Origin of the sequence: Pseudomonas fluorescens, assembly GCF_001623525.1 — a bacterium.
Lineage (GTDB): Bacteria > Pseudomonadota > Gammaproteobacteria > Pseudomonadales > Pseudomonadaceae > Aquipseudomonas > Aquipseudomonas fluorescens_Q.
The window spans coordinates 4,673,418-4,901,799 of the sequence record NZ_CP015225.1; the positions used below are offsets into that span (position 1 = coordinate 4,673,418).

The 228,382-nt window shown below is 59.9% G+C and carries 214 protein-coding genes, 3 tRNA genes, 4 rRNA genes and 1 pseudogene (2 of these 222 only partly in view); 113 read left to right on the forward strand and 109 right to left on the reverse strand.

The genetic code is table 11. The features are described 5' to 3' along the window. From TK06_RS20020 to oscA, 5 genes are all read right to left on the reverse strand, one after another. Positions 1-753, reverse strand: partial view of a sulfate/molybdate ABC transporter ATP-binding protein gene (locus tag TK06_RS20020; protein ID WP_063323501.1) — the 5' portion only. It extends 237 nt beyond the left edge of the window; 753 of the gene's 990 nt are visible here — the first part of the coding sequence; the start codon lies at positions 751-753; its stop codon lies off the left edge, out of view. Positions 754-756: 3 nt separating this feature from the next. After that, positions 757-1,626, reverse strand: a complete 870-nt coding sequence (cysW, locus tag TK06_RS20025) for a sulfate ABC transporter permease subunit CysW (protein ID WP_063323502.1) — start codon at positions 1,624-1,626, stop codon at positions 757-759. A 12-nt stretch (positions 1,627-1,638) separates the two neighbouring features. Then, positions 1,639-2,457 (reverse strand): sulfate ABC transporter permease subunit CysT, encoded by an 819-nt coding sequence (cysT, locus tag TK06_RS20030; protein WP_063323503.1) that lies wholly within the window; start codon positions 2,455-2,457, stop codon positions 1,639-1,641. A gap of 230 nt (positions 2,458-2,687) precedes the next feature. Then, positions 2,688-3,701: a sulfate ABC transporter substrate-binding protein gene (locus tag TK06_RS20035; protein ID WP_063323504.1), complete on the reverse strand. Its 1,014-nt coding sequence runs from the start codon at positions 3,699-3,701 to the stop codon at positions 2,688-2,690. 138 nt (positions 3,702-3,839) lie between these two features. Next, a complete protein-coding gene (gene oscA, locus TK06_RS20040) occupies positions 3,840-4,022 on the reverse strand; it encodes a sulfur starvation response protein OscA (protein WP_003186967.1) in 183 nt (60 codons plus the stop codon). A 481-nt stretch (positions 4,023-4,503) separates the two neighbouring features. Between oscA and TK06_RS20045 the strand changes: the two genes are divergently transcribed. Continuing rightward, positions 4,504-4,887: a DUF6124 family protein gene (locus TK06_RS20045; RefSeq protein WP_063323505.1), complete on the forward strand. Its 384-nt coding sequence runs from the start codon at positions 4,504-4,506 to the stop codon at positions 4,885-4,887. Between the two features lie 235 nt (positions 4,888-5,122). Here TK06_RS20045 and dibA read toward each other — a convergent pair whose 3' ends face one another. Next, a complete protein-coding gene (dibA, locus tag TK06_RS20050) occupies positions 5,123-7,030 on the reverse strand; it encodes a phosphodiesterase DibA (protein ID WP_063323506.1) in 1,908 nt (635 codons plus the stop codon). 146 nt (positions 7,031-7,176) lie between these two features. On the opposite strand from dibA, the gene desA reads away from it, so the two are divergent. Then, positions 7,177-8,361 (forward strand): delta-9 fatty acid desaturase DesA, encoded by a 1,185-nt coding sequence (gene desA, locus TK06_RS20055; RefSeq protein WP_063323507.1) that lies wholly within the window; start codon positions 7,177-7,179, stop codon positions 8,359-8,361. Positions 8,362-8,657: 296 nt separating this feature from the next. Then, a complete protein-coding gene (locus TK06_RS20060) occupies positions 8,658-9,647 on the forward strand; it encodes a GGDEF domain-containing protein (RefSeq protein ID WP_057450587.1) in 990 nt (329 codons plus the stop codon). Positions 9,648-9,914: 267 nt separating this feature from the next. Here the strand turns inward: TK06_RS20060 and TK06_RS20065 are convergent, their stop codons facing one another. From TK06_RS20065 to gabD, 3 genes are all read right to left on the reverse strand, one after another. Continuing rightward, positions 9,915-11,132: an HDOD domain-containing protein gene (locus TK06_RS20065; protein ID WP_063323508.1), complete on the reverse strand. Its 1,218-nt coding sequence runs from the start codon at positions 11,130-11,132 to the stop codon at positions 9,915-9,917. A 138-nt stretch (positions 11,133-11,270) separates the two neighbouring features. Then, positions 11,271-12,548 (reverse strand): 4-aminobutyrate--2-oxoglutarate transaminase, encoded by a 1,278-nt coding sequence (gene gabT / locus TK06_RS20070; RefSeq protein WP_063323509.1) that lies wholly within the window; start codon positions 12,546-12,548, stop codon positions 11,271-11,273. A gap of 173 nt (positions 12,549-12,721) precedes the next feature. Next, entirely contained in the window at positions 12,722-14,164 is a 1,443-nt protein-coding gene (gabD, locus tag TK06_RS20075) for an NADP-dependent succinate-semialdehyde dehydrogenase (RefSeq protein WP_063323510.1), read from the reverse strand. A gap of 350 nt (positions 14,165-14,514) precedes the next feature. Between gabD and TK06_RS20080 the strand changes: the two genes are divergently transcribed. Next, positions 14,515-14,591 (forward strand) — tRNA-Arg (locus TK06_RS20080). Between the two features lie 286 nt (positions 14,592-14,877). Beyond that, positions 14,878-15,885, forward strand: a complete 1,008-nt coding sequence (locus TK06_RS20085) for an Abi family protein (RefSeq protein ID WP_063323511.1) — start codon at positions 14,878-14,880, stop codon at positions 15,883-15,885. Between the two features lie 310 nt (positions 15,886-16,195). Here TK06_RS20085 and TK06_RS20090 read toward each other — a convergent pair whose 3' ends face one another. The 7 genes from TK06_RS20090 to TK06_RS20120 form a co-directional block, all read right to left on the reverse strand. Beyond that, positions 16,196-16,555 carry a hypothetical protein gene (locus tag TK06_RS20090; protein ID WP_238992558.1) on the reverse strand — a complete coding sequence of 120 codons (360 nt, stop codon included), beginning with the start codon at positions 16,553-16,555 and terminating at the stop codon, positions 16,196-16,198. Between the two features lie 142 nt (positions 16,556-16,697). Beyond that, positions 16,698-16,970, reverse strand: coding sequence for a hypothetical protein (locus TK06_RS20095; RefSeq protein ID WP_063323512.1), 273 nt, complete (start codon positions 16,968-16,970; stop codon positions 16,698-16,700). Positions 16,971-17,346: 376 nt separating this feature from the next. Next, positions 17,347-17,964, reverse strand: a complete 618-nt coding sequence (locus TK06_RS20100; protein WP_063323513.1) for a hypothetical protein — start codon at positions 17,962-17,964, stop codon at positions 17,347-17,349. Beyond that, positions 17,961-18,533 (reverse strand): RNA polymerase sigma factor, encoded by a 573-nt coding sequence (locus TK06_RS20105; protein WP_063323514.1) that lies wholly within the window; start codon positions 18,531-18,533, stop codon positions 17,961-17,963. The genes TK06_RS20100 and TK06_RS20105 overlap by 4 nt, the downstream gene beginning before the upstream one ends. A gap of 18 nt (positions 18,534-18,551) precedes the next feature. Continuing rightward, the gene (locus TK06_RS20110; protein WP_063323515.1) at positions 18,552-20,219 is read right to left on the reverse strand and encodes a vWA domain-containing protein; all 1,668 of its coding nucleotides are present in this window, start codon (positions 20,217-20,219) and stop codon (positions 18,552-18,554) included. Positions 20,220-20,395: 176 nt separating this feature from the next. Next, positions 20,396-20,977: a hypothetical protein gene (locus TK06_RS20115; RefSeq protein WP_063323516.1), complete on the reverse strand. Its 582-nt coding sequence runs from the start codon at positions 20,975-20,977 to the stop codon at positions 20,396-20,398. 103 nt (positions 20,978-21,080) lie between these two features. Beyond that, entirely contained in the window at positions 21,081-22,082 is a 1,002-nt protein-coding gene (locus TK06_RS20120; protein WP_063323517.1) for a zinc-dependent alcohol dehydrogenase family protein, read from the reverse strand. 107 nt (positions 22,083-22,189) lie between these two features. Here TK06_RS20120 and TK06_RS20125 point away from each other — a divergent pair. After that, positions 22,190-23,069 (forward strand): annotated as a pseudogene (locus tag TK06_RS20125) (LysR family transcriptional regulator). A 5-nt stretch (positions 23,070-23,074) separates the two neighbouring features. On the opposite strand, the gene TK06_RS20130 reads toward TK06_RS20125, so the two are convergent. The 3 genes from TK06_RS20130 to TK06_RS20135 form a co-directional block, all read right to left on the reverse strand. Next, the gene (locus tag TK06_RS20130; protein WP_063323518.1) at positions 23,075-24,388 is read right to left on the reverse strand and encodes an MFS transporter; all 1,314 of its coding nucleotides are present in this window, start codon (positions 24,386-24,388) and stop codon (positions 23,075-23,077) included. Between the two features lie 38 nt (positions 24,389-24,426). Further along, entirely contained in the window at positions 24,427-24,600 is a 174-nt protein-coding gene (locus TK06_RS32770; protein WP_170862112.1) for a hypothetical protein, read from the reverse strand. A gap of 155 nt (positions 24,601-24,755) precedes the next feature. Then, the gene (locus TK06_RS20135; RefSeq protein ID WP_063323519.1) at positions 24,756-25,316 is read right to left on the reverse strand and encodes a YbhB/YbcL family Raf kinase inhibitor-like protein; all 561 of its coding nucleotides are present in this window, start codon (positions 25,314-25,316) and stop codon (positions 24,756-24,758) included. A gap of 140 nt (positions 25,317-25,456) precedes the next feature. On the opposite strand from TK06_RS20135, the gene TK06_RS20140 reads away from it, so the two are divergent. Next, positions 25,457-26,989, forward strand: a complete 1,533-nt coding sequence (locus TK06_RS20140) for an apoptosis inducing factor family protein (protein ID WP_063323520.1) — start codon at positions 25,457-25,459, stop codon at positions 26,987-26,989. 67 nt (positions 26,990-27,056) lie between these two features. Here the strand turns inward: TK06_RS20140 and pgaD are convergent, their stop codons facing one another. From pgaD to TK06_RS20210, 14 genes are all read right to left on the reverse strand, one after another. Continuing rightward, entirely contained in the window at positions 27,057-27,563 is a 507-nt protein-coding gene (gene pgaD / locus TK06_RS20145; protein WP_063323521.1) for a poly-beta-1,6-N-acetyl-D-glucosamine biosynthesis protein PgaD, read from the reverse strand. Then, complete coding sequence (gene pgaC, locus TK06_RS20150; protein ID WP_063323522.1) at positions 27,560-28,915, reverse strand: poly-beta-1,6-N-acetyl-D-glucosamine synthase; 1,356 nt, start codon at positions 28,913-28,915, stop codon at positions 27,560-27,562. Before pgaC ends, pgaD begins: the two co-directional genes overlap by 4 nt. A 1-nt stretch (position 28,916) precedes the next feature. After that, entirely contained in the window at positions 28,917-30,914 is a 1,998-nt protein-coding gene (gene pgaB / locus TK06_RS20155) for a poly-beta-1,6-N-acetyl-D-glucosamine N-deacetylase PgaB (RefSeq protein WP_063323523.1), read from the reverse strand. A gap of 12 nt (positions 30,915-30,926) precedes the next feature. Further along, the gene (pgaA, locus tag TK06_RS20160) at positions 30,927-33,407 is read right to left on the reverse strand and encodes a poly-beta-1,6 N-acetyl-D-glucosamine export porin PgaA (RefSeq protein WP_063323524.1); all 2,481 of its coding nucleotides are present in this window, start codon (positions 33,405-33,407) and stop codon (positions 30,927-30,929) included. A gap of 246 nt (positions 33,408-33,653) precedes the next feature. Next, on the reverse strand, positions 33,654-35,159 hold the full coding sequence (locus tag TK06_RS20165) for a YdgA family protein (protein WP_063323525.1): 1,506 nt from the start codon (positions 35,157-35,159) through the stop codon (positions 33,654-33,656). A 159-nt stretch (positions 35,160-35,318) separates the two neighbouring features. After that, entirely contained in the window at positions 35,319-35,957 is a 639-nt protein-coding gene (locus TK06_RS20170; protein WP_063323526.1) for a hypothetical protein, read from the reverse strand. Positions 35,958-36,131: 174 nt separating this feature from the next. Continuing rightward, positions 36,132-36,247, reverse strand: a 5S ribosomal RNA gene (gene rrf, locus TK06_RS20175). 107 nt (positions 36,248-36,354) lie between these two features. Continuing rightward, positions 36,355-36,470, reverse strand: a 5S ribosomal RNA gene (gene rrf / locus TK06_RS20180). Positions 36,471-36,640: 170 nt separating this feature from the next. After that, positions 36,641-39,531: ribosomal RNA gene (locus TK06_RS20185) — 23S ribosomal RNA — on the reverse strand. Between the two features lie 244 nt (positions 39,532-39,775). After that, positions 39,776-39,851, reverse strand: a tRNA-Ala gene (locus TK06_RS20190). A 30-nt stretch (positions 39,852-39,881) separates the two neighbouring features. Continuing rightward, positions 39,882-39,958 (reverse strand) — tRNA-Ile (locus TK06_RS20195). An 81-nt stretch (positions 39,959-40,039) separates the two neighbouring features. Continuing rightward, a 16S ribosomal RNA gene (locus TK06_RS20200) occupies positions 40,040-41,576 on the reverse strand. The 16S, 23S and 5S rRNA genes sit together here with 2 tRNA genes alongside, the layout of an rRNA operon. A gap of 629 nt (positions 41,577-42,205) precedes the next feature. Beyond that, positions 42,206-43,426 carry a CaiB/BaiF CoA transferase family protein gene (locus TK06_RS20205; RefSeq protein WP_063323527.1) on the reverse strand — a complete coding sequence of 407 codons (1,221 nt, stop codon included), beginning with the start codon at positions 43,424-43,426 and terminating at the stop codon, positions 42,206-42,208. 13 nt (positions 43,427-43,439) lie between these two features. Then, positions 43,440-44,621: an acyl-CoA dehydrogenase gene (locus tag TK06_RS20210; protein ID WP_014335919.1), complete on the reverse strand. Its 1,182-nt coding sequence runs from the start codon at positions 44,619-44,621 to the stop codon at positions 43,440-43,442. Positions 44,622-44,777: 156 nt separating this feature from the next. Between TK06_RS20210 and TK06_RS20215 the strand changes: the two genes are divergently transcribed. The 10 genes from TK06_RS20215 (at position 44,778) to TK06_RS20260 (ending at position 54,616) form a co-directional block, all read left to right on the forward strand. Continuing rightward, positions 44,778-45,677 (forward strand): LysR family transcriptional regulator, encoded by a 900-nt coding sequence (locus TK06_RS20215; protein ID WP_063323528.1) that lies wholly within the window; start codon positions 44,778-44,780, stop codon positions 45,675-45,677. 431 nt (positions 45,678-46,108) lie between these two features. After that, complete coding sequence (locus TK06_RS20220; RefSeq protein WP_047230082.1) at positions 46,109-47,230, forward strand: Re/Si-specific NAD(P)(+) transhydrogenase subunit alpha; 1,122 nt, start codon at positions 46,109-46,111, stop codon at positions 47,228-47,230. Positions 47,231-47,245: 15 nt separating this feature from the next. After that, positions 47,246-47,569 (forward strand): NAD(P) transhydrogenase subunit alpha, encoded by a 324-nt coding sequence (locus tag TK06_RS20225; protein WP_003187010.1) that lies wholly within the window; start codon positions 47,246-47,248, stop codon positions 47,567-47,569. Then, positions 47,569-49,005 (forward strand): NAD(P)(+) transhydrogenase (Re/Si-specific) subunit beta, encoded by a 1,437-nt coding sequence (locus TK06_RS20230; protein ID WP_063323529.1) that lies wholly within the window; start codon positions 47,569-47,571, stop codon positions 49,003-49,005. The genes TK06_RS20225 and TK06_RS20230 overlap by 1 nt, the downstream gene beginning before the upstream one ends. 199 nt (positions 49,006-49,204) lie before the next feature. Beyond that, positions 49,205-50,698 carry an acetyl-CoA hydrolase/transferase family protein gene (locus TK06_RS20235; RefSeq protein WP_063323530.1) on the forward strand — a complete coding sequence of 498 codons (1,494 nt, stop codon included), beginning with the start codon at positions 49,205-49,207 and terminating at the stop codon, positions 50,696-50,698. A 319-nt stretch (positions 50,699-51,017) separates the two neighbouring features. Further along, positions 51,018-51,233, forward strand: coding sequence for a DUF1127 domain-containing protein (locus TK06_RS20240; protein ID WP_003187014.1), 216 nt, complete (start codon positions 51,018-51,020; stop codon positions 51,231-51,233). Between the two features lie 344 nt (positions 51,234-51,577). Continuing rightward, positions 51,578-51,895 (forward strand): DUF2388 domain-containing protein, encoded by a 318-nt coding sequence (locus TK06_RS20245; RefSeq protein WP_003196441.1) that lies wholly within the window; start codon positions 51,578-51,580, stop codon positions 51,893-51,895. Between the two features lie 106 nt (positions 51,896-52,001). After that, complete coding sequence (locus tag TK06_RS20250; protein ID WP_063323531.1) at positions 52,002-52,310, forward strand: DUF2388 domain-containing protein; 309 nt, start codon at positions 52,002-52,004, stop codon at positions 52,308-52,310. 27 nt (positions 52,311-52,337) lie between these two features. Beyond that, positions 52,338-52,658: a DUF2388 domain-containing protein gene (locus TK06_RS20255; RefSeq protein WP_003187020.1), complete on the forward strand. Its 321-nt coding sequence runs from the start codon at positions 52,338-52,340 to the stop codon at positions 52,656-52,658. Then, positions 52,655-54,616 (forward strand): DUF4105 domain-containing protein, encoded by a 1,962-nt coding sequence (locus TK06_RS20260; protein WP_063323532.1) that lies wholly within the window; start codon positions 52,655-52,657, stop codon positions 54,614-54,616. Before TK06_RS20255 ends, TK06_RS20260 begins: the two co-directional genes overlap by 4 nt. Positions 54,617-54,700: 84 nt before the next feature. Here TK06_RS20260 and trpA read toward each other — a convergent pair whose 3' ends face one another. Continuing rightward, positions 54,701-55,513, reverse strand: coding sequence for a tryptophan synthase subunit alpha (gene trpA / locus TK06_RS20265; protein WP_063323533.1), 813 nt, complete (start codon positions 55,511-55,513; stop codon positions 54,701-54,703). Beyond that, a complete protein-coding gene (trpB, locus tag TK06_RS20270) occupies positions 55,513-56,745 on the reverse strand; it encodes a tryptophan synthase subunit beta (protein WP_063323534.1) in 1,233 nt (410 codons plus the stop codon). The genes trpA and trpB overlap by 1 nt, the downstream gene beginning before the upstream one ends. 112 nt (positions 56,746-56,857) lie before the next feature. Here trpB and TK06_RS20275 point away from each other — a divergent pair, with 112 nt between their 5' ends. Continuing rightward, positions 56,858-57,775 carry a LysR family transcriptional regulator gene (locus TK06_RS20275; protein WP_063323535.1) on the forward strand — a complete coding sequence of 306 codons (918 nt, stop codon included), beginning with the start codon at positions 56,858-56,860 and terminating at the stop codon, positions 57,773-57,775. Here the strand turns inward: TK06_RS20275 and TK06_RS20280 are convergent. Further along, a complete protein-coding gene (locus tag TK06_RS20280) occupies positions 57,748-58,074 on the reverse strand; it encodes a DUF883 family protein (protein ID WP_003196426.1) in 327 nt (108 codons plus the stop codon). The two genes, TK06_RS20275 and TK06_RS20280, sit on opposite strands and share 28 nt — an antisense overlap. 155 nt (positions 58,075-58,229) lie before the next feature. Here TK06_RS20280 and TK06_RS20285 point away from each other — a divergent pair, with 155 nt between their 5' ends. Further along, the gene (locus TK06_RS20285) at positions 58,230-58,445 is read left to right on the forward strand and encodes a dodecin (protein WP_003196424.1); all 216 of its coding nucleotides are present in this window, start codon (positions 58,230-58,232) and stop codon (positions 58,443-58,445) included. Positions 58,446-58,560: 115 nt separating this feature from the next. After that, positions 58,561-58,782 (forward strand): DUF1161 domain-containing protein, encoded by a 222-nt coding sequence (locus TK06_RS20290; protein WP_063323536.1) that lies wholly within the window; start codon positions 58,561-58,563, stop codon positions 58,780-58,782. Between the two features lie 54 nt (positions 58,783-58,836). Here TK06_RS20290 and TK06_RS20295 read toward each other — a convergent pair whose 3' ends face one another. After that, positions 58,837-59,838: an LLM class flavin-dependent oxidoreductase gene (locus tag TK06_RS20295; RefSeq protein WP_063323537.1), complete on the reverse strand. Its 1,002-nt coding sequence runs from the start codon at positions 59,836-59,838 to the stop codon at positions 58,837-58,839. Positions 59,839-60,077: 239 nt separating this feature from the next. Here TK06_RS20295 and TK06_RS20300 point away from each other — a divergent pair, with 239 nt between their 5' ends. Beyond that, complete coding sequence (locus tag TK06_RS20300) at positions 60,078-60,509, forward strand: OsmC family protein (protein WP_003196419.1); 432 nt, start codon at positions 60,078-60,080, stop codon at positions 60,507-60,509. A gap of 150 nt (positions 60,510-60,659) precedes the next feature. Next, the gene (locus TK06_RS20305; RefSeq protein WP_063323538.1) at positions 60,660-60,893 is read left to right on the forward strand and encodes a DUF1161 domain-containing protein; all 234 of its coding nucleotides are present in this window, start codon (positions 60,660-60,662) and stop codon (positions 60,891-60,893) included. A gap of 6 nt (positions 60,894-60,899) precedes the next feature. On the opposite strand, the gene TK06_RS20310 is transcribed toward TK06_RS20305, so the two are convergent. After that, on the reverse strand, positions 60,900-61,325 hold the full coding sequence (locus tag TK06_RS20310) for a hypothetical protein (RefSeq protein ID WP_063323539.1): 426 nt from the start codon (positions 61,323-61,325) through the stop codon (positions 60,900-60,902). A gap of 39 nt (positions 61,326-61,364) precedes the next feature. After that, the gene (locus TK06_RS20315; protein WP_057449222.1) at positions 61,365-61,778 is read right to left on the reverse strand and encodes a hypothetical protein; all 414 of its coding nucleotides are present in this window, start codon (positions 61,776-61,778) and stop codon (positions 61,365-61,367) included. A gap of 58 nt (positions 61,779-61,836) precedes the next feature. Between TK06_RS20315 and TK06_RS20320 the strand changes: the two genes are divergently transcribed. Further along, positions 61,837-62,928, forward strand: coding sequence for an aminopeptidase (locus TK06_RS20320; protein ID WP_063323540.1), 1,092 nt, complete (start codon positions 61,837-61,839; stop codon positions 62,926-62,928). 225 nt (positions 62,929-63,153) lie between these two features. On the opposite strand, the gene TK06_RS20325 is transcribed toward TK06_RS20320, so the two are convergent. The 4 genes from TK06_RS20325 to TK06_RS32600 all read right to left on the reverse strand — a co-directional run bounded on the left by TK06_RS20325 (position 63,154) and on the right by TK06_RS32600 (position 65,131). Continuing rightward, positions 63,154-63,429 (reverse strand): HU family DNA-binding protein, encoded by a 276-nt coding sequence (locus TK06_RS20325; RefSeq protein WP_063323541.1) that lies wholly within the window; start codon positions 63,427-63,429, stop codon positions 63,154-63,156. Between the two features lie 191 nt (positions 63,430-63,620). Continuing rightward, positions 63,621-64,769, reverse strand: coding sequence for an NAD(P)/FAD-dependent oxidoreductase (locus TK06_RS20330; protein WP_063325189.1), 1,149 nt, complete (start codon positions 64,767-64,769; stop codon positions 63,621-63,623). 42 nt (positions 64,770-64,811) lie between these two features. Beyond that, a complete protein-coding gene (locus TK06_RS20335; RefSeq protein ID WP_003177199.1) occupies positions 64,812-64,979 on the reverse strand; it encodes a rubredoxin in 168 nt (55 codons plus the stop codon). Next, the gene (locus tag TK06_RS32600) at positions 64,976-65,131 is read right to left on the reverse strand and encodes a hypothetical protein (protein WP_158265817.1); all 156 of its coding nucleotides are present in this window, start codon (positions 65,129-65,131) and stop codon (positions 64,976-64,978) included. Before TK06_RS32600 ends, TK06_RS20335 begins: the two co-directional genes overlap by 4 nt. 40 nt (positions 65,132-65,171) lie before the next feature. On the opposite strand from TK06_RS32600, the gene TK06_RS20340 reads away from it, so the two are divergent. Together TK06_RS20340 and ubiA are read left to right on the forward strand one after the other, a co-directional pair. After that, the gene (locus TK06_RS20340; RefSeq protein ID WP_063325190.1) at positions 65,172-65,735 is read left to right on the forward strand and encodes a chorismate--pyruvate lyase family protein; all 564 of its coding nucleotides are present in this window, start codon (positions 65,172-65,174) and stop codon (positions 65,733-65,735) included. Then, the gene (ubiA, locus tag TK06_RS20345) at positions 65,735-66,625 is read left to right on the forward strand and encodes a 4-hydroxybenzoate octaprenyltransferase (protein ID WP_063323542.1); all 891 of its coding nucleotides are present in this window, start codon (positions 65,735-65,737) and stop codon (positions 66,623-66,625) included. Before TK06_RS20340 ends, ubiA begins: the two co-directional genes overlap by 1 nt. Before the next feature lie 161 nt (positions 66,626-66,786). Here ubiA and TK06_RS20350 read toward each other — a convergent pair whose 3' ends face one another. Continuing rightward, complete coding sequence (locus tag TK06_RS20350) at positions 66,787-67,176, reverse strand: COG4315 family predicted lipoprotein (RefSeq protein ID WP_063323543.1); 390 nt, start codon at positions 67,174-67,176, stop codon at positions 66,787-66,789. 152 nt (positions 67,177-67,328) lie between these two features. On the opposite strand from TK06_RS20350, the gene phoB reads away from it, so the two are divergent. From phoB to TK06_RS20365, 3 genes are all read left to right on the forward strand, one after another. Next, complete coding sequence (gene phoB / locus TK06_RS20355) at positions 67,329-68,018, forward strand: phosphate regulon transcriptional regulator PhoB (RefSeq protein ID WP_003177195.1); 690 nt, start codon at positions 67,329-67,331, stop codon at positions 68,016-68,018. Positions 68,019-68,098: 80 nt separating this feature from the next. After that, entirely contained in the window at positions 68,099-69,385 is a 1,287-nt protein-coding gene (gene phoR / locus TK06_RS20360; RefSeq protein ID WP_219737734.1) for a phosphate regulon sensor histidine kinase PhoR, read from the forward strand. A 113-nt stretch (positions 69,386-69,498) separates the two neighbouring features. Continuing rightward, positions 69,499-70,839: a hemolysin family protein gene (locus TK06_RS20365; protein WP_014335895.1), complete on the forward strand. Its 1,341-nt coding sequence runs from the start codon at positions 69,499-69,501 to the stop codon at positions 70,837-70,839. A gap of 148 nt (positions 70,840-70,987) precedes the next feature. Here TK06_RS20365 and TK06_RS20370 read toward each other — a convergent pair whose 3' ends face one another. From TK06_RS20370 to TK06_RS20405, 8 genes are all read right to left on the reverse strand, one after another. Next, positions 70,988-71,884: a peptidoglycan DD-metalloendopeptidase family protein gene (locus TK06_RS20370; RefSeq protein ID WP_003196393.1), complete on the reverse strand. Its 897-nt coding sequence runs from the start codon at positions 71,882-71,884 to the stop codon at positions 70,988-70,990. 227 nt (positions 71,885-72,111) lie between these two features. Then, positions 72,112-73,032: a response regulator gene (locus TK06_RS20375; RefSeq protein WP_063323545.1), complete on the reverse strand. Its 921-nt coding sequence runs from the start codon at positions 73,030-73,032 to the stop codon at positions 72,112-72,114. Between the two features lie 167 nt (positions 73,033-73,199). Continuing rightward, the gene (gene phoU, locus TK06_RS20380; RefSeq protein WP_063323546.1) at positions 73,200-73,961 is read right to left on the reverse strand and encodes a phosphate signaling complex protein PhoU; all 762 of its coding nucleotides are present in this window, start codon (positions 73,959-73,961) and stop codon (positions 73,200-73,202) included. A gap of 112 nt (positions 73,962-74,073) precedes the next feature. Further along, positions 74,074-74,907, reverse strand: a complete 834-nt coding sequence (pstB, locus tag TK06_RS20385) for a phosphate ABC transporter ATP-binding protein PstB (protein ID WP_063323547.1) — start codon at positions 74,905-74,907, stop codon at positions 74,074-74,076. Between the two features lie 93 nt (positions 74,908-75,000). Then, complete coding sequence (pstA, locus tag TK06_RS20390; RefSeq protein ID WP_063323548.1) at positions 75,001-76,671, reverse strand: phosphate ABC transporter permease PstA; 1,671 nt, start codon at positions 76,669-76,671, stop codon at positions 75,001-75,003. 15 nt (positions 76,672-76,686) lie between these two features. Next, positions 76,687-78,720, reverse strand: a complete 2,034-nt coding sequence (locus tag TK06_RS20395) for an ABC transporter permease subunit (RefSeq protein ID WP_203417444.1) — start codon at positions 78,718-78,720, stop codon at positions 76,687-76,689. Between the two features lie 405 nt (positions 78,721-79,125). Beyond that, positions 79,126-80,124, reverse strand: coding sequence for a phosphate ABC transporter substrate-binding protein PstS family protein (locus TK06_RS20400; RefSeq protein ID WP_063323550.1), 999 nt, complete (start codon positions 80,122-80,124; stop codon positions 79,126-79,128). 268 nt (positions 80,125-80,392) lie between these two features. Then, complete coding sequence (locus TK06_RS20405) at positions 80,393-81,691, reverse strand: MFS transporter (protein ID WP_063323551.1); 1,299 nt, start codon at positions 81,689-81,691, stop codon at positions 80,393-80,395. Positions 81,692-82,069: 378 nt separating this feature from the next. On the opposite strand from TK06_RS20405, the gene TK06_RS20410 reads away from it, so the two are divergent. Further along, complete coding sequence (locus TK06_RS20410) at positions 82,070-82,474, forward strand: acyl-CoA thioesterase (protein ID WP_003177184.1); 405 nt, start codon at positions 82,070-82,072, stop codon at positions 82,472-82,474. A 58-nt stretch (positions 82,475-82,532) separates the two neighbouring features. Beyond that, positions 82,533-83,432 carry a D-hexose-6-phosphate mutarotase gene (locus TK06_RS20415; RefSeq protein WP_063323552.1) on the forward strand — a complete coding sequence of 300 codons (900 nt, stop codon included), beginning with the start codon at positions 82,533-82,535 and terminating at the stop codon, positions 83,430-83,432. A 72-nt stretch (positions 83,433-83,504) separates the two neighbouring features. Here TK06_RS20415 and TK06_RS20420 read toward each other — a convergent pair whose 3' ends face one another. The 5 genes from TK06_RS20420 to TK06_RS20440 all read right to left on the reverse strand — a co-directional run bounded on the left by TK06_RS20420 (position 83,505) and on the right by TK06_RS20440 (position 87,512). After that, entirely contained in the window at positions 83,505-84,041 is a 537-nt protein-coding gene (locus TK06_RS20420) for a DUF3299 domain-containing protein (RefSeq protein ID WP_063323553.1), read from the reverse strand. 89 nt (positions 84,042-84,130) lie between these two features. After that, positions 84,131-84,376, reverse strand: a complete 246-nt coding sequence (locus TK06_RS20425) for a GlsB/YeaQ/YmgE family stress response membrane protein (protein WP_003196372.1) — start codon at positions 84,374-84,376, stop codon at positions 84,131-84,133. 102 nt (positions 84,377-84,478) lie between these two features. Then, positions 84,479-85,564 (reverse strand): 5-(carboxyamino)imidazole ribonucleotide synthase, encoded by a 1,086-nt coding sequence (locus TK06_RS20430; RefSeq protein ID WP_063323554.1) that lies wholly within the window; start codon positions 85,562-85,564, stop codon positions 84,479-84,481. A 12-nt stretch (positions 85,565-85,576) separates the two neighbouring features. Then, positions 85,577-86,068 carry a 5-(carboxyamino)imidazole ribonucleotide mutase gene (gene purE, locus TK06_RS20435; RefSeq protein ID WP_003196369.1) on the reverse strand — a complete coding sequence of 164 codons (492 nt, stop codon included), beginning with the start codon at positions 86,066-86,068 and terminating at the stop codon, positions 85,577-85,579. A gap of 526 nt (positions 86,069-86,594) precedes the next feature. Continuing rightward, complete coding sequence (locus tag TK06_RS20440; protein WP_063323555.1) at positions 86,595-87,512, reverse strand: LysR substrate-binding domain-containing protein; 918 nt, start codon at positions 87,510-87,512, stop codon at positions 86,595-86,597. Between the two features lie 179 nt (positions 87,513-87,691). On the opposite strand from TK06_RS20440, the gene aspA reads away from it, so the two are divergent. From aspA to TK06_RS20460, 4 genes are all read left to right on the forward strand, one after another. Continuing rightward, positions 87,692-89,116: an aspartate ammonia-lyase gene (gene aspA / locus TK06_RS20445; RefSeq protein ID WP_003196363.1), complete on the forward strand. Its 1,425-nt coding sequence runs from the start codon at positions 87,692-87,694 to the stop codon at positions 89,114-89,116. Between the two features lie 488 nt (positions 89,117-89,604). Then, positions 89,605-91,056 (forward strand): alanine/glycine:cation symporter family protein, encoded by a 1,452-nt coding sequence (locus TK06_RS20450; protein WP_063323556.1) that lies wholly within the window; start codon positions 89,605-89,607, stop codon positions 91,054-91,056. A 135-nt stretch (positions 91,057-91,191) separates the two neighbouring features. Beyond that, on the forward strand, positions 91,192-92,196 hold the full coding sequence (locus TK06_RS20455) for an asparaginase (protein ID WP_063323557.1): 1,005 nt from the start codon (positions 91,192-91,194) through the stop codon (positions 92,194-92,196). 187 nt (positions 92,197-92,383) lie between these two features. Next, positions 92,384-93,376 carry an AraC family transcriptional regulator gene (locus TK06_RS20460; RefSeq protein WP_063323558.1) on the forward strand — a complete coding sequence of 331 codons (993 nt, stop codon included), beginning with the start codon at positions 92,384-92,386 and terminating at the stop codon, positions 93,374-93,376. 70 nt (positions 93,377-93,446) lie between these two features. Here TK06_RS20460 and TK06_RS20465 read toward each other — a convergent pair whose 3' ends face one another. Next, on the reverse strand, positions 93,447-94,097 hold the full coding sequence (locus TK06_RS20465; protein WP_063323559.1) for an HAD family hydrolase: 651 nt from the start codon (positions 94,095-94,097) through the stop codon (positions 93,447-93,449). 177 nt (positions 94,098-94,274) lie between these two features. Continuing rightward, complete coding sequence (locus TK06_RS20470) at positions 94,275-94,826, reverse strand: gamma carbonic anhydrase family protein (protein ID WP_063323560.1); 552 nt, start codon at positions 94,824-94,826, stop codon at positions 94,275-94,277. A gap of 72 nt (positions 94,827-94,898) precedes the next feature. On the opposite strand from TK06_RS20470, the gene prlC reads away from it, so the two are divergent. From prlC to TK06_RS20485, 3 genes are all read left to right on the forward strand, one after another. Continuing rightward, entirely contained in the window at positions 94,899-96,977 is a 2,079-nt protein-coding gene (gene prlC, locus TK06_RS20475; RefSeq protein ID WP_170862086.1) for an oligopeptidase A, read from the forward strand. Then, positions 96,974-97,252, forward strand: a complete 279-nt coding sequence (locus tag TK06_RS20480) for a YheV family putative zinc ribbon protein (RefSeq protein ID WP_018600854.1) — start codon at positions 96,974-96,976, stop codon at positions 97,250-97,252. The genes prlC and TK06_RS20480 overlap by 4 nt, the downstream gene beginning before the upstream one ends. A 115-nt stretch (positions 97,253-97,367) precedes the next feature. Then, positions 97,368-99,419: a M3 family metallopeptidase gene (locus TK06_RS20485; RefSeq protein WP_063323561.1), complete on the forward strand. Its 2,052-nt coding sequence runs from the start codon at positions 97,368-97,370 to the stop codon at positions 99,417-99,419. Here the strand turns inward: TK06_RS20485 and TK06_RS20490 are convergent. After that, positions 99,361-100,041 (reverse strand): tyrosine-protein phosphatase, encoded by a 681-nt coding sequence (locus TK06_RS20490; protein ID WP_063323562.1) that lies wholly within the window; start codon positions 100,039-100,041, stop codon positions 99,361-99,363. The two genes, TK06_RS20485 and TK06_RS20490, sit on opposite strands and share 59 nt — an antisense overlap. Positions 100,042-100,227: 186 nt before the next feature. Between TK06_RS20490 and TK06_RS20495 the strand changes: the two genes are divergently transcribed. The 3 genes from TK06_RS20495 to TK06_RS20505 all read left to right on the forward strand — a co-directional run bounded on the left by TK06_RS20495 (position 100,228) and on the right by TK06_RS20505 (position 103,826). After that, positions 100,228-101,286 (forward strand): PA0069 family radical SAM protein, encoded by a 1,059-nt coding sequence (locus TK06_RS20495; protein ID WP_063323563.1) that lies wholly within the window; start codon positions 100,228-100,230, stop codon positions 101,284-101,286. Between the two features lie 193 nt (positions 101,287-101,479). Beyond that, positions 101,480-102,211, forward strand: coding sequence for a carbonic anhydrase (locus tag TK06_RS20500; RefSeq protein ID WP_063323564.1), 732 nt, complete (start codon positions 101,480-101,482; stop codon positions 102,209-102,211). Positions 102,212-102,299: 88 nt separating this feature from the next. Then, positions 102,300-103,826, forward strand: a complete 1,527-nt coding sequence (locus TK06_RS20505; protein ID WP_063323565.1) for a SulP family inorganic anion transporter — start codon at positions 102,300-102,302, stop codon at positions 103,824-103,826. 162 nt (positions 103,827-103,988) lie between these two features. Here TK06_RS20505 and TK06_RS20510 read toward each other — a convergent pair whose 3' ends face one another. Then, positions 103,989-104,639, reverse strand: coding sequence for a hypothetical protein (locus tag TK06_RS20510; RefSeq protein ID WP_063323566.1), 651 nt, complete (start codon positions 104,637-104,639; stop codon positions 103,989-103,991). A 372-nt stretch (positions 104,640-105,011) separates the two neighbouring features. Here TK06_RS20510 and coxB point away from each other — a divergent pair, with 372 nt between their 5' ends. The 4 genes from coxB (at position 105,012) to TK06_RS20530 (ending at position 109,400) form a co-directional block, all read left to right on the forward strand. Further along, positions 105,012-106,139, forward strand: a complete 1,128-nt coding sequence (coxB, locus tag TK06_RS20515; RefSeq protein WP_053126998.1) for a cytochrome c oxidase subunit II — start codon at positions 105,012-105,014, stop codon at positions 106,137-106,139. A gap of 82 nt (positions 106,140-106,221) precedes the next feature. After that, on the forward strand, positions 106,222-107,814 hold the full coding sequence (ctaD, locus tag TK06_RS20520; protein WP_063323567.1) for a cytochrome c oxidase subunit I: 1,593 nt from the start codon (positions 106,222-106,224) through the stop codon (positions 107,812-107,814). A gap of 122 nt (positions 107,815-107,936) precedes the next feature. After that, complete coding sequence (locus TK06_RS20525) at positions 107,937-108,488, forward strand: cytochrome c oxidase assembly protein (protein WP_063323568.1); 552 nt, start codon at positions 107,937-107,939, stop codon at positions 108,486-108,488. Positions 108,489-108,512: 24 nt separating this feature from the next. Further along, a complete protein-coding gene (locus TK06_RS20530) occupies positions 108,513-109,400 on the forward strand; it encodes a cytochrome c oxidase subunit 3 (RefSeq protein WP_063323569.1) in 888 nt (295 codons plus the stop codon). An 8-nt stretch (positions 109,401-109,408) separates the two neighbouring features. Here TK06_RS20530 and TK06_RS20535 read toward each other — a convergent pair whose 3' ends face one another. Further along, positions 109,409-109,612, reverse strand: coding sequence for a twin transmembrane helix small protein (locus TK06_RS20535; protein WP_014335867.1), 204 nt, complete (start codon positions 109,610-109,612; stop codon positions 109,409-109,411). A 70-nt stretch (positions 109,613-109,682) separates the two neighbouring features. Between TK06_RS20535 and TK06_RS20540 the strand changes: the two genes are divergently transcribed. The 7 genes from TK06_RS20540 (at position 109,683) to TK06_RS31070 (ending at position 115,318) form a co-directional block, all read left to right on the forward strand. Beyond that, positions 109,683-110,420, forward strand: a complete 738-nt coding sequence (locus TK06_RS20540) for an SURF1 family protein (RefSeq protein WP_063323570.1) — start codon at positions 109,683-109,685, stop codon at positions 110,418-110,420. Then, positions 110,386-110,979: a hypothetical protein gene (locus TK06_RS20545; protein ID WP_063325192.1), complete on the forward strand. Its 594-nt coding sequence runs from the start codon at positions 110,386-110,388 to the stop codon at positions 110,977-110,979. Before TK06_RS20540 ends, TK06_RS20545 begins: the two co-directional genes overlap by 35 nt. Before the next feature lie 10 nt (positions 110,980-110,989). Further along, entirely contained in the window at positions 110,990-112,069 is a 1,080-nt protein-coding gene (locus tag TK06_RS20550; RefSeq protein WP_063323571.1) for a COX15/CtaA family protein, read from the forward strand. Further along, complete coding sequence (gene cyoE / locus TK06_RS20555; protein ID WP_063323572.1) at positions 112,057-112,956, forward strand: heme o synthase; 900 nt, start codon at positions 112,057-112,059, stop codon at positions 112,954-112,956. Before TK06_RS20550 ends, cyoE begins: the two co-directional genes overlap by 13 nt. Continuing rightward, positions 112,953-113,588: an SCO family protein gene (locus tag TK06_RS20560; RefSeq protein ID WP_063323573.1), complete on the forward strand. Its 636-nt coding sequence runs from the start codon at positions 112,953-112,955 to the stop codon at positions 113,586-113,588. Before cyoE ends, TK06_RS20560 begins: the two co-directional genes overlap by 4 nt. A 646-nt stretch (positions 113,589-114,234) precedes the next feature. After that, positions 114,235-114,597, forward strand: a complete 363-nt coding sequence (locus tag TK06_RS20565) for a DUF6124 family protein (RefSeq protein WP_063323574.1) — start codon at positions 114,235-114,237, stop codon at positions 114,595-114,597. Positions 114,598-114,769: 172 nt separating this feature from the next. Beyond that, positions 114,770-115,318, forward strand: a complete 549-nt coding sequence (locus TK06_RS31070) for a GNAT family N-acetyltransferase (RefSeq protein WP_238992559.1) — start codon at positions 114,770-114,772, stop codon at positions 115,316-115,318. Between the two features lie 141 nt (positions 115,319-115,459). On the opposite strand, the gene TK06_RS20575 is transcribed toward TK06_RS31070, so the two are convergent. From TK06_RS20575 to TK06_RS20585, 3 genes are all read right to left on the reverse strand, one after another. Next, the gene (locus tag TK06_RS20575) at positions 115,460-116,110 is read right to left on the reverse strand and encodes a DUF2459 domain-containing protein (protein WP_063323576.1); all 651 of its coding nucleotides are present in this window, start codon (positions 116,108-116,110) and stop codon (positions 115,460-115,462) included. A 152-nt stretch (positions 116,111-116,262) separates the two neighbouring features. Next, entirely contained in the window at positions 116,263-116,835 is a 573-nt protein-coding gene (locus TK06_RS20580) for a hypothetical protein (RefSeq protein ID WP_063323577.1), read from the reverse strand. 441 nt (positions 116,836-117,276) lie between these two features. Continuing rightward, positions 117,277-118,116, reverse strand: a complete 840-nt coding sequence (locus TK06_RS20585) for an SDR family oxidoreductase (protein WP_063323578.1) — start codon at positions 118,114-118,116, stop codon at positions 117,277-117,279. 86 nt (positions 118,117-118,202) lie between these two features. Here TK06_RS20585 and TK06_RS20590 point away from each other — a divergent pair, with 86 nt between their 5' ends. Next, positions 118,203-118,613 (forward strand): winged helix-turn-helix transcriptional regulator, encoded by a 411-nt coding sequence (locus TK06_RS20590; RefSeq protein WP_063323579.1) that lies wholly within the window; start codon positions 118,203-118,205, stop codon positions 118,611-118,613. 122 nt (positions 118,614-118,735) lie between these two features. Beyond that, positions 118,736-118,951, forward strand: a complete 216-nt coding sequence (locus TK06_RS20595) for a hypothetical protein (RefSeq protein WP_063323580.1) — start codon at positions 118,736-118,738, stop codon at positions 118,949-118,951. An 88-nt stretch (positions 118,952-119,039) separates the two neighbouring features. Here TK06_RS20595 and TK06_RS32480 read toward each other — a convergent pair whose 3' ends face one another. From TK06_RS32480 to TK06_RS20610, 4 genes are all read right to left on the reverse strand, one after another. Continuing rightward, positions 119,040-119,453 carry a hypothetical protein gene (locus tag TK06_RS32480; protein WP_153044848.1) on the reverse strand — a complete coding sequence of 138 codons (414 nt, stop codon included), beginning with the start codon at positions 119,451-119,453 and terminating at the stop codon, positions 119,040-119,042. A 157-nt stretch (positions 119,454-119,610) separates the two neighbouring features. Beyond that, positions 119,611-120,447: a lipid II-degrading bacteriocin gene (locus TK06_RS20600; protein WP_238992560.1), complete on the reverse strand. Its 837-nt coding sequence runs from the start codon at positions 120,445-120,447 to the stop codon at positions 119,611-119,613. 388 nt (positions 120,448-120,835) lie between these two features. Next, the gene (locus tag TK06_RS20605) at positions 120,836-121,639 is read right to left on the reverse strand and encodes an alpha/beta fold hydrolase (protein ID WP_063325193.1); all 804 of its coding nucleotides are present in this window, start codon (positions 121,637-121,639) and stop codon (positions 120,836-120,838) included. Between the two features lie 149 nt (positions 121,640-121,788). Further along, positions 121,789-122,436, reverse strand: a complete 648-nt coding sequence (locus TK06_RS20610; RefSeq protein ID WP_063323581.1) for a ferric reductase-like transmembrane domain-containing protein — start codon at positions 122,434-122,436, stop codon at positions 121,789-121,791. Between the two features lie 423 nt (positions 122,437-122,859). Here TK06_RS20610 and TK06_RS20615 point away from each other — a divergent pair, with 423 nt between their 5' ends. Both TK06_RS20615 and TK06_RS20620 read left to right on the forward strand, forming a co-directional pair. After that, positions 122,860-123,555, forward strand: coding sequence for a DUF1963 domain-containing protein (locus tag TK06_RS20615; protein WP_063323582.1), 696 nt, complete (start codon positions 122,860-122,862; stop codon positions 123,553-123,555). 76 nt (positions 123,556-123,631) lie between these two features. After that, positions 123,632-124,159, forward strand: coding sequence for a hypothetical protein (locus tag TK06_RS20620; protein WP_063323583.1), 528 nt, complete (start codon positions 123,632-123,634; stop codon positions 124,157-124,159). A 393-nt stretch (positions 124,160-124,552) separates the two neighbouring features. Here the strand turns inward: TK06_RS20620 and TK06_RS20630 are convergent, their stop codons facing one another. The 6 genes from TK06_RS20630 to def form a co-directional block, all read right to left on the reverse strand. Continuing rightward, a complete protein-coding gene (locus TK06_RS20630; RefSeq protein ID WP_063323584.1) occupies positions 124,553-124,816 on the reverse strand; it encodes a hypothetical protein in 264 nt (87 codons plus the stop codon). Between the two features lie 153 nt (positions 124,817-124,969). Further along, positions 124,970-125,281, reverse strand: coding sequence for a tetratricopeptide repeat protein (locus tag TK06_RS20635; RefSeq protein ID WP_063323585.1), 312 nt, complete (start codon positions 125,279-125,281; stop codon positions 124,970-124,972). A 127-nt stretch (positions 125,282-125,408) separates the two neighbouring features. Then, positions 125,409-126,782 (reverse strand): Trk system potassium transporter TrkA, encoded by a 1,374-nt coding sequence (gene trkA / locus TK06_RS20640; protein ID WP_063323586.1) that lies wholly within the window; start codon positions 126,780-126,782, stop codon positions 125,409-125,411. Positions 126,783-126,806: 24 nt separating this feature from the next. Next, positions 126,807-128,117, reverse strand: a complete 1,311-nt coding sequence (rsmB, locus tag TK06_RS20645) for a 16S rRNA (cytosine(967)-C(5))-methyltransferase RsmB (protein ID WP_063323587.1) — start codon at positions 128,115-128,117, stop codon at positions 126,807-126,809. Next, positions 128,114-129,073 (reverse strand): methionyl-tRNA formyltransferase, encoded by a 960-nt coding sequence (gene fmt, locus TK06_RS20650; RefSeq protein ID WP_063323588.1) that lies wholly within the window; start codon positions 129,071-129,073, stop codon positions 128,114-128,116. The genes rsmB and fmt overlap by 4 nt, the downstream gene beginning before the upstream one ends. A 70-nt stretch (positions 129,074-129,143) precedes the next feature. Beyond that, positions 129,144-129,650: a peptide deformylase gene (gene def / locus TK06_RS20655; protein WP_003196300.1), complete on the reverse strand. Its 507-nt coding sequence runs from the start codon at positions 129,648-129,650 to the stop codon at positions 129,144-129,146. A gap of 167 nt (positions 129,651-129,817) precedes the next feature. Between def and TK06_RS20660 the strand changes: the two genes are divergently transcribed. The 3 genes from TK06_RS20660 to TK06_RS20670 all read left to right on the forward strand — a co-directional run bounded on the left by TK06_RS20660 (position 129,818) and on the right by TK06_RS20670 (position 132,637). Continuing rightward, complete coding sequence (locus tag TK06_RS20660) at positions 129,818-130,843, forward strand: LysM peptidoglycan-binding domain-containing protein (RefSeq protein ID WP_063323589.1); 1,026 nt, start codon at positions 129,818-129,820, stop codon at positions 130,841-130,843. Positions 130,844-130,923: 80 nt separating this feature from the next. Next, positions 130,924-132,018 (forward strand): DNA-processing protein DprA, encoded by a 1,095-nt coding sequence (dprA, locus tag TK06_RS20665; RefSeq protein WP_063323590.1) that lies wholly within the window; start codon positions 130,924-130,926, stop codon positions 132,016-132,018. Positions 132,019-132,079: 61 nt separating this feature from the next. After that, on the forward strand, positions 132,080-132,637 hold the full coding sequence (locus TK06_RS20670; protein WP_014335849.1) for an L-threonylcarbamoyladenylate synthase: 558 nt from the start codon (positions 132,080-132,082) through the stop codon (positions 132,635-132,637). A gap of 225 nt (positions 132,638-132,862) precedes the next feature. On the opposite strand, the gene TK06_RS20675 is transcribed toward TK06_RS20670, so the two are convergent. Then, entirely contained in the window at positions 132,863-133,840 is a 978-nt protein-coding gene (locus tag TK06_RS20675; RefSeq protein ID WP_063323591.1) for an NADPH:quinone reductase, read from the reverse strand. A gap of 329 nt (positions 133,841-134,169) precedes the next feature. On the opposite strand from TK06_RS20675, the gene hemF reads away from it, so the two are divergent. Then, positions 134,170-135,084 (forward strand): oxygen-dependent coproporphyrinogen oxidase, encoded by a 915-nt coding sequence (hemF, locus tag TK06_RS20680; protein WP_063323592.1) that lies wholly within the window; start codon positions 134,170-134,172, stop codon positions 135,082-135,084. 13 nt (positions 135,085-135,097) lie between these two features. After that, positions 135,098-135,919: a shikimate dehydrogenase gene (gene aroE, locus TK06_RS20685; RefSeq protein ID WP_063323593.1), complete on the forward strand. Its 822-nt coding sequence runs from the start codon at positions 135,098-135,100 to the stop codon at positions 135,917-135,919. Positions 135,920-136,034: 115 nt separating this feature from the next. Here aroE and TK06_RS20690 read toward each other — a convergent pair whose 3' ends face one another. The 3 genes from TK06_RS20690 to betC form a co-directional block, all read right to left on the reverse strand. Then, positions 136,035-137,603: a SulP family inorganic anion transporter gene (locus TK06_RS20690; RefSeq protein ID WP_063323594.1), complete on the reverse strand. Its 1,569-nt coding sequence runs from the start codon at positions 137,601-137,603 to the stop codon at positions 136,035-136,037. 195 nt (positions 137,604-137,798) lie between these two features. Then, positions 137,799-138,719, reverse strand: a complete 921-nt coding sequence (gene choX, locus TK06_RS20695) for a choline ABC transporter substrate-binding protein (protein ID WP_063323595.1) — start codon at positions 138,717-138,719, stop codon at positions 137,799-137,801. A 15-nt stretch (positions 138,720-138,734) separates the two neighbouring features. Continuing rightward, on the reverse strand, positions 138,735-140,249 hold the full coding sequence (gene betC / locus TK06_RS20700) for a choline-sulfatase (protein WP_063323596.1): 1,515 nt from the start codon (positions 140,247-140,249) through the stop codon (positions 138,735-138,737). 114 nt (positions 140,250-140,363) lie between these two features. Here betC and TK06_RS20705 point away from each other — a divergent pair, with 114 nt between their 5' ends. Beyond that, positions 140,364-141,314 carry a choline sulfate utilization transcriptional regulator gene (locus tag TK06_RS20705; RefSeq protein WP_063323597.1) on the forward strand — a complete coding sequence of 317 codons (951 nt, stop codon included), beginning with the start codon at positions 140,364-140,366 and terminating at the stop codon, positions 141,312-141,314. Positions 141,315-141,398: 84 nt separating this feature from the next. Here TK06_RS20705 and TK06_RS20710 read toward each other — a convergent pair whose 3' ends face one another. Then, complete coding sequence (locus TK06_RS20710) at positions 141,399-142,058, reverse strand: NAD(P)-dependent oxidoreductase (protein WP_063323598.1); 660 nt, start codon at positions 142,056-142,058, stop codon at positions 141,399-141,401. Between the two features lie 85 nt (positions 142,059-142,143). Here TK06_RS20710 and TK06_RS20715 point away from each other — a divergent pair, with 85 nt between their 5' ends. From TK06_RS20715 to TK06_RS20760, 10 genes are all read left to right on the forward strand, one after another. Then, positions 142,144-142,482, forward strand: coding sequence for a DOPA 4,5-dioxygenase family protein (locus tag TK06_RS20715; protein WP_063323599.1), 339 nt, complete (start codon positions 142,144-142,146; stop codon positions 142,480-142,482). A 365-nt stretch (positions 142,483-142,847) separates the two neighbouring features. Next, positions 142,848-144,155 (forward strand): CitMHS family transporter, encoded by a 1,308-nt coding sequence (locus tag TK06_RS20720; RefSeq protein ID WP_014335839.1) that lies wholly within the window; start codon positions 142,848-142,850, stop codon positions 144,153-144,155. A gap of 59 nt (positions 144,156-144,214) precedes the next feature. Beyond that, positions 144,215-144,982: a TerC family protein gene (locus tag TK06_RS20725; protein ID WP_063323600.1), complete on the forward strand. Its 768-nt coding sequence runs from the start codon at positions 144,215-144,217 to the stop codon at positions 144,980-144,982. Positions 144,983-145,250: 268 nt separating this feature from the next. Continuing rightward, a complete protein-coding gene (locus TK06_RS20730) occupies positions 145,251-146,909 on the forward strand; it encodes a Na/Pi cotransporter family protein (RefSeq protein ID WP_063323601.1) in 1,659 nt (552 codons plus the stop codon). A gap of 186 nt (positions 146,910-147,095) precedes the next feature. Beyond that, a complete protein-coding gene (locus TK06_RS20735) occupies positions 147,096-148,487 on the forward strand; it encodes a M16 family metallopeptidase (RefSeq protein WP_063323602.1) in 1,392 nt (463 codons plus the stop codon). 272 nt (positions 148,488-148,759) lie between these two features. Continuing rightward, on the forward strand, positions 148,760-149,785 hold the full coding sequence (locus TK06_RS20740; RefSeq protein ID WP_063323603.1) for a DUF5924 family protein: 1,026 nt from the start codon (positions 148,760-148,762) through the stop codon (positions 149,783-149,785). Between the two features lie 52 nt (positions 149,786-149,837). Next, positions 149,838-150,986 carry an ABC transporter permease gene (locus TK06_RS20745; protein ID WP_063323604.1) on the forward strand — a complete coding sequence of 383 codons (1,149 nt, stop codon included), beginning with the start codon at positions 149,838-149,840 and terminating at the stop codon, positions 150,984-150,986. Then, positions 150,983-151,786: an ABC transporter ATP-binding protein gene (locus TK06_RS20750; RefSeq protein WP_063323605.1), complete on the forward strand. Its 804-nt coding sequence runs from the start codon at positions 150,983-150,985 to the stop codon at positions 151,784-151,786. The genes TK06_RS20745 and TK06_RS20750 overlap by 4 nt, the downstream gene beginning before the upstream one ends. A 1-nt stretch (position 151,787) precedes the next feature. After that, entirely contained in the window at positions 151,788-152,726 is a 939-nt protein-coding gene (locus TK06_RS20755) for an MlaD family protein (protein ID WP_063323606.1), read from the forward strand. Beyond that, the gene (locus TK06_RS20760) at positions 152,723-153,355 is read left to right on the forward strand and encodes an ABC-type transport auxiliary lipoprotein family protein (protein WP_063323607.1); all 633 of its coding nucleotides are present in this window, start codon (positions 152,723-152,725) and stop codon (positions 153,353-153,355) included. Before TK06_RS20755 ends, TK06_RS20760 begins: the two co-directional genes overlap by 4 nt. Before the next feature lie 4 nt (positions 153,356-153,359). Here TK06_RS20760 and TK06_RS20765 read toward each other — a convergent pair whose 3' ends face one another. From TK06_RS20765 to TK06_RS20780, 5 genes are all read right to left on the reverse strand, one after another. Next, positions 153,360-154,589, reverse strand: a complete 1,230-nt coding sequence (locus TK06_RS20765) for a nucleoside recognition domain-containing protein (protein ID WP_063323608.1) — start codon at positions 154,587-154,589, stop codon at positions 153,360-153,362. Between the two features lie 113 nt (positions 154,590-154,702). Next, the gene (gene gltP / locus TK06_RS20770) at positions 154,703-156,034 is read right to left on the reverse strand and encodes a glutamate/aspartate:proton symporter GltP (RefSeq protein WP_063323609.1); all 1,332 of its coding nucleotides are present in this window, start codon (positions 156,032-156,034) and stop codon (positions 154,703-154,705) included. Between the two features lie 703 nt (positions 156,035-156,737). Beyond that, entirely contained in the window at positions 156,738-157,202 is a 465-nt protein-coding gene (locus TK06_RS20775) for an inhibitor of vertebrate lysozyme family protein (RefSeq protein ID WP_063323610.1), read from the reverse strand. Between the two features lie 2 nt (positions 157,203-157,204). Continuing rightward, positions 157,205-157,369 (reverse strand): DUF1328 domain-containing protein, encoded by a 165-nt coding sequence (locus tag TK06_RS31075; protein ID WP_003177151.1) that lies wholly within the window; start codon positions 157,367-157,369, stop codon positions 157,205-157,207. An 80-nt stretch (positions 157,370-157,449) separates the two neighbouring features. After that, positions 157,450-157,770 carry a hypothetical protein gene (locus TK06_RS20780; protein WP_063323611.1) on the reverse strand — a complete coding sequence of 107 codons (321 nt, stop codon included), beginning with the start codon at positions 157,768-157,770 and terminating at the stop codon, positions 157,450-157,452. Positions 157,771-158,207: 437 nt separating this feature from the next. On the opposite strand from TK06_RS20780, the gene algB reads away from it, so the two are divergent. Beyond that, positions 158,208-159,554, forward strand: coding sequence for a sigma-54-dependent response regulator transcription factor AlgB (gene algB, locus TK06_RS20785; protein WP_063323612.1), 1,347 nt, complete (start codon positions 158,208-158,210; stop codon positions 159,552-159,554). 10 nt (positions 159,555-159,564) lie between these two features. Next, positions 159,565-161,355 (forward strand): ATP-binding protein, encoded by a 1,791-nt coding sequence (locus tag TK06_RS20790; protein WP_063323613.1) that lies wholly within the window; start codon positions 159,565-159,567, stop codon positions 161,353-161,355. A gap of 19 nt (positions 161,356-161,374) precedes the next feature. Here TK06_RS20790 and TK06_RS20795 read toward each other — a convergent pair whose 3' ends face one another. The 7 genes from TK06_RS20795 to TK06_RS20825 all read right to left on the reverse strand — a co-directional run bounded on the left by TK06_RS20795 (position 161,375) and on the right by TK06_RS20825 (position 168,693). Next, positions 161,375-162,988: an EAL domain-containing protein gene (locus TK06_RS20795; protein WP_063325194.1), complete on the reverse strand. Its 1,614-nt coding sequence runs from the start codon at positions 162,986-162,988 to the stop codon at positions 161,375-161,377. 75 nt (positions 162,989-163,063) lie between these two features. Next, on the reverse strand, positions 163,064-163,843 hold the full coding sequence (locus TK06_RS20800) for an N-acetylmuramoyl-L-alanine amidase (RefSeq protein ID WP_063323614.1): 780 nt from the start codon (positions 163,841-163,843) through the stop codon (positions 163,064-163,066). A 104-nt stretch (positions 163,844-163,947) separates the two neighbouring features. Beyond that, a complete protein-coding gene (locus TK06_RS20805; protein ID WP_063323615.1) occupies positions 163,948-166,014 on the reverse strand; it encodes a GGDEF domain-containing protein in 2,067 nt (688 codons plus the stop codon). Continuing rightward, a complete protein-coding gene (locus tag TK06_RS20810) occupies positions 166,011-166,889 on the reverse strand; it encodes an endonuclease/exonuclease/phosphatase family protein (protein WP_063323616.1) in 879 nt (292 codons plus the stop codon). Before TK06_RS20810 ends, TK06_RS20805 begins: the two co-directional genes overlap by 4 nt. 15 nt (positions 166,890-166,904) lie before the next feature. Then, positions 166,905-167,546 (reverse strand): thiol:disulfide interchange protein DsbA/DsbL, encoded by a 642-nt coding sequence (locus tag TK06_RS20815; protein WP_063323617.1) that lies wholly within the window; start codon positions 167,544-167,546, stop codon positions 166,905-166,907. Positions 167,547-167,744: 198 nt separating this feature from the next. Then, positions 167,745-168,356, reverse strand: coding sequence for a c-type cytochrome (locus TK06_RS20820; protein ID WP_063323618.1), 612 nt, complete (start codon positions 168,354-168,356; stop codon positions 167,745-167,747). A 46-nt stretch (positions 168,357-168,402) separates the two neighbouring features. Further along, on the reverse strand, positions 168,403-168,693 hold the full coding sequence (locus TK06_RS20825; RefSeq protein ID WP_003196231.1) for a c-type cytochrome: 291 nt from the start codon (positions 168,691-168,693) through the stop codon (positions 168,403-168,405). Positions 168,694-168,884: 191 nt separating this feature from the next. Here TK06_RS20825 and yihA point away from each other — a divergent pair, with 191 nt between their 5' ends. Beyond that, a complete protein-coding gene (gene yihA / locus TK06_RS20830) occupies positions 168,885-169,526 on the forward strand; it encodes a ribosome biogenesis GTP-binding protein YihA/YsxC (RefSeq protein ID WP_003196227.1) in 642 nt (213 codons plus the stop codon). A gap of 374 nt (positions 169,527-169,900) precedes the next feature. On the opposite strand, the gene polA is transcribed toward yihA, so the two are convergent. Further along, entirely contained in the window at positions 169,901-172,669 is a 2,769-nt protein-coding gene (polA, locus tag TK06_RS20835; protein WP_063323619.1) for a DNA polymerase I, read from the reverse strand. A gap of 74 nt (positions 172,670-172,743) precedes the next feature. Between polA and TK06_RS20840 the strand changes: the two genes are divergently transcribed. Next, entirely contained in the window at positions 172,744-173,031 is a 288-nt protein-coding gene (locus TK06_RS20840) for a DUF2782 domain-containing protein (RefSeq protein ID WP_063323620.1), read from the forward strand. Between the two features lie 59 nt (positions 173,032-173,090). After that, a complete protein-coding gene (locus tag TK06_RS20845; RefSeq protein ID WP_063323621.1) occupies positions 173,091-174,041 on the forward strand; it encodes a homoserine kinase in 951 nt (316 codons plus the stop codon). Between the two features lie 165 nt (positions 174,042-174,206). Here TK06_RS20845 and znuA read toward each other — a convergent pair whose 3' ends face one another. Further along, on the reverse strand, positions 174,207-175,136 hold the full coding sequence (znuA, locus tag TK06_RS20850) for a zinc ABC transporter substrate-binding protein ZnuA (RefSeq protein WP_063323622.1): 930 nt from the start codon (positions 175,134-175,136) through the stop codon (positions 174,207-174,209). Positions 175,137-175,202: 66 nt separating this feature from the next. On the opposite strand from znuA, the gene zur reads away from it, so the two are divergent. From zur to TK06_RS20870, 4 genes are read left to right on the forward strand one after another with little or no spacing between them, the layout of a single operon-like run. Beyond that, a complete protein-coding gene (gene zur / locus TK06_RS20855) occupies positions 175,203-175,685 on the forward strand; it encodes a zinc uptake transcriptional repressor Zur (protein ID WP_063323623.1) in 483 nt (160 codons plus the stop codon). Further along, positions 175,685-176,467 carry a zinc ABC transporter ATP-binding protein ZnuC gene (znuC, locus tag TK06_RS20860; RefSeq protein WP_063323624.1) on the forward strand — a complete coding sequence of 261 codons (783 nt, stop codon included), beginning with the start codon at positions 175,685-175,687 and terminating at the stop codon, positions 176,465-176,467. The genes zur and znuC overlap by 1 nt, the downstream gene beginning before the upstream one ends. Continuing rightward, a complete protein-coding gene (gene znuB / locus TK06_RS20865) occupies positions 176,460-177,248 on the forward strand; it encodes a zinc ABC transporter permease subunit ZnuB (RefSeq protein WP_003196213.1) in 789 nt (262 codons plus the stop codon). The genes znuC and znuB overlap by 8 nt, the downstream gene beginning before the upstream one ends. Before the next feature lie 37 nt (positions 177,249-177,285). Next, positions 177,286-177,999, forward strand: a complete 714-nt coding sequence (locus TK06_RS20870) for a PA5502 family lipoprotein (RefSeq protein WP_063323625.1) — start codon at positions 177,286-177,288, stop codon at positions 177,997-177,999. Between the two features lie 101 nt (positions 178,000-178,100). On the opposite strand, the gene katE is transcribed toward TK06_RS20870, so the two are convergent. Beyond that, positions 178,101-180,239, reverse strand: coding sequence for a catalase HPII (katE, locus tag TK06_RS20875; RefSeq protein ID WP_063323626.1), 2,139 nt, complete (start codon positions 180,237-180,239; stop codon positions 178,101-178,103). Positions 180,240-180,503: 264 nt separating this feature from the next. On the opposite strand from katE, the gene TK06_RS20880 reads away from it, so the two are divergent. The 7 genes from TK06_RS20880 to TK06_RS31085 all read left to right on the forward strand — a co-directional run bounded on the left by TK06_RS20880 (position 180,504) and on the right by TK06_RS31085 (position 187,742). Next, positions 180,504-181,511, forward strand: a complete 1,008-nt coding sequence (locus TK06_RS20880) for a methionine ABC transporter ATP-binding protein (protein WP_063323627.1) — start codon at positions 180,504-180,506, stop codon at positions 181,509-181,511. Beyond that, positions 181,511-182,185 carry a methionine ABC transporter permease gene (locus TK06_RS20885; RefSeq protein ID WP_003196204.1) on the forward strand — a complete coding sequence of 225 codons (675 nt, stop codon included), beginning with the start codon at positions 181,511-181,513 and terminating at the stop codon, positions 182,183-182,185. The genes TK06_RS20880 and TK06_RS20885 overlap by 1 nt, the downstream gene beginning before the upstream one ends. A gap of 79 nt (positions 182,186-182,264) precedes the next feature. Next, on the forward strand, positions 182,265-183,038 hold the full coding sequence (locus tag TK06_RS20890; protein ID WP_063323628.1) for a MetQ/NlpA family ABC transporter substrate-binding protein: 774 nt from the start codon (positions 182,265-182,267) through the stop codon (positions 183,036-183,038). Positions 183,039-183,411: 373 nt separating this feature from the next. Beyond that, positions 183,412-183,990, forward strand: a complete 579-nt coding sequence (locus tag TK06_RS20895) for a hypothetical protein (protein ID WP_063323629.1) — start codon at positions 183,412-183,414, stop codon at positions 183,988-183,990. A gap of 2 nt (positions 183,991-183,992) precedes the next feature. Beyond that, positions 183,993-184,916, forward strand: coding sequence for a Kiwa anti-phage protein KwaB-like domain-containing protein (locus tag TK06_RS20900; protein WP_063323630.1), 924 nt, complete (start codon positions 183,993-183,995; stop codon positions 184,914-184,916). 397 nt (positions 184,917-185,313) lie between these two features. Then, on the forward strand, positions 185,314-186,882 hold the full coding sequence (locus tag TK06_RS31080) for an AAA family ATPase (protein WP_086936685.1): 1,569 nt from the start codon (positions 185,314-185,316) through the stop codon (positions 186,880-186,882). After that, positions 186,879-187,742 carry an HNH endonuclease gene (locus TK06_RS31085; protein ID WP_086936686.1) on the forward strand — a complete coding sequence of 288 codons (864 nt, stop codon included), beginning with the start codon at positions 186,879-186,881 and terminating at the stop codon, positions 187,740-187,742. Before TK06_RS31080 ends, TK06_RS31085 begins: the two co-directional genes overlap by 4 nt. Positions 187,743-187,893: 151 nt before the next feature. Here the strand turns inward: TK06_RS31085 and TK06_RS20915 are convergent, their stop codons facing one another. Beyond that, a complete protein-coding gene (locus TK06_RS20915; protein WP_063323633.1) occupies positions 187,894-188,253 on the reverse strand; it encodes a DUF6124 family protein in 360 nt (119 codons plus the stop codon). Between the two features lie 687 nt (positions 188,254-188,940). Here TK06_RS20915 and TK06_RS20920 point away from each other — a divergent pair. Further along, complete coding sequence (locus tag TK06_RS20920) at positions 188,941-189,315, forward strand: lysozyme inhibitor LprI family protein (protein WP_083569132.1); 375 nt, start codon at positions 188,941-188,943, stop codon at positions 189,313-189,315. A 148-nt stretch (positions 189,316-189,463) separates the two neighbouring features. Here the strand turns inward: TK06_RS20920 and TK06_RS20925 are convergent, their stop codons facing one another. Further along, on the reverse strand, positions 189,464-190,159 hold the full coding sequence (locus TK06_RS20925; protein ID WP_063323634.1) for a glutathione S-transferase: 696 nt from the start codon (positions 190,157-190,159) through the stop codon (positions 189,464-189,466). Positions 190,160-190,309: 150 nt separating this feature from the next. Between TK06_RS20925 and TK06_RS20930 the strand changes: the two genes are divergently transcribed. The 4 genes from TK06_RS20930 to TK06_RS20950 all read left to right on the forward strand — a co-directional run bounded on the left by TK06_RS20930 (position 190,310) and on the right by TK06_RS20950 (position 193,519). Continuing rightward, a complete protein-coding gene (locus TK06_RS20930) occupies positions 190,310-190,873 on the forward strand; it encodes a TetR/AcrR family transcriptional regulator (RefSeq protein ID WP_063323635.1) in 564 nt (187 codons plus the stop codon). Between the two features lie 208 nt (positions 190,874-191,081). Further along, positions 191,082-192,206 carry a GGDEF domain-containing protein gene (locus TK06_RS20935; RefSeq protein ID WP_063323636.1) on the forward strand — a complete coding sequence of 375 codons (1,125 nt, stop codon included), beginning with the start codon at positions 191,082-191,084 and terminating at the stop codon, positions 192,204-192,206. Positions 192,207-192,697: 491 nt separating this feature from the next. Continuing rightward, a complete protein-coding gene (locus TK06_RS20945; RefSeq protein WP_063323638.1) occupies positions 192,698-193,117 on the forward strand; it encodes an organic hydroperoxide resistance protein in 420 nt (139 codons plus the stop codon). Positions 193,118-193,150: 33 nt separating this feature from the next. After that, positions 193,151-193,519 carry a hypothetical protein gene (locus TK06_RS20950; protein WP_063323639.1) on the forward strand — a complete coding sequence of 123 codons (369 nt, stop codon included), beginning with the start codon at positions 193,151-193,153 and terminating at the stop codon, positions 193,517-193,519. A 115-nt stretch (positions 193,520-193,634) separates the two neighbouring features. Here the strand turns inward: TK06_RS20950 and TK06_RS20955 are convergent, their stop codons facing one another. From TK06_RS20955 to TK06_RS20965, 3 genes are all read right to left on the reverse strand, one after another. Then, complete coding sequence (locus tag TK06_RS20955) at positions 193,635-194,423, reverse strand: SDR family NAD(P)-dependent oxidoreductase (protein ID WP_063323640.1); 789 nt, start codon at positions 194,421-194,423, stop codon at positions 193,635-193,637. A gap of 165 nt (positions 194,424-194,588) precedes the next feature. Then, positions 194,589-194,942, reverse strand: coding sequence for a VOC family protein (locus TK06_RS20960; protein WP_063323641.1), 354 nt, complete (start codon positions 194,940-194,942; stop codon positions 194,589-194,591). A gap of 175 nt (positions 194,943-195,117) precedes the next feature. Beyond that, entirely contained in the window at positions 195,118-196,674 is a 1,557-nt protein-coding gene (locus TK06_RS20965) for a methyl-accepting chemotaxis protein (protein WP_063323642.1), read from the reverse strand. A gap of 753 nt (positions 196,675-197,427) precedes the next feature. On the opposite strand from TK06_RS20965, the gene TK06_RS33590 reads away from it, so the two are divergent. Beyond that, positions 197,428-197,649: a helix-turn-helix domain-containing protein gene (locus TK06_RS33590; RefSeq protein ID WP_109790816.1), complete on the forward strand. Its 222-nt coding sequence runs from the start codon at positions 197,428-197,430 to the stop codon at positions 197,647-197,649. Positions 197,650-197,674: 25 nt separating this feature from the next. Here the strand turns inward: TK06_RS33590 and TK06_RS20975 are convergent, their stop codons facing one another. The 3 genes from TK06_RS20975 to TK06_RS20985 all read right to left on the reverse strand — a co-directional run bounded on the left by TK06_RS20975 (position 197,675) and on the right by TK06_RS20985 (position 200,373). Then, positions 197,675-198,721 (reverse strand): NAD(P)/FAD-dependent oxidoreductase, encoded by a 1,047-nt coding sequence (locus TK06_RS20975; RefSeq protein ID WP_063323643.1) that lies wholly within the window; start codon positions 198,719-198,721, stop codon positions 197,675-197,677. Between the two features lie 163 nt (positions 198,722-198,884). Continuing rightward, positions 198,885-199,772, reverse strand: coding sequence for a lysophospholipid acyltransferase (locus tag TK06_RS20980; protein ID WP_063323644.1), 888 nt, complete (start codon positions 199,770-199,772; stop codon positions 198,885-198,887). Positions 199,773-199,815: 43 nt separating this feature from the next. Continuing rightward, on the reverse strand, positions 199,816-200,373 hold the full coding sequence (locus TK06_RS20985; RefSeq protein ID WP_063323645.1) for a DNA-3-methyladenine glycosylase I: 558 nt from the start codon (positions 200,371-200,373) through the stop codon (positions 199,816-199,818). Between the two features lie 81 nt (positions 200,374-200,454). Between TK06_RS20985 and glyQ the strand changes: the two genes are divergently transcribed. The 4 genes from glyQ (at position 200,455) to TK06_RS21005 (ending at position 204,860) form a co-directional block, all read left to right on the forward strand. Next, positions 200,455-201,408, forward strand: a complete 954-nt coding sequence (gene glyQ / locus TK06_RS20990; protein ID WP_022641565.1) for a glycine--tRNA ligase subunit alpha — start codon at positions 200,455-200,457, stop codon at positions 201,406-201,408. After that, positions 201,405-203,456 (forward strand): glycine--tRNA ligase subunit beta, encoded by a 2,052-nt coding sequence (gene glyS / locus TK06_RS20995; protein ID WP_063323646.1) that lies wholly within the window; start codon positions 201,405-201,407, stop codon positions 203,454-203,456. The genes glyQ and glyS overlap by 4 nt, the downstream gene beginning before the upstream one ends. Before the next feature lie 4 nt (positions 203,457-203,460). Further along, a complete protein-coding gene (gmhB, locus tag TK06_RS21000) occupies positions 203,461-204,000 on the forward strand; it encodes a D-glycero-beta-D-manno-heptose 1,7-bisphosphate 7-phosphatase (protein WP_161951759.1) in 540 nt (179 codons plus the stop codon). A gap of 80 nt (positions 204,001-204,080) precedes the next feature. Further along, positions 204,081-204,860 (forward strand): lysophospholipid acyltransferase family protein, encoded by a 780-nt coding sequence (locus TK06_RS21005; RefSeq protein WP_063323648.1) that lies wholly within the window; start codon positions 204,081-204,083, stop codon positions 204,858-204,860. Between the two features lie 177 nt (positions 204,861-205,037). On the opposite strand, the gene TK06_RS21010 is transcribed toward TK06_RS21005, so the two are convergent. After that, positions 205,038-206,555 carry a sensor histidine kinase gene (locus TK06_RS21010; RefSeq protein WP_063323649.1) on the reverse strand — a complete coding sequence of 506 codons (1,518 nt, stop codon included), beginning with the start codon at positions 206,553-206,555 and terminating at the stop codon, positions 205,038-205,040. Positions 206,556-206,777: 222 nt separating this feature from the next. On the opposite strand from TK06_RS21010, the gene TK06_RS21015 reads away from it, so the two are divergent. Beyond that, a complete protein-coding gene (locus TK06_RS21015; RefSeq protein WP_063323650.1) occupies positions 206,778-207,512 on the forward strand; it encodes a response regulator transcription factor in 735 nt (244 codons plus the stop codon). A 128-nt stretch (positions 207,513-207,640) separates the two neighbouring features. On the opposite strand, the gene gabP is transcribed toward TK06_RS21015, so the two are convergent. The 5 genes from gabP to dnaA all read right to left on the reverse strand — a co-directional run bounded on the left by gabP (position 207,641) and on the right by dnaA (position 215,553). Then, positions 207,641-209,035 (reverse strand): GABA permease, encoded by a 1,395-nt coding sequence (gene gabP / locus TK06_RS21020; RefSeq protein WP_063323651.1) that lies wholly within the window; start codon positions 209,033-209,035, stop codon positions 207,641-207,643. A 301-nt stretch (positions 209,036-209,336) separates the two neighbouring features. Further along, on the reverse strand, positions 209,337-211,754 hold the full coding sequence (gyrB, locus tag TK06_RS21025) for a DNA topoisomerase (ATP-hydrolyzing) subunit B (protein ID WP_063323652.1): 2,418 nt from the start codon (positions 211,752-211,754) through the stop codon (positions 209,337-209,339). 5 nt (positions 211,755-211,759) lie between these two features. Then, positions 211,760-212,863, reverse strand: a complete 1,104-nt coding sequence (gene recF, locus TK06_RS21030) for a DNA replication/repair protein RecF (RefSeq protein WP_063323653.1) — start codon at positions 212,861-212,863, stop codon at positions 211,760-211,762. A 20-nt stretch (positions 212,864-212,883) separates the two neighbouring features. Further along, positions 212,884-213,987, reverse strand: a complete 1,104-nt coding sequence (dnaN, locus tag TK06_RS21035; RefSeq protein ID WP_003196145.1) for a DNA polymerase III subunit beta — start codon at positions 213,985-213,987, stop codon at positions 212,884-212,886. Positions 213,988-214,026: 39 nt separating this feature from the next. Beyond that, the gene (gene dnaA, locus TK06_RS21040; RefSeq protein WP_003196144.1) at positions 214,027-215,553 is read right to left on the reverse strand and encodes a chromosomal replication initiator protein DnaA; all 1,527 of its coding nucleotides are present in this window, start codon (positions 215,551-215,553) and stop codon (positions 214,027-214,029) included. Positions 215,554-216,119: 566 nt separating this feature from the next. Between dnaA and rpmH the strand changes: the two genes are divergently transcribed. From rpmH to atpA, 15 genes are all read left to right on the forward strand, one after another. Continuing rightward, positions 216,120-216,254 carry a 50S ribosomal protein L34 gene (gene rpmH, locus TK06_RS31095; protein WP_003213577.1) on the forward strand — a complete coding sequence of 45 codons (135 nt, stop codon included), beginning with the start codon at positions 216,120-216,122 and terminating at the stop codon, positions 216,252-216,254. Positions 216,255-216,270: 16 nt separating this feature from the next. Next, positions 216,271-216,672 carry a ribonuclease P protein component gene (gene rnpA / locus TK06_RS21045; protein ID WP_003207107.1) on the forward strand — a complete coding sequence of 134 codons (402 nt, stop codon included), beginning with the start codon at positions 216,271-216,273 and terminating at the stop codon, positions 216,670-216,672. Beyond that, on the forward strand, positions 216,665-216,910 hold the full coding sequence (gene yidD, locus TK06_RS31100; protein WP_010465488.1) for a membrane protein insertion efficiency factor YidD: 246 nt from the start codon (positions 216,665-216,667) through the stop codon (positions 216,908-216,910). The genes rnpA and yidD overlap by 8 nt, the downstream gene beginning before the upstream one ends. A gap of 2 nt (positions 216,911-216,912) precedes the next feature. Further along, positions 216,913-218,595, forward strand: a complete 1,683-nt coding sequence (gene yidC / locus TK06_RS21050; RefSeq protein WP_063323654.1) for a membrane protein insertase YidC — start codon at positions 216,913-216,915, stop codon at positions 218,593-218,595. A 79-nt stretch (positions 218,596-218,674) separates the two neighbouring features. Further along, on the forward strand, positions 218,675-220,045 hold the full coding sequence (gene mnmE / locus TK06_RS21055) for a tRNA uridine-5-carboxymethylaminomethyl(34) synthesis GTPase MnmE (protein WP_063323655.1): 1,371 nt from the start codon (positions 218,675-218,677) through the stop codon (positions 220,043-220,045). Positions 220,046-220,610: 565 nt separating this feature from the next. After that, a complete protein-coding gene (gene mnmG, locus TK06_RS21060) occupies positions 220,611-222,509 on the forward strand; it encodes a tRNA uridine-5-carboxymethylaminomethyl(34) synthesis enzyme MnmG (protein WP_063323656.1) in 1,899 nt (632 codons plus the stop codon). Positions 222,510-222,514: 5 nt separating this feature from the next. Further along, positions 222,515-223,150 carry a 16S rRNA (guanine(527)-N(7))-methyltransferase RsmG gene (gene rsmG / locus TK06_RS21065; RefSeq protein WP_170845928.1) on the forward strand — a complete coding sequence of 212 codons (636 nt, stop codon included), beginning with the start codon at positions 222,515-222,517 and terminating at the stop codon, positions 223,148-223,150. Positions 223,151-223,168: 18 nt separating this feature from the next. Further along, complete coding sequence (locus TK06_RS21070) at positions 223,169-223,966, forward strand: ParA family protein (protein ID WP_003207100.1); 798 nt, start codon at positions 223,169-223,171, stop codon at positions 223,964-223,966. A 9-nt stretch (positions 223,967-223,975) separates the two neighbouring features. Beyond that, positions 223,976-224,848, forward strand: a complete 873-nt coding sequence (locus tag TK06_RS21075) for a ParB/RepB/Spo0J family partition protein (protein WP_003207098.1) — start codon at positions 223,976-223,978, stop codon at positions 224,846-224,848. Between the two features lie 148 nt (positions 224,849-224,996). After that, entirely contained in the window at positions 224,997-225,404 is a 408-nt protein-coding gene (locus TK06_RS21080; protein ID WP_063323658.1) for a F0F1 ATP synthase subunit I, read from the forward strand. A gap of 16 nt (positions 225,405-225,420) precedes the next feature. Beyond that, complete coding sequence (atpB, locus tag TK06_RS21085; RefSeq protein WP_063323659.1) at positions 225,421-226,290, forward strand: F0F1 ATP synthase subunit A; 870 nt, start codon at positions 225,421-225,423, stop codon at positions 226,288-226,290. Positions 226,291-226,421: 131 nt separating this feature from the next. After that, positions 226,422-226,679 (forward strand): F0F1 ATP synthase subunit C, encoded by a 258-nt coding sequence (gene atpE, locus TK06_RS21090; protein ID WP_003097235.1) that lies wholly within the window; start codon positions 226,422-226,424, stop codon positions 226,677-226,679. Positions 226,680-226,737: 58 nt separating this feature from the next. After that, complete coding sequence (locus TK06_RS21095; RefSeq protein WP_003187193.1) at positions 226,738-227,208, forward strand: F0F1 ATP synthase subunit B; 471 nt, start codon at positions 226,738-226,740, stop codon at positions 227,206-227,208. A gap of 12 nt (positions 227,209-227,220) precedes the next feature. Further along, entirely contained in the window at positions 227,221-227,757 is a 537-nt protein-coding gene (locus TK06_RS21100) for a F0F1 ATP synthase subunit delta (RefSeq protein WP_003207094.1), read from the forward strand. Between the two features lie 21 nt (positions 227,758-227,778). After that, positions 227,779-228,382: the start of a F0F1 ATP synthase subunit alpha gene (gene atpA / locus TK06_RS21105; RefSeq protein ID WP_017129296.1), read on the forward strand. 941 nt of this gene lie beyond the right edge of the window; the window shows 604 of its 1,545 coding nt (coding positions 1-604); its start codon is at positions 227,779-227,781; its stop codon lies off the right edge, out of view.

The window sequence follows — 228,382 nt, forward strand, 5'->3', positions numbered from 1 at the left end:
CACATGCCGGTCCTCACCCAAGTGCAGGCGGTTCGAGTCGCCGAGGAAGTGATACACAAAGTCGCTGGCCGGGTTTTCGTAGACATCCCCCGGCGAGCCGATCTGCTCGATCACGCCCTTGTTCATCACCACGATCCGGTCGGCGACTTCCATGGCTTCTTCCTGGTCGTGGGTCACGAACACCGAGGTCAGGTTGATGTCTTCATGCAGCCGCGCCAGCCAGCGCCGCAGTTCCTTGCGGACCTTGGCGTCAAGGGCACCGAAGGGTTCGTCCAGCAGCAATACCTTGGGCTCCACCGCCAATGCGCGAGCCAGGGCGATGCGCTGGCGCTGGCCGCCGGACAGCTGTTCAGGGTAACGGTCGGCGAGCCAATCCAGTTGCACCATATTCAGCAGTTCATGGACCTTGGTCGCGATCTGGCTTTCGTTCGGGCGCTGGTTCTTGGGCTTCATGCGCAAGCCAAAGGCGACGTTGTCAAACACCGTCATGTGGCGAAACAACGCGTAGTGCTGGAACACGAAACCGACGTTGCGGTCACGCACATCGTGGCCGGAAACGTCCTCGCCGTGGAACACGATGCTGCCTTGGTCCGGGGTTTCGAGGCCGGCGATGATCCGCAGCAGCGTGGTCTTGCCGCAACCCGACGGGCCCAGCAGCGCCACCAGCTCGCCGCTCTGGATGTCCAGGCTGATGTCATCCAGGGCCTTGAAGGCATTGAAATTCTTGCTGACGTTACGAACTTCGATCGACATGACTTATTCCTCCGCGGCGCTGGCGCGCAGGCGGTTGATTCGGTTTTCGCTCCACTGCTTGAGCAGCAGGATGAAGAGCGCCAGGATCAGCAACAGGCTCGCCACAGCGAACGCGGCCACGTGGTTGTATTCGTTGTAGAGGATCTCGACGTGCAGCGGCAGGGTGTTGGTCACCCCGCGAATGTGCCCGGACACCACCGACACCGCGCCGAACTCGCCCATGGCGCGGGCGGTACACAGCACCACGCCATAGATCAGCCCCCACTTGATGTTCGGCACGGTGACATGCCAGAACATCTGCCAACCGTTGGCACCGAGCAGGCGCGCGGCCTCTTCTTCCTGGGTGCCTTGTTCCTGCATCAGTGGGATCAGCTCCCGGGCCACGAACGGCACGGTGACAAAAATCGTCGCCAGCACGATCCCCGGCAGCGCGAACACAATCTGGATGTCGTGATCCGACAGCCACGGCCCGAACAGGCCCTGGGCACCGAACATCAGCACGTAGACCAGGCCCGCGATCACCGGCGACACCGAGAACGGCAGGTCGATCAGCGTCACCAGCATGCTCTTGCCACGGAATGAATATTTGCTCACGCACCACGCGGCACTGACGCCGAACACCAGGTTCAGTGGCACCGAGATCAGCACGGCGATCACCGTGAGCTTCAGCGCCGACAACGCGTCGGGTTCGAAGATCGCGGTGAAGAACGCCCCCAACCCGAGCTTCAGGCCCTGGGACACCACGATGAACAGCGGCAGCAGCAAAAACAGCGCAAAAATCAGCCAGCCAAGGCCGATCAGGATTCGCCGCGACGTCGCACTGCCACGGCGGGCAGCGTTGGTGGAGGCCGCGGAAATAGACGATTGGGACATGTTCGCGCCTCCTTATGGGGTTTCGATGCGCCGCTGCAGCAGGTTGATCAGCAGCAACAGGACGAAGGAAACCACCAGCATCAGCACGCCGATGGAGGTGGCGCCGGTGTAGTCGTATTGGTCGAGCTTGACCATGATCAGCAGCGGCAGGATCTCGGTTTTCATCGGCATGTTGCCGGCGATGAAAATCACCGAACCGTACTCACCCACGCCACGGGCAAAGGCCAGGGCGAAACCGGTCAACCAGGCCGGCAACAGCGCCGGCACCAGGATGTGGCGGAACACCTGCCATGGCTTGGCGCCGAGGCAGGCGGCGGCCTCTTCGACTTCACGGGGAATATCGGCCAGCACCGGCTGCACCGTGCGCACCACGAACGGCAGCGTCACGAAGGTCAGCGCCAGGGTGATGCCCAACGGGGTGTAGGCGATCTTGAAGCCCAGGTCGGTGGCGAACTGGCCCACCAGACCGGTCGGCGCGTACAACGCCGTCAAGGCAATACCAGCCACGGCGGTGGGCAGGGCGAACGGCAGGTCCATCATCGCGTCGATGATCTTGCGGCCGGGGAAGGTGTACCGTACCAGCACCCAGGCCAGCAGCGTACCGATCACGCCGTTGATGATCGCGGCGTACAGCGCGGTGCCGAAACTGAGTTTCAAGGCCGCCAGTACCCGCGGTGCCGAAATGATCGCCCAGAACTGTTCCCAGGTGAGTTGGGCGGCATGCACGAACATCGCCGCCAGGGGTATGAGCACAATCAGACTGAGGTACACCAGGGTGTAGCCCAGCGTCAGCCCGAAGCCGGGTATGACGGGGGATATGCGACGCGACATAGAAGTCCTTGGTTGAGAACAGCAAAGCCCCGACGGTCATTGCAATGTGGTTCGCTGGCGAGTGAATCCGTGGCGAGGGAGCTTGCTCCCGCTGGGCTGCGCAGCAGCCCCGTTTTTGTGAGCGCTTCGCACTCAAGCGGGAGCAAGCTCCCTCGCCACAAAGAATCCTTCAAGCCTTGAGTAAACAACATTGCAACCGCAGTCAGAGCCCATTTTATGGCCTGTCCAGCTTACTGCGCCTGATAGATCTGGTCGAACACGCCGCCATCATTGAAGAATTTCGGTTGCGCGGTTTTCCAGCCGCCGAAGTCCTTGTCGATGGTCACCAGGTCCAGTTTCGGAAACTGGCGCGAGTACTTGGCGGCGACGTCCTTGTCACGTGGACGATAGAAGTTCTTCGCGGCGATTTCCTGGCCGGCCGGGCTGTACAAGTGCTTGAGGTAAGCTTCGGCGATCTCGGCGTTGCCTTTTTTCTCGGCGTTCTTGTCCACCACCGCCACCGGCGGTTCGGCAAGGATCGACAGCGACGGCACGACGATGTCGAACTTGTCGGCGCCGCCATCTTCCTTCAGTGCCAGGAAGGCTTCGTTTTCCCAGGCCAGCAACACGTCGCCCTGACCGTTGTTGACGAAGGTAATCGTCGAGCCACGGGCGCCGGTGTCGAGGATCGGCACGTGCTTGAACAGCGCTTGCACGTATTCCTTGGCCTTGGCTTCATCACCGCCATTGGCCTTCAGGCCGTAGGCCCAGGCCGCGAGGAAGTTCCAGCGAGCACCGCCTGAGGTCTTCGGGTTCGGGGTGATGACCGACACGTCATTCTTGATCAGGTCGCCCCAATCCTTGATGCCCTTGGGATTGCCCTTGCGCACCAGGAACACAATGGTGGACGTGTAGGGTGTACTGGCTTCCGGCAGACGTGTTTGCCAGTCCGCCGGCAGGGACTTGCCCAGCTTGGCGATTTCATCGATATCGCCGGCCAGGGCCAGGGTCACCACGTCGGCCCGCAGACCGTCGATCACCGCCCGGCCCTGCTTGCCCGAACCACCGTGGGATTGCTGGATCTTCACGCTGTCGTCCGGGTGCGCTTTCTTCCAGAAACTGGCGAATTCGGCGTTGTAATCCTGGTAAAGCTCACGCGTCGGGTCGTAGGACACGTTGAGCAGCTCGTAATCCTTGGCGACGGCGGAACCTGCAAAAACAGCACTGGCCAGGGCGGCCAGGGCATAACGACGAATGGACGACATGGTGAAAGCTCCTGGAATTCTGGTTTTCTTATGGCTTCTGGAAATTCGTTTGGCTTGTAGAAAAGATCGCAGCCTTCGCCAGCCCCTACACTCAGCCCCCCGTAGGCACTGCCGAAGGCTGCGATCTTTTGTCTTTCTTCAAGACGGCTTATGACTCGGTTGCTGCAAGCGGAATTTTTCCTTGCGTTCGATCTGGACCACCTGCGCGTTGTGCACGGTGATTTCCACTGCCCCAAAGCGTAGATCGCGCAACGCGCTCTGGATCTCGCGCAAGATGGTTGCTTCGTCCTGGCCGTCAACGCTACGTAGAGATGCGCTCATGCTGCTGCTCCTTTGAATGAATGCCTGGCAGTGGGCGGCACTGCTTGCGGCGTGGGAGCAATACTAGATAAGCGCGGATATTCTTAAAAAGACTATTTAAGAATTTTTATATAACCAAAATTACAGAAAGTAGCCGGCGTCCTACGGCAGGGGAGCTTGGGAGGCCTTTCCCTGCTAACGCCTGGGATATTTCCTTCAAAACGCCGAGCTATTCATGAACTAGGCAGCGCTCTATGCCGCGGCTAACCTCTGTTCGTCATCACAAAAAACGGTGACACGGACGTGCAAGTCCGGACTGGTACGCAATTGGTTATGGCTATTGACCGAGCATTTTTTTATGCTCGCGTCCGTTATGGCAATTGTGCGTGGGAGGCCTTCGGGTCTGCCGGCGGTACCGGACCGGTCTTGCACACCTACGTACAGTTGCCACCTCTTCGAATGCAAGCGAAAGGATGTCGACCTCAACTCTGGTACATAGAATATGGTCAAGCCTTCACCGAATCCTCCGCAAAGCGGCCACAAATCCCGCGTCCAAACGCAGGAAGAAAAAAAGCTCGATGACGCCGCCACCCGCGCCCTCGACTACTACCTCAACCCCAAGCCCGCCTCACCGCCCGAACCCGACAAAAACCAACTTTTCATCGTGTCCCCCCACATAGACACCGAAACCCTGCTCGCCAACGCCTCCGAAGACCTGCTCTCCATCAGCACCATCGCCGCCGACCTGGCCGACGACGTCGACGACTCACGCCGCTGCGTCGCCCTGGCGATCAGTCGCATGGCCGATGGGGTGCAGTTGTTGGTTGAGCGGGCGTTGGATCATTTGGAAACCAAGGAGATGGCGGCGCCTGGGACCAAGGGGTAGCGCTTGCCTCGATGCAAGCTGAGCCGACGCCATCGCGAGCAAGCCCGCGATAGCGGAGTGTTTGATCGTTCCCACGCTCCTGCGTGGGAATGCAGCCAGGGACGCTCTGCGTTCCGCTTCTGAATGTGACGCAGAGCGTCACGGGATGCATTCCCACGCGGAGCGTGGGAACGATCAAAGTGGCCGTTACCGCAGCAACGGATATGTACTCGATCAACACCAATGCCACTGACGATCAAGCAATGACCGGCGCACAGTGCCAATCCAACTGCGCCGCCGCCACGGGCCGGCCAAACCAGTAGCCCTGCCCCAGCTCACACGCCTGTCCCAGCAAAAATGCCGCCTGCTCACGCTGCTCGATGCCCTCGGCGTGCACCTGCATCCCCATGCTATGGGCCAGGGCGATGATCACCCGGACGATCGCCGCGTCATCCTCATCCCACGGTAACCCCGCGACAAAACCCTGATCGATCTTCAGCTTCTGCACCGGCAAACGCTTAAGCCGCAGCAACGACGAATAGCCCGTGCCGAAATCGTCGATAGCCAGGCGCACGCCCAGCTCCCGCAGGCGATGCATCTGCTCCAGCGCCACCTCCGGGTCATCCATCACCGCGCTTTCCGTCACTTCCAGCTCCAGGCAACCCGGATCCAGGCCCGTGTCGTGCAACACCTGGGCGACCTGGTCATACAACTCGCGACGCGCAAACAACCGACTCGATACGTTGACGGCGACAAACGACAGCGCCACACCGGCCTGCTGCCACTGGCACATTTGCCGGCAGGCCTGGTCCATGACCCAGGCATCGACCTGGGCAATCAGGCCGGTACGTTCAGCGATGGGAATGAACTCGGCCGGCGACACCAATCCACGCGTGGGATGCTCCCATCGCACCAGCGCCTCGACACCGATCAGACGACTGGTCGCCAAGTCGTGGACCGGCTGGTAGTGAACGCGCAACTCCTGTTGCTGCAGCGCGCGCCGCAATTCAAAGGCAATCTCGACCCGCTGCTGGGCGTGGGCGGTGAGTTCTTCGGTGTACAAGGCGTAGCCGTCGCGTCCAGCGCTCTTGGCCTTGAACAACGCCGAATCGGCATTGCGCAGCAGTTGCCCGGCGCTCAGGGCATCGCCGGGAAACAGGCTGATGCCGATGCTGGCATTGATGAACAATGCATGGTCATCGAACCGCAGGGGCTCTTTCAAGGCGTCTAGGATGCGCCGGGCCAGCGCCGCTGCCTGGCCTGGCTGCGAGCAGTTTTCCACCAGCACCGCAAATTCGTCGCCCCCCAGCCGGGCCAGGGTCACGCCCGGCGCAAAAAGCCCGCGAAACCGCTCGGCCACGCCTTTGAGCAACTCATCGCCCACGTTGTGACCCAGGCTGTCATTGATGTTCTTGAAGTGATCCAGGTCCAGCAGCAACAGGGCACAGCCACGCTTGTGCAACTGCGCCGACGCCAGGGCCTGCTCGGTACGATCGGAAAACAGCAGGCGGTTGGGCAAGCCGGTCAGCGGGTCGTGATGGGCCAGGTAGGCCAGTTCGTGCTCGGAATCCTTGATGGCGCTGATGTCAGAAAACACCGCGACATAATGGCTGATCTCGCCGCTGTCGTCGCGAATGACGCGGATCGTCTGCCATTGCGGGTAGATTTCACCGCTTTTACGCCGATTCCAGATCTCGCCGCTCCACTCCCCCTGGCTGTCCAGGGAGGTAAACATGTCGCGATAGAAATCCGGCCCATGGCGACCGGACTTGAACAGGCTGGGGCGCTGGCCCAACACTTCATCCCGCACATAACCGGTGATCGCCATGAAGGCCCGGTTCACGTGCACAATCAAGCCGTTGCGGTCGGTCACCAACACCCCTTCGCGGGTGCAATCGAAGACGGCGGCAGCCTGGCGCAGACGCTCGCGATCGGCGCCGTGCTCACCCTTGGCGAAAAATCGCGAGATCCGCGCCCGCGCCAAGAAGATCAACCCGGCGCTGAGCAGGACCCAGGCATAGCCGTTGATCAGCAGCCAGCGTTGTCTGTCAGCGAATTGATCGAAGAAACTGCTCAATAAATAACCAATCAGCTGCAGCCAGACGACTGACAACACGAGGTAAAGCAGCGCTACGCGCATGGCACTGCGTTGATAAGCAGGCATTCGGCCATCCATGTCCCTACAGAGAGGTGGGGATTATAGAGGAAGAAACATCCAGCCACTCTTATCTGAAAGGCCGACTGGTTTTATCTGTAGGGCCGGTGATAATGCAACGGCTGTTTCTATCTTTATCGAGGGCCCTACAGCCTATGTGGTACGAAGGTTTTCTTGGCTTGTCGGCCTGGTCACTGGTGGCAGTCACCCTGCTGATGACCCACGTCACGATCATTGCCGTCACGGTCTACCTGCACCGTTATTCGGCGCACCGCTCCCTGGAGCTCAATGCCGGCCTCAAACATTTCTTCCGCTTCTGGCTGTGGCTGACCACGGCACAGAACACCCGCGAGTGGACCGCCATCCACCGCAAGCACCACGCCAAATGCGAAACCGAGGATGACCCTCACAGTCCGGTCATCAAGGGCTTGTCCACCGTGCTGCGCAAAGGCGCCGAGCTGTATCGCGCCGAGGCGGAAAACCCGGAAACCCTGCGCATCTACGGCAAGAACTGCCCCGACGACTGGATCGAGCGCAACCTCTACAGCCGCTTCCCGCTGCTGGGCGTGGCGATCATGGGCATCATCGACCTGCTGTTGTTCGGTACCATCGGCATCACTATCTGGGCCATCCAGATGATGTGGATCCCCGTCTGGGCCGCCGGCGTGGTCAATGGCCTGGGCCATGCCGTGGGCTACCGCAACTTCGAATGCCGCGATGCGGCGACCAACCTGGTGCCCTGGGGCATCCTGATCGGCGGCGAAGAACTGCACAACAACCACCACACCTACCCCAACTCGGCCAAGCTGTCGGTACGCAAATGGGAGTTCGACCTGGGCTGGGCCTGGATACGGGTGTTCAGTATCCTGCGCCTGGCCAAGGTCCAGCGGGTTGCGCCGATCGCCCACCGGGTCGAAGGCAAGGGCCACCTGGACATGGACACGGCCATGGCGATTCTCAACAACCGTTTCCAGATCATGGCGCAGTACCGCCGGCTGGTCATCGCGCCGCTGGTCAAGCAGGAACTGGAGAAGGTCGATCACTCGGTGCGTCACCAGTTCCACAGGGCTAAACGCTTGCTGTCGCGGGAAACCAGCCTGCTGGACGATCGTCACCACGTGCGCATCCAGAACATGCTCGAACACAGCCAGGCGCTGAAGGTGATCTACGAGAAACGCCTGGCCTTGCAGCAGATCTGGGTCAAGACCAGCAGCAACGGCCACGACATGCTCGCCGCCATCAAGGAATGGGTCCACGAGGCCGAGGCTAGCGGCATCCAGTCCCTGCGCGAGTTTGCCGACCAGCTCAAGACCTACTCGCTACGGCCTGCTACGGCCTGACCAGGCAACGCCAGCACTGTGGACAAGGGCTTTTTTGTGGCGAGGGAGCTTGCTCCCGCTGGGCTGCGCAGCAGCCCTCCCTTTCTTGTGAGCGCTTCGCGCTCAAGCGGGAGCAAGCTCCCTCGCCACAGGTCCAACACTTGGCACCTGACTCGCTAAATCCCCACGCCCTTCGTCGCCTGAAAAGGAACTTCGCCCCAAATCTCCTATCTCAAAGAGCACTTCGCCATCCAGGCGGGTTTTGGAGAAAGCGCGTGCGAACCAATAGCAGTGCATGCTCTTTGAGATTTGTGCCGATGGTCGACAAGAACCTACAGGATTACTCCCTACCTCATTGGCCCGAGGCAGCCCAGACGCTCATGGCGCTGATGCATGCCCAGGGCGAAGTGGCGCGCCTGAGCGAGCGTGAGCAGCTGTTCAGCTCGTTGCTGGTCAGCGTCAATGCCGTGCTGTGGGCGTTCAACTGGGAAACCCGGCAGGTGCTGTATGTCAGCCCCGCCTACGAGCGGATCTTCGGCCGCCCCGCCGGCCTGGTCCTGGCTGACTTCAATGAATGGCGCGACGCCATTTACCCCGATGACCTGGAGTACGCCGAGCGTAGCCTGGCCGAGGTTTTGGTCAAAGGCGCCGTCGAAGACCGTGAATACCGCATTATTGCCGGCAACGGCCAAATCCGCTGGCTGAGCGACAAATGCTTCATCAACCGCAAGGCCGAGCCAGGGCAACCGGTGATTGTGGTGGGCATTGCCGAAGACATCACCGAAAAGAAGCTGCTGGAAAGCGAACTGCAGCGCCTGGCGACCACCGACGTGCTGACCCAAAGCAGCAATCGTCGGCATTTCTTCGAATGCGCCCACCGTGAGTTCGAGCAGGCACGGCTACAAGGTATGCCCATGGCGTTCCTGTTGCTGGACATCGATGACTTCAAGGTGATCAACGACACCTACGGCCATCAGGAAGGCGATACCGTGTTGCAGAGAATCGCCGAAAGCGGGCGGTCCGTGCTCCGGCGCGGTGACCTGTTCGGGCGGATCGGCGGCGAAGAGTTCGCCGCGGTGTTCCCCGGCTGCCCCCCGGACATGGCGCTGCAAGTGGCCGAGCGGTTGCAACGGGAAATCCAGCGCCTGATGTTCCGCTGCGGTGAACAGAGCTTCGGCATTACCGTCAGCCAGGGCCTGACCGGCATTACCCCGGAAGACCAGTCCCTCGACAGCCTGTTCGCCCGCGCCGACGCAGCCATGTACGAAGCCAAGCGCAAGGGTAAGAACCGCATCATCGCGGCTTGACGCCAATCGCAGTGCTGTTGAGCCCAGTCATGCCGCTCCCACAGCTCTGGTTTCGAGGCGGATGCGAAATCCGAGCCACCGACAATCCCCTGTGGCGAGGGAGCTTGCTCCCGCTCGGCTGCACAGCAGTCGCAAAACCGAACAACGTGTTCTGCCTGTAAGCATGCTGAGGGCCTGCTGCGCAGGCCAGCGGGAGCAAGCTCCCTCGCCACAGGTTCTTGGCCTGTCTGGACTGCCACCATCGCGAGCAAGAATGAGTTGGCGGTCCTACTTGCGGCGCAACCGTGTCAACTCCGGCAAGCCGATCTTCAGCAACCGCGCCGTGCGGCCACGGGCCAGTTCTTCAAGGCCCTCATGCGCGGGCAGATGCGCCATCTGCGCTGCCATGTTCATCACCAAGGCTTCACGGGAATACACCCCGCCCCCCAAGTTATAGACTGCCGCGATCAACTCCCGCAGCTCCAACGGCAGACGCCAGCGGGCACGTAACGCCGAGCCGAAACTGGCGCCGAACATGTCCAGCGAGTCGCCGACTTCCTCCGGCTCGTCCAGCTCGCCACCGGCCTGTTTCCACTCTTCCAGGCAGCGCAGCAACGCCAGGTCGCCCAGGCGATGCAACAAGCCGGCGCAATAGCAGCGCTCCTGCTCCAGATCCAGCAAGCGCGCCATCGTCCGGGCATATTCGGCCGTGTGCAGCGACAGCTCCCAGTAACGCTCGGCATAGTCCGCCAGGCATGGGACGCTGAGCCGGGCGCAGCGTTTGAGGGTCAGGGCGAGGATCAGGTTCATGCTTGGTCCGGAACCAAGCTGGTGCAGCGCCTGGGCCACCGTCTGCACCGGGCCACCGCCCTGATGCTGGGCAGCGCTGTTGGCCGCCGCGATCAGCACGGCGGTGATTTGCGGGTCGGTGCGGATTTCTTCTTCGAGCAGTTTCAGGTCCAGGCCGCCGGGGTTGAGGCTGCGCTTGACCGCCACTTGCACATCGGTCATCAAGGGCGCGCCCTCGGACAGGTCACGCCGACGTTCCAGGAAGGTGAGCAAGGTCAACGCCGGCCCCGGAACCGGCGCATCGTTGGAAGTTTCTTCACCGCCGTTCACTAACAACCCCTGCAAACGCTGGGTCAGGTTGTCCCGGTTCAAGGGTTTGGTCAGATACGCGGTCGGCGCCAGCGGCAAGACCTCGCGCACGCTGGCACTGTCATTGCGCCGACTCATCAGGATGAACGGCAACGGCGGCGTGCGATGCTGCTGGCGAAGGCCACGCAGAATCGCCAGGCCATCAACCCCCGGCAGCTCCCAATCGGCGATCACCAGGTCGTAGGAATGCTTCGCCAGCAAATCCAAAGCCTCTTTGCCGTCGCCACAAGTGTCCACCCTGGCATCGCAGCGCACACCCGACAACACCTGCTCAAGCAGCTCACGGGACGCCGGATCGGCCTCGGCGATCAACACACGGGGTACAGCGGGTAAATCCACAGCAGTCATGCAGCATGCTCCCTTGCCATACTTGCACCTTAGACGTTGGTGGCCGTTCCAGACAGCTCAAAATTCGCCGGACAGCTTCGCCAATATGAAAAAACCCGCCAGAAGGCGGGTTTTTGTGAATCAGCGCACAACCGTCACTCAGAGTTCGGAGAAGCACTCTTCGAGGATTGCCAGGCCTTTGTCCAGTTGCTCGTCCGGCGCGGTCAGCGGCACCAGCACCCGCAGAACGTTGCCGTAGGTGCCGCAGGACAGCAGGATCAGACCCTTGTCACGCGCCTTGGCCACGACCTGGGCTACCGCTGCCGCGTTCGGCTTGTGGGAGTCGCCGTTTTCGAACAGCTCTACGGCGATCATCGCGCCCAGGGCTCGCACGTCACCAATGACCGGGTACTTCTTCTGGATCGCCTTGAGGCCGGCTACCAGACGCTCGCCCACAGCCTTGCAGCGATCCAGCAGGTGTTCTTCTTCGAACACTTCCATCACCGCCAGCGCCGCCGCACAGGCGATCGGGCTACCGGCATAGGTGCCGCCCAGGCCACCCGGCGCGATGGCATCCATGTACTCGGCCTTGCCGCACACACCGGCCAACGGGAAGCCGCCAGCGATGGATTTGGCGAAGGTGGTCAGGTCGGCGGCAACGCCCATCTGCTCCATGGCGAAGAAGGTGCCGGTACGGCCGGCACCGGTCTGCACTTCGTCAGCGATCAGCAGGATGCCGTGCTGGTCGCACAAAGCGCGCAGGCGCTTCATGAATTCCTTGGGTGCTACATAGAAACCACCTTCGCCCTGTACCGGCTCGATGATGATTGCCGCGATGTCACGCGGTTCGGCGTCGTTCTTGAAGATGCGCTCGATGCTGGCGATGGAATCGTCGATGCTCACACCGTGCAGTTCATTCGGGTACAACGCGCGGAAGATACCGCCGGGCATCAGGCCCATACCGGCCGAGTACGGCACGACTTTACCGGTCAGGCCCAGGGTCATCATGGTGCGACCGTGGTAAGCGCCGGTGAAGGCGATCACACCGGCACGGCCTGTGGCGGCGCGGGCGATTTTCACGGCGTTTTCCACCGCTTCCGAACCGGTGGTCACCAGCAGGGTTTTCTTGGCGAAATCACCCGGCACCTTGGCGTTGATTTTTTCACACAGTTCCACGTACGGCTCGTAGGCCAGGACCTGGAAGCAGGTGTGGGTCAGCTTGTTCAACTGTTCGGTCACGGCGGCGATGATTTTCGGGTGCACGTGACCGGTGTTCAGCACGGCGATGCCGCCGGCGAAGTCGATGAACTCACGACCTTCAACGTCGGTCACCGTGGCGTTCTTCGCCGACTCGGCAAAGATCGGGTGAATCTGGCCAACACCGCGTGGAACAGCGGCGGTACGGCGGGCCATCAGGTCTGCGTTGGTCTTGCTCATTAAAATGTCCTCATTCGCCGCTCATCGGTCGGCGTGGCTCAAGGAATACATGGCGGGGAGGCAACTGCGACAGCATGCGATGATCGACTGCCGCAGCGTTCCGGCCACAAGAAACAGAACGGGTGAAACGCGCAAAGGGACAGCGCTCTCGTGCCCTTTGCGCTTGAAGCTGATCAGATACCCAGGCAGAGGTATTTGATTTCCAGGTAATCCTCGATGCCGTACTTGGAACCTTCACGACCCAGGCCCGAAGCCTTGATGCCGCCAAACGGCGCGACTTCGTTGGAGATCAAACCGGTATTGACGCCGACCATGCCGTATTCCAGGGCTTCAGCCACACGGAACACACGGCCCAGGTCGCGGGCATAGAAGTACGAGGCCAGGCCGAACTCGGTGTCGTTGGACATCGCGATCACTTCGGCTTCGTCTTTGAAGCGGAACAGCGGTGCCAGCGGGCCGAAGGTTTCTTCCTTGGCCACGGCGGCGTTCTTCGGTACGTTGGTCAGGATGGTCGGCTCGAAGAAGTTGCCTTCCATCGCCTTGCCGCCCGACAGCACGGTCGCGCCTTTGCTGACCGCATCGGCAATGTGTTCTTGTACCTTGGCGACCGCTTTCTCGTCGATCAAGGGACCGGTGGTGGTGCCATCGTCCAGGCCGTTGCCGATCTTGAGCTTGGCGACCGCCGCCTTGAGTTTTTCCGCGAACGCGTCGTACACCGAATCCTGGATGTACAGACGGTTGGCGCAGACGCAGGTCTGGCCGTTGTTGCGGTACTTGGAAATGATCGCGCCTTCGACGGCCTTATCCAGGTCGGCGTCGTCGAACACGATAAACGGTGCGTTGCCGCCCAGTTCCAGGGAGACTTTCTTGATGTCCTTGGCGCATTCGGCCATCAACTGGCGACCGATCTCGGTCGAGCCGGTGAACGACAGCTTGCGCACGATCGGGTTGCTGGTCAGCTCGCCGCCGATATCACCAGCGCTGCCGGTGACCACGCTCAGCACGCCTTGCGGAATGCCGGCACGGTGCGCCAGTTCCACCAGGGCCAGGGCCGAGAACGGGGTTTGCGAAGCCGGCTTGATAACCATGGTGCAACCGGCAGCCAGGGCCGGGCCGGCCTTGCGGGTGATCATCGCGGCCGGGAAGTTCCACGGAGTAATGGCCGCGGTCACGCCGATTGGCTGCTTGATCACGATCAGGCGCTTGTCGGGCTGGTGGCCGGGAATCACGTCACCGTAGATGCGCTTGGCTTCTTCGGCGAACCATTCGATGAACGAAGCGGCGTAGACGATTTCGCCCTTGGCCTCGGCCAGTGGCTTGCCTTGTTCCAGGGTCATCAGGCGACCGAGGTCGTCCTGGTTTTCGATGAGCAATTCGTACCAGCGGCGCAGCTTGTTGGCGCGCTCCTTGGCGGTCAGTGCACGCCAGGCCGGCAGTGCCTTGTCGGCGGCTTCAATCGCCCGGCGGGTTTCGGCAGCGCCCATCTTCGGCACGGTGCCCAGCACTTCGCCCGTCGCCGGGTTGGTGACCTTGATCGTCTGACCATTGTCCGCATCGACCCAAGCGCCATCGATAAAGGCTTGCTGGCGGAACAACTGGGTGTCTTTAAGCTGCATGTCGGCTTTCCTTAACAGCACCGCGCGCACGCGGAGCGAATTAGATTTGTAGAAAAGGCGCCTCGGGGGCTGCCGTCAGGGAAATCATCCACCGGGCTGAAGCACAGAAATAACGCACAAAAGCACAGACGTGCGGTTCAGCACCCAGACAAGAGCGTTTGAAATCTCAAACGAATCCTAGGGCCGATAGGGGTGAAGGACAATAGGCTGTTCGAAAAAAAGAACGAAAAAACCGCATTTGCCTGTTTTTTCTGATCAGCGTAGCCGATGCCCACCCATGCTCATGAAAACACCGGCAAATCAGCAGCATGGACGCCCGCCATGCATATGAGTATCATGGCGCCCGCGTCGCACCAGTAGCTCAGCTGGATAGAGTACTGCCCTCCGAAGGCAGGGGTCGTGGGTTCGAATCCCGCCTGGTGCACCATACATGCAAAATCAAAAGCCTCAGTCCTCACGGATTGGGGCTTTTTTATGGACGCGAAATTTTCCGTATCGAACGTCGTTGATATCGATCACGACCCACGACGAGTCTTGTTACAAGACGCTCCTCATCTGAGTGTGGTGAGAATGGCAAAGTCATCTCCCAGAGCTCCCAAGATGCCCTTCTCTGAAACTTGGCCCTACAAAAATACTTGCTCACAAGGAGCCGCCACGTGAAGGGGTATGTGGAAAGCAAAAGACAGACAAAGGGCGGATTAGGCGATGTTTAAATGAAGCAGGGGTATCCCAAAACTTGGCAGAGCTACCAAGCGCAGCTTGAATTGTTGATGGCTCGGGGAATGGTCGTTACTGATCAACCTAAAGCACTGGAATATTTGGAGCGCATTGGTTATTACCGCCTCAGCGGCTACTGGTTCGCCTTTCGCGAGCGCACTGAGCTTTGCTGTCCTCTCATCCAGCAGGGAATTCACAAGCCATCCAAAACGAAACCTACGCGACTGCTTCTCGACAATTTCAAGCCCGGCACAACATTTCAAAATGCCGTTGACCTGTATGTTTTCGACAAGAAACTCCGCCTCTTGACCCTGGATGCTCTGGAACGCATAGAAATCGCCCTGCGGGTGGACATCTCTCATGGCTTGGGGAGGCACGAGAAATTCGCCTATCTAAAGCCTGAGCTGTTCCACGAAAGTTTCTCTACGCAGTTGGACGGTCAGACTGGACTAACCAAACATCATGCGTGGATAGGTAAACACGCCGCGTTAATCAATCGCTCGAAGGAAGATTTTATTCGGCACAATAAAGAAAAATACGGCCTTCCCCTCGCCGTCTGGGTGGCGTGCGAAGTTTGGGACTTCGGCGCGTTATCGACCCTTTATGCGGGCATGACCGAAATCGATCAAGATGCCATATCTCGAGAGTACGGCATCAGCAATGGCCGGATCTTCGCCACTTGGCTCCGCAGCCTGAATTACCTGCGGAACGTATGCGCCCATCATAGTCGCCTGTGGAACCGGAACATAGCCGATCAACCGAAGCTGCCCCCTGTAGAGCAGGCGCCTTCATTAAGCGCGTTCCATGACGACATGCACGGACGTGCACGCCCGTTCCTGCTTTTGTGCATCACCCAGCATCTGATGAAAACCATCAATCCCTCATCAAGTTGGGGGCAGCGGTTGAAGGCTCTGCTGGAGGATGATTTTCCAGATTTGTCCCGCCTCGGTCTTAATCTGGAGGGCATGGGCGTCGATAATGATTGGCAGAAGCGTGACTGGTGAGGAGAAAATTCAAACAATAAAAAACCCCTGAGCAGTATCAGCGCCGAAGCGCATCAACCGACAGGGGCCGTGTTGCGAGCAATTATAGAGATCAGAAGTCTCCCGTCAACCACCCACCAGCCATGACGGCCTCACCAGCAATCGCCGTCCTAAGACTGGATATTTCAGGTCGCCGCTTCGCGCTGTCAGGAAACAGGCGTAGCGGGTCAGGGCCGTATCGTCGACAGCCTACCGCTGCGAGCCAGAACCGAGGCTGACCATTTTCGTGACATCACGAAAATGGTCGCCAATCAGATGACCCATATGCCCCTCATTTCCTTAGGCCCTGAATCACTCCATGAGGATCGTCCATCTCGCTCCAGGCAGTACCATCGAGTTCTTTGAGTTGAGTAACCGCACAGCGCAAAGAGACTCTCTCAAGCCTCTCGTAGGATTGAATGAACATTCTTCGCAAGCGCCAGCCACCCTGTGGCCGACTTTCCCACTCCCCTGCACCATGGACACGAATGGAGATGAACAACAGCTTGCCCAGGTGTTCTGCCAATGCCACATCGGCTTCACAAAGAAAATTTTCACCACCGGTGCCCTCAAGCAGAACAGGAACCGTCTCGCCCTCCCCACCAATAGAATACAGACGTCCCTGGACGCTACCTTGCTTGATGATAACCATGAGAGAGGGCCTTTACGTTTAGGGGTTGAGTAGCGTCGCACCTTGCGTGCAAGGTCCATTCACTCAATTCGACGCCATCAATGCGACATGCAGCAGGCACGTCTTGCATGCAGTCCCACGCACGAGCGCCTACTAACTACGGTTACAATCTGCCAGCACCATCGACATTACGACTTACCACTTCCAGCAAATCCGAACCTTCTCGTAGCAGCAAATACGCCGCGTTGGTAAATCGATACAAATCCCCATCGTCGATGCCCTTGATCGTGACAGAAGTGATGCTTTCCAAAAGGTCGGTCCCGGCCTTGATGCGGCTGAGCGCACTGTCAATCAGCATCGCGGTGGGCATCTGGCTGTCGATCAGTAGGACAGGGCAGTCGGGATTGTTGGTTTGCAATGGGATGTAATGCGACATGTGCTAACTCCTTGTCAGACGAACCGATGAATTGATAGAGCCGGCAACGGCACCGAAACTGCGCGCGGCTCCATCCGTCGATTCAGTAGATCATCGAGAAGCAGATATCCGAAAAGCAGATATAGCGTTTAGGGCGCACCCCATGGATACCACCATGGCCGAAGCGATCCACAGACATCTCCATCTGCTCACTTAAGGTTTGGATGAGACATTGTCGCTCGGCCTGTAAGAGCTGCCGAGCGGAGCGAGGCTGCGATCTTTGCGCAGGCAGTTGAGTCGCAAGCGAAAGATCAAAAGATCGCAGCCTTCGGCAGCTCCTACAGCGCAGCCCAGCGAGAGCAAGCTCCCTCGCTACGGACGTTGGTGCTCGCAGACTTTAAGGCTTGCGCAACGCCTCCAACCGCGCCGGCAAGTCTTCCTTGGGAAAACGCTTGTGCAGCGCCAGCAGCTTCTCATCAGCAGCCTTGGTATCCCCCGCCTCGCGCAGGCGCAGGATTTCCATCAGGCCTTGCTCCAGGGGTGGCAGTGCAACTGGCGCGGCTTTGCTCATTTTTGCCGCAGGCTTTTCCATCAGGGCCTGGTCAGCGCTGGCTGGGATCCGGGCCAGTTCGCCCTGGGGCGCCATGCGGATAATCGGGGCGGGGGCGGGCATGGCCGGCGGCGGTGCAGCGGCAACGGCAGGCGCTTGCCGATCGGCGGAAAACTCCATCGAGGCGGGTGAGGACAGTTCGTCGTGGGGCACGGGCGAGCGCAGCACCAGGCCGATCATCAGCGCCACGCCGGCGATCGTGGCGAATGCCATTTGCCAGCGCGGCCGTTGACAGGCTTGCAACCAACGTTGCCACAAGCTCGGTGCAGGCGTCGGGGTTTCGCGGTGGGCGGTGGCCAGGATGAAAGCGTCCAGGGAAGCTGGCGGCTCGCCGCTGGTGTGTTGGCGGAAATGCTCGATCAGCACTTCGTCGTTGGGATCCGGGGTGTGTTTGGAGTCGATCATGCGGGTACCTCCTCGGCCAGCAGCCGATGCAACTTCTGCTGGGCGTAACGCAAGCGGCTTTTGACCGTTTCCAGTGGGGCGCCGGTCAAGGCAGCAATCTGTGGCAATTCCAGGTCGCCGTGCAGGCGCAGCAGGAAGACTTCTCGCTGATCCTCGGGCAAGGCCTGCAACGCCGCATCGAGACGCGCCTGGTCGCGGCTCAGGCTCAACTGCTGCTCAGGGCTGGTGGTGTCGTCGGGCTGGACGTGAAGCTGCTCGTCGTAGCTGTCGTGCAACGGATTGTGGACACCCTGTTTGCGCCAGTGATCGATCAAGCGGTTGCGGGCAATCTGGAACAGCCAGGTGCGAAAACTCGCCCGCCCTTGTGGCTGGGTCGCGCTGCGGATCAGGCTGAGCCAGGTGTCCTGGAAGATTTCCTCGGCCAGTTCGGCCTTGTTGCTCAAGGACACGAGAAAACGATAAAGCCCCTGGCGATGGCGGGCGTACAGGACTTCAAAGGAAGCCCCGTCGCCGTTGCGGTATCGGGCCAGCAGCGATTCATCGCTGGGAGGATCAATCGGTGCGGACATGTAGGTGACGAACTCCTTTCAGGGTGCAGGTTTGAGGCTCTGGGCAAGCTCCACCAACTGCACAAACTCGGCACGCAGCCCGAACGGATCATCGCCGCGGGCCGAACGGGCCAATTGCGCAGTGTCCTTCAAGCTCATCGTCCCAGTGTAACGCCCATCCCCCTTGAGCTGCTGGGCGAAGGCCGCCACGGCGGCGGAGAAACGCAGGTCATCGCTAGGCTTGTCGTCGTTCTGCACGCCAGCAATCGGATGCTCGATCAATCGACTGCTACCGCCCTCAGCGGGTTTGTAGCGTACGCGCAACATCGCCAATTCGCCTGACTTACCCTCCGACTGGGGCGTGCTGGCATAGCGCAGCGGCTCCAACCAACCCGGCTGGCCCTTCGGGACAATTTCATACAACGCCGTCACCGTGTGCCCGGCACCGATCTCGCCCGCATCGACCTTGTCGTTGTTGAAATCCTCACGCTTGAGCGCACGGTTCTCATAACCGAGCAGGCGATACTCGCTGACCTGGGCAGGGTTGAATTCCACCTGCAACTTCACATCCCGCGCCACCACCGCCAGGGTGGAGCTGAGCTGGTCGACCAAGACTTTACGCGCCTCGAGCAGGTTGTCGATGTAGGCGTAGTTACCGTCACCAGCATCGGCCAATTGCTCCATCAGGTGTTCGTTGTAGTTATCCACACCGAAGCCCAGCGTCGTCAGGGAGACGCCGCTTTTACGCTGGTCCACCGCCATCTGCTTGAGGCTGTCGAAATCACTGACGCCAACGTTGAAGTCGCCATCGGTGGCCAGCAGGATGCGGTTGATGCCTTTGTCGATGAAGCTCTCCCGCGCCATCTGGTAGGCCAGTTCGATACCCGAGGCGCCCGCGGTGGAACCACCGGCGTCGAGTTGATCGATAGCGTTGCGGATTGTCACCTTGTCGCGCCCCGAGGTGGGCTTGAGCACCACCCGGGATTCACCGGCATAGACCACCAGGGATACCCGGTCCTGATCGCGCAATTGGTCCACCAGCAGTTTCAGCGTGCTCTTGACCAGCGGCAGGCCTTCGCGACGGTCCATGGAGCCGGAAACGTCCACCAGGAAGACCAGGTTGGCCGGCGCCAGATCCGCCACGGCGCGGTCGCTGGCCTTGATGCCGATGCGCAGCAAGCGGGTGTGGGGGTTCCAGGGCGACGGGGCCAGTTCGGTGGTCACGCCAAAGGGTGAACCGTCGCTGGGCAAGGCATAGTGGTAAGGGAAATAGTTGACCATTTCCTCCAGCCGCACGGCACCTTCGGGCGGCAGGCTGCCTTGATTGAGGAAACGTCGCACATTGGCATAACTTCCGGTGTCGACATCCACGCTGAAGGTCGAGACCGGCGTTTCGGCGACGCTATGGATGGGGTTGTCCGGCAGTTTTTCGTACTGCTCGCGCGGTTCGGCTCGGTAACCCGTGGCAAGGGCATCGTTCGCCACGCTGGGAGCCGGCATCGCTGCCGGCTTCATGAGCATGCGTTTTACCGTCGACTGGGGCCCTTGGGCGATCTCGCCTTGCGGTACAACGCTGGGTGCCACAGGCACCGGTTCGGATGGCTTGGCAGCCTCCCGGGAAGACAACCCACAACCGGCCAACGCCACCAGCAAAGTCACGGCGAAGCCTTGGGCAGCAGGACGCATAAAGGGAAGTGGACGGAACATGGGCTGAACCTCGTGAATGAATGATTCGTACACAAGCTCAGACGCAAGGCACACGAGGTTCGGGTTAACGATCAGGAATTTTTTTGGCACGCTGGAAAAACCGGCCTGGCCACCCCCAAGGTGGCCAGGCCGTTACCGCGATCGGACCAATCGCCAGCACGTTGCAGCAGGCATCGTTAGCGGGACGGAATGCCCCGTAGATCATCGGCGATGAATCCGCTCAAATGGCCGGTGTAATAGTCTTCGACATCGGAGTTGCCTTTGTTCGTCAGGGCGCCCGCGATGCCTCTCATGGCCTCGAGTTGCCCGATCGCCCCACCCGGCATCAGCCCCTGGCGGGCCTGGGCAAAGTGCAGCACTTCGACACCGGCCTTCTTCACCTTGACCTGATAATTGAAATCGACACTGGCCAGGTACGTACCGTCGGCGACGATTTTGTTCATGAAGCCACCTTGAGTGTCTTGAATACGGCGCGCATAGATGGCGTTGACGTCCAGCAGATAGTCAGCGGTTTCCTTGCTGGAGGCATAACGATTGCCGTCGAGCAGGCGGACGATCAGGTCGGTGTGCAACTGGTCACGGACTTTTTCGTCGGGCAGGAAACGTTCGTTTTTGCCGACGACTTCAACGTTGAACGTGTCGATCCAATAAGTGGCGGTCTCGGGGATCGCCACCGGCGCAGGGGAGATGTAGTAGTCGGGCTTGGAAGCGCAGCCGGCCATAAGGCAGAGGGCCAGCAACAGGGTAAAAACTCGCATGTTTGAATTCGTCCTTGAGAGGTAGCGGCATAATGGCGGCTGCATTCTACGGGGTTTGTATGAGCGCTCAAGTTGTTTGGCCCTGACGGAGGGCGGTCCCGTCTCACTCAATCCCAATGTCCACGACCGTTTTCCCCGCCCCACGCCCCTCGGCTACCTGCGCAAAGGCCTCGTTGACTTGCTCCAGGCCAAACCGGCGCTGAGCCAGCTTGATCCGCAGTTGCCCTGACTCAACCAGAACGGCGGCCTCCCGCAAGATCTGACCATGATGCTCGCGCCCCTTGCCGGTCAGCAGCGGCATCAACGTAAACACCCCGGAATAGCTCGCCCCCCGAAACGACAACGGCGCGAGGCTGTGTTGGCCCCAGCCGAGGCAACTGAGCACATGGCCGGTGTAGGTTTTTACCGCGTTGAAGGACGCATCCAGGGTCGCGCCGCCAACGGTGTCGTAGACAATGTCGAAGCCTTCGCCATCGGTGTACTGGCGCACGTAGCTGTCGGTGTCCTGGGTCCGGTAGTCGATGGCTGACGCGCCCAGCTCGCGGATGAAAGCCTGGCTGTCGGCCGAGCCCGTGGCGTAGACCTCGGCGCCACGGGCCTTGGCGATTTGCACGGCCATTTGACCGACGCCGCCCGCCCCGCCATGAATCAACACCTGTTGCCCGGCCCGAACGTTGGCGCGATCGACCAAGCCTTCCCAGGCCGTAATGAATGCCAGCGGCAAGGCGGCCGCTTCGCGCATGCTCAGTGAGCGAGGCTTGGGCGCAATCAGGCGGGCATCGACCGCGATGTATTCGGCCAGCGCGCCTTGGGCCCCACCGATCCCGCCGGCCATGCCGAACACCTCGTCGCCAGGCGCGAAGTCATTCACGCCCTCTCCCCGTTCAACCACCATCCCGGCCAGGTCAATCCCCAATACGGCGGGCAGCGGCTGGCGTGCGTGGGCCCCGCCTCCCGCCGCGATCTTGGTGTCCAGCGGGTTGATTCCGGCGGCATGCACCTTGATCAATACCTGGCCTTCGCCGGGAATGGGCCGGGAGACGGAACGGACAATCAGCGCAGCCTGAGCGGTTTCGGCAACGGCGGCGGACATGGTGTTGTTCATGACGGTAAACCTCCAATGAGTGGGCAGGTTCATAGTGCGAGGGAAGACGCATTCCGATAAGTGAGCAACAATGGATAGGATTTATTCCAGACAGAGGCTAAATCCAGATGGATCTGTTCGACGCAATGCAGGTCTTCGTGCGGGTGGTGGAGCGCGGCTCGTTTTCGGCCGTCGCCAGGGAGCTGAACCTGGGCCAACCGGCAGTGAGCAAGCAGATCCGCGCGTTGGAGCAACACCTTGGCGGGGCGCTGTTTGCCCGCAGCACCCGCCAGCTCGCGCTGACCGACCAGGGGCAGCGCTTCTACGCCGAGAGCAAGGACATACTCGCCAGCGTGGACGCCGCACGACTCAGTTTCGCCAGTGGCCAGGAACAGATCGCCGGCCTTCTGCGCGTGGCGGCGCCCGTCAGTTTCGGCCGATTGTGTATTGCGCCCCTGGTGGGCGAGTTCCTGGCCCTTCACCCACAGCTTCGTATCGACTTGAGGTTAAGTGATCAGAACGAAGATGTGCTGAAGGAAAACATCGACCTTGCGATTCGCATCGGCGTGGTGAAAAACGAAGGTCTGGTAGCGATTTCCCTCGGCGATAGCCCGCGCCGGGTGTACGCCTCCCCCCGCCTATCTGCAACAGCATGGCACGCCCCTCACACCGGCTGACCTGGCCGGCCATAACTGTTTGGCTTTCACACTGCTGGAGCATTATGACGTCTGGCGGTTCGACCAGGATGGCCGACAGCACAGCGTAACGATCAAGGGCAACGTCACCTGCAACAGCAGCGAGGCGATCCGGGAAATGGTGCTGTCGGGCCTGGGCGTTTCGCTTTCACCGCAGTGGTTGTTCGCTGCCGATGTTCGCCAGGGTACCGTCTGCCCCCTGCTGGCCGATTACCAGCCACTGGCACTGCCCATCAGCGCCGTGTTCAGTCAAGATCGACGCCGCTCGGCACGGACTCGTGCTTTTGTGGATTTTTTGCGTGAGCGTCTTTAACCGGATCAAGATTCACAAGCCAATGACGGCTGCGCCGCCTTCCCATGCCGTCCCGGGAAATACGCCGACGCAGCCACGCCCACCGCACCCATCACCACGCAATACCCCACGCACACCCACGGGCTCCACGGCACCAGTGCAATCAGCATCAGCGGTGTCATGCTGGCCCACAGGGCATAGGCAATGTTGTAGGTGAGCGAGATGCCGGACACGCGGATCTTCGGCGGGAACAGGCTGACCATCACCGACGGCACCGCACCGACCACGCCGCAACCCAGCCCGGCCACGGCGTAAGCCAGGCCCAGCCAGGCGCTGCCGCTGATCAGGCTGGCGTAGAGCACGGCAATGCCCACAGGCAGCAGCAGGCTGTAGAGCATGACGGTGCGCCAGGCGCCGATGCGGTCGACGATGAGCCCGGCCAGGACGCAGCCGATGTTCAGGAACACGATGCCCAGACTGCTCAGGGCGAAGGTGTGGCTGGGGGTCATGCCGAAGCTTTTCTGCATCACGGTCGGGGTGATGACCACGAACACCACCACGGCAGAGGTCAGCACGCAGGTCAGGATGGCGGCGGGCAGCAAGGCCTGGCGGTGGTCGCGCAGGACCGTGCGCAACGGCAGTTCCGCTGCGCCTTCGCGATTGGCTTGCAGGGCCATGAAGATCGGCGTTTCGCTCAGCCAGCGACGCAGCCAGACGCCGATCACACCGAAGACGCCCCCCAACAGGAACGGCAGGCGCCAGGCGTAATCGAGAATCTCTGCCGGTGTGTAGATCCGCGCCAGCGCTGTTGCGGTCAAGGCGCCCAACAAGTAGCCGAAGGTCAGGCCGGCCTGGAGGAAACCCAGGGCATAGCCGCGATGATGCAGCGGCGCGTGTTCGGCCACGAATACCCAGGCGCTGGGCACCTCACCGCCCACCGCCGCACCTTGCAGGATACGCAGCGCCAGCAACAGCAACGGTGCGAAATAACCGATTTGCGCGTAGGTCGGCATCACGCCGATGAGCAGGCACGGCAAGGCCATCATCAGGATGCTCAGGCTGAACACCCGCTTGCGTCCCAGGCGGTCAGCGAAGTGCGCCATGAGAATGCCGCCTAGAGGCCGGGCCAGGTAGCCGGTGGCAAAAATCCCGAAGCTTTGCAGCAGGCGCAGCCAATCGGGCATTTCCGGCGGGAAGAACAACTGGCTGAGAGTCAGGGCGAAGAAGACGAAGATGATGAAATCGTAGATCTCCAGCGCACCGCCCAAGGCGGCCAGGCCCAGGGTCTTGTAATCGGATCGGCTGAATCGGTCACCGGGTAGAACAGGGATGGCAGTCATAGGCAGATTTGAACGATAAGTTGAAAGAGGGCGACGGCTCAGGCGTCGCGATCAGTGTCCACCGGTTGAACCGGTGGCTGGCCTGGCTCGGCGTCTTCGGCCTCGTCGGCAGGCAGGAAATCCTTGCGGCTCTGGGCGATGGCCCGGCGTATTTCGTCGCCCTTGGTGGGGCAGTTCAGGAGGCGGGCGATGCCGTCGGGTTTCTGCGTCATCGCCATCCTCCGGCATGAGTGAACAGGGGCTCGATAGTGCTCGCTTTTGGCGCGTGATGCCAATTTTGTGTCTGGACGGCGCCATTGTGGCAAGGGGTGCTTTGCACCCCAACGGGGATAAATCCCCTCTCCACAGGGGGTTGTGTCGTCTTGGGTCAGCGGTGGTAGCGGCGCACTACGCTACTGTTGCGCAGCACGTGACCTTTGATTTTTTCCATCAGTTGGGCGCGTGTGAGGTCGGCGGGCAGTGCTTCCGGCGGCAGGTCCAGGGCGAAAAGCTGGATCAGGTAGTGGTGAGCGCTGTCGCCGACAGGCGGGCAAGGACCGATGTAGCCGTGGGTGTTCTTGCTGTTGATACCACTCATGCCTTCCAACGAGGACTTGGTGCCGGCGCCCGCCGGAATCTGCCGCGTGGTGGCCTTGATGCCGTAGTGGACCCAGTGGTCGACACCTTGGCCCCTTTGGCCGTCCGGGTCCAACATGACGATGGCGTAGCTGAGGGTGCCGGGCGGGCCGGCGTTCCAACTCAGGGCCGGAGAAATGTTCTTGCCACCACAGGTGTTGGCATCACTGGCTGCCGCCGCCGTGAAGAGGCGGTCGTCCGACACGCCGGGGATGCTGAGGGTAAAACGCTCCTCGGCCTGGACAGCCCCTTGTGCGCACAGCACCAGGGCGACGGCCGCCAGCCAAGGGGAGAAAAAGTTCAATCGGGTCATACCGGGGGCACCTTGTGCGTGTCTGGCCATGGACGGCTTGCGAACTATAGCCGCAGCTTCGCCAAGGTTGCAGTGACAATTATGCTGAAACTCGTTCCGTTCCTGCGACTCCAAAGGGAAACGCCTGCCGGAGAATGACCATGTCTCTGCATCAAGTCGCCCGTTTCGCCGACGTTCGTGAAGACCGCGGCCTCGAAGTCAAAATCGACGACGCGTCCATCCTGCTGTTGCGCTCCGGTGATCAAGTGCGCGCCTTCCAAGGCAAGTGTCCGCATGCCGGCGCACCACTGGCCAAAGGCGCGGTGTGCCACGGACGGCTGATTTGCCCCTGGCACAAGGCCGCGTTCCGCACGGAAGACGGCGCCCTGTGCGAACCGCCGGCCCTCGACAGCCTGGCGCGCTACCACGTCGAGGTCCGGGACGGTGACGTCTGGGTCGACGATCAACCATTGCCAACCGATAAAGTCCCGCCGGCCGATGACGCACGCACGTTTGTCATCATCGGCGCCGGTGCCGCCGGCACGGCTTGCGCGGCGGCGTTGCGCGAGAAGGGGTTTGGCGGTCGAATCCTGATGATCGACCGCGAAGCCGAAGCCGGCTACGACCGGACGGTGCTGAGCAAGTATGTGTTAGCCGGCGACATGGCGGTCAACGAGACAGCGCCGCTGCGCGATGAAACCTACTTCACCCGGCAACGCATCGAAAGGCTCCATGGCGAGGTCACCCATTTGGACCCCGACGCTCGGCAAATCCAACTCGCCGATGGCCGGCAGCTGGACTACGACGCCGCGCTCATTGCCACTGGCGGGGAACCCAAGATGCCAGCATTGCCCGGCATCGAATTGCCGCAAGTCTTCGTGCTGCGTTCGATCGCCCACGCCCGGCAGATTCTCGACACGGTCCGGCCAGGGCAACAGGCGGTGATCATCGGCGACAGTTTCATCGCCATGGAAGTCGCCTCGTCCCTGCGCAAGCGCGGGCTGGACGTCACCGTCCTGGCCCGGCATCCGGTGCCGTTCGCTGCACAGATGGGTGAGAGCGTTGGCCAGGCCATCCTGGCCCGGCACCGGGCCAACGGCGTGGTGTACCACACCGACGGCGAAGCGGCACGGATCGAGGGAGCGCACAAGGTCGAAGCCGTGGTGCTGGATAACGGCCAGCGTCTGGCTGCGGACCTGGTGATCATCGGCATTGGCGTGCACCCGGCCACCGAGCCGTTTGCCGGGTTGCCACGGGAACAGGACCAGTCGCTGTCCGTTGACGCAGGCATGCGTGTGGCTGAAGGCGTATGGGCCGTGGGGGATATCGCGACGTTCCCCCTCAACGGCGCGCCTGTGCGCATCGAGCATTGGCGCCTGGCCCAGCAACAGGCGCGCATCGCCGCCGCGAACATGCTCGGCGGCGACGAGCGCTATCTGGACGTGCCGTTTTTCTGGACCTATCACTTTGGTAAACGCTACGACTATCTTGGCCACGCCGAGCACTGGGACGAAGTGGAATTCAAGGGCACGCCCGAGCATCCGCCCTTTATTGCCCTGCTGGGCAAGGACGGCCTCGTTGCCGCCGCAGTGGCCTGTGATGAAGGCCGGGCCATGGCGGCGTTGGCCCAGCGCATGAAACAACCGTTGCCGGTGGACGAGGCATGGCGGCTGGTTCGGGATTTCTCTTCGTAGATCTGTCCCACACCCCAAATCCCCTGTGGGAGCGAGCTTGCTCGCGAAAGCGTCGGCACGGCTTGCATCAATGTACGGAGTGATCGGCCGGCAGGTGAATCACGCCGGGCCGCTCCAGTGGCGCCAGGGGCGGTGGCTGCAAGTCGGGGCTGAGCAAGTGGAAGTGCGGCACGACGTGGCTGATGTCGCCGTCCTGATTGTTGTGAATAGTCTTCGAGCCGGGCTGGCGCAGCGTGTCCAGGCGCTCGTCGGTCAACTTGAAACTGGCGCTCAAGCCCTGGTCATTCACGACCGGGGCCGGCGACCGGCGCTGGGCGAAGCTGCGACTTTTACGCTGTTGGTAACGCGCCCAGGTAATCAACAGCACCGCGTTGACCAAGGCGATCCATCCATAGACCTGCAAGGTCCCCAGGGTATCGAACAGAGCCCCTCCCGGGCGCGGACCGGCCTGGCTCGCGAACAGCGGCCACAGCCCATTGACCAGCAAGTACAACAACCCCACCCACGCCAGTACGGTAAAAAACGCATCGATGAGCACCAGAAAAGGCCGTTGCCGGGTCCTGATAATTTTCATCGGATCACTTCCTCTTCCTGATCATCGAACGGTTTGATACCGCGATCTGGACTGATCCAGCGCGCACGCTTCTGATGCTGCCCGAATAGCACTTTTGGAAAGCTCACCAGAGTGGTGAAGAGGCTGATCAGCCAGAACACCAACGGGTACCAGACCACCCAGAACATGATGTGCCACAGGCCTTTTTCGTAGCGGCGGTCGATCAGGATGCTCACCGCGAACTGCAGCAGGCACACCACGGCCAGCAGTAGCCCGGTGAAGGCTGGCGGCATGAGGTGATCGACCGCGATGGCCTCTGGCATTTCGACGAACTTGCCAGCCCCCCAGAAAATCACCGACAGCAGGAACGTGAACGCCCAACCGGTGGACAGGCAATATTCGAACAACAGTGGCCACAGGTAGCGGTGGCGATACTGCCAGAGGCCACGGATGTTCTTGAACAACACCTCGGCGCCCCCCTGGGCCCAGCGCAGCCGTTGCCGCCACAGGCCACGCAGGGTTTCGGGCATGAGGATCCAGCACAGCGCGCGCGGCTCGTAGAAGATGCTCCAGTGATCCAGTTGCAGCTTCCAACTGATGTCGATGTCTTCGGTGATCATGTCCGGGCTCCAGTAGCCAACCCGGTGCAGGGCGGAGCGACGGAACGCGACGATCACGCCAGACACGGTGAAGATCCGCCCGAACACCCGTTGAGTGCGCTTGATCAGGCCGATGATTGAGGAAAACTCGCCGACCTGGACCCGGCCTATCAAGGTCGAGCGGGTACGGATGCGCGGGTTGCCGGTCACCGCGCCGAGGCGGGCGTTGTCCAGCATCGGCGCCACCAGGTAGGCACAGGTGTTCGGCGCCAGCAGCGCGTCACCGTCGATGCACACCAGGTATTCACTGCGCGCCGCGATGGCGCCCATGCGCAGGGCCACGGCCTTGCCCTGGTTTTCCGCCAGGTGCAGGACGCGCAGGCGCGGGTCTTCACCCGCCAGCTGATCGAGCATCTGGGCCGTGTTGTCCTTCGAGCCGTCGTTGATGGCGATGACTTCGATGTTCGGGTAATGCTGGCCCAGCGCCGCGTGAATGGTGTCGGCGACGTTATCGCCTTCGTTGAAGCACGGGATCAGGATACTGATCAAGGGCTCGCCGGCCAGGGGCGGTGGCAAGGTGTCGTCCTTCCACGGCCAGTGGCGCTCCCAGTGCAGCCAGAAGTACAGGCCTCCGGCAATCCACAGGCCGGACATGAACAGCGGGTAAAAGAACACGAAGTCCATCAGGAATTGCCCGGTGACCAGGAAGATCAGGCCCAGGGGCACCCCAAGGACGATCGCCAGCACCAGCAGAGCGAGCAGTCTGTCGAGCATGTCAAGGATTCCACTTGTTGGAGAGCGCCGGCCGCACGGTTTTCACCGCGGGCTGGTCTTCGATGAAGTTGTCCGGGTAATAACCAAAACTGGTCACGCCTTTACGCTTGAGACGCCCCATCCAGTCGGCCAATTGTTCACCGTCGATGTCGCTGACCGGCTTGCTGTGCCAGTCCCGGGCCTGCAATTCGAACACCGTGCGCTTGAGCGCGCCGGGACGGGCCTTGACGGTGTCCACCAGGCGATCGAGCCAGGGGCCGGATTGCTGGCGGGTCTGGTTTTCCATCAATGGCATGGCCATCGGTGCCGTCCAGTCGTAGGCGCCGAGGAAGTCGTCGAGGTTCTGGGCGAACCAGGCTTCGCTGTCAGGATTGAGCATCGGTTCGGCAAAGATGTTGCGCGCGGTGAGCACCTGCGGGCCACGAATCGCCCGGACCTTGGCGGTCAGCTCATGGGTGAAGTCGATCAGGTAGCGGCTCTTGAAGCGGGTCCAGCGTTGCATCGCTGCAGGATCGGCCCGCAGGGCGGCAATGGACGTTGGCAGGCCGTTGGCGGCATAGACTTTCAGGGCTGCGGGGCTGGCATCTTCGAAGTCGGAGAACACCGCGTCGTCATGGTACAAAACGCCGTCCAATGAGCTCATCCGCGCCAGATCCTGGTAGATCTCGCCAATGACCTTGCGCACATTCGGATCGAACGGCGACAAACGCACGTACTGGTCCGGGGCAACGCCAGTCTTGCCGGTTTCTGGATCCCAGCGCTGTACCCGCGAAAGCTTCGCGTCCAGGGCGAAACTGAGCACCGGCATCCAGGCATAGACCTTGGCGTTGGCCCGAGTGCGCAGTTGCCAGGCGACACGGTCGAACAGGTCGGCGCGTACCGGCAGGTGGCGGTTGGGGAAGTACAACGAGTGCACGAGGCCATCGCCTTTCGGATCGGCAAAGGCTTGCAGGAACACCGTATTGGCGCCCAGGTCGGAAATACGCTGGACCAACTGGCCGACGTTGGCCTCCTGCTGCACCGGGTCCGGATCGTAGACGTAGTCCAGGTCGACATGCACCACGCGCATCGGGTCCATCGTCTGCACCGACACGATGCTTTCGGCGAAATGGGCGCCATCCGGATCGGACGCCACCAGGAAGCGTGGGCCGCTCATCAGGTTATCCAGGCTGTCGAGACCATCCTCCAGGGTCAGGGCCATTTGATAGCCCTCGTTGCCAATCACCTGCAACGCAGTACCGTCGGCTTCACCGTACGGCCAGACCCAGACACGCGGGCTGTAGCCAGTGACCTTGCGGATCTTCTCGGAAATGGCCGCCACGTCCTTGCGCAAGCGAGCCTGGAACTCGGCCTCGGTCTCGTAACGACCGGTGGCGGGGTCGTAGCGCCGGGTGGTCGCAGCGGGTTGCTGGTTGCCCTGCGGGTTGGCGAGGATGCCTTTGTGATTGGCATCGGTGTGGGCGGCGATTTCCACCAGGCCCGATTTGGAAACCTCGCGAATTTGCTCCCAGGTCAGGAACTCGGAACGCTTGCGTGGCACCCCGGCGAAATCCACCGTTTGGTTCAGCGGCGTATCCACCCAACTGCCGACCGGGGCAAGGATCGCTGGCCAGTTATAGGCACGCAGGATGGGCATGACGCGGGTGTAGAAGCTTGCGTAGCCGTCGTCGAAACTCAGCAGCACCGCACGCGGTGGCAGTTCCGGGCCGCCATTGCGGGCCGTGATGATCTGATCCACCGTGACCGGCTGGTAGTTGTTTTCCCGCAGCCACGCCAGTTGCTCGATCAACCGTTCGGTACGCACGGCCACCAGCGCTTGGTCCGGGTCACGGTCGTCGACATCGTGGTAGGCGATGCCGAGCACATGGTTCTTCGGCCACGGGGCATCATTGGCCGCCAGCGGGCGCTGCGAAGGCGGCGTGAATGCCGGGGCTTGCTGGGCACAAGCGCTGATCAGCAAGACCCCCAGCAGAAGGATGAATCGCGAAATGACAGGCATCTTCAAACTCTTCTAGAAGCGATAGGTGAGGTCGACAAGCAGGCGCAAATCGCTTTCGCGATCGCCGTCGTAGGGGCGGTTGAGCCAGCTCAGCGCGGCACCGGCCTCCAGCACGTCGTTCCAGATGAAACGCTGGCCGTAGCCGAGCAATCCCATGGCCCCGGTGTTGTAGTCGCGCTGGCTGTAGGTACCGGCACCGACCTGGAATTGCTGGCTCCACGTGGTCTCGTAGCGGCGGTACAACACGTGGTTGGCGCTCACGGTCGGCATGACGCTGAAATCCGCTTTCGGATTGAAATAGGGCACTTCATTGGAGCCGCTGTTGCGGCTGGCACCGACTTCCAGACCCAGTTCCACTTGCAGGCGCGGCGTGCTGTAAATACCCTCGCGGCCGGTCAGCTGGGTTTCGAGGCGATTGTTGCCGTCACTGAAATGGGACGGGCTCACCGTCAGCCGCCACTCGCGGCTTTCATGGGCCCGCCAGCGGACGAAACCGCTACCGCCGTTGGCGCGAATGCCGCTGTTGAGCGCCCGCAGCGGGGTATTGGCCGAGAGGTAATCCAGGCTGCCGCCGTACTGCCAGTAGTCGTCGATGTCCCGGGCCACGGCCAGGCGCGCGCCTTGCTTGTCGCCGGAACCATAAGAGTGATTGGAGACCTCGGCCTCCAGCGTCATGTCCCGGGTGCGACGCTCCACGCCCAGGCGCTGCCAACGGTGGTGACCAGTACCTTCCTCGAAATCACCGGTGGCGTAGCCGGCACCGCCGAACAGCCGCCAGTCTTCATCGATGGGCGGGCTATAGAGCAGCGTTTCGATACCAAAGTCCCGGCTGCCGGTGACTGCACCGGCATCACCATTGCCACCGCCATAGCTCTTGCCGGTGTTGGCCTCGATGCGCAGCTCGGCCATGTCGTGCACCTCGCGCTGGCGTTGCAGGCGTTTGACGTGAGCATTCTCCGGGTAGCGGGCGACCACGTCGTCGGTCAGTGCATCCAGCTGCCGCCATTCCTGCAAATCCATGGCGGCGCGGGCCTGGGCGATTTCCAGGTCACGGTTGCGCGGGATCGTCGCCTCGACTTCCTTGAGCAGGTTTTCCGAACGGCGCGGCCAGTCGCGGGCCTGGTACAGATCGGCCTGGGCCAGGCGCATGCCGGTGTTGCCCGGGCCTTGGTTGACCAGGGTGTCCAGGCGCGCTTCGGCGGAAGGCAGGTCGGCGCCGTACGTGCCGGCCTGGGCGGCGAGTTGCTGGGCGTCCATCCATTCATCGTTGGGGTTGCCGATCGGCAGGCCCTTGAGCTCGATGCGCGGACGCTGGGCTTTCGCCATGTCTTCGGCCAGTGCACGGGCCTCTTCGGATTTTTCACTTTCCAGCAACGCATAGTAGAGCGCAGTGCTGTCTTCAAAACGCTCCGCGGGATCGGCATCCGGCGCAGTCAGGACCCGACGGTACAGATCGACGGCAATCTCCGGCTCCCGCTGTTCCAGATAGGAAGAGGCCACCCAGCGCAGGGCGTAAGTGGGAATGCTCACGCCCTCGGCGATCAGTTTCTGGTATTCGGCAATCACTTCTGCTCGACGGGCGCGGGCATTGAGCGCGCCCATTCGATCGATGCGCCAACGGAGTACGTCGTCGTGGGCCTCGGCCACCGGGGTCCAGGTGGCGAGCAACTTGTCGTAATCGGCCAGGGCGCGGTCGGCAATGACGAAGCGCTCATGTTCGCTGCGGCTGGCCATGTCCGCCAGGCGCACCCGTTCGGCGGCGACGTCACCCTCCAGGCGTCGTTGCACGCCACGGTCGATCAGCCCCGGCTGCAGGCGCGCCAGGCGCAGCGCCGGCTCCGGCAACCGTGCCCGTTGCAGGGCGTAGATGTATTCGCGCGCAACCTCTGGGCTGTTGCCGGCGCGAGTGAAGGCCTGGTCGTATTCGAACAGCGCTTCGTGGGGGCTGTCGGCGCGGGTCAAGGCATAACCCAGTGCCAGTCGACGCATCGGATCTGTCGGCTTGGCAGCGACCAGGGCCTTGGCGCGGGTGACGGCTTCGTCAGGCTGGCCTGCATCGGCCTGGGTCAAGGCCAGGCCGAGTTGCAAGTCGGGGTTCTGGGGGTCGATCACCAAAGCCTGGCGGTACAGCTCGGCCGCCGAATCCCAACGCTTGAGGTTGCGATAGGCACGAGCCGTCGCAGTCAGCGCCTGGACGGGCAGCGCTCGATTGCGGCCTTGGGTCTCATAGACCGTCACCACCTCGGTATCGAGGCCGGCCCAGCTGGCGATCTGCAAGTGGTCACTGATCTGTGCGGCGCTGGCCTGGCCGGCCGGCACCTGGCGCAACGCCGTCAGCGCAGGCGTGTAATGGCCTGCACGGGCGTCGAGCACCATTTGGTCATAGGCGGTATCGGCAAACGCCAGCATCGGCCAGCACAGTTGGCTGCACAGCGCGACACGAAACAACGGGCGCAAACCACGTTGAATAAAAGGACCCACAGTACGCGGCATTCGTCAGCATCCTTACATGGCCAGCCGGGTCGCAGTGCCCCCTTGCCCATCAAACAGGAAGCCGGATCAAAGGAATCCAGCCAAGCTCTAATGGGCCTAGTCTTGCACTCTCAGGCGGGTCATCTTCAGGAACGCCACAATTCTTCAGATTCGTTACAGATTTCGGCGCAGGGCTGATCGATAGGCTTAAAAAAACCCGGCCCATGCGTGATGCACGGGCCGGGTTTGGGGTGTTGCCCGAGCGCGTTACTGGACGGCGACGCCACCACCCAGCTTGCTCATCACGAATGCCGTGAATTGCTCAACGGTCATCTTCTGGCCGTTGAAATCGACCTGATTGTTGGCGTAGTGCAGCTTGGTGACAACATCGTTGCCTTCAAGCGTTGCCAGTTCCGAACCGACCGCCATGGCGCTGAACATATCGCTGGTGGCAGTGGCCTGATCGGCGATCAACTTCGCATCCGTCTGGCCTTCCATCTGTGCCTGCACGGTCATCAGGTCGACCAGCATCGGTTTGGAAACCTTGAGATTGAAATCCAGCAGCGCGAGCAACTGACGGCCCAACTCATCCGGTGGCAGGTCCATGGACTGCGGCTTGGCCAGATCAACGATCAGGTTGGCGCGGCTTTCACCATTGGCGGTGCGGAACGACAGGTTTTCCAACGCCACTTGCGGGGCGCCGGCCAGGAGTTTCTCCAGATCAGCCTTGACCTGCGCTTCTTCAGCTTCGGTCAGGCTCAGCTCTGGCGCCGGTTCGCCGGCTGCTGCGGCCTCGGCTGCAGCTTTTTCGTAGGGTTGCAACTTGGTCTGGTAAATCTGCATCAGCGACATGGTGGCCGGGATGTCCAGGTTCTTCAGGCTGACTGCCATCTGCGCCGAGCCAATGGTCTTGTCGTTGAACGACAACTCACCGATCTTGTAATCGGCACGCCCCGAAGCGCTGGTGCCGCTCTCGGTGCTGCTGTTCTTCATCTCGAAGTTCTTCAGGCCCAGCACCGACTTCGGCTCACCAAAGGTGGCCTTGGTGTTGCTCAGCAGCAGGGTGTTGTCACCCATGTAGTAACCGTAGGAGCTTTTGCTCAGGTTGCTCGCCAATGTCAGGCCGTTCAGCTCTACCTGCACGGGAGTCTGGTCTTCGGCGACGGTGGTCAGCTTGAAGCTGTCCATATAGCCGTCGGCCTTGACCTTCTGTGCCTGGGCGCTGGCAGCCAGGTCGATTTTAAGACCGGAGAAAGTGAGCTGGGATTGCTCATCCAGCTTGGTATCCACGGGCAGCAACTCGTAGGTGCCATTGATGGATTGGTCGTAACCCAGGTTGACCACACCTTTGAGCGGCGATTGGTCCTTGGTGGCGGCGAACCACTTGTCGGTCAGCGGATTGCGCTCAAGCGCGGTGTGACTGGTGGCCATGACCGGTAGCCACTTGAGTGTTATCAAGCGCGAAAATGGCAGTGGGCCGTGTTCGATCTGGTCGACGAAGAGCAACTCAACCGGCTCGCCACCGAAGATCTCGCCCTCGCCCTTGAGGCGGTAGTGGGCGGTGCTGCTGAACGTTCCACGGTCCATGGAAACCAGCTCCAGGGTGGCGGTGCTATTGGACCCGGCCAAGGCTGTCTGCATTTGCTTGTTGCTATCGGCAATAGCGTTCGTCAACACGCCTTCGAGCTTGGTCCCGGTGTACCAGGCGCCGCCCGCGCTGACAGCACCGACAGCCACAACGATTCCCAGGAGTATGCTTGCTGATTTATTCATGAGTGACCCGATCGATATCCATGGTTGAACAAAGCCGTCGTCTTCCCTGACCCGCGAAGGGTGTGGCTCGACGCCGAAAAAAGAGGAGGGGAGATTACCATCAGGTACCCCTGCGGGCCCAATGTTTAAAGGGGTAAAAACGTTTTCTTGCGAGGTGGTCTACGAATATTGGACTTCGATCTCGTCGAGCTGATGGTCGAAAGTCTTGAGACGGGCCGTCCAGGTGTACACCAGCACTTCGAAATCGCGATTGATCACTGCCGCGCCCGATGATGAGTCTGCGCGTGAATCGCAGAAGTCCAGTTGATAGCGCTCACGGGCCATGGCATTAGCCACGTCACACAACTCTCGGGCGTTGTTGAGCCAATGCCAGCCGTCCTGGGTGACTTGCTTGTCCAAGGCAGCACATTGGGTTTTCAGGGCTTCCAGGCTTTTTTCCAAAGGGGTACCGGTGAGCTCCCCCATGACTTCCTGGAACGTGCGGCCAGGCTGCCAATAACTGCCCCAGAAATACCGGTCAAACACCGTTTCGACACGTCGCAGCGCAACCTTGGTATCCCAAATCAGCACCAGTGTCTTACCTTGTTCGAGGTGTTTTTTCTTGATGCGCTGACCCTGAAGCGATGCCCAGGCCACGATTGCAATGGATATCACGCCGATCAGCGCCGCGGCGCTATCGAGGAACAACAGCGCTTTATCGATCTGGTGAGTGAGCATGACACCATAGAAATAAGTGGCCGAAAGCAACAGCAAAGCCGCAATGGCGCACCAGAAGCCGGGAGCATAAGGGTTTTTCATTATTGGAATCCCCATGACCAGTGACGTCGCGGGCCCTTGGTCGCCAAGGCCCGACTATCACAGCATAGCAACGGCATTGGGGGTTTGCCGGGGCATCAGGGGCTTGATCCGATTACCGGCCCAAAACGACAAAACCCCTGGCTGCTGATGCAGACAGGGGTTCTGGGAATTCAATCTTGACGATGACCTACTCTCACATGGGGAAACCCCACACTACCATCGGCGATGCATCGTTTCACTGCTGAGTTCGGGATGGGATCAGGTGGTTCCAATGCTCTATGGTCGTCAAGAAATTCTGTGACCAACCCATTCAACAACAACGTGTCGGTAAAATCGATGACTTCTACAAAAAACAAAACCCCTACCTGCATCAGCAGATAGGGGTTTCGGAATTTAATCTTGACGATGACCTACTCTCACATGGGGAAACCCCACACTACCATCGGCGATGCATCGTTTCACTTCTGAGTTCGGGATGGGATCAGGTGGTTCCAATGCTCTATGGTCGTCAAGAAATTCGGTAGCCAGCGCGTGCCTTGCGGTCACGTTCCAGCGAATGGGTATGCGATAGTTTGTGTGCTGCAATCGAGCGTCTCGAACTTTCGGTTCGTTTCGTCTTCACACACCGCAATCTGGTCTCTTTCGCCTTTTGGCTTGGAGGTGACAAATTGCTTGGGTGTTATATGGTCAAGCCTCACGGGCAATTAGTACAGGTTAGCTCAACGCCTCACAGCGCTTACACACCCTGCCTATCAACGTCGTAGTCTTCGACGGCCCTTCAGGGGACTCAAGGTCCCAGTGAGATCTCATCTTGAGGCAAGTTTCCCGCTTAGATGCTTTCAGCGGTTATCTTTTCCGAACATAGCTACCCGGCAATGCCACTGGCGTGACAACCGGAACACCAGAGGTTCGTCCACTCCGGTCCTCTCGTACTAGGAGCAGCCCCTCTCAAATCTCAAACGTCCACGGCAGATAGGGACCGAACTGTCTCACGACGTTCTAAACCCAGCTCGCGTACCACTTTAAATGGCGAACAGCCATACCCTTGGGACCGGCTTCAGCCCCAGGATGTGATGAGCCGACATCGAGGTGCCAAACACCGCCGTCGATATGAACTCTTGGGCGGTATCAGCCTGTTATCCCCGGAGTACCTTTTATCCGTTGAGCGATGGCCCTTCCATACAGAACCACCGGATCACTAAGACCTACTTTCGTACCTGCTCGACGTGTCTGTCTCGCAGTCAAGCGCGCTTTTGCCTTTATACTCTACGACCGATTTCCGACCGGTCTGAGCGCACCTTCGTACTCCTCCGTTACTCTTTAGGAGGAGACCGCCCCAGTCAAACTACCCACCATACACTGTCCTCGATCCGGATAACGGACCTGAGTTAGAACCTCAAAGTTGCCAGGGTGGTATTTCAAGGATGGCTCCACGCGAACTGGCGTCCACGCTTCAAAGCCTCCCACCTATCCTACACAAGCAAATTCAAAGTCCAGTGCAAAGCTATAGTAAAGGTTCACGGGGTCTTTCCGTCTAGCCGCGGATACACTGCATCTTCACAGCGATTTCAATTTCACTGAGTCTCGGGTGGAGACAGCGCCGCCATCGTTACGCCATTCGTGCAGGTCGGAACTTACCCGACAAGGAATTTCGCTACCTTAGGACCGTTATAGTTACGGCCGCCGTTTACCGGGGCTTCGATCAAGAGCTTCGCGTTAGCTAACCCCATCAATTAACCTTCCGGCACCGGGCAGGCGTCACACCCTATACGTCCACTTTCGTGTTTGCAGAGTGCTGTGTTTTTAATAAACAGTCGCAGCGGCCTGGTATCTTCGACCGGCGTGGGCTTACGCAGCAAGTGCTTCACCCTCACCGGCGCACCTTCTCCCGAAGTTACGGTGCCATTTTGCCTAGTTCCTTCACCCGAGTTCTCTCAAGCGCCTTGGTATTCTCTACCCAACCACCTGTGTCGGTTTGGGGTACGGTTCCTGGTTACCTGAAGCTTAGAAGCTTTTCTTGGAAGCATGGCATCAACCACTTCGCCACCCAAAGGGTAACTCGTCATCAGCTCTCGGCCTTAGAATCCCGGATTTACCTAAGATTCCAGCCTACCACCTTAAACTTGGACAACCAACGCCAAGCTGGCCTAGCCTTCTCCGTCCCTCCATCGCAATAACCAGAAGTACAGGAATATTAACCTGTTTTCCATCGACTACGCTTTTCAGCCTCGCCTTAGGGACCGACTAACCCTGCGTCGATTAACGTTGCGCAGGAAACCTTGGTCTTTCGGCGTGGGTGTTTTTCACACCCATTGTCGTTACTCATGTCAGCATTCGCACTTCTGATACCTCCAGCAAGCTTCTCAACTCACCTTCACAGGCTTACAGAACGCTCCTCTACCGCATCACTTGCGTGATACCCGTAGCTTCGGTGTATGGTTTGAGCCCCGTTACATCTTCCGCGCAGGCCGACTCGACTAGTGAGCTATTACGCTTTCTTTAAAGGGTGGCTGCTTCTAAGCCAACCTCCTAGCTGTCTAAGCCTTCCCACATCGTTTCCCACTTAACCATAACTTTGGGACCTTAGCTGACGGTCTGGGTTGTTTCCCTTTTCACGACGGACGTTAGCACCCGCCGTGTGTCTCCCATGCTCGGCACTTGTAGGTATTCGGAGTTTGCATCGGTTTGGTAAGTCGGGATGACCCCCTAGCCGAAACAGTGCTCTACCCCCTACAGTGATACATGAGGCGCTACCTAAATAGCTTTCGAGGAGAACCAGCTATCTCCGAGCTTGATTAGCCTTTCACTCCGATCCACAGGTCATCCGCTAACTTTTCAACGGTAGTCGGTTCGGTCCTCCAGTCAGTGTTACCTAACCTTCAACCTGCCCATGGATAGATCGCCCGGTTTCGGGTCTATTCCCAGCGACTAGACGCCCTATTAAGACTCGCTTTCGCTACGCCTCCCCTATTCGGTTAAGCTCGCCACTGAAAATAAGTCGCTGACCCATTATACAAAAGGTACGCAGTCACCCAACAAAGTGGGCTCCCACTGCTTGTACGCATACGGTTTCAGGATCTATTTCACTCCCCTCTCCGGGGTTCTTTTCGCCTTTCCCTCACGGTACTAGTTCACTATCGGTCAGTCAGTAGTATTTAGCCTTGGAGGATGGTCCCCCATATTCAGACAAAGTTTCTCGTGCTCCGTCCTACTCGATTTCACTTCTAAGATCCTTTCGCGTACAGGGCTATCACCCACTATGGCCGCACTTTCCAGAGCGTTCCGCTAAAATCAAAGAAGCTTAAGGGCTAGTCCCCGTTCGCTCGCCACTACTAAGGGAATCTCGGTTGATTTCTTTTCCTCAGGGTACTTAGATGTTTCAGTTCCCCTGGTTCGCTTCTTGCACCTATGTATTCAGTACAAGATAACCATCTTATGATGGCTGGGTTCCCCCATTCAGACATCTCCGGATCACAGTCTGTTTGCCGACTCCCCGAAGCTTTTCGCAGGCTACCACGTCTTTCATCGCCTCTGACTGCCAAGGCATCCACCGTATGCGCTTCTTCACTTGACCATATAACCCCAAGCAATCTGGTTATACTGTGAAGACGACATTCGCCGAAAATTCGATCTTGCTCAAAGAGCAACTCACAAATTTTACCTTAGCCTGATCCGTTACCAGTGAAAGTAACGTCCAGTCTATCTTTCTATCACATACCCAAATTTTTAAAGAACGAACTAGTCAAAGACTAGAAATCAACATTCACCATCGGTTGATGGAATGCTCATTTCTAAGCTTTATACAATCGAAGCAGTAGTGGTGGAGCCAAGCGGGATCGAACCGCTGACCTCCTGCGTGCAAGGCAGGCGCTCTCCCAGCTGAGCTATGGCCCCGTATTTCTACAGGCGTTTCCCACACAAAATTGGTGGGTCTGGGCAGATTCGAACTGCCGACCTCACCCTTATCAGGGGTGCGCTCTAACCAACTGAGCTACAGACCCAATTTCGGGCTGCTTCTTTCGTCTTCTTCAATGAATCAAGCAATTCGTGTGGGAGCTCATGAAGCAGCTGCGGTCGTCGATTAAGGAGGTGATCCAGCCGCAGGTTCCCCTACGGCTACCTTGTTACGACTTCACCCCAGTCATGAATCACACCGTGGTAACCGTCCCCCCGAAGGTTAGACTAGCTACTTCTGGTGCAACCCACTCCCATGGTGTGACGGGCGGTGTGTACAAGGCCCGGGAACGTATTCACCGCGACATTCTGATTCGCGATTACTAGCGATTCCGACTTCACGCAGTCGAGTTGCAGACTGCGATCCGGACTACGATCGGTTTTGTGGGATTAGCTCCACCTCGCGGCTTGGCAACCCTCTGTACCGACCATTGTAGCACGTGTGTAGCCCAGGCCGTAAGGGCCATGATGACTTGACGTCATCCCCACCTTCCTCCGGTTTGTCACCGGCAGTCTCCTTAGAGTGCCCACCATAACGTGCTGGTAACTAAGGACAAGGGTTGCGCTCGTTACGGGACTTAACCCAACATCTCACGACACGAGCTGACGACAGCCATGCAGCACCTGTCTCAATGCTCCCGAAGGCACCAATCCATCTCTGGAAAGTTCATTGGATGTCAAGGCCTGGTAAGGTTCTTCGCGTTGCTTCGAATTAAACCACATGCTCCACCGCTTGTGCGGGCCCCCGTCAATTCATTTGAGTTTTAACCTTGCGGCCGTACTCCCCAGGCGGTCAACTTAATGCGTTAGCTGCGCCACTAAGAGCTCAAGGCTCCCAACGGCTAGTTGACATCGTTTACGGCGTGGACTACCAGGGTATCTAATCCTGTTTGCTCCCCACGCTTTCGCACCTCAGTGTCAGTATCAGTCCAGGTGGTCGCCTTCGCCACTGGTGTTCCTTCCTATATCTACGCATTTCACCGCTACACAGGAAATTCCACCACCCTCTACCATACTCTAGCTCGACAGTTTTGAATGCAGTTCCCAGGTTGAGCCCGGGGCTTTCACATCCAACTTAACGAACCACCTACGCGCGCTTTACGCCCAGTAATTCCGATTAACGCTTGCACCCTCTGTATTACCGCGGCTGCTGGCACAGAGTTAGCCGGTGCTTATTCTGTCGGTAACGTCAAAACACTAACGTATTAGGTTAATGCCCTTCCTCCCAACTTAAAGTGCTTTACAATCCGAAGACCTTCTTCACACACGCGGCATGGCTGGATCAGGCTTTCGCCCATTGTCCAATATTCCCCACTGCTGCCTCCCGTAGGAGTCTGGACCGTGTCTCAGTTCCAGTGTGACTGATCATCCTCTCAGACCAGTTACGGATCGTCGCCTTGGTGAGCCATTACCTCACCAACTAGCTAATCCGACCTAGGCTCATCTGATAGCGCAAGGCCCGAAGGTCCCCTGCTTTCTCCCGTAGGACGTATGCGGTATTAGCGTCCGTTTCCGAGCGTTATCCCCCACTACCAGGCAGATTCCTAGGCATTACTCACCCGTCCGCCGCTCTCAAGAGAAGCAAGCTTCTCTCTACCGCTCGACTTGCATGTGTTAGGCCTGCCGCCAGCGTTCAATCTGAGCCATGATCAAACTCTTCAGTTCAAACATCTTTGGGTTTTGAGAAAACCCTAAACTTGGCTCAGCAATCGTTGGTTACATCTTTGATTTCTCGCGGAGTAACTTGTGATGCTGATAATCTGTTGACTAGCAGTCTGACTCCACAAGCACCCACACGAATTGCTTGATTCAGTTGTTAAAGAGCGGCTGGCTGAGTCTTTCGTCTCAACCGAGGCGCGCATTCTACAGCGCCCCGTGTATCTGTCAAGCGGTTATTTTCAGAAGTTTTCAAAGTTTCCTTTTCAACTTCAACCACTTGCACTTCCGATCTCTCGTTAGCGGGAGGCGAATTCTACAGCGTTACTCGCTGCTGTCAACACCTCTTTTTCACCGCTTTCGACCGAGAAGATCGAACCGCCGATAGAGCCAAACAACACCGCTCCACCTGCTCCTTCCGGGCTTCGATGAACTGAAGCCCTGCGCCTTCGAAACCTACTTAACTCGTTGAATCCAAAGGAGTTTTCCGTTTCGACTGCGCCGGAAGTGGGGCGAATTATAGACTTCCAGAATCTGCCGTCAACCCTTAATTTCGCTTTTCTATCAATAAGTTGCGCAACACTGGCAAACCCACTGCTTTCGCCCTTAAGAATCGTCCTCTATATAGAAGAGAAGACTCATAGAACCCCCGCCGCCCTGAACGCCGTCACCGTGGCTTCGTCCAACCCCAACACTCGCTGCAAGACCTCCAGCGTATGCTCCCCTAATAAAGGGGGCGCATTGCGATATTCCACCGGCGTCTCGGAGAGTCGAATCGGACTGGCCACCTGCGGCACGCTCCCAGCCAATACGTGAGGCAATTCCATCGCCAATCCACGCGCCTGCACCTGAGGATCGGCAAACACCTGGGCCAGATCGTTGATTGGCCCACACGGCACACCCGCCTGCTCCAACTGAGCCACCCACTCGGCGGTAGTCTTGAACACCGTCGCCTGGCGAATCAACGGAATCAACACCGCCCGATTCGCCACCCGCAGCTTGTTTGTGGCAAAACGCGAATCGTCAGCCCACTGCGGTTGACCAGCAACCTCAGCGAATTTTCGGAACTGGCCGTCATTACCCACCGTAAGGATGAAATCGCCATCAGCCGTAGGAAAATCCTGATAAGGCACGATGTTCGGATGAGCATTGCCCAACCGCTTCGGCGCATGACCTGTGGTCAGGTAATTCATCGCCTGATTGGCCAGGCAAGCCACTTGGACATCCAGCAAGGCCATATCGATGTGCTGGCCGCCGCCGGCATGATCCCGATGAGCCAGTGCCGCCAAAATAGCAGCAGTCGAATACAGCCCCGTGAGGATATCCGTCAGCGCGACTCCCACCTTCACCGGCCCCGCCCCCTCATCGCCCTCTGGGCGGCCGGTCAGGCTCATCAAGCCCCCCAACCCCTGAATCATGAAGTCATACCCGGCACGCTTGGCATAAGGGCCCGTCTGGCCAAACCCAGTGATCGAGCAATAGATCAATTGCGGATTGATCGCCTTTAGCGACTCGTAGTCCAGACCATAAGCCGCCAGCCCGCCAACTTTGAAGTTTTCGATCAGGATATCGGACTTAGCCGCCAGCTCTCGCACCAGCCGCTGCCCTTCTGGACGCGTGAAATCGATGGTCACCGACTGTTTGTTGCGATTGGCCGACAGATAATAAGCAGCCTCGGTCGTGTTCTCGCCTCGGGCATCCTTAAGGAAGGGCGGCCCCCAGGCGCGCGTATCGTCACCATTGCCGGGACGCTCGACCTTGATGACATCAGCCCCCAGGTCCGCCAGGATCTGTCCGGCCCACGGCCCGGCCAGGACTCTCGATAAATCCAATACCCGCAGATGTGAAAGCGCGCCCATGACCGTTCTCCTATTAATAGAACGCCTGGATACCGGTTTGCGCACGCCCCAGGATCAGCGCATGAACGTCGTGGGTACCTTCATAGGTGTTTACGACTTCCAGGTTCACAAGATGACGAGCAATGCCGAACTCATCGGAAATACCGTTGCCACCCAGCATGTCCCTCGCCATGCGAGCGATATCCAGGGACTTGCCACAGGAGTTGCGCTTCATGATCGAGGTGATCTCGACCGCCGCCGTGCCTTCATCTTTCATACGTCCCAGGCGCAAGCATCCCTGCAAGGCCAGGGTGATTTCGGTCTGCATGTCGGCCAGTTTCTTCTGGATCAACTGATTGGCAGCCAGAGGACGCCCAAACTGCTGTCGGTCCAGCGTGTACTGGCGAGCGGTATGCCAGCAGAACTCAGCTGCCCCCAAAGCCCCCCAGGAGATGCCATAACGCGCCGAGTTCAGGCAGGTAAACGGGCCCTTCAAGCCGCGGACATCGGGAAAAATGTTCTCTTCCGGAACGAATACGTTGTCCATTACGATTTCGCCAGTGATGGAGGCGCGCAGGCCGACCTTGCCATGAATAGCCGGTGCACTCAGGCCCTTCCAGCCCTTCTCGAGAACGAAGCCACGGATATCGCCAGCGTCATCCTTACCCCAGACGACAAACACATCGGCGATCGGACTGTTGGTGATCCACATTTTGCTACCCGTCAGGCTGTAGCCGCCTTCCACTTTGCGCGCACGAGTAATCATCGCCCCCGGGTCGGAACCATGGTTCGGCTCGGTCAGACCAAAGCAACCGATCCATTCACCAGACGCCAGCTTTGGCAGATACTTCTGTTTTTGCGCCTCGGTACCGAATTCATTGATCGGCACCATGACCAGCGAAGACTGCACGCTCATCATTGAGCGATAACCGGAATCGACGCGCTCGACTTCGCGAGCGATCAGGCCATAGCTGACGTAGTTCAGCCCACTGCCGCCGTACTGTTCAGGAATGGTTGCCCCCAGCAGGCCCACTTCACCCATCTCGCGGAAGATCGCCGGGTCGGTCTTCTCATGGCGGAACGCTTCCAGCACCCGCGGCGCGAGCTTCTGCTGGGCGAACTGCTCGGCAGTGTCGCGGATCATGCGTTCTTCTTCGGTGAGCTGCTGATCCAGCAACAATGGATCGATCCAGTTGAAGCTCGCTTTACCGGCCATGAAAGAGTCCTCGCCAATTAGATGAAAATCGTGGATTGATCGTAGGCGCGCTTTCCTACAAGGGCAAACGAGGATTGCGCACTATCTTGTGCTAATTTCTCACTCCGTAAACGCCATAAACCCCGTTTATGTCGATATTGAGTGAGGCTTGCGTACATGCGCCGTAAAATCCCCAGCACCACCGCCCTGATCAGCTTCGAGGCTGCCGCACGTCATGAGAGCTTCACCAAGGCGGCGCACGAGCTTTCTCTTACCCAAGGTGCTATCTGCCGACAAATCGCCAGCCTGGAAGACTTCCTCAGCGTGGAGCTTTTCCGACGCTCACGTCGAGGCGTTAAACTGACCGAAGCCGGCCTTTCCTACAGCCGTCGAGTTGCCACCCAACTGGATGCCGTCGAGCGCGACGCTCTTTCAGTGATGGGGCATACCGGTGCGAACGTGATCGAACTGGCCGTGGTGCCAACCTTCGGCACTCAATGGCTGCTACCGCGCCTCAAGGACTTCCAACAGCAGCATCCGGAAGTCACCGTCAACCTGACCAACCGCACACGGCCCTTTCTCTTTGCGGACACAGAGTTTGACGCCGCTATCTATTTTGGTGATGCGGACTGGTCCGGTACCGAATCCCACAAACTGATGGGCGAAAATCCGATGCCGGTATGCAGCCCTACCTTACTGGGAGGCCGGACGAGCCTGACACCAGAGGCCATCGCCGAATTGCCCTTGCTCCAGCAGACGACTCGCCCGTATGCGTGGCGCCAGTGGTTCAACGCCCAGAACCTGAATATTGCGCGAGACCTGACAGGGCCGCGTTATGAACTATTCTCCATGCTCGCCCAAGCGGCTATGCACGACATGGGTATCGCGCTGATTCCGCCCTTTTTGATTCAACGCGAACTGGCAGAAAAACGACTGGTCGTGGCCAACCGTAACGCGCTGTCGAGCATCAAGGCCTATTACCTGATGATTCCGGAGCGAAAGGTCGAATCCGCCTCCCTTCGGGCTTTTCGTGACTGGCTCGTGAAACAAGCCAACGGCTATCTTATTGATTATTAATAAAAAAATTAAAACAGACTTAGGTAGTAAACTAACAGAGGTCGCTACAGATATAAGTTTATGTCGCATTCAGTCAATCTGTTACCGAACCCGTGCAGTAGTCTCCAAAGCGTCTAAATACATGGCCTGGAGCCATATCGCGCAATGCATCAGCGCTTATTCATCTGGCCGATGGGAAAAATTGTCAATTTGAACCTGAATCCTTGGAAAGCACGGCCCACAAGGGCTGCCGTTCGATAATTGCGACATTCGGTCACAGGGTGACTTGTAGTTAATTTTCCGTCACCCGTCATAATCCCTTGAAGGGCTGAATTTTCGCCTGCAAAATGCCGCGCCCCGCCTGGTTTGGCGGGATCGTGCTGATCGGCCGCCCCAGCCGCACCATCCGAAGTGCCTGGGTTTACTCAATAAGATCACGCAGGAGATTTGACGTGCACATTGGTGTTCCCCTCGAAACCCAAACGGGTGAAACACGGGTTGCTGCTACCCCGGAAACCATCAAGAAGTTGATCGGCCAAGGCCATAAAGTCACTGTCCAAAGCGGCGCCGGTATCAAGGCCAGCGTAATTGACAGTGCCTATGAGGCGGCGGGCGCAACCATTGGCAGCGCCAGTGATGCATTCGGGGCCGAACTGATCCTCAAGGTGGTGGCCCCCAGCGACAGCGAACTGACGCTGATCAAGAGCGGCACCGTTCTGGTGGGCATGCTCAATCCGTTCAACAACGAAACCATCGCCAAGCTGGCCGAACGCGGTATTACCGCTTTCGCCCTTGAGGCCGCGCCACGTACCTCCCGTGCCCAAAGCCTGGATGTGCTGTCGTCTCAAGCGAACATTGCTGGCTACAAGGCCGTGCTGCTCGCCGCTCATCACTATCCGCGCTTCATGCCGATGCTGATGACGGCAGCTGGCACCGTGAAAGCGGCGCGCGTGCTGATTCTCGGCGCGGGCGTGGCGGGGTTGCAGGCGATTGCCACCGCCAAGCGCCTGGGCGCAGTGATCGAGGCTTCGGATGTGCGTCCGGCGGTCAAGGAACAAATCGAATCCCTCGGCGCCAAATTCGTCGATGTGCCTTACGAAACCGACGAAGAGCGTGAATGCGCCGTCGGCGTCGGTGGTTACGCCCGGCCCATGCCGGCCAGCTGGATGCAGCGCCAGGCCCAAGCGGTGCACGAGCGCGCCAAGCAGGCGGATATCGTCATCACCACCGCACTGATTCCGGGCCGCAAGGCACCGACATTGCTGAGTGCCGAAACCGTCGCGCAGATGAAACCGGGCTCGGTGGTTATCGACCTCGCGGCAGCCCAGGGTGGTAACTGCCCGCTGACCGTGGCCGACCAGGTCGTGATCGAGAATGGCGTGACCATTTGCGGCCCGACCAACCTGGCCGGTGAAGTCGCGGCCGACGCTTCGGCGCTGTACGCCCGTAACCTGCTGGACTTCCTGAAGCTGGTCTTCACCAAGGAAGGTCAGTTCGACGTGAACCTGGAAGACGACATCGTTGCCGCGTGCCTGATGTGCCGCGACGGCCAAGTCATCCGTAAAAACGCCTAAGCAGGGATTCAGACAATGGAAGAGCTTATCTCCCCCGGTATCTACAACCTGATCATCTTTGTGCTGGCGATTTATGTCGGTTACCACGTGGTCTGGAACGTGACACCTGCACTGCACACGCCGTTGATGGCGGTGACCAACGCCATTTCGGCGATCGTGATCGTCGGCGCCATGCTCGCTGCCGCACTGACCGTAACGCCTCTGGGCAAGACCATGGGCACCCTCGCCGTGGCCCTGGCCGCGGTGAACGTCTTCGGTGGCTTCCTCGTGACGCGCCGCATGCTCGAGATGTTCAAGAAAAAAGCCCCGAAAGCCGTAAAAGAAGAGGCGCCCAAGTAATGAGCATGAACCTGGTAACGACGCTCTACCTGATCGCGTCAATCTGCTTCATCCAGGCCCTCAAAGGCCTGTCCCACCCCACCACCTCTCGCCGTGGCAACCTGTTCGGCATGCTCGGCATGGCGCTGGCGGTGCTCACCACTGTGGGCCTTATCTATAAGCTCGGTGCTGAGCTGGCGACTGCCGGCATCGGCTACGTCATCGTCGGCCTGCTGATCGGCGGCACCGCGGGCTCGATCATGGCCAAGCGCGTCGAGATGACCAAGATGCCGGAGCTGGTGGCGTTCATGCACAGCATGATCGGCCTGGCGGCGGTGTTCATTGCCATCGCCGCCGTCGTCGAGCCGCAGTCCCTGGGTATCGTCAAGCAGCTGGGTGATTCGATCCCGGCCGGTAACCGTCTGGAGCTGTTCCTCGGCGCAGCCATTGGTGCAATCACCTTCTCCGGTTCGGTGATCGCGTTCGGCAAGCTCTCGGGCAAGTACAAGTTCCGCCTGTTCCAGGGCGCACCGGTACAGTTTGGTGGCCAGCACAAGCTCAACCTGATCCTGGGCCTTGCCACGCTGGGCCTGGGCCTGATGTTCATGTTCACCGGCAACCTCGGCGCGTTCGCCTTGATGCTGGCCCTGGCGTTTGTTCTGGGCGTGCTGATCATCATCCCGATCGGCGGCGCGGACATGCCGGTAGTGGTGTCGATGCTCAACAGTTATTCCGGTTGGGCCGCAGCGGGCATTGGCTTCTCACTGAACAACTCGATGCTGATCATCGCCGGTTCGCTGGTGGGTTCGAGCGGTGCGATCCTGTCGTACATCATGTGCAAGGCGATGAACCGTTCGTTCTTCAACGTGTTGCTCGGCGGTTTCGGCAACACCGCAGATGCTGCCGGCCCGGCAGGCTCCAAAGAAGCCCGTCCGGTGAAATCCGGCTCGGCTGACGACGCAACCTTCCTGCTGACCAACGCCGACACGGTGATCATCGTCCCGGGCTACGGCCTGGCGGTGGCCCGGGCGCAGCACGCGTTGAAAGAACTGACCGAGAAGCTGACCCACCACGGTGTAACCGTCAAATACGCGATCCACCCGGTGGCTGGTCGCATGCCCGGGCACATGAACGTCTTGCTGGCCGAGGCCGAAGTGCCTTACGACCAGGTGTTCGAGATGGAAGACATCAACTCCGAGTTCGGCCAGGCCGACGTGGTGCTGGTGCTTGGCGCCAACGATGTGGTCAACCCGGCGGCGAAGAACGATCCGAAATCGCCGATTGCCGGCATGCCGATTCTCGAGGCCTTCAAGGCCAAGACCATCATCGTCAACAAGCGCTCGATGGCCAGCGGCTATGCGGGCCTGGACAACGAGCTGTTCTATCTCGACAAGACCATGATGGTGTTCGGTGACGCCAAGAAGGTCATCGAAGACATGGTCAAAGCAGTGGAATAACGCTCACGGCTTCGCCATCAACGCCCCGACTCGTCGGGGCGTTTTGATTTGTATCAAGGCCGAACGTTACCGATCCGGTAATAATGTTTTGCCTGAAACGCCCGTAATAGAGGCCTTAAATGCGACCTTTGTAGCGGGTCGGGCACCGCGCGAATTCACTAGACTGCGCATCTTGCTTTCCAGCCCGAGATAACAACCTATGTACCGTGATCGCATCCGCTTGCCTTCGTTATTGAATAAAGTGATGAGTGCTGCCGAAGCAGCCTTGTTGATTCAGGACGGCATGACCGTCGGCATGAGCGGCTTTACCCGCGCCGGAGAAGCGAAAGCAGTGCCCCACGCCCTGGCTGAACGCGCCAAGGTCACTCCGCTGAAAATCAGCCTGATGACGGGCGCGAGCCTGGGTAACGACCTCGACAAGGAACTCACCGAGGCCGGCGTGCTGGCGCGGCGCATGCCATTCCAGGTCGACAGCACGTTGCGCAAAGCGATCAACGCAGGCGAGGTGATGTTCATCGACCAGCATCTCTCGGAAACCGTTGAACAACTGCGCAACGGCCAGCTCAAGCTCCCCGACATTGCCGTGATCGAAGCGGTCGCCATCACCGAGCAAGGGCATATCGTACCGACCACATCGGTAGGTAATTCGGCCAGTTTCGCCATCTTCGCCCGGCAAGTGATCATCGAGATCAACATGGCCCACAACCCGAACCTGGAAGGGCTGCACGACATCTATATCCCGACTTATCGCCCGACCCGCACCCCCATCCCCCTGGTGAAGGTCGATGATCGCATTGGAAGCCCTGCCATCCCGATCCCGCCGGAAAAAATTGCCGCCATTGTCATCACCAACCAAGGGGACTCGCCTTCCACCGTCGCGTCACCGGACAGCGACACCCAGGCCATCGCCGATCATCTGATCGACTTCCTCAAGCAGGAAGTTGCGGCCGGGCGCATGACCAACAAGCTCGGGCCGTTGCAGGCCGGGATTGGCAACATCGCCAACGCCGTGATGTGCGGGCTGATCGATTCCCCGTTCGAAGACCTGACCATGTATTCCGAGGTCCTGCAGGACTCGACATTTGACTTGATCGACGCTGGCAAGCTGAGCTTCGCCTCCGGCAGCTCTATCACGCTGTCGAGTCGACGCAACGCCGATGTATTCGGAAATCTGGAAAGGTACAAGGACAAACTGGTCCTGCGCCCACAGGAGATCTCCAACCATCCCGAGGTCGTACGCCGCCTGGGCATCATCGGTATCAACACCGCGCTGGAGTTCGACCTGTACGGCAACGTCAACTCCACCCACATCTGCGGCACTCGGATGATGAACGGCATTGGCGGTTCGGGGGATTTCGCCCGCAACGCCCACTTGGCGATTTTCGTGACCAAGTCGATTGCCAAGGGCGGCGCCATTTCCAGTGTCGTGCCGATGGTCAGCCATGTGGACCATACCGAGCACGATGTCGACATCCTGGTGACCGAGATCGGCCTGGCCGACCTGCGTGGCCTGGCGCCAAGGGAGCGGGCACGAGTAGTCATCGACAATTGTGTGCACCCGTCCTACCGCCAAGCGTTGAATGATTATTTCGAAGCAGCGTGCGCCCTGGGTGGGCACACCCCGCATATCCTGCGCGATGCACTGAGTTGGCACGTCAACCTAGAAGAAACCGGGCGCATGTTGGCCGTCTGATACAGCTGGATCACCGCTATCGCAAATACAGTTTTGCTTGAAGGCCCTCACTCGAGCCCGATACAACAAAAACTGTACTGCTGTACCGGTGTTTTCTTACAGTCTTTTCCCACAAAACATCAGACAATCACCTAAAACGCACCAATAACGTGCAGACAGGTACAGTTGCCTCAATATTGACCAGTACACCGCTCTTTAACAGTTAACTGGTCTCTCACAATACAGGTGAACTGTATCTAGAGAGACTGGCCAAACGAGAGGATCATGGGCACCAGTTAAACCACTACCTAATCCCGCCACAAGCGGAAGGATGTCAACCATGGAACGTACACTCAGTTCCGAGCTGTTTTTCGAAGACAAAGCTGAAAAAAACCAGGCTTCCCTGCCTCTTCGCGTTATCGCTAACCTGATGTTGTGGCAGCGCCGCATCGCCAGCCGCCATCAACTGGCTCGTCTGGATTCGCGCCTGCTGGCTGACGCCGGTATCAGCGAAGCACAACGTTACGAAGAGCTGAGCAAGCCGTTCTGGCGCTAACTCAGCGTCGCTGGCCCTGACCCACCGGGTCCACCGCCAGCACCGAATTGACCAAACAAGACCCGTCGCGGGAAACCGCGACGGGTCTTGTCGTTTCCGGGTCCGTTTTTTTGGAAAACCAGGGATAAATAACAGTTTCTTATAAACAAAAAACATACCAGTACAGTTAATCTTGAACCGTAGCGCCCAATGCGGGCATCATGCTGCCGATGACCGTCGCAAAGGGCTGTCAGCCAACGCGTTCTGGCCTAATATCGATGCAAACGTGGCGAAGCGAGTCGAGCATGCGTCTCCTCTTCCAGCTACACGCACCGGTATCACCCCATCCTTCAAGGAGTTTCCTCATGATCCGTCTCCGCCTGCTCAGCGCAGTTGCCCTGCTGGCCGTAGCCGCCCACTCCAACGCCAGCAGCTTCATCGTTACCACCGACTCCATCGTCGGAGCACTCAAGGCCACCTCCGACGTGACCTCCGATGCAACCTCATCCCTGCGTGACAACAAGATCGTTCAAGCCGCCCGTGACGACGCTGCCAGCTTCGTGGCCAGCGAAGGCGCCATCCGTGGTGTGAAACTGGAAAGTGCCCTGGACTACATCCGCCAGCAGGCACCACAGCTCAACGCCACCGATGCACAGCTGGCCCAGGCGATCCTGGTGATCTGATGCAACATGAAACATCGGGCGCCAAATGGTGTTCCGATGTTTCAACGCTGGCTCTGGCCCGCAGGTTTGCGCTAGCCTTCAGGCTCGCCATCAACCGTCGAGCCCCATGCGTTTTTACTCAGATCTGTTCATCGCGTCTTTCTTCGTAGTTTTTTGCTGGTCTGTTCCGGCCCATGCTTTCGATGTGTCCACCCAGCAAGTGGTGGTCAGCGGCTATGCCACGAGCATGGTGACCTCTGCGCCCTTCGACCATAAACTGATCGTCGCCGCTCACGATGACGCCGCGGCATTCGTCGCCAGCGACGGGCAACTGCGAGGTGCACAACTGGAATCGGCCTTGGATTACCTGCGCCGGACCCAGCCAAAACTTCACGTCAGCGACCTTGAACTGGCACAGGCAATTCTCGTCCAATAGTTATCCTTATTTCTCCGGAGTCGTTCCATGCGTAGCCCGCTGATTGCTGCCGCCCTAGGCCTGCTGGTGTTGGCCGATGTGGCCCAGGCACATACCCTGGTAGCCACCAGTAACATCATCGTTCGCGCTTCCCAGCGCACGATCGATTTCACTTCCGACACCACCACCTCCATCCGTGATTCGAAAATCGTCCGCGAAGCCCACGACGATGCCGCCAGTTTTGTCGCCAGCAATGGTGAAATTCGTGGCGCTCATCTCGAGGCCGCCTTCGACACCTTGCGCACCCGCGTGCCGGAAGCCCGCGACGCCAGTGACCAGGTTCTCGCCGAAGCCATCCTCGCATTGTGAGGCGGTTCGCCGCCTGGCTGGCGGCCGGGGTCTTGCTGCTCACGAGCAGCCTGGCCCAGGCCGGCCTGCAACTGCACCTCAACGTCGAAGGCCTGAGCCCGGCGCAACAGCAGGCCAGCCAGGCGCTGCTCGATGAAGCCATGCAGGCGCTGCCGCCGCGCTTCATCGAGCGACTGGACCGACGCATCGATGTCGGCTGGACCGACCAGATGCCCGCTAACGCCTACGGCCAGGCCTCGCTGGTGTCGCAACTGGACCTCAACAGCAACCTGCTTGATAGCCTTGTCGACGGCAGCGCCGCGAGGCAAAAGACCCATCGCCCCCACGGCACCGTGCGACGGGAAATGCTCGCCACCGTCCTGCACGAACTGACCCACATTTATGACCGCTCGCGTCTATGGCCAGATGCCGAGCGTACGCTGATCCAGCGTTGCACTCGACGCAACAGCAGCGCCGGCTTGATCGGCCTTCCCGATGAATGCCGGGGCCAGAACGACCGCCGCTTCACCCTCAGCGATGATCCTCGCTTGCTGGACCTCGCCGGCTGGCCACAATACGTTGGCCGGCGCGGTGAGCGGGAACAGCACAACCGCCAGGTCGCCCGCAGCCCGGACCTCTATGAAACGAGCAGCCCCAAGGAGTTCGTCGCGGTCAACATGGAGTACTTCCTCCTCGACCCAAGCTACGCCTGCCGACGCCCCGCCCTGTATCGCTATTACCAGGCACACTTCGGCTGGGCACCTGCCGCCAAGGACACCTGCGCCCAATCGTTCGCGTTCCTCAACGCCGGCAATGACTTCGCCAAGACCCCACTGGGCAAAGTTGATCCAGAGCGGGTCTATGCCATCGATTACCTGCTGGCCGAAGCCAACCAGAACTGGGTGAGCCGCTGGGGCCACAGCATGCTCCGGCTGGTGATCTGTGCACCGGGTCGCCCACGTGGCCCGGACTGCCGACTGGATCTGGACCAACACCTGGTGCTGTCGTACCGCGCCTTCGTCGGCGATGTGCAGCTATCGAGTTGGGACGGGCTGGTTGGCAAATACCCGTCGCGCCTGTTCGTATTGCCGTTGGCCCAGGTGATCGATGAATACACCAAGACCGAGCTGCGCAGCCTGGCGTCGGTGCCGCTGAACCTGTCGCGCACCGAGATCGAGGAGACGGTCGAGCACGCCGCCGAAATGCATTGGAGCTACGACGGCAACTATTACTTCCTGTCCAATAACTGCGCAGTGGAAAGCTTGAAGCTGCTACGCAGCGGCAGCAACAACGCGCAGCTCAACGGCCTGGACAGCATCATGCCCAACGGCTTGTTGGAAGTCCTCAAGGGCCGGGGCCTGGCGGATACCAGCGTGCTGGATGATCCCAAGGAAGCCTTGCGCCTGGGCTACCGCTTCGACTCGTTCCGCGAGCGGTACCAGGCGATGTTCGATGTGCTGAAGAAGTATCTGCCGATCAAGCAGCAAACGGTGGAAGACTGGCTGGCCCTGGATGCCGCCGAACGCCGCGCCTGGTTCGAACAGGCCGACCTGCGCACCAGCGCGGCATTGTTGCTGCTGGAACAGGCCGGTTATCGCCGGCAATTGTTGTTGGCGCAGGATGAAGTCAAACAGCGCTACCTCGGCGCCCGTGAATTGCAAAACGGCGGCATGGAAAGGGCTAACGCGACGCTGCAGCAGATCCTCGCCAACAGCGGCTTCCTGAGCCGTCCGGCCGAACTGCTGGGCAGCAGCGGCTACGGCTTGCCACAACCCAGCGAGTGGCAACGCCTGGAATCGGAAAGCAGCTTGCGTCAGAAACAGCTTCAAACGCTGACAGGCGACCTGGACAAGGAAGTCCGGGCATTGCTTGAGCCGAGTCGCGCCGCTGAAATTGCTGCCAGCGAGGCCAATGTGAAAGCGATTGGCGAGCATTTGCGCAAACTGCACAAGGCCGGGGGCGGGTTGGAATTGCCCTGATGAGCACTGCTTGAAGCAATAACAAAAAGGGGTTCAGAACCAAGCTCTGAACCCCTTTTTTCGTGCTGCGGGCCGAATCGACAATCAGCTGACACGTGCCTTGCGCACACCATCAGCCAGGGCGGCACACAAACTCAACACGCCATCAATCGCCTGTTCCGCCGTATCGGCATTGGCGATATGGTCGATCAGCGCCGAGCCAACCACCACCCCATCAGCCAATCGTGCGATAGCCGCAGCCTGCTCCGGCGTACGAATACCGAAACCAATGCTGATCGGCAAATCGGTGTGGCGACGCAAGCGCGCCACGGCTTCTTCCACGTGCTCCAACGTCGCGGCACCGGCACCAGTCACACCCGCCACCGACACGTAATATACAAAGCCCGAACTGCCGTTGAGCACCGTCGGCAAACGCACGTCATCGGTGGTTGGCGTGGTCAGACGGATGAAATCCAAGCCAGCTGCCTGGGCCGGTTCGCACAGTTCGCTGTTGTGCTCGGGCGGCATGTCCACAACGATCAGGCCATCCACGCCAGATTCCAGCGCCTCGCCAATGAAACGCTGCACGCCATAACGGTGGATCGGGTTGAAGTACCCCATCAGCACCAGTGGTGTCTCGCTGTTGTCTTTGCGGAACTCACGAACCATCTGCAGGGTTTTCGCCAGGTTCTGCTGGGCGCCCAAGGCACGAATATTCGCCAACTGGATCGCCGGGCCGTCGGCCATCGGGTCGGTGAACGGCATGCCCAGCTCGATGACATCGGCACCGGCTGCTGGCAGGCCCTTGAGGATTGCCAGCGACGTGTCGTAGTCCGGGTCGCCAGCCGTGACGAACGTCACCAGGGCAGCACGGTTTTGTTCCTTGAGTTCGGCAAAACGGGTTTGCAGGCGGCTCATCAGTGTTTCTCCTGCTGGGACTGTTCCATGTGATGCATCACGGTTTGCATGTCTTTGTCGCCACGGCCGGACAGGTTGACCACCATCAGATGATCTTTCGGCAAGTTGGGTGCGCGTTTGAACACTTCTGCCAGGGCATGGGCGCTTTCCAATGCAGGAATGATCCCTTCCAGTCGGCAGCATTTGTGAAAGGCTTCCAGGGCTTCGGCGTCGGTCACCGAGGTGTACTGGACGCGGCCAATGTCGTGCAACCAGGCGTGTTCCGGACCGATACCGGGGTAGTCGAGACCTGCGGAAATCGAATGGGCGTCGATGATCTGACCGTCGTCGTCCTGCAACAGGAAGGTGCGGTTGCCGTGCAGTACACCGGGGACGCCGCCGTTCAGGCTCGCCGCGTGCTTACCGGTCTCGATGCCATAACCGGCGGCTTCAACGCCGATGATCTCGACACTCTTGTCGTCCAGAAACGGGTGGAACAGGCCCATGGCGTTGGAGCCACCGCCGATGCACGCCACCAGGCTGTCCGGCAGGCGACCTTCCTGGGCTTGCAGTTGTTCGCGGGTTTCCTTGCCGATCACGGCCTGGAAGTCACGCACCATCGCCGGATACGGATGCGGGCCTGCCACGGTGCCGATCAGGTAGAACGTGCTGTCAACGTTGGTGACCCAGTCGCGCAGGGCCTCGTTCATGGCGTCTTTCAGGGTACCGGTACCCGCGACCACCGGAATCACTTCGGCGCCCAGCAGCTTCATGCGGAACACGTTGGCCTGCTGGCGCTCGATGTCGGTGGTGCCCATGTAGATCACGCAATCGAGGCCAAAACGCGCGGCCACGGTGGCGGTCGCCACGCCGTGCATGCCGGCGCCGGTCTCGGCGATGATGCGTTTCTTGCCCATGCGCCGCGCCAGCAGGATCTGGCCGATGCAGTTGTTGATCTTGTGCGCGCCGGTGTGGTTCAGCTCTTCACGCTTGAGATAGATCTTGGCGCCACCGCAGTATTCGGTCAGGCGCTCGGCGAAGTAGAGTGGACTTGGACGACCGACGTAATCGCGCTGGAAGTAGGCCAATTCCTCAATGAAGGCAGGATCTTCCTTCGCCACTTCATATTCGCGGGCCAGATCAAGGATCAGCGGCATCAGGGTTTCGGCCACATAGCGGCCACCGAACGCACCGAACAGGCCGTTGGCGTCGGGGCCACTGCGCAGGTTGAAGGGGGTCGTGGACTGGGTCATCGGGCGCTCCAAGCAAATGCGTTGAAAGACAATGAGGTTCACTCTACCCCTGACATCCGTCACTGAAAACCGATAAGATCGCCACAACCTGTCAGAAAATCTCACAGTTCACATGAGCCACGACCTTCCCCCGCTCAACGCCCTGCGCGCCTTCGAGGCCACCGCCCGCCTGAACAGCGTAAGCCAGGCGGCCGAACAGCTGCACGTCACCCATGGCGCTGTAAGTCGACAGCTGAAGGTGCTGGAAGAACATTTGGGTGTCAGCCTGTTCATCAAGGATGGACGCGGCTTGAAACTCACAGATGCCGGCATGCGCCTGCGTGATGCCAGCACTGACGCGTTCGAGCGGTTACGCAGCGTGTGCGCGGAACTGACGCAAAGCACCGCCGATGCCCCGTTCGTCCTGGGCTGCTCGGGAAGCTTGCTGGCGCGCTGGTTTATTCCCCGCCTGGGCAGGCTCAATGCCGACCTGCCGGATTTGCGCCTGCACCTGTCCGCCGGCGAGGGCGACCTGGACCCCAGGCGACCGGGACTGGACGCCTTGCTGGTATTCGCCGAACCACCCTGGCCGGCCGACATGCAGGTGTATGAACTGGTGAGCGAGCGGATCGGCCCCGTGATGAGCCCGCACTACGCCGGATTTGCCCGCCTGCAGACCGCACCGGCCAGCGCGCTGCTGGACGAATCGTTGCTGCACACCACCTCCCGCCCACAGGCCTGGCCAACCTGGGCACAGCAAAACCACCTTGATCCCCGGGTATTGAAGTTCGGGCAAGGATTCGAGCATCTGTATTATTTGCTGGAGGCCGCCGTAGCGGGGCTCGGCGTGGCGATCGCGCCCGAGCCGCTGGTGGCTGAGGACGTGCGCGCCGGTCGCCTGGTCGCGCCGTGGGGTTTCGATGAAACGGCGGCGCGACTGGCGTTGTGGCTACCCAAGCGCGCCGCAGATGGACGTGCTCGGCAATTGGCCCAGTGGCTCAGGCATGAGCTGAGCCAACCGACTCAGTCTCCGCGTTTGCACAGCAAGTAAGCAGCCAGCAAACCAAGCGCACCGACCGCGACACCCGCTGTGGTCCATGGGTGTTCCTGCGCGTAGTCGCGTGTGGCGATCCCGGTTTCACGGGTTTTCACCTTGACCTCTTCATACGCGTCGCTGAGCAGATGGCGAGAATGTTTCAGGGCGTTCTCGGCATTGGCCTTGAGCGACTTGAGGGTCTTACGCGACTCGTCCGAAGCATCGTCCTTCAGGCTTTCCAACGACTTGAGCAGACTCTCGATCTCCGCTTCCATGCTTTGCAACGAGGCTTTGCGTAACGAATTGCTGGCCATGGTGGCTCTCTCCTGCAGTGGTTGAGTGGCGTGTGTGAATTGGGACTGCGGTCGTTTCTGAAAGTGCAGTAAATCTGAACTTCAGTGCGCAAACGGCGACACACGTATGACGAAAAATCGCTGCTAGGCTGTTAAAAACAACCAAGGAGAACCTCATGAGTGATCATCACACTTACAAAAAAGTCGAGCTGGTCGGCTCGTCTCCCACCAGCATTGAAGACGCCATCAATAACGCCCTGGCCGAGGCCAGCAAAAGCCTCAAGCACTTGGAGTGGTTCGAAGTCACGGAAACCCGCGGGCACATCGAAAACGGCCGGGCCGCGCACTTTCAGGTCACCCTCAAAGTCGGGTTCCGGATTGTGAATAGCTGAGGAACGATGAACTTGCACGCTGGCGGAGTGCCATAGGGAATGGCGATGCGCTATGGTACGCGCATTCTGTTTTTCCCATACCTGCCCTGTTTGATCCGACCAAGGAGTGCGAGCGATGAAAAAATTGATGGTAGCCCTGGGTTTGCTGAGCCTTGCCGGTGGTGCGTTTGCGGCCGGCACGCCCTGCGAAGCGCTGAAAAGCGAAATCGCGGCGAAGCTGGATGCCAAGGGCGTGTCAGGTTATTCGCTGGAAATCGTCGATAAAGGCGCAGCGACCGACGGAAAAGTCGTAGGCACCTGTGAGGGCGGTACGAAAGAAATCGTCTATAAAAAGTGATTCTTTTCGAACGTCAAAGCCGACGCAGTGCGTCGGCTTTTTTATGCGCGTCATTCAGCCTTTCATGACCTGCGCCAGCAACTCGTATGAGTGCAAACGATCGGCATGCTCGTACAGGTCGCTGGTGAAAATCAGCTCATCGGCCTGGGTTTGCTCGATCAGCACGTCGAGCTTGGCGCGAATCTTCTGCGGACCGCCGACCATGGCCAGTCCCAAGAAATCGCCAACCGCTTCTTTCTCATGGGGCAACCAGAGGCCGTTCATGGTTTCGACCGGTGGACGCTGCACCAGGCTCTGGCCACGCATCAGCGCCAGGATCCGCTGATACACCGACGTCGCCAGGTAATCGGCCTGTTCATCCGTATCCGCCGCCACCAGCGGCACGCCGAGCATCACATAAGGCTTGTCGAGCACTGCCGACGGCTTGAAATGATTGCGGTAGATGCGAATTGCCTCGTGCATGTAGCGCGGTGCGAAATGGGAGGCGAACGCGTAGGGCAAACCGCGTTCACCGGCCAATTGCGCACTGAACAGGCTCGACCCCAGCAGCCATACCGGCACGTTGGTCCCGGTGCCGGGCATGGCGATGATGCGTTGGTCCGGGGTGCGCGGGCCGAGGTAGCGCATCAGTTCGGCCACGTCTTCGGGGAAATCGTCCGCGCTGCCGGAGCGCTCGCGACGCAGCGCCCGAGCAGTCATCTGGTCGGAACCGGGCGCACGCCCCAACCCCAGGTCGATTCGACCCGGGTAGAGGCTTTCCAGCGTGCCAAACTGTTCGGCGATGATCAACGGCGCGTGATTGGGCAACATGACGCCGCCGGAGCCGACACGAATGGTCGAAGTCCCTCCCGCCAGATAACCCAGCAGCACCGCCGTCGCGGAGCTGGCGATACCGTCCATGTTGTGGTGTTCGGCCACCCAGAAGCGGGTATAACCGTATTTTTCCACGTGCTGCGCCAGGTCCAGCGAATTGCGCAAGGACTGGGCAGCATTGCCATCGGCGCGGACAGGCACCAGGTCGAGGGTTGAGAATTTCACGTCGGACAGCTGTTTCATGGGCCGGGATCTCCAACGGCGTTCCGGGCTTTTCCCGAGGGCAAAAGCCTGCCGTTTCTAAAGGTGTGTTCCATGCAATGTGGGCATATACCCGAGTTTCAATAGCTGCGAAGAATTTTCCTACTAAATTCGTCGGCTAATCGACAAGGTGAACTTTTCCGGGCGGTCTATCCTCACAACCCAGACAGCTAAAAAAATACCCAGGCGCGTCTCGCGCGCCGGATCTTCAGGAGGCAGACATGGCTATCATCAAGAAAGCATCGGCTCATTGGGAAGGTGACCTGAAAACCGGTATCGGTTCCATCTCCACGGAAACCGGTGTGCTGCGCGAAGCGCCCTACGGCTTCAAGGCGCGCTTCGAAGGCGGCAAGGGCACCAACCCAGAGGAATTGATCGGCGCGGCCCATGCCGGCTGCTTTTCCATGGCCTTTTCGATGATCCTCGGCGATGCCGGGCTCAAGGCCGACAGCATCGACACCAACGCAGAAGTGACCCTGGACCAGGTCGATGGCGGTTTCGCGATCACTGCAGTCAAGTTGGTGCTCAAGGCGAAAATCCCCGGCGCCAGCCAGGCGCAATTCGACGAACTGAGCAAGAAGGCCAAGGAAGGATGCCCGGTTTCCAAGGTGCTGAACGCCCAGATCACCCTGGATGCGACGCTGGTCAACTGACGCATGAAAGGGGTCGCAGCCTTCGCAGGCGCTGCCTAGGGCTGCGATTTCTTGAATACGGTCGAGCTGTTTACCCTGGCGCAATTATGGTCGAATGAAACCTGCAGTTTCAGCGCACAGGCAGTGCGCGCTGCCATGAGGAATTCGAACATGAAACGATCAGCCCTGGTGGTCATCGGTTGCGCATTCGCTGCATCTGCGCTTGCCGAACCGAAATCCTGTGAAGAGCTGAAAGCGGAAATCGAAGCGAAGATCCAGGCCAATAACGTATCGTCCTACACGTTGGAAATCGTCACCAACGACGAAGTCCACGATCAGAACATGGTGGTGGGCACTTGCGAAAACCGCACGAAAAAAATCATCTACCAGAAGAACGACCGCTAGAAAGCGCTACGGAACGCAATTGATTTGTCGCTCTTCGGCCACGATTTGACGCTTGGCGTCATAGAGCCGGGCGCTGGGCGTGAACGCCAGGTTGCGAGCCTCCAGCCGATAGCGCTGGCCGGCCTCGAAATGGTCATAACGCACGAGCATGTAGCACAGCCGCTCTTGCGGTTCGGCTTGCATGCCCAGCCCACCACCGCTAAACACTTCGAAGTCGAAGCGCACTTTCAGTTCGTGGCTGCCCGGCGAAACCTGAAAGAACCGGCCGTCTCGCAATCGCTGGCCATCCAGGCTTTCAGCCATCAGCATTTTGCCGCCCGGCATGGGGGTAGCGAAATCGATCCACGCCATGTTCGGATCGACCGGGGGCAGTGGGCTCGTTGCACAACCGCTCATGGAGACCAGGACCAGTAACAGCAGAGGTAAGCGCATGGTGAATTTCCTGAAATCAGACCCTGAGCATAGCGCCAATCACGTTTGTTGGCAGCCCGCCGGCGTACCTTGCCCCACCACCTTGCGTTGCTGATCGTAAAGCTTGGCCCATGGCCGGAAACCAATGCTGCCGGCCTGCAACTGGTAACGTTGGCCAGCGTTGAAGTCCTTGAATTTCACGTTCAACCGGCAATCGCGCCACAGCGGCTCGGCATCCGGGCCGATGTTGCCGGGCTCGACGGCAAATTGATAACGCACCGTCAGTTCATGGCTGCCGGGTTGCACTTCGAAATAGCGCCGGTCGATGGACGTCTTGTCATCGACTTTTAGCGCTTGCAGCGCAGTGTCCTGCTGGTTTCCCAGGTCGATCCACGCTTGGGATGGATCAGGATCAGGCAAACCGGCGCAACCGGTCAGCAGCAACAGGCCGCTCGTCAGCATCAACACGCGCATAGCGAAGCTCCAGGCAAGCGAGATAGTCTTGTGGGCAGACTTCCCAGGGTGATTCCAATTGATCAGGCCGCATTCAAGCCATCGGTTACTCGACCGTGCTTTCCGGATTTTGTTTCCAGGCCTCCTGCTTTTGTTACTGAACGGTTGCTCAAGCGTCGGTTATTACAGCCAGCTCGTCGGTGGGCAATTGCGGTTGTTGCAAGCCCGGGAGCCTATCGACCAGGTCATTGCCGACCCTGCTCGCGATGCTCAACTGAAGGCGCACCTGACCCAGGCGCGTGAGGCACGGACGTTCGCCAGTGATCACCTGCATTTGCCGGACAATAAAAGTTATCGCCTGTATGCAGACATTGGCCGACCGTTCGTAGTCTGGAATGTCTTCACCACGCCAGAGTTTTCCCTGGCGCCGCAAAATCATTGCTTCCCCATTGCCGGTTGCGTGGCTTATCGCGGTTATTACAGCCAGGGAGCCGCCCGTGGCGAGGCCGCGTTGCAGCGTTTGCAGGGCATGGACGTGTCGATCGGTGGTGTGGAGGCCTACTCGACATTGGGTTGGTTCAACGATCCGATCCTGAGTTCGATGATGCATTGGGGCGACGAACGCCTGGCGACGCTGATCTTCCATGAACTGGCGCACCAGCGGTTTTATGTCAAGGACGACACCGAATTCAATGAGTCCTTCGCCACCTTCGTCGAGCAGGAAGGCAGCCGGCAATGGCGCGCCAGTCGTGGGCTGGCGCCGGATAACGGCAAGCAGGCGCGCCAGCGCGACCAATTCATCCAATTGATCCTCGACACCCGCCAGCGCCTGGAAGCGCTCTACACCCAACCCCTGCCGACCGAACAGATGCGACAACGCAAGGCACAGGCATTCGAACGCCTACGCACCGACTATGAGCGGTTGCGGGACTCTCAATGGGCCGGTGACAAACGCTACGATGCCTGGGTCTATGCCCCACTGAACAATGCACGGCTGCTGCCGTTCGGGCTGTATGACCAGTGGGTGCCGGCGTTTGCGGCACTGTTCAGGCGGGAGGGCGGGGACTGGATCAGGTTTTACGCAGCGGTGGCAAAGCTCGGCAAATTGCCGATAGAAGAACGCAAGGCGGCCTTGAAGGCGTTGGCGGCACCGAAGACTTCTGCAGATTAGGCAGACATCATCGCGAGCAAGCTCGCACAGGGGCATCCCCAAATCCCGTGGCGAGGGAGCTTGCTCCCGCTCGGCTGCGCAGCAGTCGTCGCTTTTAGGGCCGCTTCGCGACCCAGCGGGAGCAAGCTCCCTCGCCACCCCCCAGCACAAAAAAGGGCATACCGATTCATCGGTATGCCCTTTTGATTGCCGCTTTCTTCCCCCTGGCTGAGGTACTTGCAGCAATTACGGGTTGACGCTTTCTTTCAGGAACTTGCCTGGTTTAAAGGCAACGGTGTTGCTGGCCTTGATCTTCACCGGCTCACCGGTCTGTGGGTTTTTGCCAGTGCGGGCGCCGCGGTGGCGTTGCAGGAAAGTGCCGAAGCCCACCAGGGTGACGCTGTCCTTGCGGTGCAGGGCGCCGGTGATTTCCTCGAGGACGGCGTTGAGGACGCGGTTGGCTTGTTCTTTGGTGAGGTCTGCTTTTTCCGCGATGGCGGCGGCGAGTTCTGGTTTACGCATGAATGAAGCCCCTTTGACGGTTTTTTTGTTGTTATGTCCGTGCCGTTCTCTTTGGAACGGCCCCTAAGGCGCCGCAGGCTCTACTCTGCGGCAGACGGGAGTGAGGATGGCACGGTGCCGAAAACGGCGCCAGTGGCCGGGCGACCTTTGTGGGACCAAAAGTAGGGTTTTTGCGACAGAACGACCAGTATTTACGCCAGCAGGGGTGGAAGTTTCTTGTTCAGTGCCAGTTTCTCCATCACCGCCGTGCCTGTCAGGGCGTACCCCAACAGATTGCCTTGAGCGTCGCGGCATAGCGCCTTGATGTCCGCGCCCTGCCCTTCGACGCTCCACACGCCCTCGCTACCTCGCGGTGGTGGCGACACCACCAGTGGGCACACCGGGGTTTTCACGGTAATCGGCATGGCGCCGTAGCTGACGGCCGTCGGGTTGCCGGCCAGGGTCTGGGCCAGGGCACGGGCGCAGCTCATCAGCGGCATGACATACAGCAGGTTCAAGCCATCGACCTCGGCGCAGTCACCCAGGGCGTAGATGTTGGCGTGAGAGGTTTTCAGGTGGCGGTCGACCACGACACCGCGGTTGACCACCAGGCCGGCGGCCGCCGCCAAGTCGATGCGTGGGCGCAAGCCGATGGCCGAGACCACCAGGTCACAGGCAATCACCTGGCCGTCGGACAGGTGGGCTTCCAACCCATCGGCGACCCGTTGCAGGCGATTGAGCACCGGCCCCAGGTGGAAGCGCGCGCCGAGGCTTTCCAGCCCGGCCTGTACAGCCTCAGCGGCGGCCGGGTGCAGCAGGGTCGGCATGACTTGCTCGCACGGCGCCACCAATTGCACTTCATAGCCACCCAGGATCAGGTCGTTGGCGAACTCGCAGCCAATCAGCCCGGCGCCGAGCAGCAGCACGCGACGTTTGCCAGCCGCCGCTGCGCGAAAGCGTGCGTAGTCTTCCAGGTCGTTGATGGGGAAGATCAGGTCCGCGGCATCGCCCTGCACCGGCACGCGCACGGTTTCGGCGCCCCAGGCCAGGATCAGGTCGCGGTAGCTCACCGCTTCTTCGCCGATCCACAGCCGTTTGTGGCCCGGGTCGATGCCGCTGATGCGGGTATGGGTGCGCACTTCGGCCTTCAGTTGCTCGGCCATGGTCCCGGGCTCGGCCATGCTCAGGCCGTCGGCGTCTTTGTTTTTGCCAAAGCCCGTGGAAAGCATGGGCTTGGAGTACGAGCGACCGTCATCGGCGCTGATCAGCAGCAATGGGGTTTCGCTGTCGAGTTTGCGAAATTCCCGGGCCAGGTTGTAACCGGCCAGCCCCGTACCGACGATGACGACAGGTGCGCTCATGCTGCTCTCCATGTGATGCTTTCCATGCCAGTTGAGAAACGATCAGTTGATTTCGATCATTTCGAAATCCATCTTGCCGACGCCGCAGTCCGGGCACAGCCAGTCTGCCGGTACGTCTTCCCAACGGGTGCCAGGTGCGATGCCATCATCCGGCCAACCGTCGGCTTCGTTGTAGATCAGGCCGCAGACGATACATTGCCACTTTTTCATTCAGGTACTTCCTCAGGTGTCAGGCGTTTGCCGGTATAGGGTCGCTCGAGGCTGTTTTCCGGCTCAGGGCGTTTTGTACTGATCGGTCGTCGCAGATGCAAGCACGATCGGCAGTGCAGCAGGCCCGAGCCGTCAAAATCGGCGACCGTCATGGTAAGCTCGCGGCCTCATTTGTTGCCTATCAAGACCCTCGTGCCGCATACAAATTCGATATTTCCAACACTCCAATGGCTGCCCCAACCCCTGCTGTCGCCCCGGCCCGATGCGGGCGTCCTCGACTGGCTGTTCGACGAAGGCTCCCTGACCCGGCGCCTGACGCGCCTGTCGGACGGCCATTTCAGCGTGACGCCGTTGTTCGAAGGCTGGCAGCCACTGCGCGCCGACGAATGCGCCGCCCTGGACCTGGCCGAGGGTAGCGAAGGCTGGGTACGCGAGGTGTATCTGCGCGGCCATGACCAGCCGTGGGTGTTCGCCCGCAGTGTGGCGGCGCGCAGCGCCTTGCACGGTGACGGCTTGCAGATGGACGAACTGGGCAGCCGTTCCCTGGGGGAGTTGCTATTTTGTGACCAGGCGTTCCAGCGCCGAGCCATCGAAGTTTGCCATTACCCCGACGCCGGGTTGCCCGAAGAAGTGCGCGCCAGCGGGCTGTGGGGTCGCCGCTCACGTTTCGACCGCGGTGCATTGAGCGTGCTAGTGGCGGAAATCTTCCTGCCGCGCCTGTGGACCGTCGCCCGTGCCTATTCGGAGAATTGCTGATGTACGTGCAACTGCTCAAATCCTTGAACCGCCTGAACCCGCGGGCCTGGGACTTCGTGCAACTGACCCGCATGGACAAGCCCATTGGCATCTACCTGCTGCTGTGGCCGACGTTGTGGGCGCTATGGATTGCCGGTGAAGGCTCACCGTCCATCGCCAACCTGGTGATTTTCGTCCTCGGCGTGGTGCTGACCCGCGCCGGCGGCTGTGTGATCAATGACTGGGCCGACCGCAAGGTGGACGGTCACGTCAAGCGCACCGAGCAGCGCCCGCTGGTGAGCGGCAAGATCAGTTCGAAAGAGGCACTGGTGTTCTTCGCCGTGCTGATGAGCGTGAGTTTCCTGCTGGTGCTGTGCACCAACGCCCCGACTATCCTGCTCTCCCTCGGTGGCTTGGCGCTGGCGTTCAGTTACCCGTTCATGAAGCGCTATACCTACTACCCGCAAGTGGTCCTGGGCGCGGCGTTCTCCTGGGGCATGCCGATGGCGTTCACCGCCGAAACCGGTCATCTGCCGGCCGCCGCCTGGTTGCTGTACATCGCCAACCTGCTGTGGACGGTGGGCTACGACACCTATTACGCAATGACCGACCGGGACGATGACTTGCGAATCGGGGTGAAGTCCACGGCGATCCTGTTTGGCGATGCCGACCGGGTGATCATCCTGACGTTGCAAGGCCTGGCACTGGGCTGCCTGTTGCTGGCCGGGTCGAAGTTCCAACTGGGCGGCTGGTTCCTCCTGGGGCTGGTGGCCGCTGCCGCGTGCTTCGCCTGGGAGTTCTGGTACACCCGTGGCAGGGACCGGATGCGCTGCTTCCAGGCGTTTTTGCACAACCATTGGGCCGGGTTGGCGATTTTCGTGGGGATTGTGCTGGATTATGCGTTGCGCTGAGGCCTATGACCCAGCGGTGAACCTTGGGTCATGAAAGCCTTTGTGGCGAGGGAGCTTGCTCCCGCTCGGTTGCGCAGCAACCGCAAAATCTTGGGGCCGCTACGCAGCCCAGCGGGAGCAAGCTCCCTCGCCACAAGAGCATCCGCTCGGCGCCGTGCCCGTCAGTGGGGCTTGGCGACCTTCCAGGCGCCGTCCATCAAGCCGTCACCGGTCATGTCACCGGCCTTTGTATCCTTCACAAAGGTGTACAGCGGCTTGCCATCGTAGGCCCACTGCTTCTTTCGGTCGGCGCGGGTGATCACGGTCCATTTGCCCATGGACTTGTCGCTTTCTTCGGCCATGAGCGGCGGCCAGTTGGCGGCGCACTTGTCGTTGCACATCGACTTGCCGCCCGAGTCTTTGGCAAACGTATACAACGTCATGTTTTGGTGGTCCGTCAGTATGCCCTTCTCTTTATCGACCATCGCCGGCTCAGCCGCGAATGCCCATGTCGGCAGCGCCAGGGCAGCCGTTACCGCCAGTGCCCGGATGGATTGGGTAAGGTAAGTCATGGAAACCTTCTTGTGTGGTTGTCAGGATTCGGACTGAAAAGCTTAGTCCAGGATCCCCTTCGCTGCCGCTCGAGGAAATAACTGTCACACGACTGCAATAATTCCGTTATCTAATGCGGCGCAAGACAGTTAAATGACAAGAGGATTACCCCATGGTTGGCAGGAGCATTCTGATCGTCGACGACGAGGCGCCCATCCGCGAGATGATCGCCGTTGCGTTGGAGATGGCCGGCTATGACTGCATGGAAGCAGAAAACTCTCAACAGGCCCACGCCATCATCGTCGACCGCAAGCCCGATCTGATTCTGTTGGACTGGATGCTGCCCGGCACTTCGGGCATCGAGCTGGCGCGACGCCTCAAACGCGACGAGCTGACCGGTGATATTCCGATCATCATGCTCACCGCCAAGGGCGAAGAGGACAACAAGATCCAGGGCCTGGAAGTGGGCGCCGACGACTACATCACCAAGCCCTTCTCCCCACGGGAGCTGGTGGCGCGCCTGAAGGCCGTGCTGCGTCGCGCTGGCCCCACCGACGGCGAAGCACCGATCGAAGTCGGCGGCCTGCTCCTGGATCCCATCAGTCACCGCGTTACCATCGACGGCAAGCCCGCCGAGATGGGCCCCACGGAATACCGCCTGCTGCAATTCTTCATGACCCACCAGGAGCGTGCCTACACCCGTGGCCAACTGCTGGACCAGGTCTGGGGCGGTAACGTCTACGTGGAAGAGCGCACCGTGGATGTGCACATCCGACGCCTGCGCAAGGCCCTCGGCGACGCCTACGAGAATCTGGTACAAACCGTGCGCGGCACCGGTTATCGTTTTTCTACCAAGGCCTGATCCGAGCCCTTACCGCCCGACAAGCTGACAAGGACGCGCGTCACGTGAATCAAAACTGGCATGGCACCCTGATTCGCCACATGTTGTTGCTGGTGACCGGCTGTCTGGTGATCGGCTTGATCAGCGGCTACTACGGCTGGAGCCTGGCCGCGGGCCTGGGGCTTTACCTGGCCTGGACCCTCAAGCAATTGCTGCGCCTGCATGAATGGCTACGCCTGCACCAACCCGACGAAGCCCCGCCCGACGGCTATGGCCTCTGGGGTGAGGTATTCGACAGCATTTACCACCTGCAACGGCGCGACCAGCGCGTGCGCGGGCGCCTGCAAGCGGTGATCGACCGTGTCCAGGAGTCCACCGCGGCACTCAAAGACGCCGTGATCATGCTCGACAGCGATGGCAACCTGGAATGGTGGAACCGCGCCGCCGAAACCCTGTTGGGCCTCAAGACGCCACAGGACAGCGGCCAGCCGGTGACCAACCTGGTGCGTCATCCGCGCTTCAAGGAATATTTCGAGCAGGCCAATTACGCCGAGCCGCTGGAAATTCCTTCGCCCACCAATGATCGGCTACGTATCCAGCTGTACATCACGCGCTATGGCAACAATGAGCATCTGATGCTGGTCCGCGACGTCACGCGCATCCATCAGTTGGAACAGATGCGCAAGGACTTCATCGCCAACGTCTCCCACGAACTGCGCACGCCATTGACGGTGATCTGTGGTTATCTGGAAACCCTGCTCGACAACGTCGAGGAAGTGAACCCGCGCTGGAGCCGGGCCTTGCAGCAGATGCACCAGCAAAGCGGGCGCATGCAGACCCTGCTCAACGACTTGCTGCTGCTGGCGAAGCTGGAAGCCACCGATTACCCGTCGGACAACCAGCCAGTGTCCATCGACGATCTGCTGCAAACCATTGTCGAAGACGCGCAGGAACTGTCCGGCTCCAAGCAGCAGACCATCACCCTGGAAGCCGACGCGGCCGTGCAGCTCAAAGGCAGCGAGGCGGAACTGCGCAGTGCGTTTTCCAACCTGGTGTTCAACGCGGTCAAATACACGCCGGAGCAAGGCCGGATCCATGTGCGCTGGTGGGGCGATGAGCAAGGCGCGCACCTGAGCGTGCGTGATTCGGGCATTGGCATCGACAGCAAACACCTGCCGCGCCTGACCGAACGCTTCTACCGTGTCGACTCCAGCCGCAACTCCAATACCGGCGGCACCGGGCTGGGCCTGGCCATCGTCAAACACGTCCTGCTGCGCCATCGCGCCCGCATGGAAATCAGCAGCGTACCCGGCCATGGCAGCACCTTTACCTGCCATTTCGCTCCGACCCAGGTGGTTCGCGCACGCCTCGCTCGCCCCGCTGATTGAGCACGCCCCCTAGGCAATTGCCGAGTCAGCCGCTACATTGACTGACTTGCGCCTGCCTTTTCAGGCGCTCATTTTCAATTCCTACGACTATACGGAACCCGCAAAACTCCATCATGGACCCTTCCCCTGGCTTGTCCCTCGTCACACTCTTCGCCGAATTCGGCATGATTCTTTTTGCTCTGATCCTGGTTTTGCTCAACGGTTTTTTCGTTGCGGCCGAATTCGCCATGGTCAAGCTGCGCTCGACCCGGGTCGAAGCCATTGCCGAGCAGAACGGCTGGCGCGGGCATATCCTGCGCACCGTTCATAGCCAGCTCGACGCTTACCTGTCGGCGTGCCAGTTGGGTATCACCCTGGCCTCCCTGGGCCTGGGCTGGGTCGGTGAGCCGGCGTTCGCCCATATCCTCGAGCCGTTGCTGGGCGCAGTCGGCGTACAGTCGCCGGAAGTGATCAAGGGCGTGTCGTTCTTCACCGCGTTCTTCATCATTTCGTACCTGCACATCGTGGTCGGTGAACTGGCGCCCAAATCCTGGGCCATTCGCAAACCCGAGCTGCTGTCGCTGTGGACCGCCGTGCCGCTGTACCTGTTCTACTGGGCGATGTACCCGGCGATCTACCTGCTCAACGCCAGCGCCAACGCCATCCTGCGCATCGCCGGCCAAGGCGAACCCGGCCCGCATCACGAGCACCATTACAGCCGCGAAGAACTGAAACTGATCCTACACTCCAGCCGTGGCCAGGACCCGAGCGACCAGGGCATGCGCGTGCTGGCCTCGGCCGTGGAGATGGGCGAGCTGGAAGTGGTGGACTGGGCCAACTCCCGGGAAGACCTGGTGACGCTGGAATTCAACGCGCCGCTCAAGGAAATCCTGGCGATGTTCCGGCGCCACAAGTTCAGCCGTTATCCGGTGTATGACAGCGAGCGCCAGGAGTTCGTCGGCCTGCTGCACATCAAGGACCTGCTGCTGGAACTGGCGGCCCTGGATCACATTCCCGAGTCGTTCAACCTGGCCGAACTGACCCGGCCGCTGGAGCGCGTGTCGCGGCACATGCCGCTTTCGCAATTGCTGGAGCAGTTCCGCAAGGGCGGCTCGCACTTCGCCTTGGTCGAGGAAGCCGACGGCAACATCATCGGTTACCTGACCATGGAAGACGTGCTGGAAGTGCTGGTGGGTGACATCCAGGACGAACACCGCAAAGCCGAACGCGGCATCCTGGCCTACCAGCCGGGCAAGCTGTTGGTACGGGGTGATACGCCGCTGTTCAAGGTCGAGCGCCTGCTAGGGATCGACCTGGACCACATCGAAGCCGAAACCTTGGCTGGGTTGGTCTATGAAACCCTCAAGCGCGTGCCGGAAGAGGAAGAAGTGCTGGAGGTCGAAGGCCTGCGCATCATCATCAAGAAGATGAAAGGACCTAAGATCATTCTGGCGAAGGTGTTGATGCTCGATTGAGTATCGACCGGCCCCCAAGCCTCTAACACGATCCCTGTGGCGAGGGAGCTTGCTCCCGCTGGGCCGCGAAGCTGCCCCAAAAGCGACGACTGCTTCGCAGCCGAGCGGGAGCAACCCCCCTCGCCACAGGGGATCGGCGTGACCTGGATTATTGCTTGCCCAACGCAAAGTTGGGCAGGTCGCCCACCGGTTGATTGAACTGGTAGGGAATCGACACCAGCCCCAGGCCGGTATTGCGCTGCACCACGAAATGCAGGTGCGGGCCTGAGCTGTTGCCGGTGTTGCCCGACAACGCCAACGGCGTGCCCACCCCGACCCGCTGCCCTTCCCGTACGCTCACCGAACCTTTCTGCAAGTGCAGGTAGACGCCCATGGTCCCGTCATCGTGCAGCACCCGCACGAAGTTGCCCGAAGGGTCGTCCCCGCGGCCGGTCTGCTCGTTTTCGGTCTTGATGACCACGCCGCCCCGCGCCGCGATGATCGGCGTGCCCACGGGCATGGCAATGTCCATGGCGTAGCGGTTCTTCGGGCCGTAATGGCTGTACTGGCCGTTGGCACCCTGGCTCAGCCGGAACGGCCCACCACGCCACGGCAACGGGTACTGATAGGCCTGTGCCGCGCCTGCGGGGTCGCCCAGGGAATATTCGAACCTTGGGGTGTAGACCAGCGGCCTCCCGGGCTGAGTGGCCGTGAGCAGCGCCAGGCGCAGGTTGCTGCGCGCCGGCAGCACCCGGCGAATCGGCCTGCTCGGTGCCCCGCTGACGTTGCGAAGCCCGGCGAAACTCAATTCGATCTCCACCGGCGCATACAAATCGTTGCGCACGAACACCGCGTCCGCGCCATTCTGCTTCTTGATATCCAGGAATACCTGTCGCTCCAGGCGCTCGACCATGCGGTCGCGGAACACGAACACCTGGGCGCCCTTGCTGGGGCGGTCGCTATAGGACACCACGCCATTGGCATCGGTGGATTTGTAGATCGTCATGGCCACGGCCGAGGTGGAGGCCAGGACAAGACCACAGGCAAACAGCAGGGGAGCGAGCATGGGTAAAGTTCTGTCGAAAAATGAAGGCCTGCACAGCAGCCTAGCAGCTGGGATGGACCAGCGTAGTCGACGGATGTTTCAAAATTGGATCAGCGATCGGTGTTGGTGATCGTTCCTACGCTCTGCGTGGGAATGCAGCCAGGGACGCTCCGCGTCCCCTCAAGCGCCGAACGCAGAGCGTCCGTAGAGGCATCCCACGCGGAGCATGGGAACGATCTGCGGCTGTATCAGGCGCCCGGTACGAAGTGCTTCTGCGCGGTGCCGCGGGCGATCAGGCGGGAGATGTAGTCGAGTTTCTGCGGGTCTTTGTCGACGAAGCGGAACGTCAACTGCAGCCATTCGCTATCGGGCGTCTGTTCATGGGCGACAATGGCGTGCAGGTAGCCGTTGAGACGAGCGGTTTCAGCGTTGTCGCCCTGCTCCATGTCCAGCACCGCACCTTCGAGGACTTGCGGCAGGGAGTCGGAGCGCTTGACCACCAGCAGCGCTTCCTTGAGGCTCAGGGCCTTGATCACGCATTGCTGGGTACCGCTGGACAGGCGCAACTGGCCTTGGCCGCGGTTGGCCGACGAAGCGGTGGCGGCTACCGGCGCCTTGACCGGCGGGCTGTTTAGCAAGCCACGCGCCGGAGCGGCTGCAGCAGGGGCGGCGGGGGCCGAAGCCACAGCGGCAACCGGTGCCTTGCCGCCTGTCAGGGCGCTTAAAGAGTCATTGCCGAACGCCGAGTTCATCTTGGTCGGGGCACTGTTCATCAGCGTGTCGAGCTTGCCGACCTTATGCAGGGCCTGCTTGACCTTGGTCAGTAGCTGCTCGTTGGTGAACGGCTTGCTGACGTAGCCGGAAACGCCGGCCTGGATGGCTTGGACCACGTTTTCCTTGTCGCCGCGGCTGGTGACCATCACGAACGGCATGCCCTTGAGGTTGTCCTGCTGGCGACACCAGGTCAGCAGTTCCAGGCCGGACATTTCCGGCATTTCCCAATCGCACAACACCAGGTCGAACGCTTCGCGAGCCAGCAGGGCTTGGGCTTTCTTGCCGTTCACCGCGTCTTCGATGCGCACGCCCGGGAAGTAGTTGCGCAGGCACTTCTTCACCAGGTCACGAATGAACGAAGCATCGTCCACGACCAACACACTGACCTTACTCATCCAGATACACCTCTAAAAAATCCCGGCAAGCATACCGCTTTTACTGATGGCACATCGCCAAAAACCTTCAGTCACGCCGGGACTTTTCGTTCGCGGGGTGCTGCTTTCGATAAAAAAAAACCCAAAAAAAAGCCCGACCAGAAGGCCGGGCACTTTTCCTGGCAATCTTACTTATCGTCAGCTCCGTCCGGAACATTAGCAGTTTCGGACGGGGTGCCCTCAACTTCTTCCTTCATGCGCTTGAGCCCCAGATGCCGGACATCGGTGCCGCGCACCAGGTAGATGACAAGTTCCGAGATGTTGCGCGCATGATCGCCGATGCGCTCCAGAGAACGCAGCACCCAGATGATGCTCAATACCCGGGAGATGGAGCGCGGGTCTTCCATCATGTAAGTCGCCAGCTCCCGCAGGGCGGTCTTGTATTCGCGGTCGATGATCTTGTCGTACTGGGCCACCGACAACGCCAGGTCGGCGTCGAAGCGGGCAAAGGCGTCCAGTGCATCGCGGACCATGTTGCGCACCTGGTCGCCAATATGGCGCACCTCGACGTAACCGCGCGGCGCTTCGCCTTCTTCGCACAACTGGATGGCTCGACGGGCAATCTTGGTGGCTTCGTCGCCGATCCGCTCCAGGTCGATCACCGACTTGGAAATGCTGATGATCAAGCGCAGGTCGGAAGCCGCCGGCTGACGACGGGCGAGGATGCGCAGGCACTCCTCGTCGATGTTGCGCTCCATCTGGTTGATCTGGTCGTCGATCTCGCGCACTTGCTGGGCCAGGCCCGAATCGGCCTCGATCAGCGCGGTCACCGCGTCGTTGACCTGCTTTTCCACCAGCCCGCCCATGGCCAGCAGGTGGCTGCGCACCTCCTCCAGCTCGGCGTTGAACTGTGCGGAAATGTGATGGGTGAGGCCTTCCTTCGAAATCATGGTTTTGCTCCGCAAAAGCTGTGAGCTGCAAGCTACAAGCTGCAAGCTGATGTGTGTCGTTACGCTAAACTGCTTTTACTTGCCGCTTGAAGCTTGCGGCTCGCAGCTGCCGCTAGCCATAGCGGCCCGTAATGTAGTCCTCGGTCTGCTTCTTGGCCGGATTGGTGAACAGCGTATCGGTGTCGCCGAATTCCACCAGTTTGCCCATGTACATAAACGCGGTGTAATCGGAAACCCGCGCCGCCTGTTGCATGTTGTGGGTCACGATGACGATGGTGAACTTGGACTTGAGCTCATAGATCAGTTCTTCGACTTTCAGCGTCGAGATCGGGTCCAGGGCCGAGCAGGGTTCGTCGAGCAGCAGCACTTCCGGCTCCACGGCGATGGTGCGGGCGATCACCAGGCGCTGCTGTTGACCGCCGGACAGGCCCAGGGCCGACTCATGCAGGCGGTCCTTGACCTCATCCCACAACGCCGCGCCCTTGAGGGCCCATTCCACGGCTTCGTCGAGGATGCGCTTCTTGTTGATGCCTTGGATGCGCAAGCCGTAGACCACGTTCTCGTAGATGGTTTTCGGGAACGGGTTGGGCTTCTGGAACACCATGCCCACGCGACGACGCAGCTCGGCCACATCTTCGCCCTTGCGGTAGATGTTGTTGCCGTAGAGGTTGATTTCCCCTTCGACGCGGCAGCCGTCCACCAGGTCGTTCATGCGGTTGAAGGTGCGCAGCAAGGTTGACTTGCCGCAGCCCGACGGACCGATGAACGCGGTGACACGCTGTTTCGGGATGTTCAGGCTGACGTCGTACAGTGCCTGCTTCTGGCCGTAGAACAGGTTCAGGCCGGGCACTTCGATGGCGACGGTTTCTTCGGCCAGGTTCAGGCTCTGCTTGTCGCGGCCCAGGGCCGACATGTTGATGCCGTGTGTATGTGCTTCGTGTTGCATGGTCTCACTCCGTTCGTAGCTGCAAGCTTCTAGCTGCAAGCTGCAAGTTTGAGCAAAAGCGGCCTGTAGCTTGCCGCTTGTGGCTAATGACTTTTAGCTATCCAACGCTTTGTATTTCTCGCGCAGGTGGTTACGGATCCACACTGCCGACAGGTTGAGCGTGGCGATCACCAGCACCAGCAGCAGCGCCGTGGCGTACACCAGCGGTCGCGCCGCTTCGACGTTCGGGCTCTGGAAGCCCACGTCATAGATATGGAAGCCCAGGTGCATGATCTTCTGGTCCAGGTGCAGATACGGGTAGTTGCCGTCCAGCGGCAGCGACGGGGCCAGCTTCACCACGCCTACCAGCATCAACGGTGCCACTTCACCGGCAGCACGGGCCACGGCGAGGATCATCCCGGTCATCATCGCCGGGCTCGCCATGGGCAGGACAATTTTCCACAGGGTCTCGGCCTTGGTCGCACCAAGGGCCAGGGAGCCTTCGCGCACGGTACGCGGGATCCGCGCCAGGCCTTCCTCGGTGGCCACGATCACCACCGGCACCGCCAGCAGCGCCAGGGTCAGGGACGCCCAGAGCAGGCCCGGGGTGCCGAAGGTCGGCGCCGGCAAGGCCTCGGGGAAGAACAAGCGGTCGACCGAACCACCCAGCACGTAGACGAAGAAGCCCAGGCCAAACACACCGTAGACGATGGCCGGAACGCCGGCCAGGTTGTTCACCGCGATGCGGATCAGGCGGGTCATCGGGCCTTGACGGGCGTATTCACGCAGGTAGACCGCCGCCAGCACGCCGAACGGCGTCACGATCATCGCCATGATCAGGGTCATCATCACAGTGCCGAAAATCGCCGGGAAGATGCCACCTTCGGTGTTGGCTTCACGCGGGTCGTCGCTGAGGAATTCCCAGACCTTGCTGACGTAGAAACCCATCTTGGTGAACGTGCCCATGCCGTTTGGCTGGTAGGCGTGCACCACTTTGCCGATTTCGATTTCCACTTCCTTGCCGTTGGCATCGCGGGCGGTCAGGCTGTCGCGATTGAACTGTGCATGCAGGTCGGCCAGGCGCGCTTCGATGTCCTTGTAGCGGGCATTGAGCTCGGCGCGCTCGCTTTCCAGGTCCGCCTGGGCAGAAGCGTCGAGCTTGCCGTCCAGCTCCAGTTTGCGACCGTGCAGACGGATGCGTTCCAGGCCGGCGTTGATTGCACCGATGTCGACTTTTTCCAGGGTCTTGAGCTCGGAGGCCAACTGGTTGACGCGCTCTACGCGAGCCTGCAGTTGCGGCCAGGCGGCCTCGCCTTCGGCGATGACCTTGCCGTTTTCCTTGACGTTGACCAGGTAGCCGTAGAAGTTGCCCCACTCACGACGCTCGATGGCCATCAGCTCCGGCGGCGTAGTCTGGTTGGTCAGCCAGTCGCCGACGATCCAGGTGAAGTCGGTGCCGTTCAGGTCCCGGTTGCCCACCTTGATCAGTTCGCGGGTCATGAACTCGGGGCCTTCGTCCGGCACCGGCAGGCCAGCGCTTTTCAGGCGCTCACGAGGCACTTCTTCCTTCTGCACGACTTCGCCGACCACCAGGTGCGCAGGCATGCCCGGCACGTTGTAGCTGGCGTGGACCAGGTCCGCCGGCCAGAAGTGGCCCAGGCCGCGCACGGCGATCACCGCCAGCAGGCCAATGGTCATGATGACCGCGATGGACACCGCACCACCGCTGATCCAGACGCCGGGGGCGCCGCTCTTGAACCATCCTTTCAGGGAGTTCTGTTTCACAGACTTCTACCTTTCTTAAAGCGACGAATATTTCTTGCGCAGACGCTGACGGATCAGCTCGGCGAGGGTGTTCATGACGAAGGTGAACAACAGCAGCACCAGGGCCGACAGGAACAACACGCGATAATGGCTGCCGCCGACTTCCGACTCAGGCATCTCCACCGCCACGTTGGCCGCCAGGGTGCGCAGGCCTTCGAACAGGTTCATTTCCATGACCGGCGTGTTACCGGTGGCCATCAGCACGATCATGGTCTCGCCCACCGCACGGCCCATGCCGATCATCAGCGCCGAGAAGATGCCGGGGCTGGCGGTGAGGATCACCACGCGGGTCATGGTCTGCCACGGCGTGGCACCGAGGGCCAGGGAGCCCAGAGTCAGGCCACGCGGCACGCTGAACACGGCGTCTTCGGCGATGGAATAGATGTTCGGGATCACCGCGAAGCCCATCGCCAGGCCGACCACCAGGGCGTTGCGCTGGTCGTAGGTGATGCCCAGGTCATGGGAGATCCACATGCGCATGTCGCCGCCGAAGAACCACGCTTCCATGTACGGGCTCATGTACAGCGAGAGCCAGCCCACGAACAGGATCACCGGGATCAGCAGGGCGCTTTCCCAGCCGTCCGGCACTCTCAGGCGAATGGATTCCGGCAGCCGGCTGAAGACGAAACCGGCGACCAGGATGCCAATTGGCAGCAACATCAGCAGGCTGAAAATACCCGGCAGGTGCCCTTCGACGTACGGCGCCAGGAACAGGCCAGCGAAGAACCCGAGGATCACCGTCGGCATCGCTTCCATCAGCTCGATCACCGGCTTGACCTTGCGGCGCATGCCCGGGGCCATGAAGTAGGCGGTGTAGATCGCGGCGGCAATGGCCAGCGGCGCAGCCAGCAACATCGCGTAGAACGCCGCTTTCAGGGTGCCGAAGGTCAGCGGCGAAAGGCTCATCTTGGGTTCGAAGTCGGTGTTGGCGGCGGTCGATTGCCAGACGTACTTGGGTTCGTCGTAGTTTTCGTACCAGACCTTGCTCCACAACGCGCTCCACGACACTTCCGGGTGCGGATTGTCCAGCGTCAACGGTTGCAGCTTGCCGCCCTGTTCAACGATCAGGCGGTTGGCCCGTGGCGACATGCCGAACAGGCCCTGGCCGTCGACCACCTGGTCCACCAGCAGAGTACGGTGGGCGGTGCTGTGGAACACGCCAAGCTTGCCGGCGGCGTCGAGCGCAACAAAGCCTTTGCGACGTTCTTCGGCGCTGATCTCGACGATGGGCGTGGTGCCCATCTGGAAAGTACGAATCTGTTTGAAGCGCAACTCGCCGTCCGGATCGCGGGCCATGAACCACTGGGCCAGGCCGCCCTTGGAGTCGCCGATGATCAGCGAGATCCCGCCCACCAGCTGGGTGGCGGCGGTGACTTGGGCGTCGGCGTTCTCGAGCAGCTTGTAGCGGCCATTGAGGCTCTTGTCCCGCAGACTGAACACGTCGGCCTGGGCACGTCCGTTGACCACATACAGCCATTGCTGACGCGGGTCGACGAAGATGTTCTTCACCGGCTCGGTCATCTGCGGCAGGTCGATGCGGGTCTGCTCGCTGGTGACCTCACCGGTCATCATGTTTTCTTCGCTGGTGAGCGACAGCACTTGCAGTTGGGCACCGCTGGAACCGGCCAGCAGCAGGGTCGAGTCGGTGGCGTTGAGGCTGACATGTTCCAGGGCCGCGCCCTGTTCGTTCAATGCAATCGGCGTCTCGCCGTAAGGGTATTCGACGGCAGGCGAGATTGTTTTCTTGCCGTCCGGGTAGCTGACCTTATAGGTGTGACGAAATACCAGGGCTTGGCCGTTGGACAGACCGATTGCCACCAGCGGGCTGCCGGGCTGGTCTTCGCCAATGGCGGTCACGCTGGCGCCGGCCGGAATCGGCAGGTCGATGCGGCGCAGTTCGGCGCCACTGCTGATGTCGAAGAACAGCGCCTGGCCCTTGTCGGAAACCCGCATGGCGACTTGGTTCTGTTCTTCGATGGAGATCATCAAGGGTTTGCCGGCGTCTTGCATCCAGGCCGGGGTGATCGTGTCCTTGGCGGTCAGGTCCGCGCCCTGGAACAGGGGCAGCACCACGTAGGCCAGGAAGAAGAAGATCAACGTAATGGCAGCAAGGACAGCGAGGCCACCGACCAGCACGTACCAGCGGGTCAGGCGATCCTTGAGCGCGCGAATACGGCGCTTGCGTTGCAGCTCAGGCGTATTGAAGTCAATGCGCTTGGGAGGGGAAGTCGTAGTCATTGTGGAGTTGGCCAGATCATTCATGCGCACACCCTAGCGATCCTGTATGACAGAAAGATGACAATGCAGTGACGCAACAAATCCGCCGCCGGCAGAAAGCGGCAGCGGACAGGAATTTGGGTTGTGGGAGCAACCTTCACTCCCACGGGAGTCCGGGCGTTGGCCCGGGCTCAGGTATTACTTCTTGGCGACGCTGCCGCCTTCCGACAGACCCAGGTCAGCCAGTGCCTTGGCGGCCACTTTGGCTGGCAACGGGATGTAACCGTCCTTGACCACGACTTCCTGGCCTTGCTTGGACAGGATCAGCTTCACGAACTCGGCTTCCAGCGGGGCCAGAGGCTTGTTCGGTGCCTTGTTGACGTAAACGTAGAGGAAGCGCGACAGCGGGTACTTGCCGTTCAGGGCGTTTTCTTCGGTGTCTTCGATGAACTCGCCGCCTTCTTTCTTGGCCAGGGCAACGGTTTTCACGCTGGCGGTCTTGTAGCCGATACCCGAGTAGCCAACGCCGTTGAGCGAGCTGCTGATCGACTGTACAACCGAGGCCGAGCCAGGCTGTTCATTGACGTTGGACTTGTAGTCACCTTTGCACAGGGCTTCTTCTTTGAAGTAGCCGTAGGTGCCGGATACCGAGTTACGACCGAACAACTGGACTGGCTTGTTGGCCAGGTCACCGGTCACGCCCAGGTCGCCCCAGGTCTTGACGTCGGCCTTGGCGCCGCACAGACGAGTAGAGGAGAAAATCGCATCAACCTGAGCCATGGTCAGGCCTTTGATCGGGTTGTCCTTGTGTACGAATACCGCCAAGGCGTCCACGGCAACCGGGATGGCGGTAGGCTTGTAACCGTATTTGGTTTCGAAAGCCTGCAGCTCGTTGTCCTTCATCTTGCGGCTCATCGGGCCCAGGTTGGAGGTGCCTTCGGTGAGAGCAGGTGGCGCGGTGGAGGAACCGGCGGCCTGAATCTGGATGTTTACGTTCGGGTATTCTTTCTTGTAGTTCTCGGCCCACAAGGTCATCAGGTTGGCCAGGGTATCGGAGCCGACGCTGGACAGGTTGCCCGATACACCAGTGGTCTTGGTGTAGCTCGGGATCGCAGGATCAACAGCGGCAACCGCGTTGGCAGTCGCAACGCCAGCAGCGACAAAAGTCATTGCCGCCATCAAACGCTTCAGTTTCATGCCTTACTCCTAGCAGATAGGGTGTGTTAAGTCGGCCAAGTATCGGTAAGCCGTGTGAACACTCTATGGCTGAAATATGACAATTGGATGAAAGGCCAGTATCGAGTTTTACAAGATGTTGTGGCGAGGGGATTTATCCCCGTTGGGGTGCGAAGCGGCCCTCAAGCCAGCGCCTCGGTGCTTCAGGCTGATTGCATCCAGCCATGGGGGCTGCTACGCAGCCCAACGGGGATAAATCCCCTCGCCACAGAAGCCTGTTCAGAGCCATCTAGCGCCCTTTCTTCCAAAGGTAGCCGCCTACCACGATCCCGATCCCACAGATGGCCGCCACGTAATACGCCGGCCCCATCGGGCTCTCTTTCAACAGCAGGGTCACGACCATCGGGGTCAGGCCGCCGAAGATGGCGTAGGCCAGGTTGTAGGAGAACGACAAGCCGCTGAAACGCACCACGGCCGGGAAAGCATTGACCATGACATAAGGCACCGCGCCGATGGTACCCACCAGCAAGCCACTCAAGGCATACAGCGGGAACAGCCATTCGGGGTGATCGAACAAGCAATGGTAGAAGGTCCAGAATGTGATCAACAGCAAACCGCTACCGAAGACAAACACCCGACCGGCACCAAAACGATCGGCCAGCACACCCGCACCGATGCAACCGAAACTCAGGCACACGATCGCCAGGCTATTGGCCTGCAACGCGGTGGTCGGACTGAAGTGGTAAACCGTCTGCAGCACGGTCGGTGTCATCAGGATCACCACAATGACGCCGGCCGACAACAACCAGGTCAACAGCATGGAAATGGCGATGGCGCCGCGGTGATCACGCAGCACGGCCCGCAGCGGCACTTCCTCGGCCAGAGCCTTGCGCAGTTGCAGCTCGGCGAACACCGGGGTTTCGTGCAACCAGCGACGCAGATACACCGAAAACAGCCCGAATACGCCACCCAGCAAGAACGGGATCCGCCAGGCGTAATCGGCCACTTCCGCCGGTGTATAAAGGCTGTTGATCGCCGTGGCGACCAGCGAACCCAACAAAATCCCCGCCGTCAGGCCGCAGGTCAGCGTGCCGCAGGCATAGCCGATGTGGCGCACCGGAACGTGTTCGGAAACGAAGACCCAGGCGCCTGGCACTTCCCCGCCGATGGCCGCGCCCTGGATCACCCGCATCAGCAACAGCAGGATGGGCGCCCACATGCCGATCTGTGCATAAGTGGGCAGCAGGCCCATGATCAGGGTCGGCACGGCCATCATGAAAATGCTCAGGGTGAACATCTTCTTGCGCCCCAGCAGATCGCCAAAATGGGCCATGACGATCCCGCCTAGCGGCCGGGCCAGGTAACCGGCGGCAAAAATGCCGAACGTCTGCATCAAGCGCAGCCACTCAGGCATTTCGGCAGGGAAGAACAATTTGCCGACCACGGTGGCAAAGAACACGAAAATGATGAAATCGTAGAACTCCAGCGCACCGCCCAAGGCAGAAAGCGACAGGGTCTTGTAATCGTTGCGGGTCAATGGACGCGCGGGTTGTGCGGGCGTCGCCGTGCTCGAAGGCGCAGTGGTCATGGCAAGGGCTTCTCTTATAGTCGATTCTGCAACCCTGGCAATACGGGTTGGGGGGCCTGGGCAGGTCCGGCACGATAGCAAATTGTTCGAAAAAGCACATAGAGGTGCGTATTTGATAGTCAAAATCAGAACCGAGTGGTCGTCTCGACGTCTATCGCCCGATATACTCGCAACCTTGCAGTACTCTGTAAGGGGTTGCTGTGCGAAAACGTCGTTGGTGGCGTAGTACCAGAACCAGCCGGTTTCGCAGAGTTTCCCTTTGGCACGCCTTTACGAAAAACGTGACGAACGCAGTATGTTCGGGCTGAATCGTTTTTTACAAAGACGGCTATTCACCTGAAGTACAAGACAGCGTTACGGGTCAGAGGCACCCCCTGCATGATAGAGCTCGAACAAGAAGATCCAATCCCGCAAGGCGACCTGGCCCTGCAAATCACCGCGCTCCCTCGCGAGACCAACGGCTTCGGCGATATTTTCGGCGGCTGGCTGGTGTCCCAGATGGACCTGGCCGGCACCGCCATGGCCAGCAAGGTAGCCGGCGGACGCGTGGCTACCGTGGCGATCGATCGCATGGCGTTCCTCGTGCCGGTGGCAGTGGGGGCGCAGCTTTCCTTTTATACCCAGGCGCTGGAAATCGGCCGCAGCTCGATCCAGATGATGGTCGAGGTCTGGAGCGACGACCCGTTGTCCAGTGAATGGCGCAAGGTGACCGAGGCGGTGTTTGTCTTCGTCGCCATCGACGGCAGTGGTCGGACCCGTTCGGTTCCGCCGCGCGCCCGTTAAACACGGCGGCCGTTTTGCGGTCCATTGCAGTTCCTGTTCCCCGAGCGAGATTTGCAACATGCCTACGCCCAACGTCGAAGCCGTCAAACTGGATGAACTGAACGCCTGGCGCATCCGCCACGGTCAGGCCGAGTTGCTGGTGGCCCAACAAGGCGCGCATATCCTCAGCTATCAAGTGGACGGCCAGCCGCCGCTGATCTGGCTCAACGACGAGGCCACGTTCAAGGCCGGCAAGAGCATTCGCGCGGGCGTGCCGGTGTGCTGGCCGTGGTTCGGCAACCTGACGCGCAACCCCGACAGCGTACAGGCCATGCGCGTGACCAACGACCCGGCCACGGCCCACGGCCTGGTACGGGCGATGGATTGGGAATTGAAGGGCATCGAAGCCGAAGGCGAAAGCCTCAAGGTGGAATTCGTGCTGCCCTACCCCGAAAACGGCCTTTCGGGCTGGCCTCACCGGGTGGACCTGACGCTGACCATCGTGATGGACGAGCAACTGCACATTCGCCTCACCAGTCATAACCGTGGCAGCGAAACCGTCAGCCTCAGCCAGGCGCTGCACAGCTACTTCGCCGTGAGCGACGTGCGCAACGTGCAGGTCGAAGGGGTCGATGGCCTGAACTACATCGAGACCCTGGACGACTGGAAAATCGTCACCCAGGCCGGCAACCTGCACTTTGCTGGCGAGACCGACCGCATCTATCTCGATACCCCACCAAAGCTGAGCATCATCGACCCGCAGTGGGAACGCCGGATCGAGCTGGCCAGCAGCGGTTCACGCTCGGCGGTGATCTGGAACCCCTGGACCGAACGCGCCAAGGCCTTCAGCGACATGGCCGACGATGGCTGGCAGCACATGCTATGCATCGAGACGGCGAATGTGATGGACGATGTGGTGACGCTGTTGCCCGACGCCAGCCATACCCTTGGCGTGAGCCTCTGCAGCAAGCCGCTCTAACCCACACCACAAAAACCACTGTGGGAGCTTGCTCGCTCCCACATTGGATCTTGGGTCGCGCCAACCAGCCGGTTACAAATCCGCCTCCTGCACCACCCTCACCTTCTCCGCATCCAGCGCATACGCCGCGCTGGCCAGGTCGTTGTCGACCTTTTCGATCTTCAGCGTGCCGGTCACCCACAACGGCGTATAGATGTCATCCAGCTTCAGGCCCTTGGGGTAGCGCACCAGCACCAGTTGATTCGGTGGTGGTGGCGGGACGTGAATGCAGGCGCCGGGGTAAGGCACCAGGAAAAACAGCGTGCTACGGCCCTTGGCGTCGGTTTCCAATGGCACGGGGTAACCGCCGATACGAATGTGCTTGTCGTTCATCGACGCCACGGTCTTGGTCGAATACATCACCGCCGGCAAGCCTTTACTTTGCTTCAGGCCACCTTTTTCGGTGAAGGTGCCGCTGGCTTCGGGGGAGTCGTGGTCGATCTCGGGCATGGCCTCGAGGGCTTTCTGGTCCGACTTGGGCATCAGTTCGAGCCAGTCGGTTTCCGGCAGCTCGGCAGCATGGGCCAGGCCACTGCCCAGCAGAAGAAGGGTCAACACTAGACGGCGCATGAAAGGGCTCGGCAATGAGTGGAAAGTGAAACGCCGAGCATTCTAGCCCCCTCTGCGCGCCAGGCAGAGAGGGCTTTATCGCATTTGAATCAGTTTCTTTTGATCAGGCCGTAGATCACCAGCAGCACCACCGCGCCCACCAGGGCACCGATGAAGCCAGCGCCTTGGCCAGCCTGGTAGATGCCCAAGGCCTGGCCGCCGTAAGTGGCTGCCAACGAACCGCCAATACCGAGCAAGATGGTCATGATCCAGCCCATGCTGTCATCGCCCGGTTTCAGGAACCGCGCCAGCAGGCCAACGATCAAGCCGATAAAGATGGTTCCGATGATTCCCATGGCATTGCCCTCTGATTGGATAGCGATGCCAAAGCCCGATCAGGCTTTGGCACTTAGCCATGAGAGAGGTTAGCCGACGAATGGTTCCACCGATGGCGCGGATTATTGCTCGGCGATCAGCGTCTCGACCTTGATGATCTGCTGGGCCAGCGTCGCTCGGTCCGCGCAGCGCAGGTTGGCGTGACCGACCTTGCGCCCGGCCTTGAATGCCTTGCCATAGTGATGCAAATGGCAGTCAGCGATCGACAGGACTTTCTCGCTGTCCGGCACTTTGCCGATGAAGTTGAGCATCGCGCTCTCACCGACCTTGGCGGTCGACCCCAGTGGCAGCCCGGCCACCGCCCGCAGGTGGTTTTCGAACTGACTGCACTCGGCGCCTTCGGTGGTCCAGTGCCCGGAGTTGTGTACCCGAGGGGCGATTTCGTTGGCCTTGAGGCCGCCGTCCACTTCAAAGAACTCGAATGCCATCACGCCGACATAATCGAGCTGCTTGAGCACCCGACTGGAATAGTCCTCGGCCAGGGCCTGCAACGGATGGTCGGTGCTGGCGACGGACAGCTTGAGGATGCCGTCCTTGTGAGTGTTGTGCACCAGCGGATAGAAACGGATCTCACCGTCACGGGCACGCACGGCGATCAGCGAGACTTCCCCGGTGAACGGCACGAAGCCTTCCAGCAGGCAGGCCACGCTGCCAAGTTCAGCGAACGTACCGACCACGTCTTCAGGCTTGCGCAGGACTTTCTGACCCTTGCCGTCGTAACCCAGGGTACGGGTCTTGAGCACGGCGGGGAGGCCGATGGCAGCGACGGCGGCGTCCAGGTCGGCCTGGGACTGAATGTCGGCAAAAGCCGGCGTGGGGATGCCCAGGTCCTTGAACATGTTCTTTTCGAACCAGCGGTCACGGGCGATCCGCAAGGCCTCGGCGCTCGGGTAGACCGGGACGAACTGGGACAGGAAGGCCACGGTCTCGGCAGGGACGCTTTCGAACTCGAAGGTCACCAGGTCGACTTCATCGGCCAGTTGGCGCAGGTGATCCTGGTCGCCGTAGTCGGCCCGCAGGTGCTCACCCAACGCGCTAGCACAGGCGTCCGGCGCCGGGTCCAGGAAAGCGAAGTTCATTCCCAGCGGCGTACCTGCCAGGGCCAACATGCGACCCAACTGGCCGCCACCGATTACACCGATCTTCATTCGTCAACAACCTCAGGCAATGCGTGGGTCTGGATTGTCCAGGACGCTGTCTGTCTGCTCAGCGCGGAATTTTTTCAGCACGGTATGAAACTGTGGATGCTTGGCGCCCAAAATGCTCGCCGACAGCAGGGCCGCGTTGATCGCACCAGCCTTGCCGATGGCCAGGGTCGCGACCGGGATGCCGGCTGGCATCTGCACGATCGACAGCAACGAATCGACGCCCGAAAGCATCGAAGACTGGACCGGCACGCCCAACACCGGCAGGTGGGTCTTGGCCGCACACATGCCTGGCAAATGGGCGGCGCCACCGGCACCGGCGATGATCACCTCGATGCCACGCGCCTCGGCCTCTTCGGCGTACTGGAACAGCAGGTCCGGGGTACGGTGGGCGGAGACCACTTTCACCTCGTAAGGGATGCCGAGCTTTTCCAGCATATCGGCGGTGTGGCTAAGGGTGGACCAATCGGACTTGGAGCCCATGATCACGCCAACCAGTGCACTCATCGTCGTGCCTCTTCTCTCTGGGCGCCCGCAGGCGCGTCAAAAAACAACAAGCCACGCAGGAAACCGGCGTGGCTTGTTGTACGAATTATGGCCGGGCGAACCGACCGAAGGCCGGGCAGTATACCGAAAATGGTGCGTTAAACGCACTTTCGCCGACCATCTGTCATTTGCGGTGAAGGGGCGGTTTTATTGACTCTCAGGTCAGCAGAGCAACGACACAAATCCCCTGTGGGAGCGAGCAAGCCCACAGTTTGTTTTGGGTGTTCTCAAGATTTGCATACGCCACAGATCCCTTGTGGCGAGGGAGCTTGCTCCCGCTGGCGTGCGAAGCAGGCCCCGGCGGTCCTTCAGGCCGACCGTATCCGCCGGTTCTGCGACTGCTGCGCAGCCGAGCGGGAGCAAGCTCCCTCGCCACAGGGTAGTTGTCTGGCTTGATTGCGCTGTTGGTTACGGTGGCAAGGGTGGGCCCAAGTGCTGTTGAGTTGAGGTAGCCTCAAGCCCGCACCACAGGGGATCCGCGTTGTCTTCAGGATCCGGCCACACTCTGCGCCACACCACCTTCGAGCTTGCGCCACAACAACCGCACATTGGCCTTGCGCACCAGGGCGCAGCGGTACAGGCGGATCTCCAGCGGCACGTGCCATTGTGTCCCACCGCAGATCACCAGTTCGCCCCGGGCCAGTTCGGCGCGTACGCTCAGGTGCGGCACCCAGGCGATGCCCAGGCCTTCCAGGGCCATGCTTTTGAGGCTGTCGGCCATGGCCGTCTCGTAGATGGTGGTGAACCGCAACGCCCGCTGGCGCAACAACTGGTTGACCGAGCGCCCGAGGAAGGCCCCGGCGCTGTAGGCCAGCAGCGGCACGCTGGCCTCGCCTTCAAGGTCGAACAGCGGCTTGCCATCGGCACCGGCGGCGCACACCGGCAGCATCTCGGTCTGGCCCAGGTGCAGCGACGGGAAGATTTCCGGGTCCATTTGCATGGCCGAATCCGGATCGTAGAAGGCCAGCATCAGGTCGCAGCCCCCTTCACGCAAGGCATGGACGGCATCGCCGACGTTGGTCGCCACCAGCCGCGTGGCGATGTTCATCCCTTCATTGCGCAGCTGGGCGATCCAACGCGGGAAGAAGCCCAGCGCCAGGGAGTGGGCGGCGGCCACTTGTATGACTTCGCCCTGCCCGCCCTCCAGGTGATGCAAATGGCGCAACACTTCACCCAGTTGCTCGACCACCGTACGCGCCGTCACCAGGAACAACTGCCCCGCCGCCGTCAGCTCGACGGGCGTGCGCGAACGGTTGACCAGGGTCAGCCCCAGCGCCGCCTCGAGACTGCGGATTCGCCGGCTGAAGGCCGGTTGCGTGACGAAACGCCGCTCGGCCGCCTGGGAGAAACTGCGGGTGGCGGCCAGGGCACTGAAGTCCTCAAGCCATTTGCTTTCAAGATTCATCACGCCTCCCTTAAACGCACCAAAACAGGTCACACGTTCGTCGCACTGCCGACGTCACACCGACATTATGCCGAATATGCATAGGCCAGTGCTTAACAGCATTGGCCCTATTTTTTTCGAGAGCCTAGGATTCGCAGCGTTCCGGCTCAGACCGGGTCCTTATCGAGATGATTTCCATCATGTCCTCCGCTGCATCATTCCGCACAGAAAAAGACCTGCTTGGCGTACTCGAAGTACCAGCGCAAGCGTATTACGGCATCCAGACCCTACGAGCGGTAAACAACTTCCGTCTCTCCGGCGTCCCGATCTCGCATTACCCTAAGCTGGTGGTCGGCCTGGCCATGGTCAAACAGGCCGCCGCTGACGCCAACCGCGAACTGGGCCAGCTCAGCGAAGCCAAGCACGCAGCCATCAGTGAAGCCTGTGCACGATTGATCCGCGGCGATTTCCACGAAGAATTCGTGGTGGACATGATCCAGGGCGGCGCCGGCACGTCGACCAACATGAATGCCAACGAAGTCATCGCCAACATCGCACTGGAGGCCATGGGCCACCAGAAAGGCGAGTACCAGTACCTGCACCCCAACAACGACGTGAACATGGCGCAGTCCACCAACGACGCCTACCCGACCGCGATCCGCCTGGGTCTGCTGCTGGGCCACGACGCGTTGCTGGCCAGCCTCGACAGCCTGATCCAGGCGTTCGCGGCCAAAGGTGAAGAGTTCAGCCACGTCCTGAAAATGGGCCGCACCCAACTGCAAGACGCCGTGCCGATGACCCTCGGCCAGGAATTCCGCGCCTTCGCCACCACCCTGAGCGAAGACCTGGCACGCCTGAAAACCCTGGCGCCTGAACTGCTCACCGAAGTGAACCTGGGCGGCACCGCCATCGGCACCGGCATCAACGCCGACCCGCGCTACCAGGCCCTGGCCGTGCAGCGCCTGGCAACCATCAGCGGCCAGCCGCTGGTTCCGGCTGCCGACCTGATCGAAGCAACTTCCGACATGGGCGCCTTCGTGCTGTTCTCCGGCATGCTCAAGCGCACCGCGGTCAAGCTGTCGAAGATCTGCAACGACCTGCGCCTGCTGTCCAGCGGCCCGCGCACCGGCATCAACGAAATCAACCTGCCGGCCCGCCAGCCAGGCAGCTCGATCATGCCCGGCAAGGTCAACCCGGTGATCCCGGAAGCGGTCAACCAGGTGGCATTCCAGATCATCGGCAACGACCTGGCCCTGACCATCGCGGCCGAAGGCGGCCAACTGCAACTGAACGTGATGGAGCCGCTGATCGCCTTCAAGATCTTCGACTCGATCCGCCTGCTGCAACGGGCCATGGACATGCTGCGCGAGCACTGCATCGTCGGCATCACCGCCAACGAAGCGCGCTGCCGTGAACTGGTCGAGCATTCGATCGGCCTGGTCACCGCCCTGAACCCGTACATCGGCTATGAAAACGCCACCCGCATCGCCCGTGTTGCCCTGGAAAGTGGCCGCGGCGTGCTGGAACTGGTGCGCGAAGAAGGCTTGCTCGACGACGCCATGCTCGACGACATCCTGCGCCCGGAAAACATGATTGCTCCGCGCCTGGTCCCGCTCAAAGCGTGATCGACACGACCACCGCTCACCAGGTCGAGGGACTAGACACCTCTCACCTTTTGAGGGCTTGGGGATCTTCCCCAAGCCCTTTTTTTAATTGATAGCAGCAAAGGATGACTGAACCTGTGGGAAGGAACCTACTCGCGATAAACGACGACGCGCTGCCCGTTGTAAACCGCGTCGCCAGCCAACGCGAGCAGGCTCGTTCCCACAAGAACCTGACCGAAAGGCCAGGTGTTTCAAAGGGTTCGTTTCGTCGGACGCACCACAACTGTGCAGACGGGCACCGCACTGATAGGTATAGTGCCGCCCCTCTTCGCATGAGCGGTCGTCTGCAGCGAGATCCTTAAACATGCGAAAACCGAACTAATAACAAACCCGCGAAAATGGACCGGGACGAAACATCGCCTCACCTGTTGTGCCGCGCGCCGACCGATGTAACGCGATATTTCCAAATGGCCAGCATTTGCTTAAACAAAAAACAGCGAGGAATACTCATGCTTGAAGTCATCAACGACTTCCTCTCAGGGAAAGTGCTGATCGTGCTCATTGTCGGGCTCGGAAGCTACTTCACGATCCGCTCGCGTTTCGTCCAGTTCCGTCATTTCTTTCATATGTTCACGGTGTTCCGTGACAGCCTGAAAAGCAGCACTGACCAGCTCAGTTCCTTCCAGGCCCTGATGCTCAGCCTGGCCGGTCGTGTCGGCGCGGGCAACATCGCCGGTGTCGGTATCGCCGTGACCCTCGGCGGTCCTGGTGCGGTGTTCTGGATGTGGGTGACCGCGCTGGTCGGCATGTCCAGCAGCTTCTTCGAATGCTCCCTCGGCCAGCTCTACAAGCGCTGCGACTCCGAAGGCCAGTTCCGCGGCGGCCCGTCCTATTACATCCAGCACGGCCTGCAGAAGCGCTGGTTGGGCATGATCATGGCGTTCCTGCTGCTGGTTACCTTCGGCTTCGCCTTCAACGGCCTGCAAGCCCATGCCGTCACCCACTCGCTGAACAACGCCTTCGGCTTCGACACCACCTACACCGGCCTGGGCCTGGCGGTGCTGCTGGGCCTGGTGTTCATTGGCGGGATCAAGCGTATCGCCAAGGTCGCCGACCTGCTGGTACCGGTCAAGACCCTGGCGTACATCGCCGTGACCATCTACGTGATCGTGCTGCAATTCGACCACGTACCGGCCATGCTGGCGACTATCGTCAAGAGCGCCTTCGGCCTGGACCAGGCCTTTGGCGGCCTGATCGGCAGTGCCATCGTCATGGGCGTCAAGCGTGGCGTGTTCGCCAACGAAGCCGGCCTGGGCAGTGCGCCTAACGTCGCTGCTGTCGCGTCGGTCGAACACCCGGTTGCCCAGGGTGTGGTACAGGCGTTCAGCGTGTTCCTGGACACCTTCGTGATCTGCACCTGCACCGCGCTGCTGATCCTGCTGTCGGGCTTCTACACCCCAGGTTTCGAAGGCGATGGCATTGCCCTGACCCAGAACTCCCTGGCGGCCGTCGTGGGTGACTGGGGCCGGATGTTCATCTCTGTAGCCTTGGCGCTGTTCGTCTTCACCTCGATCCTCTACAACTACTACCTGGGCGAGAACAACCTGCGCTTCATGCTGGGTGAAAACCGCAAGGCCCTGATCGCCTACCGCGCACTGGTCCTGGTCCTGATTTTCTGGGGCGCCATCGAAAACCTCAGCACCGTGTTCGCCTTCGCCGACATCACCATGACCCTGCTGGCGTTCGTGAACCTGATCGCGCTGTTCCTGCTGTTCAAGGTCGGCATGCGCATCCTGCGTGACTACGATGACCAGCGTTCGGCCGGCATCAAGACTCCTGTGTTCGATTCCAGCAAGTTCCCGGACCTGGATCTGGACCGCAAGGCTTGGCCTGCCAGCCCCTCGGCGCCGGTTGCCAAACCTGACGCCGCTGTTGCTGGCGCGACCGCAGCGCAACGCTGATCGGTAAAAGCTGTTTGTAAAAACCGGACGCATCCCCTGCGTCCGGCGTGACACAGCCTAAGGTCGGCGTCATGCTCGACCTTATGTTGTGGCAGCTAACCCACGCTGCCGTTTTCGTCCTCGGAGAACAACCCCATGAATGGCTCGACCTACCCTGCCGCCCAGCACGTCATGGTGCTCTACACCGGCGGCACCATCGGCATGCAAGCCAGCGCCCACGGCCTGGCCCCGGCATCCGGTTTCGAAGCGCGGATGCGCGATTACCTGCACAGCCAACCTGAACTTGTCGTCCCGCAATGGCGCTTCCGGGAAATGTCGCCGCTGATCGATAGCGCCAACATGACACCGGCCTACTGGCAGCAACTGCGCGAAGCGGTGGTCGATGCCGTGGATGTGCAGGGCTGCGACAGCGTACTGATCCTGCATGGCACCGACACCCTGGCCTACAGCGCCGCGGCGATGAGTTTCCAACTGCTGGGCCTGCACGCGCGGGTCTGCTTCACCGGCTCCATGCTGCCTGCCGGCGTAATCGACAGTGACGCCTGGGAAAACCTCAGCGGTGCGCTGGTCGCTCTCGGCCAAGGCCTGGCGCCGGGTGTGCATCTGTACTTCCATGGTGAACTGCTGGCGCCAACCCGTTGCGCGAAAGTGCGCAGCTTTGGTCGTCACCCGTTCAAGCGCCTCGAACGCCAGGGCGGCGGCCTCAAAGCCTCCTCGCTGCCGGCGCAGTTGAATTACAACCAGCCCAAGCAACTGGCGAACATCGCAGCGCTACCGCTGTTTCCCGGCATCAGCGCCGAGATCCTGGACGGCCTGCTGGGCAGCGGCATCCAGGGTCTGGTGCTGGAATGCTACGGCAGCGGCACCGGGCCGAGCGACAACCCGGCCTTCCTCGCCAGCCTCGAGCGGGCGCGGGACAGCGGTGTGGTCATCGTGGCGGTGACCCAATGCCATGAAGGGGGCGTCGAGCTGGACGTTTACGAGGCTGGCAGTCGCTTGCGTGGCGTTGGCGTACTGTCCGGCGGCGGCATGACCCGTGAAGCCGCGTTCGGCAAGTTGCAGGCATTGATTGGCGCGGGGTTGCCCGTGGAAGAGGTGCGACGGCTGGTTGAGCTGGACCTGTGTGGCGAACTCGCCTGACCCAGGCTCCGCACTAACCTGTGGCGAGGGAGCTTGCTCCCGCTGGAGCGCGAAGCGCTCCCAATGATCAGCGGTCGCTGCGCGCCCGAGCGGGAGCAAGCTCCCTCGCCACAACTGCAGTGTCATAGCACAAAGCGTCCGGCATATAACTTGCTCCGTTTCCAGCTTCCCCAGGCTGGAAACGGACATGCTTCATTCCCACCTCACCACCCTCAACGCCGTCTCACTGGTACTGAGCACCTTTAAAAGCGAAGGCTTGCCCAGTGATGCCTTGTTGGCCGGCAGCGGCATCAGCGCGGCGGACCTGAGCCGGGCCGATACGCGCATCACCACCAACCAGGAGATGCAGGTCTGCGCCAACGCCGTGGCCCTCAAGCGCGACATCGGCCTGGGGCTGGGCCTGCGCATGCACGTTTCGTCGTACGGCATGCTCGGCTATGCGCTGCTGACCAGTGCCACCTTAGGTGACGCCTTGCGCCTGGCGCTGCGCTATCCGGCGCTATTGGGAACACTCTTCGAACTGAACCTGGACGATGACGGCCAGTACGTCTGGTTCAGCGCCAGCGATTATCGGGAGAATCCGGCCCTGGCGGTGTTCAATGCCGAGTTCTGCATGGTTTCGCTGAGGGTCATCTGTAACGACCTTCTTGGTCATGCACTGCCCTTGCGTGCGGCACGCTTCGAACATCCGGCGCCCGATTACCAGGCGCGCTACGCCGCGCTCTTCGATTGCCCGGTGCGCTTTGACAGCGTCGATAACGCGTTCGCCTTCGAGCGTCACTGGCTCGACCAACCCTTGCCCCTGGCCGACCCCGTCACCCATCACGCCATGGCCGAACGTTGCCGCCGGCAGAACACCGAATTCACCGGACGCCAGGCCTGGCTGGGACGGATCCGCCAGTTGCTCGACGCCCAACTGAACGCCGCCCCCGGGCTGGAAGGCCTGGCCGAACAAATGAACTGCTCGGCACGCACCTTGCGACGCCACCTCAAGGACCTGGGCTGCAGCTACCAGGAACTGCTGGACGAACTGCGCTTCGAACGGGCCAAGCAGATGCTCTGCGAGGATCAATTGCCGATCTATCGAATCGCCGAACGACTGGGCTTCAGCGAAACCGCCAGCTTCCGCCACGCCTTCGTGCGCTGGAGCGGCGTGGCGCCCAGCCAGTTCAGGCCTTGAACCGTCGCTTTCCAATGCTTGGGGGAACCGGGATATGGCTAGTACCTGTGGTGTGCACCTTGAGGCCCAGTCAGCCCCGCAAAAACGCCCGGTGCAATTCATCCACCGTCTGGAAATGATAAGCCGGACTCTCTGCACTCAACTCTTCACGGCTGCCAAACCCATACCCCACCGCCGCCGCATCCAGGCCGTTGCTGCGGGCGCCGATCAGGTCGTGTTTGCGGTCGCCGATCATCAGGGTGCTGGCCGGGTCGAGGCCTTCTTCGGCCAGCAGGTGGGCGATCAGCTCGATTTTGTTGGTGCGGGTGCCGTCCAGTTCGCTGCCGTAGATCACCTTGAAGTGCCGGGCGAAGTCGAAGTGGCGGGCGATTTCCCGGGCGAAGACCCAGGGTTTGGAGGTGGCGATGTACAACTGGCGCCCTTGGCCGCCCAGGGTTTCCAGCAGTGGCATCACGCCGTCGAAGACGCGATTTTCGTATAGGCCAGTGACCTTGAAGCGCTCCCGATAGAAATTCACCGCCTCCCAGGCCTTCGCTTCGTCGAAGCCGTAAAACTGCATGAAGGCCTGCAACAGCGGTGGGCCGATGAAATGCTCGAGGCGGCTCAGGTCGGGTTCGTCGATGCCCAGCTTGCTCAAGGCAAACTGGATCGAACGGGTGATGCCCTCGCGGGGGTCGGTGAGGGTGCCGTCAAGGTCGAAGAGTACGGTTTGGTAATGCATGTCAGTTCCAGAGTAATGGACGGGCTCGAATGCTTTTGTGGCGAGGGGATTTATCCCCGCTGGGGTGAGAAGCAGCCCCGATCAGGCTGAAAACTATCCAACCTGACACACCTCAGAGGGCTGCTGCGCAGCCCAGCGGGGATAAATCCCCTCGCCACAGGGTCCCGGGCAGGTCGGTCAGGATTGTGGCTGGTCGTAGCCTTCAGCCAGATGCAGGTCCTTGAGCTTCACGTAGTTCGCCGCACTGTAGGTGAAGAACGCGCGCTCCTTGTCCGTCAGCGGCCTGGCCTGCTTCACCGGGCTGCCCACATACAAAAAGCCGCTTTCCAGACGTTTGCCCGGCGGCACCAGGCTGCCAGCACCGATGATCACATCATCTTCGACCACCGCGCCGTCCATGACGATGCTGCCCATGCCGATCAGGATCCGGCTGCCCACGGAGCAGCCATGGAGCATGACTTTGTGGGCGATGGTCACGTCGTCGCCGATCAGCAATGGGAAGCCCTCGGGATTGAACGGCCCGGCATGGGTGATGTGCAGCACGCAGCCGTCCTGAACACTGGTGCGGGCGCCGATGCGGATGCGGTGCATGTCGCCGCGAATGACCGTCAGCGGCCAGACGGAGCTGTCTTCGCCGATTTCGACGTCGCCGATCACCACCGCGGTGCTGTCGACAAAAGCGCCACGGGCTAACTGCGGGCTGTGATTCTGGTACGTGCGAAGGGTCACGATAGGCTCTCTCTTTGTTACTGATAGGTGCTGCTAGCTGCGGTGAACGTCGATTGTAATTAAGATGGGCCCATGTTTCTTCCAGCCAAGGTGTCAACCGTGAGCGTGAACAACCCTCTTTTGCAATCCTATGACCTGCCGCCATTCTCGGCGATCCGTGCCGAGCACGTGCAACCGGCCATCGAGCAGATCCTGGCTGACAACCGTGCCGCCATCGCTGAAATTCTCAAGACCCAGGGCAGCCAGCCTACCTGGGCCGGCCTGGTATTGGCGATGGACGAACTCAATGATCGCCTGGGCGCCGCCTGGAGCCCGGTGAGCCACCTCAACGCCGTGCGCAACAGCCCGGAACTGCGCGAGGCCTACGAGGCCTGCCTGCCAGCGCTCAGTGCCTACTCCACCGAACTGGGCCAGAACCGCGAGCTGTTCCAGGCCTTCGAAGCCCTGGCGAGCAGCCCTGAAGCCGCCGGTTTCGACGTAGCGCAGAAAACCATCCTGGAACATTCCCTGCGTGACTTCCGCCTGTCGGGTATCGACCTGCCACCGGAGCAGCAGAAGCGTTACGCCGAGGTGCAGAGCAAACTGTCCGAGCTGGGCAGCCGCTTCTCCAATCAACTGCTGGACGCGACCCAGGCCTGGACCAAGCACGTCACTGACGAAGCCGCCCTCGCTGGCCTGACCGATTCGGCCAAGGCGCAAATGGCCGCCGCTGCCCAGGCCAAGGAGCTGGACGGCTGGCTGATCAACCTGGAATTCCCCAGCTACTACGCAGTGATGACCTACGCCGAAGACCGCGCCCTGCGCGAAGAAGTCTACGCCGCCTACTGCACCCGCGCCTCCGACCAGGGCCCGAACGCCGGCCAGAACGACAACGGCCCGGTGATGGAACAGATCCTCGACCTGCGTCAGGAACTGGCCCAATTGCTCGGTTTCGCCAACTTCGCCGAGTTGAGCCTGGCGACCAAGATGGCCGAGTCCAGCGACCAGGTCCTCAGTTTCCTGCGTGACTTGGCCAAGCGCAGCAAGCCGTTCGCGGCCCTGGACCTGGAACAGCTCAAGGCCTTCGCCGCCGAACAGGGCTGCCCCGACCTGCAAAGCTGGGACAGCGGCTTCTACGGTGAAAAACTGCGCCAGCAGCGTTACAGCGTGGCCCAGGAAGCCCTGCGCGCCTACTTCCCGATCGACAAGGTCCTGAGCGGCCTGTTCGCCATCGTCCAGCGTCTGTATGGCATCGAGATCGCCGAACTGAAAGGTTTCGATAGCTGGCACCCGGACGTGCGCCTGTTCGAAATCAAGGAGAACGGCCAGCACGTCGGCCGCTTCTTCTTCGACCTCTACGCCCGCGCCAACAAGCGTGGCGGTGCCTGGATGGATGGCGCCCGCGACCGTCGCCGTACGATCGATGGCGTCCTGCAAAGCCCGGTCGCCAACCTGGTGTGCAACTTCACCCCGGCCGACAGCGGCAAGCCGGCGCTGCTGACCCACGACGAAGTCACCACCCTGTTCCACGAGTTCGGCCATGGCCTGCACCACTTGCTGACCCGCGTCGAACATGCCGGCGTGTCCGGCATCAACGGCGTGGCCTGGGACGCCGTGGAGCTGCCGAGCCAGTTCATGGAAAACTGGTGCTGGGAACCCGAAGGCCTGGCGCTGATTTCCGGCCACTACGAAACCGGCGAACCGTTGCCCCAGGACCTGCTGGAGAAAATGCTCGCGGCGAAAAACTTCCAGTCCGGCCTGATGATGGTCCGTCAGCTGGAGTTCTCGCTGTTCGACTTCGAGCTGCACGCCACTCACGGTGACGGCCGCAGCGTGGCGCAAGTGCTCGAAGGCGTGCGCGACGAGGTGTCGGTCATGCGTCCGCCGGCCTACAACCGTTTCCCTAACAGCTTCGCCCACATCTTCGCTGGCGGTTACGCGGCGGGCTATTACAGCTACAAGTGGGCGGAAGTGCTATCAGCCGATGCATTCTCCAAGTTCGAAGAGGACGGCGTGCTCAACGCCGACACCGGTCGCGCCTTCCGCGAGGCGATCCTGGCCCGTGGCGGTTCCCAGGAGCCGATGGTGCTGTTCGTCGACTTCCGTGGCCGTGAGCCGTCGATTGACGCACTCTTGCGCCACAGCGGCCTGACCGAGGACGCGGCAGCATGAGTGAGGGACCTGTGATTACCAAGCGACGCTTTATCGCCGGGGCGGTCTGCCCGGCCTGCAGCGAGCCGGACAAATTGATGATGTGGAACGAAGACGGCGTACCGCACCGTGAATGTGTGGCCTGCGGTTATTCCGACACACTCAACGAGCAAGGCCTGTCGGTGCCCAAGGAATTGGGCACCCGGGTCAATACCTCGGCGCTCAAGGCGCCGGACGCCAAGGTCCAGGCGGTGCAGTTTTTCCCCAACCCCAAGTTGAAGAAAAAAACCGACTGACATCTGCGGCATCACCTTCCGGGCCGCCCGGCCCGGAAGCGGTACATATATACCGCAGGGCTTACGGCCTTCCTGCCCAGACTTGTTCATCAAGTCCACTGACAGGAAGGCTTCCATGCCCCACGCTGACAACCCGCTGTTGCAGGCCTACGATCTGCCCCCTTTCGACCGAATCAAAGCCAGGCATTTCTCACCGGCCCTTGACCGGATCCTGGCCGAGAGCCGTGCCCAAGTCGCCCATATCATCAAGACCCAGGCAGCGTTTCCCACCTGGGACGACCTGGTGCTGGCCATGGATGAAATCCACACGCGATTGGAAGGTTTCGACGCCCTACTGGACCTTCTGGCCTCGGCCCGAAGCGGGGACGCATGGACGCAGGCTTCATTGGACTGCACGGCGCGGCTGCATGATTTCCAGCGCTGGCTGAGGCAGCATCCGGAACTGTTCCAACTTTATCAGCGCCTGGCAGACAGCCAGATCGCCCAGCATTTCGAACCGGCGCGCACACGCGTCCTGGAAAAAATCCTCCGACAATTTCGCCAGAACGGTCTGGCGCACACGTCGCGGCCCGACCTGGACGCCTTGAAGCGCCGCATCAAAGAGGCTCAACAACAGTTTCTGGAGAACCTGCACAAGGCCAATAACGCCTGGAGCAAAACCTTCGACGATGAAAGCGAGTTGAGCGGCCTGCCGTCGGCTTTCAAGCAGCAGATGGCCCGCCAGGCGCGCGAGGCTGGGCACACCGGATGGCGGCTGGCCCTCAGCGACGAGTCATTTGGCATCGTCACGGGTTACGCCGACAATCGCCTTTTGCGCCAAGCACTGTACGTGGCCTACAGCACCCGCGCATCGGACCAGGGGCCCCACGCCGGCCAGTTCGATAACGGCAAGGTTCTCCAACAATTGCTCGATGATCGACACCAGTACGCGACAGCACTCGGCTACGCGAATTTCGCCCAAATGGCGCTCGAGCCAGAACAAGCCGAATCGGCCGAGCAGGTCACGGCATTCTTGCGCGGGCAACTCGCCCTGCACCAAAGCGCTTTTGCCAAAGACACCGAACAGCTCAAGGCCTTTGCCCGCCTGCATGGTTTCAGCGAGCTGCAACCTTGGGATTATCCGTTCCTGACGGAAAAGCTTCGCCAGCAGGCGGCGGGAACCTCCCGACATGCGCTCAGTGCCTGGTTCCCCTTGGCGTCGACATTTGCACAACTGCTGCTGATCGCAACGGAGCTGTTCGGGGTGGATTTCATCGAGCGTCAGGACGTTGCCACCTGGCATCCGGAGGTGCGGCTTTTCGAAGTTCGTGAATGGGATCAGCTCATCGGCTACCTGTATTTCGATCCGTTCGACGACGCGAACCGCAACGGCTACCCCAATACCACCACCCTGCGAAACCGCTCCATCACCGCCGAAGGCCGGCCTCGGCACCCTATCGCAATCCTGCATGGCTGGCTGCCGCGCGGCTCGGGTGACCAGCCAGCCGTGCTCGACCACCTGCAGTTGCGCATTTTGTTTCATGAGTTCGGCCATTGCCTGCATCATCTGCTGACCCGGGCCGAGTACCGCGAGATTTCGGGCATCACCGATCTATCCCGCGATACGTCCGAGTTTGCCGGCATGCTGTTGGAACAATGGTGTTTCTCCAAGCCATGCCTGGTCCGCGTGTCGAAGCACTACCAAACCGGTGCGGCGATGCCGGAGAAGGTCGCTGATCAACTGCTGACCTTCGCCAATACTCAGGCCAGTTGGGAAACCGCCTTACTGTTGCGCAATGCGTTATTCGATATGGAGCTGCATCGGACCCACGGCGACGGGCGTAGCGTCCAGCAGGTGTTCGACCAGGTCAACGCGCACACGGGGCATTTGCCCTCGTTCGCGAACGAACGCTGGCCCAATGGCCTGGACTATATGGTGACCGGTTATGCGGCGAGGATTTACGCCTATTCCTGGTCGAAGGAATGGGCCCTCAGCGTGTTCGAGCGGTTCAAGCGCGACGGCCTGTTCAACCCGGCGACAGGCCGGGCACTGCGCGAAACCGTGTTTGGTCCGGGCGACTCGCGGCCACTGTCCGAATCCATCGCCGCCTTTATCGGCCCATCGCCGATCAATGCTCCGGCTGCAAAACCTGAGGATCGAGGTGTCGCGCCGTCGTCGTTGAATTGACCCAGCTTTCCAGTGAGCACAGGGCAAACACGCTGGTGCTGCAGTCGCCGTTCGCCAATGCCGTGCGAAGTTTTTCCACATCGGCCTGCATCATGTAGCGAACGCCATCCTTGAAGTGATGGCTGTCACCGAAGCCGCCCTCTGTCATTTCGTTCAGGGCGTCTTCCTTGCTCCAGCCCTGAACGACCACCCGGTACATGGCGGCCACCAGCCCGGTGCGATCCGAGCCGTGCTTGCAGTGCATCAGCACCGGCCCCTTGGCCTCGGCAGCCTGGACGGCGCGCAGGGCCCGGAGAATGTCACTGTCGTCGACATGGTTGGTGCGATAGGGCAACTGCACTTGCTCGATGCCGGGGGTGGACAGCCAGCGCTTATCCGACTCCGGCAGGAAGGTAATGACCGTGCCGATCCTGAGTTTGCTCAGCAGGGGCAAGGCCCCGCCGTCCGGCAAGGAGCTGCGGTAGAGCGTGGGGGACATCTGGTAAAGGTTGTAGTCCTTTTCCACTGGCCGGGCCCATTCAGCAGGCCTCGTCCCGGCGGCATCATCCGCCTGGACCGGGGATTCGGCGAGTCCGACGAGCAAGGCCAGGCAGAGCAGTGAACGGGTACATAACTTGAACATGCAGGAGCGACCAGGAGCGAAAGAGTACGAGACGGCCAGTTTCGGCTCGCTCCGGTTAAAACCCCGTAAGGAGGATGTCAAAGTGTTGTGAATTGCGCACCGGGTGCCCATCGGGCTGCTGAATGGCACTGGCCTAAATGGAAGGCAGCGAATACTGTATGAACATACAGCTATTGGAGTATCGCCATGTCAGCCTCTCTGCCGCCGCGCGGTCGCGGCACCGCTGCCAACCCGCACAATCGCTTTGCCCCGAGCCGCTCGGTGACCGAGGACGACGGCTGGTATCAGGAAGTCCCGCCGACCCAGGGCACCGAAGTGCGCATCGAAATGGCCAAGACCATCATTACCCGCAACACCTCGTCCGATATCCCCTTCGACCGCTCGATCAACCCGTACCGAGGCTGCGAACACGGCTGCATCTACTGCTATGCGCGGCCCAGCCATGCCTATTGGGACATGTCGCCGGGGCTGGATTTCGAAACGAAGCTGATCGCCAAGAGCAATGCCGCCGATGTGCTCGAAGAGCAATTGTCCCGGCGCGGCTATCAATGCGCACCGATCGCGCTGGGGTCCAACACCGATCCCTATCAGCCTATCGAGCGTGAACAACGGATCACCCGCCGGATTCTCGAGGTGCTGCTGCGCTATCGGCATCCGGTGACCATCGTCACCAAGGGTTCGCTGATCCTGCGCGACCTGGACCTGCTGACCGAGCTGGCGCAACAACGCCTGGTGCACGTGATGATCAGCCTCACCACCCTGGACGATGAGCTCAAGCGTATTCTCGAACCCCGCGCGGCAGCGCCCAAGGCGCGGTTGCGTGCGATCAAGGTCATGCGCGAGGCGGGCATTGCCGTGGGGGTGCTGTGTGCACCGATGATCCCGATGATCAATGACAGCGAGATCGAGAGCCTGCTGACCGAAGCCCACGCCGCCGGCGCGCAGAATGCCGCCTACGTCATGCTGCGCCTGCCGCTGGAAGTCGCGCCGCTGTTCGAGGATTGGTTGCAGGCGCACTACCCGCAGCGCGCCGCCCATGTGTTGAGCCTGGTCCGCCAGAGCCGCGGCGGCGAGTTGTATGACAGTCGCTTCGGTGCGCGGATGCGCGGTGAAGGCCCGTTCGCCGACCTGCTGGCCCAGCGTTTCGTCAAGGCACTCAAGCGCTTGGGGCTGGAGCGCCGCGACGGATACAATCTGGATTGCGATGCCTTCTGTCCGCCGGGCCGACAGATGTCTTTGATTTGATTAAAGTTGACCTTGGAACGGCTGCTGGACATGAACTGCGCCAGTGTTTCGCCACCCCTGTAATCGTTGTCCTAGAGCCTTCGATTTCAGTTTGAGTTAAGTTTCGGCCGCTACCTTGTTCTTCGAGTGACTGACGGGTCGAACATGTCGACCTGGATGTTTTAGCCACTGGTTCCGTCAAAGAGGATGAATCATGAGTGACAAGGATAAACAGCCGTTGGCTGCGTCGGCTTCAGCCCAACCCGAGGCGGAAACCGCCGATGCAGCGCTGCAGCATATTGTTGACGGCTTTTTGCATTTCCATCACGAGATCTTTCCGCAACAGGAAGAGCTCTTCAAGAAACTCGCCACCGCCCAGAAACCCCGGGCGATGTTCATCACCTGCGCCGACTCGCGCATCGTGCCCGAGTTGATCACCCATAGCTCACCCGGCGACCTGTTCGTGACCCGTAACGTCGGCAACGTCGTTCCACCTTATGGGCAAATGAACGGCGGCGTCTCCACCGCCATCGAATACGCCGTACTGGCCCTCGGCGTGCAGCACATCATTGTCTGCGGCCATTCCGATTGCGGCGCCATGCGTGCCGTGCTCAACCCGGACACCCTGGAAAAAATGCCCACGGTCAAGGCCTGGCTGCGCCACGCCGAAGTGGCCAAGACCATGGTCCACGACAACTGTCCGTGTGGCGACGAAAAACAGACCATGCCGATCCTCACCGAAGAGAACGTGATCGCACAGCTGCAGCATTTGCGAACGCATCCCTCGGTCGCATCGCGCATGGCCAATGGTCAGCTGTTCATCCATGGCTGGGTGTACAACATCGAGACCAGCGAGATCAAAGCCTATGACGCGGACCAGGGACGTTTCCTGCCGCTCGATGGCAGCCATCCGATACCGGTGGCGACGCCCAAAGCGCGCTTCTAACCACTCCTAAACTTGTGTGGTTCAAGCCTTGCCGCCATTTGCGCGGTAGGGCCTCGCCATGCCTGAAGAAAACTTCGGGAGAGTCGCCATGCGTGCTCAATTAAAAGCTGTTCTGCCACGGGAGCTATTGGCTTCGGTGGTGGTGTTTCTGGTGGCGCTGCCCTTGTGCATGGGCATTGCCATCGCGTCCGGCCTGCCACCGGCCAAAGGCCTGATCACCGGCATCATCGGTGGCCTGGTGGTGGGTTTCCTGGCAGGTTCCAAGCTGCAAGTCAGTGGCCCGGCCGCCGGGTTGGCGGTGTTGGTCTTCGAATTGGTGCGCCAGCATGGCGTGGCAATGCTCGGGCCGATCCTGTTGCTGGCCGGTCTGTTGCAATTGTTGGCCGGGCGCTTTCGCCTCGGCTGCTGGTTCCGGGTCACCGCGCCTGCGGTGGTGTACGGGATGCTGGCGGGTATCGGCGTGCTGATCGTATTGTCCCAGGTCCATGTGATGCTCGACGCCGCGCCCAAGCCGTCAGGGCTGGATAACCTCGCGGCGTTCCCGGCGGCGGTGGCCCAGGCCTTGCCGTCCTTCGGCTGGCAGGCCGGCTTGCTTGGTTTGTCGACGATTGCGGTGATGTGGTTGTGGGAGAAGTTTCGCCCTCACAGCCTGCGCTTCATTCCCGGCGCCTTGCTTGGGGTGGGCCTGGCGACCATCGCCAGCCTGCTGCTAGCCTTGCAGGTCAAACGGGTGGAAGTCCCGGAGAACCTCGCCGAAGCCATTGATTGGTTGCGCCCGGCGGACCTGTTGAACCTGGCCGACCCGACGCTGCTGATCGCCGCCTTCGCTGTCGCCTTCATTGCCAGCGCCGAAACCCTGCTGTCGGCAGCCGCCGTGGACCGTATGCACAGCGGTGATCGTGCGGACTTCGACCGCGAACTGTCGGCCCAAGGTATCGGCAACATGCTCTGCGGCCTGCTCGGCGCCCTGCCGATGACTGGGGTGATCGTGCGCAGCTCGGCCAACGTCCAAGCTGGGGCTACCACGAGGATGTCGACGATTTTCCACGGCCTGTGGTTGCTGCTGTTCGTGTTGTTGCTATCCAGCGTGCTGCAAAGCATTCCGGTGGCGAGCCTGGCGGGCGTGCTGGTGTACACCGGTTTCAAACTGGTGGACCTCAAGGCGTTTCGCGGCCTGGGCCGTTATGGCCGGATGCCGATGTTCGTTTACGCCGCGACGGCGTTGGCGATCATCTTCACCGACCTGCTGACCGGTGTGCTGATCGGCTTCGGCCTGACCCTGGCGAAACTGGCCTGGAAAGCCTCACGGCTGAAAATCAGCCTGATCGACCTGCCCCAGGAAGGCGAAATGGAACTGCGACTGGTCGGAGCGGCGACCTTCCTCAAGGTGCCGGCGCTGACCCAAGTGCTGGGCAGCATACCGACAGGCGCGACCGTGCATGTGCCGCTCAATAACCTGAGCTACATCGATCACTCGTGCCTGGAGCTACTGGAAGAATGGGGCCGGGCGAATGCCAGCAAGGGTTCGAAGCTGCTGATCGAATCCCGCGGGCTCAAGCGCAGGTTGGAGGGGCGGTTGCGCACGACCGTGGGGGTTGGCGCGGCTTCTGCCTGACGCTCCCACAGGCAACCGCTCACTCAAGGTTTGCTTGATTCATTGTGGCGAGGGAGCTTGCTCCCGCTGGACTGCGCAGCAGGCCCATTTTTGTGAGTGCTTCGCACTCGAGCGGGAGCAAGCTCCCTCGCCACGGGGGCCGCTATTTTCTTGAGTGGCCCATCAAGCCGCCGGCTGATCCAGCTCCAGCCCAACGCCCAGACGACGGGACATGCACGGCCAGCGCTTCCAGGCCGCGCCGGTTTGCGGGCTACTGAGCTTCTCGCGGTAGGTTTCTACCGACTCCAATGCAAACGTCTCGTCGTTGAGCATCTCATCGAACGTGTGATGGACCACTTCATCGAGTTGGTTGGCAAATGCCTCACCGATCAACTGGTGAGCGATCAGATTGGCGACCGTCATGTCCAAGGGGATCAATGGCTGGCCGAAATGCTTGATATACAGGTCGTTGACCTCTTCGACGAACCGATGTGCCAGGTAGGCTTCGTCCAGAAGGCTGTCGAGCCCGACATGCCCGGCCATGATGGTCGGCGGCTGGAGGAAGTACTGTTCGGCAATCTTCAATACCGGTTTGATCTGCGACTCGATACCCGCCTCCCTGGCGACGTCATTGGCTGCATCCAGCAGGTCGGGTACTTCCTCAATGTAAGCGGCGACAAAACGCGCCAGGACGTCGTTGGCGTCCGCGTCCGGCAATTGAATGGCTCGGTGCAGGTTCGGCAGTTGGGCCGTCAACTGACGAGTCAACTGGCCGGTTTCGGCCTCGTGTTGTTGGGCTTTTTGGATCTGCTCGCGCAATGCGGCGGTGTTCATGACAACTCCAGGAAACAAAGGCAATGAAATAGGGAAGACATAACTTAGCTGGCGCAAAAACACTCCTAAGACCTATTTTTCATAACTGTCGCTTCCTTGCTACGCCGCAGTTATATCGATTTGCCATCACTCAGGTCGCATCCTTCTCCATTCGTGGGCTCTAGCGCAAGCCCCGGCTGTTTCAAACGATTTACGCCATCGCGTTGCGAGGTTGCAGGTGCTGTCTATACTCGGTTTGGAATGGAGTTAGCTGATGACACCCGATTGCATGTGCAGCAAGGCGCGGCGAGTCAATTAAGCAGTCTGAATAGCCGATCCCTTGCCGCAGGCTTTACGCCTACGGGATAACAAGAACGATAAGGGGAACCCGCAATGACGCGACATCCACACGTATGGATGGGCCTCCTGTTGTGGTCGATTTTCAGCCAGGCGCAAGCGGCCTGGACTGTGAATATGGCGCCTGGAGCGACACAGATCAGCAACGCAGTGTTCGACCTGCACATGACCATTTTCTGGATCTGTGTGGTCATCGGCATCATCGTCTTCGGCGCCATGTTCTGGTCGATGATGATGCACCGCCGCTCAACCGGCCAAAATGCCGCGCATTTCCACGAAAACACCCGCGTCGAAATCCTCTGGACCATCGTACCCTTCGTGATCCTGGTGCTGATGGCGATTCCGGCCACCGCCACCCTGATCAAGATGTACGACTCCAGTGAATCGGACATCGATATCCAGGTCACCGGCTATCAATGGAAGTGGCACTACAAGTACCTGGGCCAGGACGTCGAGTTCTTCAGCAACCTGGCCACCCCCGCCGAACAGATCCATAACCAGAGCGCCAAGGGCGAGCACTACCTGTTGGAGGTCGACAAGCCGCTGGTGCTTCCGGTCGATGCCAAGGTGCGCTTTTTGGTGACCTCCGCCGACGTGATCCACTCCTGGTGGGTGCCGGCCTTCGCGGTCAAGCGCGATGCGATCCCCGGGTTCGTCAACGAAGCCTGGACCCGCGTCGACAAGCCCGGCCTGTACCGTGGCCAATGCGCCGAGCTGTGCGGCAAGGACCACGGCTTCATGCCGATCGTGGTGGAGGTCAAGAGCAAGCCCGACTATGAGAAATGGCTGGGTGAGCGCAAGGCCGAAGCCGCGCAGCTTAAAGAATTGACCAGTAAGGAATGGACGCGCGAAGAACTCGTTGAGCGCGGCGACAAGGTCTACCACACCACCTGCGTGGCTTGTCACCAGGCCGAAGGCCAGGGCCTGCCGCCAATGTTCCCAGCACTCAAGGGCTCGAAAATCGCCACCGGGCCGATCAAGGATCACCTGAACATTGTCTTCCACGGCAAACCCGGCACCTCCATGGCCGCGTTCGGCAAACAGTTGTCGGAAGTCGATATCGCCGCGGTCGTGACCTATGAACGCAACGCCTGGGGCAACAACAAGGGCGACATGGTGACGCCCAAAGAAGTGCTGGAACTCAAACAGGCAGAAAGCCAATGAGCCGTCCTGACGTGTGTTCCCGCAACCGGTCGGGGCTCATTGCCCCGCGCCGTCCAGCCCACTCGTTCGAAGGAGACAGGACATGAGTGCTGTGATCGATGACCACGGTCATGCCGGCGCCGACCACGCCCACGGCCCCGCCAAGGGCCTGATGCGCTGGGTGCTGACCACCAACCACAAGGATATCGGCACGCTGTACCTGTGGTTCGCCTTCTCGATGTTCCTGCTGGGCGGCTCGTTCGCCATGGTGATCCGCGCCGAGTTGTTCCAGCCCGGCCTGCAGATCGTGCAGCCGGAATTCTTCAACCAGATGACCACCATGCACGGCCTGGTGATGGTCTTCGGTGCGGTGATGCCGGCGTTCGTCGGCCTTGCCAACTGGATGATCCCGCTGATGATCGGCGCGCCGGACATGGCCCTGCCACGGATGAACAACTTCAGCTTCTGGCTGTTGCCGGCGGCGTTCCTGATGCTGGTGTCGACGCTGTTCACCCCGGGGGGCGGGCCGAACTTCGGCTGGACCTTCTATGCGCCGCTGTCCACTACCTATGCGCCGGAAAGCGTAACGTTCTTCATCTTTGCCATCCACCTGATGGGCATCAGCTCGATCATGGGCGCGATCAACGTGATCGCCACCATCCTCAACCTACGTGCCCCCGGCATGACCCTGATGAAGATGCCGCTGTTCGTCTGGACCTGGCTGATCACCGCGTTCCTGCTGATCGCGGTGATGCCGGTGCTGGCCGGCTGCGTGACGATGATGCTGATGGACATCCACTTCGGCACCAGCTTCTTCAGTGCCGCCGGTGGCGGTGACCCGGTGCTGTTCCAGCATGTGTTCTGGTTCTTCGGCCACCCCGAGGTATACATCATGATCCTGCCGGCCTTCGGCGCCGTCAGCTCGATCATTCCGGCCTTCTCGCGCAAACCGTTGTTCGGCTACACCTCGATGGTCTATGCCACGGCCGCCATCGCGTTCCTGTCGTTCATCGTCTGGGCGCACCACATGTTCGTGGTCGGCATTCCGCTGGTAGGCGAGCTGTTCTTCATGTACGCGACCCTGCTGATCGCCGTGCCCACCGGGGTGAAGGTGTTCAATTGGGCCAGCACCATGTGGCAAGGCTCTCTGACCTTCGAGACGCCGATGCTGTTTGCCGTCGCGTTCGTGATCCTGTTCTCCATCGGTGGTTTCTCCGGGCTAATGCTGGCCATCGCCCCGGCGGACTTCCAGTACCAGGACACCTACTTCGTGGTCGCGCACTTCCACTACGTGCTGGTGCCCGGCGCCATCTTCGGGATTTTCGCCTCGGCCTACTATTGGCTACCGAAATGGACCGGCCATATGTACGACGAAACCCTCGGCAAGCTGCACTTCTGGCTGTCGTTCATCGGCATGAACCTGGCGTTCTTCCCGATGCACTTTGTCGGCCTGGCGGGCATGCCCCGGCGGATTCCTGACTACAACCTGCAGTTCGCCGACTTCAACATGGTCTCGTCCATCGGCGCCTTCATGTTCGGCACCACGCAGATCTTCTTCCTGTTCATTGTGATCAAGACCATCCGTGGCGGCGAGCCGGCACCGGCCAAGCCTTGGGATGGTGCTGAAGGCTTGGAGTGGAGCGTGCCGTCGCCAGCGCCGTATCACACCTTTACCACGCCGCCGGAAGTGAAATGAGATGACTCATGGAACCCCTGTGGGAGCGAGCTTGCTCGCGATGGCGGTCTGCCTGGCACACCGCGTCGCCTGCATCGCGAGCAAGCTCGCTCCCACAGGAATACGGGTGAGGGTTGAGGATCATGGCTGATTCGATTTCGATGAAGAAACTGGTCACCCGTCTGTTGCTGGTGGTGGTGGCCATGTTCGTCTTCGGGTTTGCCCTGGTGCCGATCTACGACGTGATGTGCAAGGCGTTCGGCATCAACGGCAAGACCGCCGGGCAATACGAAGGCGAGCAGACCGTCGATGAATCACGCCAGGTTCGCGTGCAGTTCCTGTCGACCAATTCGGTGGACATGCCCTGGGACTTCTACCCCAAGGGCGATCAGTTGGTGGTCCAGCCGGGGGCGGTGAACGAAATGGTCTTTGTCGCCCACAACCCCACCGACCGGCCAATGAGTGCCCAGGCGGTGCCGAGCATCGCGCCGAGCAACGCAGCGGCGTATTTCCACAAGACCGAGTGTTTTTGTTTTACCCAGCAAGTGCTGCAACCCGGCGAACGCATCGAAATGCCCATGCGCTTCATCGTTGACCGGGACATGCCCAAGGAAGTGAAGCACCTGACGCTGTCCTACACGCTGTTCGATATCACCGCTCGTCATCCACCGGTGGCTCTAAACACTGACCGATAGCGTGCCCGATAAGGAGAACAATAAATGGCAACTCACGAACACTATTACGTTCCGGCCCAGAGCAAATGGCCGATCATCGCCACGGTCGGGATGTTCGTCACGGTGTATGGCCTGGCCACCTGGTTCAACGACCTGAAGGCCGCCCGGCCGGATTCCCACGGGCCGCTGATCTTTTTCGTCGGCGGCCTGCTGCTGGCCTACATGCTGTTCGGCTGGTTCGGCGCGGTGATCAAGGAAAGCCGCGCCGGGCTCTACAGCGCGCAGCTCGACCGCTCGTTCCGCTGGGGCATGAGCTGGTTCATCTTTTCCGAAGTGATGTTCTTCATCGCGTTCTTCGGCGCCCTGTTCTATGTGCGCATGATCTCCGCGCCCGGCCTGGCGGGTGAAGGCACCAAGGGCCTGTCACACATGCTCTGGCCGAGCTTCGAGTTCGCCTGGCCGCTGCTGAACAACCCCGATCCGAAACTCTTCCCGGCGCCCAAGGACGTCATCAGCCCCTGGGGCTTGCCGCTGCTCAACACGGTGCTGCTGGTCAGCTCCAGCGTCACCGTCACCATCGCCCACCATGCCTTGAAAAAAGGCCATCGTGGCGCGCTGAAACTCTGGCTGGCGATCACCGTGCTGCTGGGTTGCGCCTTCCTGGGCTTCCAGGCCGAGGAATACATCCACGCTTATAAAGAGCTGGGCCTGACCCTGGGTTCCGGCGTCTACGGCGCGACCTTCTTCATGCTCACCGGTTTCCACGGCGCCCACGTCACCATCGGCACGATCATCCTGTTCGTCATGCTGATGCGCATCATGCGCGGGCACTTCGACAACGAGCACCAGTTCGGCTTCGAGGCGGCGAGCTGGTATTGGCACTTCGTCGACGTGGTGTGGATCGGCTTGTTCGTCTTCGTCTACGTGCTCTGAAACCAACGTTACCAGGGTGCGTGGGAGACCAACTGGCCGCTGAAAAAGCCCCAGGCGATCAAGCCGACGGTGGCGGCGGCCAGGCTGACCCGAATCGCCAGGGCGATGACCAGGCGATTGGAACTGCTGTCGTCCTTGACCAGAAAAAACAGACCACTGAACAGGCTGGCAATCGTGGCAATCAGCATCAGGACGATGGCTGCTTTTAGCATTAGGGACACTCCGGGGGGACGCGATGCACGTGAGTATAGCTATCCCGTTCGACGGCTTTCGGACGGCACCATGAAAGGCTTCCGGCCGGGCATCGTGCCGTCTTTGGTGGTGGCCGTGTTGGTGCCGGTGATGGTGTGCCTGGGGTTCTGGCAATTGAGCCGGGGCGAACAGAAGCGTGTGCTCATGGACACTTACGCCGAGCGCCGCGTGGCGCCGCCGATGGACAGCACCGAGCTGGCACACACCAGCGATCCAGCCTTTCGAGCGGTCATACTGCAGGGCCAGTTCGACGCCGAGCACAGCATCCTGCTGGATAACCGCCAACACGACGGCAAGGTCGGCGTGGAGTTGCTGCAACCGTTCCTCGACCACCGGACCGGGCTCTGGCTGCTGGTCAATCGCGGCTGGCTGCCCTGGCCGGACCGGCGTACCCCGCCGGTCTTTGACACGCCAGAACAATCCGTCAGCCTCCAGGCCTGGGTCTATGTCGCACCGGGCGCGACGTTCCAGCTTCACCCCGACCCGACGGGCGCCCCCTGGCCGCGCCTGGTCACCGCCATCGAGCCGGACAAGCTCTGGGCCGACCTGGGCCGCAACGGCTTCGCCTATGAAATGCGCCAACAAAACGGCCCCGGCGCCTACCGGACCGATTGGCCGGTGGTGGCCATGGGGCCGGAAAAACACCTCGGTTATGCCGTGCAGTGGTTCGCCATGGCGGCGGCGCTGTTCGGCCTTTTTCTTTATCTCGGATGGCACAACGCAGGGAGACACCATGGGAAGCACCATGAATCCAACCAACACGTCTGAGGCGCCCGCGGCACACAACCGTCGCAAGGGCCGCGTGCAATTGCTGCTGATCGTGCTCGGGGTGATCGGCCCGATGATCCTGGCCACCGGCATGTACAAGTTCCAGTTCTGGGTGCCCGACAGCCGCAGCTACCACGGCGAACTGATCGGCACCGGCCAGACCCGCGCCGAGATCGGGGTACAGGCCGATGAGCAACGCTGGCAGATTTTGGTCACGGCGCCACAGGAATGCTCGGTGGATTGCCGGCAACTGGTGTACCTGGCCCGACAAGTCCAGATCGGCCTGGGCCGCGAAGCCTCTCGCGCCAGCCATGCCCTGGCGGTGGCGCAACCGTTGGACGCCGAGTACGACGCCCAACTGCAGCGCGAATACCCGCAATTGCAACGCTACCCACTGGACCTGCCGGCCTATCAGAAAGGCGCCCAGGGCTCCGGTGGCGCCCAACTATGGATCATCGACCCCCACAGCAACCTGGTGCTGCGCTACGACGCTCGGGTCAAGGGCAAGGACCTGCTCAACGACCTGCGCCATTTGCTGAAACTGTCGAACATCGGATGAGGGCATCGACATGGCCAAACCAGGATTTCGCCTCGCGCTGTTTGCCACGCTGCTGGCATTGATCGTCGTCCTGCTGGGCGCCTACACCCGGCTGACCCACGCCGGCCTCGGCTGCCCCGACTGGCCCGGTTGCTACGGGTTCATCAGCGTGCCCAAGAGCGAAGCCCAACTGGCCCACGCCGAGTTGCACTTTCCCGACACCCCGGTGGAAGCCCACAAGGGTTGGAACGAGATGGTCCATCGCTACTTCGCCGGGGGCCTGGGCTTGATGATCGTAGCGTTGGCGGCACGGTCCTGGATGAACCGCCACCGTCCGGGCCAGCCATTGAAGTTGCCACTGTTCCTGCTGGCCGTGGTCTTTGCGCAAGCGGCGTTCGGCATGTGGACCGTGACCCTGAAACTCTGGCCACAAGTGGTCACCGGGCATTTGCTGGGCGGCTTCGCGACGTTGAGCCTGCTGTTTCTGCTGACCTTGAGATTGTCCGGCGTGCTGCCGGCGCTGACCGTGCCCAAACGCCTGCAACACTGGGCCACCGCCGGGCTGCTGCTGGTGATCGGCCAGATCGCCCTCGGCGGCTGGGTCAGCTCCAATTACGCCGCCGTGGCCTGCATCGATTTCCCCACCTGCCACGGCCAATGGCTGCCACCGGCCGATTTTGCCAACGGCTTTCACCTGACCCAGCACATCGGCCCGAACTACCTGGGCGGGCAACTGGACAGCGACGCCCGTACCGCCATCCACCTGACCCACCGCATCGGCGCGTTGCTGGTGACCGTGGTACTGCTGGGGCTGGCCTGGCAATTGAAAACCGTCGGCATGACCCGCCTGGCCGGCCTGGTGCTGATCGCACTAGGGGCCCAGATCACCCTGGGCATCAGCAACGTGCTGTTTCATCTGCCGCTGCCGGTGGCCGTCGCCCACAACGCCGGGGGCGCCGCACTGCTGCTGACCCTGGTGCTGGTCAATTATCATGCCCGCACCAGCCTGGTCCGGGTCAAGCATCAAGTCCCGCTGCGCTGGCGGTTCAACCCGCATAAACACAGCGCCAGCCCCATAACTATAAAAGGAGAGATGCCATGGCAACCTTGACCGGTGAACGCCACAGCCAAGCGATCTGGCGCGATTACCTGGAGCTGACCAAGCCCAAAGTGGTGGTGCTGATGCTGATCACCTCACTGGTGGGCATGTTCCTCGCCACCCGCGCCGGCGTACCGTGGACGGTGCTGGTATTCGGCAACCTGGGCATCGCCCTGTGTGCCGGCGGCGCGGCGGCGGTCAACCATGTAGTGGACCGGCGCATCGACGCGGTGATGGCCCGCACCCATAAACGCCCCTTGGCCGAAGGGCGGATTTCCCCAGCCGCCGCCCTGACCTTCGCCCTGGCCCTGGCCGTGATCGGCCAGGCCTTGCTGCTGGCCTTCACCAACCCGCTGACCGCCTGGCTGACCCTCGCCTCACTGCTCGGTTATGCGGTGGTCTACACCGGCTTCCTCAAGCGCGCAACGCCGCAGAACATCGTCATCGGCGGCTTGGCCGGCGCGGCGCCACCGCTGCTGGGCTGGGTCGCGGCCACCGGGCATGTCAGCGCCGAACCACTGCTGCTGGTGCTGATCATCTTCGCCTGGACCCCACCGCACTTCTGGGCCCTGGCGATCCACCGCAAAGAAGAATACGCCAAGGCCGACATCCCGATGCTGCCGGTGACCCACGGCGAGCACTACACCAAGGTGCATATCCTGCTGTACACCCTGGTGCTGCTGGCGGTGAGCCTGATGCCGTTCGTGATCCAGATGAGCGGCATGCTCTACCTGATTTGCGCGCTGGTGCTCGGCGCCCGGTTCCTGCAATGGGCCGTGGTGTTGTACCGTGGCAGTCGGCCGCACGCGGCGATCAATACGTTCAAGTACTCTATTTATTACTTGTTCCTGCTGTTCATCGCCCTGCTTGTAGATCATTACTTACTGTTGAGCCTATGACTCGAACCCAGAAAACCGTCTTCATCCTCGTGGCCGTGATCGCACTGATCCTCGGCCTGACCATCAACAAGGTGCTGTCGGGCAAAGGCCAGGGCGACCCGACCGCGCTGATCGACGCCGGCATCATCCTGCTGCCCCAGAGCCGCAACCTGCCGGACGTGAAAATGACCGACCAGGACGGCCAGCCCGTGGCGATGGACGGGTTGAAAGACAAATGGAGCCTGCTGTTCTTCGGCTACACCTTCTGCCCGGACATCTGCCCGACCACCCTCGCCCAACTGCGCCAGATCAAAAGCGAGTTGCCGAAAGAGGCTGTGGATAAGTTGCAGATCGTACTGGTCAGCGTCGACCCGAACCGCGACACGCCCAAGCAGCTGAAGCAGTATCTGGGGTACTTTGATCCGCAGTTCATTGGGCTGACGGCTTCGTCGGTTGAAGACCTGCAAAAACTGGCGAATGCGGTGAGCATTCCGTTTATTCCGGCGGATACCAGTAAACCTAACTACACGGTTGATCACAGCGGCAACCTGGCGGTGATTGGGCCGGACGGTACTCAGCGTGGGTTTATTCGTGCGCCGTTGAATAATCAGAAGCTGGTGGCGCAGTTGCCGGAAATGCTGAAGCGCAAATAACCTCCGAGGGGCACACCGCTCAGCTAAGCCATCCCGATTCCTTGTGGTGAGGAAGTCCCTTGTGGCAATGAAATCCATTGTGGCGAGGGAGCTTGCTCCCGCTGGGCTGCGCAGCAGCCCCCGAAAAGCTGAACACGATCAACATGGCACAACGCGATGACTGGCCTCCAGCCCCCAATCTCTCTGTGGGAGCTGGTGAACACAGTATCTGCAACAGCCCCCAATCCCTGTGGGAGCGAGCTTGCTCGCGATGAAATCGACACGGTTCCAGACCAAAACAAGTCACCCGCATCGTCGACAAACCCTGCTCCTACAGACCCCACCTACACCCCACCACCAACCCACGCATCCTTGCGCCTTTGCCTACAACTACGCCAGAATCCGCCCGCTTGTGCGCCTTGTCCCGGGGTTCTATTGTTTTCCTGCCACTGCCCATCAGTGGTCGGGTTTAGTAGCCCGGTTAAGGATACGGTCGCATGAGTCTCATCAGTCGGGCATTGCCCGCACTCGATGGTGGCTGTGCGCATGGCGCCTTCGGGCGCGCCGGGTTTTCCGTTGTCCTACCGGTCTACTAACTTGCGCACAGCTGCCTCCCTTTCGTTTAGTAGCGAGACGGTAGCGGCCTACTAACAAAGGAAACGTGAAAATGTTCAAAGCAACTCCAAATCCCCCAGATGCAGACCCCACCCCGCAATCCGCAAAATCCAAAGCCAAGCAGCAAGACGAAACCACCAAACGCGTGCTCGATCACTACCTGCTGCCGAAATCTGAAAAATCTAAAGATGAACCAAAACCGGGCCAGCTATTCACCGTCGTGAAAGGCCTCGATAACGAATGCTTGCTCGCCAACCTCAGTGAGACGCTGGCTTCGGCTGATGCGATGGTGAGTGATCTGGCGTTCGACCTGAAAGGCTCGCGGCGTCATTTGGCGCTGGGGATTCAGCAGTTGATTGAGCTGAGCTCGTTGTTGGCGAATCAGGTATTGGATAATGTGGAGCCGGGGCGGTAGGTAGGCTGTTCCCAACGGAAAAACCCGGCGTTCTGCGTCGGGTTTTAGTGCGTTCATCCATAGACGTGAACGAGTTCTCTCTAAACAAGAACTCTTCCAACAACAATCGCTCCTCACCTTCCACACAGCCCTTTTAGCGAAAGGCTGAAAACGGCCAGAAGACCTATGGAACTTGGGGCAGTTTATTTCTGATTTTGCAGCGGGTATGACAGACACCGATTTTTTTGGACACCTTTCGAGAAACAATGTGGCGATTCGACGGTTCAGAATCGGAGATGAGATTGCGTTGTTCCACGTCTTTTACTCTGCCATTCACGATATTGCGTCAAGAGATTACACCCACGATCAAATCGAAGCCTGGGCTCCTGCTGATCTTGATCCAGAGCTCTGGGCGAATCATCTTCGAGATCTCCGTCCGTTCGTGGCTGAGATCGACGGCGAAATAGTAGGCTACGCCGACATTCAACCGAACGGTTACATCGACCATTTTTTTGTGTCGGGTAATCATCCCCGGCGGGGAATAGGTTCTTTATTAATGAATCGCATTCATGAAGAAGCCAAGTTGCTTGGAATCAGCGAGCTTACTTCTCATGTCAGCAAAACGGCTGAACCATTCTTTGTATTGCACGGTTTTTATGTCGTAGAGCGAGGATTTCCGATCCGTCGGGGTGTAACGCTTCAGAATGCGTTGATGCAGAAAAGCCTGAAATGCGGCATATGAATATTCGGTAGAGGGGCAAGTGGCCGCTTTATTTCTGATACACGTGGGATGCAATTTCGCAAACAGCACTTTGGGTGAGTCACATTCACTGGAAACTGGATGTCAGCATCACTGGAATACACACCCGCCGTCAGGCAAAGGTTAGCGGATAGCCAGGCAGGATGCACCGACCACTGTCGCTCGGCGTAACTGCGACATGACGTTCCCCGCCGTAATCACCGCCGTAGGCAACATTGGGCAACTGCTCGCGGCCAGCGCCTCTGCGACCCAGGTATTGCAGGTATAAAACAGCGAATAGCTACCCTCGGCCTGATAGAACCGGCTCTCTCCATACAGCCCAGGCCCGAGCACCACCAAGGTGCCCGTCGCTGAGTGGGTGAAGGTCCCGGCCACGAACGCGAGCAGTCGTTGGTAGCCGTCCTCCGTCACCCGCACTTCGATGACCTCGCTTGCGGCGAAACGCCGCCTGGGGTCCCCGTCAATCTTGACCGCATGCAGCACGGTTGCCGTCGACCCGAACAAGGCTCGCAGGGCGAGGCTCGAGGTGGCCTGTGGGGCTCGGTAAAAATCCTCGTCCCCCCAACCGAACTCAACGAAGTCGCCGTCGCTGAACGCTTCGGCCAGTGCGGGAAGCACCTGAAGTAGATCGGGGCGCGCAATGACTAACCCGGTATGCAGGCCATGATTCACTACATAGAAGGACCGCCAATCGCCACCCTCGCCCCTCGGCGGGTCCGACGCGGCAGCGCAGCCGAACAGCGTGAGGACCAGGGTCAGCACTACAATGCGCATACACAAGGGCTTGGAGGCTCGCTAACGAAACGTAGGAAAACCCAGCGGGGTTGGCGCTGTATCTCGGCCAGAAGCAACTATGGCGCTTAGACATTCAAAGCAGCAGACAGATAAGGGGACGGATTTATTTTAAAATCACACAGTCTGCTCCCTTATCCACCAACCGGACGACAGTCAGAGGATGGCAGGCAGTAGAGCAACTCCCCCGTCATGTAATCAAACCAATAGACGGATCTATCGAAATCGACTGCTTCGATATAGTCGGACAATAATCTAAAACCCTCGGAAAATATCTCCGCGCCAGACACTTGCCAGATTATGTCACCATCAATGGAGAGGCTAGTAATCTCCAGCTCACCGTGTGAGAGGAGAACTCGATGCTGATTTTCCCAGTAGATACCAAAGCAAGTCGCAGTATCGACCTTAGCGGTCCACAGAATCTGATCGGGATGCTCTAGCGACAAGCAGGCTACTCGGTCGCCGACTGCTATATAGAGCTTGTCATCGACCGCTGTCGCCGAATGCTCATGGATTGCGGTGCAGCCGCCTCCGGCACCTATCACTAGGATATTTTCACCATTCTGTTTCACCCCATGGACTGACGTGATCGACCCGTCCGTAAGGAGCAACTGGTGCGCATAGGCGTGCGTGTTGTCCGTGGATTTAAACGAGTACGTCGGCTCGTCAATGATCGTGATGAGCCCATATGGGGTTTGGATGTCCATCGGATTGCTGTTTTCTGACCCGTTTGCGATCAGAGTATGCCTCAGGTTTCACCTCGGGACAGAACACCTGCTTCGAGCGCCGCCGTCCTGGTTGGGAGATTAGGGGCCATGAGGCATCGCATCGCTGGCCTAAGGACATCCCTGAATCCTGATTATCTCGATGCACCAGGATGATCGTATTGACTGTTTTAGGGCTGCTTCGCACCCCAGCGGGGATAAATCCCCTCGCCACAGAGTTTTTGTGTGTCGACTGCTTGGCGTTCGGGGCTGCGGACCTTTTATAGCGCTTCGCACTCAAGCGGGAGCAAGCTCCCTCGCCACGGGGGTTCGAGCCGCTGTCGGGAGCCCGGGCCGCTTTTGTCCGTGGGTCTCATCACCCGCTGCGTGCCGGTTTATCCCGTCCGGCACGCGTGTCCATTTTCCTGGCCTTGGTTTGACCGCTTAACTCAAAGACTCCGAAACCGGCGTAGTCCCCCGCCCAATCAACCGCCCCAACACCCCACTCTCATCAAACAACGCCCCCTTCGCCGCCGCCGCATCAGAATCCGCCAGCAACGCCGCCAACCCCGCCGGCAGCCCGACACTGATCAACACCGCCTCAAACTCAGCCTGCGGCAGGTTCTGATAAGCCACCGGCTTGCCGGTTTTCTGACTGATCAACGCAGCCAGCTCAGTCAAGGTGTAGCTGCTATCCCCCGCCAGTTCATAGACTTTGCCCGCCTGCCCTTCAGTGGTCAGCACCACCGCCGCGGCTTGGGCGTAGTCGGCACGGGGGGCGGAGCTGATTCGGCCCTCCCCGGCGCTGCCGAGCAGGACGCCATGTTCCACGGCGCTCGGTACGTTCGCCAGGTAGTTTTCGCTGTACCAGCCGTTGCGTAGTAATACGTGGGGCACGCCCGAGGCTTTCAAGGCGGCTTCGGTATCGCGATGTTCAGCGGCCAAGCCCAGGATGGAGGTGTCGGCGTGCAGGACGCTGGTGTAGGCCAGGAGCGTGACACCCGCGGCCTTGGCGGCATCGATCACGGCGCGGTGTTGGGCCGCGCGATTGCCCAGTTCATTGGAGGAGATCAACAGCAGTTTATCGACGCCTTTGAGCGCGGCAGTCAATGTGGCCGGTTGGTTGTAGTCGGCGGTGCGTACCACCACGCCCCGTGCGGCCAGGTCCTGGACTTTGCCGGGGTCTCTGACCAGGGCGACGATTTGCTCGGCTGGCACGCGTTCAAGCAAGGACTGGATAACGAGACGGCCCAGTTGGCCGGAGGCTCCGGTGATGGCGATCATGACAAATACCTTGATGGGAAAAGGACGAAAAGCCATCCTAGGGACCTAAGTAACTTTTTGTAAGTACGTACATAAAGGTAAGTACCGTGGACACCACCACCGAAATTTCCGAACCGTTTAGCGCCGCTGTCCGACGTGGCGATGTGCAAAGCGCCGACTGCCCTTCTCGTGAAGTCCTCAAGCACATGACCAGCCGTTGGGGCGTGCTGGTGCTGGTCATGCTGCTGGGCGGGATGCACCGCTTCAGCGAACTGCGGCGCAAGATCGGCGGAGTCAGTGAGAAGATGCTGTCGCAGACGTTGCAGGAGCTGGAAGCGGATGGGTTGGTCGACCGCAAGTCGCTGCCGGTGGTGCCGCCGCATGTGGAGTACCGCTTGACGCCGTTGGGTCGGGAGGCGGCTGAGCATCTTGAGGTGATGGTGAATTGGATTGAGGAGAAGATCCCGCAGATTATGGCGGTGCGGCGGAGTCGGTTGGGGGATGGAACAGAGGAGTGATCGGGCCGGCTTCGGGAACGCTCAGTTGCTTGTGCTAATTGCAACTGACATTTCTGACAGTAGCGACGGATGTTCGATGGGCATTAAATAATGCTTCCGAACCCACGAAAAGGAATCATCCAATGGCTCAGTCATATCGGATCAAGCTACCCGAGCAAAAACTATCAAAAGGTGCCTCCCTCAAGGAAATCACTTTGGATAGCTCCATCAACCGAGGCGATCTGCTGAAATTTGAAGTTTTCCCCGAGTTCACCTACATCGTCACTCAGAAGACTTATGAGCTAAAACTGGACGATACCTACCGGGTTGAGCTTGAGACTGATCTCTATAAGCCTTGAAAACTGTGGAAGAGGGGACGGATATTTTCTTCAAAAAAAATCCGTCGCCTTTCTCATGCTTTTCGTATTGCTCGCTTCCAGACTCCCTCTAGTGATTAGGGTCAGCACTTTTGATGCCATAAAGCTGCAGCTGATAATAAGTATAAAAACAGGAAACCGTTAAAAATGTAAAGACAGTTGGCAAATGGTTTGGGTGCATCCAGTAAATTAAATTTTTAACTAATAGGACTGCCGTTACGATAGTAGCTAGAATACTTATAGATTTCACAAGAAGTGTACAGGGCATATTATTTAATTTTCTTGATCGATAGCGTCGCTGCAGTCCTAGGGCTACCAGCGATATGAACAGCGTGCCAATGATTGCTGCGAATGGGATGGCAATAATGTCATGCTCGACTGCATAAAAACCACCCTCAAAGTTTGAATATAAATTGTAACCACCGATTATCGGGATAGCTGAGAGACTTGCCAGATACAATAACAGCGAATGCCGTATCTTCATATTTTTGTCCTTGCGTCATGGCAGCATTGTTATCAATGCCGGGGCAACTCGGCTTAGAAGTTAGGCGTCTGAAAACCTTTTCCTATCAAGTGAATTTTATGCTCGCCAGATATATTTATTTCGTACCCGGTCCCTGGTAGGGCTCTGCCAGCCGTAGTTAGTTGCTCAAGCTAAGCGGTCTATCGCTTTTATCGAAGTCATAAAAGTCATGGTAGGCTTTGACTGTTCCCAGAAACTGCCAAGATGTATCTTGGTGGCGAGTGAAATCACCCTCAACATGGAGCGTGATTCGCCCAAGGTAAGCACCGCTGATAAGACTGTCCCTGCCGGTGTCGTATGCCACCTTTGGGTCCACTAAATGATACGTACCCGGTGATTTAGTGCTCTCGATAGTCTGCTTCAACAATGAGAGTTTGTGCTCTCTTATTTGTAAACCAATAGTATTTATATCGACCTCAAGCTTCTCTCCCTTCCCCCATAAATAGTGCGCAAGTGCTTTAACCGGGCTGAATGTGCCTCCAGATAATTTTGGCGTTTCCAATTTGAATGTTGTACTGCGGGCGTATTTTGAGTGGGCGATGGCGATAATAGCTTCCCTCGACGTAAAGCCACTTCTCTCAAGCGCATCAGCCAAACTAAAGCAAATAGCTTTATTTTTGAAAAATACGTCATTTATACGCCAGTAGGGAGCTACCCAACCGCGCTCCCGCTCGACAATTTGCCATATGTTTTTTATTGCGCCATAAGCGTTTCTATGATTTATAGCTTTGTCGAGAATTTTAAGATTGAAAGTGAAGTCATCCAGCCCGGTTTGAGTTCGTATAAGATCAGCTATGTAAAAATCATCATCTTCTGTGAGTACGTCCGGCTGAGGCGGTGGGAATATATAAGTACCATCAATGATGATACCGTCCGAGGACCAATATCCTCCTATAGAGCCACGCCACGTGCCATTCACCAGCGTCGGGGGTAAATCAATTCCGTTCTGCTTCATAAATTCAAGTCCTTTTGATCGTAACGCTAAATGTGCTGTGGCCAGAACTGCTTGTCTGGATTTCTAATTAAGCACGCAGATGTAGGAGGCTCAATACCTCAATGACAGCTTGGGAGATGGACTACAGGGCTTTCGGAATAGGGGGACAAATTATGTGTCGAGAGCGACGTTGCGCTAAATCCCCTCGCCACAGGGGGTTGTGTGTTGGCCGGCATTGGGGACATGGTGGGCTTTTTTATGAGTGCTTTGCACTCAAGCGGGAGCAAGCTCCCTCGCCACGGGGTTAATCATGTCCCCCGCTCCAGACAGGTTGTCGTCAGAAGAAGCTCAACTTCACATGCAACAGCTTCTCGACGGCGCGAATGTGCTTTTCACCCGGTTAGCGCGATCAGCCTTTGGAACTGGCCTGTGCCGCTTCAATGATCAGCTCCGCCACTTTCCCCGGATTGGACGTCATCACCACATGGGAGGCGCCTTGGACGGTGACGGTCTTTTTCGAGCCCGCGCGTTCGGCCATGAACTTCAGGGCGGCCTCGGGGATGTTTTTGTCCGCCGAACCGTAGATGAACCAGGATGGCAGTTTTTTCCAGGCCGGGTCGCCCGATGCTTCCTTCAATGCAGCCTCGCTGATGGGACGTTGGGTGGCGGCCATCAGTGCGGACTCGGCAGCGGGAACGTCGGCGGCAAACTGTTGGCCGAATTTGTCCTGCTGGATGTAGAGGTCCTTATTGCCGTCGTCCAACTGCACCGGCGCGGCCAGGGTCGGCCCAAGGGTGCCGCCAGGGTAGCGACCGGAGAGTTCGATGGCGGTTTCGCCTTTGTCCGGGGCGAACGCCGCGACGTAGACCAGCGCCTTGACCCGGGGGTTGTCGTGCACCGCGTTGGTGATCACGGCTCCGCCGTAGGAATGCCCCACCAGGATCACCGGGCCGGCGGTGTGCTCGACGATGTCGGCGACGTAGTCGGCGTCCTGCTTCACGCCGCGCAGCGGGTTAGCCGCTGCCACCACCGGGTAACCCTGGTTCAGCAACCGGGTGGCCACGCCATTCCAACTGGACGATTCGGCGAAGGCGCCATGCACCAGCACGACGGTGGGCTTGTCGGCGTCGGGTTGCGCGGCGGCGCTATGGAGTGATGTCAGGGCCAGTGCAGCGGTGAGGGTGGCGGCCAAGAGTGATTTGATAGTGCGCATGATCATTCCTTTTCTTTAATGGGTATGCCGTGCTCATGTGCCGTCCTGAGCGACACATGAGCGGGTGCGATGGGCTTACTTGCTCAGGAAGTGGTTGAGACGATCCTTGTGGGTGTCGGTCAGGCCGTGCGGCGAGCCTGGATAGACGATCAGGAGGCGACCGCTGCCCGGCGCATCGACGCTTGCCTGGCTTGGCTGCGTTTGTTGGCCATGGCCAGCTTGCCCACCAGTCGGATCGCCACGGCGGCGCAGGTGAGGCCGAAAGGCAGCACGTACCAGTCACTCATCGGGATGCGTTTGAAGTTGGAGAAGGCGAATACAGCGGCGATGACCCACATGCCGGTGACATGCAATGCCTTCCAGGCCTTGGGGCCCAGCAGTCGGGCGGTCCCTTTGAATGAGGTCAGGGCCATCAGCAGGATGAAGGCGTAGGCGGTCCCGCCCGGGATGTTGTTGGCCACGGTGCGGGCCGGCCAGAACTCGGTGTTGAGCTGCCCATAGGCGTAGATCAGCACGGCATGCACCAGGTGGGAAAAGGCAAAGGCGAGGCCGATGAAGCGCCTCTCGCGGACCAGTGCCTTGGCGAGCGGTGACGGCACCAGTACGGCGAAGGCCGACGCGGTGAACGCGATCAGAAACAGGGCGAAGGAGGATCGGGCGGTGGCGCGAATGGCGCTGCGCAGGCCCTCGACAAGCTCGGGTTGTGCCGCGACAGCTGCGACGCTCATCGCCAACACCAGGACGGCGATCAGGCCGAACAGCTGCCAGCCCTGGGGGCGGTAGGATGGGGTATGCATGGCAAGATCTCCTGTAGTCAGCGCTCGCCATTCGGGGATCCGATGGCGATTCGATGGGGAGAATTCTTGCAAGGGGATGTATACCGGCTATGTTCGAGAACCGGCGTTTATGCGTTGTTTTGAGTCTGCGAAGGCGCTGGATACAGTGGCTTACAAATGCAGGCCATGGATCGGAACGGTAGCGGCTGCAGTTGATGTGCAGCCAGCGCGAAAAATGGGGACAGCTTTATTTTCAGTCAGTAAATTCCTCCCCTTTTTCCATCGTTGTGCCTTGGCCTACAACTAAACCCGAATCCGCCGGCTTGTCCGCCTTGCCTTCGAATTATATCGTCCGCTTACCAACGCCGAGCCGGTATCGATGGCACTCGGATACTGCAAGTCTGCGGCCCTTACATCTGTAGCAAAAGGAAGATCTACATCGCCATGGACATTCAGGAAATCAAGCAACGTCTGGCCCGCCCCGCCGTGAAACTTGTTGCCGGCGGTTTTCGTCCTGCCGGGACCGATGAAGAGAGCTGGCTGGGCAGCATCTTCCTGTTCCGGCCTGATGAAGAGGTGCCCACCAACCAGGCGGGGCAACCGTTGCTCCCCTATGCGCAGTTTTACCTGCCTGCCCTACCCGTCCATAGCCCGCTGCTGGCGGGGGTTCGTGTATTGACGGTGTTCATTTCAGACCCGCTTCCCGAGCATTTTGAGCCTATGGGGAATAATTGGGTCATCCGCGAATATGGACCGGATGATGTGTTGGTGCGCAAGTCTTTGCCGGTGGCAGATACATTCCTCAAACCCTTCCCACTGAGAGCGCAAGCGGTGCCGGAGGACTTTCCACTGTGGGATGGCGGGGGTGTCCCGGAGGACCTCGAGCAAGCAATCCTCACGCTGGAGCGCGCGGGCAAGATACAGAGCTATTACGACTTGGTTACCCACACCTACGAACACAAGTTCGGCGGTTACCCTTCGTTTTGCCAGTCGGGTGTTGATCCGGGTGAAGGCTTTGAGTTTGTGTTCCAGATCTCATCGGACGCGAAGATCAATCTGAATGTGGTCGACAGTGGGAGCCTGATGTTCTGGAAGCACAACGAAACTGGGGAGTGGGTGCTTTATTACGATTTTTACTGAAGAAAGGAGATTTATTTTCAGAGCAAAAACGCCTCCTTTTTTCTAAGCAAACGTTAGGCGCATTTGGAGATTCGGGATGTTTGGATTTTTCAAGAAGAACGTACCTCCGCGGAATCCACCAAAGAGGTTCCCTCCAGTTCCAGACTGGAAGCCCGCGATCACGCAGCCAGCCGAGCAGATTATTGAGCGGTTACAGCTCTATACCAATAATCAACACGATCTCGCCGTGTTTTCAAATTGCACGTGCGTTTTACTCCCAGATGGCCTCTCAGATACAGACGCAGAAGTCTTCGCAAAGGAGATCCTGTCAAAGATCTTCAACTCCCACCCGGACATGAACCCAACACCCATGAAAGATGGGAACGTGTTGGTTCAGTACAACCACCCTGCGCTCAATCTGGTTCTGGACAGCGTTGCCGTTCAGTACTGGTTTGAAATCGAGAGCAATCACCAGCTAGCTTTAGCCACCGATGAAGTTCTGATAACTCCGCTTGGCTCAAACATTTTCGATGACTTTGGCAAGAAGGCACTATTTAGCCGTTGCTTCATGTTCATGGACGCAGTAGCGCCCCGCGTGATTCGGGTGGTGCGGAGAAGCATCTAGGAATACGGGGGCAGACTTCTGATATTCAGTCTGCCCCCCTTCTATTTTCAGCCAACCTACTCAAACCGCCGCCGCTTCATGAACAACCCCATTCCCAGCGCCACGGCAAAGATCGACAGCAGCCCCAGATCAAACCCCAGCAAATGGACCTGGCCTGCAGCAACGCAACCGACCGCGCCCGCCGCCACCAACACCACTCCCAGTCACTTGCGCAGCAGGTACGGCTTGAGAAACCGGTCGAGCAGAAAGGACAACACCAAGGCAATGACCAGTTGGATAATTTCGGATATGTGCGTCTCCAATCACGTCTTGATGATCAATGTCGAGAGGGTTGCTGTTTGGGACTGCTGCGCAGCCCAGCAGGGATGAACTCCGTCGCCATAATTGCAGGCCTCATTCTTGGCGGCGCATATATTCCGCGAAAAGTGGCACTGTGAAATTCAGATATCCATGATCTGTGCTGTAGATCATTCCCTTGGCGATGATGTTGGCGCGAGTCGGTCCAAGCGATGATTGAGGACGCCCCATCGTCTTCGCAATATCAGCGATGGCATAAGGCCCGTCGCCGAGCTCGGACATCGCCTTTACAAACTGAACCTCTGAAGGGGTAAGCCGGTCGATGCGGACCCTGAAGAAGCCCGCATCGAGAGAAGCCAATGTCTCGGCGTAAGAACTAGCTGCATTGGCTATCTTTAGCTATCTATTGCTAGATATCAGTATGTTTCTTGCTTTTTCATGAGCGTTTCGCACTGGAGTACCAGCCCGATCAAGCGGGAGCAAACTCACTCGCCACGGGGGCCTGGGGCGGTATCAGGCGTGGCGATCCAGCTTTTTGAGAAACACCGTCATTTCCTTCTCCGCCTGTTTGTCGCCGTGGGCGCGGGCGGCTTCGAGGCCTTGTTCCCAGGCTTGGCGGGCGGCCGGTAGGTCGCCTTGGCCTTGGTGGGCCTTGCCCAGTAGTTTCCAGGCGGCGGAGTATTTGGGGTCGAGTTCGACGCAGCGTTGGAAGTGTTCGGCGGCGCGGGTGAATTCGCCGAGGTCGAGGTAGCCTTTGCCTAGGCCGAAACGCAGCAGAGAGTTATCCACACCCTTGGCGAGCATTTTTTCCAGGGAATCGAGCATTTGAAACTCCTGCGTTCTGTTCCTGTGGCGAGGGAGCTTGCTCCCGCTGGCCTGCAGAGCAGGCCCATCTTTGGCGGCTGCTTCGCACCCGAGCGGGAGCAAGCTCCCTCGCCACAGGGCCGTGTGTTCAGAAGAAGCTCAACCCCACATGGAACAGCTTTTCGACGTCGCGAATGTGTTTCTTGTCCACCAGGAACAGGATGACATGATCGCCGGTCTGGATCGTGGTGTCGTCGTGGGCGATCAGGACTTCTTCGTCGCGGATGATCGCGCCGATGGTGGTGCCAGGTGGCAGGCCGATGTCGCGGATGGCCTTGCCGATCACTTTGCTGGACTTGGCATCGCCATGGGCAATCGCCTCGATGGCTTCGGCCGCGCCGCGGCGCAGGGAGTGGACGCTGACGATGTCGCCGCGGCGCACGTGGGCCAGCAAGGTGCCAATGGTTGCCAGTTGCGGGCTGATGGCGATGTCGATGTCGCCGCCCTGGATCAGGTCGACGTAGGCCGGGTTGTTGATGATGGTCATCACTTTCCTGGCCCCCAGGCGCTTGGCCAATAGCGACGACATGATGTTGGCTTCGTCGTCGTTGGTCAGGGCCAGGAAGATGTCGGCGTCGGCGATGTTTTCTTCCAGCAGCAGGTCGCGGTCCGAGGCACTGCCCTGCAACACCACGGTGCTGTCGAGGGTGTCGGAGAGGTAGCGGCAGCGCGCCGGGTTCATCTCGATGATCTTGACCTGGTAGCGGCTTTCGATGGCTTCGGCCAGGCGCTCGCCGATCTGTCCGCCGCCAGCGATGACGATGCGCTTGTAGTTCTCATCGAGACGGCGCATTTCGCTCATCACGGCGCGAATATTCGCTTTGGCGGCGATGAAAAACACTTCGTCGTCGGCTTCGATCACCGTATCGCCCTGGGGCAGGATCGGCCGGTCCCGGCGGAAAATCGCCGCGACCCGCGTATCCACATTCGGCATGTGCTCGCGCAACTGGCGCAGTTGCTGGCCCACCAGCGGCCCGCCGTAGTAGGCCTTGACCGCCACCAGTTGGGCCTTGCCTTCGGCAAAGTCGATCACCTGCAGGGCGCCGGGGTGCTCGATCAAACGCTTGATATAGTTGGTCACCACCTGCTCGGGGCTGATCAGCACATCCACCGGGATCGCTTCGTTGTCGAACAAATCGGCGCGGGTCAGGTAGGCCGCTTCGCGCACCCGGGCGATCTTGGTCGGGGTGTGGAACAGGGTGTGGGCAACCTGGCAGGCGACCATGTTGGTTTCGTCGCTGTTGGTCACGGCCACGAGCATGTCGGCATCGTCGGCGCCGGCCTGGCGCAGCACCGTCGGCAACGACCCGCGGCCTTGCACGGTGCGGATGTCGAGTCGGTCGCCCAAGTCGCGCAGGCGTTCACCGTTGGTGTCGACCACGGTGATGTCGTTGGCCTCGCTGGCCAGATGTTCCGCCAGCGAACCGCCGACTTGTCCTGCGCCGAGGATGATGATTTTCATCCAGTCACTCCTATCGAATCGGTCTTAACCGCGCGCGGCGGCGATCTTGATCAGCTTGGCGTAGTAGAACCCGTCGTGCCCACCTTCCTGGGCCAGCAACTGGCGGCCATGGGGCTGCTTGAGGCCGGCCTGGCTGGCGATGTCCAGTTCCCGGGCGCCCGGGGTGCGGGCGAGGAAGGCCTCGATCACTTCGGTGTTCTCGGTGGGCAAGGTCGAACAGGTGGCGTAGAGCAACATACCGCCGACTTCCAGGGTTAGCCACAGGGCATCGAGCAGTTCGCCCTGCAACACGGCCAGCGCCGCAATGTCGTCCGGCTGGCGGGTGAGCTTGATGTCCGGGTGGCGACGAATAACTCCGGTGGCCGAGCACGGCGCGTCCAGCAGGATGCGTTGGAACGGCTTGCCGTCCCACCAGGTCGCGGTGTCGCGGCCGTCGGCGGCGATCAGCTCGGCCTCCAGCCCCAGGCGTTCGAGGTTTTCCTTCACGCGCACCAGGCGCTTGGCTTCCAGGTCCACCGCCACCACGCCGGCCAGCTTCGGCTCGACCTCGAGGATGTGACAGGTCTTGCCGCCCGGTGCGCAGCAGGCGTCCAGCACTCGTTGGCCGGGCGCCAGTTCCAGCAGGTCGGCGGCCAGTTGTGCGGCTTCGTCCTGGACGCTGATCCAACCTTCGGCGAAGCCTGGCAGGGCACGCACATCGCCCGGGGTTTCCAGCACGATGCCGTCGCGGCTGTACTGGCACGGGATGGCCGGGATGCCCGCCTCGCCCAGCAACGCCAGGTAGGCATCGCGGGTATGGTGGCGACGATTGACCCGCAGGATCATCGGCGGATGGGCATTGTTGGCGGCGCAGATGGCTTCCCACTGCTCAGGCCAGAAAGCCTTCAGGGATTTCTGCAACCAGCGCGGGTGGGCGGTGCGCACCACCGGGTCGTGTTCCAACTCGGCCAGCAGGGCTTCGCTTTCCCGCTGGGCGCGGCGCAGCACGGCATTGAGCAGGGCTTTGGCCCAGGGCTTTTTCAGCTTGTCGGCGCAGCCCACGGTTTCGCCGATGGCGGCGTGGGCGGGGACGCGGGTGTAGAGCAATTGATAAAGCCCCACCAGCAACAGCGCCTCGACATCGGCATCGGCGGCCTTGAACGGCTTCTGCAACAGCTTGGCCGCCAGGGCCGACAACCGCGGCTGCCAACGGGCGGTGCCGAACGCCAGGTCTTGGGTGAAACCGCGATCACGGTCTTCGACCTTGTCCAGTTGGGTCGGCAGGGAACTGTTGAGGGAGGCTTTGCCGCTGAGGACGGCGGCAAGGGCCTTGGCGGCGGCCAGACGCGGGTTCATGAGGCGTCCGTCGCTTGGCCGAGCACAGTGCCGACGGAAAATTTCTCACGGCGACTGTTGAACAGGTCGCTGAAGTTCAGCGCCTTGCCACCGGGCAATTGCAGACGCGTCAGGCACAGCGCTTGTTCACCGCAGGCGACGACGAGGCCGTCCTTGCTGGCACCGAGGATTTCACCGGGTGTGCCCTGCCCTTCGGCGTAACTGGCCGCCAGCACTTTCAGGGCTTCGCCGTTCAAGGTGCTGTGGCCGATCGGCCAAGGGTTGAAAGCCCGCACCAGGCGCTCCAGCTCAACGGCTGGGCGGCTCCAGTCGATGCGAGCTTCGTCCTTGTTCAGTTTGTGCGCGTAGGTGGCGAGACTGTCGTTCTGCACTTCACCTTCCAACGTACCGGCAGCCAGGCCGGCGATGGCCTCGACCACCGCCGGCGGGCCAATGAGCGCGAGGCGGTCGTGCAGGCTGCCGCCGGTGTCTTCGGCGCTGATGGGGGTACTGACCTTGAGCAGCATCGGCCCGGTGTCCAGGCCGGCTTCCATGCGCATCACGGTTACGCCGCTCTCGGCATCGCCCGCTTCCACGGCGCGCTGGATCGGCGCGGCACCGCGCCAGCGGGGCAGCAGCGAGGCGTGGCTGTTGATGCAACCCAGGCGCGGGATATCCAGCACCACTTGGGGCAGGATCAGGCCGTAGGCGACCACCACCATCAAATCCGGCTGCAGCGCGGCCAGTTCGGCCTGGGCTTGCCCGTCACGCAGGGTCGGCGGCTGCAACACCGGGATGCCGTTTTCCAACGCAAGTTGCTTGACCGGGCTGGGCATCAGTTTTTGCCCGCGACCGGCCGGCCGGTCCGGCTGGGTGTAGACCGCGACGATTTCGTAGGGGCTGGCCAGCAGGGCCTTGAGGTGTTCGGCGGCAAATTCGGGAGTGCCGGCAAAGACGATGCGCAGTGGCTCAGTCATGGGTAGCTCTCAATTACAAAGCAGTCGCAAAAAGAAAAAGGCTTGCCGCGGCAAGCCTTTGAAGGGGGCATCAAGCATTCTGGCGATGAAGTTTTTCCAGTTTTTTCTTGATCCGGTCACGCTTGAGGGTAGACAGGTAATCGACGAACAACTTGCCGTTGAGGTGGTCACACTCGTGCTGGATGCACACGGCCAACAAGCCTTCGGCGATCAGTTCGTAAGGCTGGCCGTCACGGTCCAGGGCCTTGATCTTGACCTTCTGTGGGCGGTCGACGTTTTCGTAGAAGCCCGGCACCGAGAGGCAGCCTTCCTGGTACTGGTCCATCTCGTCGGTCAGGGTTTCGAACTCGGGGTTGATGAACACCCGCGGCTCGCTGCGGTCTTCGGAGAGGTCCATCACGACGATACGCTTGTGCACGTTGACCTGGGTCGCGGCGAGGCCGATGCCTGGCGCTTCATACATTGTTTCAAACATGTCATCGACCAACTGACGCACTTCGTCGTCCACTACGGCCACGGGTTTGGCGATAGTGCGCAGGCGCGGGTCCGGAAATTCGAGAATGTTCAAAATGGCCATAAGCTTGATAAATGCACGTGTGAGGTAAAGTCGGGTGGCTGGCCTGGCGTGTCTTGGGATGCAGGCTACCGTTGTAAAACGTTGCTTCGGAGACACAACCTCTCAAGAAGCGAGCCACGGGGGCTCTGGCGTTTTACGCGAACGCACATAATAAAGGGATTCACCGCATGAGGAAATCACTACTCGCCCTGCTGCTCCTGGCCTCGGCCGGTATCGCGCACGGGCAAGTGCAACTTCGGGAAGGTTTTCCCCAGCAATACACGGTGGTGACGGGGGACACACTGTGGGACATTTCCGGCAAGTACCTGCGCGAGCCGTGGAAATGGCCGGAGCTCTGGCAGGCCAACCCGCAGATCGAAAACCCCAACCTGATTTATCCGGGCGACACCCTGTCGCTGGTCTACGTCAACGGCCAGCCGCGCCTGACCCTCAATCGCGGCACCTCGCGCGGCACCATCAAGCTGTCGCCGCGCATTCGCAGTTCGCCAGTGGCCGACGCCATCCCGAGCATTCCACTGCAAGCCATCAACAGTTTCCTGCTGAGCAACCGCATCGTCGACACGCCTGAGGATTTCAACAAGGCCCCCTATATCGTCGCCGGCAATGCCGAACGGGTGCTCAGTGGCATGGGGGATAGGGTCTTCGCCCGTGGCTCGTTCGATGCGAACCAGACGGCATACGGCATCTTTCGCCAGGGCAAGGTCTACACCGATCCCGAAACCAAGGAGTTCCTGGGGATCAACGCCGACGACATCGGTGGCGGCGAGGTGGTGGCCAGCGAAGGCGATGTCACCACCCTGGCCCTGCAACGCACCACCCAGGAAGTGCGCCTGGGTGATCGTTTGTTCAGCGGCGAAGAGCGCTCGATCAATTCGACCTTCATGCCCAGCGCGCCGCAATCGGACATCCACGGGTTGATCCTGGACGTGCCGCGAGGCGTGACCCAGATCGGCGCGCTGGACGTGGTCACCCTGAACAAGGGCCGGCGCGATGGGCTGATCGAAGGCAATGTGCTGGCGGTGATGAAGACGGGTGAAACCGTACGCGACCGCATCACGGGCGAGCGGGTGAAGATCCCCGATGAGCGGGCCGGCCTGCTAATGGTTTTCCGCACCTACGACAAACTCAGCTATGGCCTGGTGCTGTACGCATCGCGCTCGTTGGCGGTGCTCGACAAGGTCCGTAATCCGTAACGGGTCTCACAAGTTACCAACAGAGTTATCCACAGCTTGTTCCGGTTTGTACGGGACTTATAACGGTCAAGGATGATCGCATGTCATTACCTGAATCTACGCCGGTTTCCCCTGCGGAACTGGAGGCCCGGCTACGCCTTCACCGCTTGCCGGAGCTGGGCCCCAAACGTTTCATGACGCTGATGGAGGCCTTCGGCTCGGCCTCCAAGGCCGTCAGTGCACCGGCCAGCGCCTGGCGCGCGCTGGGCTTGCCGCTGGCCTGTGTCGAGGCGCGGCGCAACCCGGATGTGCGGGACGGCGCCGCCCATGCATTGGCCTGGCTGGAGCGTGCGGGCCAGCATTTACTGATGTGGGACCAACCCGACTACCCGGCGCTGTTGGCGCAGATCAGCGACGCGCCGCCGCTGCTGTTCGTCGCTGGCGATGCTTCGATCCTGGAAAAACCGCAGCTGGCGATGGTCGGCAGTCGGCGGGCATCACGCCCCGGCATGGACACTGCGGCGGCGTTTTCCCGCAGCCTGGCGGGGGCCGGTTTTGTCATCACCAGCGGCCTGGCCCTGGGCATCGATGCGGCGGCCCATCAGGCGGCGTTGGATGTTGGCGGGCGCACCGTCGGCGTGTTGGGCACCGGTCTGGAAAATTTTTATCCACAGCGCAATCGTCGGCTGGCGGACGCGATGATTGCCCAGGGCAGCGCGGTGTTGTCGGAGTTCCCGTTGGACGCACCGCCCCACGCCAGCAACTTTCCGCGCCGCAACCGGATCATCAGCGGCTTGTCCCTGGGCGTGCTGGTGGTGGAGGCCAGTGTCGCCAGCGGTTCACTGATCACCGCCCGACTGGCGGCGGAACAGGGCCGCGAGGTGTACGCCATTCCTGGATCGATCCATCACCCCGGGGCCCGGGGCTGCCATCAACTGATCCGCGACGGTGCGGCGCTGGTGGAAACCGTCGAGCACATCCTCGAAGCGCTGCGCGGTTGGCAGCGGTTGCCGCCGGCCTCGGAGCCCGTGCCCGTGACCCATCCGCTGCTGCGCCTGCTGCATGCCGCGCCGCTGAGCAGTGAGGCGCTGGCCGAGGCCAGTGGCTGGGGCTTGCCCAAAGTGCTGGCGGCGTTGACCGAACTGGAGATGGACGGACGCGCCATCTGTGACAACGGACGCTGGTTTGCGCGCTAGGTTTTATGGGGAAGATCGGTAAACTGCCCACAGCCTTATTTGCGTTGCGGGAGAATCTTTCATGGTCAACAGTTGGCGTGTGCAACAAGCCGCGCGAGAAATTCGCGCCGGGGCGGTGATTGCCTATCCAACCGAAGCGGTCTGGGGCCTGGGTTGTGACCCATGGAACGAAGAGGCGGTGGAACGCCTGCTGGCGATCAAGTCGCGGCTGCCCGATAAAGGCCTGATCCTGGTGGCTGACAACATCCACCAGTTCGACTTCCTGTTCGAAGACTTCCCCGAAACCTGGATGGACCGCATGGCCAGCACCTGGCCGGGGCCCAATACCTGGCTGGTGCCGCACCAGAACCTGCTGCCGGAATGGATCACCGGGGTACACGACACCGTCGCCCTGCGGGTCAGCGACCATCCCACCGTGCGCGACTTGTGCTCGTTGGTCGGCCCGCTGGTGTCCACCTCGGCCAACCCCCAGGGTCGCCCGGCGGCGCGTACGCGGATTCGGGTCGAGCAGTACTTTCGTGGGCAGATCGACCTGGTGCTTGGCGGCAACCTCGGTGGACGCAAGAACCCCAGCGTGATTCGCGACCTGGCGACCGGCAAGGTCGTGCGTCCGGACTAGGTCCTTGTGGCGAGGGAGCTTGCTCCCGCTCGGGCGCGAAGCGGCCGCAAAATTGGGCCCGCTGCGCGGTCCCGCGCGAGCAAGCTCCCTCGCCACAAAAGCTGTTGGATCGTTCCCACGCTCCTGCGTGGGAATGCCGCCAGGGACGCTCCGCGTTCCGCTTCTGGGGGTGACGCGGAGCGTCACGGGATGCATTCCCACGCGGAGCGAGGGAACGATCAAATCTCAGGGCAGGAGAATGGTCGACCCGGTCGTGCGCCGCGCCGACAACTCGGCCTGGGCCTTGGCCGCTTCCGCCAGTGGATAACGCTGGTTGATGTCCACCTTGATCTTGCCGCTGCTGATCATCCCGAACAGTTCATCAGCCATGCGCTGCAAGTTTTCGGCGTTGTTGGCGTAAGTCGCCAGGGTCGGGCGGGTGACGTACAGCGAGCCCTTGGCCGCGAGAATTCCCAGGTTCACCCCTTCCACCGCACCCGAGGCATTGCCGAAGCTCACCACCAGGCCACGGGGGGCGACGCTATCCAGCGACGTCAACCAAGTGTCCTTGCCAACCCCGTCGTACACCACGGGCACCTTCTTGCCGCCGGTCAGTTCCAGCACTCGCTGTGCGACGTTTTCCTTGCTGTAGTCGATGGTTTCCCAAGCGCCGTGGGATTTGGCGATGGCGGCCTTTTCCGGCGAGCTGACGGTGCCGATCAGCTTCACGCCCAAGGCCTTGGCCCACTGGCAGGCCAGGGAACCCACGCCACCGGCGGCAGCGTGGAACAGGATGGTTTCGCCACCCTTGAGTTCATAGGTCTGGCGCAGCAGATACTGCACGGTCAGGCCCTTGAGCATCACGCCGGCCGCCTGTTCGAAACTGATGGATTCGGGCAGATGAACCAGGTTGGCCTCGGGTAACACATGCACATCGCTGTAGGCCCCCAGTGGGCCGCTGCCGTACGCCACCCGGTCGCCGACCTTGAACCGCGTGACGTCCGAGCCGACCGCCTCGACCACGCCCGCGCCTTCGGCACCCAGGCCCGATGGCAACGCCGGTGGCGGATAAAGGCCGCTGCGGTAGTAGGTGTCGATGAAATTCAGGCCGATTGCCTTGTTGCTGACGCGCACCTGCTGCGGGCCGGGCTCGGCAGGCGAGTAATCGACGTACTCGAGCACTTCGGGACCGCCATGGGAACTGAACTGGATACGTTTGGCCATCTTCACTTTCTCCTTGTCGCAGTGATGCTATTGACTTAAGGCCACCGACAAACCCGTGGCGAGGGAGCTTGCTCCCGCTCGGCTGCGAAGCAATCGTGATTCGTCGGCGCGGTGTGCCTGATGCGGCGCATTCGGAAAGTTTTGGGGCCGCTTCGCGACCCAGCGGGAGCAAGCTCCCTCGCCACAAGACTTTTTACCAAGCCTGCTATCGGACTCCTAAGCTTGACCGTCGTCAACTGTGGCGTGGGCAAGTGCGGTGGTATCCTGTGCGCCCATTTGCCACCGGCCCGCCATACGCCGCGTAGCGTAGTCCTGATCAAGGTGATGTCATGTCCACTCGCACCGAGGCCGTGAAAGCCTACCTGCTCGACCTGCAAGACCGTATCTGCACCGCCCTGGAAACCGAAGACGGCGGCACTCGCTTCGTCGAAGATGCCTGGACCCGGCCGGCCGGTGGTGGCGGTCGCACGAGGGTGATCGAGAACGGCACGGTGATCGAAAAGGGCGGCGTCAACTTTTCCCACGTCTTCGGCAGCGGCCTGCCACCCTCCGCCAGCGCCCATCGGCCAGAACTGGCCGGGCGCGGCTTCGAAGCCTTGGGCGTGTCGCTGGTCATTCACCCGCACAACCCGCACGTGCCGACCTCCCACGCCAACGTGCGCTTCTTTATCGCCGAAAAGGAAGGCGAAGAGCCGGTCTGGTGGTTTGGCGGCGGCTTCGACCTGACGCCTTACTACGGCGTCGAGGAAGACTGCGTCCATTGGCACCGTGTCGCCGAACAGGCCTGCGCGCCGTTCGGCCCCGAGGTGTACCCGCGCTACAAAGCCTGGTGTGACAGCTATTTCCACCTCAAGCATCGCAACGAGCCCCGGGGCATTGGCGGCCTGTTTTTCGACGACCTGAACACGTGGGATTTCGACACCTGCTTCGCCTTCATCCGCGCCATCGGTGACGCCTACATAGATGCCTACCTGCCGATCGTACGCCGCCGCAAGCACGATGCGTTCACCGCCAAACAGCGGGAATTCCAGGAGTTTCGCCGTGGGCGCTACGTGGAATTCAACCTGGTCTACGACCGCGGCACCCTGTTCGGGCTGCAATCGGGCGGGCGTACCGAATCGATCCTGATGTCCCTGCCACCGCAAGTGCGCTGGGGCTACGACTGGAAAGCCGAGCCGGGCAGCGAAGAAGCGCGGCTGACGGAGTACTTCCTGCAGGATCGCGATTGGCTGGCGACGGCCTGAACGAGGATTGTCCATGGACCGCTACGTTGTAATGGGTAACCCGATCGGCCACAGCAAGTCGCCGTTGATCCATCGCCTGTTTGCCGAGCAGACCGGGCAAACCCTGGACTACAGCACGCTGCTGGCGCCCTTGGAGGATTTCGCCGGTTGCGCCCGAGAATTTTTCCACGAGGGACGTGGGGCAAACGTCACGGTGCCGTTCAAGGAAGACGCCTTCCGCCTGGCCGACACCCTGACCGAGCGGGCCCAACGGGCCGGGGCGGTCAATACGTTGAGCAAACTGGCCGACGGTCGCCTGTTGGGCGACAACACCGACGGCGCCGGGCTGGTCCGGGACCTGACCGTCAATGCCGGCTTCAGTCTCAAGGGCAAGCGCATCCTGTTGCTCGGGGCCGGCGGCGCGGTGCGCGGTGCCCTGGAACCGCTGCTGGCCGAAGCACCGGCCTCGGTGATCATCGCCAATCGCACGGTGGAAAAGGCCGAATTGCTGGCCGAGTTGTTCGCCGACCTGGGCCCGGTTTCAGCCAGCGGGTTCGACTGGCTGCAAGAACCGGTGGACCTGATCATTAACGCCACCTCCGCGAGCCTGTCGGGGGATGTACCGCCGATTGCCGCCAGCCTGATCGACCCCGGCAAGACGGTTTGCTACGACATGATGTATGGCAAGGAACCGACCTCTTTCTGCCGCTGGGCCAGTGAGCATGGGGCGGCGGTGTCGATGGATGGCCTGGGCATGTTGGCCGAGCAGGCGGGCGAAGCCTTCTTCTTGTGGCGTGGAGTTCGTCCGGACACCGCGCCAGTGCTGGCGGAGTTGCGCCGCCAGTTGGCGCTCTGACCCCCTGTGGCGAGGGAGCTTGCTCCCGCTGGGCTGCGAAGCAGCCCTAAAATACTCGACATGACAGGTTTGCGGGCGCTTCGCACCCGAGCGGGAGCAAGCTCCCTCGCCACGGTTAATCTTCGAAGAGGATCGGGCAGTGCTCCGCCCCTTCCAGCTTCAACAACTCCTCCACCACCTGCGGCCGGGCCATGCGCAAGGTCAGGCTACGCCCCTGGCTGCGCAGGCGCCGGGCTTCCTGATGAAGCATTTCCACCCCGGAATAATCGATGAAGTTGATCTGCTGGGCATCGATGACTACCCGCTGCGCTTGCAACCGTTGCAGGCGCGCTTGCAGGTAATGGCTGGCGCCGAAAAAGATCGAGCCGCCGACCCGCAGGATCTCCGCCTCCCCTTCGCGAAAATGCTGCACCCGCGGCTGTGAAGTGCGCTTGAGGTAAAAGAACAACGAAGCCAGCACACCGGCATAGATGGCGGTTTGCAGCTCCAGCAAGAGTGTGGCCAGGCAGGTCAAGCCCATTACCACGAATTCGGCGCGGCTCACGCGGTACAACGCCCGGATGCCGCGATGGTCCACCAGCCCCCAGGCGATCAGCAGAATGCTGCCGGCCATGGCCGGAATCGGGATGTGCGCGATCAGGTTCGCCCCGGCGACCGCAAACAACGCCACCCACAAGGCCGAGAACACACCGGCCAGGGGCGAACAGGCCCCGGCTTCATAGCTGAGGCCGGAGCGGGTGAAGGAACCGGCCGACAACGACCCAGAGAAAAATCCTCCAACAATGTTGGAAAGCCCCTGCGCCCTCACCTCCTGATTCGCGTCGAGCAATTGCCCGGAACGCACCGACAACGAACGGGCGATGGACAGGCTGGTGACCAGCCCGAGCATGCCCACCGCGACGGCACCGGGCAGCAGGCGCAGGATCAACTCCAGGTCCAGCGGCAGCGGCGTGAACGGCGGCAGGCGCCCGGCGAAAGCGCTGACCAGCGCCACATGCCCGAACATCGCCGGCCACAACCAGACCACCAGGCTGCTGATGACCAAAGTTATCAACAGGCTCGGCCAACGCGGCAGCAAGCGCTTGAGCACCACGCCCAGGACCAGGGTCCCCAAGCCCAGCAGCAGCGATGGCTTATCCACAGCCCCGATGTGGCTGACCAGCATCAGCAGCCCCCTCAACGCCGTGGCTTCGTTCGGCAGGTCGAGGCCCAGCAGGTTCGGCAACTGCCCCAGGGCAATGACCACCGCCGCGCCCAGGGTGAAACCCAACACCACCGAGTGCGAGACGAAATTCACCAGTGCACCGAAACGCAGCAGCCCCAGCAACCATTGGAAAATACCCGCCAACACCGTCAGCAGCAGGATCAAGGTGATGTAGTCCTGGCTGGCGGGGACGGCCAGCGGACTGACGGTGGCGTACAAGACGATGGAAATCGCCGCCGTGGGCCCGCAGATCAAGTGCCAGGACGAACCCCACAGGCAAGCGATCAGCACCGGGACAATCGCCGCATACAAGCCGTATTCCGGCGGCAAACCGGCAATCAGGGCGTAGGCAATGGACTGCGGCAACGCGAGAATCGCACCGCTCAGGCCGACAACAAGATCACGGCCGACACTGGCGCGGGTCTGCCGGGGCAGCCAGCTCAGGAACGGAAAGAGTGAATGGCGAGTGGGGATTGCCATGGGGCCTCAAAGACTGGGTTTGGCGCAAGAGTATCAGGCGAGTGATCACCCGTGGCGAGGGAGCTTGCTCCCGCTGGGCTGCGAAGCAGCCCCAAAATCTGAGACGGCACGACACCGTATCGGTTTTGGGAGGGCTTCGCCCTCCAGCGGGAGCAAGCTCCCTCGCCACAAGAACAACTCACCGGCACATGGGCTTTACAGCTTGGCCTTCACCACCGCCAGCGCATCCTTGCCATCCAGGGTCTTCACACCGTCCAGCCATTTGTCCAGGACCGCCGGGTTGGCCTTGATCCAGGCCTTGGCCGCGTCGGCGTTGCTGACCTTGTTGTTCACCACCTCGGCCATGATGCTGTTTTCCATTTCCTGGGTGAAGCTCAGGTTGGTCAGCAGCTTGCCCACATTCGGGCAGGCCTGTGCATAACCTTTGCGGGTCAGGGTATAGACGCTGCCCGTGTCGCCGAAGTATTTCTCGCCGCCTTTGAGGTAGTGCATTTTCAATTGCACGTTCATCGGGTGCGGGGTCCAGCCGAGGAAGGTCACGAACTTCTGTTTCTTCACCGCCCGGGAGACTTCCGCCAGCATCGCCTGCTCACTGGATTCCACCAGTTTCCACTCGCCCATGCCGAAATCATTGGTCTTGATGATTTCTTTCAGGGAGAGGTTGGCCGGGGCGCCGGAGCCGATGCCGTAGATCTTCTTGTCGAACTTGTCGGCGAATTTGTTCAGGTCGGCAAAGTTATGCACACCGGCGTCCCAGACGTAGTCCGGGACCGCCAGGGTGAACTCGGTGCCGTCCAGGTTCTTGGCCAACTGCGTGACGTCGCCATTGGCCACGAACTTGTCATAAAAGCCCTGCTGCGCCGGCATCCAATTACCCAAGAACACATCCACCTGGCCATCCTTGAGGCCACCGAAGGTGATCGGCACCGCGAGGGTGTCGACCTTGGCCTTGTAGCCCATCCCGTCCAGCAGGAAACCGGTGATGGCATTGGTGGCGGCGATATCGCTCCAGCCCGGGTCGGCCATCTTCACCGTTTCGCAGCTTTGCTCGGCCCAGGCCGAAACACTGCCCAATGCCAACAGTCCAGCGGTCAGTACTGTGGATAACTTTTGCATGGCTTGCCCCTTACGTTATTGGTTTTGGCAGGGTTGTGGATAACGGGCCTTGCGCTCCAGATCGTCGAGGTCGATGTGGTTACGCATGTACTGCTGGCTGGCGTCCACCAGCGGCTGGTGATCCCAGCTCTTGAGTTTGCCCAGGGTCAGCGCCTGGGCGACAAAACGGCGGCGGCGCTGGCTGGCGAGCACCTGTTGATGAATGGTCGAAATGTCCCACTTGGCGCGCGCTTCGGCGAGAAAATCGGCGAACAGAGCCTGATGCTCAGGGGATTGGCTGAGGTTCTCCAGTTCTTTGGGGTCGTTGCGCACGTCAAACAGCAGGCACGGGTCATCTTCGCTGTAGATGAATTTCCACGGGCCGCGACGGATCATCATCAGGGGGCTGATGGTGCCTTCGGCCATGTATTCACCGAAGACTTCATCATGCCCGCCCTGCCCTTGCAGATGGGGCACCAGCGAACGGCCATCCAGCGGCAAGCCCGGTTCCAGCGTGCCGCCGGCCAGCTCCACCAGGGTCGGCAGCAAGTCGGCGGTGGACACGGCCGCGCCCACCCGGCCACTGGCGAACTGCCCCGGAGCGCTGATCAGCAACGGCACGCGGGCGGCCATTTCGAACCAGTGCATTTTGTACCAGAGGCCCTTTTCGCCGAGCATGTCCCCGTGATCGCCAGAGAACACGACGATCGTGTCGTCCAGTAGACCGGTGTCTTCCAAGGTCTGCAGCAGCTTGCCGACATTGCTGTCAATGTAGCTGCATGCGCCGAAATAGGCGCGGCGGGCATCCCGGATCTTATCCACAGGCAGCGGCTTGTCCCACAGGTCATAGACCTTCAGCAGCCGCTGGGAATGGGGGTCGAGCGTCGTTTGCGCCGGGGTCTGCGGCAAAGGGATGTCGTTGTCGTCATACAAATCCCAGAACGCCTTGGGAATCGTGTACGGGTCGTGTGGGTGGGTCATCGATACGGTGAGGCAAAACGGCTGGTCACCGTCTTCGCGGATGTGGTCGAACAGGTACTGCTGGGCCTTGAACACCACTTCTTCATCGAAATCCAGCTGGTTGGTACGCACGCACGGCCCGGCCTGCAACACCGACGACATGTTGTGATACCAACTCGGCCGCACGTCCGGCTCGTCCCAGTTCACCGCCCAGCCGTAATCGGCCGGGTAAATGTCGCTGGTCAGGCGTTCTTCGTAGCCGTGCAGTTGGTCCGGCCCGCAGAAGTGCATCTTGCCGGACAGCGCCGTGCGGTAGCCGAGGCGACGCAGGTAATGGGCATAGGTCGGCACGTCCGCCGGGAAGTCCGCCGCGTTGTCGTATGCACCGATCTTGCTCGGCAACTGGCCGCTCACCAGGGTGAAACGCGACGGTGCGCACAGCGGGCTGTTGCAGTAGGCGGCATCGAACACCACGCCCTCGGCGGCCAGGCGCGAGAGGTTCGGCAGCTTGATCGGCGAAGGACCGTAGATCGGCAACATTGGCGCGGCCATCTGATCGGCCATGATGAAAAGAATGTTCTTGCGCTTCATGTATTCGCGGCATTCCATAGTAGGCAGTTATGCGACATTGCTGCGATTGAGCATGTAGCCCCCGGGTTTTGGGGTAAAGCCCATGCAGGATAATGACTAGGATAAGCACAGCTTATGTATGACGCCCTGGGTAACCTGTCCCTGGAACTGTTCCGTGCCTTTGAAGCCGCAGCACGCCACCAAAGCTTTACCGCGGCGGCGATCGAGCTGGGCACCACGCAACCGGCCATCAGCCAACAGATCAAGCGCCTGGAAGAGCAACTGGGTACGCGGTTGTTCGACCGCATCTATCGCGGGATCGAACTGACCGAGGCCGGGACCATCCTGTTCGAGCAGGTCCAGGCCGGCTTGCAGAGCATCGATGCCGGGTTGAGTGCAATCACCGCCCAGCATCAGCATGAGGTGCTGCAAGTCGCCACGGACTTCGCATTCGCCGCCTATTGGCTGATGCCGCGCCTGCATCGCTTTCACGCCGCCAACCCCCAGGTGGATGTGAGCCTGGTGACCAGCGAGCGCAACCACAACATGTTGCGCACCGATATCGACGTTGCCGTGCTGTTCGGCGACGGTCGCTTCAAACAAGGTGAAAGTCGTTGGCTATTCAGCGAAGAAGTCTTTCCGGTGTGCAGCCCGCTGCTGCTCAAGGATCGTCCCCTGCCCTTGCCCCCCCAGGCCCTGGCGGAGTTTCCGTTGCTGCACCTGCGCGCGGGCAACAGCAACAGCTGGTTCGACTGGAGTGGGGTATTCCGCGAGCTGGGCATCACGTCACCACCGGCGCCCGGGCAACTGCGCTTCGACAACTACACACTACTCATCCAGGCGGCGATTGGCGGTCAAGGCGTCGCCATCGGCTGGCGGCACCTTGTGGATAACTTATTGGCCCAGGGGCTGCTGTGTCGTCCGATCGCTGAAACGGTGCTGTCGCGGCTGGGGTATTACGTGGTCTTGCCTCAGCGTAAACGGCGCGGTGTGTTGATCAGACAATTCGTCGATTGGCTGATGGAAGAACAGGCCAACAGTGCTGAATCGCTCACGGGGTTGCCGTTGCCTTCGATTGCGGTTTGAGGCCGTGGCGAGCGCCATGTTTTTGGGGCTGCTTCGCAGCCCAGCGGGAGCAAGCTCCCTCGCCACGGATGGGGATGTCGACAGCTAGTGGGCGGCCACAAAGCTGACATGCTCGCCCACATGCAGGTTCAGGCGCAGCTCATCGGCGATGCCGACCGCCACCCGGTTGAGCCGCTCCAGGGATTCGGCCATGCCGGGTTCGAGGCTGGTACTGACCTGGCTGAAATGCTCGATGCCCAAGCCTGGCGCGGCATAGGGGGCATTGATCAAGGTCCACTGCAAGGTGCTGTTCTTCAGGGCGTCGAGCACTTCTTCGGCGGCGTGGCGCTGCAAATCGTCGTCCGTCGGCTCCTCGTCGAGCATCGCAAAGTCGCCCACCAGGAACAGCCGGGGAATATTCACCGCCTGCATGCCAGCGATCAGTGCATCCACGGCCAATACTTGCTCCACCGGGCCGGGAATCAAGGTGCGCTCCACTTGTTCGCTGTTCATCGGCAACCCCGGCGCGTTCAGCAGACACACCACGGCGCTGGCACCGGCAACACTTTGCTTGACCCGCTCGGGATCGAAAAGATCACCGGTCTTGGTCCGCAGGCCCGGGCGTGGAGCCAGGGCAGTAAGATCGTCGAGAATGGCGATGACTTCGTGCTGGCGCCGCAGCATTTCAGCCATCAACGCACTGCCGAGGCTGCTCATGGCACCATAGAGCACCACTTTGATGACCGGGGTTTCGGCGTTTTTCATGGCTGTTTTCCTCTTTAATCCCGCCTGTAAAGGCTCTGACCCGCGGCAAACGGCGAGGGTTCGGCCTCTTTTCAAGGAGTGACAGATGCAGCGGATCAAGGGCTACCACGCCCACGTGTATTTCGACGCCAACACCCTCGACCAGGCGCGGGCCCTGTGCGAGGAAGCGGCGCAACTGTTTCCGCTGAAAATGGGCCGCGTCCATCAACGCCCGGTCGGCCCGCATCCGGACTGGAGCTGTCAGCTGGCATTCGACCCGCAGTACATTGGCGTGGTCTTGCCGTGGCTGGCGCTCAATCGCAAAGGGCTGGTGATTTTCATGCACCCGGAGACCGGCGACGACCTGATCGACCACACCGAGCATGCGATCTGGATGGGGGCGGTGCGGCCGTTGGATCTTTCGGTGTTTAAAGTAAGTCCCTGACTTGCCTCTGTGGCGAGGGAGCTTGCTCCCGCTGGGCAGCGAAGCGGCCCCAAGATTTTGCGGTCGCTGCGCAACCGAGCGGGAGCAAGCTCCCTCGCCACCAAAGCTGGATCAACCAATCTCACTGGCGAAAGCTTGCTGAAAGCTAGCGCGATTAGGATCACCGCACTTCCGGCAAAAGACCGGTCGGCCAAAAGCGAGTCTTCAAGGCTCGTTCGGCCCTTTTAACAACAACAATGGTGATTCTGATGTCCGCTGCTATCCGTCCCGCTGCACCCACTCCATCCGCCCCCCTCGTGCTCTGCATCTCGCGCTGACCCGTCCGGTTCGCCTTTCATAGCCGCGCCACGCCTGGAGTATTTCCCATGCTGACTTTCCTTGGCTTCGCCATGGTCATCACGTTCATGTTCCTGATCATGACCAAGCGCCTCTCCGCGCTGATCGCCTTGATCATCATCCCGATCCTGTTCGCCCTGTTCGGTGGTTTTGCACCGAAAATCGGTCCGATGATGCTCGAAGGCATCACCAAGCTCGCCCCGACCGGGGTGATGCTGATGTTCGCAATTCTGTATTTTGCCCTGATGATCGACTCCGGCCTGTTCGACCCGGCCGTGCGCAAGATCCTCAAGCTGGTCAAGGGCGACCCGTTGAAAGTTTCGGTCGGTACCGCCGTTCTGGCGCTCGTCGTTTCCCTTGATGGTGACGGCGCGACCACTTACATGATCTGCGTGGCGGCGATGCTGCCGCTCTACAGCCGTATCGGCATGAGCCCACGCATCATGGCTGGCCTGATCATCCTCGCCGGCGGCGTGATGAACATGACCCCGTGGGGCGGTCCTACTGCCCGGGCGGCCAGTGCGTTGCATGTCGATCCGTCCGACATTTTCGTGCCGATGATTCCGGCGATGCTGGCCGGTGTGGTGGCGATCCTGGCGATTTCCTACATGTACGGTAAACGCGAACGCGCTCGCCTGGGTGAATTGCACCTGGTGGGTGATGAAATCGACCACAGCGAAATCAGCGTTTCCCAGTTCCCGGACGCCCGTCGTCCGAAGCTGATCTGGTTCAACGGCGCGTTGACCCTGGGCCTGATGTGCACCCTGATCGCCGGCCTGTTGCCGCTGCCGGTGCTGTTCATGGTGGCCTTCAGTATCGCGATGATCGTCAACTACCCGTGCTTGCAACAGCAGAAGGATCGCGTTGCGGCCCACGCCGGCAGCGTCTTGGCGGTGGTCGGGCTGATTTTCGCGGCCGGTATCTTCACCGGCATCCTGTCCGGCACCGGCATGGTCGACGCCATGTCCAAGAGCCTGCTGGCGGTCATCCCGGAATTCCTGGGTCCTTACCTTGCGGTCATCACTGCACTGGTAAGCATGCCGTTCACTTTCTTCATGTCTAACGATGCATTTTATTACGGGGTGTTACCGGTTCTCGCCGAAGCCGCCAGCCACTACGGCATCACCGCTGTCGAAATGGCCCGTGCCTCGATCGTCGGCCAGCCCGTCCACCTGTTAAGCCCGCTGGTTCCGTCGACTTACCTGCTGGTGGCGCTGGCCGGGATCGAGTTCGGCGATCACCAACGCTTCACCCTGAAGTGGGCAGTATTGGTTTGCCTGTGCATAATGTTCGCCGCGTTGCTGATGGGGATTTTTCCGCTGTTCAGCACTCTATAAAAGCAATGCCTGCTGCGTCGCTCGTCGGCGCGGCTTAACACTCGCTCAAAGGAACTCACATGGAATGGCTGACCAACCCGGAAATCTGGGTTGCCTTCTTCACCTTGACCGCCCTGGAAATTGTCCTGGGCATCGACAACATCATCATGATTTCGATCCTGGTCAGCCGCATGCCCAAGCACATGCAGGCGCGCACCCGGATTTTCGGCCTGGCGCTGGCCATGGTCACGCGGATCCTGTTGCTGCTGTCCATCACCTGGGTCATGCGCCTGACCGCCGATCTGTTCGAAGTGTTCGGCCAGGGCATCTCCGGACGTGACCTGATCCTGTTCTTCGGCGGCCTGTTCCTGCTGTGGAAAAGCTCCCAGGAGATGTACCACGCGCTGGAAGGCGAAGATGAAACCAACGAGGCGCCTTCGGGCAAGGGCGGCAATTTCATCTACACCATCATCCAGATCGCGATCATCGACATCGTGTTCTCCCTGGACTCGGTCATCACCGCCGTCGGCATGGTTTCCCATGTGCCGGTGATGGTGGCGGCGATCATCGTCGCCGTGCTGGTGATGATGCTGGCCTCGGCGACCATCAGTGAGTTCATCGACAAGCACCCGTCGCTGAAGATGCTGGCGCTGTCGTTCCTGCTGGTGGTCGGTACCGTGCTGATCGCCGAGTCGTTCGACGTGCATGTGCCAAAAGGCTACGTCTACTTCGCCATGGCGTTCTCCCTGGCGGTGGAAGCCATCAACATCAAGATGCGCACTGCGATTGCACGCAAGCGCAAGCAGCAGGACCCGGTGAAACTGCGCAAGGATATGCCGGGTCAGTAATGGCGTGGGGCATTTGAATGAAGGGGCTCTTTGGAGCCCCTTTTTCATGCCGGTATGAAAGTGGCCCGCTCCCACAGGTCCACGCTCGCCTGATCGATATAGGAGGCTTCAAGATCGTCGGCGTATTTCTATGACAGTTTTGTTTCAAACGATTCTTTAGCTGTGCAATGCTGGCGCCCGAACCGTTCGCCAACTACAGCTTAAGTACAAGAAAGAAGAATGTGGCATCGTCAATTTGTCCCTTTGGGACGCTAACAGGGGGCTCCTCATGCTGACCCTGCTGAATTTGCTCTCCGCCGTCGCCCTGCTGATCTGGGGCACGCATATCGTGCGTACCGGCATCTTGCGGGTCTATGGCTCGAACCTGCGCCATGTCATCGGCCAGAACATGTCCCGACGCTGGCTGGCCTTTGTCGCGGGCATCATGGTCACGGCCATGGTCCAGAGCAGCAACGCCACGGCCATGCTCGTCACCTCGTTCGTCGGCCAGGGCCTGATGGCGCTGACCCCGGCCCTGGCGACCATGCTCGGCGCCGATGTCGGCACCGCGCTGATGGCACGGGTGCTGACCCTCGACCTGTCGTGGCTGTCACCGCTGCTGATTTTCCTCGGGGTGATTTTTTTCCTGTCGCGCAAACAGACCCGCGTCGGGCAAATGGGTCGGGTCGGCATCGGCCTGGGCCTGATCATCCTGGCCCTGCAATTGATCGTCGAAGCCGCGACGCCCATCACCCATGCCCAGGGCGTGAAAGTGATCTTCGCCTCGCTGACGGGCGACATCCTGCTCGATGCGTTGGTCGGCGCGATGTTCGCGATGATCTCCTACTCCAGCCTGGCGGCCGTGCTGCTGACCGCCACACTGGCCGGGGCCGCGGTGATCAGCCTGCCGGTGGCCATCGGCCTGGTGATTGGCGCCAACATTGGTAGCGGCGTACTGGCCTTTCTCAGTACCAGCATGCAGAACGCCGCCGGGCGCCAGGTGGCGTTGGGCAGCCTGTTGTACAAGCTGATCGGCCTGTTGCTGATCATTCCGGTACTCGATCCGCTGGTGGGCTGGCTGGACAGCCTGGATTTCAGCCCCCAGGAAACCGTCATTGGTTTCCATCTGCTCTATAACACCGTGCGTTGCCTGGTGCTGCTGCCCAGCGTCGGCCCCATGGCGCGGCTCTGTGCCTGGCTGCTGCCAGAACGTCCGGACACCAACGGCACGGCCAAGCCGCGACATCTGGACCCTACCGCCCTCGCCACTCCGAGCCTGGCGCTGGCGAACGCGGCCCGGGAAACCTTGCGTATCGGCGACCTGATCGAAAACATGCTCGAAGCCATGCTGGACGTGCTGCGCGGCCAGCAGACCGCGGTGACCCAGGACGTGCGGCGCATAAGCGATGACGTCGAGGCGCTGTGCAGTGCAATCAAGTTGTACATGGCGCAAATGCCCCGTGAAGACCTCAGCGAACAGGACAGCCGCCGCTGGGCGGAGATCATCGAACTGGCGATCAACCTGAAACTGGCCAGCGACCTGATCGAGCGCATGTTGCGCAAGGTCCAGCAACAGAAGACCTCGCAACGTCGCTCCTTTTCCGAGGTGGGCCTTGAGGAGTTGGCGGGGCTGCACAGCCACTTGATCGCCAACTTGCGGCTGGGGCTGTCGGTATTTCTCAGTGCCGACCGGGAAAGCGCCCGCCAGTTGCTGCGTGAGAAACGTCGCTTTCGGGCGCAGGAACGGCGCATGGCCCATGCCCACGTCAGCCGTCTGCAGCGCAAGGTCGTGCAAAGCCTGGAGACCAGCTCCCTTCACTTGGAGCTGATTGCCGACATGAGGCGCCTCAATTCGCTGTTTTGCGGCAGTGCCTATGTGGTCCTGGAGACCGCCGAGATCGGCGCACTGGCGGCGGATGAAATTAGCGACATTACCCATTCGCCGTGAACGACTGGCGCATTGGTCAGTCAGTAACATTGGCTCGGGCCTGAAACCGTTCACCGGCCCGCCTGCTCCCGTTGTCATGAATACCGCATAGATTCGATAGGGGGAGCGAGCCGACTCCGGGCGACGATCCGCCGATGACGGCCTGCCCGGCACCATGGACCTCCACTCAGCCGCCAGGAAGCCCTTATGCGTTGTCTGTTGTTCGCCTTTCTTTTACTCGGCTCACTGCCCGTGGTCGCCCTGGACCGGTTCCAGGTCGAAGGCTATACGTTGCCCAACGGCATGCAGCTGATGCTCAAGCCGGGCAGCGAGCGCGGGCATGTGGCGATCCGCTTGGTGGTCGGCGTGGGCCTGGACGACTTCAGTTGCGCCGACAAGGAACTGCCGCATCTGCTCGAACACCTGCTGTTCAGCGGCGTCGATGAGGGCGGTGAAGGCGGCCTGGAAGAGCGCATGCAGGCCTTGGGTGGCGAGTGGAATGCCTTCACGAGCAACGCCGACACCACGTTCGTGATCGAGGCGCCAGCACGCAATCAACGCAAGATCCTGGACCTGCTGCTGGCGCTGTTGACCCGCACCCGCATCGATGAAAAAGCCCTGGAGGCGGCCAAGCGGGTGGTGGAACGCGAGGACGGCGGCCACTACACCCACCTGCAACGCTGGCTCGATCACCAGGACCTGGGCCACAAGGCCAGCAACCAGTTGGCGGTTGAGCTGGGCCTGCGCTGCGCGGAACGGGCCGAGGTCGGGCGCCATACCCTCGCCCGACTCGAACAAGTGCGCAAGGCCTGGTATGCACCGAACAACATGACCCTGATCGTGGTCGGCGACCTCGACCGACTGTTGCCGGCCTACCTGGAGCGCGCCTTTGGCGAACTCGAGCCGGTGGAGCCCAGCCCACACGAGGCGCTGCCGCAGATCCGCTACAAGGCGGTCACCAAGCGCAACCTGATCCATGGCCTGGTCGGCAATAGCGCCAAGCTTCATTGGCTGTTCCCGGAGCCGGTGCTGGATGAGCAGCATGACGAAACCTTCGACCTGCTCAAGGATTACCTGGACTGGGCGCTCTATCGCCAATTGCGCCTGGCCCGTGGCTTGTCCTACGGGCCGTGGACCGAACGCGAGGTGTTCGGCGGCGTCGGCTTCTTCAGCCTGAACGCGGACCTGTCCCGCGAAGACTTGCCCGAAGCCGAACAGGCGCTGGAAGAACTGCGCAAGAGATTGCTCAAGGATGGCCTGGACCCCGCCGATTTCGTGCGCATCAAACGTGCGGCCATTGCCCATCAGTCCTGGGCGGTTCAAGGCAACAGCGCACTGGCCGATTACTACTGGGGCGCCCTGGGCGATTATGAAGACGGCCGTTTCGCCAACCCGGCCCTGCGCCTGCAGGAGGTGAGCCTGGAACAGGCCAACGTGGCCCTGCGCGAACTGCTCAAGGACCCGGGTTACCTGCGCATCGAAAAGCCGTTGCTCAGTGACGATGAGCTCGTCTGGGGGCTGGGCGGTCTGCTGGGGGTGCTGTTGCTTGGGTTGGTGGTGTGGCAAGTGCGTCGGCGGGCCCGACCAGAATCTGGTTGATCCGCCCTGGGGGAGCTTGCTCGCGATGACTCCAGCCCAGGGCAACTCAAATCCCGTGGCGAGGGAGCTTGCTCCCGCTCGGCTGCGCAGCAGGCGCAAACCGGGCGATGCGGTTTACCTGGATAAATGCTGGGGCCTGCTTCGCAGGCCAGCGGGAGCAAGCTCCCTCGCCACAAAAGAGCATCACGGCACGCGTCGCGATCCTCGCCATGTCACCGCCCTGACGATACTCTGTCAGGGATATTTCCTACGACTTACTGCGAAACTACCGAATGCAAAACCTGACGGTCTATATCCAGCGCCTCCTTGAATTGATGAAGCGCTATCCAGGGGTCATTGCGCTCGGTGGCTTCATTTCCGGGGTCGGCAGCTTCATGCTGGTGGATCGCCAGCAGGGCCTGGCGACCTGGATCGCCATCATGATGCTGGTGAGCTGGCTCTGGCTGATGGTCGAGAACAGTATGACCCGGCTGTTCGCGCGGATTTTCAAACGGGAAATCCCCCAGCCGCTGTTGCGCTACGCCACGCAGATGATTCACCAGGAAAGCCTGTTTTTCGTCCTGCCGTTTTTCTTCATCACCACCACCTGGAACAGCAGCCAGCTGATTTTCACCGGCCTGCTGACGATCGCGGCGCTGATCTCGATCACCGACCCGCTGTACTACAAATGGCTGGCGCCTCGGCGCTGGGCGTTCCTGGCCTTGCACACGCTGACGCTGTTCGCCGCCCTGCTCACCGCGCTGCCGGTAATCCTGCACCTGACCACCGACCAAAGCTTCAAGCTGGCGCTGGGCATTGCGATGCTGCTGTCGTTTCCCAGCCTGGCCTCGATCTTCCCGATCCGCACCGTGCGCAACGCCCTGGCGATCCTGTGCATCACCCTGGGGATTGGCGCCGCCGGCTGGGTGCTGCGCTCCTGGGTGCCACCGGCCACGCTGTGGATGACCGAAGTGGCGATCAGCACCCAACTGGAAGATCGCACGCCGGGCGCCAGCCTCAAGGAAGTCAGCGCGGCCCAGATTCGCGGCAACGGCCTGTACGCCTACACCGCCATCAACGCACCGCGAGGGCTTGATGAGCGGATTTATCATGTCTGGCAGTTCAACGGTAAAGAAGTCGACCGCATCGCCCTGGACATCCACGGCGGGCGCAAGGAAGGCTATCGCGCCTGGACCCACAAGCAGAACTTCCCGCAAGACCCGACGGGCAAATGGCAGGTGCGGGTGCTGACGGAAAATGGTCAGATGATCGGCGTGTTGCGTTTCAACGTGAGCGCTGACGCACCCGAGGCAAAATAACGGCGGCCATGCTATTAGGTAGCGCTGTTCAAGTCGAACGAGCATGGAGCTTATGACCCCCGGATCCCACACTGGCACAGCCCGGCTGGACACGTCTCGCTCTCCGGCCCGACTCTGGGTCGGCGGCGACTGGACGCTGGCCCACTACGCGCAGCTCAAGCGCTTGAGCGAATCCTTGCGCGGCCAATACGACGAGAACACCCTGATCGACCTCAACGGCCTCGGCGCCCTCGACACCGCCGGGGCTTCGTTGCTGGTGGAACTGCTGGGCTCCGAACGGCTGGGCAAGACCACCGAGCACCCCGATTGCAGCTTGCCGGCCGCCGAGCGGGCGCTGTTGCAGACGGTCTATTGCTCGCTGACGGACTTCTGTGTGCCGGTGAAAGAGCCGCAGGTCAGCGTGCTGACACAACTGCTGACGCGTATCGGCCGCGCTGTGGAAAAAGTCTGGCAAGACACCCTGCAACTGCTGGGTTTTGTCGGCCTGATTCTGGAAACCCTGGCCCGCAACCTGTTTCGCCCCAGGCGCTGGCGCATGACACCGATGGTCGTTCACATCGAACAGACCGGCCTGGACGCAGCCCCCATCGTCGCCCTGCTGACGTTCCTGGTGGGCGCAGTGGTGGCCTTTCTCGGCGCAACGGTGCTGGCCGATTTCGGCGCCAGCATCTTTACCGTGGACCTGGTGGCCTTCTCGTTCCTGCGTGAATTCGGCGTGTTGCTGACGGCGATCCTCATGGCGGGCCGCACCGCCAGCGCGTTCACCGCGCAGATTGGCTCGATGAAGGCCAACGAAGAAATCGACGCGATCCGCACCCTGGGCCTCGATCCGGTCGAGTTGCTGGTGATTCCACGGGTACTGGCGCTGTTGGTGGCGCTGCCGATGCTGACCTTCCTGGCCATGCTCTCGGGCATTATCGGTGGCGGCGTGGTTTGCGCTTTGTCGCTGGGTATTTCACCGGCCATGTTCCTCACGCTGTTGCAGTCGGACATTGGCGTGCAGCATTTCCTGGTGGGGATGGTCAAGGCGCCGATCTTTGCCTTCCTGATCGCTGCCGTGGGTTGCCTGGAAGGTTTCAAGGTCAGTGGCAGTGCCGAATCGGTCGGGGCTCACACCACGTCCAGCGTGGTGCAGTCGATTTTCGTGGTGATAGTGCTCGATGCCGTGGCCGCGCTGTTTTTCATGGAGATGAACTGGTGAGCCAACCCTTGCGACCGCCCACCGAGGCGGTGATTCAAGTGCGCGGCCTGTGCAATCGCTTTGGCCGCCAGAGCGTGCATGAAAACCTCGACCTGGACGTGTACAAGGGCGAGATCCTTGCCGTGGTCGGCGGCTCCGGCAGCGGCAAATCGGTGCTGCTGCGCAGCATCGTCGGCCTGAACCGGCCCAGCGAAGGTTCCGTGCGGGTGTTCGGCGAGGACTTGCCGAGCCTGCCCCCGGAACAACGTTCAAGGGTGGAACGGCGCTTTGGCGTGTTGTTCCAGAAAGGCGCGCTGTTCTCATCATTGACCGTGACAGAAAACGTCGCCCTGCCGCTGATCGAACACGCCGGGCTCAGCCGGGCCGACGCCGAGCACTTGGCAGCGGTGAAGCTGGCCTTGGCCGGCCTGCCGTTATCGGCTGCCGACAAATACCCCGCCTCGCTGTCCGGCGGCATGATCAAGCGCGCCGCCCTGGCCCGTGCGCTGGCCCTGGACCCGGACATTCTGTTTCTCGACGAACCCACCGCCGGCCTCGATCCCATCGGTGCGGCGGCGTTCGACCAGTTGATCCTGACACTGCGCGATGCCCTGGGCCTGAGCGTGTTCCTGGTCACCCACGACCTGGACACCCTCTACACCATCACGGACCGGGTGGCGGTACTGGCGCAGAAAAAAGTACTGGTGGCCGATGTCATCGACAAGGTGTCGGAAACCGACGACGCCTGGATTCACGAATACTTCCATGGCCCTCGCGGCCGCGCGGCGTTATCGGCCGCTACACAATCGAACGAGGTTTGACATGGAAACCCGAGCCCATCATGTGCTGATCGGCCTGTTCACCGTCATTGTGGTGGCTGGCGCCCTGTTGTTTGGCCTGTGGCTGGCCAAGTCCAGCGTGGACAGCGAGTTCAAGGATTACGAAGTGGTGTTCAACGAGGCAGTCAGCGGATTGTCCCGGGGCAGCTCGGTGGAATACAGCGGGATCAAGGTCGGCGACGTCGTCAACCTGCGCCTGGACCCGAACGACCCGCGCCGGGTTCTGGCGCGGGTGCGCTTGAGTGGGGAAACGCCAATCAAGCAAGACACCCAGGCCAAGCTGGCACTGACCGGCATCACCGGCACCTCGATTATCCAGCTCAGTGGCGGTACGCCCCAGAGCCCGGCACTGACCGGGCACGATGGGGAACCGCCAGTGATCATCGCTGCGCCCTCGCCTATTGCCCGCCTGCTCAACAACAGCGATGACTTGATGACCAGCATCAACCTGCTGCTGCACAACGCCAATGAGGTGTTTTCCTCGGACAACGTCCAAAGCCTGGGCAAGACGCTCGAGCATCTGGAACAAACCACCGGGGTCATTGCCGAGCAGCGCGGCGATATTCGCCAGGCCATGCAGCAACTGGCGTCCATCGGCAAACAGGCCAGCGCCACGCTGGAACAGACCACGGCGTTGATGCGCAACGCCAATGGTTTGCTCAACGACCAGGGCAAACAGGCGTTCGGTAGTGCCGGCCAGGCCATGCAATCCCTGGCCCGCAGCACGGCAACTCTCGACAAACTGCTGAACGACAATCGCGATTCGTTGAATAACGGTATGCAGGGCCTCAATGCCCTGGCGCCAGCCGTGCGTGAACTGCGCGAAACCCTGAGCGCCCTGCGGGGAATCTCCCGGCGCCTGGATGCCAACCCCAGCGGCTATTTGCTGGGCAACGACAAGGACAAGGAGTTCACGCCATGAAGCCGTGCAACCGGTTTATCCGCCCTATTCTCTTACTGGCAGGATTGCTCCTGGTGGGCGGTTGCTCGATTTTGCCCAAGGCCGAACCCTCGGATGTGTATCGCTTGCCCGTCACCCAGGCCCCCGCGTCTGCGGGCCCGGCGGTGAGCTGGTCGCTGCGCCTGGCCAGCCCCCAAGCCAGCGAGGTGCTCAACAGCCCGAAAATCGCGGTGATCCCCCAAGGCAATCTGTTCAGCAGCTACGCCGCCTCGCGCTGGAGCGACCCAGCCCCCGTGCTGTTGCGCAACCGCTTGCTCGATGGCTTCGCCCAGGATGGACGCGTCAGGTTGTTGAGCGTCGCCGACAGCAACCTGCAAGCGGATCTGGAACTGGGCGGGCAATTGCAGGCGTTCCAGACCGAATACCAGGGCACTGCGGCCAGCGTGGTGATTCGCCTGGACGCGCTACTGGTGCGCGGCTTCGACCAGCGCATCCTGGCCAGTCGCCGTTTTGAAGTGCGCCAGCCGTTGAGCGATGTGAAAGTACCGGCGGTGGTGGACGGCTTTGGCCGGGCCAGTGACCGGCTGACCGCCGAGGTGGTGAACTGGACGTTGGAGCAGGGCCAGCGCTTTGTAACGCCGGCGCCCTGAAACCTCAGCCAAAGAACCAGTAGCAGACGCCGATCGCCGACAGAACCCCCGCCAGCTCGGCCAACAGCGCGCAACCCACGGCGTGGCGCGCCCGCTGGATGCCGACGGCGCCGAAGTACACCGCCAGCACGTAGAACGTGGTCTCGGTGCTGCCCTGGATAGTCGCCGCCACCAGGGCCGGGAAGCTGTCCACGCCGGACGTCTTCATGGTCTCGATCAACATCGCCCGGGCGGCGCTGCCGGAGAACGGTTTGACCATGGCGGTCGGCAAGGCATCGACAAAACGCGTGTCCCAGCCGGCCCACTCTACCAGGTGCCGAATGCCGTCGAGGCCGAAATCCAGCGCCCCCGAAGCCCGTAGCACGCCGACGGCGCAGAGCATCGCCACCAGGTACGGCAGCAGGTTCTTGGCAACGTCGAAGCCCTCCTTGGCGCCTTCGATGAAGGCCTCGTACACCTTGACCTTGCGCAGCGCGCCCACCACCAGGAACAGGATGATCAGGCCAAACAGGGTCAGGTTGCCCAGGATCGATGACAACCCCGCCAGCGCCGTGGCCGAGAGCGTCGCCAGCAACGCCATGAAGCCGCCCAGCGCCAGCGCTCCCGGAATCAGGTAAGCCAGCACCACCGGATCCCAGAGACGCAGGCGCTGCATGAACGCCACGGACAGCAGTCCCATCAGGGTCGAGCCGCTGGTGGCGATCAGGATCGGCAGGAACACCAGGGTCGGGTCCGGCGCGCCTTGCTGTGCGCGGTACATGAAGATCGTCACCGGCAGCAGCGTCAGCGACGAGGCGTTGAGCACCAGGAACAGGATCTGCGCATTGCTGGCGATGGTCGGGCTGGGGTTGAGATCTTGCAGGGCGCGCATGGCCTTGAGGCCGATGGGGGTGGCTGCGTTGTCCAGTCCCAGGCCGTTGGCGGCGAAGTTGAGGGTGATCAGGCCGATCGCCGGGTGGCCGGCAGGCACTTGCGGCATCAAGCGCAAGAACAGCGGCCCGAGGGCCTTGGCCAGCCAGTCGACGATGCCGGCCTTTTCGGCGATGCGCAGGAAGCCCAGCCACAGGGTCAAGGTGCCGAACAGCAGGACCATGACCTCCACCGACAGCTTGGCCATGGCGAAAATGCTTTCCACCATGGCCGCGAAGATCCCGGCATTGCCGCCGATCAACCACTGCGCCAGCGCCGACACGGCAGCCACGATAAAGAAGCCAAGCCACAGGCCATTGAGCATCAGTTAAATCCCCCGAAGATGCCGCGAATGATAGCGGGGCTGGCAGAAACGACAAACCCCGGATTGCTCCGGGGTTTAATAGTCACTGCGCAGCCCCCTGTGGGAGTGGCGCATCAATGGCTGGAAGGCTCCCCTGCTGGCAGCGGCTCCTTGCTGCGCCAGTGCGGCAGGGAGTTCCAGTAGCGCTGGCCCTTGGCATCGTCGTACATGCCTTCCCAGCGAGCGATGACCAGCACGGCCAGGGCGTTGCCGATGACGTTCAGCGCGGTACGGGCCATGTCCATGATGCGGTCCACACCGGCAATGAAGGCCAGGCCTTCCAGCGGAATGCCCACGCTGCCCAAGGTCGCCAGCAGCACCACGAACGACACGCCCGGCACACCGGCGATGCCTTTGGAGGTGACCATCAAGGTCAGCACCAGCAGCAATTGCTGGCTGATGGACAGGTCAATGCCGTACAGCTGGGCGATGAAAATCGCCGCGATGCTCTGGTACAGAGTCGAACCGTCGAGGTTGAACGAATAACCGGTGGGCACCACGAAGCTGCAGATGGCTTTCGGCGCGCCGTAGGCTTCCATCTTCTCGATCACGCGTGGCAGCACGGTTTCGGAACTGGCGGTGGAATAGGCCAGCACCAGCTCATCCTTGAAGATGCGCATCAGCTTGAGCACCGAGAAGCCGAACAGGCGGGCGATCACACCCAGCACCACGAAGGCAAAGAAGGCGATGGCGACGTAAACCAGGATCACCAGTTTCGCCAGCGGCAGCAGCGAGGCGAAACCGAAGTTGGCGACGGTCACCGCGATCAGGGCGAACACGCCGATGGGGGCGTATTGCATGATCATGTGGGTGACCTTGAACATGCTTTCCGACACGCCCTGGAACATTTTCACCAGCGGATCGCGCAGGTCCGATTGCAGGCTGGACAGGCCCAGGCCGAACAATACGGAGAAGAAAATGATCGGCAGCATCTCGCCACGCGCAACGGCGGCGAAGATGTTCGACGGGATCAGGTTGAGGATGGTCTGGATGAACGCATGTTCATGCTGGACTTCCGCGGCCGTGGCCTGGTACTTGGAGATATCCACCGTACCCAGGGTGCTCATGTCGATGCCGCTGCCCGGCTGGAAGAAGTTGGCCAGCAGCAGGCCGACGACGATGGCGATGGTGGTGACGACTTCGAAGTAAAGGATGGTCTTGAGACCGATGCGCCCGAGCTTCTTGGCATCACCAACCCCGGCAATGCCGACGATCAGCGAGGAAATCACGATCGGGATCACGATCATCTTGATCAGACGGATAAAGATATCGCCCGCCGGTTGCAGCACATTGCTGATCCACCAGGCCTTCTCGGCACTGAAATGGTTGAGCAGCGCGCCCAATGCAATCCCGAGCACCAGACCGATGAGGATCTGCCAGGCGAGGCTTAGTCGTGCCTTCTTCATATTGTTACCCTTACTTCAGTTGGACTCGGACAGTGGCGCGAATGGATCGTCGATGACGAAAAACACTCATGCCCCTGCCCCCGTATAAGGTCACCCCGAGCGCGTTAGCGGCTTACTGGCAGGCGAAAAAAGGCGCAACTATTGCGATGCAAGGGGGGCTCGTCTAATGCCATAAACGCCTACCCCATGCCGAATCGGCATGAGATTTTTCAAACGAAACCCGCCTTCCAAGCGGTTCGAATGCGACATTTATGCAGGCATAAGTGCCGTGAACCGGCCGTTTCAGCGTAGCTGGGCTTTCTCTCGCAAGTGTGGGGAACCGATGAAACGGCAGCGACTCAAGACGCGGCCCATGGGAGAAATTACCTCGGTATTCTCCGATATACGGTTGGGCAAAGGGGGATAAATCGGCGGAAGGAGACAAAATGCCGCATCGCCGAGGGACTTGCCGTGGCCAATCCACCCACCGCTCTGGCGCACGCATTTTGCGAACAAGAAGCTCTACGCAAGTTCGCCAAGCCGCGATGGCTTTGCGAACTTGCGTCGCAGCTTTTACCTGACCCGGCCCTTTCGCAAGCACCCCTTGTGCCCGTAGGTCACTCCGACTCTCATCAGTCAGAACGTCCCAGCCCCCTGGTCATGCACCGACCCTCCTCGGGCTGTGCAGCAGAGAAAAGCAGGGCTGCTTTTCCCATTTTCAGAATCAGTACCAGTTCGGATCTTTTTTCAGTTGTTCCATTAACAGTTTCTGCATACCTTCATCGGGCTTGCCGAGGAATCGGTAGTCGGCATGCCGCGTCGGGGACTTGTCGGCCGGCAGCCCCGCAGGGACTTCCACCAACATGGCATAGGCTTCGTCCTTGTCGAAACTGAAGGCGACGATCAGGCGCTTGCTGCGACACGTAGCCTGGGTTTCACACAGCGGCCCCACCAAATACTTGTCGCCATCTTCTTCGACAGCATTCATCTGGTCCGAATCGCCCGTCAGGTTCATCACCCATTCGGGTAGACGTTCTTCTTTTTTCACGACGTGCTGCCAGGTCTCGCGATATTGCGCGTCGGCCTCCAGCAACTGGTTGACGCGCATCTGCCCGTCATTGGCAGCCATTGCCATGGCACTGCCGCCCAGTAACAGGGCGGCGGCCAGTCCTTTGAATGAAACGCTCATGGTCAGCCTCGGCCACGACGGCCAAAGAAGAAGGAAGCGATGAACATCACCAGGAACACAACAAAGAGAATCTTGGCGATGCCCGTGGCGGTGCCTGCGATACCACCGAAGCCCAGTACGGCGGCGATGATGGCAATGATCAGGAAGGTAATTGCCCAGCTCAACATGGTGATTCTCCTTACGCTTTTCTATTTAGTGAAGGTCTTGCGGTGATGGTTCCGGCGCAATGGACGACCGGTTCATCGGGTTAAAACACCCAGCGCTCTTCACGCGGCATGGCGCTCAATGGCTGGGCCTGGTCGACATCCATCATGCGCATTGAAGCGGACGCTTCTTCAAGGCTGCTGACGGCACTGAAATGGGTCTGTGGGGCACGGTGAATCGACACCTGCGGCGCTTGGGGCTGTTGGCTCTGATACCAGAGCAACCATTGCTGGCCCGTTACGAGGGTGACCAGCAGCGCCAAGGCAGCCCATGCGCCCTGCTGGACGTGCAGGGAAGAGAGGCGCAATGGGGCGGCACTTTTGAAGTGGGCGGAGCCAAATTGAGTGACACTTTGACGATTCATCCTGGAATTCCTCCCCACCCGAGTGCGGTGATCTGGTTGAGGCGCGCTACGCCACGTTGATCAGAGCATTGCAGTCGCCGTGCCAGGATTTTTTGTTATATAAATACCTTTAAAATCAATAAGTTAATAAATAAATGCAACATGCCGGGAGCGCATCCTGCACGATGGCGCAGGCGTCGGTCGTGCGTATTGCACGAATCAGCAGGAAAAGACGTTAGATTGTTTTTGAATTGGCTGTCAGACACAGCTGTCGGAATGAGCGATGCGAACCGTCCGAACCGGGCGATTCGTAAAAAAAGGAACTCAAATCAGGCTTTTAGGAGTCTGACGTCCACAGGGCCATTCTCGGTGAGTAATATCCCCTCAGAATCGACCATGCAACTTGCCCGATTTTTCTGACACTAACCAACATCATTCATTAAAGGAGCGTAGGAAAAATGGAATCCGCCACTGAGCACCAAGGCCGCATTCTGCTGGTAGACGACGAGTCCGCCATCCTGCGTACATTCCGATACTGCCTGGAAGACGAAGGCTATAGCGTCGCCACCGCCAACAGCGCCGCCCAGGCCGACGCACTGCTGCAACGCCAAGTGTTCGACCTGTGTTTCCTCGACCTGCGCCTGGGGGAGGACAACGGCCTGGATGTCCTGGCACAAATGCGTATCCAGGCGCCCTGGATGCGCGTGGTCATCGTCACCGCTCACTCGGCAGTCGATACCGCGGTCGATGCGATCCAGGCCGGGGCGGCCGATTATCTGGTCAAGCCGTGCAGCCCCGATCAATTGCGCCTGGCGACCGCCAAGCAATTGGAAGTACGCCAGCTGTCGGCAAGGCTCGAAGCCCTTGAAGGGGAAGTGCGCAAACCCAAGGATGGCCTGGACTCCCACAGCCCAGCGATGAAAGTCGTCCTGGAAACCGCGCGCCAGGTCGCCAGCACCGACGCCAACATCCTGATCCTCGGCGAGTCCGGCACCGGTAAGGGCGAGCTGGCCCAGGCGATCCATGGCTGGAGCAAGCGGGCGAAGAAGTCCTGCGTCACCATCAATTGCCCGTCGCTGACCGCTGAGTTGATGGAAAGCGAATTGTTCGGCCATAGCCGTGGGGCTTTCACCGGGGCCAGCGAGAGTACGCTGGGCCGGGTCAACCAGGCCGACGGCGGCACGCTGTTTCTCGACGAGATCGGCGATTTTCCTCTGACATTGCAACCCAAGTTATTGCGTTTCATCCAGGACAAGGAATATGAGCGGGTAGGGGATCCAGTCACCCGTCGCGCCGACGTACGGATTCTCGCAGCGACCAACCTCAACCTCGAAGACATGGTGCGCGACGGACGTTTTCGCGAAGACCTGCTGTATCGCCTGAACGTCATCACCCTGCACCTGCCGCCATTGCGAGAGCGCGCCGAAGACATCCTGACCCTGGCCGACCGCTTCCTGGCTCGCTTCGTCAAGGAATACGCGCGCCCGGCCCGGGGTTTCAGCGATGAAGCGCGAGAAGCGCTGCTAGGCTATCGCTGGCCGGGCAACATCCGGGAACTGCGCAATGTGGTCGAGCGCGCCAGCATCATCTGCCCTCAGGAAAAAGTCGAAATCAGTCACTTGGGCATGGCCGAGCAACCGGTCAACAATGCGCCGCGCATCGGCGCCGCGCTGAGCCTCGACGAATTGGAAAAAGCCCACATCGGCGCGGTGCTGGCCACGGCCGACACCCTCGACCAGGCGGCCAAGACCTTGGGTATCGATGCCTCCACGCTGTACCGCAAACGCAAGCAGTACAACCTGTGAGCGACACCTTATGAAACTGGCGATGAAGCTGCGCACACGACTGTTTCTCAGTATCTCGGCCCTGATCACCGTGGCCCTGCTGGGATTGGTGCTTGGCCTGGTCAGTGTGATGCAGATGGCCAATACCCAGGAACAATCGGTACGCGACAACTTCATCCTGCTGGACCTGGGCCTCAAGCTGCGCCAGACGCTCGGCGATCAGTTGATGATCATGCTCGACGACAAGCCCGACCTGGCTATGCTGGAGGCCTCCAAGCAGCAATACCTGGCGCTGATCGACGAAGGCATCGCCCACGAACAAGGCCTGGACGAAGCGGCAGTCAGCTTCAGCAGGGCCAAGGCCGACTACATTGAGTTTTTTGAAGCCTTCACCGCGTCTCGCCAGCAGCCGAGCCAGCTCGCGAACATCAAGGACCTCACCGAAAAATTCAATGTGCTGCGCAATGGACTGATCGAGGGCTATCGCCGGGCCCTGACCAACATCAGTGAAACCCAGGACCGCGCCCGAGAGCGCGCGATGTGGATTTCCGGACTGCTGGGGTTGGTGGGGTTTGCGGTGCTGATCATCGGGTTTATCACGGCCCATGGCATTGCCCGGCGTTTCGGCGCGCCGATCGAGGTACTGGCCGCGGCGGCGGACGACATCGGCCAAGGCAATTTCGAGGTCACGCTACCCGTGTCCTCAGCCGCTGAGTTGAATCTCCTGACCCGTCGCTTCGGGGTCATGGCCGAGGCCTTGCGTGAGCATCAGGCCACCAACGTCGATGAGCTGCTCGCCGGTCAGCAACGTTTGCAAGCCGTGCTCGACAGCATCGACGACGGCTTGCTGATGATCGACCGCAAAGGTCAGCTGGAGCACCTCAACCCGGTGGCCCAGCGTCAATTGGGCTGGGATGAGGAACGCCTCGGCCAAGGACTGGGCGAGGCGCTGGGACGCCTTGAACTGGATGAAGAATTGCACCTGGTGCTGCGCGGTGGAAGCCTGGAGCGCGCGCCGGAAGACCTGAGCGTCGAAGTGGATGGCGAGTCGCGGGTGCTCACCTACAGCCTCACCCCGGTCAGCCATACCCAGGGCCACATTCTCGGCGCGGTCATGGTGCTGCATGACGTCACCGAGCAGCGCGCCTTCGAACGGGTGCGCAGCGAGTTCGTCTTGCGTGCCTCCCATGAGCTGCGCACGCCCGTGACGGGCATGCACATGGCCTTCGGCCTGTTACAGGAGCGCCTGCATTTTTCAGAAGAGTCGCGCGAAGCCGACCTGCTCAACACCGTCACAGAAGAAATGCAGCGACTGATGCAGCTCATCAATGACCTGCTGAACTTCTCTCGCTACCAGAACGGCCTGCAGAAGCTGACCCTGGCGCCTTGCTCCATCGACGATCTGCTGGAAGCGGCCCGGCTGCGATTTGCCGAGCAGGCCCAAACCAAGGGTATCGAGCTGCTCGTGGCGATCCAGGGCCCGCTCCCGCGCCTGCATGCCGACGCTGCGCAACTGGATCGCGTGCTCGATAACCTGATCGATAACGCCATGCGCCACACCGCCGAAAACGGCCAGATCCGCTTGCAGGCCCGACGTCATGGCGAGCGGGTGATCATCAGCGTCGAAGACAACGGTGAAGGCATTGCCTACGGCCAGCAGGGACGGATCTTCGAACCTTTCGTCCAGGTCGGACGCAAGAAGGGGGGGGCGGGCCTCGGCTTGGCGCTGTGCAAGGAGATCGTCCAGCTCCACGGCGGGCGCATGGGCGTTTATTCAAGGCCGGGGCAGGGCACACAGTTCTACATGGCGCTGGCAGTCTGAGCTCATGGCCTGAGGCGACTCAGGCTTCGTCATCAAGGCGCCGACCACGCAGGCGCCGGCCACGGGTAATCAGTTCAATGAGCTGAACCGCGCTGAGGGCATGGGCGAACAGCCAGCCCTGGCCGAACCTCACCCCTTCGCTGCTCAAATAGGAAGCCTGGGCTTCATGCTCGATGCCTTCGGCTATCACCTTGAGTTGCAGCGCATGGGCCATGCGAATGATATGCGGGGCCACGCCGCTGCTGGCGGCATCGTGGCCCAAGGCGTCGATGAAGGCCTTGTCGATTTTCAGGCAGTCCACCGGCAGGGTTTGCAGGTAGGCCAGGCTGCAATAACCGGTGCCGAAATCGTCGATCAACACCTGATGCCCGACGTCGCGCAGCGATTGCAGGTTATCCCGGGCGACCAACACATCGACCAGCCCACGCTCGGTCACTTCGAAGGCAATCTGGTGCGCCGACACGCGATGCAGCGCCAGCAGGCGGGCGATCACTTCGCCAATACGCGGCACCATCACATCGCAGGCCGCCAGATTCACCGAGATATACAGCTGCGGATTGGCCCGCAACAGCTGACCCAATTGATCGAACAGCCGCTGCAGCACGAAATCGGTGATCTGACGGATCTGCCCCGTGTTCTCGGCCATCGGGATAAACAGGTCCGGGCTGGTCAGGGTGCCGTCCGGTCGTCGCCAGCGCAGCAAGGCCTCCGCCCCGACACAGTTACGGCTGCTCAGGTCGAAAATAGGCTGGTAAAGCACCTGCAATTCACCACGCCGGATAGCCCCATGCAGTTCGGCGTCCATGGACTGGCGCTGACGCGCCAGCAGAAACACCTGGAAACCAATCCCCAAGCCCAGCATCAAGCTGATGGGCAGCATCCACCAGGCATTGGCCGGCACCTTAAAACCGTTGCGCTGGGCGATAAGCACCAGTTGATAGACCGGGCTTTCGGTCGGCATCCGATAGATCAACCGGTTCTGCGTCACTTGCAAGGCATTGTGGCTTTTCGGTGGCCAAGGTTCGACCGGCGGCCAGTGTTGGTCCATCCCGAGCACGGGAATGGCCCGTTTACCGTTATCCAGGACAACCAGCAGGCTGCTGCCCGGTGGTAAATCGACCACATCGGTCAAATGCCCGCGGGACGTGGCCACCCGAAAGTTGCCGCGGCCCAGCATCAATGCGGCGCGGTCTTCGTCAGGCTCGGTGGTGGTGTTGAGCCAGTAATTGTAGGTCGGCCCGCGGATGTCGGGCGGGCGGGTCACTGACAAGCCGCCCTGGCGTGGACGATTGGAGCAGACGCCGCTGCCATCGATATACGCCGCCTCGTAGACAAAACGGTAGTTGAAGCTGACCTGTCGCAATGTGGCGATCATGTCGTCGTTGCATCCGCGCAACGGCTGGTTTTGCAAGTCGTCGAGGCTTTCACGCAATTGCCCGAAAAGCTGTTCCAGGCGCTGCAGAAAGCGCTCGCCCTGGGCATTCATCTGGTCGCTTTCGCGCTGCTGGATCTGCTGCACGACCACGAACAGACTCCCCGCCAGCAGCAGGACGGTACTTAGGGCAGTTGCCACCATCGCTAGGAAAACGGGGCGATGGAGCCAGCTGTGTAGGGTTTCGCGGGGGGCCGTCATCATGGGTAATCCGAAAGTTACCAATGAGTTATAGCTTCTGATTTGGATTTGGCCCGATTCGTCAGACGGGCGTCATTATTTTGTCTGGTTGAGCACCTGCAGAATCGCCGCGCTTTGCGCATCCGGCGTGCCATCGAAGCGGGTCGGACGGTAGTGCATCTGGAAGGCGGCCAGCACATGGTGGGTGGCCACGTCCCACTCGCCGGTCTGCGGCGTCGGGTAGCCCAGGCGGGCCAGCTCGGCCTGGAACCAACCGGCAGGCGGCAGCTGCGGCGTGAAGACGGCCTGCTGGCGGGCGACGGCCTGTTCGTCTGGCCAGACTCCTAAACCCGCTTGCGCCAGGCGCTTCCAAGGGAACAGCGGGCCCGGATCGAGTTTGCGCAGGGGCGCGATGTCGCTGTGACCGATGATGCTGCGCGGGTTGATGCCGTTGCGCTGGATGATGTCCTTGAGCAATACGATCAAGGCCTGGACCTGGGCTTCGCTGTAGGGATACCAGAGGCGCCCGGTAGGCGTGTCGACAAAACCCGGATTGACGATTTCGATGCCGATGGAACTGGAATTGAGCCAGGTCCGGCCTTCCCATTCACTTTCCCCGGCATGCCAGGCGCGTTGGCTTTCATCCACCAGTTTGTAAATGGTCGCGCCTTTATCGTCGCCGATCAGGTAATGGGCACTGACTTCGCCATGGGTCAGCAGGGCCAGCGAGCGCTCCAGGGAAGCCGAGGTGTAATGCACCACCACGAATTGGATACGGTTGTCATGGTTGACGGAAGGATGACGGGTGTCGAGTCGCGGGCCACTGGCGCAGCCGGCCAGGATAAATAAAGAAACAATGAGCGAGAAAAATTTCATGGCGGAAGGCAATACGCACTGGGAGTAATGCAACAGTGTAACGTATCGCCTCGCGATGATCCGGTGCGCGCGGCGATATTAAACAAATTGGAACAATTAGCCCCCTAGCCCAATTCCACATGGTTGCGCCCGGAACTTTTTGCCCGATAAAGCGCCTGATCGGCTCTTTTAAGCACCAAGTCGCTGTGTTCACCGGGTTTGAAGGCGGTCAGGCCGATGGATACCGTCACCGTCACCGGCTCGCCCTTGAAATGAAACGGACAGCCTTCGATGGCCAGGCGCAGCGCCTCGGCCAGCTTGGCACCAGCAGCCAGGGAGGTATTGGGCACCAGCAGCACAAACTCCTCGCCCCCAAAACGCGCAATGAAATCGCCGCTACGCAGGCGTTTACGCAGGACCGAGGCGATGAGTTTCAACACCCGGTCACCGGCCAGATGGCCATAGTTGTCATTGATGCGCTTGAAATGATCGAGATCGAGCATGGCCAGCAGCAAGCTGTTGCCGTGTTGTTGCCACTGGGCGACTTCATGCTCCAGGCGCTCGGACCAGGCGGCGCGATTGGGCAGCCCGGTGAGCGGATCGATCAGGGCTTTTTGCCGCTGTTCCTCGAGATTCTCCCGCACGACCTGGGCATCCTGCTCCATCAGCGCAACGCGATCGGCCAGGCTTTTCAGGCGAGCCGAGACCTCTTGCTCGCGTTGATCACGTTGCTGGCGGTGGTGGTCCATCGTACCGAGCAAGCCTTCAAGGTGATTCTCGAGCACCTGCTTGAGGCCTTCCAGGTCATCGGCGTCCTTCACGCTGCTTTGCAGGCCGTCCACCTGCTCGCGAATCTGGGTGTCCATTTCCCTGGAGGCCGACAGGTTTTCGGCGTGGTCTTCACTGGCGGCCTGCAGGCTGCTCTGGAATGACTCGAGCCGATCGTTGAGGCGCTGCAAGTACGCCTCGAATTCATGCTGGCCGGTGTCCGTGATGGCCAGCATCAGCACGGCCAGATCATCGAGGATCGGCAGCAATTCGTACCAGTTCAAGCCATTGCGCAGACGCTCACACATGGCTTCGGCTTGTGGTCGATGACGCTCGGGCAAGGTCAGGTCGCCCAAGAGGCCCAACAGCGTGTCTTCGATATGTTTGGCGACCGAACTGTAGGATGGCTCCGGCGAGTCGGGCAGGGCGTACTGGGCGTCAGCCACATCGGCGCCTTCCAGGGGCTCGTCGAGCTCCGCAGGCGGTAGCGAAGGGGCGGGCAGGGCCTGGGCAGGCTCCTCGGGCATCAGCTCGTCGGGATTCTCGAGTGCGGGCGCCACAACCGGGGGTACTTCGGCGAGCGGCGTCGGCAGCGGCGCAGGCTCGGTTGCCTGGTCGTCCGATTCACTGGCGGGCTGAACCACTTCGGCTGCCGGTGCTGGAGCGGGCACTGGAGCGATCTCGATCTGCGGCGCAGTCAGGGCAACCGGTTCGGGCGTTGTCTCCAACGCGGGCGCTTGCTCCGCCACCGAGGGCTGCGGTGCCGGTGCCGGTGCCGGTGCCGGTGCGACGGATTCTGCGGCCGTTGCCGGCGCCACGGCTACGGGCAGGGCCATTTCTGACGCAGGTGCCACGCTGGCCTGGGCAGGGTCGTGGGGCTGGGGCGTCGCGTCCTCATGGCCTTGGCCACCAAACAGCCGTTGCAGCAGGCCGGGGCGACTCGGTTCGACAGGGGCATCCAGGGCACTGAGTGCCTTGCCTTGCAAGCCGCTCAATTCGCTGAGCAGCAGCGGAATCTCCCGAGCCTGGCCGGCCCGATCCTCCAGTTGCTTGGCAAATTTCTTCAGCGGCCGACTGACGTCCTTGGGCAGCGGCAGGCTCTGCAACTGGGCAACCAGGGCGGTCAACGCGGCGCTCGTCTGCTCGACCCGGGTCTCGCGGCGCTGCTCGGAATCGAGTACGGCTTTCTCCAGGCGCGGCAGCAGGGCAGCGAGGCCGGCATCCATGTCATCGGTGCGCACCACCTCGCGCATCTCTTTCATGCATTGATCGACAGCCCTGTCAGTGCCCTCGGCGGCCAGGGTGCTGCGCACCAGGCCACGACGCAGCAAGTCGAGTCGAGCCGCCCAGCGGCGCTCAAGCTTTTCCTGCTGTTCGATACTCTTGAGGTACTTCTCTCTCCAGCGTTCGGCGTCGTCGCTCATTCATCGGATCCGCGGGGGGCAGGACTCAGCGCGGGGAATGCATCGGCCGTGAGCGAACCTGGCAAACGAATTTCTACCGCGACCGGCAGGTGATCGGAAATGGGTTGGGCCAGCACCTCGACGCGTTCGAGGGTCAGGGTCGGGCTCAACAGGATATGGTCCAGACAGCGCTGGGGGCGCCAGCTGGGGAATGTCGCTTCCAGTTGTGGAGCGAGCAGGCCGAGATCGCGCAGGGGCGAAGTCTGCAGCAAATCGGTGGCATGGGTGTTCATGTCGCCCATCAACACCTGGTGCTTGTAGCCGCCAATCAATTCGCGAATGTACGCCAGCTGCATCGTCCGGGTACGCGCCCCGAGCGCCAGATGCATCATGACCACGACCAGCGCCTCCGGGCCTTCGCCAAAACGCGCCAGGATCGCACCGCGCCCCTTGGGGCCGGGCAACGGGTGATCTTCGATCGCCCACGGACGCAAGCGACTCAACACGCCATTGCTGTGCTGGCCGAGACGTCCGAGATTGCGATTGAGTTGCTGGTACCAATAGGGAAAGGCGCCCAATTGGGCCAGGTGTTCCACCTGATTGACGTAGCCTGAGCGCAAGCTTCCGCCGTCGGCCTCTTGCAGGGCCACCAGGTCGAAGTCCTTGAGCAGGTCGCCGATTTTCTGCAGGTTACCGGCACGCCCGGTGTGCGGCAGCAAATGTTGCCAGCCGCGAGTCAGGTAATGCCGGTAGCGCTCGGTGCTGATGCCCACCTGGATATTGAAGCTGAGCAGCCGCAAGCGGCTGTCGCCAGGCAGGCCCGTGGACATGACATGATGCTCGTTGACCCGCGCTTCATGCAGGCCAACGATGCGTTCGGTGCTCCAGCGGGCCATGGGCGTGGGCCGCGCTTAGTTGGCAGCAGCCTTGGTGGCCGCTCGCTCTTTGGCGATCAGCTGGTCGGCCAGTTGCAGGGCTTCATTTGCGCCACCGGCGGAGCCGATGTCAAAGCGGTATTTGCCGTTGACGATCATGGTCGGTACGCCAGTGATCTCGTATTTCTTCGCCAGCTCGCGGGCCTTCTTGATCTGGCCCTGGATGGCAAAGGAGTCGAACGTGGCGAGGAATTTCTCCTTGTCCACACCCTGGGTCGCCAGGAAGTCGGCCATGTCTTCCTTGTCGGTCAGCTTTTTGTGTTCTTTCTGGATCGCGTTGAAAACGGCAGCGTGGACCTTGTGCTCGACGCCCATGGCCTCGAGTGTCAGGAACATCTGGCCGTGGGCATCCCACGGGCCGCCGAACATGGCGGGGATGCGCACGAAGTTAACGTCCGAAGGCAGTTTCTCGACCCATGGGTTGATAACCGGTTCAAAAGCGTAGCAATGCGGGCAGCCGTACCAGAACAGCTCCACGACTTCGATCTTGCCAGGCGCCGCCACCGGAACGGGGTTGGTCAATTCGACATAAGGTGCGGCGGGCTTTTCAGCCGCTTGGGCAGTTACGCCGAACAGGCTGGCGGCGACGAGCGCGGCGCTGATGATCAGATTACGCATGCTTTACTCCTGGACAATGAGGGGGCCTCGCGAGGCCTGTTTCTAAGACAGACCGTGGCGGGTTCAAGTTCTCTAGTGTAACGGCAGCGGCCACAAAAAAGGGCGGCCAAAGCCACCCTTTTGATGTTTGCATCGACAGATTAATCGAGCGTTAACGTTGCAAGGGATGTACGCCCCTTGCAACGCCAGCCAAAGGCCTCAGTGCAGGCCCTGGATGTAGCTGGATACCGCAGCGATATCTTCGTCGCTCAGTTTTTTCGCAATGCTCTGCATCGGCTTGGTATCGCCGTCGTTGGTCCGGCCACCCTCTTCTTTGCGGAAGTCGGTCAACTGCTTGCCTACGTACTGGGCATGCTGGCCGCCCAAGTGTGGGAAGCCGGCTGCCGCGTTGCCCTTGCCGTCAGGCGAGTGGCAGCCGGTGCAGGCTGGAAGCCCCTTGTTCAAGTCACCCCCACGAAACAGCGCTTCACCACGGGCCACGAGTTTCGGATCGGCAGCGCCGACACTGCCCTTCTGGCTGGCGAAATACGCCGAGATGTCCGCCAGGTCCTGATCGCTCAGGTTGGTCAGCAGGCCGGTCATTTCCAGCACCGTGCGCTTGCCGGACTTGATGTCGTGCAGTTGCTTGTTCAGGTAACGTTCGCCCTGGCCCGCCAGTTTCGGAAAGTTGGGCGCCATGCTATTGCCATCCGGGCCGTGGCAGGCTCCGCATACGGCCGCCTTCGCCTGACCGGCAGCGGCATCGCCAGCGGCGTGGGCTACGCCGGATATCCCCAAGGTCAACAGCAGACTCACGATCAGTTTGTTCATCAGCTAATCCAACTACGGCTAAGGGTTAAAGAGTTATGGACCGGGTTCACTCGCTCATCCACTGGATGATGGCTCGGTAATCCTCGGCACTGCAGTCCATGCACAAACCACGCGGCGGCATCGCCTTGAAACCCTGGGTCACGTGTTGCACCAGCGTCTCCATACCTTTCGCCAACCTCGGCGTCCAAGCTTCCTGATCGCCCTTGCGGGGCGCCATGGGGAGTTGGCCGGAATGACAGGCACCACAAACACGGTTGTACACAGCTTCCGGATCCTGTGTAGCCTGAGCGCTGTAAAGCGGCATCAAGACACCGGCAGCTAGCAGCCATTTCGTCATAAAACGACCTTTTCAGGGTTGGGAACGAGCTGCGTTCTAACGCGCAATTTCGGTCGGTCGCTCCCGTGAGCTTCATCCTACGCTGGGACAAAGCGCACACAAAATCTGCGGCATTATATACTGGCGTCACTGAAACGGAAACGACACAGCTTGCCGCGTCCATTCCCGACGCCGCCCACATCGGAAATCCCATGCAACTGAAGAACCCCATCCTCGGCCTGTGCCAACAGTCCACCTTCATGCTCAGCGCCGCCAAAGTCGATCAATGCCCAGACGACGAAGGCTTCGAAGTGGCTTTTGCCGGGCGTTCCAATGCCGGCAAATCCAGCGCGCTGAACACCTTGACCCACGCGAGCCTGGCGCGCACCTCGAAAACCCCGGGTCGCACGCAGCTCTTGAACTTCTTCAAGCTAGACGATGAACGGCGTTTGGTCGACCTGCCCGGCTACGGCTACGCCAAGGTACCGATCCCGCTCAAGCAACACTGGCAGCGCCACTTGGAAGCGTATTTGGGCAGCCGCGAGAGTTTGAAAGGCCTGATCCTGATGATGGACATTCGCCATCCGATGACCGACTTCGACCTGTTGATGCTCGATTGGGCGGTCGCCAGTGGCATGCCGATGCACATCCTGTTGACCAAGGCCGACAAGCTCACCTACGGCGCGGCCAAAAATACCCTGCTCAAAGTGCAGTCGGAAATTCGCAAAGGCTGGGGTGACGCGATCACTATCCAGCTGTTCTCGGCGCCCAAGCGCATGGGCCTGGAAGAAGCCTACACGGTGCTGGCCGACTGGATGGAATTGGCGGACAAGGGCAGCGAAGAGGCCGAATAAGCCGGATCGCAGGCAAAAAAAACCCCGGACTTCTTATGGGGAGGGGGAAGTTCGGGGTCCAAGTTCCGGACCGCTAGGGCGGGGTCCAGATATCTGCCAACACTTAACACAACATAGGAGCATTGAAGGGCTTCACCAGCCATTCAGAATCTCTGAGTGGCATTTGACGGGTTTAGTTCAGATTATTTTTGGAAATAGCCTTAGGAATTTTCCGAACTAAAGACATCGTCCCGGGGTTTCAGTGAGCCTATGTGGCGAGGGAGCTTGCTCCCGCTTGAGTGCGAAGCGCTCACAAAATGTTTGGGGCGGCTGCGCCACCCAGCGGGAGCAAGCTCCCTCGCCACGGGACCTGCGCCAGCTTCAGAGCCTACGACTCAATGCGCCTCATCCCAGTTATTGCCCACGCCCACTTCCACCAGCAGCGGCACGTCCAGCGTGGCGGCGGCGCTCATGTGCTGGCGAATTTCCTCGCGCACCTGGTCGACCAGGTCTTCACGCACCTCCAGCACCAATTCGTCGTGTACCTGCAGGATGACCTTCGCATCCAGCCCGGACGCTGTCAGCCAGCGATCCACGGCGACCATGGCTTTCTTGATGATGTCAGCCGCCGTGCCCTGCATCGGCGCGTTGATGGCCGTGCGCTCGGCGCCTTTGCGCAGGGCCGGGTTTTTCGCGTTGATGTCCGGCAGGTACAACCGGCGACCGAAAATGGTTTCGACAAAACCTTGCTCGGCCGCTTGGGCGCGGGTGCGCTCCATGTACGCCAGCACACCTGGGTAGCGGGCGAAGTAGCGGTCGATATAAGCCTGGGACTGCTTGCGATCGACGCCGATCTGCTTGGCCAGGCCGAACGCACTCATGCCGTAGATCAAGCCGAAGTTGATCGCCTTGGCGCTGCGGCGCTGGTCCTGGGTGACGGCCTCCAGCTCGACGCCGAAAACCTCGGCAGCGGTGGCCCGGTGCACATCCAGGTTATGGCGAAACGCATGAAGCAACCCTTCGTCCTTGGCCAGGTGCGCCATGATTCGCAGTTCGATCTGCGAGTAGTCCGCCGCCAGCAGCTTGTAACCTTTCGGCGCGATGAAGGCCTGGCGAATGCGTCGACCTTCGGCCGTGCGAATCGGGATGTTCTGCAGGTTCGGGTCGATGGATGACAGGCGCCCGGTCGCAGCGACGGCCTGTTGATAATTGGTATGGACACGGCCAGTGCGGCTGTTGATCTGTTCCGGCAGGCGATCGGTGTAGGTGCTCTTGAGCTTGCTCAGCGAGCGGTACTGCATCAGCACCTTGGGCAGCGGGTAATCCTGCTCCGCCAGCTCGGCGAGCACCGCTTCGGCGGTGGACGCCTGGCCCTTGGCGGTTTTGCTGAGCACCGGCAAGCCAAGTTTTTCGTACAGGATCACACCCAATTGCTTCGGTGAGCCCAGGTTGAACTCCTCGCCGGCGATGGCAAACGCCTCACGCTCCAGCGCCACCAGTTTCTCGCCCAACTCGACACTTTGCACGCCCAGCAGGTTGGCATCGACCAACGCCCCCTGGCGCTCGATGCGCGCCAGGACCGGCATCAGCGGCATCTCGATGTCGTTGAGCACGGTGCCCAGGCTTGGCGTGGCCGCCAGTTTTTCCTGCAGGGACTGGTGCAGGCGGAAGGTCACGTCGGCGTCTTCGGCGGCGTAAGGGCCGGCCAGTTCCAGGGAGATCTGGTCGAAGGTCAGTTGCTTGACCCCTTTGCCCGCGATGTCCTGGAAATCGGTCTTGCTCTGGCCCAGGTACTTGAGCGCCAGGCTGTCCATGTCGTGGCGGGTCGCGGTGGAGTCCAGCACGTAGGATTCGAGCATGGTGTCGAAGGCGATGCCCTGGACCAGGATGCCGTTGTTCTGATCGCCATCGATGGCGCAGTTGGCCAGGATGTTGGTTTCGAACTTGGCGTGCTGGCCGACCTTGAGCTTGTTCGGGTTTTCCAGCAGCGGCTTGAGTGCCTTGAGCACCGTGTCGCGATCCAGTTGCTCCGGCACACCCATGTAGGAATGGGTCAGCGGAATGTAGGCTGCCTCGAAAGGGGCCACGGCGAACGACAAGCCGACGAGTTGCGAATGCTGGGCATCGCCGCCGTTGGTTTCGGTGACGAAGGCAAACAGCGGCGCTTTGTCCAGTTTGGCCAGCCACGCGTCGAAGCGCGCCTGATCGAGGATGACCTCGTACTTGGCCTCGGCCGCGCCGGGCTGTTCTTCGGCCACTTCAACGATCTCCTGGCCGGCACGCTTGGCGTCCCGCTGGTTTTCTTCGAACCAGCTCTTGAATTCCAACAACGTGTACAGCTCGGCGAGTTTCTCGTGATCCGGTTGGCCCATTTGCAGGTCGTCGAGGCCGACATCCAACGGTACGTCGGTCTTGATGGTTGCCAACTCGTAGGAAAGCAATGCCATTTCCTTGTGCTCTTCGAGCTTGGCGGCCAGGGTCTTGGCGCCACGGATCGGCAAGGTGGCGACGATGTCCAGTTGCGCATACAGCTCGGTCAGGCCGCCATTGACGCCCACCAGCAGGCCGGAAGCGGTCTTCGGTCCGATACCCGGAACGCCCGGGATGTTGTCGGACGAATCGCCCATCAACGCCAGGTAATCGATGATCTGCTCGGGAGCGACGCCAAACTTCTCCTTCACGCCAGCCACGTCCAGGGCGCTACCGGTCATGGTATTGACCAAGGTAATGTGCCCATCGACCAATTGCGCCATGTCTTTGTCGCCGGTGGAGATCACCACCGGACGGTCGGCCGCCGCGCTACTGCGGGCCAGGGTGCCGATCACGTCATCGGCTTCGACGTTGTCCACGCACAGCAGCGGGAAGCCCAGGGCCTTGACGCTGGCATGCAGCGGCTCGATCTGCACACGCATGTCGTCGGGCATGCTCGGGCGGTTGGCCTTGTATTCGGCGTACAACGCATCGCGAAACGTCCCACCCTTGGCGTCGAATACGACGGCAAATGGACTGTCCGGATACTGCTTGCGCAGGCTCTTGAGCATGTTCAGCACGCCCTTGACCGCACCGGTCGGCAGGCCTTTGGACGTGGTCAGCGGTGGCAGCGCGTGAAAGGCGCGGTACAGATAAGAAGAACCGTCCACCAGGACGAGGGGGGCTTGGCTCATGAGCAGGATCAACCTTTTCGGCGGGTCCGGGGCTAGAATAGCGGGACCGTTGACGACAAAGGGACAAGGTTATCATGCGTACACTAAATCGCCTGTTACTGGCTGGCTTGTTTGCAATCACCCCGTTGGCCGTCATGGCGGCGGACGACGCACCCTCGGCGGACCCGGATGTCACCATCCGCACCGAAGGCGATAAAACCATTCAGGAGTACCGGCAAAATGGATTTTTGTACGCGATCAAGGTCACGCCCAAGCACGGCAAGCCTTATTTCCTGGTGCGGGCCGACGGCAGCGATGCAAACTTCATCCGTTCGGATCAGCCGGATATGCTGATTCCGTCCTGGAAAATATTTGAGTGGTAATACCGCTCTGCACTTCAACCGGCGCCCGCTGAAGGGCGCCCGTACTGGCAGTTTTAACCATGTCTGTGTTCACGCCCCTGGCTCGGCCCGAGCTGGAAACCTTTCTCGCCCCTTACGGGCTTGGCCGTCTGCTTGATTTCCAGGGGATCGCCGCCGGCAGCGAAAACACCAACTTCTTCATCAGCCTGGAGCAGGGCGAATTCGTCCTGACCCTGGTCGAGCGCGGCCCGGTGCAGGAAATGCCGTTCTTCATCGAACTGCTGGACGTGCTGCACGACGCCGACCTGCCGGTGCCTTACGCCTTGCGCACCACCGACGGCGTGGCGTTGCGGGAGCTGGCGGGCAAGCCGGCGCTGCTGCAACCACGCCTGGCCGGCAAGCATATCAAGCAGGCCAACACCCAGCACTGCGCCCAGGTCGGCGAGCTGCTCGCGCACCTGCACCTGGCAACCCGCGACAACATGATCAAGCGCAAGACCGATCGTGGCCTGGACTGGATGCAGGAGGAGGGCGCCAAGCTGCTCTCGCACCTCGACGCCGAGCCGCGTCGGCTGCTCGAAGCGGCGCTGGATGAAATCTCGTTGCAGAAAGTCGGCATCCTGGCGCTGCCGCGCGCCAACATCCACGCCGATCTGTTCCGCGACAACGCGATGTTCGAAGGCACGCACCTGACCGGGCTGATCGACTTCTACAACGCCTGCTCGGGGCCAATGCTGTATGACGTTGCCATTGCCTTGAACGACTGGTGCTCGGACGACAATGGCGTGCTCGATGGACCCAGGGCGCGAGCGCTGCTGGGCGCCTATGCGACGCTGCGACCGTTTACCGCCGCTGAGGCGCAACTGTGGCCGACCATGCTGCGCGTGGCGTGCGTGCGGTTCTGGCTGTCGCGATTGATCGCTGCTGAATCCTTTGCCGGGCAGGATGTGTTGATCCACGACCCGATGGAGTTCCAGCAGCGCTTGGCGCAGCGGCAGACGGTTCACGCGTTGCTGCCGTTCGCCCTGTAAGTACCCATGGAAGGTCTTCGCCGAACGCTGCTTTTGTGGCGAGGGAGCTTGCTCCCGTTCGGTTGCGCAGCGACCGCAAGATCTTGGGGCTGCTGCGCACCCCAGCGGGAGCAAGCTCCCTCGCCACACAGGCCCCATGTTTGGCAGGAGAGAGCGGGGCTGGGGTTATAGCGACTCCAGGCACCCCGCCAGATCATTGCCCAACTTCTCCAACAACTGCTCATATCCCTGCACCGTCGCCGGGGTATAGCCGCCCAGTGCATCGAGCTCCGCCAGCTTCACCGGCAACCCGGCCACCAGGGTTTCGGCCAGGCGCGGGCGCAGGGGCGGTTCGCTGAACACACAGGTCTTGCCCACGGCCTGCAAGCGCGTGCGCATTGCCGCCACATGCTGGGCACCAGGCTGGACTTCGGCGGCCACGGCGAACACCCCGGCGTGCTTGAGGCCGTAGTTGTCTTCGAAATAGTCGAACGCCTCGTGGAAGACGAAATACGGCTTGCCCGCGACCCCGGCCAGGCGCGCCTTGAGGCGTGTGTCCAAAGCATCGAGACGCTGGTTGAAGCCCTTGAGGTTGCTTTGATAACGGGCCGCGTTGGCCGGATCCGCCGCGCTCAGGTCGGCCGCCATTTTGGCGGCGATCACCCGCGCATTGAGCGGCGAGAGCCACAAGTGGGCATCCACGGTGCCGGGGCGATGGTCGTGATCGTGTTCGTCGCCGTCATGGTCATCGTCCTCGTGGGACGCGCTGTCCTGGGCGAAGTGACGCAACTTGAGCCCCGGCAAATCCTGGATGGCGACGGAGGGCAGCGTGCGACCGTTGAGCACCCGCGGGAGAAAGCCTTCCATATCGGGGCCGATCCAATAAAGCAGGTCCACCGACTGCACCTTGCGAACATCCGATGGCCGCAACGCATAGTGATGCGGCGAAGCCCCTGGCGGCAGCAACACCTCTGGAACGGCTACGCCATCCTGCACAGCGGCGGCAATCAGTTGCAGCGGCTTGATGCTGGTGAGCACCTTGACCTCGGCCTGGGCCGGGCCAATCAGTAGAAAACTTGCGACAAAAGCGACAAAGAGCGAAAAAAATCGGGACACGATGACCACTCGTAGAGGCGAGAACGGGTAACATAATAACGTCTCTCACTAAACTCGTCGCTGCCCATGCCTATTACACCCCTTGCCAGTCGTCCCCACGATCACTCCCACTGCGTGCATAGCGCGCTGTCCGAGGCCGACGCCATCTGCGCGCGCCAAGGGTTGCGCCTGACCGCCCTGCGTCGGCGCGTGCTGGAATTGGTCTGGCAAAGCCACAAGCCACTGGGCGCCTACGACATCCTCGCCGTGCTCAGCGAGCAGGACGGCCGCCGCGCCGCACCGCCGACGGTCTACCGGGCGCTGGATTTCCTCTTGGAAAACGGCCTGGTGCATCGCATTTCGTCGCTGAACGCCTTCGTCGGCTGCAACCACCCGGAGCACGCCCACCAAGGCCAGTTCCTGATCTGCCGGCAATGCCACGCCGCCATCGAGCTGGAACAGAAGTCCATCAGCGATGCCATCATCGCCAGCGCCAAGGACGTCGGCTTCGTGGTCGACACCCAGACCGTCGAGGTGGTCGGTCTCTGCTCCGGCTGCCAGGGGGCCTGATGAGCAATGCGTTGATCCGCCTCGAACAGGTGGCCGTGACGTTCGCCGGGCAGAGCGTGCTGGACAACATCCACCTGAGCGTCGAGCCGGGGCAGATCGTGACCTTGATCGGCCCCAACGGCGCCGGCAAGACCACCCTGGTGCGCGCCGTGCTGGGCTTGCTCAAGCCCGACAGCGGCAGCGTCTGGCGCAAGCCCAGGTTGCGCGTCGGCTATATGCCGCAAAAACTTCACGTCGATCCGACGCTGCCGCTGTCCGTGCTGCGCTTCCTGCGCCTGGTGCCGGGCGTGGACCGCGCCCGCGCCTTGGCCGCGCTCAACGAAGTGGGCGCCGAACAGGTGATCGACAGCCCGGTGCAAAGCGTCTCCGGCGGCGAGATGCAGCGCGTATTGCTGGCTCGCGCCCTGCTGCGCGAGCCTGAGCTGCTGGTGCTCGACGAGCCGGTGCAAGGCGTCGATGTGGCGGGGCAGGCCGAGCTGTACAGCCTGATCACGCGCCTGCGCGACCGCCACGGCTGCGGCGTGCTGATGGTCTCCCACGACCTGCACCTGGTGATGAGCACCACCGACCAGGTGGTCTGCCTCAATCGTCACGTATGCTGTTCCGGGCATCCCGAGCAAGTCAGTGGCGATCCGGCTTTCGTCGAGTTATTCGGAAAAAACGCACAAAGCCTGGCGATTTATCACCATCACCATGACCACGCCCATGACCTGCATGGCTCGGTGGTCAGCGCCCCTTCCGCTTCCAATCATGTTCATGGAGATGGCTGCAAGCATGGCTGATTTTCTGTTGTACGCCCTGCTCGCAGGCTTGGCACTCGCCCTGGTAGCCGGCCCCTTGGGTTCGTTCGTGGTCTGGCGGCGCATGGCCTATTTCGGCGACACCTTGTCCCACGCGGCGTTGCTCGGCGTGGCCTTGGGGTTTCTGCTGGACGTCAGCCCGGCGGTGGCGGTGACCGTTGGCTGCCTGTTGCTGGCGGTGGTACTGGTGACCTTGCAACACCGCCAACCGCTGGCGTCCGACACGCTGCTGGGTATTTTGGCGCCGAGCACCCTGTCCCTCGGGCTGGTGGTACTAAGCTTCATGCATGACGTGCGGATTGACCTGATGGCCTATCTGTTCGGCGACCTGTTGGCGATCAGTCCGACGGACCTGTCGTGGATCCTCGGCGGTAGCGCCGCGGTGCTGCTGTTGCTGGTGGCACTCTGGCGTCCCTTGCTGGCCGTCACCGTGCACGAGGAACTGGCCCGGGTAGAAGGCCTGCCTGTGCTGGGGTTGCGACTGGCACTGATGCTGCTGATTGCGGTGGTCATCGCGGTGGCGATGAAAATCGTCGGGGTGTTGCTGATTACGTCATTGCTGATCATCCCGGCGGCTGCGGCACAGCGTCACGCCCGCTCACCCGAGCAAATGGCCCTGGGCGCGAGCCTGCTGGGAATGCTCGCGGTGTGTGGCGGCCTGGCACTTTCCTGGTTCAAGGACACTCCGGCCGGCCCATCGATCGTGGTCAGCGCCGCCGCGCTGTTTCTGCTGAGTTTTGTCCTACCTCGTCGAGGGGTGTAGACTTGCTCGCTTTTTGCGCAAATAGAGAGTCGCAGGAATGAAGCCGTTCGCCTCCCGTTATCTGCTCCTTGTCGCGTTTTCCCTGCTGCTGGGCGCGTGCCAGAGTACGCCGCCGGTCACCGAGGCTCCCGATACCCGGGGCCCGGCCATCGCGCAGCTCGAGCAAAGCCTTGCCAGCAATGAGCTGGCCACCGCCGAAGACCAGTTGGCCGCCTTGCAAGCCCAGTCACCCGAAGACCGGTCGCTGGAACCCTATCAGCGGCAACTGGCCGAGGCGTATTTGCGCCGCAGCCAAATCGATCTGCAAAAAGGCGATGTCAACGCCGCCGCCACCGCCCTGAGCCGTGCCCGAGCCTTGATGCCCAAGGCCCCAGCGCTCACTGGCGAGGTCAACAGCGCCATTGCCGAAGCCCGCAAGGCCGACCTGGATAAAGCCGAGGCCGACCTCAAGGCCGCCGAAGCCAAACCGGTCGCCAAAGTGATCGACCCGAGCGCCCCCCGTACCACAGTTGCGCTCAACCTAGCCGATATACAGCAAATGCGTCGGCAACTGGATGCCATCGCCGCCGACGTGGTGAATTATCAGTGTGACGTCACCATCCAGGCGCCGCGCACCGATGATTATCCGTGGTTGGCGACGTTGCTGACCAAGCGGGTCAAGAAACTGGACCCGGGGTTTGATTTGAAGCTGCAAAAGCAGATTTTGCGCAGTGTGCCGGCGCAGATGGTGCTGACACCGCATAAGCCCTAAAAAGCATCGTCGGAACGCCGCCCGGAGCAAGCTCGCTCCCACAGGGACCCCATGTGGAGCGAGCTTGCTCGCGATAGCGCCCTACCAGACAGCAAATCTCTTTAGGCTGGAACCGCCTTAGCCTTAGCCTCCCGCGCCCAAACCCGATGCTGAGCAATCGCCGCGAAAAACCGCGAAAAACCGCTCGTATCCGCATCTTCGATCAACCCCGCATCCACCTCCAGCTTCAACTCCACCAACAACTGCCGGGCCTCACCATGAAGCCCAATGGCTTTCAGATGCTTGTAGGCCTCCAGCACGTAATGCAACGCCACGCCGTCGCGACTCAAAGCCTTGATCGACTCCGCCCCACCCGGCACGAACACCGCGTCAAAGGCAATCGACGGCAACCCCTCCATGGACGCATCCACCGCCAGCGTTTTCCCATCGGCCGTGGTCACTGGTGCGGAAGTCGGCCCCAGCACTTTGGCGTGGGCGCCCTCGGCCTTCAGCGCCTTCTTGAGGGCATCGATGATCGCTCCATCGACACCGTTAGCCACCAGCACCGCCACTTTTCGCGTCTTGATGTCCCCAGACAGCAGGTTCGCCTGGCTCAAGGCCGGAGACTGCTCCAGCGACGGCGTTGGCACATCGACGGTGCCCGCGGTAGGCGCCGGCAACCCGAGGTTCTTCGCCACTCGCCCGGCCAGTTCCAGATCGATATTGGCGAGGATCTCATTGACCTGCCGCGCCCGGATGAACTCACGCTCCACCTTGCCCAGCTCGAAACTGTAGGCCGCGATGATGTGCTCTTTTTCATGGGCGCTCATGCTTCTGTAGAACAGCCGCGCCTGGGAGAAATGGTCGGCGAACGAATCGCTGCGTTGGCGGATCTTGTAGGCATCGATGCGCTCCGGATAACTCTCGAAGCCACCGTCTTCCGGGCCAGGCGGGGTTTCCTTCGGCCAGCCACCGTCGATGGAGTTCGGCTCGTAGGACGCGCGCCCCTTGTCGATGGTGGTGCGGTGCATCGCATCCCGTTGGCCGTTGTGTACCGGGGTGATCGCCCGGTTGATCGGCAGCTCATGAAAATTCGGCCCACCGAGTCGGCTGATCTGCGTATCGGTGTAGGAAAACAGCCGACCTTGCAGCAACGGGTCGTTGGAAAAGTCGATACCCGGCACGATATGCCCAGGGCAGAAGGCGATTTGCTCGACCTCGGCAAAGAAGTTGTCCGGGTTACGGTTGAGCACCATCTTGCCCAGGGGCGTGATGGGCACCAGCTCTTCAGGGATGATTTTGGTCGGGTCGAGCAGGTCGAAGTCAAACTTATGCTCGTCCTCCTCGGCGACGATCTGCACGCCGAATTCCCATTCTGGGTAGTCGCCCATCTCGATCGACTCCCAGAGATCGCGACGGTGGTAGTCGGTATCCTTACCCGCCAACTTCTGGGCTTCGTCCCACACCAAAGAACACGTCCCAGCCTTGGGTCGCCAGTGGAATTTGACGAAGCTGCTTTTGCCTTCGGCGTTGATCATGCGGAAGGTATGCACCCCAAAACCCTGCATGGTGCGTAGGCTTTTTGGAATGGCCCGGTCAGACATCGCCCAGATCACCATATGAGCCGATTCCGGCACCAGCGAGACAAAATCCCAGAACGTGTCGTGGGCCGAGCCGCCTGTAGGAATTTCGTTATGGGGCTCGGGTTTTACCGCGTGGACAAAGTCCGGAAACTTCACCGCGTCCTGAATGAAAAACACCGGCATGTTGTTGCCCACCAGATCGAAGTTACCTTCGTCGGTGAAGAACTTCACCGCGAAGCCGCGCACGTCCCGCACGGTGTCGCCGGAGCCGCGTGGGCCCTGCACAGTGGAAAAACGCACGAACACAGGGGTTTTCTTGCTCGGGTCTTGTAGGAAACCGGCCTTGGTCAATGCCGAATGCGCATCGTAGCTCTGAAAATAACCATGGGCGCCGGTCCCGCGAGCGTGGACGATGCGTTCCGGAATGCGTTCATGGTCAAAGTGCGTGATTTTTTCACGCATGATGAAATCTTCCAGCAGCGAAGGTCCGCGGGGGCCGGCGCGCAGGGTGTTCTGGTTATCGGCGATCTTCACGCCCTGGTTGGTGCGCAACGCCTGTTCGGTAGCGTCGGAGCGAAACTGTTCCAGGCTCTCGAGCTTGGCGTTGGTGTTGCCGCGATCCAGCGTGTCGGTCCCGGCCAGTTGGCTCTTGTTGACTGTGGGCTTTTTGATACTCATCAGGCATGACTCCTCTTTGCGTTCCTCGCCGGGGCCAGGAATCTGAGTTCGATACCGCAGGTGCATGACCCCGGCATTTCGAGTGGCTTAATGAGTGACCGATGCCGTTTGGCCGTGTTCCTTTTTTTATGGCCTTTGATCGCGTTATTGCCAAATGACAGGTCTGATCGCAAATAAATGCTAAGAACCTCTATACGGACAGGCTAAAATGCGCGCCCGGCTAACCGCTGATCCTTTTCCAACGCGCCCCACAAGGTTCGCTACGTGATCGAGTTTCAAGACGTCCATAAAACCTACCGAGTCGCCGGTAGGGATATCCCCGCCCTGCATCCGACCAGTCTGACGATTGAGAACGGTCAGGTCTTCGGCCTGATTGGCCATTCCGGTGCGGGAAAAAGTACCTTGCTGCGCCTGATCAATCGCCTGGAAGACTCCACTGGCGGCAAGATCATCGTCGACGGCGAGGAAGTCACCGCCCTGGACGCCAGCGGCCTGCGCCGCTTCCGCCAGCAAGTCGGGATGATTTTCCAGCACTTCAACCTGCTGGCGTCCAAGACCGTGGCCGACAACGTGGCGCTGCCACTGACGCTGGCCGGCGAATTGTCCCGCAGCGAAATCGACCAGCGCGTCGCCGAGTTGCTGGCGCGGGTGGGCCTGTCCGACCACGCCAGGAAATACCCGGCGCAACTGTCCGGCGGCCAGAAACAGCGCGTCGGCATCGCCCGCGCCCTGGCGACCAAACCCAAGATCTTGCTGTGCGACGAGGCCACCAGCGCCCTCGACCCGCAGACCACCGCCTCGGTGCTGCAACTGCTGGCGGAAATCAACCGCGAGCTGAAACTGACCATCGTGCTGATTACCCATGAAATGGACGTGATCCGCCGGGTTTGCGATCAAGTGGCGGTGATGGATGCCGGCGTGATCGTCGAGCAAGGCCCGGTGGCCGAGGTGTTCCTGCACCCCAAGCACCCGACCACCAAGCGTTTCGTCCAGGAAGACGAGCAGATCGACGAAAGCGAACAGCGCGACGACTTCGCCCACGTGCCCGGGCGCATCGTGCGTCTGACGTTCCAGGGCGACGCGACCTACGCGCCTTTGCTCGGCACCGTCGCCCGGGAAACCGGCGTGGACTACAGCATCCTGGCCGGTCGTATCGACCGCATCAAAGACACCCCCTACGGGCAACTGACCCTCGCCATCACCGGCGGTGACATGGAGGCGGCGTTCGCCCGCTTCACCGCGGCCGATGTCCACATGGAGGTGCTGCGCTAATGGAACTGTTGAGTTCGTTCTTCTCCAACATCGACTGGCTGGAAATCTGGCTGGCCACCGGCGACACCTTCCTGATGCTGTTCGGTTCGCTGCTGTTCACCGTGCTGCTCGGCCTGCCCCTGGGCGTGTTGCTATTCCTCTGCAGCCCGCGCCAGTTGCTCGAAGCCCGCGGCGTGTATGCGCTGCTGTCGCTGATCGTGAACATCCTGCGTTCGCTGCCGTTCATCATCCTGTTGATCGTGATGATCCCGTTCACGGTATTGATCACCGGCACCTCCCTGGGCGTGGCCGGCGCGATCCCACCACTGGTGGTCGGCGCCACACCGTTCTTCGCCCGCTTGGTGGAAACGGCCCTGCGCGAAGTCGACCGCGGCATCATCGAAGCGACCCAGGCCATGGGCGCCACCACGCGGCAGATCATCGTCAATGCCTTGCTGCCGGAAGCCCGTCCAGGCATTTTTGCCGCGATTACGGTGACAGCGATTACGCTGGTGTCCTACACGGCCATGGCCGGTGTGGTCGGTGCCGGTGGTTTGGGCGACCTGGCGATCCGCTTCGGCTACCAGCGTTTCCAGACCGACGTCATGGTGGTCACGGTGGTGTTGCTGCTGGTGCTGGTCCAAGTCCTGCAAACCGTGGGCGACAAACTGGTTGTACATTTTTCTAGAAAATAAGGCCTCGCGGCCAATAAACCATGAGCCGGCCATTCGCTGGCAGGCGCCAAGAGCAGGCGCCTCAAAAGGAGTTAGCTGAATGAAGAAACTACTGGTTGCCTTCGCTGCAGCCGCAGCGTTTTCCGCCCACGCTGCCGACACCCTGACCGTCGCCGCAACGCCGGTCCCGCACGCGGAAATCCTCGAATTCGTCAAACCAGCCCTGGCCAAAGAAGGCGTCGATCTGAAGGTCAAAGTCTTCACCGACTACATCCAGCCGAACGTACAAGTTGCGGAAAAGCGCCTGGACGCCAACTTCTTCCAGCACCAGCCGTACCTGGATGAATTCAACAAGGCCAAGGGCACCCACCTAGTGAGCGTGGCCGGTGTGCACCTGGAACCCCTGGGCGCGTACTCCAGCAAGTACAAGGCACTTACAGAACTGCCGGGCGGCGCCAACGTGGTGATCCCGAACGACGCCACCAACGGCGGCCGTGCGCTGTTGCTGCTGGCGAAGGCTGGGGTGATCAAGTTGAAGGATTCGAACAACATCCTGTCGACCACCAAGGACATCGTTGAGAACCCGAAGGATCTCAAATTCCGTGAGCTGGAAGCGGCGACCATTCCGCGGGTGCTGACCCAGGTGGACCTGGCGTTGATCAATACCAACTATGCGTTGGAAGCCAAGCTTGATCCTTCCAAGGATGCACTGGTTATCGAAGGTAGCGACTCGCCGTATGTGAACATCCTGGTGGCTCGTGAGGATGACAAGGACAGTGAGGCGATGAAGAAGCTGGTTGCGGCGCTGCACACGCCGGAAGTGAAGGCTTTTATTCTTGAGAAGTACAAAGGCGCGGTTTTGCCGGCGTTTTGAGGTGATTAGGTGGTGAAAAAACGGGGCTGCGTAGGAATGCAGGCCCGTTTTTTTTGCGATGTCTTCTATCCATTAAAGCCGCTACGATCTTCGTCGTCGACCAGGCTTGCTCTAAATCTAGCGTACAGTCGTCCATATTTATTCGACCTGATCAGCAATACACCTAGCTGCAGAATAGCCGGGGTCATCGGCCCTAAGCTGAAACGTCTCAGTAACCTCATTGACGGCGTGCATAATAAAATCACCGATCGTCAAAATCCTGGAATAACTCTTTTCCTATACGATTCTTGGAAAACCTTCGCTTCCCATGCCCCCAAATCGTTGGCATAGTGCCATTATATTTTTTGATATTTATGACACATCGAGGGACGCGATGAAGGTCAAAATTATCCCGGCGGTTTTCCTGTTCTTGGGTTCTTACTTTCCCTTGAGTGTGATTTTGCTTCTTCAGGATGTCTCCGAAGCCAGCTGGAAGCAGCCAATCTGCTGGTCGCTCCAGCGCTGTACTCTACCTATCCTCATGAACGGTGGTCGCTCGCTCGGATTGTTCATCATCTGTCTGCTTAGCCTTGGGCTCTTTACTTGGGTGCTCAAAAGCATGCCGGCCGACCACCAACTCACCGTCAAAGACTCTAAAACAGTTCCCAACGACCTCATTAACTACGTGTTTCCATATGTTGTCTCCTTCATGGGGCTCGACCTGGCAAGCAACGGCAAGTTTTACGGTTTTCTCATCTTCCTGACGTGGATGTTCCTGATTACTTATCGGTCTGGGCAAATTCTAATGAACCCACTGCTGCTGGCGATCGGTTGGCAGCTTCACGAACTGAAAGTGACAACAGCTGGGAACACCCGCGATGTGATCGCATTGGCTAAGACAAAGGTACACCCTGGCGATACGCTAAAATTCTGCGTAATTCAGGGAATTTATGTGCTCGCAAAAAGGAGTTAGCAATGACAGCACCGCAGGCTTTGGCGAAGCTTCATGGGTTTGATGTAACCAACGCGGAACTGAGCGTTTGGACGTTCAGAAAAAGCAATAGCAAGCAATCGCGCTTTCGAGCGTCCGCTGTGGTCACGACGCCTGAACTCGCGACAGAGTTAAGAAACCTTGCTGCCAGATGGATCGAGCGATGCACTGAGGCCGAAGACTACGGATTACTCGCTTCCGTTAACGACAACTCTTGCCTCTATCTGGAGTCCGATGAAACCGTTTTCCCGGTGCTGCAAGATTTGGTAAGCCGCCCTCCAGAAGAACACCTGATCGAGAATGTCTCAGGACTTGAAGGCAGCGCAGGCTACTTGGTTCGCATGACTTTGGGTGACGACACACTCCACTGCGTCTGCAAGCTGACGTCAGACTGGAAAGTAAAAAAGCGTTCCAGCCTTTTGAATCTAGTTTTTGAAAGAAATGAGCTTGATCTCGCCGGTGAGCAGGCGTTCAGTATTCCAAAACGGTTTGACTTTTTCGTCATTAATGACGATGTCTTAGTACTTGGCAAGTCCAATTTTGAATCCATATTAGACTACAAGCAGACCTACGTGTCTTCGTTCACAGAACTGCAGGCTGACGCAGGCTTTCAAGGTGCGTTTGCGGATATGGCCGTATTGATTGAATTTGTCGGTAGTAACACCACTCACCTGCGGCGTATGGCGGTGGTGCAGGAGCGAGCGCATTATGAGAACCCCGGATTCATGGAAAGGTTACGCCAAGTAAACCAAGAGCGTCAGTGGAACATCAATTTTGATGCCGACGGGAAAATTGTCCCTACCGCTGAAACCGCACGTGTAATCATTCAGGTACTTCTAAATCATCGCCTACACTCCGAACTGACCAACAACGATTTCGACGTAGCTTCAGCTAGCCCGGTTGGTTAGTGCTGAGCCACAGAGCAGGAATGGAGCAGGAATGGAGCAGAACCGAATTATTTTATATCAAATAAATCAATCTACTTTCTCCCTTGGAAAAAAGGAGACGAATTTATTTAACTGTAATCTTCTCATAGCCCAGCAATCTGGTTGCGGACAGGCTCGTTCACCAATAGGACTCTGTAGTTTCATTCTTTAGTAAAAAGAGGAATGACTCTTCTTGTCTCGCGCTGCCCGAATGATAGGTTCGTTTTAGAAGCTCTCATTCATTGTCCCGCTATATGTATCACTATGGACATGGAGATGGAGATGGAGATGGTAAAAGAGTCGCTTGCTTATAGAAATGTCATCGCAAAATGGAATTTGGATCAGAGAAGTGCTTTAGAATTATTATTTGGGGTAACAAATGAAATTTATTGTTCTTCCTGTTGGTTCAAGCAGACCAAGCCATGGTGAAAACACCATTTACTTGACAAAAGATAATTGGAATGATTACTCATTCGTTACTATGTTTTCCATGAGCGTTCATGATCATGCTGGCGTGCTTTGGGACATCGGCCGTACAAAAATAGGCTTCAAAGGACAAACCACAAGTATACCTACCTACTCAAAACTTCCAGAAACGTTCGAGTTTTTGTCAGATGATTTTTTTTCATTAGGACAGGGTGTGAATTTCTATAAAAGCATGGGTATGTTAGATCCTGTTTTTAGAAAGAATATCTTGCACGGATTACGGGATATCGTTGTACTTCCCGAAATAATTGACAGTATCCGTGATGAAAGTGTTTTGGGAACATCTCTCCTGAGAAATCATAGCCTTTCTGTTGTCAAGGGGCAGTTTTCTCGTGTGCTAGATGGTAAGGCTGAGTTGACAGGCTACAGCTTTAGATACGTCAGGAAAGATACAGAAGACTGCGGCGGTATTGAAATGGATTTTGAAGTGGTGGTGGATTCCAAGCCAAGCACACACATCCACGCCGTCATTGGTCGAAATGGTGTTGGTAAAACGACACTTTTAAATGGAATGATTGGTGCGATCACTAATGAACTGGGGGTCGGCGATTTTTATGGTAAGTGGGGCCAAAAAATAGAATCCGATTATTTTAGTAGTTTAGTCTCAGTGTCATTCAGCGCGTTTGACCCGTTTACCCCACCTAATGAGCAACCCGATCCAGCGAAAGGTACATGCTATTTCTACATTGGTTTGAAAGACGCAGAGGGAAATGGTCGACTCCGAACCATACCGGAACTGAGAGTGGACTGTATCAAAGCGCTCTGTTCGTGTTTCCAAAATACATCTAAGACATCACGTTGGTTAAGCTCAATACAGAAGCTAGGTTCGGATGAGAATTTTTCATTCATGCAGCTTGAACAACTGGAATCGGTATATAGGTGGGTGCGCGATAACACACCCGTAGCGGACCAATCAGACTCTGATCATTTTAAATCAGTCTATTTAGATAAAGCTCTACCGTATCTTTCAAAAATGAGCTCAGGGCACGCTATAGTATTACTTACAATAACCCGTCTTGTTGCAACAGTTGAAGAAAAAACCCTTGTTTTACTAGATGAGCCTGAGAGCCACCTACACCCACCTCTACTGTCTGCTTTTATTCGTGCATTAGCTGACTTGCTACATGACCAAAATGGCGTTGCGCTCATAGCTACACACTCGCCGGTTGTTCTTCAGGAAGTACCAAAATCTTGCGCCTGGATAATCCATAGAGTAGGTAAAGATGTATTGACCAGTCGTCCAAAAATTGAAACCTTTGGTGAAAATGTTGGCATCCTGACTTCCGAGGTTTTTAACTTGGAAGTCGAACGAGCGGGCTTTCATGACCTTCTGGCCAAGTCTGTAAGCTCAGGAAAATCTTATGATGAGATAGTTCAAGACTATAGTGGCCAGCTTGGTTTAGAGGGCAAAGCGATTTTACGAGCACTTGTAACTAGTCGTGATAAGGGAAAAATATCATGATGCGTCTAACTGCGCCAGATTATACATTCGAGCAAGTTTTAGACACCTGCCTACGTGGTATCACTGGCAACGCGGCCTTTAAACTAAGCATTGAAGGTGCGAAGGCGAGCTTGATAGTTGAAGGCGAACTGTATGCTTCAAATTCTCGCGAAGGAAATCTTTATAGTATCGCTCCTATAGACCTCAGTATTGACTTGAATCCTATAGTACTCAGCGACCTAAATAAGTCTGATTTTATTAAGTTGTATGAAACATATTTTGTTCCCGAAGAGAAGCCAGCAAGAGAGATATACAATAAACTGCTGAATGCTGCCAAAGAAAGTTGTCCGTTTTGCGGTGGTATAGGTACACCTAGAAATTTAGATCACTTTTTGCCTAAATCTCATTTTCCTCAGTACTCTGTGCTACCCGCTAATTTGGTCCCATCTTGTCGGGATTGTAATATGGATGGGAAAGCCGCTGTGTTCGCTATACAGGCTGAACATCAAATAATTCAACCGTATTTAGATCATGAGAGATTCTTCAATGAACAGTGGATTTTTGCGCGGTATGAGGAGGAAGGAGGAGGAGAGCCAGGTCAGTTTGAGTATTTTGTAAACCCACCCTCTAACTGGAGCGAAACGGATAAGCGTCGAGTTGAGAGACACTTTGAGGATTTCAACCTAGGGCATCGTTACTCCGTTAAGGCAGCTCAGATATTGGGTACAGTGATGGCACAAGTAGCTTCACTCCAGAGGATTGGGCTAAACAATCAAGTTATTAGCGAAACGATTTTGGCGCCAGGAGTTTCTACAGCACAATTTTCAAATCACTGGCAGTGCGGGCTTTATCAGGCATTGATGAGACATTTTGAAGAGTAGGATCTTCTGTGGTCAACCGACCGCAAAGGATATGTATTGGCGCAATCTATTCCCTCCCCTTCATATTTTGGTTAAGAGCAGCGGCAGTCAGATGAAATAAAGCGACCCCGGCACAAAATGCTGGGGTTGCTTTTGAGAGGATGTTTACCTGCTAGCGCGGATCAACGTTATCCAACACCCGATTCGCCAGCAACGAACTCAACTCGATCAATTGCTGGATACCAAGAGCAATATGACGGCGAGGGCCTTCCAGGTCGAAGGCCAGGTTGCTGACCATCGCGTCGGCTGCTGCCAGGGTTTCGCTGAGGTTGGCAAGGAGGGACTCGTTGTCGGCGTTTTTTGCGACAGTGAAGAGCTGGCCCGGTTGGGGAGCATCTTCTGACTTTTCCGGTTTTGGTAGCAGGTAGTAATCCAAGGCGCGATTGGTGGCTTCGTCGTGCTTCTTGGTTTTGGATTTGGTTCGCGGGGAAGCTTGGTCCGCCTCTGGCGGATTCGGTGTAGGTTTGAACATGTACTAAGTCCTGTAGGTGGAGCCGCAACCCTCTAGCTACTAAACAAGGGGAGGCAGCTGTACGCAGGTTAGTAGACCGGGGACTTAGCAAGCCGGCGCGCCCGAGGGCGCCCTGCGCACAACCGCCATCAAATACAGGCATGGAGACACCTGTCTGACGGAGCTAATGCACCTACTAAATACCTCGGGCTACTAAACCCGACCACTGATGGGCAGTGGCAGGGGAACGATAGAACCCGGGGACAAGGCGCACAAGCGGGCGGATTCTGGCGTAGTTGTAGGCAAAGGCGCAAGGTTGGGTAGCCTGGTGGAAGGGTTGGGGTTGGAGGATAAACGGGTGGCGTTTATTACCTGTAGTTCGGGGATAGAGGGGTGCTTGCGAATGTGCGGAGTGGCTGGTGGGGTTGGTCTGTAGGAATGTGTTTGGCTGGTTTGGGGCTGCTGCGCAGCCCAGCGGGAGCAAGCTCCCTCGCCACGGGGATTGGGGCGTAGAGGAAGTGGGGGCAGTCGCATCGGCGGGAGCGATGCAGCCTTTTTCAGCAATCACTTGCTCCCACATCCCTATCAGCATTTGCCCCTTGTTCGGGCCGAATGAACCCTAGGATCCGCTTCATTGTTCTACAACCCCCATGATAAATTCCCCGCCGCGACCTCTAATCAATAGAGGGCATTCAGGGAGAGAAGTAAGTGATCAAGTCTTTGTTGGTTGGGACATTGCTGGCAATGGCATCAGCATCGGCATCTGCGATGAGTTGCGATAATCCTAGAAACGCCTATGACAGGACCTATTGCGCGTCGCTGAAAATGGTTCAGTCGGATCAGGAAATCAACGAGCAGTACAAGAAGACCATGAGTGCCCTGAACCCGGATCAAAAGAAAAAAGTGAAAGCTGCTCAGATCCAGTGGATCAAAAATCGTGACAGCGCCTGTTCCAACGATGGCCTGCTCTACCTGGACTGTGCCAATGAGAAGACCGAGGCGCGTATCGTCATACTCAAGGCTGTCGAGCGCGAGTGCCGTGCTGCCGGTTGCGACGACGCCAAGCTGTCGCAAGTCGAGTAACCCGTAGACAACGTTGGGCTTGCAGTCGTATCCCACGAAAACCCGACGTAAAGCGTCGGGTTTTTCTTTGGTGGGTGCACCTGCTATCGCGGCTCAACTCGCCCTTGCCCCTTCTTTCATGCCTGACGCAGGCTGGTCATGATCAGTGCTACGCAACACCACGCTCGACCATGGCGCGCCATGTCTGGACGCTGGAGCGTTCCTGCATCCTGGCGTGCCAGGCTCGCAGTGCGGCACATTCTTCAGGCACGGGGAGTTGCACCAGCGAGGCGAAGATCATGCCGCCCAGTACTGCAATGTCGGCCATCGAAAACTTGTCGCCCGCCACAAAGGGCCGGTCTTTGAGCAGGTTGTCGAAATAGCGCATGCCCCTGATCGCCTTATCGCGCATCCGGGCGCCCCACTCGGCATTCTGGTACAGCTCGACATCGGGCCCGAGGCCCGGCGTGGCATGGTGGAAGTACGCGCTGACGGCATCGAGAAACTCGATCTCGGCACGTTTGGTCATCATATGGATGATGCCTTTCTCAACAGCCGTTTGGCCCGTCAACGTCGGATGACCGTCCAGGCTATCCAGGTACTGGGTGATCGCCGTGCACTCGGCGATCCGCGTCCCATCGTTCAGCTCCAGCACGGGCAGTGTCCCGGAGTAATTGATGGCCAGGAACTCGGGTTGCTTGTGCTCGCCGTTCCAGAGATTCACCGGTACGAATTCGATGTTGGGCAGCAATCCTTTTTCCGCCAGCGCAATGCGGACGCGGGCGGGGTAGGGGCCGTTGAACCAATCGTAGATTTTCATCGTAGGAACAGTGGAAACGTCAACGCGCTGCTGTGAAGAAGTCATGATTCAATCACCTGCCTGTCAATTGGTAGGCAAAGATTGAGCCGCCACTCAGGTGCTGTCAATCCCTACCTGTCAATTGGCAGGTAAACAGCTCCGGGCGTAGAATCGCGGTCATCTGAGTGAATAGAAATCTCGAAATGAGGCTGCAACGTGAACGAAAATGCTCGAGAAGCCATCTTGGCGGCAGCGAAATCCGCTGCCCAACTGCACGGTTACAGCGGTATCAATTTCCGTAGCATTGCCGACCAGGTGGGTATCAAGAACGCCAGCATTTACTACCACTTTCCGAGCAAGGCAGGCCTGGCTGCGGCGGTCGCTGAGCGCTACTGGCAGGACGCGTTGCGAGTGCTTGAAGGGATACGCGCTGCCAATGTCGATCCAAAGAAGTGCCTGCAGCTGTACGCATCCATTTTTCGAAAGTCGCTTGAGGACGGCAACAGGCTTTGTCTGTCCAGCTTCATGGCAGCCGAATACGAAGACCTTCCCGATGAAGTATCGCGAGAGATCAGGGTTTTTGCGGACGTTAACGTGGCGTGGCTCGCCCAGGTACTGGCAGATGCTGGAACAGGTAGCGCAGAAGAATGTGAACGCCGAGCGCGGGCCATTTATACCGCTGTTGCGGGTGCTCAGTTAATTGCGCGGACTCGAGCGGATGTCGGTCTGTTCGATGATTTGATATTGAGCTACCGGGAAGCGGGGTTGATTCCGGCCTGATTGCTCGTTTCTTAGGCTGATGACACGGTTGGTCTGTTGGAATGCTTGGGGCTGCTTTGCAGCCCGGCGGGAGCAAGCTCCCTCGCCACGGGGGGTGTTCCTGCATAGCGTTTGGGGATAAATCCCGTCGCCACAGTAATTCAGTTGTTTACGGTAATAGCAGGGTGCCACAATCGTTTTTTTGTTGCGTCATAACCAGGTGGTTCAAATGTATGGCCCAAGATTGCGCAATGGCCAGGATTTTGTAATAGCCGAGCAGGTGCGCACCGACCGATTGCAGCAGCTGTTTCGCCAATCCGTTTCTGCGGTTTTTGGTAGTTACCTCGCTGCCATCATGCTGAGTTGGCTGTGTTGGGATCGTTTTGATCACGGCGCTATTTTTTGGTGGATGGCCATTCTGACCGCATCGACGCTGCTGCGTATCGCGATGTTCGTCGCCTATTTCCGCAGCGACGAAAGTCAGCGCACGCCTCGACATTGGGAGCGCAAATACTGGGTCACACTGGTGCTATCGGCCAGTATCTGGGGTGGCGGGGCATTCGTTCTCATGCCGGCGGACGATCTGTTGTCACAGGCGTTGGTCATGCTCTTTACAGTCGGCATGTCCGTCAGCGCGGTGTCCTGCTATTCGGCCTATCGCGATATGACACTGGTCTCCATTGGCGTGGTGCTGTTGCCGTGCACGATCTGGCTGCTGTTTCAACCCTCCCCGATTCAACTCGGCATGGCCCTTTCGATTCTGGTGTTCGCGGCATTTGCGGCCCGCGCCACGCACAAAATGTCCCAGGCACTGGAGATCGCCTTTCGACTCACCCGTGAAATGGAACAAGCGAACAGCATTTCAACCCGCGCCGCTCAAACCGACGAACTGACCGGCCTGAAGAGTCGAAGGGCGTTTTTCGAGCATGCCCAGCAGCTTTACGACGAATGTAAGGCTAAGCGGCAAGGGTTGTGCGCGGTCATGTTGGACATGGATCACTTCAAGCACATCAACGACACCTACGGCCATCAGGTCGGCGATCAGGTTTTGCGGCAGATGGGGACGGTCATCAGTTCGTCATTTCGGGCAACGGATATCCACGGTCGGCTCGGGGGCGAAGAGTTCGCCATTCTGCTCCCGAACACTTCCATTGAGGTTGCCACCCAGATTGCAGAACGGCTCATCGATACGATTGCGGGCTTGATGATCGAGCCTGTCCTCTGCATATCAGCCAGCCTCGGCGTCGCGTCGACGGAGGCCTGTAATAAGGATCTTCACAGCTTGATGAACGATGCGGATAAAGCCCTGTATCGGGCGAAGGCGTTGGGGCGTAATCGAGTGGCTGTTGCTTAGTCGGGTTGGATTTGCCCAGCGCGAAACCAAAAAACCGCCAATTCGGCGGTTTTTTTTACTTTTCCCTGATCCCGCGTTTGATCGTGCCCGCTCTGCGTGGGTATGCATCCCGTGACGCTCTGCGTCACTTTCCAAAAGCGGAACGCGGAGCGTCCCTGGCGGCGTTCCCACGCAGAGCGTGGGAGCGATCGAAACCCATCATTCTGCTTATGAATTTCCCTCTCTTTGAAGGCCTGCAATTGCGCTGGCCCTGCTGATCCCCTAGCAACCTCCTTCCCGTGGCTCACCTCCCAGCTCACCCAGGCTGGCGACATTGCAAAACCAAAAAATAAATTCCTTTTTAGATCAATCTGTTAACTCAAAGTCGATAAATTTCTCAAAATTTATCTTGCGCGCCAATTATTCATCCGTTAACTTTATCTCAACTGGTTAGCGCACAAATATTTAGCGTAAACATTTTCGATCCACCCATCAGCAATAGAGGAAACACCATGAACGTTCTCTACACCGCAGTCGCAACCTCCACCGGTGGCCGTGATGGCCGTGCTGTTTCCAGCGACAAGATTCTCGACGTGAAATTGGCCACTCCAAAAGCCTTGGGCGGCGCTGGTGGTGAAGCCACCAACCCTGAGCAGTTGTTCGCTGCCGGCTACTCCGCCTGCTTCATTGGCGCATTGAAGTTTGTCGCCAGCCAAAGCAAACGCAGCATTCCTGCTGATGCATCGATCACGGCACATGTCGGCATCGGCCAGATCCCTGGCGGTTTCGGCCTGGACATCGACCTGCACATCAACCTGCCAGGTCTGGATCAAGCCGATGCTCAAGCGCTGGTCGACGCGGCTCACCAGGTTTGCCCGTACTCCAACGCGACACGCGGCAACGTCGATGTCCGTTTGCACGTCTCCGTCTAACTCACTTCATCCACGAATAAAAAGGATCAGGACATGAACACTTTCAGCAAAACTCTCGTTGGCTCGCTTCTGGCTCTGTCGCTCGGCAATGCGTTCGCGACTTCTTTTGTTCAACCTACGTTCGCTGAGGGTGGTTCGGATCGCCTGATCGAAAAACGCGTAGCCGAAGGCGGCTCGGATCGACTGATCGAAAACCGCGTAGCCGAAGGTGGCTCGGATCGACTGATCGAAAACCGCGTAGCCGAAGGTGGCTCGGATCGACTGATCGAAAACCGTGTAGCCGAAGGTGGCTCGGATCGACTGATGGAAAACCGCGTAGCCGAAGGTGGCTCGGATCGACTGATGGAAAACCGTGTAGCCGAAGGTGGCTCGGATCGACTGATCGAAAACAGAGTGAGCTGAACAAGCCCTTCACCACGCCAAAGCCGGTCGAATCAACCCATGTTGTCTCCAAAACAAAAAACGCCGCTTATCTCTCATGAGGAAGCGGCGTTTTTTTGCAACGTGTCGCGGGATCCTAAACGATGCTATCCACCACACCCCCATCAACACGCAACGCCGCGCCGGTGGTAGCCGAGGCCTGTTCCGAGCTGGCGTAGATGATCATGTTGGCGACTTCCTCGACGCGTGCCGCGCGCTGGATGATCGAGGTGCTGCGGTGCTCATTGACGAAATCCGCCGCGACCTTTTCCAGGCTGTCCCCGGTGCGCTCGACGTCTGCCTGGAGCATCTGGGCAACCCCTTCGGACAGCGTCGGCCCAGGCAGCACCGAGTTCACCGTAACGCCTGTGCCAGCCAGGCGCTTGGCCAGGCCACGAGCGATGGACAGTTGGGCGGTCTTGGTGAAGCCGTAGTGAATCATGTCGGCAGGAATGTTCACGCCCGATTCCGACGAAACAAACACAATCCGCCCCCAACCCCGCTCGACCATGCCCGGCGCGTAGGCCCTGGAAACCCGCACGCCGGACATTACGTTGGTTTCGAAGAAGCGCTGCCATTCGCTGTCCGGCGTTTCGAAAAAGTCTTCCAGTTTGAAAATGCCCAGATTGTTGATGACGATATCAAAGCGTGGGTATTTGGCGATCAGTGCCTGGCAGCCGGGCGCGTTGCTCAGATCGCCAACAAAGCCATCGGCCCTTGAAGCGAGGGCGCCCAAGCGCTGCAACGCGTCCTCCACGCTGCTCCCGCTGCGACCGTTGATGACCACATGGGCACCGGCTTCGAGGAAGCCTTTGGCTGTGGCAAAACCGATACCGCTGGTGGAACCGGTGACGAGGACGTGACGGCCGGTGAAGTCGATGTTCATGAGGGGGACTCCTTGATTAATGAGCCAGAGGAAGTGCGATATTTCTGACTGGACGGTAATCCGACGGATCGAGGGATGGCTTTGCCATCCCAGCGTCGCCGATATCGCAGGCCCTTAATCATGGACACGATTGAGGCTTTGCGCCTCCTCGTGATCAATCAACCATCAGGAAGCCGACCACACCGCCAGCTCATAGCCATCCGGGTCGATAAAGTGGAAACGTCGGCCACCCGGGAAAGCGAACACTTCACGGCTGATGAGCGCCCCCGCGGCCTTGAGCCGGAGTTGGGTGCCCTCAAGGTCATCCGCATACAAGATGATCAACGGACCACCCGGGCGCACCGGTTCACCGGTCGTGAAACCACCGGTCAGGCGACCGTCGCTGAATTCGGTATAGGTCGGGCCGTAGTCGACGAAACTCCAGCCGAACACGCTTGCATAGAAGGCTTTGCTGCGGGCGATGTCGCTGACATTGAACTCGATGTTATCGATCTGACTGTCTTTACCTTGAATGCCCATTGTCGCTTCCTTGGCTGATTTGGGAGTAAGCGAGCTTAGGCCATTTCCCCTTCACCGAGCTTGGAAGAATCGATCCAGACGACAGGGTTTGAGGCAGAGAAGGAACATAGCTGGCGCCGGCAGCCGTGATACCTGAACGTATTGCGGGTGCAAAACGGCGCCATCTCTGCCACGTCTACACTTTAAAGCGTCCTACCAGCCTTTCCAGTTCATGACCCAGCCGTGCGAGTTCGGTACTTGAAGAAGCAGTTTCCTCGCAAGTGCTTGCCGTCTGCTCGGAGATGTCGCGAACGTTGATGACACTGCGGTTGATTTCCTCGGCGACTGCGCTTTGCTGCTCCGCTGCGGTGGCGATTTGCTGATTCATGGCTTGAATGATCGATACTTTACTCGTGATGTTTTCCAGGGCGATCACCGCGCGATGGGTAAATTCGACGCTGCTCTCGCCCAACAGCTGGCTGCTTTCCATGCCTGAGGCAACGGCATGGGTACCACTCTGTACACCGGCCACCAGACTTTCAATTTCTTCAGTGGAACGCTGGGTGCGTAAGGCAAGACTGCGCACCTCGTCTGCTACCACCGCAAAGCCACGGCCAGCCTCGCCGGCGCGTGCGGCTTCAATGGCCGCGTTCAGCGCCAGCAGATTGGTTTGCTGGGCCACCGCCTTTATCACATCGAGTACCCCACCGATTTTTTCACTTTGTTCCTGGAGATGACGTACAGCATCGGCCGACTGATTGAGTTCTTCGGCCAAGCGCTTGATCTGCGCTATGGCCTCATTCACGATTTGCTCTCCCTCAGAGGCTTGCTGATCCGCGGCGGATGCGGCAGTTGAGGCCTCTTCAGCATCGCGAGCGACGTTTTGCACCGTTGCGGTCATTTCGCTCATCGCGGTGGCGACATGATCCGTTTCGGTTTTCTGATTATTGACGCCCGCATTGGTTTGCTCGGTGACCGCCGACAGCTGTTCGGCAGCACTGGCAACCTGAATGACGCCGGATCGAATGCCCTCGATCAGTTCATGAAGGTTGAGCATCATCTGCTGAAGACCTGATTGCAGCTGACCCAACTCATCACGCCGATTGACCTGCACGGGCTCACTCAAATCCCCCCTGGCAATACGATTCACGGCCTGTAGCGTGTACTGCAGTGGGTTAACGATTTGTTGGGTAATGATCCATGCCGCGAGTGCGCCCAGTAGCAACGTCATGGCAGCGACAAGCCCCAGCAGAACCTTGGCAGACGCGGCGTCGGCATCGCGCTTGGCATTTTGCGAATCAATGAGTTTTTGCGTCGTATCGAGCAACAGATCGCCCAGTTGCCCCATACGTTTATATATGGACACTTGGTCGGCATTGGGTTTGGCCAGATCAAGCAGCAGTTGTCCGTATTCTCTGACGGATGTGTTCTGTTGTTGAATCAGTTCTTGGTCAATCGGGGAAGTGAAATGGTCCCTGATGCTTTGCAGATGGGCTGCCAGATTGTCCAGAATTTTCTGCAGCGGTTGATAGGCATTTGGTTGAGGGTTTGCACCTAGACGTAAACGACTGATTCGCAGGTCTTTGGTGTAATCGCTGATTTGAGCAATTTTCTCGATTTTAACGCCGCGGTCGGTCAACGTCGCAACGGCGTACCAACCCGTGGAAGCGAGTAACAACGCAAGCCCTAGTACCAGGCCGAAGCCCAAGCTTAATTTCGCGCTGACACGGATGTTGCTGATCCAGTCAAACATAAAGACTCCAGTCGTAATTCAGATTGATTGAACATGGCGCCCGGAATGTCGACCATGAACCTGAATGCTTTAGTTTTAGAGTGGCAACCGAAGTGCTCTGGAGCGCAACTCGTCCTCAAATGTAGAAAATATAATGATGTCCATGGCTATTGGGCTAAGGCATGGCTGAAAGGATACAGCGCCCAGCCTGCTGGCGTTTCAAGAGTGGTTTTATTCGAAACTAAGGGGTAGTTTTCAAACACCAACAAACTGTCTAGTTCTTTAGTCGAATGTTCACAATCGTTCAATTCTGGTGGACTCGCACCTATGTTGCGAGCGCTGGAAACCGTACAGTGTGTAACGGAAGACTCAGATCTGGATGACTTGCTTTAGATAAAGAAACAGCCGGTCTTGGCAGGCTCTGTATCGGGCTTCGAGGCCCTCGACCTCCCACATTCGAGCAAGCCAAACCTCATCACATGACGCGTCAATATCATTGACGGTGACGCTCCATACGGTCTGAGCGTGTTGCGTGGCCCGTAGTAATTGCAACAACTCCTCAGTGATTGGAAGCGCTTTAGCCTTAACTCTTTTTAGCGACATCTAAACTATCCAGGATTAATTCAAGGTCGAGATTGTTTTTGCGTCGCGCACTATAAGGCTCAGTTCATGAAGGCTGTATTCGACTTATGGCTAGCAAGACAGCGCAGAAATAGACTGCTCTTAGCAGTAGTTATTCATCAGGTTTATGACGCTTTAATTACTGACTGCTTTATGGTGAAGGGACATGGCGGGCCTGCATTCAAGGTCGGGTCGTCAACGAAACCTATTAACCTTTCACAAGAAGAGCTAGCAGCGATAGCGGGAATACACCGAACTTACGTGAGTCAAATTGAACGCGAATTAAAGTACATCACTAATGCCCAGTCTAATGAACGAAAGGTTTTGGTCAACGCTTTCAGAAATATGACGTTTCCTTGGCTGATTTGGGAGTAAGCGGACTTAGGCCATTCAACCCTCACTAAGCTTGGAAAAATCGATCCGGACGACAGGGGTTGAGGGCCGAGCAAGCCTTGTCGCCGACGATATCTTCACTGGCAAGACGACCCACGATCGCGGCCAGGGTTACGCCGGGGTGCATGACGCACACGTATACGCCGCCAACCTGCGGAAGATAACCAATGATGGGGATGTCATCAGCAGGCATGGGTCTGTATCCGACGCGAGCCGATTGTAGGTCCAGGGAGACGACGCCGTGGAGTTCGCTTTTGATGGCGTTGGCGGTGCGCAGCGCGATCTCCGATGGTTGGTTTTCCAAGGCGTCGTCCAGGTAGTCTTCGGCCGCCAGCAACGCACCCTCCGGGGTTTGCCTCACTTCCATTTCAGGGCTGGAAATGAGGCTGCGCACCAGGTTGGGTGGCGAGGTGTAGCGGATGAAAATTGCCGGAGAGGCGTCTATGGGCAGGCAGACTTCAAGCAGGTCGGCCAGCTTCGTGATGCCTGTGCCGGCAGCCAATACGACGATATCGGCTTCAATGACGCCCGTGGCGGTTTCAACGCCCCACACGGTGGAACCCTGGGTTTTAAAGCCGAGAACCGACGTTTGAGTGAGCACTTTCGCGCCATTCGCTTGAGCACCGGCGATCAGCGCATGGGTTGCTGCTACGGCGTCCAGCGCTCCTTCTTCCGCCGCATACGAAGCTTGCTGAGGAGGGTTCTTGAGGTTTGGCTCAAGTTCACGGATCTGTGATTGGGATATCCGGCTAGCCGACGCTGTTGAACTCGAGCCGTAAGAGAGGGCGCCAGTCCAGCGGATCTTCAGGCCAGGCAGTTGCGTTTCGAGTCGGCGGTATTCCTGGATGGCAGCACCGCGCAATGGCGCAATGGGGTCGGGTTCGCCATGGGAGGTGTTGATCCAGGCGAATGAGCTGCCGGTCACGCCTGACGCGATACCTTCGGCCTCGAGCACAGTGACTTTCGCGCCTTTGGTCGCCAGGTGGTAGGCCAGGGATGCGCCTACGATGCCCGCACCGATGACGATGACGCGTTTGCCTGGAGCGTTATCCATTTCGCCTCCGTTGGATTGCGCGCCTCGTCGGTTGGGGCTGCTGCGCAGCCCAGCGGGAGCAAGCTCCCTCGCCACGGGGGAGGGATGGAGTCAGTTGTTTATGCGGCGGCTGTCAGGCCGCTATCGCGAGCAAGTTCGTTCCCACAAGGATCGGTGGTGTGCTTCAGTACCACCGCGCCTCGCCCGGCGGGCGTTTCTTGAAGCGTTTCATGCTCCACATGTACTGGCTCGGGTAAGCCCGCACGTAGCGCTCCACCACTTGGCTCATGGCCGCGCAGGCGGTTTCGGTGTCGGTGCTGTACATGGCCTCGGGCGCGGCTTCGAGGATGACTTTGTAGCCCGAGCCGTCGGGCAGGCGCAGGGCGTGGAGGAAGACGCCGACCGCTTTGCCGCCAGCGAGCATGTTCGGCACGAACTTGCTGGTCAGGGCCTGGGTGGCGAAGAAAGGCACGAAGATACCGGCGGATTCGGCCGGTTCCGGGTCGGCGGGGATGCCCACCTGGCCGCCCTTGCGCACTTCCTTGATGACGCTGAGGATGCCTTCCTTGGTCGACGCCGCGACCTTGTTGCCCAACTGAACACGTTGCTTTTGCAGCAATTCATCCACCGCCTTGAGCTTGGGCGGGCGGTAGAAAATGATCGGTTTGCACTGGCTGCAATAAAAGTGGTTGAGCACTTCCCAATTGCCCAGGTGGCTGGTGATGCCCACCACACCTTTGCCGGAGGCCAGGGCTTCTTTCAGCACGTCCAGGCCTTCGACTTCGCGCACCAGTTCGATGGAACGCTGGGCCGGCCAGATCCAGGCGCAGGCGCTTTCGGTCAGGGATTTGCCGATGTCCTTGAGGCTCTGGCCCACCAGGCGTTCGCGCTCGGCCAGGTCCATCTCGGGAAAACATTTGGCGAGGTTGATCCGCACCACATCGCGGGAACGGTTGGGAAATTTCCACATGAGCCAGCCAATCGCAGAGCCCACTGCCTGCACCGCTCGCCAGGGCAGCAGCGCAAACAACCGCAGAGCGCCGACCAGCAAGGCGCCTTTCAACTTATCCACAGGTCACTCCTGAATGTATGGGCCGTGTTGCGAGCCGGCTATTCTAACCGCCGTTTGCCAGCTCGGCGTAGCGGTCGCAGTCCTGGGTGTGGTCCATGACCATGCCCGAGGCCTGCATCAAGGCGTAGCAAATGGTCGGCCCGACGAAGGTGAACCCGGCCTTTTTCAGACCTTTGCTCATTGCCAGAGCCTCGGGCGTGATGGCCGGCACTTCGCTGCGGTCCTTGAAATGGTTGATGATGGGTTTATCGCCGACGAACGACCAGAGGAACGCCACCGGATCCTCCAGGGCCAGCCAGGCCTGGGCGTTGCGGCGGGCGGCCTTGAGTTTGAGGCGGTTGCGGATGATGCCGGGGTCGAGCATCAGCTCATCGATTTCAGCGTCGCTCATCTGCGCCACGCGCTGCACATCGAAGCCGTACAGCACCTCCCGGTAGCGCTCGCGTTTGCGCAAAACGGTGATCCAGGACAACCCGGCCTGGAACCCTTCGAGCAAAAGCAACTCGAACAAACCCTGCGCATCGCGCAGCGGCGTGCCCCACTCCTGATCGTGATAAGCCATGTACAAAGGATCGTCAGAACACCAAAAGCAGCGTGGCATAAGGCTCCAGGGGGCGTGCGCACGAACGAATCGGGTATACTCCCGCTCTTTAAATCGCAGCCCAAGAAACAGGTGAATTTCGTGAGCCAGCCTACGCCAGCCGTGCGTACCTTCCAAGACTTGATCCTCGCCCTCCAGCAATACTGGGCCGAGCAAGGTTGCGTGGTACTTCAGCCCTACGATATGGAAGTAGGCGCCGGCACTTTCCACACTGCCACGTTTCTGCGTGCCATCGGCCCGGAAACCTGGAACGCCGCTTATGTGCAGCCCAGCCGCCGCCCGACTGACGGCCGCTACGGCGAAAACCCGAACCGCCTGCAGCACTACTACCAGTTCCAGGTCGTGCTGAAGCCGAACCCGGAAAACTTCCAGGAGCTGTACCTGGGCTCCCTCAAGCACGTGGGCCTCGACCCGCTGGTGCACGACATCCGTTTCGTCGAAGACAACTGGGAGTCGCCAACCCTGGGCGCCTGGGGCCTGGGCTGGGAAGTCTGGCTCAACGGCATGGAAGTGACCCAGTTCACCTACTTCCAGCAGGCGGGCGGCATCGAGTGCTACCCGGTCACCGGCGAAATCACCTACGGCCTCGAACGCCTGGCCATGTACCTGCAGGGTGTGGATTCGGTCTACGACCTAGTGTGGGCCGACGGTCCGTTTGGCAAAGTGACCTACGGCGACGTGTTCCATCAGAACGAAGTGGAACAGTCGACCTACAACTTCGAACACGCCAACGTCGATAAGCTGTTCGAGCTGTTCGATTTCTATGAAAGCGAAGCCAAGCGCCTGATCGAGCTGGACCAGCCGCTGCCGTTGCCGAGTTATGAAATGGTGTTGAAGGCGTCCCATACCTTCAACCTGCTGGATGCGCGCCGGGCGATTTCCGTGACCGCGCGCCAGCAATACATCCTGCGTGTGCGCACCCTGGCGCGTTCCGTTGCGCAAGCCTACCTGCTGGCCCGTGCCAAGCTGGGCTTCCCGATGGCGACCCCGGACCTGCGTGATGAAGTGTTGGCTAAGCTGGAGGCTGCACAATGAGTGCTCAAGATTTTCTGGTTGAACTGGGCACCGAAGAACTGCCACCCAAAGCCCTGAACACCCTGGCCGATGCGTTCCTGGCCGGTATCGACAAAGGCCTGCAAGCTGCCGGCCTGAGCTACGAAGCCAAACAGGTGTACGCCGCGCCGCGCCGCCTGGCCGTGCTGATCACCGCCCTGGCGACCCAGCAGCCAGACCGCAGCATCAACCTCGACGGCCCGCCACGCCAGGCCGCGTTCGATGCCGACGGCAACCCGACCCAAGCCGCCCTGGGCTTCGCCAAGAAATGCGGCGTGGACCTGAGCGAAATCGACCAGAGCGGCCCGAAGCTGCGCTATAGCCAGAGCATCAAGGGCAAGCCGACCGCCAGCCTGTTGCCGACCATCGTCGAAGACTCCCTCAATGACTTGCCGATCCCCAAGCGCATGCGCTGGGCCGCGCGCAAGGAAGAATTCGTACGTCCAACCCAGTGGCTGGTGATGTTGCTCGGTGACCAGGTCATCGATTGCACGATCCTGGCCCAGAAGGCCGGTCGCGATTCCCGCGGTCACCGCTTCCATCATCCACAGAGCGTGCGCATCACCTCGCCGGCCAACTACCTGGCCGACCTGCGTGCCGCCTACGTACTGGCCGACGCGAACGAGCGCCGCGCACTGATCAGCAAGCGCACCGAAGAGCTGGCCACCCTGCAGGAAGGCACCGCCATCGTGCCGGCCAACCTGCTGGACGAAGTGACCGCGTTGGTGGAATGGCCGGTGCCGCTGGTGTGCTCGTTCGAGGAACGTTTCCTTGAAGTGCCGCAGGAAGCGCTGATCACCACCATGCAGGACAACCAGAAGTACTTCTGCCTGCTGGACGCCGAAGGCAAGTTGCTGCCGCGCTTCATCACGGTCGCCAACATCGAAAGCAAGGACCCGCAGCAGATCATCGCCGGTAACGAAAAAGTCGTCCGCCCGCGCCTGACCGATGCCGAGTTCTTCTTCAAGCAGGACAAGAAGCAACCGCTGGAAAGCTTCAACGAGCGCCTGCGCAACGTGGTGTTCCAGGAAAAACTCGGCAGCGTCTATGACAAGGCCGAGCGCGTATCGAAACTGGCCGCGTTCATCGCCCCACGCATTGGCGGCGACGCCCAGCGCGCGGCCCGTGCCGGCATCCTGTCCAAGTGCGACCTGTCCACCGAGATGGTCGGTGAGTTCCCGGAGATGCAAGGCGTCGCCGGTTACTACTACGCCCTCAACGATGGCGAGCCGCAGGACGTGGCCTTGGCACTGAACGAGCAGTACATGCCCCGCGGTGCCGGCGCCGAGCTGCCGACCACCCTGACCGGTGCGGCCGTGGCGATCGCTGACAAGCTCGACACCCTGGTCGGCATCTTCGGTATCGGCATGCTGCCCACCGGCAGCAAAGACCCTTATGCCTTGCGTCGTGCGGCGCTGGGTGTGTTGCGGATCCTGATCGACAAGCAGCTGGACCTGGACCTGAACGACGCCGTGGCATTCGCCGTCAATGCGTTCGGTAGCAAGGTCAAGTCTGCCGGCCTGGCCGATGCGGTGCTGGAGTTCATCTTCGACCGCCTGCGTGCGCGTTATGAAGACGAAGGCGTCGATGTTGCTACCTATCTGTCGGTGCGTGCCCTGAAACCAGGTTCGGCCCTGGACTTCGACCAGCGTGTACAAGCGGTGCAGGCGTTCCGCAAATTGCCGGAAGCGGCAGCGCTGGCGTCGGTGAACAAGCGTGTGTCGAACCTGCTGAGCAAGGCCGAGCCTTCCGTCAAAGCCGTTGAAGCACGTTACTTTGATAATGCCGCCGAGTTTTCGCTCAACTCGGCGATTCAACAGGCGTATGCGTCGGTACAACCGCTCATGGAAAAACGCGATTATGCCGAGGCACTGGCGCGCCTGGCGGCACTGCGCGAGCCGGTCGATGCGTTCTTTGAAGCCGTGATGGTGAATGCGGACAACGAAGACGTTCGCAAGAATCGTTATGCATTGCTGGCACGCCTGCGCAGCCTGTTCCTCAATATTGCCGATATTTCCGTGCTGGGTTGAGGAGCTGCTGTTGAAACTGCTGATTCTCGATCGGGACGGGGTGATCAATCACGACTCCGACGCTTACATCAAATCGGTGGAGGAGTGGTTGCCGCTACCCGGTTCGATCGAAGCCATCGCGCAGTTGAGCAAGGCCGGCTGGACGGTGGCGGTTGCCACCAACCAGTCGGGCATTGCCCGCGGTTATTATGACCTCGCCGTGCTCGAAGCCATGCACGAGCACCTGCGTGCATTGGTGGCGGAGCAGGGCGGGGAAGTCGGGCTGATCGTTTATTGCCCGCATGGGCCGGACGAAGGTTGCGATTGCCGCAAACCCAAGCCGGGCATGTTGAAAACCATTGCCACGCATTACGGCGTGACACTGGCGGGTGTGTGGTTCGTCGGCGACAGCCTCGGTGACCTGGAGGCGGCCAAGGCCGTCGATTGTCAGCCAGTTTTGGTAAAGACCGGGAAAGGCGAGAAGACTCTGGGCAAGACCCTACCGGTGGGCACCTTGATTTTTGACGACTTGGCGGCGATTGCCGCTGAACTTATCCACAATTAGAGCTCCCAAGACAACCTGATCAAGGATTGTTCGGGAAGCGCTTGAACAGGCGGGCATTGCCCGCAACGGTAAATGCCGCTATGTCTATATTGCAGGCCATCAGAGCCTTTCTCTTTTACCTGCTGTTGGGCACCAGTTCCTTGCTGTGGTGCTCCTTGAGTTTTTTTATCGCGCCTTTCTTGCCGTTCAAGGCGCGCTACCGTTTCATCAATGTGTACTGGTGCCGCTGCGCACTGTGGCTGAGCAAAGTGTTCCTGGGCATCCGCTATGAGGTCAAAGGTGCCGAGAACGTGCCTGACCGCCCCTGCGTGATCCAGTCCAACCACCAGAGCACCTGGGAAACGTTCTTTCTCTCGGCCTATTTCGAACCGTTGAGCCAAGTACTCAAGCGTGAACTGTTGTTCGTGCCGTTCTTCGGTTGGGCCATGGCGATGCTGCGCCCGATCGCTATCGATCGCGACAACCCCAAGGCAGCCCTCAAGCAGGTCGCGAAGAAGGGCGACGAACTGCTCAAGGATAACGTTTGGGTGCTGATCTTCCCCGAGGGCACCCGTGTTCCTTATGGAACCGTCGGCAAATTCTCCCGTAGCGGTTCGGCATTGGCCGTGAACGCCGATCTACCCGTGCTGCCGATTGCACACAATGCCGGCAAATTCTGGCCCAAGGCTGGCTGGATCAGAACACCAGGCGTCATCACTGTGGTGATCGGCGCGCCGATGTATGCCGAAGGCACTGGGCCCCGCGCCATCGCCGACCTCAATGACCGTGTCCAAGCCTGGAATGAACAGACACAACGGGAAATGGGCTCGCTGCCCCCGACCCCGACAACACCGGCCACCACCGACCAGCTCGCTGTTTGAGATCTGTGGATAACCTGTGTACCGTTTTTTCTAAATCCGGTGCTTTTATGCTGTAGGTCTATGTTTTTAATATATATTTCCTAAACACATAAAACCCACCTTCAGGTGCATAAGTTTTTTATAGCACCCAAAGATCGCAGCCTTCGGCAACTCATGCAGACGAAGGCTGCGATCTTTTCAATCTTCCAATAACGGGAAACGCAGGCTAAACGTCGTGCCTTTACCCACCACGCTATGGCACTCGATTTTCCCCTCGTGATGGTCAACCACAGCCTTGACCATCGACAGCCCCAAGCCAATTCCATCGACCCCGTGAGCCGAGGAAAACCTTCGGTACTGACTAAACAGGTCTGGTAGTTCTTCGGCGCTGATGCCTTTGCCCTGGTCGACGACATTGCAGATCAACCAGCCCGGGGTGCAGTGAACCTGCAGCGAAATGCAGGCGTCGGGCACACTGTACTTGATGGCATTTTCCAGCAGATTGAACAGGGCACGAGTCAGCAACGGCTGATCCGCCCTCACCATTGCCTCTTCATCCTTTATTTCATGAATCAACTGGATGCGTTTTGCCTGGGCGATGGGCAGCGCCTGGTCGAGCACATCCAGAACCAGCATGGCGAACAGCGTCGGCTGGAATTGATAAGCCTCGGATTCGGCCTTGGCCAATTGCACGAAGCCCTCGGTCAGGTCCAGGGCGCGACGTACCTGGCGCTCGATCTGGTCGAACAGCGGATTATCCCCAGCGACCTGATGCCGCTGCACATCGAGCAATGCAAGGATCGCCGAGTGCGGGGCACGCAAATCATGGGAAAGGAAACGCAGCATGACGCTGCGCTGTTCTTCAGCCTCACGTTCGGCACTCAGGTCCGTGAGGCTCAACAACCAGCCAATCGGCACATCGCCATCAACCGGCAACAACGCCGCCCGTTCCAGGCGCAAGCTGCGCTCGCGAATGTCGCGAAACTCCACCAAGGGCAATGTGGATAACCGGTGATGCGCCCCCTGCTCCAACCCTGGGTAACCCAATTGCCCGAGATGCTCCAGCACGTCGCCACCCGCCAGGCCATGGCCGAACAACTCGCGCGCCTTGCGATTGCCGAGCAACAGCTTGCCTTGAGGGTCACAGATCATGGTCGCCACCGGCAAATATTCCAGGCCGTCGGCAATGAAGCGTCGGGTGTCGCGGGTTCGACTCATGGCCTGCTCCAGGGCCATGATCTGCCCCTGCAAGCGGTCGCTGCCGGTGTAGGAGGCGCGGCGACGTTCCGGGAAGACCTTGGGTTCCGCGTCCAGGCGTGCCAGCTCCCAGCCGAAATAGGCCAGTACCACGCTCAGGCGGCGCCAATTCCAGATCAGGTAGCCGAACAGGATGCCCAGCACACTTGCCATGGGCGACCACCACCAGCCTCGCGCGCCCAGCACGGCACTGATCAACAGAGCCAGGCTCATGCCACCCACTGTTGTCCACAAGGCCAGGTGCGGGCGCAGCAGTAACAAGCCCAATACACCGGCCACCAAACACACCGACAACAACACAGCGCCTGGATGGTTACCCGTCGATTGGCTGCTCAATGACAGCAAGGCCGTCAGCGGCAACAGCAACAAACTTATCCACAACCACTCCCGCACCAACTGACGAAACAACCGCTGGACCTGGGTTGGCTCACGACTTTCACGGCGACGCTGGTTACTCATAGGCCTCCTGGCCAACCTCAAGAATGGGGATTTCTTTACAGGCCCGCAAAGCCCATGACTATAACGGGACTCGATAGGTGGCGCGCTGCTGCCTTTCCCTCTGTGCCGCGAGCCGGTATTGTCGCAGCCAGCGACAGGTCAATGACAACGAATCAGCCACCGGCTGCGTTTCATTGCCACCTGAAGATGTCCGTTACTCTCGAGATCAAGGAATCGCATTCCATGCGTGTCGCCATACTGGACGATGAACCGGCCGAGCTGCGCCGGGTAGAACAGACCCTGCAACAAATCCCCAGCAGGGGCGAGCAAGCCTGGACCCTGCACAGCTTTGAACGAGGCGAGGACTTGTTGCGGCAACTGCGCCGGGAAACCTTCGACCTGTTGATCCTCGACTGGCAACTGCCGGACATCAGCGGGTTTTCATTGCTGCGCTGGACTCGCGAGCACATGGATTCACCACCGGCCGCCATCATGCTGACCAGTCGCGACGGCGAGCACGACATCGTCCAGGCCCTCAACGCCGGTGCTGACGACTATGTGAGCAAACCCTTCCGGCCCAACGAGCTCAAGGCCCGGGTCACCGCTGTGCTGCGCCGCCACAACCTGCAACGCGCGCCCGCCAACGACGTGCTGGTGTTCAATGACCTGGCGTTCGACGACGCCGAGCTGACCATCACCCGCGCCGGCATTCCCATCAGCCTGACCGAGCGGGAATACCGCCTGGCCCGATGCCTGTTCGCCAACCTGGGCCGACCGCTGTCTCGGGAGTATTTCTACGAACGCTTCTGGACCCACGAGGAAATGACCTCGTCCCGCCCGCTCGACACCCATATCTATCGCCTGCGCAACAAGCTCGGCCTGACGGCAGACCGGGGTTGGCAATTGCTGACGATTTATGGGTACGGGTATCGATTGGAGAGTGTGGCGGCGGGGAGCGAAGCGTCTGTCGCGAGTTAGGTATTGGATACATCTGTGGCGAGGGAGCTTGCTCCCGCTGGGCTGCGCAGCAGCCCTTTTGTGAGCGCTTCGCACTGGAGCGCCAGCCCGGTCAAGCGGGAGCAAGCTCCCTCGCCACACAACAGGTATCACCCAAGCGTTGGTACCAAGCGTCCTGTTTTTGCGATCCGACGGCGCTGTACCAGCACGCCGGATATCACCACCAAGACACTCAGCAGACCGGTCGCGAGGATTTCCACGCGATGGGCTTCCTGGAACAGCATGATGGTCAAGGCCCCGACGATGAAGACAATCACCGCGTAGGTCAGGCCAGGGAACAGCCACATGCTGAAAGCAACTTTTTCACCACGCGCCATGCGTTGTTTGCGCATGCGCAGCTGCGAAACCGCGATGACCAGATACACCAGCAATGCAATGGCGCCGGAGCTGGCCAGCAGGAAATCAAACACAGCAGCCGGTGCCACATAGTTGGCGAATACCGCCAGGAAGGCCGCCCCGGTCGACAGCATCACCGCCCAATAAGGTGTACCGCTCTTGTTTGTGCGCTGGGAAACGGCCGGTGCATCACCACGCTTGCCCAACGAGAACATCATCCGCGAAGCCGTATACAGCGCCGAGTTCAGACAGCTCGTGACTGCCACCAGGACGACGATATCGACGATCAGTTTGGCATTGGGAATGCCCATGCGCTCCAGCACCGTCTGGTAGGAACCGACGCTGGCCAGGAGCGGATCGTTCCACGGTACCAAGGCAACGACGATGAAGATGGAGACGAGATAGAACAAGCCAATCCGCCAGATGACCGAGTTGGTCGCCTTGGAAATCTGCTGGCCAGGGTTCTTCGATTCGGCCGCCGCGATGGTCACGATCTCGGTGCCCATGAACGAAAACATGGTGGTCAGGATGGCCCCCAACACCGCGCCCATGCCGTTGGGCAGGAAGCCCTGGGTGTCGAACAGGTGCGAAACACCGCTGACCTGGCTGGTGGGCAGCACGCCGAAGATCGCCATCACACCCAAGCCAATGAAGCCGATGATCGCCACCACCTTGACCAAGGCGAACCAGAATTCGAACTCCCCGTAATTTTTCACGCTGAACAGGTTGGTGACCGTCAGCAGCAGGGTGATGACCAAGGTGAAGGCCCAGATCGCCACGTTCGGAAACCAGGCATGCAGGATCGTTGCGGCGGCGTTGGCTTCCAGCGGAATCACCAGGACCCAGAACCACCAGTAGAGCCAGCCGATGGTGAAACCGGCCCAATGACCAATCGCACGGTCAGCATAGGTGGAGAAGGAACCGGTGTCCGGCGATGCCACTGCCATTTCACCCAGCATCCGCATCACCAGCACCACGAGGGCACCCGCAGCAGCGTAAGCCAGCAGCACGGCTGGACCGGCCGCTGCGATAGCATGGCCGGAGCCCACGAAAAGGCCAGCGCCGATGACGCCGGCGATAGATAGCATCGTTACATGCCGGGGTTTGAGCCCTTGCTCCAGATGATTGGAAGTTTGCGTACCGCTCATTGAGACTACCCTTGGTGTTGGATTTATTCGTGTCACCTCGTACCCACCGCTTCCCTGTCAATTTAAAGAAACGATGTGTAATTTATTTAACACGCAAGTTCTGCGCCAAAAAACCTGAGGCCCCGTTATCCGGGGCTCTCACTCAATTCCTAACCTATTGAGCGTGAAGGCTTTGTGCCAAGGTGTTACCGAGTTACCCGGTTTTTTATCCACAGGCCTGAAAACGGTGCAGGTTTTTCAAATGTAAAAAAAAGCCAACGCATAAGCGTTGGCTTTTTTTGGAGCGGTGCAACTGAAGGGATCAGAAATCCAGGTTGGACACCGCCAGCGCATTGCTCTCGATGAAGTCACGACGAGGCTCGACCGCATCACCCATCAGGGTGTTGAAGATCTGGTCCGCGCCAATGGCATCTTCGATGGTGACTTTCAGCATCCGGCGCGAGCCTGGGTCCATGGTGGTTTCCCACAGCTGATCCGGGTTCATCTCACCCAGACCTTTGTATCGCTGGATGGTGTGGCGCTTGGTGCTTTCGGCCATCAGCCATTCAAGGGCTTCCTTGAACTCGGTCACGGACTTCTTGCGCTCACCGCGTTGGATGTACGCACCTTCGTCCAGCAACGTGCTGAGTTGCGCACCCAGGGATACGACGGTCTTGTAGTCGTTGCTGCCGAAGAAGTCGCGGTTGAAGGTGACATAGTTCGACAGGCCGTGGGAGATCAGCTCGACCTCCGGCAGCCAGACGTTACGTTCACGGTCTTCACGCAGGCTGGCTTTGTAGACCAGGCCGGATTTCTCGACGGTGCGCAGGCGTACTTCGTACTGGGCCAGCCAATCTTGCATCGCTGCGTGATCGGACAGTTGCTCCAGGCTCACGGCGGGCAGGTAGATGAAGTGCTCGGTCAGTTCCTGTGGGTACAGGCGCGACAGACGCTTGAGAGTCTTCATCACCAGGCGGAAGTCGTTCACCAGGCGCTCGAGGGCTTCACCGGAAATGCCTGGGGCATCTTCATTCAGGTGCAGGCTCGCGTCTTCCAGGGCCGACTGCGTCATGTACTCTTCCATGGCGTCGTCGTCTTTGATGTATTGCTCTTGCTTGCCTTTCTTGACCTTGTACAGCGGCGGCTGGGCGATGTAGATGTAGCCGCGCTCGATCAGCTCCGGCAACTGACGGAAGAAGAACGTCAGCAGCAGGGTACGGATGTGCGAACCGTCGACGTCAGCGTCGGTCATGATGATGATGTTGTGATAGCGCAACTTGTCGATGTTGTACTCTTCGCGGCCAATGCCGCAGCCCAACGCCGTGATCAAGGTGCCGACTTCCTGGGAGGAAATCATCTTGTCGAAACGCGCCTTCTCGACGTTCAGGATCTTGCCCTTGAGCGGCAGGATGGCCTGGGTGCGGCGGTTGCGACCCTGCTTGGCGGAACCGCCAGCGGAGTCACCTTCCACCAGGTACAGCTCGGACAGGGCAGGGTCCTTTTCCTGGCAGTCAGCCAGTTTGCCCGGCAGGCCGGCGATGTCCAGCGCGCCTTTGCGGCGGGTCATCTCACGGGCCTTGCGCGCCGCTTCACGGGCACGGGCGGCGTCGATCATCTTGCCGACCACCAGCTTGGCTTCGTTCGGGTTTTCCAACAGGAAGTCGGAGAAGTACTTGCCCATCTCCTGTTCAACTGCGGTCTTCACTTCGGAAGACACCAACTTGTCCTTGGTCTGGGAGCTGAACTTCGGATCCGGCACCTTCACCGAGATGATCGCGGTAAGGCCTTCACGGGCATCGTCACCGGTGGTGGCGACTTTATGCTTCTTCGCCAGGCCTTCTTGTTCGATGTAGTTGTTCAGGTTGCGTGTCAGTGCCGAACGGAAGCCCACCAGGTGAGTACCGCCGTCGCGCTGCGGGATGTTGTTGGTGAAGCACAACAGGTTCTCGTTGAAGCTGTCGTTCCACTGAAGGGCGATTTCCACGCCGATGCCGTCTTCACGCTGGACGTTGAAGTGGAACACCTGGTTGACCGGGGTCTTGTTGGTGTTCAGGTACTCAACGAACGCCCGCAAGCCACCTTCATACTTGAATAACTCTTCCTTGCCGCTGCGCTCGTCCTTGAGGACGATGCCGACACCGGAGTTGAGGAAGGACAGTTCACGAATCCGCTTGGCCAGGATGTCCCAGCTGAAGTGGATGTTCTTGAAGGTTTCGCTCGAAGCCTTGAAGTGGATCTGGGTGCCTGTGGTTTCGCTGTCGCCAACGATCGCCATGGGTGCCTGGGGCACGCCGTGGATATAGGTCTGCTCCCAGATCTTGCCGCTGCGGCGAACGGTCAGGACCAGCTCTTCGGACAGCGCGTTCACTACCGAGACACCTACGCCGTGCAGACCGCCGGAGACCTTGTAGGAGTTGTCGTCGAACTTACCGCCGGCGTGGAGGACGGTCATGATGACCTCGGCGGCGGAAACGCCTTCCTCTTTGTGCACGTCTACCGGGATGCCACGGCCGTTATCGCGAACGGTGATGGACTCATCCGGGTGGATGATGATGCTGATGTCGTCGCAATGGCCGGCGAGGGCTTCGTCGATGGAGTTGTCGACCACCTCGAACACCATGTGGTGCAGACCGCTGCCATCGTCGGTGTCACCAATGTACATACCGGGACGTTTGCGTACGGCATCCAGGCCTTTCAGCACTTTAATGCTCGTTGAGTCGTACGTATTTTCTTCGCTCAATGCCTTCACTCCCGATGGTCGTGGGTCTGGGTGATACGGCCCTGTTCCACGTGGAACAGGGCGACTGGCGTTTCCGTCTGCCAGCCTTCCCTCAATAATTCGTGGTCTACACAGGTGATGAACACCTGGCAGCGTAAGTCTTCCAACAAGCGGCAAAGCGCGCGACGGTGGGCTTCGTCCAACTCGGACGGCAAGTCATCCACCAGATAAATACACTGACCTCGCCGGGCCTGGCTGACCAGGTGTCCTTGGGCAATACGCAAGGCACACACCACTAACTTCTGTTGCCCCCGGGACAAGATGTCCGCGGCATTGTGCGCGCCCAATCTGAGGCGCAAGTCAGCGCGTTGCGGTCCAGCCTGGGTATGGCCCATCTGCTGGTCCCGCTGTAGCGAGCCAGCCAACACGGTGCTCAGTTCCCGGTCCTTGTCCCAGCCTCGGTAATAGCTGAGCGTCAGGCCCTCAAGCTCAACCAGTTCGCTCAAGGTCTGCTCGAAGACCGGTTTCAAGGCTTTGATGTAAGCGCGGCGGTATTCATCGATTTCAGCGCTGGCCTGGCACAGTTCCCTGTCCCAAACCGCTTGCGAAACGGCGTCAAGTGTACCATGTCGCAGCCAAGAGTTTCGCTGGCGCAACGCCTTCTGCAGGCGTTGCCAAGTCGCCATGAACCGCGGTTCCACGTGGAACACGCCCCAGTCGAGAAATTGCCGACGAATCTTCGGTGCCCCCTCCAATAGACGGAAGCTGTCCGGGTTGATCAACTGCAATGGCAGGATCTCGGCCAGCTGAGCAGCACTGCGAGCGTTCTGCCCATCGATGCGGATCTGGAACTCGCCCTGCCGGTCCCGCGAGATCCCCAGGGCGCTATGACCGCCTTCTGCCAGCTCCACCTGCCCGAACACGGTGCATGCCAGTTGATCGTACTGGATGACCGGTAACAGGCGGGTGCTGCGAAACGAACGGGCAAGCCCGAGCAGGTGCACGGCTTCCAGGACGCTGGTTTTGCCGCTGCCGTTGGCGCCGTAAAGGATATTGATGCGGGGGGAGGGGGAGAAGGTCACCGGGTGCAGATTGCGCACCGCGGTGACCGAGACGCGACTTAAGGACATCTAGCTTCTGCTGGGCATGATTACAGACGCATCGGCATGACAACGTAAGCCGAATCGTCGTTATCGGACTCTTGCACCAGTGCACTGCTGTTGGAGTCGGACAGGATCAGACGCACTTGCTCGGTGGTCATCACGCCCAGCACGTCGAGCAGGTAGCTGACGTTGAAGCCAATTTCCAGGGAGCCGCCGTTGTACTCAACGCCTACTTCTTCTTCCGCTTCTTCCTGCTCCGGGTTGTTCGCCTGGATCTTCAGCTGACCATTGGCCAGTTGCAGACGGATGCCACGGTACTTCTCGTTAGACAGGATCGCGGTACGGCTGAAGGCTTCGCGCAGGGCCTGGCGATCGCCCAACACCAGCTTGTCACCGCCTTTTGGCAGCACGCGCTCGTAGTCAGGGAACTTGCCGTCGACCAGCTTCGAGGTGAAGGTGAACTCACCGGTGGTGGCGCGGATGTGGTGCTGGCCCAACACGATGCTGACGTTGCCGTCCGGCTCGGTCAGCAGGCGAGCCAGTTCCAGGATACCTTTACGCGGCACGATCACCTGGTGGCGATCAGGCTGACCGATATCAGCCTGCATCGAGCACATGGCCAGGCGATGCCCGTCGGTGGCGACGGCGCGGATGACGCCGGCGGAAACCTCCAGGAGCATGCCGTTGAGGTAATAACGCACGTCCTGCTGGGCCATGGCGAAACTGGTGCGTTCGATCAGGCGACGCAATTTGCTCTGGTCCAGGCTGCAGGTCAGCGAACCTGGGCCTTCTTCCACGGTCGGGAAATCGTTGGCCGGCAGGGTCGACAAGGTGAAGCGACTGCGACCGGCCTTGACCACGAGCTTCTGCTCATCGACCTTGATGTCGATCAGCGCGTCGTTGGGCAGGCTCTTGCAGATGTCCATCAGCTTGCGCGCCGGTACGGTGATGGAACCCGGATCAGCCGGTTCTTCAAGTTGCACACGACCGACCAGCTCGACTTCCAGGTCGGTACCGGTCAGCGACAATTGCTGGCCTTCGACAACCAGCAGCACGTTGGAAAGTACCGGCAAGGTCTGGCGGCGTTCGACGACGCCTGCGACCAGTTGCAGGGGTTTCAACAGGGCTTCGCGTTGAATGGTGAAATGCATGGTCTAGTCCCTTGCCTTAATAAGCTGCGCTGGTGGTCATCAAGTGGTCAGTGTACGCAGCAGGTTCTTGTAGTCCTCGCGGATGTCCGCGTCGGATTCCTTAAGTTCGTTGATCTTGCGGCAGGCGTGCAGCACGGTCGTGTGGTCGCGTCCGCCAAACACATCGCCGATTTCCGGCAGGCTGTGGTTGGTCAGTTCCTTGGACAGGGCCATGGCCACCTGACGCGGACGTGCTACCGAACGCGAACGGCGTTTGGACAGCAGGTCGGAAATCTTGATTTTGTAGTATTCCGCAACGGTTCGCTGAATGTTATCCACAGAAACCAATTTGTCCTGAAGCGCCAACAAGTCCTTCAAGGATTCGCGAATCAACTCGATGGTGATGTCGCGGCCCATGAAGTGCGAGTGAGCGATCACCCGCTTGAGGGCACCTTCGAGCTCACGCACGTTGGAGCGGATACGCTGGGCGATGAAGAACGCGGCGTCGTGAGGCAGCTCGACCTTGGCCTGGTCGGCTTTCTTCATCAGGATCGCGACCCGGGTTTCCAGCTCGGGCGGCTCGACGGCCACCGTCAGGCCCCAGCCGAAACGCGACTTGAGACGTTCTTCAAGGCCTTCGATTTCTTTCGGGTAGCGGTCACTGGTGAGAATGACCTGCTGCCCGCCTTCAAGCAATGCGTTGAAGGTGTGGAAAAACTCTTCCTGGGAACGTTCCTTGCGGGCGAAGAACTGAATATCGTCGATCAGCAGAGCGTCCACCGAACGGTAGAAACGCTTGAACTCGTTGATCGCGTTCAGTTGCAGCGCCTTGACCATGTCGGCCACGAAACGCTCGGAATGCAGGTACACGACCTTGGCATTCGGGTTCTTCTTTAATAGGTGGTTGCCCACCGCATGCATCAAGTGGGTCTTACCCAAGCCTACGCCACCATAAAGGAACAGCGGGTTGTAGCCATGCTTGGGGTTATCCGCGACCTGCCAGGCCGCAGCGCGAGCCAGTTGGTTGGATTTACCTTCGACGAAATTCTCGAAGGTAAAGGTCCGATTCAGGTAGCTGGTGTGCTTGAGCGCACCTTCGACCTGGACGGTGCGCTGTTCGGCACGCACCGGCGCCTGCTGGGAGCTGGCACCGGCCATCGGGTCGAAGCTGTCCCGGGAGGGCTCTTCGCTGACCTCGGCGACCTTTTGTGCGTTGCGTTTGCTCGGGGCAGGCGCGGGTGCCGGGGCGGCATGGTTGTTAACCGGTGCCGTTGCAGCCTGCTGGGCCTGTGACGCTGCGGCGGCCAGCGGCGCATTGGGTGCGGCGCGCGGTGCCGAGCTGCGCTTGCTGCCTATTAATAAGGACAACGCAGGCGCCATGCCATTGCCATGCTCGTCGAGCAATTCCATGACCCGGCCCAGGTACTTTTCGTTGACCCAGTCGAGAACGAAACGGTTCGGTGCATAGACACGCAACTCGTCGCCTTCGGCTTCGACCTGTAGTGGACGGATCCAAGTGTTGAATTGTTGGGCAGGCAGCTCATCGCGCAAAAGCTCCACGCACTGCTGCCAAAGTTCCACTGACACGGATATCCCCTAAGTTGAAAGCCGGTGAGGCAAAAACAAGCGGCCATTGTAGCGAGCAGACGCCCACTTATCCACATGCAGCTTGCTGATCGCCCATGATTTATCAATGCGTTAACCGCGAGAAAGACGACGGGCGGTCAGTGGATAAGCTCTGTGGATAACCGGGCCTGAGGTCGTTGCACAAGTGGGGGCGAAAGTCGGTGGATAACCGGCCTGTGGATAACCAGGCATTCCACACACAGCTTATCCGACAGCGCAGCACAGGCTGGCCACTGCTTTCCCCTGTAGTTGTCATTCTCTGTACATGGCGTGCTACAAGGCCTGAGCATGGTTATCCACAGACAGGTGGCGGCCTTGCTTTTATAAGCTTTACAGAAAAGCTTTAAATAATTCCCTTCTTTATTTCTATATCTAGCGTCGTGTGATGAATCCGCCCAAGCGTCCGGATATCTATTTAAAGGAAACGCTGGTTGGAAATTGACCTAGAGGCTTGCTTTCTCTAGAATCCCCGGTCTCTTAAAACGGGGGCCATTCCGGCCCGTTGTGGACGAACCAGGTAACACGACATGAAACGTACTTTCCAACCAAGCACTATCAAACGCGCTCGTACCCACGGTTTCCGTGCTCGCATGGCTACCAAGAACGGTCGTGCCGTCCTGTCGCGTCGTCGCGCCAAAGGTCGTGCGCGTCTGGCAGTTTGATAATCCGGCACTGGAGGTGAGTCAGGACTTCAGTCGGGAAAAGCGTCTGCTTACACCCCGGCATTTCAAGGCAGTCTTTGACTCCCCTACCGGCAAGGTTCCGGGGAAAAATCTCCTGCTCCTTGCGCGCAGTAACGATCTCGATCACCCCCGACTAGGGCTGGTTATCGGGAAAAAGAGCGTCAAGCTCTCTGTTCAGCGCAATCGCCTCAAACGTCTGATGCGCGAATCGTTTCGCCTGAACCAGGATTCACTGGTTGGATGGGACATTGTTATCGTCGCGCGCAAAGGTTTGGGTGACGTAGAAAACCCCGAATTGATTCAGCATTTCGGCAAGCTCTGGAAACGTCTGGCCCGCAACAAGCCAGTACCAGCAGTCAACACCGAAACTGTAGGGGTAGACAGTCCCGATGCGTAAACTGGCACTCGTTCCGATCCAGTTTTACCGCTATGCCATTAGTCCTTTGATGGCCAGTCACTGTCGTTTCTACCCCAGTTGTTCCTGCTACGCGTACGAAGCCATAGAAAATCATGGCCTACTGCGCGGTGGCTGGCTGACCTTTCGTCGTTTAGGTCGCTGTCATCCGTGGAATCCCGGCGGTTATGACCCGGTTCCGCCTATCCCTACCTCCCGTTCTTCTTCGATGGCCGAGTAATCATGGATATCAAACGCACGATCCTGATCGTCGCCCTGGCAATCGTGTCCTACGTCATGGTCCTTAAATGGAACCAGGACTATGGCCAGGCTGCCCTGCCGACTCAGAATGTTGCAGCCAGCAATACCGCACCGAGCCTGCCGGATGCCCCAGTTGGCAACAATGCTGCCAGCAATGACGACATCCCGCGCGCGGCAAGCGATACCAGCGCTCCCGCCGAAGCCCCGGTGGCCGTAAGCAAAGATCTCATCCAGATCAAGACGGACGTGCTCGAGCTGGCAATCGATCCACAAGGTGGTGACGTCGCCCAGCTGAAGCTGCCGCTGTATCCACGTCGCCAGGATCATCCGGAAATCCCGTTCCAGTTGTTCGACAACGGTAACGAGCGCACCTATCTGGCCCAAAGTGGGCTGATCGGTACCAACGGCCCGGATTCGAGCCCGGCCGGTCGCCCGGTCTACTCCGCCGAGAAGAAGACTTATCAACTGGCTGACGGTCAGGACCAATTGGTCGTGGACCTGAAGTTCAGCAAGGATGGCGTCAACTACATCAAGCGTTTCACCTTGAAACGTGGCCTGTATGACGTAACCGTCTCTTACCTGATCGACAACCAGAGCGCCCAGCCCTGGTCTGGCGCGATGTTTGCGCAACTCAAGCGTGACGCCAGCGACGATCCTTCCTCCAGCACGGCCACCGGCACCGCGACTTACCTGGGCGCCGCCCTGTGGACAAGTTCGGAGCCGTACAAGAAAGTGTCCATGAAGGACATGGACAAGGGCCAGATCAAGGAAACGGTCCAAGGTGGCTGGGTTGCTTGGCTGCAGCACTATTTTGTAACTGCCTGGATCCCGCAGAAGGGCGAAAACAACGTCGTCCAGACGCGTAAAGACGGCAAAGGCAACTACATCGTCGGCTACACCGGCCCGGCATTGACCGCCGCGCCAGGTGCAAAAGTCGAAACCAGTGCCATTCTGTACGCCGGTCCTAAAAGCCAGGCGGTACTGAAAGAGTTGTCCCCAGGCCTGGAACTGACCGTGGACTACGGTTTCCTGTGGTTCATTGCCCAGCCGATCTTCTGGCTGCTGCAACATATCCACAGCATCGTCGGTAACTGGGGTTGGTCGATCATTTTCCTGACCATGCTGATCAAGGGGATTTTCTTCCCGTTGTCGGCCGCCAGCTACAAATCCATGGCTCGCATGCGCGCGGTGGCCCCGAAACTGGCGGCCCTGAAAGAACAACATGGCGATGACCGGCAGAAAATGTCCCAGGCCATGATGGAGCTGTACAAGAAAGAGAAGATCAACCCGTTGGGTGGTTGCTTGCCGATTCTTGTACAAATGCCTGTGTTCCTGGCGCTGTACTGGGTGCTGCTGGAAAGCGTGGAGATGCGCCAGGCACCGTTCATGCTGTGGATTACCGACCTGTCGATCAAGGATCCGTTCTTCATCCTGCCGATCATCATGGGCGCGACCATGTTCATCCAGCAGCAGCTGAACCCGACGCCTCCGGACCCGATGCAGGCGAAGGTGATGAAAATGATGCCAATCATCTTCACCTTCTTCTTCCTGTGGTTCCCGGCGGGTCTGGTGCTGTACTGGGTTGTGAACAACGTGTTGTCCATTACCCAGCAGTGGTACATCACGCGTAAGATCGAAGCGGCTGCGAAAAAAGCCGAGGCGTAACTTGCTCTGTGGATAACCACACAAAACGCCCCCTAGTGGGGCGTTTTGCTATCTGCCACTTTTGTCTGGATACCGGTTTATGAGCGCACCGCGTGAAACCATCGCTGCTGTTGCCACTGCCCAAGGTCGCGGCGGTGTCGGCATCGTCCGTATTTCGGGGCCCTTGGCCAGTGTCGCGGCCAGGGCAATCAGCGGTCGCGAACTCAAACCGCGGTTTGCTCATTACGGTCCGTTTTTCAGTGATGACCAGCAGGTCCTCGACGAGGGGCTGGCCTTGTATTTCCCGGGGCCGAATTCGTTCACCGGCGAAGACGTGCTGGAACTGCAAGGGCACGGCGGCCCCATCGTGCTGGACATGTTGCTCAAGCGTTGCCTGGAGCTGGGCTGTCGCCTGGCCCGGCCGGGCGAGTTCAGTGAACGGGCATTCCTCAACGACAAGCTCGACCTGGCCCAGGCCGAGGCGATCGCCGATTTGATCGAAGCCAGTTCTGCACAGGCGGCCCGCAACGCATTGCGATCCTTGCAGGGGGCGTTTTCCCTGCGTGTGCATAACCTCACCGAACAATTGATCGGCCTGCGGATTTACGTCGAGGCCGCGATTGATTTCCCGGAAGAGGAAATCGACTTCCTAGCCGATGGCCACGTGCTGAGCATGCTGGATAAAGTACGCGATGAGTTATCCACCGTACTGCGCGAAGCCGGGCAGGGTGCCTTGTTGCGCGATGGGATGACCGTGGTGATCGCTGGGCGGCCGAATGCCGGCAAATCCAGCCTGTTGAATGCCCTGGCCGGGCGCGAGGCGGCGATTGTCACCGAGATCGCCGGCACCACTCGGGACATCCTGCGTGAACATATCCACATCGATGGCATGCCACTGCACGTCGTGGATACCGCAGGTTTGCGCGACACTGATGACCGGGTGGAAAAAATCGGCGTTGAGCGGGCGCTCAAGGCCATCGGTGAAGCCGACCGGGTCCTGCTGGTGGTGGATGCCACCGCACCGGAAGCGGACGATCCATTTGCCTTGTGGCCTGAATTCCTCGAAGTCCGCCCGGATCCCGCGAAAGTCACCTTGATCCGTAACAAGGCCGACCTGACCGGGGAAGCGATTGTCCTTGAGGTCAGCAACGACGGCCATGTGACGATCAGCCTGAGCGCAAAGGCGGCGGGTGAAGGCCTGGAACTGCTGCGTGAACACCTCAAGGCCTGCATGGGCTATGAGCAGACCTCGGAAAGCAGCTTCAGCGCCCGCCGGCGGCATCTTGAAGCCTTGCGCCATGCCAGCGCCGCCCTGGAACACGGTCGCGCACAGTTGACCTTGGCGGGGGCGGGTGAGTTATTGGCCGAAGACCTTCGCCAGGCCCAACATTCCCTTGGGGAAATTACCGGCGCCTTCAGCTCCGATGACCTGTTGGGGCGGATCTTTTCCAGCTTCTGCATCGGTAAATAACCCCGCTTTTCAAACCGGGTTTGTCCTCGAAGCCTCTCGAGTCCAACGCAAACCCGGTTCCTCCTCTCTGTTTTTGAAACGATTGCCATTGATGGCGGCTTGCCTGTGGACGCTGCGGTGATCCATCCGCGGCGGTTTTCTGTGGATTAAGCCCTGTGAATAACTGCCACTGAGGTCGGTTGATAAACCCCCCTCAAATCTGAAGATAACCGCCTCTGTGGATAACAGGCCCATTCATCCACAGGCTTACACCGGTTATCCAACCCCCTCATTGCCACCTGACCACAGGGTTTTGAATCTCTGTACACATTGAAAATAAAGGCCTGTGCAATGTTATCCACAGATAGTAGGCTCAGTAAGAATAAACATAAAAACAAAGGTTTTATAAATTTCTTTCTTTTTAATTTTTTTAACCGCGAGTTTTCCACAGCTGGTTAAATTTTGTGCAAAGGGTTCTTTAGGAAAGGGGAAGTCCCTATACTTGCCGACCTGGCTCGAAAAACGCTCTGGCCAAGCTCAAGACCTATTTCCGAATTACCTGAATTAAGCAGGCACGAGGTGCGTGGTGGATTTCCCTTCCCGTTTTGAAGTGATCGTCATCGGCGGCGGTCATGCCGGTACCGAGGCAGCACTTGCATCAGCACGCATGGGGGCAAAAACCCTGTTGCTGACGCATAACGTGGAAACCCTCGGTGCCATGAGTTGCAACCCTGCCATTGGTGGGATTGGCAAGAGCCACCTGGTCAAGGAAATCGATGCCCTAGGCGGCGCGATGGCCATGGCCACCGATAAAGGTGGTATCCAGTTTCGCGTATTGAACAGCCGCAAAGGCCCAGCCGTGCGCGCTACTCGCGCCCAGGCCGACCGAGTCCTGTACAAGGCCGCTGTCCGCGAAATCCTGGAAAACCAGCCGAACCTGTGGATATTTCAACAAACAGCGGATGACCTGATTGTCGAGCAGGACCAGGTGCGCGGTGTAGTCACGCAAATGGGCCTGCGTTTCCTCGCTGATTCCGTAGTGCTGACCACCGGGACATTCCTCGGTGGACTTATCCACATTGGTTTGCAGAACTTTTCCGGTGGTCGCGCGGGTGATCCGCCGTCGATCGCTCTGGCTCACCGTTTGCGTGAGCTGCCATTGCGTGTCGGGCGCTTGAAAACCGGTACGCCACCGCGTATCGACGGTCGGTCTGTGGATTTCTCGGTGATGACCGAGCAGCCTGGCGATACGCCGATCCCGGTCATGTCGTTCATGGGCAACAAGGAACAGCATCCACGGCAAGTCAGTTGCTGGATCACCCACACCAATGCCCGCACCCATGAAATCATTGCGGCGAACCTCGATCGTTCGCCGATGTATTCCGCAGCCGGTGAAATCGAAGGCATCGGTCCGCGTTATTGCCCATCGATCGAAGACAAGATCCATCGCTTTGCCGACAAGGAAAGCCACCAGGTCTTCATCGAGCCCGAAGGCCTGACGACCCACGAGCTGTACCCGAACGGGATCTCAACCTCCCTGCCGTTCGATGTGCAATTGCAGATCGTGCAGTCGATTCGCGGTATGGAAAACGCCCACATCGTTCGCCCGGGCTACGCCATCGAGTACGACTACTTCGATCCGCGTGACCTGAAGTACAGCCTGGAAACCAAGGTCATTGGCGGCCTGTTCTTCGCCGGGCAGATCAACGGCACCACCGGTTACGAAGAGGCCGGCGCCCAAGGGTTGTTGGCCGGTGCCAACGCGGCACTGCGCGCCCAGGGCAAGGACAGCTGGTGCCCACGCCGCGATGAGGCATACATCGGCGTACTGGTGGATGACCTGATTACCTTGGGCACCCAGGAACCGTATCGGATGTTCACGTCCCGCGCCGAATATCGCCTGATCCTTCGCGAAGACAACGCCGACTTGCGCCTGACCGAGAAAGGTCGTGAGCTGGGGCTGGTGGATGATGTGCGTTGGGCCGCGTTCTGCAAGAAACGTGAAAGCATCGAACTGGAAGAGCAGCGCCTGAAAAGCACCTGGGTTCGTCCCGGTACCGAGCAGGGCGATGCCATCGCGGCAAAATTCGGCACGCCGCTGACCCACGAATACAACCTGCTCAACCTCTTGAGCCGCCCGGAAATCGATTATGCCGGGTTGGTGAAAGTGACCGGTCAGGGGGCGGAAGATCCACAAGTGGCCGAACAGGTCGAGATCAAGACCAAGTACGCCGGTTACATCGACCGTCAGCAAGACGAAATCGCCCGTCTGCGCGCCAGTGAAGACACCAAGCTGCCTGTGGATATCGATTACACCGGCATTTCCGGGTTGTCGAAGGAAATCCAGAGCAAGCTCGGTGCGACCCGTCCAGAGACCCTGGGCCAAGCCTCGCGCATTCCCGGCGTCACGCCAGCAGCGATTTCCCTGTTGATGATTCATTTGAAAAAACGCGGCGCGGGCCGCCAGTTGGAGCAAAGCGCTTGAGTTCGATGGTCACCTCGCAACACGCTGAAGAGTTATCCACAGGTGCCCGTCAGCTTGGTGTCAACTTGACCGAAGCCCAGCACGCGCAATTGCTGGGTTATCTGGCGTTGTTGATCAAATGGAACAAGGCTTACAACCTGACCGCCGTGCGCGATCCGGATGAAATGGTCTCGCGTCATTTGCTCGACAGCCTCAGCGTCATGTCCTTCATCGAAAACGGTCGCTGGCTGGATGTTGGCAGTGGCGGTGGCATGCCGGGCATCCCGCTGGCGATCCTGTTTCCCGACTCGCAAGTGACCTGCCTGGACAGCAACGGCAAGAAAACCCGCTTCCTGACCCAGGTCAAACTCGAACTCAAACTGGATAACCTGCAAGTTATCCACAGCCGTGTCGAAGCGTTCCAGCCTGCACAGCCTTTCAACGGGATCATCTCCCGGGCGTTCAGCAGCATGGAGAACTTCAGCAACTGGACGCGCCACCTGGGCGACGCCGATACGCGCTGGCTGGCAATGAAGGGCGTTCATCCGGCCGATGAGCTGGTAGCATTGCCGGCAGACTTCCACCTTGATAGCGAACACGCCTTGGCCGTACCCGGTTGCCAAGGCCAACGCCATCTGCTGATACTGCGCCGCACGGCATGATTGGGAACACAAGCAAGAATGGCTAAGGTATTCGCGATAGCGAACCAGAAGGGTGGTGTGGGCAAGACCACCACCTGTATCAACCTCGCAGCATCCCTGGTCGCGACCAAGCGCCGGGTGCTGTTGATCGATCTCGATCCACAGGGCAACGCCACCATGGGTAGCGGTGTGGATAAGCATGGCCTGGAAAACTCCATCTACGACGTCCTGATCGGCGAATGCGATCTGGGCCAGGCCATGCACTTCTCCGAACACGGCGGTTATCAACTGCTGCCGGCCAACCGTGACCTGACGGCGGCCGAAGTGGTGCTGCTGGAAATGCAGATGAAGGAAAGCCGCCTGCGCAGCGCCTTGGCGCCGATCCGGGAAAACTACGATTACATCCTGATCGACTGCCCGCCGTCGCTGTCGATGCTGACCCTCAACGCCCTGGTGGCGGCCGATGGGGTGATTATCCCCATGCAGTGCGAGTACTTCGCCCTCGAAGGCTTGAGCGACCTTGTGGATAACATCAAGCGCATCGCCGAACTGTTGAACCCGGACCTGAAGGTCGAAGGCCTGCTGCGGACCATGTACGACCCGCGCCTGAGCCTGATGAACGATGTGTCGGCCCAGCTCAAGGAACACTTCGGCGAGCAGCTCTACGACACGGTCATCCCGCGGAACATCCGCCTGGCCGAAGCACCCAGCTACGGCATGCCGGCCCTGGCCTACGACAAACAATCCCGTGGTGCGCTGGCCTACCTGGCCCTGGCGGGCGAGATGGTTCGCCGTCAGCGCCGTAACCCACGCACCGCTGCAGCCCAGCCAACTTAAGGAAACCCCATGGCCGTCAAGAAACGAGGTCTCGGACGTGGACTGGATGCACTGCTCAGTGGTCCCACTGTCAGTTCGCTGGAAGAGCAGGCCGTACAGGTCGATCAACGCGAGTTGCAACACCTGCCGCTGGACCTGATCCAGCGCGGCAAATACCAGCCGCGCCGGGACATGGATCCCCAGGCGCTGGAAGAATTGGCCCAGTCGATCAAGAGCCAGGGCGTGATGCAGCCGATCGTGGTCCGGCCGATCGCCAACGGGCGCTTCGAGATCATTGCCGGCGAACGTCGCTGGCGCGCCAGCCAGCAGGCCGGCCAGGAAACCATTCCGGCGATGGTCCGCGATGTGCCGGATGAAACCGCCATCGCCATGGCGCTGATCGAGAACATCCAGCGCGAAGACCTCAATCCGATTGAAGAAGCCGTGGCCCTGCAACGTTTGCAGCAGGAGTTCCAGCTGACCCAGCAACAAGTTGCCGAGGCGGTGGGCAAGTCCCGCGTGACCGTGGCCAATTTGTTGCGCCTGATTGCGTTGCCGGAAGTCATCAAGACCATGCTGTCCCATGGCGACCTGGAAATGGGTCATGCCCGGGCATTGCTCGGTTTGCCGGAAAATCAACAGGTTGAAGGGGCGCGACATGTTGTCGCACGCGGTCTGACTGTGCGCCAAACTGAAGCACTGGTTCGTCAGTGGCTGAGTGGCAAACCGGCCCCTGTCGAGGCACCCAAAACCGATCCTGATATCGCTCGCCTGGAACAGCGCCTGGCCGAGCGCCTGGGCTCTGCGGTGCAGATCCGCCACGGCAAGAAGGGCAAAGGGCAACTGGTGATTGGCTACAACTCCCTCGATGAGCTGCAAGGCGTCCTTGCACACATTCGCTGAAACAATTGCTCTTGTAGCGCGCAGTCGGAAATCACTACCTGGCAGTTGAATAGGGGCAGAACCGCCCCTATACTCTGCGCGCATTTTGTCGGCACAAATTATGCCAAGTTATTGAATTATGGCGGCCGACTATTGGAGAGCAAAAGCGATGGAAACCCGCACGCCAAACCGCTTGCCGTTCCATCGTCTGGCAGTTTTCCCGGTTTTGATGGCCCAATTCGCCGTTGTATTGATCGCCGCACTGGCGCTCTGGCAATGGAAAGGAGTCGTCGCCGGATACTCAGGGCTTTGCGGAGGCCTGATAGCCTTGCTTCCCAATATTTACTTCGCTCACAGGGCCTTTCGGTTTTCCGGCGCCCGAGCAGCCCAGGCTATCGTCCGGTCTTTTTATGCCGGCGAGGCGGGGAAACTGATTTTGACGGCAGTGCTGTTTGCATTGACGTTCGCAGGTGTGAAGCCACTGGCGCCGCTGGCTGTATTCAGCGTCTTCGTGCTGACCCAACTGGTTAGCTGGTTCGCTCCCCTGCTAATGAGAACAAGACTTTCGAGACCTTAGGGCGTTTGAGGCAACCATGGCAGAGACAACCGCTTCGGGCTATATCCAGCACCACTTGCAGAACCTGACCTTCGGTCAGCTACCCAACGGCGGCTGGGGCTTTGCCCACACCGCAGCAGAAGCCAAGGAAATGGGCTTCTGGGCTTTCCACGTCGATACCCTCGGCTGGTCGGTCGCATTGGGTCTGATCTTCGTTTTTCTTTTCCGCATGGCGGCAAAGAAGGCGACTTCCGGTCAGCCTGGTGCACTGCAGAACTTTGTTGAAGTACTGGTCGAATTCGTCGATGGCAGCGTGAAAGACAGCTTCCATGGCCGTAGCCCGGTGATCGCACCGCTGGCACTGACCATCTTCGTCTGGGTGTTCCTGATGAACGCCGTCGACCTGGTACCGGTTGACTGGATTCCTCAGCTGGCCATCCTTATCTCCGGCGATGCACACATCCCCTTCCGCGCCGTGTCGACCACCGACCCGAACGCGACTCTGGGCATGGCCTTCTCGGTCTTCGCACTGATCATTTTCTATAGCATCAAGGTCAAGGGCATCGGCGGCTTCATCGGCGAACTGACCCTGCACCCGTTCGGCAGCAAGAACATCCTGGTCCAAGCCCTGCTGATCCCGGTGAACTTCCTGCTCGAATTCGTGACCCTGATCGCCAAACCGATTTCTCTGGCACTGCGTCTGTTCGGCAACATGTATGCCGGCGAACTGGTGTTCATCCTGATCGCTGTGATGTTCGGCAGCGGCCTGCTGTGGCTCAGCGGCCTGGGTGTGGTCCTGCAATGGGCGTGGGCTGTGTTCCACATCCTGATCATCACCCTGCAGGCGTTCATCTTCATGATGTTGACCATCGTCTACCTGTCGATGGCGCACGAAGAAAACCATTAAGGCCAGTCTCGACTAGTCTGATGTCCTTCCCGGTCAAACGGGAAGGAGCCCGAACCGGGCTGAGAAACGATTTGTTTTACCGCTTTAATCTAAAAAACCTAAACCATACGACGTAAAAGTCGGGAGGAAAGATGGAAACTGTAGTTGGTCTAACCGCTATCGCTGTTGCACTGTTGATCGGCCTGGGCGCACTGGGTACCGCAATTGGTTTCGGCCTGTTGGGCGGCAAGTTCCTGGAAGGCGCAGCGCGTCAGCCAGAAATGGTTCCAATGCTGCAAGTCAAAATGTTCATCGTGGCCGGTCTGCTCGACGCCGTGACCATGATCGGTGTTGGTATCGCTCTGTTCTTCACCTTTGCGAACCCGTTCGTTGGTCAAATCGCTGGCTAATTACTCGGATGTCTCGAGTAGATTGGTGTGATGGACAACGTAACTGCGAGGTGTTGGCGTGAACATTAATGCGACCCTGATTGGCCAGTCCGTTGCGTTCCTGATTTTTGTACTGTTCTGCATGAAGTTCGTATGGCCTCCGGTCATTGCGGCATTGCACGAACGTCAAAAGAAGATCGCTGATGGTCTGGACGCTGCCAGCCGTGCAGCTCGCGACCTGGAGTTGGCCCATGAGAAAGTGGGTCAGCAACTGCGCGAAGCGAAAGCTCAGGCAGCTGAAATCATCGAGCAAGCCAAGAAACGCGGTACCCAGATTGTCGACGAAGCCCGTGAACAGGCTCGCGTCGAAGCTGACCGTGTGAAGGCTCAGGCTCAAGCCGAGATCGAACAGGAACTCAACAGTGTCAAAGACGCGCTGCGTGCCCAAGTGGGTGCTCTGGCCGTTGGCGGTGCTTCGAAGATCCTGGGTGCCACAATCGATCAAAACGCGCACGCAGAGCTGGTTAACCAACTGGCTGCTGAAATCTAAGCGAGGGCGATCATGGCAGAACTGACCACGTTGGCCCGACCTTACGCTAAGGCGGCCTTCGAGCACGCTCAGGCCCACCAGCAACTGGCCAATTGGTCAGCCATGCTCGGCCTGGCTGCAGCGGTGTCGCAAGACGACACCATGCAGCGCGTGCTCAAGGCCCCGCGACTGACGAGCGCAGAAAAGGCCGCCACGTTCATTGACGTGTGCGGCGACAAGTTCGATGCCAAGGCACAGAATTTCATTCACGTCGTTGCCGAAAACGACCGTCTCCTGCTTCTGCCGGAGATCGCCACTCTTTTTGACCTGTACAAGGCCGAGCAAGAGAAGTCGGTAGACGTGGAAGTGACCAGTGCTTTCGCATTGAACCAAGAACAGCAAGACAAACTCGCCAAGGTTCTCAGTGCACGACTCAACCGGGAAGTGCGCCTGCAAGTCGAGGAAGACAAGTCCCTGATAGGGGGCGTTGTAATCCGCGCCGGCGACCTGGTTATCGATGGCTCGATTCGCGGCAAAATCGCGAAACTTGCCGAAGCATTGAAATCTTGAGTTTGAAGGGGCAGCAGAGCAATGCAGCAACTCAATCCTTCCGAAATAAGTGAAATTATCAAGGGCCGCATCGACAAGCTCGATGTGACCTCCCAAGCCCGTAACGAAGGCACTGTCGTCAGCGTATCTGACGGCATCGTGCGGATTCACGGTCTGGCCGACGTCATGTACGGCGAGATGATCGAGTTTCCGGGCGGCGTCTACGGTATGGCCCTCAACCTGGAGCAAGACTCTGTAGGTGCTGTGGTATTGGGCGCGTACACCTCTCTGGCTGAAGGCATGAGCGCCAAGTGCACCGGCCGCATCCTCGAAGTTCCGGTTGGTAAGGAACTGCTGGGTCGCGTCGTCGACGCACTGGGTAACCCTGTTGACGGCAAAGGTCCGCTGAACAACACCGAGACCGACGCGGTCGAGAAAGTTGCTCCTGGCGTGATCTGGCGTAAGTCGGTAGACCAGCCTGTACAGACTGGCTACAAGGCTGTCGATGCCATGATCCCTGTCGGCCGTGGCCAGCGTGAGCTGATCATCGGTGACCGTCAGATCGGTAAGACCGCTCTGGCGATCGACGCGATCATCAACCAGAAGAACAGCGGCATTTTCTGCGTCTACGTAGCCATTGGTCAGA

Bases quoted from the DNA above. Each gene is read 5' to 3' on its own strand.
- cysW (WP_063323502.1), bottom strand. From the start codon at position 1,626: ATGTCCCAATCGTCTATTTCCGCGGCCTCCACCAACGCTGCCCGCCGT.
- cysT (WP_063323503.1), bottom strand. From the start codon at position 2,457: ATGTCGCGTCGCATATCCCCCGTCATACCCGGCTTCGGGCTGACGCTG.
- TK06_RS20035 (WP_063323504.1), bottom strand. From the start codon at position 3,701: ATGTCGTCCATTCGTCGTTATGCCCTGGCCGCCCTGGCCAGTGCTGTT.
- oscA (WP_003186967.1), bottom strand. From the start codon at position 4,022: ATGAGCGCATCTCTACGTAGCGTTGACGGCCAGGACGAAGCAACCATC.
- TK06_RS20045 (WP_063323505.1), top strand. From the start codon at position 4,504: ATGGTCAAGCCTTCACCGAATCCTCCGCAAAGCGGCCACAAATCCCGC.
- dibA (WP_063323506.1), bottom strand. From the start codon at position 7,030: ATGCCTGCTTATCAACGCAGTGCCATGCGCGTAGCGCTGCTTTACCTC.
- desA (WP_063323507.1), top strand. From the start codon at position 7,177: ATGTGGTACGAAGGTTTTCTTGGCTTGTCGGCCTGGTCACTGGTGGCA.
- TK06_RS20060 (WP_057450587.1), top strand. From the start codon at position 8,658: ATGGTCGACAAGAACCTACAGGATTACTCCCTACCTCATTGGCCCGAG.
- TK06_RS20065 (WP_063323508.1), bottom strand. From the start codon at position 11,132: ATGACTGCTGTGGATTTACCCGCTGTACCCCGTGTGTTGATCGCCGAG.
- gabT (WP_063323509.1), bottom strand. From the start codon at position 12,548: ATGAGCAAGACCAACGCAGACCTGATGGCCCGCCGTACCGCCGCTGTT.
- gabD (WP_063323510.1), bottom strand. From the start codon at position 14,164: ATGCAGCTTAAAGACACCCAGTTGTTCCGCCAGCAAGCCTTTATCGAT.
- TK06_RS20085 (WP_063323511.1), top strand. From the start codon at position 14,878: ATGAAGCAGGGGTATCCCAAAACTTGGCAGAGCTACCAAGCGCAGCTT.
- TK06_RS20090 (WP_238992558.1), bottom strand. From the start codon at position 16,555: ATGGTTATCATCAAGCAAGGTAGCGTCCAGGGACGTCTGTATTCTATT.
- TK06_RS20095 (WP_063323512.1), bottom strand. From the start codon at position 16,970: ATGTCGCATTACATCCCATTGCAAACCAACAATCCCGACTGCCCTGTC.
- TK06_RS20100 (WP_063323513.1), bottom strand. From the start codon at position 17,964: ATGATCGACTCCAAACACACCCCGGATCCCAACGACGAAGTGCTGATC.
- TK06_RS20105 (WP_063323514.1), bottom strand. From the start codon at position 18,533: ATGTCCGCACCGATTGATCCTCCCAGCGATGAATCGCTGCTGGCCCGA.
- TK06_RS20110 (WP_063323515.1), bottom strand. From the start codon at position 20,219: ATGTTCCGTCCACTTCCCTTTATGCGTCCTGCTGCCCAAGGCTTCGCC.
- TK06_RS20115 (WP_063323516.1), bottom strand. From the start codon at position 20,977: ATGCGAGTTTTTACCCTGTTGCTGGCCCTCTGCCTTATGGCCGGCTGC.
- TK06_RS20120 (WP_063323517.1), bottom strand. From the start codon at position 22,082: ATGAACAACACCATGTCCGCCGCCGTTGCCGAAACCGCTCAGGCTGCG.
- TK06_RS20130 (WP_063323518.1), bottom strand. From the start codon at position 24,388: ATGACTGCCATCCCTGTTCTACCCGGTGACCGATTCAGCCGATCCGAT.
- TK06_RS32770 (WP_170862112.1), bottom strand. From the start codon at position 24,600: ATGACGCAGAAACCCGACGGCATCGCCCGCCTCCTGAACTGCCCCACC.
- TK06_RS20135 (WP_063323519.1), bottom strand. From the start codon at position 25,316: ATGACCCGATTGAACTTTTTCTCCCCTTGGCTGGCGGCCGTCGCCCTG.
- TK06_RS20140 (WP_063323520.1), top strand. From the start codon at position 25,457: ATGTCTCTGCATCAAGTCGCCCGTTTCGCCGACGTTCGTGAAGACCGC.
- pgaD (WP_063323521.1), bottom strand. From the start codon at position 27,563: ATGAAAATTATCAGGACCCGGCAACGGCCTTTTCTGGTGCTCATCGAT.
- pgaC (WP_063323522.1), bottom strand. From the start codon at position 28,915: ATGCTCGACAGACTGCTCGCTCTGCTGGTGCTGGCGATCGTCCTTGGG.
- pgaB (WP_063323523.1), bottom strand. From the start codon at position 30,914: ATGCCTGTCATTTCGCGATTCATCCTTCTGCTGGGGGTCTTGCTGATC.
- pgaA (WP_063323524.1), bottom strand. From the start codon at position 33,407: ATGCCGCGTACTGTGGGTCCTTTTATTCAACGTGGTTTGCGCCCGTTG.
- TK06_RS20165 (WP_063323525.1), bottom strand. From the start codon at position 35,159: ATGAATAAATCAGCAAGCATACTCCTGGGAATCGTTGTGGCTGTCGGT.
- TK06_RS20170 (WP_063323526.1), bottom strand. From the start codon at position 35,957: ATGAAAAACCCTTATGCTCCCGGCTTCTGGTGCGCCATTGCGGCTTTG.
- TK06_RS20205 (WP_063323527.1), bottom strand. From the start codon at position 43,426: ATGGGCGCGCTTTCACATCTGCGGGTATTGGATTTATCGAGAGTCCTG.
- TK06_RS20210 (WP_014335919.1), bottom strand. From the start codon at position 44,621: ATGGCCGGTAAAGCGAGCTTCAACTGGATCGATCCATTGTTGCTGGAT.
- TK06_RS20215 (WP_063323528.1), top strand. From the start codon at position 44,778: ATGCGCCGTAAAATCCCCAGCACCACCGCCCTGATCAGCTTCGAGGCT.
- TK06_RS20225 (WP_003187010.1), top strand. From the start codon at position 47,246: ATGGAAGAGCTTATCTCCCCCGGTATCTACAACCTGATCATCTTTGTG.
- TK06_RS20230 (WP_063323529.1), top strand. From the start codon at position 47,569: ATGAGCATGAACCTGGTAACGACGCTCTACCTGATCGCGTCAATCTGC.
- TK06_RS20235 (WP_063323530.1), top strand. From the start codon at position 49,205: ATGTACCGTGATCGCATCCGCTTGCCTTCGTTATTGAATAAAGTGATG.
- TK06_RS20240 (WP_003187014.1), top strand. From the start codon at position 51,018: ATGGAACGTACACTCAGTTCCGAGCTGTTTTTCGAAGACAAAGCTGAA.
- TK06_RS20245 (WP_003196441.1), top strand. From the start codon at position 51,578: ATGATCCGTCTCCGCCTGCTCAGCGCAGTTGCCCTGCTGGCCGTAGCC.
- TK06_RS20250 (WP_063323531.1), top strand. From the start codon at position 52,002: ATGCGTTTTTACTCAGATCTGTTCATCGCGTCTTTCTTCGTAGTTTTT.
- TK06_RS20255 (WP_003187020.1), top strand. From the start codon at position 52,338: ATGCGTAGCCCGCTGATTGCTGCCGCCCTAGGCCTGCTGGTGTTGGCC.
- trpA (WP_063323533.1), bottom strand. From the start codon at position 55,513: ATGAGCCGCCTGCAAACCCGTTTTGCCGAACTCAAGGAACAAAACCGT.
- trpB (WP_063323534.1), bottom strand. From the start codon at position 56,745: ATGACCCAGTCCACGACCCCCTTCAACCTGCGCAGTGGCCCCGACGCC.
- TK06_RS20275 (WP_063323535.1), top strand. From the start codon at position 56,858: ATGAGCCACGACCTTCCCCCGCTCAACGCCCTGCGCGCCTTCGAGGCC.
- TK06_RS20280 (WP_003196426.1), bottom strand. From the start codon at position 58,074: ATGGCCAGCAATTCGTTACGCAAAGCCTCGTTGCAAAGCATGGAAGCG.
- TK06_RS20285 (WP_003196424.1), top strand. From the start codon at position 58,230: ATGAGTGATCATCACACTTACAAAAAAGTCGAGCTGGTCGGCTCGTCT.
- TK06_RS20290 (WP_063323536.1), top strand. From the start codon at position 58,561: ATGAAAAAATTGATGGTAGCCCTGGGTTTGCTGAGCCTTGCCGGTGGT.
- TK06_RS20295 (WP_063323537.1), bottom strand. From the start codon at position 59,838: ATGAAACAGCTGTCCGACGTGAAATTCTCAACCCTCGACCTGGTGCCT.
- TK06_RS20300 (WP_003196419.1), top strand. From the start codon at position 60,078: ATGGCTATCATCAAGAAAGCATCGGCTCATTGGGAAGGTGACCTGAAA.
- TK06_RS20305 (WP_063323538.1), top strand. From the start codon at position 60,660: ATGAAACGATCAGCCCTGGTGGTCATCGGTTGCGCATTCGCTGCATCT.
- TK06_RS20310 (WP_063323539.1), bottom strand. From the start codon at position 61,325: ATGCGCTTACCTCTGCTGTTACTGGTCCTGGTCTCCATGAGCGGTTGT.
- TK06_RS20315 (WP_057449222.1), bottom strand. From the start codon at position 61,778: ATGCGCGTGTTGATGCTGACGAGCGGCCTGTTGCTGCTGACCGGTTGC.
- TK06_RS20325 (WP_063323541.1), bottom strand. From the start codon at position 63,429: ATGCGTAAACCAGAACTCGCCGCCGCCATCGCGGAAAAAGCAGACCTC.
- TK06_RS20330 (WP_063325189.1), bottom strand. From the start codon at position 64,769: ATGAGCGCACCTGTCGTCATCGTCGGTACGGGGCTGGCCGGTTACAAC.
- TK06_RS20335 (WP_003177199.1), bottom strand. From the start codon at position 64,979: ATGAAAAAGTGGCAATGTATCGTCTGCGGCCTGATCTACAACGAAGCC.
- TK06_RS32600 (WP_158265817.1), bottom strand. From the start codon at position 65,131: ATGACGGTCGCCGATTTTGACGGCTCGGGCCTGCTGCACTGCCGATCG.
- ubiA (WP_063323542.1), top strand. From the start codon at position 65,735: ATGTACGTGCAACTGCTCAAATCCTTGAACCGCCTGAACCCGCGGGCC.
- TK06_RS20350 (WP_063323543.1), bottom strand. From the start codon at position 67,176: ATGACTTACCTTACCCAATCCATCCGGGCACTGGCGGTAACGGCTGCC.
- phoB (WP_003177195.1), top strand. From the start codon at position 67,329: ATGGTTGGCAGGAGCATTCTGATCGTCGACGACGAGGCGCCCATCCGC.
- phoR (WP_219737734.1), top strand. From the start codon at position 68,099: ATGTTGTTGCTGGTGACCGGCTGTCTGGTGATCGGCTTGATCAGCGGC.
- TK06_RS20365 (WP_014335895.1), top strand. From the start codon at position 69,499: ATGGACCCTTCCCCTGGCTTGTCCCTCGTCACACTCTTCGCCGAATTC.
- TK06_RS20370 (WP_003196393.1), bottom strand. From the start codon at position 71,884: ATGCTCGCTCCCCTGCTGTTTGCCTGTGGTCTTGTCCTGGCCTCCACC.
- TK06_RS20375 (WP_063323545.1), bottom strand. From the start codon at position 73,032: ATGAGTAAGGTCAGTGTGTTGGTCGTGGACGATGCTTCGTTCATTCGT.
- phoU (WP_063323546.1), bottom strand. From the start codon at position 73,961: ATGATTTCGAAGGAAGGCCTCACCCATCACATTTCCGCACAGTTCAAC.
- pstB (WP_063323547.1), bottom strand. From the start codon at position 74,907: ATGCAACACGAAGCACATACACACGGCATCAACATGTCGGCCCTGGGC.
- TK06_RS20395 (WP_203417444.1), bottom strand. From the start codon at position 78,720: ATGCAAGACGCCGGCAAACCCTTGATGATCTCCATCGAAGAACAGAAC.
- TK06_RS20400 (WP_063323550.1), bottom strand. From the start codon at position 80,124: ATGAAACTGAAGCGTTTGATGGCGGCAATGACTTTTGTCGCTGCTGGC.
- TK06_RS20405 (WP_063323551.1), bottom strand. From the start codon at position 81,691: ATGACCACTGCGCCTTCGAGCACGGCGACGCCCGCACAACCCGCGCGT.
- TK06_RS20410 (WP_003177184.1), top strand. From the start codon at position 82,070: ATGATAGAGCTCGAACAAGAAGATCCAATCCCGCAAGGCGACCTGGCC.
- TK06_RS20415 (WP_063323552.1), top strand. From the start codon at position 82,533: ATGCCTACGCCCAACGTCGAAGCCGTCAAACTGGATGAACTGAACGCC.
- TK06_RS20420 (WP_063323553.1), bottom strand. From the start codon at position 84,041: ATGCGCCGTCTAGTGTTGACCCTTCTTCTGCTGGGCAGTGGCCTGGCC.
- TK06_RS20425 (WP_003196372.1), bottom strand. From the start codon at position 84,376: ATGGGAATCATCGGAACCATCTTTATCGGCTTGATCGTTGGCCTGCTG.
- TK06_RS20430 (WP_063323554.1), bottom strand. From the start codon at position 85,564: ATGAAGATCGGTGTAATCGGTGGCGGCCAGTTGGGTCGCATGTTGGCC.
- purE (WP_003196369.1), bottom strand. From the start codon at position 86,068: ATGAGTGCACTGGTTGGCGTGATCATGGGCTCCAAGTCCGATTGGTCC.
- TK06_RS20440 (WP_063323555.1), bottom strand. From the start codon at position 87,512: ATGAATCTTGAAAGCAAATGGCTTGAGGACTTCAGTGCCCTGGCCGCC.
- aspA (WP_003196363.1), top strand. From the start codon at position 87,692: ATGTCCTCCGCTGCATCATTCCGCACAGAAAAAGACCTGCTTGGCGTA.
- TK06_RS20450 (WP_063323556.1), top strand. From the start codon at position 89,605: ATGCTTGAAGTCATCAACGACTTCCTCTCAGGGAAAGTGCTGATCGTG.
- TK06_RS20455 (WP_063323557.1), top strand. From the start codon at position 91,192: ATGAATGGCTCGACCTACCCTGCCGCCCAGCACGTCATGGTGCTCTAC.
- TK06_RS20460 (WP_063323558.1), top strand. From the start codon at position 92,384: ATGCTTCATTCCCACCTCACCACCCTCAACGCCGTCTCACTGGTACTG.
- TK06_RS20465 (WP_063323559.1), bottom strand. From the start codon at position 94,097: ATGCATTACCAAACCGTACTCTTCGACCTTGACGGCACCCTCACCGAC.
- prlC (WP_170862086.1), top strand. From the start codon at position 94,899: ATGTTTCTTCCAGCCAAGGTGTCAACCGTGAGCGTGAACAACCCTCTT.
- TK06_RS20480 (WP_018600854.1), top strand. From the start codon at position 96,974: ATGAGTGAGGGACCTGTGATTACCAAGCGACGCTTTATCGCCGGGGCG.
- TK06_RS20485 (WP_063323561.1), top strand. From the start codon at position 97,368: ATGCCCCACGCTGACAACCCGCTGTTGCAGGCCTACGATCTGCCCCCT.
- TK06_RS20490 (WP_063323562.1), bottom strand. From the start codon at position 100,041: ATGTTCAAGTTATGTACCCGTTCACTGCTCTGCCTGGCCTTGCTCGTC.
- TK06_RS20495 (WP_063323563.1), top strand. From the start codon at position 100,228: ATGTCAGCCTCTCTGCCGCCGCGCGGTCGCGGCACCGCTGCCAACCCG.
- TK06_RS20500 (WP_063323564.1), top strand. From the start codon at position 101,480: ATGAGTGACAAGGATAAACAGCCGTTGGCTGCGTCGGCTTCAGCCCAA.
- TK06_RS20505 (WP_063323565.1), top strand. From the start codon at position 102,300: ATGCGTGCTCAATTAAAAGCTGTTCTGCCACGGGAGCTATTGGCTTCG.
- TK06_RS20510 (WP_063323566.1), bottom strand. From the start codon at position 104,639: ATGAACACCGCCGCATTGCGCGAGCAGATCCAAAAAGCCCAACAACAC.
- coxB (WP_053126998.1), top strand. From the start codon at position 105,012: ATGACGCGACATCCACACGTATGGATGGGCCTCCTGTTGTGGTCGATT.
- ctaD (WP_063323567.1), top strand. From the start codon at position 106,222: ATGAGTGCTGTGATCGATGACCACGGTCATGCCGGCGCCGACCACGCC.
- TK06_RS20525 (WP_063323568.1), top strand. From the start codon at position 107,937: ATGGCTGATTCGATTTCGATGAAGAAACTGGTCACCCGTCTGTTGCTG.
- TK06_RS20530 (WP_063323569.1), top strand. From the start codon at position 108,513: ATGGCAACTCACGAACACTATTACGTTCCGGCCCAGAGCAAATGGCCG.
- TK06_RS20535 (WP_014335867.1), bottom strand. From the start codon at position 109,612: ATGCTAAAAGCAGCCATCGTCCTGATGCTGATTGCCACGATTGCCAGC.
- TK06_RS20540 (WP_063323570.1), top strand. From the start codon at position 109,683: ATGAAAGGCTTCCGGCCGGGCATCGTGCCGTCTTTGGTGGTGGCCGTG.
- TK06_RS20545 (WP_063325192.1), top strand. From the start codon at position 110,386: ATGGGAAGCACCATGAATCCAACCAACACGTCTGAGGCGCCCGCGGCA.
- TK06_RS20550 (WP_063323571.1), top strand. From the start codon at position 110,990: ATGGCCAAACCAGGATTTCGCCTCGCGCTGTTTGCCACGCTGCTGGCA.
- cyoE (WP_063323572.1), top strand. From the start codon at position 112,057: ATGGCAACCTTGACCGGTGAACGCCACAGCCAAGCGATCTGGCGCGAT.
- TK06_RS20560 (WP_063323573.1), top strand. From the start codon at position 112,953: ATGACTCGAACCCAGAAAACCGTCTTCATCCTCGTGGCCGTGATCGCA.
- TK06_RS20565 (WP_063323574.1), top strand. From the start codon at position 114,235: ATGTTCAAAGCAACTCCAAATCCCCCAGATGCAGACCCCACCCCGCAA.
- TK06_RS20575 (WP_063323576.1), bottom strand. From the start codon at position 116,110: ATGCGCATTGTAGTGCTGACCCTGGTCCTCACGCTGTTCGGCTGCGCT.
- TK06_RS20580 (WP_063323577.1), bottom strand. From the start codon at position 116,835: ATGGACATCCAAACCCCATATGGGCTCATCACGATCATTGACGAGCCG.
- TK06_RS20585 (WP_063323578.1), bottom strand. From the start codon at position 118,116: ATGATCGCCATCACCGGAGCCTCCGGCCAACTGGGCCGTCTCGTTATC.
- TK06_RS20595 (WP_063323580.1), top strand. From the start codon at position 118,736: ATGGCTCAGTCATATCGGATCAAGCTACCCGAGCAAAAACTATCAAAA.
- TK06_RS32480 (WP_153044848.1), bottom strand. From the start codon at position 119,453: ATGAAGATACGGCATTCGCTGTTATTGTATCTGGCAAGTCTCTCAGCT.
- TK06_RS20600 (WP_238992560.1), bottom strand. From the start codon at position 120,447: ATGAAGCAGAACGGAATTGATTTACCCCCGACGCTGGTGAATGGCACG.
- TK06_RS20605 (WP_063325193.1), bottom strand. From the start codon at position 121,639: ATGCGCACTATCAAATCACTCTTGGCCGCCACCCTCACCGCTGCACTG.
- TK06_RS20610 (WP_063323581.1), bottom strand. From the start codon at position 122,436: ATGCATACCCCATCCTACCGCCCCCAGGGCTGGCAGCTGTTCGGCCTG.
- TK06_RS20615 (WP_063323582.1), top strand. From the start codon at position 122,860: ATGGACATTCAGGAAATCAAGCAACGTCTGGCCCGCCCCGCCGTGAAA.
- TK06_RS20620 (WP_063323583.1), top strand. From the start codon at position 123,632: ATGTTTGGATTTTTCAAGAAGAACGTACCTCCGCGGAATCCACCAAAG.
- TK06_RS20635 (WP_063323585.1), bottom strand. From the start codon at position 125,281: ATGCTCGATTCCCTGGAAAAAATGCTCGCCAAGGGTGTGGATAACTCT.
- trkA (WP_063323586.1), bottom strand. From the start codon at position 126,782: ATGAAAATCATCATCCTCGGCGCAGGACAAGTCGGCGGTTCGCTGGCG.
- rsmB (WP_063323587.1), bottom strand. From the start codon at position 128,117: ATGAACCCGCGTCTGGCCGCCGCCAAGGCCCTTGCCGCCGTCCTCAGC.
- fmt (WP_063323588.1), bottom strand. From the start codon at position 129,073: ATGACTGAGCCACTGCGCATCGTCTTTGCCGGCACTCCCGAATTTGCC.
- def (WP_003196300.1), bottom strand. From the start codon at position 129,650: ATGGCCATTTTGAACATTCTCGAATTTCCGGACCCGCGCCTGCGCACT.
- TK06_RS20660 (WP_063323589.1), top strand. From the start codon at position 129,818: ATGAGGAAATCACTACTCGCCCTGCTGCTCCTGGCCTCGGCCGGTATC.
- dprA (WP_063323590.1), top strand. From the start codon at position 130,924: ATGTCATTACCTGAATCTACGCCGGTTTCCCCTGCGGAACTGGAGGCC.
- TK06_RS20670 (WP_014335849.1), top strand. From the start codon at position 132,080: ATGGTCAACAGTTGGCGTGTGCAACAAGCCGCGCGAGAAATTCGCGCC.
- TK06_RS20675 (WP_063323591.1), bottom strand. From the start codon at position 133,840: ATGGCCAAACGTATCCAGTTCAGTTCCCATGGCGGTCCCGAAGTGCTC.
- hemF (WP_063323592.1), top strand. From the start codon at position 134,170: ATGTCCACTCGCACCGAGGCCGTGAAAGCCTACCTGCTCGACCTGCAA.
- aroE (WP_063323593.1), top strand. From the start codon at position 135,098: ATGGACCGCTACGTTGTAATGGGTAACCCGATCGGCCACAGCAAGTCG.
- TK06_RS20690 (WP_063323594.1), bottom strand. From the start codon at position 137,603: ATGGCAATCCCCACTCGCCATTCACTCTTTCCGTTCCTGAGCTGGCTG.
- choX (WP_063323595.1), bottom strand. From the start codon at position 138,719: ATGCAAAAGTTATCCACAGTACTGACCGCTGGACTGTTGGCATTGGGC.
- betC (WP_063323596.1), bottom strand. From the start codon at position 140,249: ATGAAGCGCAAGAACATTCTTTTCATCATGGCCGATCAGATGGCCGCG.
- TK06_RS20705 (WP_063323597.1), top strand. From the start codon at position 140,364: ATGTATGACGCCCTGGGTAACCTGTCCCTGGAACTGTTCCGTGCCTTT.
- TK06_RS20710 (WP_063323598.1), bottom strand. From the start codon at position 142,058: ATGAAAAACGCCGAAACCCCGGTCATCAAAGTGGTGCTCTATGGTGCC.
- TK06_RS20715 (WP_063323599.1), top strand. From the start codon at position 142,144: ATGCAGCGGATCAAGGGCTACCACGCCCACGTGTATTTCGACGCCAAC.
- TK06_RS20720 (WP_014335839.1), top strand. From the start codon at position 142,848: ATGCTGACTTTCCTTGGCTTCGCCATGGTCATCACGTTCATGTTCCTG.
- TK06_RS20725 (WP_063323600.1), top strand. From the start codon at position 144,215: ATGGAATGGCTGACCAACCCGGAAATCTGGGTTGCCTTCTTCACCTTG.
- TK06_RS20730 (WP_063323601.1), top strand. From the start codon at position 145,251: ATGCTGACCCTGCTGAATTTGCTCTCCGCCGTCGCCCTGCTGATCTGG.
- TK06_RS20735 (WP_063323602.1), top strand. From the start codon at position 147,096: ATGCGTTGTCTGTTGTTCGCCTTTCTTTTACTCGGCTCACTGCCCGTG.
- TK06_RS20740 (WP_063323603.1), top strand. From the start codon at position 148,760: ATGCAAAACCTGACGGTCTATATCCAGCGCCTCCTTGAATTGATGAAG.
- TK06_RS20745 (WP_063323604.1), top strand. From the start codon at position 149,838: ATGACCCCCGGATCCCACACTGGCACAGCCCGGCTGGACACGTCTCGC.
- TK06_RS20755 (WP_063323606.1), top strand. From the start codon at position 151,788: ATGGAAACCCGAGCCCATCATGTGCTGATCGGCCTGTTCACCGTCATT.
- TK06_RS20760 (WP_063323607.1), top strand. From the start codon at position 152,723: ATGAAGCCGTGCAACCGGTTTATCCGCCCTATTCTCTTACTGGCAGGA.
- TK06_RS20765 (WP_063323608.1), bottom strand. From the start codon at position 154,589: ATGCTCAATGGCCTGTGGCTTGGCTTCTTTATCGTGGCTGCCGTGTCG.
- gltP (WP_063323609.1), bottom strand. From the start codon at position 156,034: ATGAAGAAGGCACGACTAAGCCTCGCCTGGCAGATCCTCATCGGTCTG.
- TK06_RS20775 (WP_063323610.1), bottom strand. From the start codon at position 157,202: ATGAGCGTTTCATTCAAAGGACTGGCCGCCGCCCTGTTACTGGGCGGC.
- TK06_RS31075 (WP_003177151.1), bottom strand. From the start codon at position 157,369: ATGTTGAGCTGGGCAATTACCTTCCTGATCATTGCCATCATCGCCGCC.
- TK06_RS20780 (WP_063323611.1), bottom strand. From the start codon at position 157,770: ATGAATCGTCAAAGTGTCACTCAATTTGGCTCCGCCCACTTCAAAAGT.
- algB (WP_063323612.1), top strand. From the start codon at position 158,208: ATGGAATCCGCCACTGAGCACCAAGGCCGCATTCTGCTGGTAGACGAC.
- TK06_RS20790 (WP_063323613.1), top strand. From the start codon at position 159,565: ATGAAACTGGCGATGAAGCTGCGCACACGACTGTTTCTCAGTATCTCG.
- TK06_RS20795 (WP_063325194.1), bottom strand. From the start codon at position 162,988: ATGACGGCCCCCCGCGAAACCCTACACAGCTGGCTCCATCGCCCCGTT.
- TK06_RS20800 (WP_063323614.1), bottom strand. From the start codon at position 163,843: ATGAAATTTTTCTCGCTCATTGTTTCTTTATTTATCCTGGCCGGCTGC.
- TK06_RS20805 (WP_063323615.1), bottom strand. From the start codon at position 166,014: ATGAGCGACGACGCCGAACGCTGGAGAGAGAAGTACCTCAAGAGTATC.
- TK06_RS20810 (WP_063323616.1), bottom strand. From the start codon at position 166,889: ATGGCCCGCTGGAGCACCGAACGCATCGTTGGCCTGCATGAAGCGCGG.
- TK06_RS20815 (WP_063323617.1), bottom strand. From the start codon at position 167,546: ATGCGTAATCTGATCATCAGCGCCGCGCTCGTCGCCGCCAGCCTGTTC.
- TK06_RS20820 (WP_063323618.1), bottom strand. From the start codon at position 168,356: ATGAACAAACTGATCGTGAGTCTGCTGTTGACCTTGGGGATATCCGGC.
- TK06_RS20825 (WP_003196231.1), bottom strand. From the start codon at position 168,693: ATGACGAAATGGCTGCTAGCTGCCGGTGTCTTGATGCCGCTTTACAGC.
- yihA (WP_003196227.1), top strand. From the start codon at position 168,885: ATGCAACTGAAGAACCCCATCCTCGGCCTGTGCCAACAGTCCACCTTC.
- polA (WP_063323619.1), bottom strand. From the start codon at position 172,669: ATGAGCCAAGCCCCCCTCGTCCTGGTGGACGGTTCTTCTTATCTGTAC.
- TK06_RS20840 (WP_063323620.1), top strand. From the start codon at position 172,744: ATGCGTACACTAAATCGCCTGTTACTGGCTGGCTTGTTTGCAATCACC.
- TK06_RS20845 (WP_063323621.1), top strand. From the start codon at position 173,091: ATGTCTGTGTTCACGCCCCTGGCTCGGCCCGAGCTGGAAACCTTTCTC.
- zur (WP_063323623.1), top strand. From the start codon at position 175,203: ATGCCTATTACACCCCTTGCCAGTCGTCCCCACGATCACTCCCACTGC.
- znuC (WP_063323624.1), top strand. From the start codon at position 175,685: ATGAGCAATGCGTTGATCCGCCTCGAACAGGTGGCCGTGACGTTCGCC.
- znuB (WP_003196213.1), top strand. From the start codon at position 176,460: ATGGCTGATTTTCTGTTGTACGCCCTGCTCGCAGGCTTGGCACTCGCC.
- TK06_RS20870 (WP_063323625.1), top strand. From the start codon at position 177,286: ATGAAGCCGTTCGCCTCCCGTTATCTGCTCCTTGTCGCGTTTTCCCTG.
- katE (WP_063323626.1), bottom strand. From the start codon at position 180,239: ATGAGTATCAAAAAGCCCACAGTCAACAAGAGCCAACTGGCCGGGACC.
- TK06_RS20885 (WP_003196204.1), top strand. From the start codon at position 181,511: ATGGAACTGTTGAGTTCGTTCTTCTCCAACATCGACTGGCTGGAAATC.
- TK06_RS20890 (WP_063323628.1), top strand. From the start codon at position 182,265: ATGAAGAAACTACTGGTTGCCTTCGCTGCAGCCGCAGCGTTTTCCGCC.
- TK06_RS20895 (WP_063323629.1), top strand. From the start codon at position 183,412: ATGAAGGTCAAAATTATCCCGGCGGTTTTCCTGTTCTTGGGTTCTTAC.
- TK06_RS20900 (WP_063323630.1), top strand. From the start codon at position 183,993: ATGACAGCACCGCAGGCTTTGGCGAAGCTTCATGGGTTTGATGTAACC.
- TK06_RS31080 (WP_086936685.1), top strand. From the start codon at position 185,314: ATGAAATTTATTGTTCTTCCTGTTGGTTCAAGCAGACCAAGCCATGGT.
- TK06_RS31085 (WP_086936686.1), top strand. From the start codon at position 186,879: ATGATGCGTCTAACTGCGCCAGATTATACATTCGAGCAAGTTTTAGAC.
- TK06_RS20915 (WP_063323633.1), bottom strand. From the start codon at position 188,253: ATGTTCAAACCTACACCGAATCCGCCAGAGGCGGACCAAGCTTCCCCG.
- TK06_RS20925 (WP_063323634.1), bottom strand. From the start codon at position 190,159: ATGACTTCTTCACAGCAGCGCGTTGACGTTTCCACTGTTCCTACGATG.
- TK06_RS20935 (WP_063323636.1), top strand. From the start codon at position 191,082: ATGTATGGCCCAAGATTGCGCAATGGCCAGGATTTTGTAATAGCCGAG.
- TK06_RS20945 (WP_063323638.1), top strand. From the start codon at position 192,698: ATGAACGTTCTCTACACCGCAGTCGCAACCTCCACCGGTGGCCGTGAT.
- TK06_RS20950 (WP_063323639.1), top strand. From the start codon at position 193,151: ATGAACACTTTCAGCAAAACTCTCGTTGGCTCGCTTCTGGCTCTGTCG.
- TK06_RS20955 (WP_063323640.1), bottom strand. From the start codon at position 194,423: ATGAACATCGACTTCACCGGCCGTCACGTCCTCGTCACCGGTTCCACC.
- TK06_RS20960 (WP_063323641.1), bottom strand. From the start codon at position 194,942: ATGGGCATTCAAGGTAAAGACAGTCAGATCGATAACATCGAGTTCAAT.
- TK06_RS20965 (WP_063323642.1), bottom strand. From the start codon at position 196,674: ATGTTTGACTGGATCAGCAACATCCGTGTCAGCGCGAAATTAAGCTTG.
- TK06_RS33590 (WP_109790816.1), top strand. From the start codon at position 197,428: ATGGTGAAGGGACATGGCGGGCCTGCATTCAAGGTCGGGTCGTCAACG.
- TK06_RS20975 (WP_063323643.1), bottom strand. From the start codon at position 198,721: ATGGATAACGCTCCAGGCAAACGCGTCATCGTCATCGGTGCGGGCATC.
- TK06_RS20985 (WP_063323645.1), bottom strand. From the start codon at position 200,373: ATGCCACGCTGCTTTTGGTGTTCTGACGATCCTTTGTACATGGCTTAT.
- glyS (WP_063323646.1), top strand. From the start codon at position 201,405: ATGAGTGCTCAAGATTTTCTGGTTGAACTGGGCACCGAAGAACTGCCA.
- TK06_RS21005 (WP_063323648.1), top strand. From the start codon at position 204,081: ATGTCTATATTGCAGGCCATCAGAGCCTTTCTCTTTTACCTGCTGTTG.
- TK06_RS21010 (WP_063323649.1), bottom strand. From the start codon at position 206,555: ATGAGTAACCAGCGTCGCCGTGAAAGTCGTGAGCCAACCCAGGTCCAG.
- TK06_RS21015 (WP_063323650.1), top strand. From the start codon at position 206,778: ATGCGTGTCGCCATACTGGACGATGAACCGGCCGAGCTGCGCCGGGTA.
- gabP (WP_063323651.1), bottom strand. From the start codon at position 209,035: ATGAGCGGTACGCAAACTTCCAATCATCTGGAGCAAGGGCTCAAACCC.
- recF (WP_063323653.1), bottom strand. From the start codon at position 212,863: ATGTCCTTAAGTCGCGTCTCGGTCACCGCGGTGCGCAATCTGCACCCG.
- dnaN (WP_003196145.1), bottom strand. From the start codon at position 213,987: ATGCATTTCACCATTCAACGCGAAGCCCTGTTGAAACCCCTGCAACTG.
- rpmH (WP_003213577.1), top strand. From the start codon at position 216,120: ATGAAACGTACTTTCCAACCAAGCACTATCAAACGCGCTCGTACCCAC.
- yidD (WP_010465488.1), top strand. From the start codon at position 216,665: ATGCGTAAACTGGCACTCGTTCCGATCCAGTTTTACCGCTATGCCATT.
- yidC (WP_063323654.1), top strand. From the start codon at position 216,913: ATGGATATCAAACGCACGATCCTGATCGTCGCCCTGGCAATCGTGTCC.
- mnmE (WP_063323655.1), top strand. From the start codon at position 218,675: ATGAGCGCACCGCGTGAAACCATCGCTGCTGTTGCCACTGCCCAAGGT.
- rsmG (WP_170845928.1), top strand. From the start codon at position 222,515: ATGGTCACCTCGCAACACGCTGAAGAGTTATCCACAGGTGCCCGTCAG.
- TK06_RS21070 (WP_003207100.1), top strand. From the start codon at position 223,169: ATGGCTAAGGTATTCGCGATAGCGAACCAGAAGGGTGGTGTGGGCAAG.
- TK06_RS21075 (WP_003207098.1), top strand. From the start codon at position 223,976: ATGGCCGTCAAGAAACGAGGTCTCGGACGTGGACTGGATGCACTGCTC.
- TK06_RS21080 (WP_063323658.1), top strand. From the start codon at position 224,997: ATGGAAACCCGCACGCCAAACCGCTTGCCGTTCCATCGTCTGGCAGTT.
- atpB (WP_063323659.1), top strand. From the start codon at position 225,421: ATGGCAGAGACAACCGCTTCGGGCTATATCCAGCACCACTTGCAGAAC.
- atpE (WP_003097235.1), top strand. From the start codon at position 226,422: ATGGAAACTGTAGTTGGTCTAACCGCTATCGCTGTTGCACTGTTGATC.
- TK06_RS21100 (WP_003207094.1), top strand. From the start codon at position 227,221: ATGGCAGAACTGACCACGTTGGCCCGACCTTACGCTAAGGCGGCCTTC.